A 228479-nucleotide genomic window follows, 5' to 3' on the forward strand; every position below is an offset into this window, starting at 1 on the left:
AAGGAAAACCATCCCCACACCCGCGAAGAGTGCGGAAGACGGGAGTAATGCATATTCATGCACTGGCTTTTAACACACTGTTGAGTTCTCAAGAAACGGACGCGTACACCAGCCGGAAACCAGACCCACCAGGAGCCCGACCCCGGTCCGGGGCGTTCATCTCGTGTTTCAAACTTTACCAGTTTCGGACGATCTCCGCAAATCAACCGATCTGCTGTCAACCGCTTAAAACTGCTAAAATTCGATGCCCTGTCTCCAGGGCAACCCCTCTAACTTACCAGACCAACCGGACAGATGCCACATCAGTGCATCAACCGGGAGGAACCGGGCAGAGAGCGGGGTTTGCGGGCAGCCTGGCAACCGTAAGATTTTTTGGATCTCCCGGGGCCCTGATCACCGCCCAACGAGGGGAAACTCTAGCAGCATCCCAGGAGTGCCTGAGGCCACTTCCGTAGTCGGTAAACCTTTCCCGCCTCTCAGCCATCCCAAACAGCGAGCGATTCGCGCCGGGGCAACCCGTCGGCAAGTCATCCGCAATCGCCAGACGTTACGAAGAGGGTGCGGGACTCCGCTGGCGCCACCCTGGCGCCCGGATCCCCGCCCGTGGAGGTGGTCATCATGACGCGGTCGGAGTTCGACGACATCCGTGCTCACATCGCGGCCGAGGAGGGCGGCTCTGACGATCTCCTGCAGATCGCCGGCACCCTGCTCGACGACTTGGAGCAGGCGCGACTGCGCGAAGCGACCCTTCGCGCCCACTACCTTGGCCTGCTGACGGCCGCCCGCGCGACCGTCGCCGCGGACGCGATCGGGGACCCCGACCCGCTGACATTTCTGCGACATGAGTTGAGCAAGAAGGGACAGCTGCCCACCGGCGAGGAAGAGGTGCTGCGCATCCTGTCGGACATCCGCGCCGCGGAGGCTTTGCTCGCCCAGCTCGAACAGCGGCCGGCGAGCCGTCCCCGCCCGAGCGCCCGGATGCGCCGGTGCGCGGGCGCCGCCCGCAGGCTGCCTCGCTGATCAACAATGTGGCGATACCGACACAGCAAGCTCACGTGTCGAGATGACTGGCTTTGCCATGACATGAGAGTGGCCCTGGAAGACTTCCCCCCATGTGGACGCGGGGACTGAACTGGGCGGCTGTCACCTTGGTAGCGCTGTTCGGCATGCTCTGGCTGGGCGTGGTGGTGTTCGCCGCCACGACCACGCCCGGGTGGCTGCGCGCCGTCCAGATCGCCTTCAGCGCCTGCCTGATCGGCTGGGCGGCCAGGAAGTCGATGTCGCTGATCAGAGCGACGGCGTGAGCCGTTGACCGACGGCGGGCTATTTGGCGTCGGCGTAGCAGGACACCGCGACGGCCTCCATGGGGATGCGCACGGGAGTCTCGCCGAAGAGCAGCCGTGTGGCCTCCGCCGCCGCCCGGCCGACCGCCGCCGAGACCTCCTCCACCAGGTCTTCGGGACAGTGGACCATCACCTCGTCATGCTGGAAGAACACGAGCCTGGCGGGTGCGGGCAGCAGCCCGCGCAGCAGTGCCATCAGCACGAGCGCCCACTCGGCCGCCGTCGCCTGCACCACGAAGTTGCGGGTGAAGCGCCCGCGGTCGCGGGCCGCGCGGCCACCCTCGGGCCCCGCGACCAGGCTCAGCCAATGCGCCGACGGCGGCGGGGAGGTGCGCCCGAGCCAGGAACGCACCAGGTGGCCGTCCTCGCCGGCCTTGGCGGCCTCCTCGACGAAGGCGTAGGCCAGCGGGAACCTCTGTCGCATGATCGCCAGAAGCTTCGAGGCGTCGCCGCTGGTGCCGCCGTACATCGCCGAGAGCATGGCGATCTTGGCGTTGTCCCGCGCACCGCCGAACGCCTGCGCCAGGGCCGCGTACAGGTCGATCTCGCCCGCCGCGCGGGCGAGACCCCGGTCACCGGCCATCGCCGCCAGCACCCTCGGCTCAAGCTGCGCGGCGTCGGCCACGACCAGCCGCCACCCCTCGTCGGCGACCACCACGCGGCGCATCACCTTGGGGATCTGCAACGCACCGCCGCCGCTGGTCGCCCAGCGCCCCGACACCACGCCTCCCACGACGTACTCGGGGTGGAACCGGTGGCCGCGGACCCATTGGTGGGCCCAGGTCCAGCCGTGGAAGCTGTGCAGCCGGGCGAGCTCCTTGTAGGCGAGCAGCGGCGCGACCGCGGGATGCTCGACCTGCTTGAGCACATGTGACCTGGTCGAGGCGACGGCGAGACCGGCCGACTTGAAGGCCTTGACGATCTGCTGCGGAGAATCGGGGTTCACCGTCTGCCCGAACGCCGCGCTCACCTGGTCGGCGAGGGCCTGGAGTTTCGCCGGGCGCATGCCGTGCACGGGTCTCGGGCCGAGCAGCTCGCTCAGCAGCGCGTCGTGCAGGTCTTCACGCCAGGGCATGCCGTCGTGGCTCATCTCGGCGGCGATCAGCGCCCCGGCGGACTCGGCGGCGACGAGCAGCCGGAAGCGGCCGGGATGCTCGGCCGCCTCGATGCGTCGCAGTTGGTCGGCGCACACCTCGGTCACGTCGATCTCGGCCGGCTCGGGCTCGAAGAGCGTGTCCTGGACGGCGTGCGGGCCTGCCCCGTCGGCGGGCACCGGCAGGCCGCGCAGGCGCGCGTGGGCCGCCCGCGCGGACCTGGGCTCGCCGTACCTGCCCTCGTGGGCGAGCAGCAGCGACTCGGTGAGCGTGAGGTCGTGGCAGCGCGCGACTCGGACGCCCTGGGCGATCAACGCGGGGTAGAGGGCGCGTGTGTCGGCCCAGACCCACCGGGGGCGCGCGGCGTGCTCGAGATCGCGGACGGCCTGCGCGAGATCATCGACGCGCCTGGCATGCTCCCCCGAGGGCCGCAGCGTGCCGCCGTCCGCGTCCGCCGTCACCGCGATACGCATAGCGGCAGACTATCCGAGGGCGCCGACGCTCTTCGATCACAGGTTCGAGTGCGCCGCTCCCGCCGCGGAAGCGGCGAGGGACGTCGAGGAAGCAGGGAGATCACATGCTCGCGCTGATCCGGGCCAGCCATCCGGGGCCCACGGTGGTCGTCACGGCGGTGGGCTCCGCCCTGGCGGCCGGCGTCGGCAGGGGGCCCGGCGGCACCCTGCTCGCCGGCGTGGCGGTGCTCAGCGGTCAGCTGTCGATCGGCTGGAGCAACGACTGGATCGACCGGACGCGTGACCGCGCCATCGGCCGCGCCGACAAACCCCTCGCCGTCAAGCCCGGCGGGTCAGAGTCGCGCCCGTCACAGCCGGGCGCGTCAGGCGCCTCACTCAGACCGCGGCCCGGCGCGTCGGGCGGGCCCGGCGGGGCGGACGGGCCCGGCGGGGGCCTCACTCCACGTGCGGTCGCCGGTGCCGCGTTCGTGGCCCTGGCGGCGTGCGTGCCGTTGTCACTGGCGAACGGCGTCCTCGCCGGGCTCGTGCATCTGGCCGCCGTGGCCTGCGGGTGGCTGTACAACCTGCGGCTCAAGGCCACGGTGGTCTCGCCGCTCCCCTTCGCCGTCGCCTTCGGGCTGCTGCCGGCGTTCGTGACCCTCGGCCTGCCCGGGCGGCCCTGGCCCTCCTGGTGGGCCCTGGTGGCCGGGGGTCTGCTCGGTATGGGCGCCCACTTCGCGAACGTGGTGCCCGACCTGCCGGACGACATCGCGCTCGGCGTGCGCGGACTGCCACAGCGCCTCGGCCCCACGGGCGCCCGCCTGGGCGCCGCCGTCCTGCTCGTGGCCGCGTCGGCGGTCATCGCCCTCGGCCCGGCGGAGCGCACCGGAGCGGTCACCATCGTGGGACTGTCGGCCGTCGTGCTCGCTCTCGGCGGCGGCCTGCTCGCCGCGCGCGGGAACGTGCGGCGTGCCGCCTTCGCGGTGACCGTCGCGGTCGCCGTGATCGACGTGGCGATGTTCGTCGCCCAAGGGAGCCGGCTGGTGTGAGGGAAGGAGGCCGCCTGAGAGCGCGGCCGGGGAACACATGGAAAGGCCCTGGTCACGGTTACGTGACCAGGGCCTTTCTTTGGTAGCGGGGGTAGGATTTGAACCTACGACCTCTGGGTTATGAGCCCAGCGAGCTACCGAGCTGCTCCACCCCGCGTCGGCTTGCTTTGAAAGACTATCGGCCCCGAAGGGCACTGGCAAATCGTCGTGCGCGCCGGTCCCGGGCCGGGAACCTCGCGGATCCCGGCCCGGGCGGCGTTCTACGAGCTCGGCGCCGGTGAGGCGGTCGGCGACGGGCTGGCCGCCGCGGCGGCCGACGGGTCGGGCGTCGGCGTCACCGATGGCGACGCCGACGGTGATGCCGACGGCGTGACGGCCTTCTGCTTCTCCAGCGCGGAGTGCAGTTGCTTCAGCGCCTCCTCCAGCCGCTTCTGCGCCGCGCCGTAGGCCGTGAAGTCGCCGCCCTTGATCGCCTTCTGGCCGTCGTCGTACGCCTTCTGGACGTTGTTGTAGGCGGCCATCAGATCGGTCGACACCTCGGGCGTCTGCGGCTGGTCCGGCGTCGTCGGGTTGGCCGGCGTCTGCGCGCCCTGCCCGAAGATCTGGTCGAGCGCGTCCTTGAGCGTGTTGCCGATGCCGACGTCGTTGCCGAACGACACCAGCACGCGGAACAGCGTCGGGTAGCGCGCGGAGTTCTGCACCTTCGGCTGGACGTACACCGGCTGGACGTACAACAGGCCCCCGCCGAACGGCAGGGTGAGCAGGTTGCCGTTCAGCGTCTCGGTGGTGCCGCCGATGCGCAGGTCGTTGAGGACGCTCGCCGCCTTGGTGTCGAAGGCGTTCTGCGCCTGCTTCGGACCCGGGATCGTCGTGTCGCTCGGCAGTTGCAGGATGCGGATCTTCGCGTCCGCGCCGGCCGTGGCGTCCACCGCCATGAACGCCGCCAGGTTGTCCCGGTTGTTCGGCACCATGGTGGTGGTCAGCGAGAAGCGCGGGTCGGTCTCGTTCGGCATCCGCAGCGTCACGTAGTACGGCGGCTGCTTGGTCTTGGAGCTCGCCGGGTCCTCGGGCACCTTCCAGAAGTCCTGGCCGCCGTAGAAGGCGTCGGCGTTCTTCACGTGGTACTGGCCGAGGATGTCGCGCTGCACCTTGAAGAGGTCTTCGGGGTAGCGCAGGTGGTCCATCAGCTGCGCCGGGATCTTCGACTTGGGCTGGATGACGTTGCCGAAGGCCTTCTCCCAGGTCTTGAGCAGCGGGTCGTTGTCATCCCAGCTGTACAGGGTGACGGTGCCGTCGTAGGCGTCCACCGTCGCCTTGACCGAGTTGCGGATGTAGTTGATCTGGTCGCGCGGCTGCTGCGGCGTCAGGAACCGGTCGGTGGAGGTGTCGCGTGTCATGTCGCCGAAGCTGCGCCGCTCGGAGTACGGATAGTCCTCCGACATGGTGTAGCCGTCGACGATCCACTGGATGCGCCCGTCGACGATCGCAGGGTACGGGTCGCCGTCCAGGGTGAGGAAGGGAGCGACCTGCTGCACCCGCGAACGCGGGTCGCGGTTGTACAGGATGCGCGACTTGTCGTTGATCGAGGACGACAGCAGAAGGTTGGTCTCGCTGTACTTGGCGGCGTACAGCATGCGGGTGAAGTAGTTGCCGATGGGCACTCCGCCCTTGCCGGCATAGGTGTTGTTGACCTGACCGCTGCCGTTGTTGCTCTGCTCGGGATAGTCGAGCTCCTTGTTGGCGCCGCCGACGATCGAGTAGTCCGGAGAATGCTCGCCGAAGTAGATGCGCGGCTCGAACTGGCCGAGGCCGCCGGTCGGCGGGATGTCCTTGACCAGGAAGTCCGGCTTGCCCTGCGTGTCGGTCTTGCTTCCGGGGCTGGCGACGAACCCGAACCCGTGCGTGTAGACCAGGTGGTCGTTGATCCAGTTGCTGTCCGGCGCCTTGCCGATCTCGCGCACCGCGACGACCGTGTCACGCGACACCCCGTCGATGGTGTACCGGTCGACGTCGAGCTGCTCGGGGAACTGGTAGTAGCCCTTGATCTGCTGGAGCTGCTCGTAGGTCGGCGGCAGCACGGTCGGGTCGAGCAGGCGGACGCCCGGGATGGTGGAGACCTCGCTCTGGATCTCCTGCTGGGTGCCCTGGGTCTTGGCGCTGTAGGGCGCCACCTCGGCCGAGGCGACGCCGTAGGCGTCTCGGGTGGCCTTGATGTTGGCGTCGATGAACGTGCGCTCTTTGCTCTGCTGGTTCGGCTTGACCTGGAACTGCTCGACCAGCACCGGGTAGACGCCGCCCACCAGGACGGCCGAGAGCACGAGCAGGCCGAGGCCCACGCCGGGCAGCATGCCGCCCGGCCGCACCACACCGGCGAAGAACAGGACGGCGCAGATGAGCGCGATGATCGCCAGGATGCTCTTGGCGGGCAGCACGGCGTTCACGTCGGTGTACGAAGCGCCGAACACCTTGCCGCGGTCGGAGAAGACCAGGCCGTACCTGTCGACCCAGTATGCGACGGCCTTCAGCAGCACGAACAGGCCGACCAGCACCGACAGGTGCACCCGGGCGGCGCGCGTGGCGTGCAGGCCCGGCGAGTTGAGCCGGAAGCCGCCGTACAGGTAGTGGACGATGGCCGCGGCGATGATCGAGATGATGACCGCGGTGAACAGGAAGTTCAGCACCATCCGGATGAACGGATAGGTGAACATGAAGAACGAGATGTCCATCTTGAACAGCGGGTCGACCTTCTCGAAGGGCGTCCCGTTGACGAACAGCAGCCAGGTCTTCCACTGCCCGGCGGTGGAGGAGCCGGTGAACAGGCCCAGCACCGCCAACCCGACGATGAAGATCATCTTGCGGTGCGGGTCGAGCGCGGCGCGGTAGCGGTCGGCGCCCTGAGCGGAGCCGCCGAACATGCCGATGCCGAACAGCGGCCGCGACCGGAAGGCGATGAGAATGTTGCCGCCGACGATGCCGCCCATCAGCAGCGCGCCGAAGACGAACAGCAGCAGCTGGGTGACGAGCATGGTCGAGAACACCGACGTGTAGCCGACCGAGTCGAACCACAGCCAGTCGGTGAAGATCCCCGCGAACACGAAGAAGATGATGACGATCACGACCAGCGTGATCGCGACAGGAACGAGAAGCCGGGGCCGGCGGGGCAATCGCATCGCCCGACCCGCGCCGGGGTTCCGGAAGGTCAAGGCCCACCCCTAGATTTCACGAGTTACGGTCCGTGTCTGGCAACCTACACCGGTGCCGGCGCGGTCACGCTCCGAGCCCTGAGCACGGTCGGGCCACAACTTGCGCCCGGATCGCCGGCGGACGCCCCCTGCGAGGGGCGGCCTTCGGGCAGGTTCGGAGAACAGGTGGCGCCGCTGGATGAGACGCGCGTGTTCACGGGACCCAACGCCCCGGACGGGCGGCGGGTTCCCCGCGTCACGGCGGCACGTGGTCATCGGGCCGGCCGCTTCGTCATCGGGCCGGGCATTCCGGCACGGCGCCGGACCCCGTGCGCAGCGTCTCGATCGCCTGAACGGCCTCGTGCATGGTGCCGACCTTCACCAGGCGCAGCCCCTTCGGCACGGCGGGAACGGCGTCGTCGCAGTTGTCGGCGGGGGTGAGGAAGATCGTCGCTCCGGCGTTGCGCGCGCCGACCATCTTCTGCTGGATGCCGCCGATCGGGCCCACCTTGCCGTCGGGCGTGATCGTGCCGGTGCCCGCGATGGACTTGCCGCCCGTGAGCGGGCCGGGGGTGAGCTTGTCGTAGATGCCGAGCGAGAACATCAGCCCGGCGCTCGGCCCGCCGACGTCGCCGACGTTGAGGTTGACGTCGAAGGGGAACTTGTAGCGCGTGCCGCCCATCATGACCCCGACGATCGGGCCGTCCTTGCCCGCGACCGTGCCCACCCGGACGTCCATCGGCTTGCCGTCGCGCACGATGCCGAACAGGACCTCCTCGCCCGGCTTGCGCTTTCTGACGGCCGCGCCGACCTCGTCGACGGTGCGCACGGTGACGCCGTCGACCGTGGCGATGCCGTCGCCCGGGCGCAGCTTGCCGTCCGCCGGCTTGCCCTTCTGCGCGCTGGCCACGCCCACGAGATAGCCGATGGGGATCTTCAGCTCGGTCAGCGCCGCGGCTGTGGCGTCCTGCTGGGAGCTGCTCATCTCTTGGGTGTTCTGCTGCTCGACCTCTTTGACCGAGACGGTCTTGGGGAACAGCGTCTCTTCGGGGACGACGGCGACCGTCGGGTCCACCCAGCCGCGCAGGGCCGTGAGCAGGTCGATGTGGGCGTTGGGACCGCCCTGGTAAGCGACCGTGACCAGGCTGAGCTTGCCGGAGGTGGGATAGGTCTGGTGACCCGAGATGCTGATGACCGGCTTGCCCTTGACGTCGCCGAGCGTGTTCTCGGTGGGGCCCGGGCTCAACGCGACGTACGGCACGGGCAGCAGCGCGCCCGCGCCACCGAGCACGAGCGTGAGGACGCCCGCCATCATCAACGTCAGACGTCGTCGGGACATGGTGGCAACTCTATGCGCTTACCACGGTGACGGTTACGCGGACACTCACCGGCCGGACATCCAGGTCGATCACTGCCTGCCAGGCAGGTCCGAGGGCTCACCGGCTCCCCTGAGAGCCGATCTCCCCACCCCGACTCCCGGCTACGCGGCGGCTTCCTCCGGGCGGGTCACTCGCCGGCGCCCACCCATTCGGTGGAGCCGTCGGTGAAGACCTGATGCTTCCAGATGGGGACTTCGCTCTTCAGGTCGTCGATCAGGCGCCGCGACGCCTCGAACGCCTCGCCCCGGTGCGCGGCGGCCACCGCGACGATCACCGCGGCGTCGCCGAGCTTCAGCTCGCCGACCCGGTGCACCGCCGCCAGCGCCGTCACCGGGAAGTCCCCGGCGACCTTCTCGGCGACCCGGCGCAGCTCGGCCTCGGCCGTCGGATGCGCCGAATACGACAACAAGGTCACCGGCTTGCCATGATCATGATCGCGCACGGTGCCGACGAACAACGTCGTCCCCCCGGCGGCCTGGTCACCTACGGCGGCGAGCACCTCCTCCACCGACAGCGGAGTGTCCCGAATGCCGAGCAGTCGAATGGCGTCCACCCCCAAACCCTACTGCGTCACTCTCAAAACCCCTCTCGCTCGGGGCGCGGCGGTGTCGTGAGGAGGAGAGAGCGAGTGCGAGGAACGAGCGCTCGTGAACGACGACGAACGGCGCCGCCTCAAAGGCGCCCCGAGCCCGCCGAGCGAAGCGAGGCAAAAGCAAACACAGCTAGATGCGGCGTTTGCGGCGGGCTCTTCGGACTATGGCGGCGGTGCCGATGACGGCGACGGTGGCGCCGGCGGCGGTGAGGGTGGCCTCCTTGCCGGGCAGGCGGCGTCCGACGACCGCGTGGCGGCCCTCGCGCAGGTCAAGGAGCTGCTGGAACGCCGCCTCGTTGGTCCAGGCGGGCTTCCATCCGGCGGCGCGGAGCGAGGCGCAGTCGACCACCCACGGGTAGACGACGTAGTGCAGGTCGGTCGCGGGGGCGGGGGTGATGCCGAGCCGGTGCAGGCGCTGGGCCGTGCCGAACGTGAGCCCCGCGGGCAGCTCGAAACGCCGCAGGCCCGACAGTTCCTCGACCTGTTCCATCTCGAGCCATCCCTCGCTGCCCACGGTGACCACCCCGGAGACGTGCCCGAGCGCCGCCAGTTCCAGCGCCGAGACGAGGTCTTCGACGTGGCAGAACTGCCAGCGGGGGGCCGAGCCCTTGACGGTCAGCAGGCGCGGGGCCTCGAAGTGGCGGGTGACCACGGTGTCCACCCCCACGCCGACCACGGCGGCCGGCCGCAGCACGGTGACCTCCAGGCCGGGATGGCTGCGCAGGGCACGGCGCACGAGCGCCTCGATCTCCAGGTGGTCGCCCACGACGCCGGAGTCCGGCTCGGCGGCGACCGGAGCGTCCTCGGGCAGCGGGACCGGGTTGTCCGCCACCGCGCCGTACACCATGGCGCTGGTCACGAGCACCACCCGCCGGACCCGCGCGGCGGCGGACGCGGTGAGCACCGTCTGGGCGGCCCGCAGGTTGTATCCGCGGCGCTCGGCGGGGTCGGAGTCGAGCCGGTAGTCGGCGGCCAGATGCACCAGCACGTCGACGTCGGAGATGCGGTTCGCCAAGAGCGGATCTCGGACGTCGATCACCCGCCATGTGACGTCGGCAACGTCCCCGCGCTGATCGTCGATCGCCACGACGCGGCGGAAATCCGCAGACGAGGCGACCCGGGAGAGGAACTCTCTCCCCAGTCCCGATGCCGCGCCGGTGACGGCGACGACCGGTGGCCGGAGGCGTTTCGAGGTAGTCACGAGGTCCTCACTTTGCACTGATCCGCCCTGCGACGGATAACGTGGCGGATGTGGACTCCTCCATCCTGCACGAGGTAGAGCGGTGACTGACCTGCCAGGTCGCGAAAACGACCCCAACGAGAATCCGTTCGCGATGTTCGGCGATCCGGAGCAGATGGCCGCGGCCATGCGGCAGTTCGCCGACATGCTCTCGGCGCCGGCGGGCTCTGGGCCCGTCAACTGGGACATGGCGAAGAACATCGCCCGCCACGCCGTGGTCGCCGAGGGCGATCCGAGCGTCATGGAAGGGGAGCGCCGGCAGATCGTCGAAGCGCTCCGCCTCGCCGATCTGTGGCTGAACGAGGTGACCGAGCTGCCGAGCGGGCTGACCGCGCCTGAGGCGTGGAGCCGCTCCGAGTGGATCGAGAAGACCGTCCCGGTCTGGAAGAAGCTGTGCGACCCGATCGCCGAGCGCATGGTCGACACCATGGGCGGCGCTCTGGGCGGGGCGGGGCTCGGCGACGACGCGCAGGCGATGGCCGCGCAGCTCGGGCCGCTGATGGGCATGATGCGCCAGATGGGCGGCATGATGGTCGGCAGCCAGATCGGCCAGGCCCTGGGCGCGCTGGCCCCAGAGGTGATCGGCTCCTCCGACATCGGGCTGCCGCTCTCTGACACCGCGGCGCTGCTGCCGGGCGGGGTCGCCGCGTTCAGCCACGGCCTGGAGATCCCCTCCGAGGAGATCCGCCTCTATCTGGCGCTCAGGGAGGCCGCGCACCACCGGCTGTTCCAGCACGTCCCATGGCTGCGCACCCAGCTGTTCGGCGCCGTCGAAGAGTACGCCAAGGGCATCACCGTGGACACCTCCGCTCTTGAGGAGCAGATCCGCGGGCTGGACATCAACAACCCCGAGCAGATCCAGGAGGCCCTGAGCGGAGGCGCGCTGCTCAAGCCCGAGGACACCGATCGCCAGAAGGCCGCGCTGGCCCGGCTGGAGACCATCCTCGCCCTGGTCGAGGGCTGGGTCGGCACGGTGGTGGACGCCGCCGCCGAGGGCAAGCTGCCCTCGGCCGCCGCCCTGTCCGAGACCATGCGCCGCCGCCGCGCGACCGGGGGGCCGGCGGAGCGCACGTTCGCCACGCTCGTCGGGCTGGAGCTGCGCCCGCGCAGGCTTCGCGAGGCCGCGGCGCTGTGGCAGGCGCTGGCCGCCGCGCGCGGCGTCGACGGGCGTGACGCGGTCTGGTCCCACCCTGACCTCATGCCGACCGCGACCGATCTGGACGACCCCGAGGCGTTCGTGCAGGGCGAGACCAAACTCGACCTGTCCGCGTTCGACGACGAGAAACTCTCCGGGGACGAGCCCGGCGACGCGGGCGGTCCCGAGAGCGGGTCCAAGGGGCCCGGCGAGGGATGACGCTTCACGACCAGGCGCGGGCCGCGCTGTCCGGGTGGATCGCGCCCACCGCCGATGAGGAGTCGCTCCGCGAGGAGTTCCTGCGGCACCTGGGCCTGCACGACGACGCCATGTGGCGTTCGTGCGCGCCGGGGCACCTCACGGCCACCACAGCGGTGCTCTCGCACGACGGGTGCAAGGTGCTGCTCACCTTGCACCCGAAGGCCCGCATGTGGCTGCCCATGGGCGGGCACTGCGAGCCGGACGACCTGTCGCTGGAGGACGCCGCGCTGCGTGAGGCCACCGAGGAGTCCGGCATCGCGGGCCTCCGGCTGCTGCCCGGCCCGCTCGCGCTCGACCGGCACCGGGTCTGGTGCCATCCGCCGCACAGCTGGCACCTGGACGTCGAGTACGGCGCGGTGGCTCCGCCGGGGGCCGAGTACGTGATCAGCGATGAGTCTCTGGAGCTTCGCTGGGTGCCCGTGGAGGACATTCCCGAGCCGACGGACGAGGCCACTCGCCGGCTCGCCCGCCGCGCCCGTGCGCTGCTGACGGACGCGAACCCGCAACAGCCTGCTTGAAAATTCTCCTTTTTTCGTGGCGTCGGGCCTCTCGCCCTGCTTCTTCACGCGATTCATACGTGCGCTGGATAGGCTCATGGCGTACTGCCGAAGCATGCCGGGGGACTGGGTGAACATCACGACCGAGACACCGGTGGGGGGCGTGATCGTGACTCCGTCCCGGCGCCTCCGCGTGCCGGGGAAGATCGCCTGGCTCGCGGTGACGCCGTTCGCCGCCTGGGCCGTGTGGCGGCTCGGGGGCCTCGAGCGTGGATCGTTCCCGGCGCAGATCATGACGGCGACTCCGTACGCCGCGGCAGGGTCGCTGCTCCCGGTGCTGCTGTCGGTCCTGTCGCGCAAGAAGGCCGTGACGGCGGTGGCGCTGGCGGCGACGGCGGTGCTCGGGGCCACCGTGCTGCCCCGCGCCTTCGGGGACGCGCCGACAGCCCAGGCGGCGTCGGGGGTGCCGTTCACGGTGATGACGTCGAACCTCTTCTTCGGACGCGGCGACGCGCGGACCGTCGTCGATCTGGTGCGCCGGCACCGGCCCGACGTGCTGAACACCCAGGAGCTCACCCCCGCGGCCGTGGAGGATCTGGACGCGGCCGGGCTGAAGGAACTGATGCCCTACCGCTACCTCCAGGACGAGTGGAGCGCGGCGGGCAGCGGCATCTTCTCAAGCCACCCGATCACCCGCCTCGACGGGCTGTTCCAGGTGATCGGGCACAACATGCCGGCCGTCAAGATCACTCTCGCCGGCGGCGCGCAGGTCGAGATCGTCGACGTGCACACCTTGCCGCCGCTGGGCCGCCAGGTCACCCAGTGGACCGAAGGGCTGCGGGCGCTGCCGCCGGGGCCTTCCTCGGGGCCGTTCCGCATCCTGGCCGGCGACTTCAACGCGAGCCTCGACCACGCCGAGATGCGCGACCTGGTCGCACGGGGATACCGCGACGCGGGCGACACCGTCGGCGGCGGCCTGACGCCGACCTGGCCGGCCAACAAGAAGCTGCCACCGTTGATCACGATCGATCACGTGCTGGCCGACCGGCGCGTCTCGGTGCTCGGCTACCACGTGTACACCGTCCCGCGCACCGACCACAGGACCGTCGTCACCGAGCTGTCCCTCCCGGCCGCCCGCTGACGCCATCGCCCCGGCGTCCCGCTCCCGCTCGACCAGATCGCGCTGCGAGAACGCCGTCAGGGCGCCCCCCGGTCAGCGGCCGGTGAGCAGGGCGCGGGTGGTGTCCCAGCCCTCCAGTCCGGGGTCCAGCCGGGCGATGTCGGCGGGGACGCGCAGGCGGTGCCACCCGGGGCCGGTGGCGACCATGCGCGGGCCCGGCGCCTGCCCGCGCAGCCGCGCGACCACGTCCTCGTCGTCCAAACCGGCGGCGGCCCAGGACGGGAACGGCAGCCGGGCGGCCATCGCCACCGCGCCGCCGCCCTCCGCGGGGCAGACCGCGACGGGGGCGCGGCCGAGCTCGCGGAACAGCTTGCCGATCAGCAACGGGGGCAGGTCGGGGGCGTCGCCGCTGATCACCACGGCCTCCTCGCCGTACGGCGCGAGCGCGGCGAACGCGTCGGCGATGCCGCCGGAGTCGGGCAGCGGGATCACCCGCGTGCCCGGCCAGGCGAGGTCGTCCAGCCCGTCCACGCCGGCGGCCAGGATGACCGGCTCCACCAGGTCGAGCCCGGCCACGATCTCGTAGGTGTCCTCGGCCAGGGCGAGCAGGAACTCGCCGGGGTCCACGCCAGGGGGCGCGCCCTTGCCCATGGCGGGTGTGACCAGGACCGCCGCCTGCCTCACCGCTCGCCCCGAGGGGCCGTGCCGGGGCTCAGCATTCCTCCACCGTCCCGTTCGCGGCCATGGAGTACCCCTCCAGGAAGCCGCGTGCCCGCTCGGCCCGGGGATAGCGCTCGACGAGGGACCAGAAGCGGGGACCGTGGCTGGGCACCAGCAGGTGGGCCAGCTCGTGCATGATCACGTAGTCGACGACCCAGGCCGGCATGCCGCGCAGGCGCGTCGAGAGCCGGATGGTGCCGTGGTCGGGAGTGCACGACCCCCAGCGATGCCGCTGGTTCTCGGCCCATCGCACGCTCGACGGCACGGCGTTCCCGTCCAGATAGCGGACGGCGAGGTCTCGCGCCCGCTCAAGCAGGTCGTCGTCGCTCGGACGGCGGCGTTGCTCTTTGGCCGCGAGCCGATCGAGCATCCGCCGGACCCATTGCTCTTCATCTGTCCTGCTCAGACCGGCAGGCAACAACACGATGGTCTTGTCGCCATCGCGATATGCGGATACGGTCCGCCGGCGGCGTGCACTCCGGCGGACCTCGACTGTCTCGGGGGGCACATATGCACGGTAGCCGACAGGGCCGTCTTTCCACAGGGGGTGTACGACGTTTTCGCTGGTCAATCCGCGTTCGTCCATTGTTCAGGCAACACAGGCCCCTCATCCGTCCCACATGCTGTCACGATCGCCGTGAAGCGCGCGAAAGTTATCCACAGGTGGGGACAAGAGCCGCCGGACGGGGTGGCGTTCGTGCCAGGCTGCGCGCTCGTGACCTTCACTTCCAGTGTCCCACCTCGCGGACGCGGGCCCCGGCGGGCCCCGGTCCGGCCGCGGCTGAAGCCGGCCCTGCGCCTGCTGCACCGCGATGACCACACCCTCCAGCTGGGCGTCCATCCGCTGCGTGCGGTGGTGCTCACCGATCTCGACCCTGGCGTGCGCCGGTTCGTCGAAGGCCTCGACGGCACGCGCACGCTCGACGAGCTGATCGCCCGCGCCGACCTCGACGAGACCACGATCCGGCAGCTCGTGGGGCTGCTGGCCGAGCACGGCGTGCTCGACGACGCCGCCGCGCGCCCCGCCCCGTTACGCGGCCTGACCCCCGGCGAGCGCGACCGGCTCGGGCCCGACCTCGACGCGCTCTCCCTGTCGGGCGCGGACGCCGGCGACGGCGGGCTCTCCGCCCTCGAACGCCGCCGCGCGGCGCACGTCAGGGTCTACGGGGCGGGCCGGGTCGGCGCCCAGGTCGCCGTGCTCCTCGCCGCCTCGGGCGTCGGCCATCTGTGCGTGGTCGACCCCGCCACGGCCCGGCCCGAGGACGTCGTGCCGGGCGGGCTGTCGTTCGCCGACGCCGGGCGCCGCAGAGAGGACGGCGCGGTGGCCGCGGCCCGGCGGGTGGCGCCGGGCGTCAACGCCTGGACCGGCACCACCGCCTCCCACCTCGCCGACGGCGCCCGGCGTCCCGATCTGGTGGTCCTGGCCCCGGTGGGCCCGCTGGACGGGGTGGCGGCCCAAGAGCTGGTGACGCTCGGCATCCCGCACCTGCTGGCGACCGCGGGCGAGGGCGTCGGCTCGGTCGGCCCGCTCGTGATCCCCGGGGTCACCTCATGCCTGCGCTGCCTTGAGTTGATCCGGCGTGACCGCGACCCGTCATGGCCGATGATCGGGGCTCGTCTCGGCGGGTTTCCCGCGGGTGAGATCGCGTGTGACACGGTGCTGTCAACGCTGGTCGCGGCGCACGCGGCGGGTCACGCGCTGGGTTGTGTCGACGGTCTGACGCCCACTGTGACGAACAGCACAGTTGACGTAATGCCTGATTGGCGTTGGAAAAAACGGTCCTGGGAAGCTCATCCGCTATGTCGTTGTAGTCGAAACCACTTCGGTCCGCTAACAATGGTCGCGTGAGCGACTTCCCCCAACATGCCGTGACGCGGTCCGCCAAGCTGGCGACGCTCCCTTTGGGGTTCGCCGGCCGAACCGCGCTTGGGCTGGGCAAGCGCATCGGTGGGAAGTCCGCCGAGATGGTGGCGCAAGAGATCCAGCAACGCACCTCCGAGCAGATCTTCCGTGTTCTGGGCGAGCTGAAGGGCGGGGCCATGAAGCTCGGCCAGGCCCTGTCGATCTTCGAGGCGGCGCTGCCGCCCGAGATCGCCGGGCCGTACCGCGCGACGCTCACCAAGCTCCAGGACGCCGCGCCGCCCCTGCCGGCCTCGACGGTGCACGCCGTTCTCGCCGAGCAGCTCGGCGACGGCTGGCGCGAGCACTTCCTGAGCTTCGACGACGCGCCCACGGCGGCGGCCTCGATCGGCCAGGTGCACAAGGCCGTCTGGCAGGACGGCCGCGAGGTCGCCGTCAAGATCCAGTATCCGGGTGCGGGCAAGGCCCTGCTGTCCGACTTCAACCAGCTCGCCCGGCTCGGCAAGCTCTTCGGGGTGCTGCTCCCCGGGCTGGACATCAAGGCGGTGCTGGGCGAGCTGAAAGAGCGGGTGACCGAAGAGCTCGACTACCTGCGCGAGGCGGAGGCCCAGCACGGGTTCGCCACCGCCTACCACGACGATCCCGACTTCCGCGTGCCGGACGTCGTCGCCGCGAACGAGCAGATCATCGTGACCGAGTGGATGGACGGCACGCCGCTGTCGAAGATCATCACCAGTGGCACCAAAGAGCAGCGCGACCGCGCCGGGCTGCTGTTCGTGCGGTTCCTGTTCAGCTCCCCCGCCCGCGCGGGCATGCTGCACGCCGATCCGCATCCCGGCAACTTCCGCGTCCTGCCGGACGGACGGCTGGGCGTGCTCGACTTCGGCGCGGTGAACCGCTTGCCCGACGGGTACCCCGAGGTCTTCGGCACGCTGACCCGCATCTTCAACAAGGGCGACATGACGACCGTCGTCCAGGGGTTGCGCGACGAGGGGTTCATCCGCCCGCACATCGAGGTCGACATCGAGGCGCTGCGGGCCTTCCTCGCCCCCTACGTCGAGCCGACCCAGGTGGAGGAGTTCACCTTCAGCCGCGAGTGGCTGCAGCGGCAGTTCGCGGCGGTCACCGACCTGCGGCCGACCAACGTGGTGCGCCAGCTCAACCTGCCCCCGTCGTACGTGCTGATCAACCGGGTCCACGCGGCGGGCATCGGCGTGCTGTGCCAGCTCGGCACCACCGCCCGGTTCCGCGACGAGGTGGTCCGCTGGGTCCCCGGCTTCGCCGACGACGAACGTCCCGCCACCTGACCGGCCGGCCCCGCCGCCCGCGGCGACGGCGCTACGGGACGCCGGGCCACGACAGGGCCAGCCTGGTGTGCGTCTTGTCGATCACCGTCTCGCCGTCCAGGGCCGGATCGGGCGTGGTCCTGGGGTGGACGGCCAGGTGGAGGGCACCGGTCTCGGGGCGCCCGGCGGCCGCCCATCGCCGGACGTGCGCGGCGAGATCGTCGGCGGCCGCGGCGCCACCGGGCCCGTAGCCGCCCGCGACCAGGGCGAACGACGTGCCGGCGCCCTCGCCTCGCCGCAGCAGGGCGATGCCGTCCTCGCCGGCGACGCCGTAGGTGAGGGCGTATCCCTGTAAGGACAGCGGCGCCTGGTGGAGAAGGCCGGAGGTGCCGGCGTCGGACAGCGAGCACCAGCGCGGCTCATGGATCGCCAGCCACAGGTTGAGCCCGGCGAAGACCTCCGCCGCGTCCGCCGTCACGCCGGTGTCGCGCTCGAAGGCGGGTCCGGCCAGAGCCGCCGGCACCGCGGCGGCGTCGATGTCGCGCCCGGCCGGAGATTCGAGGACGAGCTGGGAGTCCCGGTCCAGCAGGTACGTCCGTCCGGGGCCGGCGGCCACGCCTCGCATGCGCATGAACCCGCAGGGCCTGATCGACCGGCTGGCCCAGTGCCCGTCCGCGCGTTCCAGGGCCACGGAAACCTGGACGCCGCGCAGGTCGAGGGGGACGACGATGCGCCCGCCCGGGGCCAGTTGCGCCGGCCAGGCCGGTTCGAGGTCCCACACGCCGACCGTGGCGATGATCCGGTCGTACGGCGCCCGCGCGGGGAAGCCCTCCGCCCCGTCCGCGCACACCACCCGCACGCCGGGATGGCCCGCCGCCGCCAGGTGCGCCCGCGCGGCGTCGGCCACGTCCTGGTCGATGTCGACGCTCACCACCTCACCGCCGGGACCGGCGATGTGCGCCATCAGCGCCGCGTTGTAGCCGGTGCCCGCCCCGATCTCCAGCACCCGGTGGCCGGGCTCGATGCCGAGCTGGTCCAGCATGATCGCCATGATGGTCGGCTGGGAGGAGGAGCTGACCGGCCGGCCGTCGGCGTCCCGTTTGGTGACGATCGGCTGGTCGCCGTAGGCGGCCTCGCGCGGCGTGCCGGGGACGAACAGGTGCCGCGGCACGGCTCTCAGCGCCGCGGCCACCGGCTCGAAGACCGCTCCGCCGCGCTCGCGCACCTGGGCGACGAGCCTGCGCCGCAGATCTGCCGGCCCGGCGCCGTCCGCGCCGTACGCCTCCGGGTCGGCCATGGCCTTCTCCCTCCGCTCGACGGTGAGCCAATCATCCCGGAGAACGGCGAAAGGGGCGGACCTGGCCGTGTAGGCCGGTCCGCCCCTTGGTCACCCGGCGCCGGGTGAGGCGGCCACCGCGCGGGAGGCAGGTGGCCGGGCGGGGTGGGGGGTGAGCGCCCACCCTGTGGATCTTCCGGCCGCCCCGCGGGAGAGGGGCGGCCGGCCGGAGCGATGTGCGGGCCGGTGCGCTAGGCCAGTCGGGCCAGGGCGTTCCTGAGCCGCAGGGAGGCGCGTTCGGCCTGCCTGCGAGCCCGCCGGACGCGCTTGAGGCGCTGGACGAGGCGTTGGTGCTCAGCCTCGCTGTGCAGGGCCTGTATTCGGTCCCGTACCAGTTCTTGGCGGATATACGGGATTTCGGTGCTCCAGGTAGGCAGGAAACTCATCGTGGTGACCTTTCACGTCGGATGTTCGACAGGGAGTCTGTGCTGGTGGGTCAGGCTGCGACCGGGGTCTTGCGGGGACGGCCCCGCGGCCTCTTCCTCGGAACGACGGCTCCGCGGAGGACGAGTTCGCCGCCCCAGACGCCCCACGGCTCCTCGCGCTCCAGCGCGCGGGCGAGGCAGGCCTTCTGGATCGGGCACCCTCCGCAGAGGGCCTTGGCGAACTCGACGTCTTCAGGGGACTCGGCGAACCACAGGTCGGGGTCGGTACGACACGGGATATCGGCTTCGTCGACCAGGTCCATGGTCGTCCAAACCGCCATCTGCGTCACCTCTCTGTTTGCTGGTTGATCTGGTCGTTTACCTCGTAGGTGGTCGGATACGGCGGCGCTGGAAAAACAAGAAGGCCGCGGATCCTGGTACGGATCCGCGGCCTGGAGGCGCTTGTGTGACCGGTCAGGTTATGACCGGTTGCCTCCAGGGTGGCGGACCCTGCACCCCACCATTGGTGGTGCTGCTGGTCTGCTCGTCACCGATCGGACGGCCGAAGGCCGCCGGGTGGTCGGTGACCATGCCGGTGGTGTCGTAGGCGAAGGCGGCCGCACCCAGCAGGACGCGGGCAGTCTTCTCCTGTCGGAGTTTCGCCGGGCCGTCGGCCGTGAGGCCGAGTGCCACCATGGCGATCGGAGCGGTGGTGCGGGCGGCGCCCATGATCGGGGCGGCGCTGCGCATGCCACTGCCACGCAGGGAAGCGACCCACGGCGTGGCACATGTCGAGACGAGAATCTGCTTCACAGGGGTCACCTCCCAAGGTGATTGCGGGGTCGGACGGGGATCGTCCGACCGGCTTGTGCAAGACTCTAAACGCGGATCAGGGGACCCGGCAACACATTTTCTACCTGCTATTTCACGGATTCGCGACACGGATCATGCACTCTTGGACGACCGAGACGGCGAGGTCGCCTGAGGCGGTGAACATCCGCCCCTGGGCGAGCCCGCGCGCGTTGCCCGACCACGGCGATTCTTGGGCGTAGAGCACCCACTCGTCGACCTTGAGCGGCCGGTGGAACCACATGGCGTGGTCGAGGGACGCGCCGATGAGGTTGGAGGCCCCCCACGCCAGGCCGTGCGTCAGCAGCACCGTGTCGACCAGCGTGTAGTCGGAGGCGTAGGCCGCCAGCACGACATGCAGCAGCGGGTCGTCCGGCAGGTCGGCGTCGTACCGGAACCACACCTGCGTCTCGGAGCCGCGCAGGGATGGATCTTTGTAGGCCTCCCAGGTGAGCGGCGTGACGTAGCGGGCGTCGACCGGACGCGGCCTGGACAGCCAGTCGCGCCATGGCTCCTGGTCTCCGACGAGATCGAGCATGCGGTCTCGGAACAGCGGAAGCGTCTCGGGGTCGGGCACCTGCGGCATGACCGCCGCCTGGTGGCCGATGCCTTCCTCGGTGACGTGGAAGGACGCCGACATGGTGAAGATAGCCTTGCCGTGCTGGATGGCGACGACCCGCCTGGTCGTGAACGAACGGCCGTCGCGCACGCGCTCGACGTTGTAGACGATGGGGACCGCCGGGTCGCCCGGGCGGATGAAGTAGGCGTGCAGGGAGTGCACGGTGCGGTCGGCCTGCACCGTGCGGCCCGCCGCGACCAGCGCCTGCGCCGCCACCTGCCCGCCGAAGACCCGTTGGATGCGCTCTTCCGGGCTCCTGCCCCGGAAGATGTCCTGCTCGATCTGCTCCAGATCGAGCAGGTCGAGGACCTCCTTGAGCGCCTCGTTCACGTCACTTCCCCTCCGCGGCAGATGTCCAGGACGGCCTCGCCGTAGCGCTCCAGCTTGACGCGCCCGATGCCGGCGATGGAGAGAAGGTCCTCTTGGTCGGTGGGGACCCGCTCGGCCAGTGCCTGGAGCGTAACGTCCGTGAATACGACGTAAGTCGGCACCTTCGCCTCTTTCGCCGCTTTCGTACGCCAGAGCTTAAGCCGCTCGAGGAGTTCCTGGTCATAGTCGGCGGGACAGGTGGCGCAGCGGCCGAGCTTCTGCTCGGCGGCCACGGCGAGGGTCTTGCCGCACACGCGGCACGAGATCGGCGTGGCGACGCGGGACTGCGCGGCACGGCGGTCGCGCGCGCCGGGCCGGGCGGACCCCGTGGCGGCGGCCGTGGCCGCGCCGGTGAGCCCGTCGAGGAAACGGGACGGGCGCCGGGCCTTGCGTCCGCCCGCCGACCGGGCGAGCGCCCACGAGAGGTGCAGATGGGCGCGGGCGCGGGTGATGCCGACGTAGAGCAGCCGCCGCTCTTCCTCGATCTGCTCGGCGCGCTCGGCGTAGATGATCGGCAGCATGCCGTCGGTGAGGCCGATGAGGAACACCGCGTCCCATTCGAGGCCTTTGGCGGCATGCAGAGAGGCGAGCGTCACCCCCTCGATCGGCGGGGCGTGCTGCTCGGTGGCGCGGCGCTCGAGCTCGGCGACGAAGCGCGAAAGATCGCCGCCCTCGGACGCCATGTCTTCGGCCAGCTCGGCCAGCGCGTTCAGCGACTCCCACCGCTCGCGCGCCGCGCCGCCCCCGGGAGGCTCGGCCGTGAGGCCGATGCCGCCGAGGACGTCGTGGACGGCGTGCGCGAGGGGCTGCTCGTCGTTGGCCGAGCGGGCCGCGCCCCTCAGCAGCACGACGGCCTGCCGGACCTCGGGCCGCTCGAAGAAGCGCTCGGCGCCGCGCAGGAGATAGGGCACGCCGGCCTGGGTGAACGCCTGCTCGTACAGCTCGGACTGGGCGTTGACCCGGAACAGCACCGCGATCTCGCGCGTGGGCACGCCCTGGGCGATCAGCTCTTTGACCCGCGCGGCCACGACCGCCGCCTCGGCGGGCTCGTCGTCGCACTCGGCGAACACCGGCGTGGGCCCGTCGGGCCGCTGCGCGATCAGTTCGAGCCTGTGGGGCGTGCGCGCCTTGGCCAGCACGCTGTTGGCCAGCCCGACGACCTGCGGCGTGGAGCGGTAGTCGCGCACCAGTTTGATCACCGCGGCCGAGGGATGCTCGACCGCGAAGTTGGTCAGATAGCGGGGGGTGGCGCCGCTGAAGGAGTAGATGGTCTGGTTCGGGTCGCCGACCACGCAGATGTCGTCGCGGCCGCCGAGCCAGGTGTCGAGCAGGAGCTTCTGCAGCGGGTTGACGTCCTGGTACTCGTCCACCACGAAATAGCGGTACTGCCGGCGGATCTCGGCGGCGACCTCCTCGTGCTCGGTCATCACCGCGGCGGTGAGCTCGAGGATCGTCTCGAAGTCGACCAAATGGCGCTGGCGCCTGAGCGTCTCGTACGCCTCGTAGAGGCCGGCGACCTCCTGCGCGGGGATCGGCGGCGTGCGCCCGGCCTTCGCGGCGAGCGCGGGGTACTCCTCAGGGGCCACCTGGGTGACCTTGGCCCACTCGATCTCGGCGGCGATGTCGCGCATCTCGCCGCGGTCGGGGGTGCGCCGCACCACGCGGCACGCCTCGACCAGCAGCGGCAGCTTCGACTCGACGACCCTCGGCGGCTCGCCGCCGATCACGCGGGGCCAGAAGTAGGTGAGCTGGCGGAGCGCCGCGGCGTGGAAGGTGCGCGCCTGGACGCCATGGGCGCCGAGAGCGCGCAGGCGCTGCTTGAGCTCGCCCGCGGCGCGCGTGGTGAACGTCACAGCGAGCACGCTCTGTGCGTCGACGACGCCGGTGCGCACGGCGTGGGCGACGCGGTGGGTGATCGCCCTGGTCTTGCCGGTGCCGGCGCCGGCGAGCACGCACACCGGCCCCCGCACCGCCTCGGCCACCTCGCGCTGCTCCGGGTCGAGCCCGGCAAGGGCGTCTTCGTGCTCCAACTGGGCCTCCTAACGTGCGATGCGGACGGGGTGCTGGCATCATCCTTCCAGCAGCCGGCCGCTCGCGTCGCTCGGCCTGTGCACAACCTGTGAGCTCTCCCAGGTGAGTCCTCTACGCTCTCGGCTGTGCACCGCCGAAGCGCGCGCACGTGCACAAGTACGACGATTTGCTCCACAATGAGGAGCCATTGATTTCGGGGAAGGAAGAAGACCAGTGAGAAGCGCGGTTACGGTGGGGTCGCTCGCGCTGGCCACCGTCCTCCTCACGCCGGCGGCCGTCCAGCCGGCCGGTGCGGCCACCACGCCGACACCGACCCCCAGCGCCGCCCCGACCCCGAGCGAGGACGCGCTGGCCTCCACGGTCGTGCGCACGTACTCCTACGGCCGCCAATCGGCCCGCCAGCGCATGGACGTGTGGTGGGAACCGAACGCCGGGCGCAGGCCGGGCGTCTTCGTCATCCACGGCGGCTGGTGGAACAGCGGCGACAAGAAGTACATGACCGAGGTCACCCGCTCGTTCGCCGCGATGGGCTACACCGTCTTCAACATCAACTACCGGCTGTCGCAGGAGGCCGCCTGGCCGGCGCAGCGCACCGACACGCTGGCCGCCATCGCCGCCGCCCGCAGGCACGCCGACTTCTTCTCCTTCGACCCCGACCGCTACGCCGTCGTCGGGTTCTCGGCGGGCGGCCACCTGGCCACCGCGATCGGCACCTACAAGGACGGCCTGCCGGGGCTGCGCGGCGTCGTCGGCATCTCGCCGGTGATCTCACCGCTCACGGCCTACTCCGACGGCGACGAGGGCGCCGACTTCGACCAGCGCAAGCTCCGCCAGGCCTCCATCGCGCTGGCCGGTGGCTGCCGTCCCACCGGCGCCTGCGCGCGGGTCTGGTCCAGCATGGAGGTGCCCTGGCACGCCAGCTCGCACGACGCCCCCGTGCTCGCCGTGCACTCCTCGGACGAGTTCGTGCCGCCCTACCAGAGCGAACTGCTGAAGGAGCAGCTCAATCGGGTCGGCGTGGCGATGAACATTCGCATCGTGCCCGGGTACTTCCACAGCGCGCCGCTCTACCGCGAGCCCGGCGTCGCCGAGGGTGTCCGAGAGTGGGTCGCCGGCAAGCTCGCGGCGCCCGCCGCGCCACGGCCGACGGCCACGTCCAGGCCGAACTCCTCCGGTCACCTGCCTTCCCTGCGCAAGGTGCACACCCCCTGACGCATCACGCGACATTCACCGGCCGGATGGCGGGAACACCGGCGGGCGCGGCGGTGTTGCCAGCAGATGCCGACGATGAAGGGATGAATGACGCTATGGCGCTCAAGGTGTACACCACCAGCTGGTGCGGTCCCTGTAAGAGACTCAAGGGCCAGCTGAAGCGGGAGGGCATCTCCTACCAGGAGATCGACATCGAGGCCAACCCGGACGCGGCCAAGTTCGTGATGAGCGTCAACGGCGGCAACCAGGTCGTCCCCACGGTGGTCCTGGAAGACGGCACCACGCTGACCAACCCTTCGGTCATCCAGCTGAAGGGGCTGCTCGCGCAGGCCTGAGGCCTGAAGCGGCGCACCGGTTCCACCGCCGGCGGACGGGCAAAGCCCAGCCGCCGGCGTTTCGACGTCAGCACCCGGTCACCGGCGTTTCGACGTCGGGTCTCTGTCACGGGCGTTCTGACGTGCGGCCTCGGTGCGGGCGACGGCGTGGGTCACGCGCCGCCCGGCCGGCCGTGGGTCACCAGTCGCCCGGGAGGTAGGTGCCGTACCACGTCTCGATGAGACGGCGGGCGATGGAGACCCCGGGCGGCAACCGGATGTCGCCGTTCTCGACGGCGGCGCCCAGCTCGGCCCGCGTGAGCCAGAGCGCTTCGGCGATCTCGTCGGGATCGCGGGTGATCTCGGTGGTCGTGGCCCTGGCGAAGAAGCCCAGCATCAGGCTGCGCGGGAACGGCCACGGCTGACTGCCGAGATAACGGGGCTCGGCGACGGTGACGCCGACTTCCTCGAAGACCTCGCGCGCGACGGCCTGCTCGAGCGACTCGCCGGGCTCGACGAAGCCGGCGAGGACCGAGAACCGACCCTCGGGCCACTGCGGCCCCCGCGCCAGCAGGCAGCGGTCGTCGCCGTCGTGGACCAGCATGATGACCGCGGGATCGACCCGGGGGAAGTGCTGGCTGCCGTCGTTCGGGCACACCCGCATGTGGCCGCCGGCGATGATGTTCGTGCGGCTGCCGCACCGGGGGCAGTGCTCGTGGGTGGCGTGCCACGCCTCGAGCGCCACGGCGTTGACCAGCAGCCCGGCGTCGCGGTCACCGAGCGCGGCCCCCGCCTTGCGCAGCCCTTCCGTCGCGACGTCGGCCCAGTCGGGGACGTCCTGGATGGCCTCGGCGACCTCGGTGCCCTCGGGAAGCGTCGCGTACGGGGGCAGCGGCAGCTCACCGTCGACCGCGACGGCGAAGTAGGCGACGCCCTCGGGGTCGACGCCGAGCAGATAACGCTCGCCGGGAGGCGCCTGTTGCGGAGACACGAACACGAGGCCGGCCGTGCCGTTGTCACGGCGGATCAGCGTGTTGCCGTCGTTGATGAGCAGGACCCGGGTCGCGGGGTCCGACCAGGCCGATTTCATCCAGGCCTCATCGTTGCGATGCAGGCCCGACCTGTCGACGCCCCCTCGCGCCAGAAGCAACGGGCCGAGCAGCCGCCGACCTTGCGAGAACTCCTCCACGTGCGCCTCCCTCCCAGCAGACTGTCCATCCTATGCCGCCGGAGATGACCGTCCGAAATGCCCATTGGGCCTCACACAACACGGACATTCAGCGTGATTACCATGTCCGGCAGCGAGGAGATCGTCGTACGGCTAGGATTCAGCCGGTCAACTTGGTTAGGTTAGCCTTACCTGATTCCGGGGGTGCCCTGCGTGCGGCTGTACCTCACCGCGCTCAATCCGACAGACTCGGTCACCGATGGCTTCCTCCCAGCCGCCCGCTCCCTCGGCTGCGAGGTGACGCTGCTCACCGACCAGCCCGAGCGCTACACCGGAGTGGAGACGCTGCGCACCGACGTCCGCGACGCGCGCTCGGTCATCGACACGATCGCCCGCCACCACCCGCCCGGCGCGATCTTCTCCAACTCCGATCACATCCAGCCGGAGACCGCCCTGGCCGCCGCCTACTTCGGGCTGCCGGGCAAAGACTGGCGCGCCTGCCTGACCGCCAAGAACAAGGCGCTGACCCGGCAGCGGCTCGCCGCCGCGGGAGTGGAGCGGGTATGGTCCACGCGGCTCGCGCCCGGCGAACCGCTCCCGGACGCACTCTGCGAGCCCCGTCCGGGCGGGCGCGGTGAACCGCCGCAGGACGGTCCGGCGTACCCGGTCGTGGTCAAACCGCGCGAAGGGGTCGCTAGCGAGGACGTCGTGCTGGCCGCAGACGCGCGCGAACTGGCCGCGGCCGTCACCGGCATCCGCGCGCGGCGGCCCGGCGCCACTCTGGTGATCGAGGAATACCTGGAAGGGCCGCTGCACACCCTCGAAACCCTGGGCGACGGCCACGCTCTCCACGTGCTCGGCGGCTTCCGCACGACCCTCGGCCCTCTCCCGCACTTCGTGGAAGAACGCCTCGACTGGGCACCGCCGGGCGGACGCCTCCCCCACACCCCTGACAGCGCGGCGCTGGAGCACGTGCTGCGGGCGCTCGCGGCGATCGGCGCCGGGTTCGGCGCCTGCCACACCGAGTACGTCCTCACCGCACGGGGTCCGCGGATCGTCGAGGTCAACTACCGGCTCATCGGCGACACCTGCGACTTCCTGCTCGCCGAACTGCTCGGGGTGCCGCTCTTCGAGCAGGTCCTGCGGGTGCATCTCGGCGAGCCCGCCGAGGCCCCGCCGCCCGTCTCCGGCCACGGCGCGGCGGTGAGCCTGATCGCGGACCGTGGCGGGGTCGTCAAGGCCGCCCCGGGCGACGTGACGGAGGCGATCGGCGGCGTACGGCTCCGCCACCGGCCGTTCCGCGCGCCCGGGGACGTCGTGGAGCTGACCCACACCAACCGCGACTACCTGGGCGTCGTCCGGGCGGCCGGGCCCGGACGTGACGCCGTCGACCGGGCCATAGAGTCCTTCCGCGCCCGCTCGCCCTGGGTGGTCGAGTGACCCCGGCCACCGCCGAGCGCGCCGCAGCGCCCGGCGCCGCCCCGGAGAGCCGAGAAACCGGCCCCGAAGGCGAAGAAACCACCGCCCGGACGGGCGGCGGATCGCGTGAGCCGTATCTGGCCGCCCGGGTGCTGGACGCGCTGATCCGCGAGGACTACGGCGGCCTGGCCGCCCGCATGACCCGCACCAAGGACGGCGTCCAGCTCGTGCTGCCGTCGGGGCGACGGGTGCGCCTCGCACCCGGTCAGCTGTATCAGGACTTCATGGTCGCCCACACGGAGTCGCTGACTCTCCGCGAGGTGCTCGACGCGCTCACCCGGACCGCCGACCCAGGGGACGGCGAGGGCGTGGCCGCCTTCGCCGAGGAATGCCGCGCGGCGCTGCGCGCGTACGAGCTGCACGAGGCCCGCCGCGAAGGCGTCCTGGCGCGCCTGCGTCCCAGCTTCGGGCCCGCGGCAGGTGGAATGTCCTCGAGGGACGCGGCCGGTGAGGCGCCGCTGGGGCGGTCGGTCGCCTATGAGACGCTCGCCGCGTTCGTCGACCACCCGGTCTACCCGACATCTCGCGCCCGTCTCGGGCTCGCGGATGCGGAGATCACCTCCTACGCCCCCGAGTTCGCACCGTCCTTCCTCCTCCGCTGGGCGGCCGTGCCCGTCGACCGGCTGATCGGACCGGGTGGCGGAACGGCGGTGCCGGCCGGCGGGCCGGCACGCTCAGACGGCGGGACTGCGTCCCCGGACGACCGGACGGCACGCTCAAGCGGTGGGGCGGCATCACCGCAGGACGGGACGGCACGCACAGGTGGCAGGGTGGCGGACTCGGGTGGCGGGGCGGGGGGCGATCTTCCCGGGTGGTGGCCGCGGGGGGACGCCGCGTACGTGCGGTTCCCGGTGCATCCGCTGACCTTTCCCGCCGTTCGCGCCATCCCCGGCGTGCTGCTCCTGGACGAGCCGTACCTGGTGGTGCGTCCCACGCTGTCGATGCGCACCGTCGAGGTGGAGCCGCGCACGCATCTCAAGCTTCCCCTGACCACGAGCACCCTCGGGGCCCGCAACCGCAGGTCCATCAAGCCGGGCACCCTGGAGGACGGCGCGCGGGCGGAGCTGCTGCTGCGGGAGGTGCTTCGCCGCGAACCGGACGCCGGCGTGCTCGTCGCCGACGAGCAGACCTACGCCCACGCGGGCCATGACCACCTCGGCTGGTTGCTGCGCCGCCTGCCTCCCGGCGAGATCGTCCCGGTCGCCGCCCTGACGGCTCCCTTCCCCGGCGGCGGGAGGGTGATCGACCATCTGGCCGGCCGTTACCGGGGTGGCGAGGTGTCCGCGCTGCTCGCCGAGTACCTGCGCGTGCTGTTCACCTGGAACGTCCGGCTGTTCGTCACCTACGGCATCGCCCTGGAGGCGCACCAGCAGAACCTCTCGCTGGTCTTCGACGAGGACGCCGGGGCCGGGGCGGCGATGCGGCTGCTGGTCAAGGACAACGACGGGCTGCTCGTCTCTCCCGAACGGCTCGTCGCGACGGGGCTGGAGGTCCCGGGCTTCACCGACCCGCGCATGCTGAACGGCGACCCGCACGCCCTCGCGGACGTGTTCGTCACGATCACCCTGCATCTGGCCGCCGCCGCGGTGGCGTTCGGCGCGGGACACGGTGAGCTGGTCGCCCCGGCTCTGGAGAACGCGCTCGCCGAGCACGGCGGCCATCCGATGGCGCGGCTGCTGCGCGCCCGCACGCTGGACGCGGCCCGCCTGGTCGGCAAGTCCATGGTCAGCGCCGGGACCCTGGTGGCCCGCTCGCGCATCGTCTCGGCCGACATCAACAAGCACTACGGCGCCAGCGGGCCGAACTATCTACGCCACCACCCCCGCAGAGAGGTGAACCATTGAAGGGCGTCGTGTGCGGCCCCTCCGCTGCCGGATCGCCCGCCGGCGTCTCCCCGTCCGGGGTCCCGGCGACGCTCGTCCCCGCTCCAGTGATCCCGGGAGCCGAGGTCACGCAGGACACGGAGGGGACGTGGGACGACGTCACGGAGGAAGCCGGGAACGACCGGGACGGCGCCGCGAAAGGGACGTGGGACGGCGTCACTGATGAGGCCGGGAACGAGTGGGAGGGCGTCGCGGAGGAGGCGACGCTGGCGGCACTGCTGCGGTGCTGCGTTCGGGAGGTCGCCGGGCCGCGCGGGCAGGTCTGGGCCGCCACGCCGTACGTGCTGCTGCGCCTGGCCGGCGCCCTCATTCGCGTACCGGCCTCCGGCGGGCTCGCGCTGCGCTTCGACGGGGCCGCCGAACGGCTGCTGCGCGGCGTTTGGCGTCCTTTGTCGGTGGACCTGCTCGTCCGCTTGGTCGAGGCGGAGCTGAGCGACGGGTCCGCACTCCGTGGGGAGAAGTCCGCCGGGTGCGGGTCGGGGTACAACGTGGAGTTCGCCGGGCAGGTGGCCGCCAGTCGTGCGGCGATCGCGGTCATGCTGCGCGAGCGGGCGGACGCGGCCGCCCCCGAGGACCCGTGGCTGGCGTCGGAGCAGGCGCTGGTGCTCGGGCACCCGTTCCACCCCTCGCCCAAGGCCAGGACCGGCGCCGACTGGGCCCGGTACGCGCCCGAGGCGCACGCCGCTTTCCCGCTTCGGCTGCTCGGCGTGCGGGACGACGTGCTCGCGACCGGCGGCGACACGAAGGCCATCGACGGTCTGGGCGACGCACCGGCCGGGTACACCTTGCTCCCCGCCCACCCGTGGCAGCTGGAACTGCTCGCCGCCGAGCTGGCCGCCCCGCTCGCGGACGGGCGGCTCGTGGATCTCGGTCACGGCACGAGCCCGGCCGTCCCCACCTCCTCGGTGCGGACGGTGTACGAGCCGGCGATCGGCAAGTGCCTGAAGTTCAGCCTGGACGTGCGGATCACCAACTGCGTGCGCAAGAACGCCTGGTACGAGCTGACCTCCGCCGCCGAGCTGACCTGCAGGCTGGAGCCGGTGTTCGCCGACCTGTCGCGGCGCTTCCCCGGGACCCGCTGGCTGCCCGAGCCGGGGTACCGGTCGGCGGGGCTCGGCACGCGCCTGCTCGAAGGGCTGGGTGTCATCGTCCGGTCGAGCCCGTGGGAGGTGACCGGGCCCGGCGTCACCCCCGTCCTGGCCGGAGCCCTGGCCGCCTTTGGCACGGCCCCCGCCACGGCCTCGGGCGGCGGCGCGGCCGGGCCGCCGGCGGCGATGACCGAGTCGACGGCGGCGGCGATGGCGGGCGCGGCAGGAGCCATGGCGGGTGCGGCAGGGGCTGGTGCCGCAGGGGCCACGGCGGGTGCGGCGGCGGCGGTGGCCGCTCTGCGGCGGGAGCCTGTGCGGTGGTGGGGCGCGTACGTGGAGCGGGTGGCGCTCCCCGTCTTCGAGGCCTACTTCCGGCACGGCGTGGTGCTGGAGCCCCACCTCCAGAACGTCCTGGTCGGCATCGACGCCGAAGGCATGCCAGTTGAAGCCATATATCGGGACATGGAAGGCACCAAGCTGGTCGAAGGCCGGCACGATCTGTCCGGCCTTCCGGATCCGGTCACCCGGGCGGTCACCTATGACGCCACGCGCGGCTGGAACCGCGTGGTCTACTGCATCATGGTGAACCATCTCCCCGAGATCGCCGCGACGGTCGCAGGGTCGGCGGCACCGCACGCCCGAGACGAGCTCCTCGGCGACCTGTGGGCGGAGGCCAGGGCGCGCGTCGCCCACTACGCCGACCGGCTCCGGCGGCCGCTCCCCCTGCGCGACCTGCTCGCCGGAGCGCCGCTGCCCGCGAAGGCCAACCTGGCGACCAGGTGGGCCCGCTCGGCCGACCGCGACGCCGGCTACGTCCCCGTGGCCAACCCGTTCGCGGGGGTGCCGGCGTGAACATCCCCGACCGGGTGCGCGAACGCGCCGAACGCCTCGCCGACGCCCTTCCCGCGTACGTGTACGACCTGGCGTCGCTCGACCGGCACGCCGCCGCCGTCCGCCGGGCCCTGCACGGCGTCGAGCTGTACTACGCGGTCAAGGCCAACCCCGACCCCGCCCTGCTGCACACGCTGGCCCCGTACACCGACGGCTTCGAGGTGTCCTCCGGCGGCGAGGTGGCACACGTCCGGTCGGTGCTGCCGGACGCCCGGCTGGCGCTCGGCGGTCCGGGCAAGACGGACGCCGAGCTGGCCCTGGACGTCCACCGCGTGCACGTCGAGAGCCCCGGCGAGTTGCGCCGGCTCGTCGAGGTGGCGGGCCCGGCCGACGCGCTGCTCCGGGTGAACCTCGCCGTTCCCGTCGACGGGGCGTCGCTGGCCATGGGCGGCGGTGCGACGCCGTTCGGCATGGACCCCGACGGCGTGCGCGAGTGTCTGGACCTGCTGCGCGGGCAGAACAGGGTGCGCCTGCGCGGCTTCCACGCCCACCTGGCCAGCGGCCTGCGGGCCCCCGGCCTGCTCGACCTGGCCAAGGCCGTGCTGGCCTTCGGCCGCGACCTCGCCTCCGGCCAGGAACTTCCCGATCTTGAGATCAACGTCGGCGGCGGCATGGCCGTGTCGTACCAGGACCCCGAAGAGCTCTTCGACTGGGAGGCCTACGGACGGGGCCTCGAAGGCCTGCGCGACCCCGGCGAGACGCTGCGCGTGGAGCCGGGCCGGGCGCTGACCGCCTACTGCGGCTGGTACCTCACCCGCGTGATCGACGTGAAGCGCGTCCACGGCGAGGTGTTCGCCGTGGTCACCGGCGGCACCCACCATCTGCGCACGCCCGTGGCCAAGGGGCACGACCAGCCTTTCGCCGTCCTGCCGACCGGCCGCCCCGGCACGGGCCCGACCGACGAGCCGGTCACCGTGGCCGGTCAGCTCTGCACCCCGAAGGACGTCTTCGCGCGCAAGGTGCCCATGTCGGTGAACGTGGGGGACATCGTGGCCTTCGGCATGGCCGGCGCCTACGCCTGGACCATCTCCCACCATGACTTCCTGATGCACCCCAGACCCGGCTTCCACTACCTCACCTGAACGTGCAGGTTCATGTCGCGATATGTGCGGGAAATCACGGATGATGCGCCAAGCGCGAACTGAATAGCATTGGGCGCCTGATCGTCGGGGAGCGCGCGATTCGGGCGCCTGAGCTGGGACGTGCGGATTGTCGGAGGGGCGCGGTACGGTCGGCGGCATGTCGCGATCAGCAGAAGCGGGCCCCTCCGTGTCTCCCTCCGCCGCTCCGCCGGCCGTCACGGCGGACGATCTCGATCAGGCCGTGCACCTCGTCCTCGGTGTTCTCGGCGGCGCGCCGGCCGACGCCTGGGACCGCAAGGCGGGCTCGCTCGAGTGGGACTGCTGGGAGACCATCCAGCATCTCAGCGACGACTTCTTCTCCTACGCCCTGCGGCTGGGCCGCCGGACGCCCGCCCTCGACCACAGCCCGCCGCTCCTGTGGGAGAGCCGGCGGCCGGGCGGGCCTCAGAGCGCGTTCCGCGCCGACCGTTCGGCGGGGCCCGAAGGGCTGTTGCAGGTGCTGGAAGCGTGCGGCGGGCTGCTCGCCGCCGTGGTCAGGACGAGACCGCCGCATGTGCGCGCCTACCACGTCTACGGGGCGTCCGACCCTGCGGGGTTCGCCGCGATGGGCATCGTGGAGGCCCTGGTCCACACGCACGATGTGGCCGGCGGGCTCGGGTTCGCCTGGAACCCGCCGGCCGATCTGTGCGCGCGGGTGCTGGCCCGGCTCTTCCCGGAGATCCCGGCCACCGGCGACCCCTGGCCCTGCCTGCTGTGGGCCACCGGTCGCGGCGAGCTTCCCGGGCGTCCGCGCCTCACCACGTGGCGCTGGTACGGCGCCCCCCTCGCATAGCCCGCCGGCTACCGGTCGCGATCACGCGAGGCGACACCGTCGTCGCCGCGCTTCACGCTGTCGCGGAAGGCGCCCACTCGCCGGCGGTGACCCGCGACACCGGGCCGTGCGGGCGCTTGCTGTCGCGCAGCGCGATGCCGGCAAATCCTGCGGTGCATTCGATGGCGAGCGGGAAATCGGAGCGACACGCCATCGAGTTCGAGGGCTTCATCGTATTTGCGTGCGAAATCGGCCCTGGGGAGGCGCTTGCCCACCTCGACCATGCTCACCATGGCCCCTGTATAACCGATACGTTCTCCTAGCCCTTATTGGCTGATATGCGCCTCGTTTCGGCGTTTCCGCACTTCGTAGCCGAAGCGGGCCGCCGGGGACGACTCTGGGCTGCGTTCACGCCGGGGAGGCATGCGACCTCCGCTCAATATGAGCTAACCGATCTCCAACGTAAAGCATCGAACGTTTGTTGCGAACATTCCCTTACGGAGAGTAATGGACGGAGACAGGGCGGGGAAGGGCAAGAAGGGAATTCGTCGAAGGATGGTGCGGGCCATGTCAGAGAATCCACATAACTCCGATATGCGACATCAAATGAGGTGCCGGAATACACCCCGGATACCGAACCAGGCACGAGGACCGGACGTGGCACCGGACACGGCGCGGACGGCGGACCGGGCAGAGGCACCGGACCGGGCTGGGGCGCTGGACCTGGCTGGGGCGCTGGACCGGGCGCGGACACCGGCCTCCGCGCGGGAACCGCATCTCGTCCCGATGGCGGCGGGAGGCGGGATCGCGCGCACCACGGCGCGCCGGGCCGGGGAGACCCCGCGCCGCTCCGTCCAGTTCGAGGTGACCTGGCAGCGGGCCGTCCGCGCGATGCGCGCGTCCGGCCTCACCCGCGACGAACTCGCCCGGACGGCCAGGGCGCTGGGCCGGACTCCCCTCACCGACCAAGAATGGGCCGATATCGATGAGCACCGATGACACCACTTCGGAGAAGCGCGCGGCCGAGGACGCCGATCTGCTCGCGGTCCTGCGCCGTCACCTGGTCGCCGAGGGCGTCCGCTGCCGGATCTTCATGAGGGTGCGGCTCACCATCGGCACCGAGGCCATCCCGCCGCAGCGCACCTGCCGGCCGCCCGAGTTGATCGTGTACGGGCCGGACGGGAAGGAGCGGGCGAAGGTCACCGTCCGCACGAGGCTGTGGGGCACCGCCTTCCTGGTCAGCCCGGCCGGCGACGCCCCGGAGTTCCAGTTCCCCATGGGGCAGGTCTCCGAGATCCTCCGCTGGCTCCGCCTGCTGGCCGAGGACGAGCTGAGCATCGCCCCACCGGTCGAGGGCGACGCCGAGACCGCTTCTCCGGCGTCCTCTCCGACATCGCCGTGACGCGTCCGACGTATTCGACGCATCGGCCGCCTTCCCGCCGCCCGGGCTCCCGTGGCGGGGTCGTGGGACAAGAAACTTGAACGACCATTTCTTGGAATCATTCAAGATTGATGTTACTGTTACCACAGGTCAGAGGCCCAGAGCATCTCCCAGGGGCGGTTCGGAGCCGCCGCAGCGGCCCACGCGGCCGACGCACAGAGGCCGCCTGGGAACGCCGCCGTGTGAGGCGCAGGCCTCCACCGCAGGCACGGCCGGCGCCGGTGTGCCCGGCCGGCCTGCACAACCCACCGTTCCCACCCCACCCCGTTGGAAGTGTTCGCGATGCCGTCCCCGTCGATTCCCGGCCCGCAAGCTCCGTCCGCAGAGCGGCGCCGCCTGTGGTGAACCCTGCCTCCGGACGTCAGGACCCCGCGAGTACCAAGTGGTGGGGTCTGAGGCTCCCGCGCTCGATCCGAGCGAGATGCACCCTGGTGGCCGTGGCCCTTTCGACCGTCTTCCTCGCCACGGTGGGCGCCAGTGTCGACGCGGCGATCCGCTACAAGGTCGAGGTCGACACCTTCGAGGTCACCAAACGCGTGGCCAGCCAGTGGAGCGCGGCGTTGCGCAACGGCACCGTGCCGCGGGAGATCCCCACATCCAGCAAGGTCAACCTTGTCCAGGTCGTCGACGCGACCGGCCACGTACTGAACGCCAGCAGGGCCGTCGCCGGCCGGCCTCCGCTCAGCACGCTCCGCCCGCCGCCCGACGACCGCTTCCAGACCCGCACCATCTGCTCGGACGGCGAGCACTGCGCCATGCTGATGGCGATCCGCGTCTCCCCCGCTCTCGACTCCCCGGTCGTCTACGCCGGCGTCCCGGAACCCGCCATCCTCTCGGGCACGGAGCTCGACCTCGGCATCGCCGCCGCGAGCCTGCCGATCTTGCTGCTGGTCGGCTGCATCACCTGGTCCATGCTCGGCCGCACTCTGCGCCCCGTACAGACGATCTGCGAGCGGATGTCCGAGATCACCGGCACCGACCTGAGCCGGCGCGTCCCGTTGCCGCCGGGCGACGACGAGATCACCATGCTGGCCGCGACCGCCAATCAGACTCTCGCCCGTTTGGAAAGCGCTTTCAAGCAGCAGCGCCGCTTCGCCTCCGACGCCTCCCACGAGCTGCGGTCCCCGATCACGGGCCTGCGGGTGGGGCTGGAGGAGGCGCTCGCCCACCCCGAGGACGTGGACCCGCAAGACGCCATGCGGGCGGCCCTTTCGACCACCGACCGGATGGAGGCGATCGTCGGCGACCTGCTGGTCCTCGCCCGTCTGCGCGCCGCCGATCCGGCTCCGCCCGAATCGGTCGACCTCACCGCCCTGGCCTACGAGGTCGTCGACGCACGGCCCTGGAGGGTCCCGGTGCGCGTCCACGCCGACGACGACGTGTGGGCCTCCGGCTCGCGGATCCAGCTCATGCGCGTGATGGAGAACCTCGTCGCCAACGCCCAGCGGCACGCCCGCACCGGGGCCGACCTCACCGTGTACGCCTCCGCCGGCACGGCGGTCGTCGCGGTCACCGACGACGGCGACGGGATCGCGCCCAAGGACCGCGAACGCGTCTTCAGCCGGTTCACCCGCCTGGAGCAGGGCCGCCGCCTCGACCCCGGGGGCAGCGGCCTGGGACTGGCCATCTCCCGCGAGATAACCGAGGCCCACCATGGCACGCTGCGCGTGGAGGACTCCCTCCGCGGCGCCCGCTTCGTCCTCCGCCTCCCCCTCCTGGAACACCCGCCCCAGACGTGACCGCCTCACGTCCAGAGAGCGTCAAGGGGCAGGACCGAGATCCCTTCCTCGTGGACATAGGCATAGGGGCCGGTGTAAAGCATGATGCCGGTCTCGAAACGATCGCCAAGCCGTGCGCGCAGTGCACGCATACCTCGAAGATCTTCTCGGTGGACCCGGGAGCCCGCCTTGACCTCGAACGCGAACACCTGGCCATCATCACGCTCGAGCACAAGATCGACTTCGTCCCCGGCTCCAGTGCGGAAGTGGCCCGCTGAGACGGGACCGTCCCACCAACTGACCTGCTTGAGGATCTCGCCCACCCGAAGGTCTCGACCAGGTGACCGTATGCCGTCAATACCGTCGGATCACCGAGCGCGACCTTGTCCGGGTTGGTTGAGCTCGGCCTTGATCACGTGAAGAAGCTCGGGAACATGCTGGTACTCATCGATCAACACCGTCTCCGTACCGGAGACGAACCGTCCGGGATCATTGCGCACGACCGCCCGGGTCGCTGGATCGTCACAATCGATGACGTTGCGGTCGAGGTCGCGGGCCAGCTCCGCGAGCAAGGTGCTCTTACCGACCGTCCGCGGACCGTTGAGCACGAGCACGGGTTCCTCCGCCAGACGCGCCTTGAGCACAGCGGTAAGGCGACGACTCGCAAGCCGTCAGTTCCCCGTCCATGCTGGGATTACGTCACTTTCTTCCGCTCCTACAGGTGGATTTCTTCCGCGTTTGCATACGCTGAACTTCCGCGTTCGCACATCCGCTACTTCCGCGACCGCAGGCATCCGCCGCGGTGGGAGGTGCGGAAGGGCGGTGGGGCGGGGAATGCCGGACGGTGAGGGCCGTCAGCGGGCCTCGGGCACCGATTCGATGAGGCGGACCAGGCCGGCGGCGTCGAGGAGGTCGACGGGGCGGACGGTCTCGTTGGCGCGGACGTAGTGGAAGGCGGCGCCCACCTTGTCCACCGGGACGCCGGCCAGGTGTGCCCAGGCCAGGCGGTAGGCGGCCAGCTGCACGGAGGCCGCTCTGGCGGCGCCGCCGCGCGGGCGTTCGCCGGTCTTCCAGTCGACGACCACGTACCCGTCGCCGTCGGCGAAGACCGCGTCCATCCGGCCGCGTACCAGCCGGTCGGCGATCATCGTCTCGAACGGCACCTCGAGGTCGACCGGCGCGAGGGCCGCCCACGGGCTCTCCTCGAACCGGGACTGCAGCTCGGCGAGCTGGACGTCGGCGCCCGACAGGTCGTCGGAGGCGCCGGGCAGCTCGAAGTCGTCGATCAGCCGTTGCTGCCCCCATCGCCCTTCCAGCCAGCGGTGGAAGGCGGTGCCCCTGCGCGCGAGCGGGGCGGGCTTGTGCGGCAGCGGGCGGCGGATCTGGCGGGCCAGCGCCGCCGGGTCGGCCGCCAGGGTGACCAGCGAGGACACCGTCAGATGAGCCGGCAGTTCGACGACCGCCTCGCCTCGCCGCCTGTTTCGCTCACGCTCGCGGAGCAGCAGCTCGGTGTCACGCGCCCAGGCCCGGACACGCTCACGCTCCCACTCTTTGAGCGGCAGGTCGTTCAGGGGGACGGCTCGCGGAAGAGCCTGCGGCGGAGGGGCATCCTCCGGGAGGGCGTCGTCGTCCCAGGGGAGGGCGTCGCCCCCGGTCTCGTCGCCCCCGGTCTCGTCGCCCCCGGTGTCGTCGTCTCCGGCGAGGTCGTCCCAGGGGAGGCCCTCCCAGGGGAAGTCCTCCGGGAAGTCGTCGTCGTACGGCGCGTCGTCCCAGATGGAGTCCTCCACGGGCGGCGCGCCCGCGGGCTCGGCGGGCGGTTCGTCCCGTCCTGCGGGCATCCGCGCGGAAGGACCGACGGGGAAGGCAGGCGAGGACGTCTCGGGAGGGGCGGACTCGGTGCGGAAATCAGCGCGGGACGGGGTGGGCGACGAGGCCAGGGCGGCGAGGACCATGTCGGCGCCGGTGCGGATGGCCTCGTACCGCTCGCCCGCCGGGGTGGCGGGCCAGGCGGCCGAGGCGGGCTCGGCGAGCAGGGGGTTGGCGGCGTCCTCCTCGACGTCCGGCGCCCAGTACGCCACCTGCCCGCAGGAGTCGCGGATCTCCCGCAGGAAGTCGGAGGGCGCGAGCGGCCGGGCGGCCGACCCCCAGCGGTAGCCGGAGGCGATCAGCAGGTAGTGGGCCCGGGTGACCGCGACGTAGGCCAGCCGCCGCTCTTCCATCAGGTCGCGTTCGCGGCAGCGCTCGTCGAAGTCGGCCAGGTCGTCCTTGTCGAGCCCCGCGAGGACCGGCAGGTCGGCCCGGTCGCCCCGCAGCGGATAGGGCAGCTTGCGCGGGTTCTCGGTCCACCGGGAGTTGGTCGCGGGCGTCGCCGGGAAGACGCTGCCCTTGGCCAGGCCGCCCCGCTGGGTGGTGAGCTGCGAGAGCCCCGGCACGATCACGACCGGCCACTCGAGCCCCTTCGACGCGTGGACGGTCATGAGCTTGACGCTGTTGGTCTCGCCCACCCGCCCGGCCTCCAGCCCGAACTCCTCCGACTCGGCCGCCTTGAGGTAGGCGAGGAAGGCTCCGAGCGTCGGGTCCTCGGCGTCGCCGGCGAACCGGGACGCCGCGTCGAGGAAGGCGTCCAGGTCGGCCCGGGCGGCCAGCGGCCCCCCGCCGCGGGCCGCCACCTCGACGTCCAGGCCGACCCGCCGCTCGATCTCGGCGATCAGATCGGGCAGCGGCTGCCCGGCGTGCGCGCGCAGGACGCGCAGCTCGTGGGCCAGGAGCGGCAGCCGCGCGCGGGCGAGCGGAGAGAAGTGCTCCAGCCACTCGGAGCGGTCGGCCAGCTCGTCGAGGGCGTCGACCAGGCTGCCGCGCTCTTCGCGCATGTCGGTGACGACCTGCTCAAGAGGGTCTTCGGCCGCCGGGCCGCCACGGCTCGCCATGGTCAGCTCTCTGGCCAGGTCGCCGAGGACCTTCAGGTCGGCCGGCCCGATGCGCCAGCGCGGCCCGGCGAGGAGACGGACGAGCGCGTCGCCGGCCGTCGGCTCGTACAGGACGCGGAGGATCGCCACGAGGTCGGCCACCTCGGGGACGGTGAGCAGCCCGCCGAGGCCGACCACCTCGACCGGGATGTCCCGCGCCTCAAGGGCCCGGCGCAGCGCGGGGAACTGGGCCCGTTTGCGCGCCAGGACGGCCACGTCCTGCGGTTGCAGCGCCGTCGCTCCGCCCCACGCTCCGCCCGGCTTGAGCTTCTCGCGGAACTTGTCGCGCTCGCCCTCGCCCCACGGCAGGCCATCGGGCGCGATCTCTCTGCCGAGCATGCGTGCCACGCCGTCGGCGATCCACGCGGCCTCGTCCTCGGCCGTGTCGTGGAACGCGCAGACCACCCGCCCGCGCGCGACGCGGTTGCCGCCGGGGACGAGCACCGGCACCTCGCGCGCCTCGGCGCGCAGCGGGGCCTGAACGCGGGCCGCGACGTCCAGCACCCGCTCGCCGTTGCGGAAGCTCACCGAGAGCCTGCGCACGGGCGCGGCCCGGCCGGCCGCGGTGGGGAAGTCGTCGACGAACCGCTTCAGGTTGCCGGAGGAGGCGCCGCGCCAGCCGTAGATCGACTGGCAGGGGTCGCCCACGGCGGTCACCGGGTGCCCGCCGCCGAACAGGGCGCGCAGCAGGACGAGCTGCGCGTGGCTGGTGTCCTGGTACTCGTCCAGCAGGACGACCGAGAACCTGCCCCGCTCGATCATGCCGACCTCGGGGTGGCGGTCGGCGATGCGGGCCGCGAGCGCCATCTGGTCGCCGTAGTCGATCACCTCGCGCCTGCGCTTCTCCCGCTCGTACGCCTCGACCATGGGCAGGAACTGCTCGCGGATGTCCTGCGTGCGGACCGGCTTGCGCTGGTGCAGCGTGGGGCGGCCGGTGAGCCGGGCGTAGCGCTCGTCCAGCCAGTGGCCGATCTCGCGGACCTCGGCGGGAGTGCGCAGGTGCTCCGACAGCTCGCCCGCGAGGTCCAGGACCGCGGCGGTGACGGAGGGCGGGGCGAGGTCGACGCGATCCATCGGGCCGTCGTACCGGCCCACCACGCGGGCCGCCATCTGCCAAGAGATGGCGGGGCTGACCAGGCGCATGGTCGGTTCCATCGCCTCGCGCAGCGCGTGGTCGGTGACCAGCCGCGCGGCGTAGGCGTGGTAGGTGGACACGGTGGGCTCGGCCTCGAGCAGCTCGGCCGGGGCCAGGCCGACCTCGGCGAGCCGGGTGAGCCGCTTGCGCACGCGGGCGGCCAGCTCGGCGGCGGCCTTGCGGGTGAAGGTGAGGCCGAGGACGCGTTCGGGGTGCACCAGCCCGTTGGCGACCAGCCAGACCACTCGCCCGGCCATGGTCTCGCTCTTGCCGGACCCGGCGCCGGCGACGACGACCGTCGGTTCGAGCGGCGCTTCTATGACGGCCGCCTGCTCGGGCGTGGGCGGCGGGATGCCGAGCTTCTCCGCCAGCTCGGCGGGGCTGATCAGCGCGGGCCTGGTGTCGTCCGGCCCGGCGGCCGGCGCCGGCGGGTGTGCCCCTAGCATCCCGCCCCCCGCACGGCGACGGCCGGAAGCGCACGAGCGCGCCCGGCGCGCTTGGGTGGGGCGGGCGTGGGGGGCCGGGTCAGCAAACCTGGCCTCCGCTGTCGTTGACGGGGCAGCTGACCTTGGCGGCGCAGGTGCGGCAGCCGTCGTTGACCTGGGCGGTGAACACGCCGGACGCCATGCCGGTGGCGACGGTGGTGACCAGCGTCTTGGCCCAGGCGGGGTCGGGGTCGTCGCCGAGCGCGCCCTGGCGCTGCTCTTTGGCCTCCTTGCCCGCGGCCTTGCCGACCTGGACGAGCGCCGCGCCTCCCGGCTCGGTCATGCCGTGACGCTCGAACGCGCCCAGCAGCGTGGCGAGCTGGTAGACCCCGAGCTGCGGGTGGCGGTCGAGCTCCTGGTCGGACGGCTTGGTGGTGCCGGTCTTGATGTCGATGATCACGGCTCTGCCCTCGCCGTCGCGCTCGACGCGGTCGACCCGGCCGCGGATGTGCACACCGTCCGACAGTTCGGCGGTGAAGGCCTCTTCGACCGCGATCAGCTCGCGGGGGTTCTGCTCGTGCCAGGCGAGGAACCGGGCCACCATCTGCTCGGCGACCTGGCGCTGCTTGCGGTTGAACCACACGCCGCCGAAGTCGAGCCCGTCCCAGACCTCGTCGAGCCGCTTGCCGAGGGTGTCCCCCTCCTGCCCGGCGACCGCCAGGACGGCGATGGCGTGAATGACGCTGCCGAGGCTGCGGGACATGTCGGTGCCGGAGGCGCCCACGGCGGTCTCCAGCAGCCAGCGCAGCCCGCACTTGGTGAAGTTCTCGACCGCGGACGGCGAGACCCGCACGACGTTCTCAGGCCAGCTCAGCGGGCGGTCGTCGGACAGTGGCGTGAGCGCGTACCACTCGTCAGGGTGGGCCCCCGGGACGCCCGCCCGCGCCAGGCGGGCGAGGTGCTCGGCGGCCGAGCGGCGCATCGGCTCGGGCCTTGTGGGATCGCACACGGCGGCTCGCAGGTCGGCGACCAGGGCGGACATGCTCAGCCAGCGGGCGCGGTCGTCGACGGCGGCCTCCTCGACCGCTCCGGGCAGCAGTTCGGCGAGGAACCGCGAGGGCCGCTCGTCGGTGTCCTCGCCGCCGACGGCGGTGACGACCAGCCGGCGGCGGGCGCGGGTGGCGGCCACGTAGAACAGGCGCCGCTCCTCGGCGAGCAGCTTGGAGGCCAAGGCGGCGCCGGCCGCGTCGGCGCCGTCGAGGGCGGACCCGCCGGCCATCTCGACCATCTGCTGGACGCCGAGCAGCGACCCGCGCAGGCGCAGGTCGGGCCAGACGCCCTCCTGGACGCCGGCGACCACCACCACGTCCCATTCGAGGCCCTTGGAGCGGTGGGCGGTCAGGATGCGGACGGTCTCGCCGTCGGGCGCGTGCTCGGCCAGCGTGTCGCCGGGGATCTCCTGGGAGGTCAGGTCGTCGAGGAAGACCTCGGGGCCGGCGTGCGGAAGGCGGTCGACGAAACGCGCGGCGTGGTCGAACAACGCCACCACCGCGTCGAGGTCGCGGTCGGCCTGGGCGCCCCGCGCGCCGCCCGAGAGGCTCGCCTCGGTCCAGGCGTCACCGAGCCCGGACGCCTGCCAGATCGCCCACAGAGCCTCCTCGGAGGTGTCGCCGCGGTGAACCGCCTCGCGCGCCACGGTGATCAGCCTGGCGACGCGCTGAGCGCACGCGGCGACGTGCTCTTCGACGGGGACCAGCTCGCGGACGTCGCGAACGGCCGCGACCAGCAGTTCGTCGGACGAGCGCGCCGGCAGGGGCAGCGTTCCGTCGTCCGGCGCCGCCGCGGCGAGCTCGGCCGTTCTCAGCGCGCGGCGCAGGCGGCGCACGCCGATCGCGTCGGTGCCGCCCAGCGGGCCGGTGAGCAGGTCTTCGGCCGTGGCCACGTCCAGCGTCGCCGGGTGCAGCGCCACGCGCAGCAGGGTGATCAGCGGACGCACCCCGGACCGCTGGACCAGGGGCGCCTCGTCACCGGCCACGACGACGGGCACTCCGGCGGTGAGCAGGGCGCGGCGCAGCATCGGGACCTGCCGGCTCGCCGAGCGCACCAGGACGGCCATGCGGCTCCACGGCACCCCTTCGAGCAGGTGGGCCCGGCGCAGGGCGTCGGCCACGACCGCGGCCTCCTGGCTCTCGCTGTCGGCCAGCAGGACCCGGACCTCGCCCGGGGGGGCGTCCTGCGGTGAGGTCAGCTCGCGGTGACCGTCGCCGCGGGACCGTCCCGGCACCGGCGGGGCGGGGAGGCGGGCGGCGACGCGGCGGGAGGCGGCCAGCAGGTCGGGACCGCTCCTGCGGCACACGCGCAGCGCGATGACCGGCGCCTCGTGGCCGGCCGCCGTGCGGAACCGCTCGGGGAAGTCGAGGATGCCGCGCACGTCCGCGCCGCGGAAGCCGTAGATGGACTGGTCGGGGTCGCCCACGGCGATCAGGTCGCGGCCGTCGCCGGCCAGCCGCCGGAGCAGGAACTCCTGCGCGGGGTCGGTGTCCTGGTATTCGTCGACGAAGACGACGTCGTAGGCGGCGCGCTCGCGCCGCCGCACCTCCACGTCGTTGAGCAGGCCGGCGGCGGCGCGGATCAGCTCGGCGTAGTCGAGGGCAGGGGACGGATCGAGGTCGAAGCGGTCGGCGTACCGGTAGGCGAACCGGCCCGCCGCCACCCAGTCGGGCCTGCCGTGCTCACGGCCGAGGACGACCAGATCGTCGCCGTCGAGGCCGCGTTCGGCCGCGCGGGCGAGGAAGTCGCGCAGTTCCTCGGCGAACCCGCGGGTCTTGAGCGGCTCGCGCATGCTGGACGGCCATTGCTCCGCGCCGTCCTCGAGCTCGCCGTGGAGCAGCCGGCGGACCTCCAGGAGTTGCTCGGGGCCGGTCAGCAGGCGGGGCGGCGGATCGCCCGCGAGCACCGCCTCACGGCGCAACAGCGCGTAGGCGTAGCTGTGGAACGTGAGCGCGAGCGGCGTTCTCGTGGTGCGGCGCATGCGCGCGGTGATACGCTCGCGCAGCTCTTCGGCGGCCTTGCGGCTGAAGGTGAGGACGAGCACCCGCTCGGGGTCGACGCCGCGCCGCTCGACACGGTCGACGACGCTCTCGACGATCGTGGTGGTCTTGCCGGTGCCGGGGCCCGCGAGCACGAGCAGCGGGCCGCCCTCGTGGCGGACGACCGCCCGCTGATGCTCATCGAGAGCAGGAGGCATCGCCTGCCCCGCGCTTCCCCGCCGCACCAGACGGTAGGCCTGACCACTCACAGCACGCTATTCCACCAGACCACAGGGGTAGATCGTGCCGACTCGACTTGTACGGTGCCCGAACCGATCTCCGACCTGGGCGACAGGTCACGATATCGAGGCATTCTCCGGGTCGAAGAAGCGACACGCCGACTCGTGGCCGCGTTTCGTTGGCCCTGTGGGTTCGGACGTGTTTGGACCTGTTGAGGCACTCGCCTTCTTGCCAGGCTGGCTGGACCGAACGACGGTCACGGAGGAACCGGCCCCGGTGACGATTCACACGGAAGCCCGGCTCAGTGTCGGTTCATGACGGTTCATGACGGTCCGCGGGAGAGCCCGGGGCCGAGGACGCGCACGGGGAACCCGGGGCCGAGGACGTTCACGGAGAAGCCGGGCCTATGACGGTGCACGGAGAGAGGAGCGCGGTGTCCATGGGTCCGCGGAAGCAGGACACGCCGGCGGCGCCGCCCGGCCGGCGGGGACGGGTGCGGGGGGCGGCGGGCGCCGCGACGGCGATGTTCTGTGTCGGGACGCTGACGGCGGTGTCCCCGGCGCTGCACCACTACCCCCTCTACGGCGGGCAGGCGCTGCGCTACGCCCTGGGCGGGCTGGTGCTGCTGGCGGTAATGAGAGCGCGCGGGCTGGCCCACCTGCGGCTGAACCGCAAGGAGCTGGCGCTGATCGTGCTGCTGGCCGCCGTCGGGCTGGCCGCGTTCAACGTCTTCGTCATCGAGTCCACCCGGTACGCCGACCCCGCGACGGTGGGGACGATCATCGCCACGGTGCCGATCATCCTCGCCCTGGCCGGGCCGCTCATGGAGCGCAGGCGGCCGACGCCGCACATCGTGGCGGCCTCCGTGCTCGTGGCCGGAGGCGCAGGGGTGGCCACCGGGCTCGGCGGGGGCACCCTGGCCGGGGTGGTGCTGGCGCTCGGCGCGCTGGCGTGCGAGGTGGGGTTCTCGCTGCTCGCCGTCCCCCTGCTGGCGCGTCTCGGCGCGGTGCGCGTCTCGGCGTACGCGACGATCGCCGCCGTGCCGCTCCTGCTGGTCGCCGGGGTGGCGGTGGACGGCCGGTCCGCGCTGCGGGCGCCCACGCCGGGCGAGGCGGCGGCGCTCGCCTACCTGGCGGTGGTGGTGACCGCGTTCGCGTTCTTCTGCTGGTACGACGCGCTGCCCCGTCTCGGGGCCGAACGGGCCGGGTTGTTCTCCGGTCTCCTGCCGATCGGCGCCATCGTCTCCAGTGTGATCCTCGGCACCGGCCGGCCGGGCGTCCCGGACATCCTGGGCGCCGCGCTGGTCATCGCCGGCCTGCTGTCCGGCCTGCGCCCGGGACGCCGTCAGGAGGCGGGCCCACCGCGCGGCGCGCGCGGCGATGGTGTAGTCCTGGTCGAAAGCTCTGGTAACGGTCAGGAAGGATCACATCGGTGACAGGTACAGCGGCGGTCGCGAGCCCGGTGGACTTCACCGTGCACGGGGACTACGGCCTGAAGAACGCCAACAGCGCGACCGGCGCGTTCACGCGCCCGCCGTACAGCTTCAAAGATCGCGTCACCGCCGACGGCAGCAGCGGCTATCCCGCCGAGCCGGGCCGCTACCACCTCTACGTGTCCCTCGCCTGCCCCTGGGCGCACCGGTCCGTCATCGTGCGGGCGCTGAAAGGGCTGGAGGACGTCGTGTCGATGTCGGTCGTCGACCCGATCCGCGACGGGCGCGGCTGGGCGTTCCGTGAGGGGCGCGGCCACACCGCCGACCCGGTCAGCGGGTTCACGCTGCTGCGCGACGCCTACGAGGCGAGCGATCCGGGGTACGACGGGCACGTGTCGGTGCCCGTGCTGTGGGACCGCCGGACGGGGCGCATCGTGAGCAACAACTTCCCCGACATCTCGATCGACCTGGGCACGCAGTTCGACCGGTGGGCCGCCCCGGGCGCCGATCTCTACCCCGTCGATCTCCGGCCTCAGATCGACGAGCTGAACGACCGCGTGTACGCGACCGTCAACAACGGGGTGTACCGCTGCGGCTTCGCCACGAGCCAGGAGGCCTACGACGAGGCGGTCCGGGCCCTGTTCGCGACCCTGGACGAGCTGGAGGAGCGCCTCGGCGCCGGGCGCTACCTGTTCGGCGACCGGCTGACCGAGGCCGACGTCCGGCTGTGGGTGACGCTGGCGCGCTTCGACGCGGTGTACGTGACGCACTTCAAGGCCAACCTGCGCCGCCTGGTGGACTATCCGAACCTGTGGGCGTACGCCCGCGACCTCTACCAGCGCCCGGCCTTCGGCGGGACGACCGACTTCGACCACATCAAGCGGCACTACTACCAGACCCACCCCCAGATCAACCCGTCGCGCATCGTCCCTGCCGGCCCGCTGACCGACTGGGCCGCCCCGCACGGCCGCGGCTAGCGAGCCCCCGTCCGCCTCACCGCCGAGGGCGCCTGACCGGCGTCCTCGGCTTCGTCGTGCCATGCCCCGGGGTTCCCGGTCCCCCGCGGCTAGTGGTGTTCCCGCGCGCCTGACGTGCCGGCTCCGCCCGCCGCCCACCGGGACAAGGGCCACTTCAGAGCATTTTTACGTACATGTACGGATGTACCTACGGATGTTCAACCCTGACATGCGCACCTAGCGTCTCGCCCAGGCCGGTTCGCTCCCGGCCTGGTACGCGAGAACAGGAGCGCCGTCACGTGACACCCCCGCCCGTCCCGCCTTAGCCGTCCCTCCCGCCATGGGAGATGTTCTCCGGCGGATGGTGCGGCCAGACCCCCCGCTCATACCGCTCCGTCCGCCGGGCTCGCCATTCATTTCTCTCATCACCCCCTAATCCCACCCGTCGCGCCGCCGGGCACCCCCCTGCGGCGGGACAGCCGCGCCCCCGCCCGACCGGCGGCAGCGGAGGTGGGAGGCAGAGAAAGGAAGAACGCGCATGAGGCGCAGAGCTCTACTGGCCGCCGTGGCCTGCGTGGCCACGGTCGCCGTGGTGGCACCCGCCACCCCCGCGGGCGCCAAGCCTTCGCCCGGGGCCAAGAAAGAGGTCAACTCCTCCGTCGCCGCGGCCGAGCGCGCCGCCGCGGATCCGTCGCAGCGCGCTGCGGCCGCCGCGGACCAGGCCGTGGCCAGCGGCCTCGACGACCTCCGGCTGAGCCTGAACGAGGTCTACAAGCGCACGAAGGTGACCAGCGGCGCGGGCGGCGTCTACTCCGTCGCCTACGAGCGCTCCTACAAGGGCCTTCCGGTGGTCGGCGGCGACGCGGTCGTGATCGCCGACTCCTCGGGACGGGTGCGCGACACCGTGGCCGCCTCCGCCGCCATGCCCGCCGGCCTGTCGACCACGCCCACGGTGACCGCGGAGAGCGCCACAGAGGCCGCCAAGACCAAGCTTGAGCGGGTGGACGACAGCGCCGCGCCACGCCTGGTCATGCTCGCCTGGGGCAAGCCGCGGCTGGCGTGGGAGGCGACGGTCTCCGGCATCGCCGCCGGCAAGCCGAGCATCCAGCACGTCTTCGTCGACGCGGCCACCGGCGAGATCGCCGACGCCTACGACGACGTGCGCGAGGGCACCGGCAACGGCTACTACTACGGCAGCGTCACGATCAACACCAGCGGCTCGGGCAGTTCGTACTCGTTGACCGACTCAACCCGCAGCGGCCTGCGCTGCGGCGGGCAGAACGGCTCGGCCTACACCGGCACCGACGACGCCTGGGGCACCGGCTCGGGGACGAACCTGGAGACCGCCTGCGTGGACGCCCTGTACGGCGCCCAGCGGGAATGGGACATGCTGCGCGACTGGCTGGGCCGCAACGGCATCAACGGCAGCGGCGGCGCCTTCCCGATCAGGGTGGGCCTGAACGACGTCAACGCCTACTGGAACGGCAGCTACACCAACTTCGGCCACTCGCAGGACAACGCCCGGCAGGCCACGCCGATCGACGTGGTGTCGCACGAGTTCGGCCACGCCATCTTCCAGACGACTCCCGGCGGCGCCGGCTCGGGCAACGAGAACGGCGGCATCAACGAGTCCACCGGCGACATCTTCGGCGCGCTGACCGAGTCCTACGCCAACAACCCCAACGACCCGCCGGACTACCAGGTCGGCGAGGAGGTCGACCTCGTCGGTGACGGCCCGATCAGGTACATGTACAACCCGTCGCTCGCCGGCGACCCCAACTGCTGGTCGTCCTCGATCCCGAGCACCGAGGTGCACGCGGCGGCCGGCCCGCTCAACCACTGGTTCTACCTGCTGGCCGAGGGCTCCGCGCCGGGCGGCGGCAAGCCCAACAGCCCGATCTGCTCCAGCGGCCCCTCGTCGGTGACCGGCCTCGGCATCCAGAAGGCCGGCAAGATCTATATGGGCGCGCTGCAGCGCAAGACGTCGAGCTGGCGGTACGCCAACATCCGCTCGGCCTCCCTCGCGGCGGCCGTGGAACTGTACGGCGCGACGAGCACGGAGTGCGCGACCACCAAGGCGGCGTGGAACTCGATCAACGTGCCCGCGCAGTCCGGTGAGCCGTCCTGCACCCCCAGCTCCAGCAACGACTTCTCGCTGACGCTGAGCCCGACCGCGGGTTCGGTGGCCCCGGGCTCGTCGACCACCTCGACGGTCGCGACGGCGACCACCGCGGGCAGCGCGCAGACGGTCGCGCTGTCGGCGTCCGGCCTGCCCTCCGGCGCTAGCGCGAGCTTCAGCCCGTCCTCGGTCACCTCGGGCTCGTCGTCCACGCTGACCATCTCCACCAGCAGCTCGACCCCGGCCGGCACCTACAGCGTGTCGGTCACCGGAACCGGGACGGGCGCCACCCACAGCGTGACGTACTCGCTGACCGTGACGGGCACCTCCGGCACCCGCACGTTCACCAACGGCACCGACTACACCATCAACGACGGATCCACGGTCACCAGCCCGATCACCTCGACCGCCAGCGGGAACGCGGTGTCCCCGGTCCAGGTCAGCGTGACCATCTCCCACACCTGCGCGTACGACCTGGGGATTCGGCTGCGCGGGCCGAGCGGGACCTACTACACGCTGAAGTCCAGCGGCAGCGGAAGCTGCTCGTCCTTCGGCACCCGCACCTACTCGGTCGCCGTGAGCCAGGTGGCGGCGGGCCAGTGGGCACTCGAGGTCACCGACAACTACCTCCTCGACACCGGCTACCTGGACACCTGGACCATCACCGTCTAGGCCGGCGCACTTCGAGGCCCCCGGGATCGCACCTGGTCCCGGGGGCTTCTCCGTGCCCGGCGGCGCCGGCGCGCCTGTGCCCGCCCGGCCTGGACATCTCGGTCAGACGGGCGGGGTGACCTCGGTCCTGGAGCGGACGCCGAGCTTGCGCAGCACGGTGGCGACGTGGCTCTCGACCGTGCGCCTGGACAGGAACAGCACGTCCGCGATCTCCCGGTTGGTGCGGCCGAGCGCGACGAGCCTGGCCACCTCCCGCTCGCGCTGCGACAGCGCCCCCGCCCCGTTCCTGTGCGGCCGGCCGCCGCGCGGGCGGGGAAGGTGGACCTCGACGCCGATGTCGCGCAGCACGCGCCGGCACCGAGCGGCGTCATGGGTCGCGCCCATCTCGCCGAACCGTTCGGCCAGCTCGGCGAACGCGGCGGGGGCGGCGGCGTCGCCGAGGGCGAGCCTGGCCCGCGCCTCTCCCTCTCCCGCCCGCGCCGCCGCGTACGGCTGCGGCATGACCGTGTACGCCTCGCGGGCCGCCGCGTAGTACGCCGCGGCGTCGGTGTGCCGGCGTTCGCAGGCGGCGAGGGCGCCGCGGGCCGCGTCGAGCGCGGCGCCGGCGGTGGGCGCGACCCGTCCCGCGATGCCGCGGGCGTACTCGGCGACCAGCTCGGCGGCCCGGCCGGCCCGGCCGCCCCAGGCCATCGCGCTGACGGCGGAGGGCACCAGGTAGGCCCCCCACACCCAGACCCCCTTGCGGCGCAGCAGGTTCGTCGCCTGCTCGGCCTCGGCGACGGCGCGGTCCAGCGCGCCGCGGGCCAGGTGCAGCTCGATCATCCCGCCGGCGGCGGCCAGCGCGACGGGGACGTACCGGGCCTCCGGCGCGTCGAGGCCGGCGCCCTGGAAGTGCCTGATGGCCTCGTCCCACTCGCCGGTGGCAAGGGCCAGCCATCCCAGCACCAGCCATAAGTCCACCACGATCAGCGGCGTCTCGGTGGCCAGCTCGCCCAGGGCGACCGCCCGGTCGCGCAGCCCTTCCCACCGGCCGGTCAGCCACTCTCTGCGGATGGTCGAGACGTCGAGCAGGTAGGCGGGGTACTGCGCGCCGGTCTCGGCCGCCAGCCGCCGCCCCTCGCGGCCGAACCTCTCGGCCGCGGCGTAGTGGCCGAGGGTGGTCGCCGAGTCGTGCAGGTTGCAGTACGCGCGGGCGGCCTCGCGCCTGACGGCCGTGGACGGGTCGCCGGACGGCAGCGTCGCGGCGACGGCGAACGCGCGGGGAGAGCCGATGGTCATCTCCAGCGAGGCCCGGTTCGCCAGGACGGCGGCGGCCAGCTCGGGATTGTCGGCGGTCGCGACGAGCGCCTCGGCGCGCTCCATCCACTCACGGTGCTTGGCCAGCGGCTCGACGCCCCACCCGGGCATGGCCAGGCTGGCCCAGCCCCGGGCGGCCAGGGTCGGCCGGTGGCTCAGCTCGGCGCAGGCAGCCATGATCTCCGGCCGCCCGGCCGCGGTGTCGCCCGCCTGGTTGGACAGGACGACGCCCAGGCTCAGCCGGGCCTCGGCGCGCACGTCCCTGGACAGGAAGTCGTCGCGCAGCACGTGGCGTAACAGCCGCACCACCCGCTGATGGGACAGGCCCGTGGCCGCGAAGCGGCCGAGCATCAGGGCGAGCGGGCCCCGTTCGGGCGCGGGCAGCTCCGGATCGTCCAGCATGCCCTCGATGACCTCGACCGCCACGGCGGTGTCGCCGAGCGCGGCGGCCTGCTGGGCGGCGGCGGTCCCGTGGCGCAGCCACGCCTCGGTGTCGCCGGCCTGCCGGGCGTGGAAGGCGAGCTGCACCAGAGGCGGGGAGTCCATGCCGACGAGCGCCGCCACGGCGCGCTCGTGCCCTGACCTGCGGTCGGGGCCGGGGATGGCGTCGTACACCGCCTGCTGGGCCAGCGCGTGGCGGAAGCCGTACCGGCCGCCCGCGTGCTCGTGCAGGACGCCGGCCCTCAGCGCCTCCCCCAGCCCGGCCGAGGTGCCGCCGACCGCCGTGATCAGCTGCTCACCCGCGGGGAGCCGGAGCAGCGCCGCCGCCTGCACCGCGCCCACGGCCGCCGCCGGCAGCCCCGCCATGCGATCGGCCATGGCCTCGCGCAGCAGCAGCGGCACTCCGACGCGGTCGAGCGCGTCGGGGTCCAGCGCGCCCGGTAAGGACCGGACGATCTCCTCCACGACGAACGGGATGCCCGCCGTCCGCTCGTGCAGCCGCGCGACGAACCGGGAGGACAGGTCGGACCTGTCCAGCAGCGCGCCGGCCAGGCTGGCGACGGCGGAGACGTCCAGCGGGGCGAGCGGCACGACGATGTTCGTGGTGTCGGGCTGGTGGCGGTAGGCGCGGCCGAGCGGCGAGCGGCCCGCCCCCTGGTCCTCACGCCGGTAGGTGGCCACGAGCGCGAGCCCGGCGGGCGGCTGGCCGGCCAGGAAGCGCAGCAGGTCGCGGGTGCCGTCGTCGGCCCAGTGCAGGTCCTCGATGACCAGGACGGCGGGCGCGACGGCCGCCAGCAGGGCGCGGATCGCGCGAAACACCCGGTGCCGCTCGGCGCGGGGGTCCTCCAGCGGAGGCGGGGACGGCGGCAGGGCGCCGGACAGCTCGGGAAGGTAGCCGCGCAGTGCCCCGGTCACCGGGTTGAGCGCGTCGGGCTCGGGAAGCCGGCCGGCGATGTCGCGTAACGCCTCGAACACCGGCCCGTACGGGAACGGCTCGCGGATCTGGTGGCAGTAGCCGAGCAGGACGGCCCGGTCGCCGGACGCCAGGCGGCCGAGGGCGGCGCGGACCAGGCGTGTCTTGCCGATGCCGGCCTCGCCCTCCACGAGAACCACGGCGGGCGGGCGAGTCATCGCGTTGATCAAAGCCCGCAGCTCAGAGGCGCGACCTACCAGTGCGGGCGAGGGCACGCCGCTCATCCACTGCTCCAAGGTACGGGATACATGACCCCCCGGGTCAGTTATCCACGTACGATCGGTCAAGGTCAACCCCCGGGCGTAACAGCCGTGTTGCGGATGCGGTCAACCACCCCAAGGGGACCCATGCGGCCCTAGGGGAACGGTCCTCGCTGAGGGGCGGGGGCGAAGGTGTGCTCGACGAGGCGGGCGGTGGCCTTGCCGTCGTCGCGGGGGGCGTAGGTGCGGACGAAGTCCTCGTACCGGTCGGCGTAGTCGCCCGAGAGGGCGTCGATCAGGCGCACGGCCTCGATGACGTCGGCGCTCTCGGCCAGCAGCGGGCCGGGGGCCTGGGTGCGAAGGTCCAGATAGAGGCCGCGGCTGTTGCGGTATCGCTCGAGGTCGTAGCCGAAGAAGATCATCGGACGCCGGGTGGCGGCGAAGTCGAACATGACCGAGGAGTAGTCGGTGATCAGCATGTCCGCGATCAGCAACAGGTCTGCCATGTCTGGATAATTCGTGACGTCGAGGGCGAAGGGGTACTCCCGGGTCATCGGGCCCGGCCGGACCAGCGAGGCCGGGCCGGGGACCACGAGCCCGGCGGCCACCGGCGGCGCCTGCATCATGTGGCCGCGCACGAGCAGCACGTGGTCGCGGCCGAGCACCCGCCGGGCCTCGGCCAGATCAAGGCGCACCGAGGCGTTCCTGCGGTCATGGTCACGCCAGGTCGGCGCGTAGAGCACCACCCGCTTGCCCGCCGGGATGCCCAGGCTGCGCCGCACGGCCGCCGCCAGTTCGGCCCGCTCGGGCGAGGTGAGCACGTCGTTGCGCGGCAGGCCTGACTCGAGGATCTCACCGCCGTACCCGAAGGCCCGGCGCAGCACCTCGGAGGCCCACGAGCTCTGGGTGACGAGCAGATCCCAGTTGGCGACCTCGGCGGCCTGGCGGTACCAGGCGGCCGGCCGGGGCTCGCGGGACATGTGACGCTGGTCGCCGCCGACGCGCTTGAGCGGGGTGCCGTGCCAGGTCTGCACGCAGATCTGGTCTTCGCGGGCGCGGAACCACTGGGGCAGCAACGTGTTGGTGACGATGTGGCGTGAGCGGGCCAGCGCGGTGTAGTGCTCGCGGCTCCCCTCGCGCACCACGGTCGGCGTGATGCCGGGGGGAAGGCCGAGCTCGGCCGAGTCGGGCGGCACGAACGCGCCGTCCTTGACCACCCAGATGTGCTCGCGGTCGTCGCCGCGGCGCAGCCGCTCCTCGTACACCGCCCGGGCGTTGTCGGAGTAGGACCTGCCGTCGAAGGAGACGTACACCGTCGCGTCGCGCAGCTCGCGCCGCCGCTCGGCGGGATAGTGCACCCGGCGCAGCCCCCACAGGCCGCCCGCGCCCCTCTCGTCGTCGGGACGGCGCTCGGCTGCGATCAGGACGGGCACGTCGAAACGCGTCGCCACCAGGCGGTACTCTCGGCCGCCCACGATGTGGACGCCCTCGTCCAGCGTGTCGAGCAGGCGGTGGTCGACCCGCAGCGGCGCGGTGGTGCCCTTGCCGCCCGCGACCGACAGGCTCCAGGTGCCCGACGCCAGCGCCACCGTGCCGGCGAACCTCGGCATGGCGCCCGGCGGGACGCGAACGGAGAACCCGTCCCCGGAGCGGACCAGCGGCACGCGGTAGGTCAGGCCCGCGCGCTGGCGCAGCACGAGGTCGCGCTGGCCCTGCTCGGAGTCGGGGTAGGCGCCCGTCAGGGTGAGGACGCCGTCGTCGCCCCAGCCGGCCGAGGTGATGACCGGCCAGACGCGGTGCGCCGAGACCACGGCGCGGTCGCGGCGGTCGCGCAGCACGGTGATCTCCCGGCGGCCGACGCCGACGCGCGTCTCGGCGTCGTCGTCCATCATGACCGGCGCGGCGGGATCGCCCCTCGGCTCGACCCAGAGCCTGCGGGCGTCCTGCTCCTTCATGAGCGTGGAGACGGCGAGGGCGACGGAGAACCGCGTGCCGCCCTCGGCCGGGGTGAACTCGGCGGCGATGCGGTGCCCGCCGAGACGGGCCCGCCCCTTGGTGACCTTGGTGCCCGGCAGGAAGCCGGTCAGCTCGATCTGGTCGCCGTCGTGGCTCACGCCCGTCAACCGAGCCCGGGTCGGCTGCAGCACGACCTGGAGCACCCGGTCGGAGGTCCACGCCGGGCGCACCCACCAACCGGGACGGACGCGCAGGCCCGCCGGCCGCTCGGTGCGCCCCGTGACAGGACCGCGCAGGGCGCCGGTGGCCCGCGCGCCCCGGCTCCAGATGACGATGTCGGCGCGCCAGGTCGTGGTGTCGGGGACCGCCGGGCGACCGCGGAGCATGCGCTGCGCGCCGTGGACGACGGCGCGCAGGGCCGAGCGCCAGCGCAGCGACCAAGGCTTGATCTCCGCGGCGAAACCGGCCCAGTCGTAGTTGCACCCGGGCTCCGCGGCGTCGTGCGTGGCCTGCGGCCGGTAGACGCGGCGGGTGCGGGCCGAGATCGGCGGCACCCAGCGAGGGCCGCGCAGCACCACGGTGGCCCGGTTGAAGCGCCTGCTGCGCACCGACAGCCCGACAAGGTAGGCGTGACCGGTGACGCGCAGCCGCCCGTCGTGCCACGAGACGTCGGTGATCTCGGTCACCGGGACCAGGTCGGACCTGCGCAGCCGGAACAGCGACCGCGGCGCGCTGACCGGCAGGTCGGCGTACCAGGCGAGGCCCCGGCGCACCCGCTTGGAGGGCTCGGCGGTGGCGGCGACCAGGCCCGCGAGCTCGTCACCCTCGGCGAGCTCGCGCGGGTCGCGCCGCTCGATGAGGTGGTAGGCGAGCCGGCGGGCCACCGGCAGGCGGCGCTTGACGGAGGCGTCGACGCCGGACAGGTAGTCGCGGAGCAGGTCGATGGCCTGGCGCAGGCGGGTGGCGTCCCGGCGGGCGGCCGTCTCGAGGCGCAGGGCGAGCGGCCCGTTGAGCGCCTCGTAGTGCAGCCTGCGGCGCTCGGCGCGGGTGAGCCCCGCGGAGTGAACGGCCGCGATCACGGCGTCGAGCGGATCTCCCCTGTCATAGAGGTCCTGGGCGGCCCGCAGCCGGTCGGCGACGATGTCACCGCTGCGCGCGGGCGTGGCACCGGTGGCCATCGGGGAGGCACCGCCTTTCCAGTCTCACCGTAAGGGGCGTTCCTGGAATGGTAATGCGAGTTACTGAGAAATCACTGATGATCTCCCCGCCATCGGGCGTGGCGCATATCGGCTCTTTCCCCTCTCATGGGCGTGCCCTCGTCCCGCCAGCGCGCAAGACACCTGCTCTCGTGCCCTTGCACCGGATCGCCGTCCGAACGGACCACCCGCCACCACGGCACACCGCCGCCCCAGGTGGACATCACGCGGCCGACCTGCCGCGGCCCGCCCTCCCCGAGGTATTCGGCGATGTCGCCGTAGGACATGACCTTCCCCGGCGGGATGCGTTCGACCAGGTCGAGCACCCGCTCGGCGAAGGGCGTCGGATCTCCGGTCACGTGCTCCACTGCGCGGGGCCGAGGACGAGGAGCTCTTCGAGCTTGCCGAACTCGTAGGTCGCCTCGCCGTTCACCTGCTCGACGATGCCGTCGCGGATGCCGTACGCCTCGCCGTCCTCGCCGATCAGGCCGCCGCCGAGCATCTCGGCGAGACGGGCGAGATGGGCGACATGCCAGTCAGAGGTCGGCTCTCCGAACAGGCGCCCCTGCCAGGAGGCGACCGCGTGCTCGGCCTCGCCGTGACGGGCGAAGACCTGGCCGGACTCGGGCGTTCCCCGCAGTTCCAGGCCGGCGTCCGCCGACGCCGTCACCTCGGTGATCTCGGCGTAGGCGAGCGGCGATTCGCGATGTACGCGCAACTCGTATCCCACGAGATGGGAACCCTAGCGAATCTTTACGGATCTGCGGTACGGAATGGGGCGACAACGGTCAGACCGCATCCGAAATGCCACCGAACGGCCACCAAAAAGCACCCGGATCGCGGCCCTCATGTGATCATTGCCGTTCGGCCCGCCTCGTCAGCACGACGACGGCGGCGCCGAACCCGATGAGGCCGAGGAGGACGCCGACGCCGTAGACCCACAGCCGCACGGGATCGGCGCCCGGCGGGGTGGGCGCGGGCGCGGTCGCGCCGTTGCCGAAATGCAGGTCGCCGCGGACGGCCACCGAACCGCGGTAGCCGGCCAGTTCGCCGGCGCGGGTGAGCGCGGCGGCCGCGTCGACGACGCCGAACCCCACCTTGTCGTCATATCCGGCCCGCGGCCTCCCCTTGGCGCTGGAGGCGATGGCACGGGAGACCAGCTCGGGGGGCAGGCTCGGATATTTCGCCCTGATCAGCGCGACGACTCCGGAGACCAGGGCCGTCGAGGCGCTGCTGCCCTCCACCTCCGTGTACCCGCCGCCGGGGATCGCCGCAGGCACGCCGACGCCGGGCGCGCCGACCAGCACCGAGAGGTTGTCGCTGCTGAAGCCCGCCGGCCGGCCGCGCCTGTCGACCGCGCCGACGCCGATCACCCCGGCGTAGCCCGCCGGGAAGCTCCAGAACGAGGTGCCGCGCTTCTGCGCCGCCTGGGAGTCGCCGTCGTTGCCCACGGCCGCCACCAGGACCACCCCGCGCGCCAGTGCGTAGGCGACCGCCTGGCGGTCGGCCCGCTGGGTGGCGTACTCGCCGAGCGACATGCTGATGACCTGGGCCCCGTGGTCGGTCGCGTACCGCATCGCCCGCGAGAGCGGGCTCTCGGACGGCAGGCCGAGACCGTCGTCGGGCTCGATGAGGTTCGCCTCGGGCTCGCTCTCGTCGAGCACCGGCACCGACAGGATGCGCGCCTCGGGCGCCACGCCGATGAGACCGCCGTCGCGCCCCGATCCGGCGATGAGCGAGGCCATCGCCGTGCCGTGCGGGCCGGTGGCGACGGTCTCGTCGTCGAACATGCTCGAGCGCATGTCGGGCGCGACGGTGACCTTGTCCTTCAGGACCGGCGTCTTGACGTCGACGACGCTGTCGATCACGGCCACGGTGACCCCCGCGCCGCGGGTGGTCTTCCACGCCTGCCCGGCCTTGATCGCGTCGAGCACCCACTGCTGCCTGCCGCGCACGTCCTGCGCCTGCCTGTCGCGCGCGTCCTGCGCCGCCGCCGGCCCTGCCAGCAGCCCCGCGAGCGCGAGCGCGGCGCCGAGGGCGCCGGCCGCCCTCAACACACGTTCCCCTGGGTGCACCGCGGGATGTCGGGCGGAGCGGCGAGGCCTCTGGCGACGTGCCCGGCGACCGACTGGGCCATCGGCCACAGCTCGCTGTGGGTGATCTCCTCAGGCGGCACGGCGTCGCGCGTGCGGCCGTCGGCGTACCCGGCGCTGGAGAAGATGATGTAGGGCCCGGCCCCGGTCCAGGCGGTGCGCTGGCGCTGCGCGGCCCCGAACCGGTCGGTGACCGTGCCGGGGAAGGCCACGGGGCGGACGCCGACGCGGTCGTCCACGGGCAGGTCGGCGGCGGTGTCCACCCTGGTCTCCTCATTGGGCAGCACGGCCACCCCCACGGTCACCACGAAGGTCGAGGTCTGGTCGACGTAGGTCGCGCGCAGCATGGTGCGGCAGCCGTGCCGGCGCAGCACCGAGGCGACGGAGGAGTCCACCACGGAGGAGCACGGCGCCTCGGGGGCGATGCCGACGCGCCGGGCGAGTTGCCGGACCCGGGAGAGCCCGAGGTACTCGACCTGGGCGGGGAAGACGGCGTCGGCCCGCCATGCCTGCCAGCGCCGCGCGACGTCCTGCTCGGCGTACCGGGCCCGCTCGGCCACCGTGAGCGGCCGGGAACGGGTCTCCTGCAGCAGCCCGACCGAGCCGAGCAGCACGTTGATCGCCGCGATGGCCAGGATCGTCCCCATGATCAGCAGGAACAGGGAACGAAACCGGACGCCCCGCTCGAGTTCCTCGCGGTCGATGGCGGCCTGGAAGCGCGCGGCCCGTGCCCGGGCGCCGCTCCACGGCCGCGCCGCCCCGCCGGCCGGGCCGGAGCCGTCCGTCCATGCCCGGGAACCGGCTCGGGCGCCGCGACCGGCCGCGGGAAGCCGGGGCGCGCCGCGCGCGCCCGCGGCACGCGCGGGCCAGGGCGTCACCGGCCGCGCCCGTGGCTCCTCAGGCGACATACTTCGATGCTACGTCGGCACCCGCCGCCACCGGCCCCCTCGCCTCCCTCGCGTTCCGTGGTGTCCGCCTTACCCTCCTGCCGCGCCCACCGCGCCGCAGGAGCAGGATCATCGCCGTCAGGCTCACCCCGGCCCCGGCGGTGGCCGCCAGGGCGACCCCGCCGTACAGAGTGATCATGCCCGTGTCGCGCCGCACCACACGCACCGGCGGCAGCGGAGAGGGCTCGGCGCCGGTGGCGGCGGACATGGGCAGGTCGGCGTCCTGGGCGCCGGGCCCGGAGGCGGTGTGGCGGTGGCGCGCCAGCCTGGCCGCCTCGGCGAGCGCGCGGGCCGCGTTCACCACGCCGAAGCCCACGCCGGGGTCGTACCCCCGGGCGGGCCTGCGCGTGACCCCGGTGGTGAGCGCCTGGGCGACCAGCGCGGGGGACATCCGCGGGTACCTGGCCTTGATCAGCGCGGCGACGCCGGAGACCAGGGCCGTCGCCTGGGAGGTGCCCCGCCCGACCCAGTATTGGTCGCCGGGCCCCGCGCCGAAGACGTTCACGCCGGGCGCCGCCAGCAGCACCAGGGAGTTGCGGTTGGAGAACGACGCCTTGTGCAGCCCGTGGTCGGCCGCACCGACGGAGATCACCCCTGGGAGCGACGCCGGATAGGAGTACGGCCCGTCGCGGCGGCCGGCGCCTTCGTTGCCGGCCGCCGCCACCAGCACCACGCCCTTGGAGACGGCGTACCTGATGGCCGCCCGCTCTTGCTTGGTCGGCCGGTCCTTGGAGATCGACATGTTGATGACCCGCGCGCCCTTGTCGACGGCGTACCGGATGCCGCGCGCGACGACGTTCTCGTACCGCGCCTGGGAGTTGAAGGTCTGGAAACCCGGCTCGTCGTCCTCCAGGATGACCCGCACCGACAGCACCCGGGCGGCGGGCGCGACCCCGATCACCCCGTCGGAGCGGCCAGGCCCGTGCCCGTGCCCGGCGATCAGCGATGCCATGTACGTGCCGTGCAGGCGGCGGGGCGCGGTGCCGCTCGGGTTGGCGCCACGGGTGAGGTCGGGGCCGGTGACCACCGAGCCCGCGAGGTCGTGGTGGCGGGGGTCGACCCCCGAGTCGAGGACCGCGACCAGGACGCCGGCCCCCCGGGTCACCCGCCAGGCGTCGGCCACGTCAAGGGTGCGCAGCACCTGTCGCTGGCTGCCGCGCACCTGGTCGGCGGAGGCGGCGGGCGGAAGGAGGAGCGCGGGCCCGAGGACCAGCCCGGCCGCGAGGATGGCGAGGAACGCCGCGGCGGCCCTCAGCATTGCCAGTCCTTTCCGGCACAGTCGGGCCGCGCGGGGACGGACAGCGTGCGCAGGACGCGCTCGGCCAGGTCGGAGGCGAAGGCGAAGATCGTGGAGCGCTGGCGGCCGACCGACCGGGCGGGCCGGCCGTCGACCTGGCCGGCCGTGGTGACCACCAGATACGGCCCGGACTGCGCCAGGGAGGACGACTGGCGGGCGGCGGCGGTGAACCGGTCGGCGACGGTCTGCGGGAAGGCCAGGGCGCGCAGCCCCGGCGAGGGCACGCCTCCCTGCGGGAACGCGGCACGTGCCGCGAGCGCGGACGCCTGGTCGGGGAAGGCCGCGACGCCGACGGTCACCACCACGCCCTGGAGGGCGTCCAAGTAGGTCGCCCGGAGCACGGCACGGCAGTGCGCGGCCTTCAGCGTCACCCGCAGCGCGGCGTCCACCGCGGCCGAGCAGTCGGTGCGGGAGGAGATGCCGATGCGGCGGGCGCTCTCTTTGCCGCCCTGCTCGGCGACGTACGGCAGCGTGGCCGGGAAGATCTTGCCGGCGGGCCAGACCTGCCAGCGGCGGGCGGTCTCTTCGGCCGTCGCCCGCCGGATCTCGGCGGCGCTGGGGCCGCGGGTCAGCTCGGTCCCGGCGACCCCGGCGGACACGCCGGCGGCCACCGCGCAGACCAAGGTGAGCGCTGACGCCACCACCAAGGGCGGCCAGGCACGCGGGACACTCACCTGCCCGACCTTAACGCCCGGAGAAGGGGACATCCGGCGTTCCATCCGCATAAACCCCATTGGAAAGTACTTGACGGTATGGAAAGGAGAAAGTACTTTCCTAACTGGAAAGTGAGGAGCCGACATGGACGCCACGCCCGACGACGCCCCCCGCGACGCCGCGCAGGTCACCCCCGAGGACTCATACGGGGACGCCGCGCGCGTCACCCCCGAGGAGGCCGCGCGCACCCTGCGCGAGATCCGCGACTCGCAGGCCCGCGTGATCAGGGCCCGGCCCTGGTTCCCTGCCTGGTACACCACCGGCCTCGCCCTCTACATCACCGGCGTACAGTTCTGCACCGAGCGAGGCACCCCCGGCCCGGTGATGGTGGCGGGCCTCATCGTGCTCACACTCGCGATGGGCGGCATGGTGGGCGCGGTGGTGTTCGTCCGCAGGCAGCGCCCTCACCGCAGCCTGGTCACCTGGAGGTTGCTGGTCTCCTACGCGGCGTGGCTGATGGTGGCGATCGCCCTGAGCACGGCGCTCGCCCTGCCGCTGGCCATGGCCGGGGTGCCCTACGCGCGCACCTACGCCGGGCTCACCATGACCGCGTACATGGCGGTCACCGGCCCGCTCATCGGCTGGTGGATGACCCGTCGCATAGCGGCCGCGATCGAGGCCGGCTGATGGCCGAACTGGACCCGGTGATCCACGCTCCGGCGCGGCTGCGCATCATGTCGCTGCTCGCCGCGGTGGAGGAGGCCGAGTTCGCCTTCGTCCGCGACGAGGTCCAGGTCAGCGACTCGGTGATGTCCAAGCACGCCGCCGCGCTGGAGGCGGCCGGGTACGTGGTGATCCGCAAGGGCCACGTCGGCAAGCGCCCCCGCACCTGGCTCAAACTGTCGCCGACCGGCCGCCAGGCGTACATGTCCCACATAGAAGCCCTACGCGACATCGTCGCCCGCTCAGGCCTCTCCCTGACCAACGACTAACCCCCGAGCGAAGCGAGGCCAAGCCGGCACAGCTCGGGGCGCGGCGGTGTCGTGAGGAGGAGTGAGCGAGTGCGAGGGACGAGCGCTCGTGAACGACGACGAACGGCGCCGCCTCAAAGGCGCCCCGAGCCCGCCGAGCGAAGCGAGGCCAAGCCGGCACTGCTCGGGGCGCGGCGGTGTCGTGAGGAGGAGTGAGCGAGTGCGAGGGACGAGCGCTCGTGAACGACGACGAACGGCGCCGCCTCAAAGGCGCCCCGAGCCCGCCGAGCGAAGCGAGGCAAAGCAAGCACAGCCGGTCCTTCCTCTGGGAAGGACCGGCTGTGTTCATTTTGCTTGCGTCAGTAGGCGGGGAGGGAGGGGTCCACCGTCTTGATCCAGCTGAGCACGCCGCCGCCCACGTGGACGGCGTCGGAGAAGCCGGCGTTCTTCACGACCGCCAGCGCCTCGGCCGAGCGGGCGCCGGACTTGCAGTGCAGGACGATCTTCTTGTCCTGCGGCAGCCGCTCCAGTGCCGTGCCCCGGAGGAAGTCGCCCTTGGGGATCAGCACGGCGCCGGGGATGTTGACGATCTCGTACTCGTTCTGCTCGCGGACGTCGATGACGAAGATGTCGTCACCGCGGTCCATCATGTCCTTGAGCTCCTGGGCGGTGATCGTGGAGCCCGTCGCGGCCTGCTGGGCCTCGTCGGAGATCGTGCCGCAGAACGCCTCGTAGTCGATCAGCTCGGTGATCGTCGGGTTCTTGCCGCACAGCGGGCACTCGGGGTCCTTGCGCACCTTGACGTCGCGGTACTTCATCTCCAGCGCGTCGTAGATCATCAGGCGTCCGACCAGCGGGTCGCCGATGCCGGCCAGCAGCTTGATCGCCTCGTTGACCTGGATGGACCCGATGGAGGCGCACAGCACGCCGAGGACGCCGCCCTCGGCGCACGAGGGCACCATGCCGGGAGGCGGGGGCTCGGGGTACAGGCAGCGGTAGCAGGGCCCGTACTCGGCCCAGAACACGCTCGCCTGCCCGTCGAAGCGGTAGATCGAGCCCCAGATGTAGGGCTTGCCGAGCAGCACGGCCGCGTCGTTGACCATGTAGCGGGTGGCGAAGTTGTCGGTGCCGTCCACGATGAGGTCGTAGGCGGCGAAGATGTCCATCACGTTGTCCGTCGTGAGGGCGACGTTGTGGATGACGACGTTGACGAGGGGGTTGATCTCGCGGACGCTCGCCGCGGCGCTCTCGGCCTTCAGCCGGCCGACGTCCGACTGGCCGTGGATGATCTGCCGTTGAAGGTTGGACTCATCAACGACATCGAAGTCGACGACCCCGAGCGTGCCGACACCGGCCGCGGCGAGGTACATCAAGGCCGGGGAACCGAGGCCGCCGGCGCCCACACACAGCACCTTGGCGTTCTTCAGCCGCTTCTGCCCGGCCATCCCGACATCGGGGATGATCAGGTGGCGAGAGTAGCGGCGCACCTCGTCAACGGTCAGCTCGTCGGCCGGCTCTACCAGCGGTGGCAACGACACAGTTCTACGCTCCCGTTTCAGGGGATTAACTAATTGGCGGCTCGCCCGTCCAGGCTACGCGCCCCGCCGTCTGTCACAACCTAACCCGGTCGCCCCCGCATTCCCGAATCGGCAGTGTTATCCGACGATCGCCGTATCCTCCTGGTTCCAGGGATTCTGCGGATATTTCGCCCCGGCAACGTCCGGCATGGCCGACCGCGCGCCCTCCTGGATCAGGAGGCGCACGTGGCGGCCCACGAGCGCGGGGTACTCCATCTGGGCGACGTGCGCCGCGTGCGGCAGCAGCACCAGGCGCACGTCGGGGAACGTGCGGCCGGCGCGTACGGCCATCCGCGGGTGCACCAGGCGGTCGTGCCTGCCGTGGACGACCAGCGTGGGGGCGGTGACCTGCGCGGCCAGCCGCCAGAGATTCTCCTCGCCCCGGCGGAAGTACTCGCCGACCAGCGCGCGGGCCGAGCCGACCAGCGCCGGGCCGGCGTAGGCCAGCTCGTCGCGGCGGCGCAGCTCGGCCACGGCGTCCTCCAGCCGGTCGGGGTGCACCCGGCCGCTGTCGGCGTAGCACATCGCCATGGTCGCGCGGATGCGCCGCTCGGGCGGCAGCGACCGCAGCCGCGTCATCGCCCACTCGCCGATGCGCGGAGCCGCCGACATGGCGACGCGGGCAGGGCCGTAGCGGGGAAGCAGGTCGGGCAGCGCCGGGGAGATGAGGGTGAGCGTGCGCACCAGGTCAGGGCGGGTGGCCGCGACCCGTACGGAGACGGCGCCGCCCATGGAGTTGCCGACCAGGTGGACGGGGCCTCCGAGCCGCTCGACCAGCGCCGTGACCGCCGCGGCGTGCGCCGCGATGGAATAGTCGCCGCCGGGAGGCTCGGGCGAGTAGCCGGCTCCGGGGAGATCCAGGGCGTAGCCCCTGACATCGCCACTCAGCTCGCCCATCAGGTCGGTCCAGTTGGTCGCCGAACCCGCCAGCCCGTGCACGAACAGGGCCTTCTCGCGCGGTCCGTCGGGAGTGGAGCGCACGTGGACGGCCAGGTCGCCGAGGTCGAGCAGCTCCCCTGGCCAGTGCGGTATCGGAACGTCCACCGTCTCTCCCCTCGCGTTCACCCTCGCTTCGACGATAACCCGGCTCCAGACGTCTTGGGGCGCTCACGCGGCCGGGCTGGGGGGTCATGAGGGGTAGGACGAGAGCCCAAGATCACGGGAAATATCGGACAAATCGGGAAATATTGATCTGAAAGATATAAGGGCAGGTTAAGTAGCTGCCAAAAGGCAGCGATCACCGTTTGTCGTATGGGTAGCCAGGAAAACAAGACATGTGGGAAGACTCATAACGAGTCGCCCGGCATTTACTTCCTAATCCAGTAAATGCGTCCGCTGGGCAACCCGATGCGTCAAGGGGGAAAACGCAATGCCCGACGTCAAGAAATACGCCGCTGCGCTGACCGTCACCGCTGCACTTACCGGTGGCCTCGTCGGCCTCAGCGCGACCACGGCCACGAGCGCGAGCGCTTCCGCGGCCGTTACTACCAACTTCGGCTGGGGCGACGACTTCGGCGGCGGCTTCGGCGGCGGCGGCTTCGGTGGCGGCTACGGTGGCGGCAGCCACTGCCACCACGGAGGCGGCCACGGCGGCGGCCACCACGGAGGCCACCACGGCTACGGCTACGGCGACGACGACGACGACCACGGCGACTGGGGCGGCAAGGGTTACGGCCGGCACCGCAAGCACTACAACAGCCACGGGGGCGGCCACCGCAACTGCTTCTTCAAGATCGTCGAGGCGCGCTTCTTCCGCGCCATCATCGGCAACCACAACCAGGGCGGCGGGCACAGGGACTACTGGCGCAACGACCGGCACTGGAAGCCCGAGCACCACTGGCACGGCAAGAAGCACCACGACAAGGGCGACCGCTAGTCCGAGATCCTAGGCGGCCTTCCGGGCGGCGCCCCCGCCCGGAGGCACGACCGGCCGCCTAGCACCTAACAGGAGGCCCCGGAGCGGAATCCGCTCCGGGGCCTCCTCGCGCCGGTAACCGGTCTTTCCCGCTGCGAAAGTCCCGCACCGGCCGTTTATCCCGGCTATCCCATGCGGTCACCCGCAAACCATCCGGCCGTACCCGGGCAGGGTGGCCGGACCGTCAGGCGGACTTGCGGGCGCGGCGCTTGGGCGCCTGCTTCTTCGCTTCCTTCTCTGGCTTTTCCGCCTTTTCCTCGGCCTGGCCGGCCACCGCGCCGGCCGGCTTCGCCGCCGCCTTCTTCTTGTCCGCCGGAGCCTTCTCGCGGGTCCCCTCACGTTCGCGCTTGGCCGCGTCGACGCTGGCGCGCAGCGCCGCCATGAGGTCCACCGCCGGCCCGGCCTGCTCGGCCGCCTCCGGCCGCACGAGTTCCTTGCCCGCCACCTTGGCCTCGATGACCTGCTGGAGCGCCTCGCGGTAGGCGTCGTGGTACTCGCCGGGATCGAACTCCCCCGCCATGGTCTCGATGAGCGACTCGGCCATCTGCAACTCCTGCGGGCGGACCTCGACGTCCTCGTCCATGAAACCGAAGCCGGGCTCGCGGACCTCGTCGGGCCAGAGCATCGTCTCCATCACGAACACCCCGTCCCGGATGCGCAGGGCGGCCAGCGACTCGCGCTGGCGCAGCGCCACCTTCACGATCGCCACCTGCCCCGTGCGCTCGAGGGCGTCCCGGAGGAGGACGTACGGCTTGACCCCGGCGGCTTCCGGCTCCAGGTAGTACGACTTGTTGAACAAGATCGGATCAAGCTGGTCGGACGGGGTGAACTGCAGCACGTCGATGCGGCGCGAGGTGCTGAGCGGCAGGTCGGCGAAGTCCTCGTCGGTGAGCACCACCATCTCTCCGCCGGGCAGTTCGTACCCCTTGGCGATCTCGGAGTACGGCACCTCCTCGCCGTCGACCGTGCACACCCGCTTGTACTTGATGCGCCCGGCGTCCTCGCGGTGCACCTGGTGGAACGACACATCCTTCTGCTCGGTCGCCGAGTAGAGCTTCACGGGGATCGTGACGAGTCCGAACGAGATGGCACCCTTCCAGATGCTACGCATGACCTCTCCTCATCTCGGCCCCACTATCGAACGCACGTTCGCTGGCGGCAAGGGCGCAATGCAGTATCTAAATGGGCAGATACCCAGTGTGGAATGCCGTATCCGGTCAAGCCACGATCTGCTGGAAAGGCGTCCGACGTCAGCACGGGAAAAGAAACCTCAGGGATGTGGTGGGCGTGGCGGAGAAGGTCCGGGTCAGGGTCGATCACCGGGAGCTGACGCTCACGAACCTGGGCAAGGTGCTGTACCCGGAGGCGGGGTTCACCAAGGCGGAGGTGATCGACTACTACAGCCGCGTCGCGCCCGCCATGCTCGCCCACCTCAAGGGGCGGCCGCTCACCGTCAAGCGCTACCCCGGCGGCGTGGACGGGCAGTTCTTCTTCGAGAAGAACCGTCCCGCGCACACGCCGGCGTGGGTGCGCACGGCCAGGCTGCCCGCCCCGGGCAGCACCAAGGACCGCGACACCATCGAGTACGCCATCGTCGACGACCTGCCCACGCTCGTGTACTTCGCCGGCCTCGCCGCGCTCGAGTTCCACACCCCCATGTGGCGGGTCGACGAGGAAGGCCGCGCGCTGCCGCCGGACATCATGGTCTTCGACCTCGACCCGGGCGCGCCCGCGACGATCGTCGAGTGCTGCCGCGTGGCGCTGCGGCTGCGCGAGGTGCTGGCCGAGGACGGCCTCACGGGCGATCCCAAGACCAGCGGGAACAAGGGCATGCAGGTGTACGTGCCCTGGATGGGCCGTGAGGAGAACCCGTGGGACTACGCCAAGGCCGTCGCGCAGCGGATGGAGCAGGAACGTCCGGAGGAGATCGTCAGTCAGATGGCCAAGAAGCTTCGTCCGGGGAAGGTGTTCATCGACTGGAGCCAGAACAACCCGGCCAAGACCACCGTCACCCCCTACTCTCTGCGCGCCAACCCCATCCCCACCGCCTCCACCCCGATCGGATGGGAGGAGGTGGAGAACTGCGCCCGTCCGGACGACCTCGTCTTCACCGCCGCGGACGTCCTCGACCGCGTCGCGCGACTCGGAGACCTCATGGCCCCGCCGAAGCGGAGCGGGGCGGCGGAGGGGCCGTAGTCTGGACGCATCGGGGTATGGAGCGCGCGAGCCGAACCGCTCACCGCCTACGGAGGGACGAAAGATGTCGGAGATGGATCTGAGCGGCCGCGAGGCTCCGCTGGACGCGCTTGAGCCACTCGACGATGTCGCGGACGAACTCCAGACCGAGGTCCCGGAGGCCGACGCCATCGAGCAGCGCCTGACGATCCGGGATGAGCGCCGCGAGTGGCCGCTCGAGATCCCCTACGACGTCGACCCGGCCGACGCCGCCGACCAGGAGCGCGTCGTGGACCTGGACGACGACGACTATCGCTGATCCCGGTTACCCACGCGTAGGATGTCAACCTCGTACCGGATCGACGATCAGCACCGACCGACGCGCGACCAGCCGTCGCGCGGTGGGTGAACCGCAAGGAGTGACCCGTGACCGCTACCCCGGACGCCAAGCCCCGGGGCACCCGGCTGCCCCGTCTGGCCCGCCGCCGGCAGTTGCTGAACGCGGCGCAGGAGGTCTTCGTGGAGAACGGCTACCACGCGGCCGCCATGGACGAGATCGCCGAGCGGGCCGGGGTCAGCAAGCCGGTGCTCTACCAACACTTCCCGGGCAAGCTCGAGCTCTATCTGGCGCTGCTCGACCTGCACGTCGACGACATGGCCAACCGCTGCCGCGAGGCGCTCGCGTCCACGACCGACAACAAGCAGCGCGTCCACGCCGCCATCGGGGCGTTCTTCGACTTCGTCTCCAGCCAAGGTGAGGCGTTCCGGCTGGTCTTCGAGTCCGACCTGCGCAATGTCGCGCCGGTGCGCCAGCGCATGGAGCGCTCGCTGCGCGACAGCGCCGAGATGATCAGCCAGGTGATCCAGGAGGACACCGGCTGCTCCAGCGACGAGGCGCACCTGCTCGGCGTCGGCCTGGTCGGCATGGCCGAGGTGAGCGCGCGCTACTGGCTGGCCAGCCACGGCTCCATCCCCAAGGACGTCGCGACGCAGCTCATGGCCCGCCTCGCCTGGCGGGGCATCAGCGGCTTCCCCCGCACCACCTGAGATCGTCGACCCGCTGTTCGCCTGCGGCGATCAACCCCCGCCCGCTGTTCGCTTGACGCGATCAACGCCGGGAACCGCCCCGCGGAAGAGTAACGATGGCAGCAGCACTTCTCGCCGACGCCGAAAGAGAGCCCGATGGAAATCAAGATCGGCATACGCTCCGTACACCGAGAGATCATCCTGGAGACCGACCTGTCCGCCGAAGAGGTGGAACAGGAGCTGCGCAACTCCCTGGCCGCTGATCGCGGGGTCTTCGCCATCACCGACGTGAAGGGCCGGCGTGTGATCGTGCCGGTCTCCGCGCTCGGTTTCATCGAGATCGGCGGTGACGAGTCGCGTCCTGTCGGCTTCGGCGGCACGCTCTGACCCGGCCGCTTTGGGGAGTCCGCTCCCCAAAGCGCGCGGGTGGTGAAGCGGGGCCGTTCTCGGGCCCCGTCGCGGGCCCTACAGGCCCGCGCACTCTTCTCGCGATCGGAGCGAGCAACCACAGGGACGGCGTGCGGGCCGCACCTCGTCCCGCTTGTGGCTGACCGCCGGGCAACCGGCGCTCCCCCTTCGCAACACCGGCCGGGTCGTCCAGCGGTTCGGTCCACATCTCATCAGGAAACTGCCGTAGCGGCGCGAGGCCCTCATGTTCGCACGCTACAACCGCGCGGGCCCTTCGCGCCCCTCGATCAACGCACCTGTTCCGCCAGAAGTCCGAAACACGGCTTTCAGGGCCCGGGAACGAGGCCGAGAGCCGACATACGCCGCCCATGCTCCTCGGTGAGGCGGGCGAACAGCCGTCCGATCTCCACCAGGTCGGTGCCCGAATCGGCGGAAGGGCCGCCGGTCGGCGTGGACGGGCCGTCGTCCTTCGCGGAGGAGCCGCCGTTCGCCTCCGCCGAGGCGGCCGAGACCAGCAGCAGGGCGAGGTGGGGGCGCGCCGCCGCCACCCGGTGCCCCTGGCTGAGCGCCTCGCCCACCATCCGGCGCGCCCACAGCGCGAGCTTGCCGCCGAGCTTGGGGTTGTCCGCCAGGGCCGCGCGCACCCGCTCGACCACGAACTGCGAGCGGACCTCCTCCGCCAGCGCCTCGTTGACGATCGCGCGGGTCTCCTGGTCCACGTGCCGGGCGGCCTCGCGGTAGAAGTCGCCCGCGATGCCGGTGCCGACGTACGCCTTGACCAGCGCCTCCAGCCAGTCGCGCGGCCGGGTCTGCGCGTGCCAGTCGTCCAGGGAGGCGACGAACGGGGCCATGGCCTCCTCCGGGTCCACACCGAGGGCCGACAGCCGGTCGCGCACGAGCCGGAAGTTGGCGTACTCGGTGGCGGCGAGGTCGCTGAGCTCGGCGCGGTCGGTCAGCGTGGGGGCGAGAGTGGCGGCGTCCTCGGCGAGCCTGAGGAACGCGGTCAGCTCGGCGTAGGCCAGAACGCCGAGCAGGTCGACCACACCGGCAGGGGAATCACTCATGGATGCAGAGTACGAGGATCGGCCGGGCCCGTGGACCCCGGCCGTCCGCCACGGCCCATGGCCCCCCGCCGGCCGTTCCGGCTGGATCCCGGCGCTCCCCGCCGGACCCCCGGCGGTCCGGCGGGGAGCGCGCGGCGCGACGGCCGCGCGCGGGCCCGTGAGAGCCGCGTTCCGCCGACACCACCGGGGAGAACGCCGGAGACACAGCCGTTCACGGTGTCGAACACCAAGAAATCGGCTCACTGTTGTGGTATCGAGTACACTGCCCTGTAAGAGTGCGACCGCAGTATGTCTTCAGGGAGATCATCGCCTGATTGCCCCCACGCGTTATATGCCGCGGCGGTCGCCGAGACGAGATGAGGGTTGGCTTTTCCGCGCGGGCCCGGCACGAGTCACTTCTGCCAGCGGTCCCGGAAGCCTGCCTTCGCAGGAGACCTAGGCAGGCCGAGCTGACCACGTTCCGAGACCTTGGAGTCATACCGGAGATCGCTGATGCCCTCGAGACCGAGGGCATCATCTCCCCGTTCCCCATTCAAGAGATGGCCCTTCCACTCGCGATCAGCGGACAGGACGTCATCGGCCAGGCGCGCACCGGCACCGGCAAGACCTACGCCTTCGGCGTGGCGATGCTCCAGCGCGTCGGCAAGCCCCGCAAGAACCGCAAGAAGCCCCGCGGCCTGGTGGTCGTCCCCACCCGCGAGCTGGCGCTCCAGGTCACCGAAGACCTCGTGGTCGCCGGCGGCAAACTGGGGTCGCGCATCCTGACCGTGTACGGCGGGCGGGCGTACGAGCCGCAGATCGAGGCGCTCAAGCAGGGCGTGGACGTCATCGTCGGCACGCCCGGCCGCCTCCTCGACCTGGTGAAGCAGAAGCACCTCGACCTCGGCCAGATCTCCATGCTGGTCCTGGACGAGGCCGACCGCATGCTCGACCTGGGCTTCCTGCCCGACATCGAGCGCATCATCAAGCTCGTCCCCGCCGAGCGGCAGACCATGCTGTTCTCGGCGACCATGCCGGGCGAGATCGTCCAGCTGTCGCGCCGCTACCTGTCGCGCCCGACGCACGTGCGCGCCGAGAACCCCGACGCCGACAGCGACGACGTCTCCAAGACGGTCCAGTTCGTCTGGCGCACACACCGCATGGACAAGATCGAGATCGTCGGCCGCATGCTGCAGGCCGACGGCCGCGGCCTGACGATGGTCTTCTGCGAGACCAAGCGCGCCTGCGACATGGTGTCCGAGCAGCTCAAAGAGCGCGGCTTCGCCGCCGCGGCCGTGCACGGCGACCTCGGGCAGGGCCAGCGCGAGCAGGCGCTGCGCGCGTTCCGCAACGGCAAGGTCGACGTGCTGGTCGCCACCGACGTGGCGGCGCGCGGCATCGACATCGACGACGTCACCCACGTCGTCAACTACGACTGCCCGCAGGACGAGAAGACCTACGTGCACCGCATCGGCCGCACCGGCCGGGCGGGGCGCACGGGCGTGGCGGTGACCTTCGTCGAGTGGGAGGAACTCACCCGCTGGAAGGTCATCAACAACGCCCTCGGCCTCGACTTCGCCGATCCGGCGGAGACCTATTCCACCTCCGCGCACGTCTACGCCGACCTGCGCATCCCCGAGGGCACCAAGGGCGTGCTGCCGCGTGCGCAGCGCTCCCGTGCGGGGCTCGCGGCCGAGCAGATCGAGGACCTCGGCGAGACCGGGCGTCACCGCTCGCGCCGCGACGACCGCCGCGACCGCGACGATCGCCACGAGCGGGACGAGCGCCGCGAGCGGCCGTCCCGCAACCGCCAGCGCCGCCGCACCCGTGCCGGCCAGGCGGCCGAGTCCGCCCAGCCCGTGACCGCCGGCGACGCCGGCTTCGAGGGCGACATCCTCGCTCCTGAGCCGGTCGAGTTCGCGACCCCGGCACCGGCCGCGGTCGTCTCTGAGCCGGTCGCGCCCGCGCCCGAGCGCCGGGTCACCTCCGGCGCCGCGTCCGAGACCCTGGCCGGTTCCAGGGCCGGGGATGCGATCACCACCGAGGCCGCCCTGCCGGTGGCCGAGACCGCAGAGGCGCCGGCGCCCCGGCGCGCCCGCAGAGGCGCGAACAGGGCGGCCCTGTCGGAGGCCCTTTCGGAGGTCGCCGCCCCTGCCGTGCAGGACGCCGGCACGCCGGCACCCATCGCCCAGGAGGCACTGATCAGCGTCGAAGACTTCCAAGCGGCGGCGTCGCCCGCCTTCACCGCGTACGAGGCGCCCGTCGCGCGCCCCGAGCCGGAGCGGATCATCCCCGCCTCTCCGTTCTCGATCGTCTTCCGCTCGCCCGACCTGGCGACGGACGATGACGTGGCCCCCTCCGCGGCCTCCGAGCAGCGCCAACAGCGCCGGCGGCCGTCGAACCAGCGCCCCCGGAGGGGCTGACCAGGCGGCACGTGAAGACCGGGCCTGAGCGGCCGAACGGCGGGACGCCCTTGCGGCGGCCCGCCGTTCCCAGCGCCGTGCTCAGATCTCGGTGAACCGCCATCCGATCGGGTGAGAGAGTGGAAAGTCAACCAGGGAACCGGCACAGGGCGTTTGACGGTGTCGCGATGATGGATCGTCAGTATCGTGGTGCCGCGTGAGCACGCCGCGATTCCTGACCCTGCCTCCCGGTGTCCGCGAACAGCGGATCGAGACGCCTGTGGGCACGTTCGCGGCGCTTGAGGCGCTGCCCGTCAGCGGCGTCCCAGAACGATGGCCCGCGCTGCTGGTGCCCGGATACACCGGCAGCAAGGAAGACTTCATCGCGATCTTCCAGACGCTCGCCCAGGCGGGGCGGCGCGTCGTCGCGATCGACATGCGCGGGCAGTACGAGACCGAGGGCCCCGACGATCCGGCGGCCTACACCTGTGAGGCCCTCGGCGAGGACATCGACCAGGTGGCCGCCGCCGTCGGCGCCGGCGAGCCCGTCCACCTGGTCGGCCACTCGTTCGGCGGCCTGGTGACCCGTGAGGCCGTCATCGGCGGGGCCACCAAGCTGGCCTCCTACACGCTGATGAGCTCGGGCCCCGCCGGCATCACCGGCCCGCGCGAGCAGGCGTGCCGCGCCATGCTCCGCGAGCTGCCCGAGGTGGGCCTGGAACAGCTGTGGACACACCGGCTCGAACCCGAGGCCATCGTCGCGGGCGTCCCTGACGACATCCTCGCCTTCCTGCGCAGGCGGCTGTTCGCCAACTCCCTGACCGGGCTGGTCACGATGGCCCAGCAGGTGCTGGACGCGCCCGACCGGCTGGAGGACCTCCGCGACGTCGGCATGCCCACCCTTATCCTCTACGGCGAGCACGACGACGGCTGGTCTCCCTCGAGTCAGGCCGAGATGGCCAAGCGCCTGGACGCCGACTGCGTCGTGGTCCCCGGCGCCCTGCACTCCCCCGCCGTGGAGGCTCCCGAGACCACCGCCCACGCCCTCACCCGCTTCTGGAACCAGGCCGAGCAGCACCTCCCGCACACCTGACCGTTCCCGGCCTCGGCCGGCCCCGCGCGAGCGGGTGCGTGCGCGCCGGATCCGGAGTGCGGCCGCCCGAGGTCAGCCGCCGTCCGATGCCAGGGCGTCCCACGGCTGGCGGGAGGAGCCCGCCGCCTGGCCTTCTGGGCAGTGGCGCCGGTAGTCGCACCAGGAACAGACCGGGCCTGGGCGCGGGGGGAAGCTCGCGTCGATCTCCGGCGCCACGGCGGCCGGGGCGCCCGCCATGGCGTCCGTGGCGTCCGCCGAGGAGGCCGGGCGGGAGGCGCCGGCGCCGGGCGTGGAAGAGCCTTGACGCGAGGCGCGCCGGGGCGTGGCGGCGGTGCTGCCTGCCTTCCACTCCTTGTAGCGTTCGTCGGCCTCGGAGGCCTCCGTGGCGATCTCTTCGGCCCGGCGCAGGTGACGGCCGAGCGACTCGTCGGTGTGCTCCCAGGCGACGATCTCGCCCGTCGGCACGTGATGCAACTCGACCTTGTGGCACGAACGGTGCAGCACGCGCGAGGACGCGGCGGCGTAGATCGCCAGCGCGAGCGAGGAGCGGGCGTCGTCCTCGGTGAGCGGCCTGCGGCCGGTCTTGTAGTCCACGATGACGAGCTCGTCGCCGCGCCGGTCGATGCGGTCGACGCGCCCGGACACCGCGATCACCGCCGTGCGCGTCGCGACCGTGCGCTCGACCCCGACCGGCTCGTCGGAGGGGTCGAGCGTGCTGGTGTAGCCCGTCACCATGGCCCTGGCGCGGTCGCGCCAGGCCGTGGACTGCTCCTGGTCGCGGAAGCCCTCGGTGATCCAGCCCTTGGTGAGCAGGACACCCGCCATGGCGGGGGTCCTGCGCTCGTACGGCTCGCGCCACCACCCGGCCAGCGCGTTGTGGACCGAGGCGCCGACGCTGTTGTGCGCCCACGGCGGCCCCTTCTGCGGCGCCGGGCGGTCGAGGTAGGTGAAGCGGTAGCGACGCGGGCAGTCGAGCCAGGCGTTCAGCCTCGACGGCGTGCAGGAGTACAGCCGCCGGGGCATGCCTTCCAGGCCGAGTTGCAGCACGTCACTCGTCGAAGCTGAGCTTGATCCCCGAGACGCGCGTGCCGTCGGCCAGCGGCCCCTCGGCGACCTCGTCGTCGTCGGCGCCGCGGGTCAGCGACCCGGCCAGCCAGTCGTCGAAGTGCGGCTCCTGGTCGCCGATGGTGGTCTCTTCGCCGTGGGCGGGCAGCACCCGGGTGTCGTGCGGCAGCGTGAACAGCCGCTCGCCGATCGCCGTCAGCTGGTCGGCGAGGGCGGGATACTCGCCGCCGAGCTTGCCCGGCCCGTCCGCCAGCAGGGTCTTGCCGGTGAAGACCACCCCGAGCGCCTCCACGTAGAGCGAGACGCCGCCCTGCGTGACGCCGGGCGTGGCCATGACCTCCAGCTCGACGTCGGCGACACCGAAGATGCCTTCGTCCTCCATGTCGATGTCGGGGTAGGTCTCGGCCCAGGTCTCGCGCCAGATCTGGCGATCTTTGCGGTTGAGCGCGACGACGGCCTCGTCGCGCGCCGAAACCTCGATGGCCCCGCCCACATGGTCGGGCAGGCCGTGTGTGCAGACGACGGCGAGGATCTCGCGGTCGCCCACACTCGAAAGGATCGTCTCCGCGTCGCGCGCGGGGTCGATGACGATGACCTCCTCGTCATCACCGATGATCCAGGTGTTGTTCTCGACCTTGTGTTCGGCGCCGTCGATCGTCACGACGCCTTCGGTCACCACTCGCTCGATACGCGCTGTCACGGCCACGACCTTACCGAACACTCGTGCCCGTCTCGATATCTACCGCGATCGCATTACCGCCGATCGGCGCCGGGCCCGCCCGTCCGCGCGACGCGGCCGCCGCCGGCCGTCCGCGCGAGCGCGTCACGGTTCCTCCCCGAGACGGGGCGAGAAGGCGCCGAAGGGCAGGTCGAGCTCCTGGTCGTGGTCGCGCAGGTCGCGGAGCGAGAGCTGGGTGAGCGCCACGAGGCACCCCGCCTCGGCAGGCCAGCCGATGACCCACAGCCATTCGCCCATCGCCTCGCCGACGTAGACGGCGCGGTCGGGCCGGCCCTCCACCCACCACAGCGCCGTGGGATGCCCGCGCGTCTCCACCTTGGCGTTCGGCGGCCCGGCGTCGAAGCCGGGCCCGGGGTCGGGGCCGTCCAGGCCGGCGAACGCCGCGCCGAGCCCCATGCCGGGCTCCTCGGCGACGATCACCAGGTCGGCGGGCCCGTGGGTGACCGACGGGCCCGAGCAGGCGACCACCCCCGCACGGGTGCCCGTGCGCTCGTCCCCGGCGTCGCCGAAACCGGTGACCAGCCATCCCGCCGGCAGCGGCCACGGCAGCCAGAAGGGAACCGGCGCGTCTTTGCGGATCACCTCCAGCGCCTCGCTGGAGGGGCGTCTGGTGTGGAAGGGCAGGACGGCCCCGTGCACGCCGCAACGCCAGGCGCTCGACCAGGCGCTTGGCGGGCGTAGCGTGCCGAAACACCGAGGGCAGGTGGGCGCGGCTCTCACAGTTATCCACGGTGCTTCCGCCGGCGCGGGTAAGTCAAGGGCCATCCCGTTATCGCGGCGTAATCTTGGCACATGCTCGTGAGGTGCGTGGGCGCGGTGATGATCGACGACGACGGCCGGCTGCTGCTCGTCCGCCGCGGGCGCCCGCCCGGCGTGGGGCTGTGGTCGCTGCCCGGTGGCAGGGTCGAGCCGGGCGAGTCCGACGCCCGCGCGCTGCGGCGCGAGCTGCTGGAGGAGACCGGCCTCACGGTGTCGGTCGGCGGCCTCGCGGGCACCGTCGAGCGCCCCGGCCCGGGCGGGGTGGTGTACGAGATCCACGACTACTTCGCGACCGCGCGGGAGGGCACGCCCCGGGCGGGCGACGACGCCTCCGCCGTGGGGTGGTTCGCCCCAGGTGACCTCGCGGGGCTCCCGCTCACGCCGGGCCTGCTGGAGGTCCTGGTCACCTGGCGGGTGCTCCCCGCGGGCCCCGGCGACCCCGGCTTCACGGGCCCTGCCGTGCCGAAGTCGCCCTGAGGAGGCGGCGGCTCCCGGCCGTGCCGAAGTCCCCCTGAGAGGCGGCTCCCGGCCGTGCCGAGGCCGCCCGGAGGGTCAGCGGCTGAACGAGGTGCGCCACAGCGTGAGGTGGTCGGAGGTGTAGGTGGTCGACCGGCCGACGGCGACGACGCGGTCTCCGATGACGGCGATGGCGCTGAGCCACTGGGCGCCGTCGCCGGTCATGCCGTCACCGGTCAGTGTGTGCCGCTGCCAGTCGTCACCGTCCGCGGACGTCCAGACCGTGCTGTCCCCGGTGGCGGGCGACCCGTACGAGCCGACGGCCACCAGACCGTCCTTGGAGTCTGCCAGGTCGAGCACGCTCGCCGCGGCGTCGGCCGGCAGCCACGAGTAGCGCCAGGTGACGCCGTCGTCGGTGGAGACGGCCGAGAACGGCTGCTCCACTCCCTTGTCGTTGGTCGCGCCGCCCACCGCCACGATGCGCTGGTCGTGCAGGACCACCCTGTGCAGGTTCGCCGCGCGGGCGCCCTCGGGGATGACCCGCTTGCGCGCCGTCCAGTTGAGTCCGTCGCGCGAGGACCAGACCACCCCGGAGGTGCGGCCGGCCGTGCCCGACCCGCCGATCGCCAGGTAGCCGCCCTCGGTGGCCACGAGGTCGTCGATGCGCACGTCCGCGCCGCCCGCCGGCAGGCTCTGCGGCGCGGCCCTCGAGAAGCGCTTGAGGTCGGGCGAGAACCACAGGGCGGCCACCACGCCGCCCGGACCGCTGTCGTCACCGGCCATGACGTACCCGTTCGGCCCGGCCGCGACGACGCGCGGCACCACGGCGTACCGTCCGGACGCCCCGAAAGCGGGCGACTCGGGGCCCTCGCGCCATGTCCTGCCGTCGGTGGACGTCGCGAGCAGCGGGCGGACGAACGCCGAGTCGGCGGTCGTGCTGCCCACCGCGAGCCAGCCGTGGGCGCCGTGGGCGACGTCGTTGAACGCCTGCCTCCCCGCGCCGCCGAGGGCCGGCACGTTGACGGGCTTCCAGTTCTGGCCCGTCGCGCTCGTCCAGATGCCGGCGTCGCCCTTGACCGAGCCGACGGCGACGAACGACTGGCCCGCGGCGACCAGCGCGGTGGTCTCGCGGGCCGAACGGGTGAGGCCGCTGATCTGCGCGAGCGGCACCGGGGCGGCCGGCTTCCCCTTGTCCGCCATCATCAGCACCGGCAGGTTGTCCAGGCCCCCGGACCGCTGGTCGCCCGCGGCCACCAGCGTGCCCGCGTCGGTGATCGCCAGGCCGCGCAGCGTGCCGGGGATCTGGCCGAGGTCGGTGCTCTCGGTCCAGTTCTTGCCGTCGGTGCTGGTGAAGACGGCGTACCGCTCCCAGCCCGACTCGGCGACCGCCGCGACGCCCGCCGCCGAGGATGCCAGGCCGCGCACGCCGGTCGCCTCGCGCCCCAGCCCGCCGATCACCCCGCACTGGCGCCACTCGTCCCCGAGCTCGGAGCAGTAGACCCGCACCTCGCCCGCGTCCGACTTCTGCAGGGTCGGGACCATGAGGAAGCCCTTGCCGGCCACCGCGAGGGCGCCGGGCTCCGGCCGGACGCCGGGCAGCGCGGCGGCGGTGCGCAGCCATGTCCTGCCGCCGTCGGGCGAGCGCAGGATGACCGACGTGGTGTCACCCTTGCCGGGGTCGGCGAGCGCCACGACGGCGTCCCCCCGGGCCACGACGGCGCGGATGGCGCGCACCTTGTCGGTGGCGCCGATCTCGCCGGTGTCCACGCGGCTCCAGGCGAGCCCGTCCGGCGACACCCACGCCACCGGGCCGTACCCTCCGTCCTGCAAGGTCGTGGAGCCGACGGCGACGAAGCCGCCGGCCGTCCGCGCCAGGTCGGTGATCCGGTCGCCGCTCCAGAACGCCGACAGCCGCGACGGGTCGACCGCCGTCCAGGTACGCCCGTCGGTGCTGGTCCACATGCCCCTGGCGGCGGCGCCGGCGGCGCCGGGAGCCTCGGTGCCCGCGGCCAGCCAGCGGCCGTCTCCGCCGGTGACCAGGCCCGCCGAACCGGCGGGCTGATATCCGGCGGCGCCGTTCACGCGGCCCATCTGCCAGGTCTTGCCGCGATCGGTGGAGACCAGGAACAGCGGCCGGGGCACCGGGCTGGTGGTGTCGCTGCCGACCGCGACCACGGTCGAGCCGACGGAGGTGACGGCGTTGAGCACCTGGCTGGAGCCGTTGCCGCTGACGCCGGGCGGGGCCACGAACGCCTGGTCGCCCGAGCCGCCGTCTCCCGCGGCGAGCCTCAGGCCCGAGCTCGTCGGGGAGTTCACCCAGTTGACGATCACCAGTCCGAGGCCGGCCGCCGCCAGCAGCACGACGACCACGAAGATCGGGGTCAGCAGGCCTCGGCCGGGCGGGCGCAGGCGCGGGCGGCGGGTCTCGCGGGTCTGGCGCGGGGCGCGGGGCGCGGGCTGGTCGCGGTGATGCCGGCCGCGCCCGCCGCGCGACCGCGGCGGGCCTGAGGCCACGAGGATGTCGGGCCGGACCGGCCGCCCGTCGGGGGGCCGGCCGATGCGCTCCTCGGGGTGCTCGCCGAACGCCGGCAGGTCGCCGGCGCCGGTCGCGTACGGGTCTTCGCCCCTGGACGGATCGCCGGAGGCGTGGAAGTCGTCCGGAGCGGCCGCGCCGCCGGTGGCGTACGGGTCACCGTGCGGGGACGCTCCGCGGGCCGCGTACGGGTCGCTGCGCGGGGGCGTGCCGCCGGACCGCGAGATGCCGCGGGAGGCCGATCGGCGTGACGTGCGCGTCCCGCTCTCGGGCTCGGCCGGGATGCTCGGCTCGACCCGGATCTCCGGCCGCTCCCGCGAGACGCCCCGCGCCGGAGGGCTTTGCGGCGGCGTGCGAGGAGGCCCGGAGGCGACCAGCTTGTCGGGCCGGTCGACGATGCGCCGCGACGGCCACCCCGGCTCGCCGTCCGGCGAGGAGGGGGCCTCGGGATTCCATGCGGCGGAGTCCTCGGAACCCCAGCCGGAGGAGTCGTCGGACCCCCAGGCGGCGGGGGCCTCGGGGCTCCGGCCGGAGTCGGAACCCCAGGCGGCGGGGGCCTCGGGGGTCCAGCCGGAGGAGGACTCGGCCGGCGGCTCGGGCGTCTCCCGGCCGGAACTGTGGCGCGGCTCCGCGGCCCCGCCTCCGTACGGCCGCGCGTACGGGTGGCGGCCGGTCGAGGAGGGCCTCGGCGCCTGGGCGCCGTCGTCGTCATCGCCGGCGGGGGACCGCTCGTCCGGCGTCGGCGCGCCGAAGGGCGGGAGGGCCCATGGGGAGTCCAGGGGCAGGTCCCGTGAGCGGGGATCGGACGGTCCCGGCGGGGAGTGGTGCAGCACCTGGGGGGAGGTCCGAGCCTGATGGGGCTTGGACGAGCCTGACGCGACGTCGCGGTCGGCGTCGTCGTCCGCGGACCGCCATGACGAGCGCGGGTCGTGGGGGCCCGAGACCACGCTCAGCACCTCCTCGTCGGCAGGCTAACCCGGTTTGAGGGCCGCACATGGGGACCGTTCCACCGGACTCCAGCGCATCCATCGCACCTGCGACGGATCACTTGCGATCGTACCGATACCCAAACCCTGCCCGGTGATCACATAACCGGACAGAACCCTGGCCGCTTCTCGCCCTCGCCGGCACCGCGCACCTCCCTGGGGCCGACCACCGACCCGCATACCTTTAGGGCAACACGCCGAGGGCCCTTCTGGCGAGACCTCTCTAGTCAGATTTATCGAGTCAGAGTCTGAATTGACCACTTATGGGCGATTATTACGATGACAACCGCGAAAAAGGCCAACTGAACCACCGTGCCGGAGAGGGCCTGCCACGGCACGGCGCCCTGCCGCAGAGCGCCCTCCAGCTCGCCGGCGGCAGCGGCCGGCAGGAAGCTCAGAACGTTGTTGACCACGTGCAGGGCGATGGGCGCCTCCAGCCCGCCCGTGCGCACCGCGAGCCAGCCCATCAGCGCGCCGAAGCTGAACACGTCGATGATGCCCCAGTCGGTGTAGGCGTGCAGCGAGGTGAACAGGGCCGCGCCCAGCAGGATGCCCGGCCACGGTGTCCGCACGTACGCGCCGAAGGCCTGCAGCACCCAGCCCCGGAACATGTACTCCTCGGCCGCGGCCTGGAAGGGCACCAGCAGCAGGATCACCACGAGCCCGGGCAGGAAGCGCTCCCAGCCCACCCAGCCGAACAGGGCGCCGATGTCCTCCCCGGTGAGGGCGTACGTCCCGACCATGGCGGCCTGACCGAGGATCAGCGCGACCAGGGCCACACCGGCGCACACCAGCAGCCACCGCCAGCGCAGCCGTCCCGCCACCGACGAGAGCGTCCCCGGCGGCCGGCGCTGGACCAGCCACGCGGTCAGGAACACGACCGGCAGGACCAGCGCGATCGACAGCAGCAGGACGGCCAGCTCGAAGACCGGCTGCCCGAAGAGCCGGTCGTCCGACAGGAGCACGGGCACGCCCGCCAGCTCGGCGACGACCATCCCGACGAAGATCACGATCAGGCCCGCGCCCAGGAAGGCGACGGCGATGACGGCCGACCCGGCGATCGGGCGCCACCAGCGGTGCATCGCCGTGCGCGCCAGATGGTCGTAGCGCGCGCCGGAAGGCGGCGGCACGACCCACGGCGCCGGCGCCGGAGCCGCCTGCCATGGCTGCGGCCCGGGGTAGTAGGGCGGCGCGCCCTCCTGGTACGGACCGGGCCGGTACGCCGGAGCGCCCTCCTGCGAGGCGTCCTGGTCGTGGGGCCGCTCCGCCGGTGGACGTCCCGGCCCTCCGGCCCCCGGCTGCGGCTGCGGCTGTGGCTGGTGCGCCTGCGACGGATCGTGCATATACGTCATTGTCCTCGCACCCTCCCGCCGCCCGGCGGTCGCCCGGCGCTCAGGGACGACGTCCCGCGCCCGACGACCGTTCTGCGCATTTCTTCATAGACGCGGCGCGCCCGAGGGCAGATGCTGCATGCCATAACCCGACATACTTCAGGAGCAGATCATGAAAAGGCCAGGGCCATTTCACACGCTCGGCGCGGGGGTGGTCCTCGCCCTCGGGCTCGGCGTTCTCAGCGTGCAGACCATGCCGCGCACGGACAACGCCTCCGCCGCCTCGGGCGCTCCGGCCGCCAAGGCGACCACCTCGGTCGCCCCCGAGCCCGCGGAGACGGCCGCCGCGAGCGCGTCCGCCGCCCCCACCGAGGCCGCCGACCCGACCCCGAAGCGCGCCGACTACGCGGGCGTGGCCCAGGGCAACGGCGGGCTGGTCGCGCTTTCGGTCAAGAACGGCAAGGCGGTCGCCTACTTCTGCGACGGGCGCATCGAGTCCTGGCTCAAGGGCACCGCCGAGAACAACACGCTCACGCTCGCCGGCAAGGGCTCGCTGATCACCGCGGCGCTCGGCGACGGCAGGGCCAAGGGCCGGCTCCAGGTCGGCAAGGCCAAGTGGCGCTTCTCCGCTCCGCTCGTCAAGAAGCCGTCGGGCCTGTACCGCGCCACCGCGGTGATCCGCGGCGCCAAGGTCGTCGGCGGCTGGATCATCCTGCCCGGCGGCCGTCAGGTGGGCCTGGTCGACGTCGGCGACTCCGCCCAGGCGGCTCCGAAGCTCACCCCCGGCTCCCCGGTGACCGTCGGCGGCACCGAGCTCCTCCCCGAGGACGCCGACGCCTTCATCGACGGCCTCTGACCAGGACCGTCCCGGGTCCGCTCGTCCTCCCCGCACGACGTCCTCCTGCGCGCGCCGCGTCAGCTCGGCGAAGCCGCGCAGGGCCCGGCCGCCCGTCCTCCCTCACGAGGTCCTCCGGCCGCTCGGACCTGCCTCACCAGGTCCTCTGAACACCCGGCCTCTCCCTCACGAGGTGGTCCGGCCGCTCGAACCTCCCTCACGACAAGGAACGCCCGTCATGACCGTCCCCCAGCTCCCTCCACTCCAGCAGGAGCAGCCCGCGCGGGCGAAGAGCTCCGCCCCCTACCTCGTGCCGCTGCTCGCCGGCGGCCTGGTGGCCGTCGCCCTCGGGGTGTACGGGCGCGCGCACACGCCCACCGGATACGCCGTCGGCCTCGCCGGCTTCTCCGGCGCCCAGGCCATGAAGTCGTGGCTGGCGACCGGCGCCTTCCTTCTCGCGATCGTCCAGCTCGTCTCGGCGCTCGCGATGTACGGCAGGATCCCCGGCTTGCGGGCCCCCTCGTGGACCGGGACGCTGCACCGCTGGTCCGGCCGCGCGGCCTTCCTGCTGTCGGTGCCGGTGGCGTTCCACTGCCTGTACGCCCTCGGCGCGCAGTTCGACGTCCCCCGCGTGATGATCCACTCTCTGCTGGGCTCGTTCTTCTACGGCGTGTTCGTCGCCAAGATGCTGTCGCTGCCCAAGCGCGACCTGCCGGGGTGGACGCTTCCCGTGCTCGGCGGGCTCGTCTTCGCCGCGCTCACGGGCCTGTGGCTGACGTCGTCCTTCTGGTTCTTCACGACCATCGGCGTCACGTTCTAGCGTGGCGCCGCCCGGCGGTCAGGAGACGGGGGGCTGGAAGGACCTGGTGCGGGAAAGACCGGCGGCGCGGCCCTGGGCGGCGACGACGAGGGCCATCTTGCGGGAGGCCTCGTCGATCATCTCGTCGCCGAGCATCACCGCGCCGCGCCTGTCCACCGTCGTGGCGTGCTCGTAGGCGTCCAGGATGAGCTCGGCGTGGTCGTAGTCCTCCTGGGACGGCGAGAAGACCTGGTTGGCCGCCTCGATCTGCGTCGGGTGGAGCACCCACTTGCCGTCGAAGCCCAGCGCCGCTGACCTGAGCGCGGTCATCTCGAACCCGTCGAGGTCCTTGATCTGCAGGTAAGGGCCGTCGATGGCCTGCAGGCCGTGCGTCCTGGCCGCCATCAGGATGCGCATCAGCACGTAGTGGTAGGCGTCGCCCTCGGTGTAGCCGGGCGGCTGCCGCCCGACGACCAGGGTTCTCATGTTGATCGAGGCCATGAAGTCGGCGGGCCCGAACACGAGCGTCTCAAGGCGGGGTGAGGAGGCGGCGATGGCGTCGACGTTGACCAGGCCGCGGGCGCTCTCGATCTGCGCCTCGACGCCGATGCCGCCGACCGGCAGGCCGGTCGCCTTCTCTATCTGGGTGAGCAGCAGGTCCAGCCAGGCGACCTGGACGGCGTCCTCGACCTTGGGCAGCATCAGGCAGTCGAGCGCGTCCCCGGCCCCCTCGACGACGTCGATCACGTCCCGGTAGGTCCACGCGGTGGTCAGGTCGTTCACCCGCACGACCCGGGTCTTGCCGGCCCAGTCGCCCTCGCGGAGCGCCTCGACGACGTTCTTGCGGGCCTGCTCCTTGGCCTGCGGCGCGACGGAGTCCTCCAGGTCGAGGAAGACCTCGTCGGCGGGCAGGCCCTGCGCCTTCTCGAGGAAGCGCGGGTTGCTGCCGGGCACGGCGAGGCACGAACGACGAGAGCGCATGCGCAAACGCTAGCCTCCCCCGGCGTCCGGGCGAGGCTGTGGGGCCGTCACAAAGCCGGACATCGCTTCTTGGCGCGGATCTCGTACCGCTATCTAGGCCCTTATGCGGACAATGTCCTATATAGACTCGGTAAGGGAGATAGTCATGGCATCTGATGCCTCCGCGGCGGTGCTCCGGCCCGCCGTATTGTCCGACCTCATCCCCGGCAAGATCGTCAGGGATGTCGTGCTCGTCATCGGGGCCGCGGGCCTCACAGGGCTCGCCGCGCAGGTGAGCATCCCGTTGCCCGGCACCCCCGTGCCGTTGACGCTGCAGACCTTCGCCGTCCTGCTGGCGGGCGCGGCGCTCGGCCTGCCCCGCGCCTTCCTCGGCATGGCGTTGTACCTGCTGATCGGCCAGCTCGGCGTGCCGTGGTTCGCCTCCTCGGGCGGCAACGCGACGCTCGGGTACGTCGTCGGCTTCATCCTCGCCGCCTCCGTCGTCGGCGTGCTCGCCGGCAGGGGCGGTGACCGCACCCCGGCGCGCACCGTCGCCACGATGACGCTGGGCACGGTCCTCATCTACGCCGTCGGGGTGCCGTGGCTCATGGTGGCCACGGGCATGAGCCTGTCCGCCGCCTTCGCCGCGGGCGTGGTGCCGTTCCTGATCGGCGACGCGATCAAGGTCGCGGCGGCCGCGGGCCTGCTGCCCGCCGCCTGGAAGCTCGCCGGCCGCTGAGCCGGAGCCGCTGAACCGGTGTACCGCTGAGCCTCAGGGCCGCCCCAGGTGAACCACCCGGGCGGCCCTCGGCCGGCTGACGCGCGGGCCGGAACACGCCGTACATTGCGAGTATGAGTCTTGCGCTGATCGAAGAGGGTGCCAAGAAGTCGGGCATCCTGTGGGTCTCGCTGGCGGGACGCGACCGGCTGGCATGGCATGTCTGGCACCAAGGCGCGATCTACCTGGTCACCGGCGGCGGCGAGCAGTCCCTGCCCGGCCTCACCGGCGCCTCGCGGGTGCGGGTGACGCTGCGCAGCAAGGACAACGGCGCCGAGTTGGTCTCCTTCGACGCCGACGTGGAGCCGGTCGATCAGTCGGCGCCGTCCGAGACCGAGACCGGGGCGGTGGCGGCCCTGGTCAAAGAGCGGCTCAACGCCTCCGGCACGGCGGGGCTCGCGGGCAGGTGGGCCGCCTCGGGCGCCTCGATCGTCCGGCTGAGGCCCGACGTGGCGGTCTGAGCCAGCAGCGCCCCGCCCAGGACGATCGCGCCGCCCACGATCTGGGCGGTGCCGAGCCGCTCGGCGAGCAGCGCCCAGGCGATCACCGCGCCGGCGACCACCTCCAGTGAGGACACCGTGGCCCCGATGGCGGCGGACAGGCGGCGCACGGCGGTGACGCCGGTCACGTAGGCCAGCACGGTCGCGACCACGATGAGCTAGAGCGTGGCGGCGAGCACGGGGATGTCGCGGCCGTTGACCGTGACGGTGGTCCCGAAGGCCTCCCAGGGGATGTTCCACGCCTGCGAGAGGGGCGTGAGCACCAGCGCGGCGCCGGCCATGCCCCAGGCGATGAGGCCGAGCGGGTCGACGTCGTCGCCGTAGCCGTCGCTCATCAGGAAGTACCCCGCGCAGCACGCCGAGGCGATGAGGCCGAGCAGCAGCCCGATGCCGTCCAGGCTCATCCCCCGCCAGACCTCCACGACGACGCCGAGGCCGGCGAGCACGACCACCGCCCCCGCGTACGCGGAGCGGGGCAGCCGCACGCGGCGGACGAACCGCACCCAGCAGACGACCAGGACCGGTGAGGCGTACTCCAGCAGGAGCACGACGCCGACCGGCAGCCGGGTGATGGCCAGGAAGAACAGCGCCTGAACCCCGGCGACGGCGATCAGGGCGTACGCGGCGAAGAAGCGGCCCCGCCCTTTCGGGATGCGCAGGGACCTCGGCCGGAACACGGCGAGGACCGCGATCAGCACCAGCGCGGCGCCCGCCATCCGTACCCACACCGCCTGCAGAGGTGTCAGGCCGCTCATGCCCACGAGCTTCGCCATGGACCCGGAGAAGCCGAAGCACGAGGCCGACACGACGGCTATCGCGAGCGCTCCGCCTTTCATACGCCACCATCCCGTAATTACCGTCAGATGCTTTTGATGCTGTCACACGGTGTCCAGGGAGATCAAGACGCGACCGTACGTTGAGACGGCTTTCACGGGGGGTGGACGCGGCGCGCGTGGCGTCACCTCGTACGCTGCGGTAGGTGAGGATCTTCGTCGCCCGGCTGGCCGGCACCCCGGTGTTCGACCCCGAAGGCGACCAGATCGGCCGGGTGCGGGACGTCGTCGTGGCCATGCGCCCCAACGACCCGCCTCGCGTGCACGGCCTGGTCGTGGAGGTCCAACCGCGCCGCAGGGTGTTCCTGCCGATCACCCGCGTCCGCAACATCGAGGCGGACGCCGTCATCTTCACCGGCGCCATCAACCTGCGGCGCTTCGAGAAGCACTCCATCGAGTCCCTGGCCATCGGCGAGCTGCTCGACCTGGACGTCGAGCTCGGCGGCCAGCGGGCCACCGTGCTCGACCTGGCCATGGAGCAGACCAGGACCGGCGAATGGCTCATCACCAAGGTCGCGGTGCGGCGCGGCGCCGGACGGGGGCTGCGGCGGCGCCGCGGCGAGACGCTGGTCGTCGACTGGGCCGAGGTCGCCGGGTTCGGCGCGGTTCAGGCCGACCAGGGAGCGGCCAACCTGCTCGCCGCGTTCGAGGAGACCCGCCCCGCCGACCTGGCCAACGCCCTGCGCCACCTGCCCGACAAACGCCGCGCGGAGGTCGCCGCCGCGCTGGAGGACGAACGGCTCGCCGACGTGCTGGAGGAGCTGCCCGAGCGCGACCAGATCGGCATCCTCAGCCGGCTGGACGCCGAGCGCGCGGCGGACGTGCTCGCGGCCATGGACCCCGACGACGCGGCCGACCTGCTGCAGGACCTGCCGCCGGCGCAGGCGGAGGCGCTGCTGGCGCGCATGGAGCCCCGCGAGGCGGCCCCGGTGCTGCGCCTGCTCAACTACGCCGAGAACACCGCGGGCGGCATGATGACCAGCGCGCCGATCGTGCTGCCGCCGCACTCCACGATCGCCGAGGCGCTCGCCGAGATCAGGCGCCAGGACATCACCCCGGCCGTCGCCGCCCAGGTCTACGTCGCCCGGCCGCCGAGCGAGACGCCGACCGGCAAGTACCTGGGCGTGGCCCACTTCCAGCGGCTCCTGCGCGAGCCGCCGTCCTCGCTGGTGGGAGGCGCCATCGACAACAGCATCGACCCGATCCGGCCCCACCTGCCCCTGCCGGCGGTGACCGCGTACCTGGCCACCTACAACCTGGTCGCGGCCCCGGTGGTGGACGAACTGGGGCGGCTCGTCGGCGCCGTCACGGTGGACGACGTGCTGGACCACCTGCTGCCGCCGGGCTGGCGCGAGCGCGACGAACGGGAGCCGAACGGGGAAGACGCCTCAGAGAGCGGCGACGGCGCGGCGCGGGAGGTGGGCGGTGGCGGTTAACCGGCTGGACCAGCCCCGCGAGATCCGCCGCTCCATCCGCCCGCACTACGACCCCGAGGCGTTCGGTCGGCTTTCCGAGCAGATCGCCCGGTTCCTCGGCACGGCACGCTTCCTGGTCTACATGACCGGGTTCATCGCGGTCTGGGTGCTCTGGAACGCCCTGGCTCCCCGGAGCCTGGCCTTCGACCCCTACCCGTTCATCTTCCTGACGCTGATCCTGTCGCTCCAGGCGTCCTACGCGGCCCCGCTGATCCTGCTGGCCCAGAACCGCCAGGCCGACCGCGACCGCGTGCAGAGCGAGCAGGACCGGATGGCGGGCGAGCGCAACCAGGCCGAGGTGGAGTACCTGACCCGGGAGATCGCCGGGTTGCGCCTGGCCCTCGGCGACCTCGCGACCCGCGACTACATCAGGGGCGAGCTGGAACACCTGCTGGAGGAGGTACGGCGCCCGGCCGCCCGCGAGGACGGCGCCGGAGGTCAGAAGGGGTAACGGACGGAGAGCTTGGCGAGGGTGGCGGCGCACTGGCGCAGCTCCTCCTCGTCCAGCACACCGGGGAACTGGCCGCGCACCGCGCGCAGGTAGGTGGGGGTGGCCTCGGCGAGGCGGCGGCCTCCCGCGTCGGTCAGGACGGCGAACAGGCCGCGGGCGTCGCTGGCGCACGCCTCGCGCTCGACCAGGCCGTCGCGCTGGAGGCGGTCGATGAGCCGGGTCAGCCCGCTGCGGGACAGCAGCACCTTCTCGGCCAGGTCGTTCATGCGCAGCCGCCGCTCAGGGGCCTCCGAGAGCCGCGCCAGGACGTCGTAGGCGGCGGGAGCCAGGTCGTGCCCGCTCAGCAGTTCGACCTCGAGGCTGCGGGTGATCTGGATCTGGGCCCGCTGCACCATGCGCCAGACGGTGAGCTGCTGAGGAGTGATCTCCGTCGTCATGGACGTCACGGGGTCATCCTAGAAGGTTGCATAAACGGCCACACCACCCTTTTCATCGCTGTTTAGCGCTAGAGGAGAGGCGGAGTTCGTCGGATCGTCCCTGGGTTCGTAGCATGGATCCATGGCACCCACCCCAGATTTGGTGACGGCCGCCTTGGCGACGGTCAACGACCCGGAGATCCGCCGGCCGATCACCGACCTCGGCATGGTCAAAAGCGTTGACATCTCCCCCGACGGGGTGGTGCGGGTCGGCGTCTACCTCACCGTCGCCGGATGCCCCATGCGCGACACGATCACCCGCGACGTCACCACCGCGGTCTCCAAGGTCGAGGGCGTCTCCTCCGTCCAGGTCGACCTGGACGTCATGAGCGCCGAGCAGCGCCAAGGGCTGCAGACCAAGCTGCGCGGCAACCGGGGCCCCGAGAAGGAGATCCCCTTCGCCAAGCCCGGCTCGCTCACCCGTGTCTTCGCGATCGCGAGCGGCAAGGGCGGGGTCGGCAAGTCGTCGGTGACCGTCAACCTGGCCGCGGCGATGGCCTCCTCGGGCCTGAAGGTCGGCGTCGTCGACGCCGACATCTACGGCCACTCCATCCCGCGCATGCTCGGGGTGAGCGACCGGCCGACCAAGGTCGAAGACATGATCATGCCGCCGGTGGCGCACGACATCAAGGTCATCTCGGTCGGCATGTTCAAGCCCCCGGGCAACAACCCGGTGGTCTGGCGCGGCCCGATGCTCGACCGCGCGCTCCACCAGTTCCTGGCGGACGTCTACTGGGGCGACCTCGACGTCCTGCTCATGGACCTGCCCCCCGGCACCGGCGACATCGCGATCTCGGTGGCGCAGCGCATGCCCGGCGCCGAGATCCTGGTCGTGACCACCCCGCAGCAGGCCGCGGCCGAGGTCGCCGAGCGCGCGGGGTCGATCGCCACGCAGACCCACCAGCAGATCGCCGGCGTCATCGAGAACATGGCGTGGCTGCCCTGCCCCCACTGCGACGAGCGCATCGCGGTCTTCGGCGAGGGCGGCGGCCAGGCCGTCGCCGACGGCCTCACCCGCACTCTCGGCACGCGCGTCCCCCTGCTCGGTCAGGTGCCGATCGACCTGCGCCTGCGCGAGGGCGGCGACGAGGGCAAGCCGCTCGTGCTCACCGACCCCGACTCCCCCGCCGCCGCCGAGCTGCGGCGCATCGCCGACGGCCTGAGCAAGAGGTCCAGCAGCATCAAGGGCCTCCAGCTCGGGCTCTCGCCTTCAGGCCGCTGAGCCCGCCCTCCCGCCCCGCCCTGGGGCGGGAGGTGAACCCCGCCGCACCGTCCCCCCAGGGGCCGGAGAAGGCGGGAGAACCCGCCGCACACGCGAAGGGCCGCCCCCAGTGGGGGCGGCCCTTCGTTCGTGTGGCACGGGCTCAGGTGGCCCGCCGTCCGTGTGGCACGGGGCGCGGACGGCCTCTCGTCCGTGTGGCGCGGGCGCGGACCTGTCCGAGTCGTGCGGGCTCAGGTGGCCTCGACGTCGTACGGGGGGATCTCGCCGTAGCCCAGCTCGTCGCCCGCCGTGGTGGCGTAGACGTCGGAAGTGCCGCCATAGGCGTCGGTGTACGGCTCGGTGTAGGGGGGAACGCGGTCATCGGCGGCCGGCCGCTTCCAGTCGTCCTCGAGATCCTGCAGCAGGTGCTTCCTGACGAAGTTCTTCGGATGCAGGTCGGTCGGGTCGAAGTTCGCGAACTCGGGGCCGAGGTTGTCCTGCAGATCGCTTTTGGCGTTGTTGGCCATCTGACGTATCTGCCGCAGCGTGCGGCCCGCCTGCGCGGCGGCCTGCGGCAGCTTCTCGGGCCCGAAGACGAGAAGGGCGATGACCACGAGTGCCAAGACCTCAGGCCAGCCGAGTCCGAACACGGTGATCTCCTACGTTTCCTACGCCCACGCCTGCCGTCGGCCGGGTTCGTCCGAGGGCGACATGGCTTCCCCCAGAGTAATGCCCGGCCCGGCGTGGGGCGCAATGAGGCGGTCTTCGATCACGACGGCTGGGGCGTCGGGACGGGCACGGCGTCGATGGTCGCGGTCGTGGTGCGCTCGCTGCCGTCCCGCTGGTACTTGATGGTCACCTTGTCGCCGGGCGCCTTGCTGCGGATGGTGACGATCAGCTCGGACGGCTGGGTCACCGGCGAGCCGTCGACCTCGAGGATGACGTCGCCGGGCTTCAGCCCCGCCTTGTCGGCCGGGCCGCCGGAGATGACCGGCTGCTGGCCCCCCTGCGGCGTGGCGGCGATGCGGACGCCCTCGCCCTGGTAGTCCTCGTCGATCGAGACGCCGATGCGGGACTTCTTGGCCGTGCCCGTCGTCACGAGCTCTTCGGCGATGCGCCGCACGTGGTTGACCGGGATGGAGAACCCGAGCCCGATGCTGCCGCTCTGCGAGCCGAAGGAGGAGTTGCCCAGCGTCGCGATGGCCGAGTTGACGCCGATCACCTCGCCGGCGCCGTTGACCAGCGGCCCGCCCGAGTTGCCGGGGTTGATCGCCGCGTCGGTCTGGATGGCGTTGATGAACGACGACTCGGACCCGCTCTCGCCGCCGGCGGTGACCGGGCGGTTGAGCGAGCTGACGATGCCCGTGGTCACCGTGCCGGACAGCCCCAGCGGCGAGCCGATCGCGATGACGGGGTCGCCGACGACGACCCGGTCGGAGTTGCCCAGGGTGATCTCGGGGGCGCCGAAGGTGTCGGCCGGCTTGACCACGGCGATGTCGGAGCTCGGGTCGCGGCCGACGATCGTGCCCGTCGAGGACTTCTTGTTGTTGAACATCACCTTGATGTTGCCGGTCTGCGCCGCCGCGGCCACCACGTGGTTGTTCGTGACGATGTAACCGCCCTTGATCAGGAAGCCCGACCCGGTGCCCGCCTCGCTGTTGCCCCGCACGTCGAGCGAGACGACGCTCGGCAGGACCTTCGAGGCCACGCCGGCCACCGAGTCGGGAGGACGGTTGATCACGACGCCGGTCGGCGTGCCGAGGCTGTAGGACGGGTTGAGGCCCGAGCCGCCCGACCGGGTGAGCAGGTAGGTGCCCGCGCTGCCGAGCGTCGAAGCGACCAGGGCTATGGCGACGGCGAGCACCACGAGCACACCCGTCCTCGGCCCGCGGGCACCGCGGACGCCAGGGTCTCCTGGGCCGCCGAGCGGCGGCCCGGGGGGCGGGGCCCAGCCCGGTCCCATGCCGAACGCGGTGCGCGGGGGCGGAGGAGGAGGCGGCCCGTACGAGCCCCCTGGCGAGGGCGGGAGCGGCCCGCCGGACGGGTTGCCCCACCCGGAGGCTCCCTCGTCGCCGGGACGGCCGCCGGGCCGCCGGCCCTCGCCGAACCGTGCGGGGCCCTCGCCCGCGAACGGGATCAGGCCGGTGGTCTCACCTGGGCGCGACGCCTGCCGGTCTCCCTCGGCGGGGAACTGCATGGTGCCGCCGTCTCCGCCGAACGCGTCTCGCCCGGGACCGCGGCCCTCGCCCGCGAACGGATCGCGCCCCGGGGCCGCGTGCTCGCCCGTGTGAGGGTCGCGACCGGGGTGCTCGGCGGCGAAGGGGTCGCGTCCCTGGCCGGCGTGCTCGCCCGCGAACGGGTCACGCCCAGGACCGCCGGACGGCCAGGCGTCGGAGGCGGGCAGGAACTCGGGCCTGACCCGCATGCCGCCGTCCGGAGACCCCGACGTCGAGCCATCCCCGGACCGCTGGGGTGGAGTGGCCACGTCCCCGCTGTCGAAGGTACGTGTCTCGTCGGTCATCGAAGGCTCACTCCCGAGGCCGGTCTACGTGGCTACGCCAGATTCTCGCGCGGACCGCATACGAGCGCCGTAAACGTCCCGACGAATCTCTCCGATCGTATGCCCGCGACCGCCGTGGCGTGACCGGGGCGGCCCCTGACCGGCCCCTTGAGCACGTGCGGCTCAGTGAGCGGGTGGGCCGGAGGCCGCCTTCGGCCCCCGGAGACCCCCTCCGGGGCCCGGCTCCCGGCTCTTGTGCTCTGACCCGCCCGGCCCGGTGTCAGGGGCGCTGAGTGGGCGTCACGGCCCTTCCCGGCACAGGCTGGCCGGCCGGGGCGGTCGCCCGGTGCTGGTTGGCGAACATCTCGACCGGCGGGGCCGGCGGCCGGTTGTCCACGCCGCCGATCATGAACAGCGTGCCGAGGGCGACGGCCGCCGAGGCGACGCCGACCGCGACGTACCCGGCCCTGCGGCCGCCTCCCGGCCGGCCCGGCCCGGCGAAGCCGCCGCGGCGGCGCGGGCGGTTGTCGGCGGGAGCGCCGTTCAGCGAATAAGACGGAGTGGGAAAGGGACGGACGCGCGGCGGGAGCGGACCACCCGGCTCCGACATCCGCAGTAGGGACATGGTGAGGTCCGCCGGCACGGCCGGCGGCTCGACCGACTTCAGACGGCTCTTGAGCGCTCGCATGGAGTCGAGTTCGGCGCGGCAGTCGGCGCAGAACGTCAGATGTGCGAGCGCGCGCTCGCGCTCGGCGTGACCGAGTTCGCCGTCGATCAACGCCGAGGCGCGTTCTCCGAGATGGCTCATGCTCCCTCCCTGCTTACGGTCGGGGGGAGTTCGTCGCGACGGGGCGCGCGGTGCTCGAGCGCCTCGCGCAACTGGCTGCGACCGCGATGGATACGGCTGCGGACGGTGCCGAGCTTCACGCCGAGCGTCGCCGCGATCTCCTCATAGGACAGACCTTCGATGTCGCAGAGCACCACCGCCGCGCGGAACTCCGGCTGAAGCGAGTCGAGCGCCGCCTGGATGTCGGGTTCGAGCTGGGCGTCGTCGAACACCTGCGCCGGCGACGGCTCACGGCCGCGCAGGCGCTCGCCCGCGTCGTCGCCGAGCCCCTCGAAGCGGATGCGCTGCCTGCGCCGCGCCATGTCGAGGAAGAGGTTCGTCGTGATGCGGTGCAGCCAGCCTTCGAAGGTGCCCGGGGTGTAGCTGGACAGCGACCTGAAGACCCGGACGAAGACCTCCTGCGTGAGGTCTTCCGCGTCGTGGACGTTGCCGGTCAGCCGGTAGGCGAGGCGATAGACGCGCGCCGAATGAGCGCGGACGACCTCCTCCCACGTTGGAGGCGTCCAGCCTCCGTCGGGCAGCCGGGGGTCTCCCCCTGGCGACGCACTGTCGGGAGCATCGGCCTGGTGGTTGTCCTCCACCAGCACTCCTCTCTCCGGGACCACCGCTACAGCCATAGTGCCTGCTTTCGTCCCTTCCTGCGTACCCGGCGACCAATGAGGCCGAGCTGTGTTCTTCGAAGGCCTTGAACAAAGGTCGTTCAAAGCGTGCAACGTACCCGTTGTGGCGTGAGTTCCCGTTCGGCCCCGACTCCCCTAGGCTGCGACCAATACGTGCCACGGCGAAGGCGGGGAGGAGAGGCCGATGGCCCCGACGCCGACCAGTCCGGTGGAGGCCACGCTGGCCTACGCGGAGGAGTTCCATTCCGAAGACGAGGTGCTGCACGCCGCGAGACAGCGCGGCATGGAGGTGGGCGCCGTCCCCATCCTGCCCGGAGGCGGCGCCGCCCTGTGCTTCCTCGCCACGGCGATCAGCGCCAGAGCCGTGGTCGAGGTCGGCACCGGCTGCGGCGTCTCAGGGGTGTGGCTGCTGCGCGGCATGCGTCCCGACGGCACGCTGACCAGCGTCGACGTCGAGCCCGAGCACCAGAGGCTCGCGCGGCAGGCGTTGGCCGAGGCCGGGTTCTCCGGCAGCAGGGTGCGCCTCATCGGAGGACGCGCCCTCGACGTGCTGCCGCGGCTGGCCGACGGCGGCTACGACATGGTCTTCTGCGACGCCGCCAAGCAGGAGTACGGCGACTACCTGGCGGAGGCCGTGCGCCTGCTGCGGCTCGGCGGCATCGTGGCCTTCGACAACGCGCTGTGGCACAACAGGGTCGCCGACCCGGCGCAGCGCGACCCTGACACCGTCGCCATCCGCGAGCTGGGCAAGCTGATCAGGTCGGACGATCGGCTGCGGCCTTTGATGATGCCGCTGGGCGACGGCCTCCTGGCCGCCATCAAGATCGCCAACTGACCCGCGGCGTCACCGGCCCGGCGCGCGTCGCCGGGCCGGGGCGGCGCCGGGCGTACAGGCCGGCGGTGTCACCGGTCAGGCGTGGTGCGCGGTGAGCCAGTCGAGCAGCAGGCGCGCGCCGAAGCCCGTCGCCCCCTTGGTGAAGATGCCGTCGTCGGCGGTGGTGCGGGCCACGCCGGCGATGTCGAGGTGGGCCCAGCGACGCCCGCCGGCGAACTCGCGCAGGAACAGCGCCGCGGTGATGGAGCCGCCGCCGTACTTGTTCTCGGCGTCGATGTTGGACAGGTCGGCGACCGGCGAGTCGAGGGCGGCGCGGTACTCGTCGATGAGCGGCATCCGCCACAGCGCCTCTCCGGACCTGGAACCGGCCTCCAGCAGCTCCTTGGCCAGGTCGTCGGCGCTGGAGAACACCGCGCCGATGTCGCGCCCCAGGGCGACGCCGATGGCCCCGGTGAGCGTGGCGAGGTCGATGACGGTGTCGGGGTCCAGCACGTCGTCGGCGTAGGCGAGGGCGTCGGCGAGCACCAGCCTGCCCTCGGCGTCGGTGTTGAGCACCTCGACCGTCCGGCCGCCGTAGTGCGTGATCACGTCGCCGGGACGCTGGGCGCTGCCCGAGGGCATGTTCTCGGCGGCGGCGACCAGCCCGGTGACGCGCGCCCGCACGCCGAGCCGGCGCAGCGCCCCGAGGACGGCGATCACCACGGCGCCGCCCGCCATGTCGGTCTTCATGAACTTCATGCCCTCGGTCGGCTTGAGGGACAGGCCGCCGCTGTCGAAGGTGATGCCCTTGCCGACCAGCACGATGTGGTCGCCCGCCGGCTGCTCGGGCTCGTAGGAGAGCTGGATCAGCCGGGGCGGGCTGATCGACCCCTGGCCCACCGCGAGGATGCCGCCGAACCCGCCGCCGGCGAGGTCGTCCGGCTCCCACACCTTGATCGTGAGGCCCTCGCGCCCGGCCAGCTCGGCCGCGCGGGCGGCCAGCCAGGCGGGGTTCTTCTCCGAGGACGGCGTGTTGGCCAGGTCGCGGGTCAGCGCGGTGGCGCGGGCGATGACCTCGGCGCGCTCGACCACGGCGCGGGCCTGCTCGGGGCCCGACAGGCGGACCTCCTCGACCGCCTTCACGCGGCTCGCGCCGATGCGCATGGTGTAGGAGGCCAGCAGCGCCCCCTCGGTCAGGGCCGACCAGCCGGGCTCACCCACCCCGGCGGGCAGGGCGATGTCGATCGTCCGGCGCCCCCTGGCCCGCCGCGCCAGCGTGCCGCCGGCCTTGCGCAGGGCGCGCGGCCCGCCGTCGCCGATGCCGTACAGCAGGACCCGCCGCACCGCGTCGCCGTGCGGGACGGGGACCTCGATCACCTCGCCCGCTTCCCCCTTGGCCTCGTGGTGCGCGAGGAGGGCGGGGATCGGCACGGGTAGCTCCACCTGAGGGGTGAGTTCGCCTCCGAACGGCACGGCGAGCAGGTCGGTGTCCTGCGCGGGCGAATCGCCGAAGCTCAGCACGGTCTCGATGGGCATGGTGGCCTCCCCGGCCTGGAAGTGCGACAGCCCCGGCGTGGGGGTCTGGCCCGGCCGCCGGGGCCGTCAAGTCGCCTGTGTCAGTGGGTCGTATCAGGGGTATGTCAGCCGACGACGTTCTTCAGAGCGTCGCCAAGGGCTCTGGCCTCGTCCGGTGAGAGTTCGACGACGAGCCGGCCGCCACCCTCCAGAGGGACCCGCATGACAATGCCCCGTCCTTCCTTGGTGACCTCCAGCGGACCGTCGCCAGTCCGCGGCTTCATCGCCGCCATGCGTGTATCCCTTCCTGCCTCGGCCAGGCGATGCCGCGACGCGCCGTTCGGCGCGCGGCCGCCCGCCGCTTTCACGTCTTCTGTGACGTCCCATTATCCCGCCTCGCGAGCGCGCATGGGTAACGATCTCCTCCCAGAATGCGTTGTCGGGGGCCCTCGCGCCGATCAAACTGGTCCGTGTGAACGCCCGCGCCGCACTTTTCGACCTCTACGGAGACCACCTGCGCATCCGTGCCGGACGCGCGTCCGTGGCCGCCCTGGTGCGGCTGCTCGCCCCGCTCGACATCGCCGCGCCGGCGGTCCGCACGGCGATCTCGCGCATGGTGCGGCAAGACTGGCTCACCCCCGTCCGGCTGCCCCAGGGCCCGGGGTACGCGTTGACGCCCAAGTGCCTGCGCCGTCTGGACGAGGCCGCCGTGCGCATCTACCGCACCGGTTCCGCGCCCTGGTCGGGACGGTGGCACGTGCTGGTCTTCCAGCCGGTGCGCGAGCGGGCGAGGCGCGAGCGGCTGCGCGCCGACCTGTCGTTCCTCGGCTACGCCCCCCTGTGCGAGGGCACGTGGATCGGGCCGCGCCCTTCTCCCGAGCTGGACGCCCTGCTGGAGGACGAGCGGGTGCGCGCCGACCGGTTCGAGAGCACCCTGGACGGCGACCCGCGCGAGATGGTCGCCCGCGCGTGGGATCTGCGCGCCATCGCACGGGCCTACGAAGAGTGGACGGGGCAGGCCGTCGACCTGGTCGGCGCCCTGCCGTGCGACGCCCCCGAAGATCAGGTCTTCGCGGCCCGTAGCAGACTGGTCCACGGATGGCGCAACTTCCTGTTCCGCGATCCGGGCCTTCCCGCAGAGCTCCTCCCGCCGGCCTGGCCAGGAGAGAAGGCGCGCGCCTACTTCGAGCGGGAGGCGGCCCGGCTGCTACCGGCGGCCGCGGCCTTCGTCGACCACAACCTGGACAAAGGAGTCCACTGATGGAGCAGCAGCCGGATCGGCCAGGCGGCGAGCACGTTCTCTACTCCGTGGAGCAGGGCGTCGCCACGATCACGCTGAACCGTCCCGACGCGATGAACGCCCTCACCATCGCGATGAAGGCGGCCCTGCTGGAGGCTCTCGAACGTGCCAGGGACGAGGCCGGGGCGCGCGCCGTGCTGATCACCGGCGCGGGGCGCGGCTTCTGCGCCGGCCAAGATCTGCGCGAGCACGCGGCGAACCTCGAGGCGGGGGTCGGCCTGGACAACACCGTCCGCGCCCACTACAACCCGATCATCTTGGCGGTCGCCGGCATGGGCAAGCCCGTGGTCGCCGCCGTGAACGGCTTCGCGGCCGGCGCGGGCGTCTCGCTGGCGCTCGTGTGCGACTTCCGGGTCGCGGCCGAGAACGCCCGTTTCGCGATGGCCTTCAGCAGCATCGCCCTGGCCCCCGACTCCGGAGCCTCCTGGACCCTTCCCCGCCTGGTCGGGGCGGCCAAGGCCCGCGAGCTGCTGATGCTCGGCGAACCCGTGGACGCCGCCTCGGCGCTGCGGCTCGGCATGGTGACCTCCGTCGTGCCGGAGCATGAGCTGGCGGCCTCCGCCCGCGACCTCGCCGTGCGGCTGGCGCAGGGCCCCACGCTCGCGTACGGGGCGATCAAGCAGGCCCTCGACTTCTCCGCCGCGCATCCCTTGGAGGACGCCCTCGAGGTGGAGGCCGACCTGCAGGACGCGTGCGCCAAGACCGAGGACCACCACAGCGCCACCCGCGCCTTCCTCGCCAAGCAGCGACCGGTCTTCGAGGGCCGCTGACGGCCGTGCGAGCCCGCCTCGTTCAGACGACGCGCTCGCGCACCCAGCAGCCGGCGAGGTGGTCGTTGACCAGGCCGATGGCCTGCATCAGCGCGTAGGCCGTGGTCGGGCCGACGAAGCGCAGGCCATGGCGCTTCAGCTCTTTGGCCAGGGCCTTGGACGCGGGCGTCGTCGCCGGCACGTCCGCGAGCGTCTTGGGCACGGGGGAGGACGGGTCGGCGTACCGCCAGACCAGCTCTGAGACGCCGCCGGGCAGCTCGGCGGCGGCGCGGGCGTTGGCGACGGCCGCCTCGATCTTGGCGCGGTTGCGGACGATGCCCGCGTCGGCCAGCAGCCGCTCGACGTCGGCCTCCCCGAACGCCGCGACCGCCTCGATGGAGAATCCCGCGAACGCCTTGCGGAAGTTCTCGCGCTTGCGCAGGATCGTCAGCCACGACAGGCCCGACTGGAACGCCTCCAGCGTCAGCCGCTCGAACACCCGGTCGTCGCCGTGGACCGGCCTGCCCCATTCGTCGTCGTGGTACAGGATGTAGTCGGGAGTGCTGGTCGCCCAGCCGCATCTGACGAGCTCAGGTTCCACAGGGGTCGAGGTTACCGGCTCGGACGGGGACCCGCCCGCAGGCGAGGGTCAAGCGCCCGCGATAGGCGAGGGTCAAGCGCCCGCGATGCCGCCACGGGAGTCCCGCGTCTCCGAACGGTCGTCGCCCGCCGCCGGACCGCCGTTGGACGCCGCGTGCCTGCCGGACGGGGCGTCCTCCTCCCCGGCCGGGAGCGACTCCTCCGGGGTGTCCACGGAAGCCGAGGGCTCGTCTGCAGCGCTCCTCCCCCGGTCCGAAATCGTCTCGGAGGGCGCGGGAGGCTCGTGCGCGGCGCGGGTCCCGAGACCCGAGATCGTCTCAGAGGGTGCGGGAGGCTCGTGCGCGGGGCCGGTTCCAAGACCTGAGACCCCCTCGGAGGCCGCCGAGGGCTCGTGCGGAGGGCGGCTGGCGCCCAGACCCGAGAACCTGGCCGGCGGCGGGAACTCCTCCGGCATCGCGAGGGGCTCGGACGCGGACCCCGCGACGGTGTCCCACCGCGAGAACTTTCCCGGCCCTGTCAGCGTCTCGGACTCGGAGAGAGGGTGCGGCGCCGCGGCCAGCCCCATGCCCGTGCGGGACGGCTCGGTCTCGCCCGCCGCGTAGGGCGGCCGCGTCTGCGCCTCCTGGCGGGCCTGGACGCGCCCGGACAGCAGTTCGGCGACGCGCTGCTCCAGCACGGCGATGTGGGTGTCGCGCTCGCTGATGGCCATCGCGGCACGCTGCAGCGTCTCGTCGACCGTCTGGGTGTGGTACCCGACGAGGCTCACCGGGAGCCGCATCGCCATGAAGTCGACGGCCGTGAGCTCGCGCGGATAGGGCAGGTCCAGGGGCGGGACGTCGGGAGCGAACTCCGTGAGCTCTCCGCCGCGCCCTTGCGAGACCACCACCACGCAGTAGAGGACGGCGATCGCGGCGACAGCGAGTAGGACCAGCACATACGAATCGTGCCACATCGACGCCTTTGAGCGCGCCTTGATCGGCGTGTGGCAGCATCGGTCCTATGACGCCCGTTCTCGTGACCGGCCCGGACACGCCGCTCGACGCCTCCTGGGTGGAGGCCCGCTCGGCCGCCGAGGTGGAACGGCACGCTCGCGCGGGGCGGACGGTCGTGGTGACGCTGACGGGGGACCTGACCTCCCAGCTCGCCGCGGCGGCGGTGTTCGCCTGGCTGGGGGCCCGCGTCTTCCGCACCGGCCATGAGGAGCAGGTGCGGCAGGCCCTCGACATGACCGAGTCGCTCGCCGGCAGGCGTCCCCCCGCGCTGGCCCGCCGCGGCCTCGCCTGACGCGCCGGCCCCCGTGAGAGGGCGTGCGGGCGCCCCCGCGGCCGCGACGCCGATGAGCGCTGGGCGAGGTCATGCACCGTCCGGCTCGCTGTGCGTCCTTGGCGTGGTCGGCGTGCTCGGCGTGCTCGGCGGCGCGGCGTCGAGGCGCTCGAACGGGCCTGGACCGTCGTACGGCTTCTGCGGGGCGCCGAGGTGGCGGACGCGGAGTTCGTCCATGAGCTCCTCGATGAACGCCGGGCCTCCATCGCGCATGAGCTGCTGCCGGCTCCGGAGCTCGTCGCCGCCGGGGCGCCAGTCGAGGCCCCAGTCGCCGAGGGCGTAGATGATCGGAAGAGTCCGGATGCCGGCTTCGGTGAGGCTGTAGCGAGCGCGCTGCCCCCGCGCCGCGGTGCCGCGGGTGAGGATCCCCGCGTCGACGAGCCGCACGAGGCGGTCGGCGAGGATGTTCGAGGCGATGCCCTCGATCGACCCGGTGAGCAGCACCCGGAAGTAGCGGCGGTCGCCGAAGATGACGTCCCGGAGCACGAGCAACGTCCAGCGATCTCCGAGCACCTCGACGGCGGCGGTGATCGAACACCCGGACCGTGGTTCCACATTTCCTCCTTGACAGGCATTTCGCCCTCCCTATAGTAGTTGCAGATCGCAAGCACTTGGGGAAAAGGGGAGCCGATGGGCCGCTTCGTCTATTCGATGCAGGTGTCCCTCGACCTGCGGATCGAGCAGGTTCCTGGGGACAACGGCGCCGGCGAGTGGCTGCGCATCAGCGAGGAACTGCACCGCGAGTGCAACGCGCGGACGCGGGCGCTCGCGCTGATGGTCCACGGCCGGGTCATCTACCAGACGATGGAGGAGTACTGGCCACGGGCGCCCGAGGACGCTTCGCTGCCGGACTACATGCGTGAGTACGGCGAGATCTGGACGGCCAAGCCCAAGGTGCTCGTCTCCCGTACGCGCCGCGACGCCGATCACAACACCCGGATCATCGGCGGAGACGACGCGATCGAGCGACTCGCCGCCCTGCGGGCCGGGACCGACGGCAGCATCAGTGTGGGCGGCGCGGCGCTCGCGACGCAGCTGCTCCGGGCGGGGCTTCTCGACGAGTTGATGCTCTGGACCCATCCGGCGATCCTCGGCTTCGGCAGGCCGCTGTTCGACGACTACGACATGCCGATCGAACTCGACCTGATCGAGCAGCGATCGTTCGAGCAGGGCGTCACGATGCATCACTACGCCATCGTGGACGCGAAGGAGGCGGGCCCGTGCTGAGGCAGGTCGCGGACGGCGTGCTGGTCCACCAGAGCGGGTTCTGCCAGAGCAACGCCGTCGTCGTCCAGGGCCGGGCCGGCGTGCTGCTCATCGACGCCGGGGTGACCGCCTCCGAGATGGCCTGCCTCGCGGACGACCTTCGCGAGTCGGGCCGGCCCGTCGTGGCGGGCTTCTCGACGCATCCGCATTGGGATCACCTGCTCTGGCACGCCCGGCTCGGCGCGGCGCCTCGCTACGGCACGGCCCGCTGCGCGGCCACCGTCCGAGATCGGCTGTCGGACCCGCAGGGGAAGGCCCGGGTCGCCTCGACGTTGCCGCCGGAGATCGCCGGGCGGGTACCGCTGGACCTTCTCGGCGTCATCACCGGCGTGCCCGCCGGGACGGCGCACGTTCCATGGGATGGCCCTCACGTCCGGATCGTCGAGCACCGAGCGCATGCCCCGGGCCACGCGGCGCTGTTGATCGAGGAACGCGGGGTTCTCGTCGCCGGCGACATGCTGTCCGATGCGCTGATTCCGATGCTCGACGTGAACGGCGCCGCGGACCCGATCGAGGACCACCTCGCCGCGCTCCGGCTGATCGAGGGCGTGGCGGGCGATGTCGACGTCGTCGTCCCTGGCCACGGGTCCGTCGGCGGAGCCGATCAGGTACGCGCACGGATCGACCAGGATCGGGCGTACGTGCACGCCTTGCGCGACGGCCACGATCTCGCCGACCCGCGGGTCGGCCCCTCCGCCGAGCCCGGCTGGGAGTGGGTGGCCGGCATGCACGAAGGGCAACTCCAGCGCCTCGCCCGGAGAAGCGAGCGCGACGTGACGCCCGGCTGACTAGCCGGTGGCGGACTCGCCGAGTTCGTCGGGGTGAGGGCTGAGCGGCCGGGCGGGCTTCTCCAGGTGTTCGACGGCTTCGCTCACCGTCGTGGTCCAGGAGATGGCGTCGAAGACGTTCGGGCGGGTGAAGCCCTGCTCGTACATGCCGTCGACGAGCCGGCGCAGCGGTTCGTACAGGCCCCACGGGTCCAGGATGACCAATGGCTTGTCGTGCAGGCCGAGCACGCGCGAGGTCCAGATCTCGAAGAGCTCCTCCAGCGTGCCGATGCCGCCGGGCAGGACGAGGAACGCGTCCGAGCGCGCGTCCATGATGCCCTTGCGCTCTCGCATGTCGGCCGTGATGATCAGCTCGTCCGAGTCGGTGTCGGCGATCTCCAGGTCCACCAGCGCCTGGGGCATCACGCCGACCGTGCGCCCGCCTGCCCGCCGGGCGGCCCGGGTGAGCGCGCCCATGCAGGAGACCACCGCGCCGCCGCTGACGAGCGTGTGTCCCCGCCGGGCCACCTCGGCGCCCACCTCGTCGGCCAGGTCCAGGTACTTCTGGTCGATCTTCTGACTGGACGCGCAGAACACGCAAATCGCCATCGCCACGGCGGTAACCCTACACAGCCCGCCCTCTCACGGCCGAGGCCTCCGGCGCGGCGGGAATCCGCGGCACCGGAGGCCTCTTTCCGCAGGTGGAGATGGTGCGTCAGCAGGTGGAGTTGGTCTGGGTGAGCAGGCCCAGGCGCCAAGGCAGGGAGTTGTAGTCGCCGCCGGCGTTGGGGTCCATGCCCTGGTACAGGTATTGCATGTTGCACGGACTGATGGTCAGGGTCTGGTCGGTCATGGTGCGGACCATCTCGCCGTGGCTGATGTCACGGGTCCAGGCCGAGCCGCTGAAGGTGACGTTGTTGGCCCGGGCGAAGGGGTTGCTCTCAGTGGCGGCGTGCTGGGTCCAGGACCCGGCGATGCCGCTGGAGGTCCAGGAGCGGAACCAGCGCCGGCCGTCGGAGCCGATCGCCTCGATGATCAGCAGATACTGGTCGGTTCCCTGCACCTTGTAGACGTTGCTGGCCTCCCAGAGGTTGTTCTTGTTGGAGTCCTGCATCGCGATCACGGTGTTGGTGAACCCGTTGGGGAACTGCGCCAGCGTGGTCTGCGAGCGGTACAGATGCCCGTTGTCGTCGGAGGAGAACAGGTAGCAGTTGGCGCTGTCGCAGATCACCCACATGTCGACCCAGTAGCCGTTGCCGATGTTCTGCTGGATGATGCTGGGCATGCTGGAGTAGAAGTTCTTCGGTGCGCTCCACCCGTTGGGGTTGCTGATATCGGGGTTGGTGGAGTACGAGGCGTTGCCGGTCTGGTAGACGAGGTACCACAGGTTCTGCGGCGCGAAGTAGAACACCTCGGGCGCGGCCCGGTAACCGGTGCCGATCGGGCTGCGGTCCAGGTAGTAGTGCGTCGCCGAGGAGGCCTGCGACCAGTCGGTGAAGCTCAGGTACACCATGTTGTAGCCGCCGGAGTTCGCGATGCTGGCGAACACGTGGTACTTGCCGCCCGAGTACACCACCGTCGGGTCCTTGATCCCCGCGACGTTGTGCGACGAGTCCGACTTCGGCGAGATCAGCTGACTGCTGGAGCTCCACCGCAGACTCGAAGGCAGCGAACCACCAGGCGTGGGGGTCGGAGTCGGCGTCGGAGTCGGCGTCGGAGTCGGCGTGGGGGTCGGAGTCGGCGTGGGGGTCGGAGTCGGCGTCGGCGTCGGGGTCGGAGTCGGCGTCGGGGTGGGAGTCGGCGTGGGGGTGGGGCCACCGTTGCCGTTGCAGGTGGCGGTGGGGGTGGCGGCGGTGCCGTTGGCGGTGAAGCCGAAGGTGGTGGAGCCGTTCGCCGCGATGGAGCCGTTGTAGTCGGCGTTGCGGACGGTCACGTTGGAGCCGGACACGGTGTGCACGCCGTTCCACAGGCTGCTGATGCTCTGCCCGCCGGGCCAGGTCCATCGCACGGTCCAGCCGTTGACCGGGGCGTTGCCCGCGCGGACCGTCACCGTCGACTGGAACCCGCCCGGCCAGCTGTTGGTCGTCTCGATCGTCGCCGAACAGTTCCCCGTATCCGGGGTCGGGGTGGGAGTGGGTGTCGGCGTCGGGGTCGGCGTCGGCGTGGGAGTCGGGGTGGGCGTGGGAGTCGGGGTGGGCGTGGGAGTCGGGGTGGGAGTCGGGGTCGGCGTCGGCGTGGGAGTCGGCGTCGGGGTAGGCGTCGGGCTGGGCGGGGCGTTGTTCAGCGCGTTGAGGACGGCGTCGTAGGCGGGCTTCTTGTTGCTGCCGCTGAACAGCAGCGGGGTGTCGCCCGAGCGCCAGGAGTCCTGGTCGCGGACGCCCCACACGGTGATGCCGGCGCAGCGTGGCACCGCCAGGCAGTCGTTGACGATGTTGGCGTAGGTGGTGGCCGAGGCGCCCTGGACGTCGAGTTCGGTGATCTGCACGTCGACGCCGAGCGCGGCGAAGCTGGAGATCGTGGTGCGGTAGTTGGCGTTGTAGGCGCTGCCGCTGTTGAAGTGGGACTGCAGGCCGACGCAGTCGATGGGCACGCCGCGCTGCTTGAAGTCGCGGACCATGTTGTAGACGCCCTGGGTCTTGGCCCAGGTCCAGTTGTCGATGTTGTAGTCGTTGTAGCAGAGCTTGGCGGCGGGGTCGGCGGCGCGGGCGGTGCGGAAGGCGACCTCGATCCAGTCGTTGCCGGTGCGCTGCAGGTTGGAGTCGCGCCGGCCGCCGGAGTTGCCGTCGGCGAACGCCTCGTTGACGACGTCCCAGGCGTAGATCTTGCCCTTGTAGTGGCCCATCACGCCGTTGATGTGGTTGATCATCGCCTGACGCAGGTTGCTGCCCGACATCGACTGCATCCATCCAGGCTGCTGGCCGTGCCAGGCCAGCGTGTGCCCGCGCACGCGCTTGCCGTTCTGCACCGCCCAGTTGTAGACCCGGTCACCACTGCTGAAGTTGAACTGGTTCTGGTTGGGCTCGGTGGCGTCGATCTTCATCTCGTTCTCGGCCGTCACCATGTTGAACTCACGGTTCGCGATCGTGGTGTACGCCGAGTCACCGAGCCTGCCCGAGGCGATCGCGGTGCCGAAGTAGCGGCCGCTCTGCGCCGCCGCCGCGCCGAGCGTGCTCGCAGCGGCACCGGCCTCGACCGGCACCGTCAGCGCCGTGGTCACACCGAGCACGCCAAGGGCGCCGGCGATCAGAGCCCGGCGAAGACCCGTGCGCGACCGCCTGGTTCCGGGCGGGGGTATGGCATTCGTGCCCATGCCTGAGCCTCCATAACTGAAATCACGGAAAAGCGAACACGGGGCACACCCCGCAGGATCGACGCCACGCCCCGTCACCCCGGGACGCACGCCACTAGGGCGTCATAGACGGCGGTCCCTGCCACACACCACCGTCCGGCGGCAGAGAGCACCGGGAACTCAGTGTGGAAATCTCCCGAAAACACGTCAAGGGCGCCGGAAATCATCTGGCACATCCGTACGGCCATAGACGCCTCGCACATGTTCCGACTTGCGCCCCAGCCTCCTGAACTCCCGGGCCGCCGTCACAATTGAGGCGGGAAATCGTGATGTAAGTTTCAGTGCCCCGCCTTAATCGAACAGGCGCCGCGCCTCTGGTAACCACCGTCTGGGGCGGGCGGGCGGAGGTGACCGCGCGCTTGATCGTGCGGAGGGCGAGCAGGTCGCGCCCGTTCGGCGTCCCTGGATCACTGGGCGCGCCGGGCCGCCGCCCACCAAGGCGATCAGGATGACGGTCGTCGTACGCACCAGCGCACTGATCGGCCTCGTCCGGCCGGTCGTGCAACGCCATTTCATCAAGGGGAGTGCTGATGGGCGGGATCAGCGGCTGACGCGCTCAAGAGAGCGAGAATGCACAAATTACGCAGGGCACGTCTGTGGTTCAGCGCGGTCGTCGGTACCGCGGTCACGCTGGTGACGATGGGACCATGACGACCGTCACCGCGCACGCGGCGACCGGCTGCGGTGTGAACTACACCGTCTCGTCGCAGTGGCCGGGCGGGTTCACCGCGAATGTCAACGTCGACAATCTGGGCGACCCCATCAACGGCTGGAAGCTCGCCTGGACCTTCCCGTCGGGCCGGCAGGTCGCCCAGGCGTGGAATTCGACGGTCACCTCCTCCGGAGCGCAGGTCACCGCGGCGAACGTGAGCTGGAACGCGACCATCGCCACCAACGCGACGGTCTCGTTCGGTTTCAACGCATGCTCCACCAGGTGCGGTCCCAGGGGTACAAGAGCATCCGCATCCCGATCACCTGGAGCAACCACCACGGCGCGGCGCCCGACCACACCATCGACTCCGCGTGGCTGAACCGCGTCCGCCAGGTCATCGACCGGTCTCTGGCCGAGGGCTTCTACGTGCCGATCAACCTGCACCACGACTCGTGGCAGTGGATCAACACCTACCCCGCCGACTCCACGACGGTGATGAACCGCTACACCGGCTCCACCACCTGACGATCACCGTGGCGGGCGCCGCGTCCGGAGGGCGCGGCGCCCGTCCCCTCAGGGGTTGGCGGCGAGGAACAGGTAGATGGCGCACAGAGCGAGGTGGACCGCAGCCTGCAACAGCGTGGCCCTGCCGGGCATGACGGTCAGGATGCCGACGCCGGCGGTGAGGGCGAGCAGCACGATCTGGGTTGCGCCCAGCCCGAGCAGCAGCGGGCCGCCCAGCCAGATGGAGGCGACCGTGATGGCGGGGATCGTCAGGCCGATGCTGGCCATGGCCGACCCCAGGGCGAGGTTGAGGCCGATCTGGGTGCGGCCCCGGCGGGCGTTGCGGGCCGCGGCGAGGGTCTCGGGGAGCAGGACGAGCAGGGCGATGACGACACCGACCACCGCCTGCGGCAGGCCCGCGGCGGTGACCGCGCGCTCGATCGTGCTGGATTCGACCTTGGCCAGGCCGACGACGCCGATCAGGGCCGCCAGGAGCAGGCCCAGGCTGATGAAGGCGCTCTTCAGCGAGGGGGTGGGGGCATGTTCCTCGTCGGCGCGCGGGCCGCCGCCGGTCCGCGCGGGCCGTTCACCTGGCGCGTGGACGGGGAGGAAATAGTCCCGGTGCCGGACGTTCTGCACGAACACGAACAGCGCGTACAGGGCCAGTGAGGCCACGGCGGCGAAGACGAGTTGCGGACCGGAGAATTCGGGGCCGGGCGTGCTGGTGGTGAAGGCGGGAAGGACGAGGCAGAGCGTCGCGAGGGTGATCACCGTGGCCAGCGCAGCGCCGGTGCCCTCGGGGTTGAACTCCGCCACGCGGTTGCGCAGCGCGCTGAGCAGGAGTGACAGCCCGACGATGCCGTTGCAGGTGATCATGACGGCGGCGAACACGGTGTCGCGGGCCAGCGAGGCGGCGGAGGAGCCGCCGGAGGTCATCAGGCTGATGATGAGCCCTACCTCGATGACGGTGACGGCCACCGCGAGGATGAGGGAGCCGAAGGGCTCGCCGACGCGGTGGGCCACCACCTCGGCGTGGTGGACGGCGGCCAGGACCGCGCCGGTCAGCAGGACCACCAGGAGAGCCTCGGCGATGACGGGCAGGTCGCGTCCCCACACCAGCGCCAGCACCAGCACCGCCAGGACGGGAACGGCGCCCGCGACCAGTCCGAGTGGCGAACGGCCGGCGGCCGGCGCCCGGACCGGGCTGTTCACGTGATCTCCGCCATCCGAAGCATCCGGAGGCCGGGACGGGTGCGGGGCGGGAAGCGAGCGGGTCTGTCCATCGCGTGCTCCGTACCCACAGGCTCGGCACTTAAGGGAATCGGACCCTTGCTCTTCGTCATCGCACGTCAATGACATCACCAGGTCGAGGTGCCCCGTACCGGGCCACACCGGCACGACCTGACTGCCCGGCGGCCGATCCGTCCACCCAGCTTGAGCATGTCGCAGGTGTTGCTGCGGCTCTCACAGGCGCCGTTCGCCTTAGTCACAAACCATGATAGTCATAATAGGTGATTAAATGAGGACGGCTGAGGTTCGGTGTCCACACCGGACCGCCGACGACTGGAGGACACGATGTCCGGCAACGAAGTGATCTCAGTGGTGGGCGCGACCGGCGCCCAGGGCGGCGCGGTCGCGCGGGCGCTCCTCGCCGACGGCGGCCACCGGGTTCGCGCGATCACCCGCAACGCCTCCTCGCCGAAGGCCAGGGAACTGGCGGACCTCGGCGCGGAGGTGGTCGAGGCGCACCTGGAGGACGAGGCCAGTCTCCGACGAGCGTTCGACGGGGCGTACGGCGCCTTCCTGGTGACCCCGTTCTGGGAGCACCTGTCGGCCGCCAAGGAACTCGCCGAGGTACGGAACCTGATCGCGGCGGCCACGGCGGCCCGCCTCAGGCACGTGGTCTGGTCGACGCTGGAGGACACCCGCGAGGTCGTCCCGGCCTCCGACGACCGGATGCCGACCCTCGACGAGGTCTACAAGGTGCCGCACTTCGATGTGAAGGGCGGCGAGGCCGACGCCCTGTTCGCCGAGTCCGGCCTTCCCACCACCTACATCCGGGTGTCGTTCTACTGGGACAACCTGCTCGACACACAGAAGCCGCAGCGGGACGCGGACGGCACTCTCGCCCTGCACCTTCCCGTGGGCGACACCCCGATCGCCGGGATCGCGGTGGAGGACATCGGCCAGATCGTGCTCGGCGTGTTCCGGCAGCCGGAGAAGACCATCGGGGCCGTGCTCGGCCTCGCCGGCGAGCACCTGACCGGCGAGCAGATCGCGGCCGCGCTCAGCACGGCGCTCGGCGAGCCGGTGGCCTACCGCCCGCCCACCCACGATCAGGTCCGCGGCCTGGGCTTCCCGGGAGCGGTCGAGATCGGCAACATGTTCCAGTACTACGCCGAGTTCCCGGAGTCGTACCTGGGACTGCGCGACGTCGACGTCGCCCGCTCGATCCACCCCGGGTGGACCAGTCTCGCCGATTTCCTGGCCAGGCACCGCGACCAGATCCGCGACGACCTGGGGGGCGAACGGTCAGAGCGCACGTGACAGCCGTAACCGCTCCCTCGCCGGCAACGTGCGCGGCCGGAACCGGGAGCCCAATTCGGCGATGAGCGTCAGTGGCGCCCAAATAATGAGACGCGTGTCCGAAACGTGACTTGACGGATCCATTTCCTACGCTAAACGTAATTACTACTTGCAGAGTAGGAAAAGCCGGGAAGGACATGTAGTGCGCTCACTCATCCTGCTCGGGTTGGTCGGCTTCGTCGCCCAGCTCGTCGACGGCAGCTTAGGAATGGCCTACGGCGTCACCTCGACGACGCTGCTGCTGGCGATCGGTACGAACGCCGCCGCCGCCTCGGCCACCGTGCACCTGGCCGAGATCGGCACCACGCTCGCGTCGGGCGTGTCCCATTGGCGGTTCGACAACATCGACTGGAGAGTCGTACTCAAGATCGGCATTCCGGGCGCCATCGGCGCCTTCGCCGGCGCGACGTTCCTGTCCAGCCTGTCGACCGAGGTGGCCGCGCCGGTCATGTCGATCATCCTGCTGGCGCTGGGCGTTTACGTCTTCGTCCGCTTCACCGCCTACGGCCTGCCCCGCGGCAACCTGGGCAAGCCGCTGCGCAAGCGCTTCCTCGCCCCCTTGGGGTTGGTCGCCGGATTCGTCGACGCCACAGGCGGCGGCGGCTGGGGCCCGGTCGGCACCCCCGCCATCCTGGCCAGCGGCCGCATCCCGCCGCGCAAGGTGATCGGTTCCATCGACGCCAGTGAGTTCCTGGTCGCCCTCGCCGCCAGCGCGGGCTTCTTCGTCGGCATCGGCTCGGAGAACATCGACTTCGCCTGGGTCGCCGTCCTGCTGCTGGGCGGCGTGATCGCGGCCCCGATCGCGGCCTGGCTGGTGCGGCACATCCCGCCGCGCATCCTGGGTTCCCTGGTGGGGGGTGTGATCATCCTGACCAACGTGCGCACCCTCCTGCGCAGCGACTGGATCGACGCCCCCGGCAACGTCCAGGCCATCGCCTACATCGTCATCGCCTTCCTCTGGGTCGCGGCCGTCGCCTACTCGTTGCGCGAGTACCGCCGCGACAAGGCCAACGAATCGGTCGAGGCGATCGAAGCAGAGCTGCGGGCCCGCACGGAGGAGGAGAAGATCTACACCTGATCGCGCTCTCGTGGCCATGGTCTGACGGCTGTTCCTCAGACCATGGCCACCGATCGTGGCCACCGATCGTGGCCGCGATCGACCGGCCGCGGAACCTCCGAGCCGTGGCCACACGCTATGACGAACGCGCCCGCGTCCTCCTCGGCACCGTCACCCTTGAGTCCCATCGACTTCGATGGGGACCTCGACGTCACCCCGGCCGGCCTCGTAAGCCTTTCCGCACGCCCTGCCCAGCCTCTCTAGCGCGCCTTTCCTCACCTTCGAGAGTGCCGCCTCTCTGTTGATCGCTTCCTCGGCCTGCCTCCGCGTCAGCAGGCCGAGTTCCGCGCGTTCGACCAAGCCCCGCTGTCCGATGGCATCGAATCGATTCGCCTACCGGTGGGAAGTCGGACGCGGGCTGGATGTTCCTGCCGCACGCGCTTCCCCATTCTCGATGTCGGTACCGCCTGGTCGATGTCGTGACACATCCCATGTATGAGGTATCCGACGCGGCCTGAAAGTTGCATAACGTTCGAGTTGGCGCGATGTCGCTCGGCTGCGATGGAACTGAATGGCCGAGGTGATCCCATCTCTGCGGAACTCTGCGCCTTGACAGGTGGGAGCCCGGACCTTATTTGTTGTCCGACCGTGCCGTCGAACCGATACGGCAATTCCATTACCAAGAGACGGCGTGCCCCCTTCAGGCCCTCGGTTCTCGCGGGCGGACCGCGACGCTTGAACGGCCGGCGGCGGCGCCTCCGGAGGGACGGCACGATCACCGCGGGTGTGACGGACGGACGCCGGGGCGCCACCGGATGGCGTCGCGGGCGGCGGCCGGATCAAGAAGTGCATCCACAAGGGACTCCCCCGAAAGGATCACGCATGAAACGGAACGATCTTCCTCATCGCGCCCGAAGGCCGATGAGCAAATGGCCGACCGTGGTGGCGGCCTTCCTGGTCGCGACGATCGGGGCGCAGCCGGCCGTGGCCGCACAGCGGCCCGCGGTGAAGCCGTCGGAGCCCGCCGCGACGGTCGCCGCCGCCGCTGGGGACATCGATGGATTCACCGCGGGCAATGCCGCGGTCGCTTCGGTCGATCTCGCCGGGACGTGGAGTTTCACTCCGGCGGGCCGGGCGACGACGTCGATCAAGGTGCCCGGCGGCGGCTGGTACAAGCAGGGCTTCACAGACGTGAACGAGGCTGTGTACTCGCGCACCGTCGTGATACCGGACTCGGGTCAGCCCCAGTCGACGTGGATCGAGTTCGGGGCGGTGAACCACCAGGCGACGCTGTCGGTCGACGGCCGGGTGGTGGCGACCCAGACGACGGCGTTCACCCCGTCGAAGTTCGATATCAGCAGCTACGCGGCGCCCGGCACCACACACACGATCAGTGTGCAGGTGAAGGGTCGCGGGGCGTTGAAGGCGGCCGACGGCAAGTACCTGGTTCCCGTGGCGGCCGACTGGTCCGAGGCGATACCGCAGGGGATCTTCCGGTCGGCGTACCTGCGGGCATATCCGGCGGTGTATGTCAGTGACGCGTTCGTCCGCACCTCGGTGGCGGACCGCACCCTCAGCTACGAGGTGTCGGTGACCAACTCCTCGGCCGCGACCAGAACGGTCACCCTGACCGGGTCGCTCGCGTCCGACGGCGCAGGCTCCTTCGACTACCCGCAGCTGCCACAGCGAACCGTGACGGTGGCGGCCCGTTCGACGGCGAAGGTCACGGTGGGTCCCGTTGCGTGGAACCTCGGCACCACCTCCTACTGGTGGCCCAATGTGCCGTACCGGCCCGGATACCGGGCCCAACTGCACCGCCTCGCGATACACGCCGCCGCTGACGACGGCCGCACCAGTGATGCCACGTACCGGTTCGGGTTCCGGGAGAGCACGCAGAACGGCGAGTACTACTACCTCAACGGCGTGCGAGTCAACTTCCGTGGCGACAGCCTGCAGGGCGCCGGCTACGACCGGGTCAACAACGGCGGGAAGGGCGACGCGTACGACACCCTGCCCGGCTTTCTGCCACCGTCGTCCGGCAACGGCGGCTGGCCCCAGGCGGTGGACAACTACCAGCGCCTCAACTACAACGTGGTACGCATCCACATGGAACCGGCCAGCCCGTACATGCTCGACGTGGCCGACGATATGGGCTTGATGATCATCGACGAGACCGCCATCCGCAGTGGCGCCCAGAACTTCGTGGCCGGACGCGACAACATGGTGGCCCACGCGCGTGCGCTGACCCTGCGGGACCGCAACCATCCGGCGGTGATCCGCTGGAGCCAGATCAACGAGCCCAGCTTCAACAACAACGACTCGCAGCAGTTCGAACAAGACCTGTACGCGGCGATGAACGGCAACGACGGCACCCGGCCGATCAGCATCGACGCCGCTCCGGGCGCCGACTCGGCCAGCCGGTATCCGAACATGAACTACCCGAACTTCGCGATCTTCGCGCACTACCTGGACGGCACCGGCCGGTACGGCGAGGCCCTGAATCGCGTCTCCGGGCGGCCGGACGGCGAAGGCGAGTACATCTGGCCCGCCTGCAGCACCAAGCAAGGCTTCACGTGGTTCGCCACGGCAACGCTTGCCAAGCGTGGCAAGGACGCCAGCGACCTGCGCCCGTACACGCTGCTGTCCGCCTGGGCCGGCGTGGTGCCCGGCGTGCGAACCACCGACTTCACCCCGGAGGAGGGCGGTCGCCCGGTCTACGGCGCGGACAACCTGACCGACCCGTGGAGCAACTCGCAGATCCAGCGCGTGCAGGCGGCGTTCAACCCGGTGGCAGCGGTCGACCTCCCGTACTGGTCCGCCTCCGGCGCCTCGGACTCCAGCGGCACCTTCCCGCTGCCGCAGGCCGTGCCCAGCTACGCCCCGAACGCCACGGTGACTCGCAACATCACCGTGTTCAACGACGACCTCACCGACACCTCGGTGAACTTCACCTGGACCGCCCGGCTCGACAACCCGACCGGCGCGGTCATCGCGTCCGGCAACACCAACCTGACCATCCCGCTCGGCTCGCGGGTCACCCAGCCGGTCACCTTCACCACCCCGGCGAGCGGCTCACGGGTCTACCTGGTACTGACGACCACCAAGTCGAATGCCACGACGTTCACCGACGCGATCGAGTACTTCAACCTCGGGTCCGGTCCGGGCGGCCCGATATCGGGCGCGGCCTACCGTATCGTCAACCGCAACAGCGGCAAGACGCTCGCCGTGGCCGGCGGCTCCACCGCCGACGGCGCCAAGGCCGTGCAGCAGTCCGGCTCCGCCGCGTGGACCGTCACCAGCGGTCAGGGCGGTGCGTACACCCTGCGCTACGTCCCCACCGGCAAGGCCCTCGACGTCAACGGCGGCAGTACGACCGAAGGGCTGCAACTGCAGCAGTGGACCGCCAACGGCGGCACCAACCAACTGTGGTACCTGCGGTCCACCGGCAACGGCTATTACACGATCGTCAGCTACAACAGCGGGCTGCTGGCAGACGTGTACGGTGCGTCGACCTCCGACGGCGCCCAGGTCGTGCAGTGGTCCGCCAACGGCGGCGCCAACCAGCAATGGCAGTTGATCCCGGCCTGAGACCACCTGGAGCGGCCCGGCCACGGCGGCCGGGCCGTACCCCACCCTGCGCCGTGCCGGATGAGGAAGCCGGTGGCGTGCCGCCACGAGTGAGCTCACGAAGCCGACCCGCCGGACGCGGCGGTTCTCACGGGAACCAGCACGGGACGCGGTGCGACACGCCGAAGAGCCGTCTGAGTCCGCGGGCGGCGGGTGGGTCAGGGTTCGTGGCGGGGGGCGGTGCGTTCGCGGTCGGAGTCGACGATGATGCGCACGGCCTCGTCGACGTCGTCGGTGACCCGGATGAGGTCCAGGTCACCGGCCGAGATCTTGCCGGTGGCGAGCAGGGTCTCGCGGATCCAGTCGAGCAGGCCGCCCCAGAAGGCGCTGCCCATCAGGATGACCGGGAACGAGGTCACCTTGCGCGTCTGCACCAGCGTGAGCGCCTCGAACAGCTCGTCCAGCGTGCCGAACCCCCCGGGCAGCGCGACGAACCCCACGGCGTACTTCACGAACATCGTCTTGCGCACGAAGAAGTAGCGGAACTCGATGCCGAGGTCGACGTAGTCGTTCAGCTTCTGCTCGAAGGGCAGCTCGATGCCGAGGCCCACCGAGATGCCGCCGGCGTGGCGCGCGCCTCTGTTGGCGGCCTCCATGATGCCGGGCCCGCCTCCGGTGATGACGGCGTACCCCGCCTCCGCCAGCGCCTTGCCGAGGGTCTCGCCCATGGCGTAGTCGGGGTCGTCGGGACGCGTGCGCGCGGAGCCGAACACGGTGACGGCGGGCGGCAGCTCGCCGAGCTGCCCGAAACCCTCGACGAACTCGGCCTGGATGCGCAGTACCCGCCAGGGGTCCATGTGCAGCCACTCGGTCGATCCGCGCTGGTCGAGCAGCCTTTCGTCGTAGGTGGAGTCGGGCAGGAACTTGCCCCGGACGAGAGACGGTCCCTGGCGGCGCTCCTCGCGTGATGCTCTGTTCATGCCGATCACGCTAACCGCCCCCGGGAGCGCGCAAGCCGTGCCGGATCGGGACGTCCGGCCGGAGCCGTAAAGAATCTTGAAAAATCTGCGCCGAGCAGCGGAACCGATTCTTCGCGAGGCCGCGTCTAAGAGCCGAGGGTGCTGCTCGGGACTGAAAGTGGCTTTCCCCGCCAAATGGCCGGCGAGGAAAGCCACTTTCTTTTGTGCCCCATGCCTCTCAGGCCACCGGCGCGCTCAGCCAGGCGGTCATCCTGCGCTCGCAGCCGGCGACCATCTCGAGCGAGACGTACTCCCCCTGCTGGTGGGCGAGGTTGGGGTCGCCGGGACCGTAGTTGACGGCCGGGACGCCGAGCGAGGAGAACAGCGAGACGTCGGTCCAGCCGAGTTTGGCCCGGGGAGTCCCTCCGATGGCGGCCACGAAGGCCGAGGCCACCGGGTGGGTCAGCCCGGGGCGCGCGCCGGGCGAGCCGTCGGTGAACCGCACCTCATACCCCTCGAAGACCTCACGCACGTGCTGCTGGGCCTCCTCCATCGAGCGGTCGGGGGCGAAGCGGTGGTTCACCGTCACCACGCACTCGTCGGGGATGACGTTGCCCGCCACGCCTCCGGTGATGCCGACGGCGTTCAGCCCTTCGTGGTAGGCCAGGCCGTCCACGACCGGCTCACGGGCCTGGTAGGCGTTCAGCCGGGCCAGGACGGCCTCCGCGCCGTGGACGGCGTTGACCCCGTACCAGGAGCGGGCGCTGTGGGACCGCCGGCCCCGGACGACGACCTGCGCCCGCAGGGTGCCCTGGCAGCCGCCCTCGATCTCTCCGCTCGTCGGCTCCATGAGCACGGCGAAGTCGCCCGCCAATAGTTCGGGACGGGTGCGGGCGAGCCGGCCGAGGCCGTTGCGCACCGCCTCGACCTCTTCGCAGTCGTAGAAGACGTACGTCACGTCCCTGACGGGCGCGGGCACCCCGGCGGCGAGCTTGAGCGCCACGGCGACGCCGCTCTTCATGTCCGAGGTGCCGCACCCGTAGAGAAGGTCGCCCTCGGCCCGCGACGGGAGGTTGCCCGCCAGCGGCACGGTGTCGATGTGCCCGGCGATCACCACCCGCTCGGCGCGGCCGAGCTCGGTGCGCGCGACCACGGCCTCTCCGTCGCGGACGACGGTCAGGTGCGGCAGCGGCCGCAGGGCCGCCTCGACGGCGTCCGCCAGGGTCTTCTCGTCACCGCTGACCGACTCGACGTCGACGAGCGCCGCGGTCAGCGCCCCGACGTCCCCGCCCAGGTCGAGCGGCGGCGCGTCAGGCATTGACGCCGTGCTGCCGCAGCACGTCGTTCAGCGCGGCCTTGTCGTGCCTCTGCCCTTCCTCGAGGCGCTTGAGCACAAGGACGCACGGCAGCCCGAAGGTGCCGCCGGGGAACTCCTTGGGACGCGTGCCGCCGACGGCGACGCACCAGTCGGGGATGCGTCCGCGGGAGAGCTCTTCGCCGGTCTCGACGTCGATGACCGGCATGGAGGCCGACAGGATGGTGCCGGCGCCGACGACGGCGCCCTTGCCGACCCGCGCGCCCTCGACGATCATCGAGCGGCTGCCGATCAGCGCCTCGTCCTCGATGACGACGGGGACGGCGTTCGGGGGCTCCAGCACCCCGCCGATGCCGACGCCGCCCGACAGGTGGACGTTACGGCCGATCTGGGCGCACGAGCCGACGGTGGCCCAGGTGTCCACCATGGTGCCGCTGTCGACATAGGCGCCGATATTGGTGTACGAGGGCATGAGCACGACGCCGGAGGCGAGGTAGGAGCCCCAGCGCGCGATCGCGCCCGGCACCACGCGGACGCCCTCGAGGGACGTCTTCAGCGGGATGCGGTCGTTGTGGTGGAAGTCGCCCACCTGGCTCCTGACCATGCCGAGGACGCGGAAGCTGAGCAGGATGGCGCGCTTGGCGCGCTCGTCCACGACCACCTCGTCTGTGGAGTGGTCGACGAAGGCGACACGCGCCTTGCCGGTGTCGAGCATGTCCACCGCGCCGACGATCACGCCGCGGGCGTCGCCGTCATCGGGCGACAGCTCGGCACGGCGTTCCCACAACTCGTCCACAGTGGCCGGCAACGGGCTTTCGAAGGTCTCGCTCATGCAAGGGAAGCTTAGTGCCGCACGCGGAACTCGGCGGGGCCGGTAGGTTCATGTCCGTGGCGCGGCGATTCTCACGGGCGGTCCTGACGATCCTAGGCATCGTCCTCGTGCTCGGCGTGGCCATATTCTTCGGGGTCTACTACCTGCTGAACAGGGCCAAGCCCCTCGCCATCGGCGAGCACTGCCAGGTGAAGACGCCGGTGGGCACGCTGGACCTCGAGATCGAGCAGGCACAGGTGGCGGCGACCATCGCGGCGGTCGCCGTCGACCGCCGGCTGCCCGAGCGGGCCGTGGAGATCGCGTACGTGACCGCCATCCAGGAGTCCAAGCTGCTGAACCTCCCCTTCGGCGACCGCGACTCCGTGGGGGTGTTCCAGCAGCGGCCCTCGCAGGGCTGGGGCACCGTCGAGCAGCTCCAGGACCCCGTCTACGCCACCCGCAAGTTCTTCTCGGCGCTCGTCAAGGTCAAGCGCTACCAGCGGCTGCCCCTGCACGAGGCGGCGCAGGCCGTGCAGCGGTCCGCCGACGGTTCGGCGTACGCCCAGCACGAGGAGGACGCCAAGATCCTCGCCGCGGCGTTCACCGGGCGGGCGCCCAAGGCCCTGCACTGCTGGTATCCCGCGCCCGACAAGCCGGCGCCCGTGCAGGCCGCCAAGGCGCGCAAGGACCTTTCCAGGGCCCTCGGCGTGGATCCTGGCCAGGACAACGGCATCAGCGCCCCGACCGGCCGCCGCGGCTGGCTGATCGCCTCCTGGTCGGTGGCCCACGCCCAGAAGTACGGGCTGCGCAAGGTGCGCTACTCCGGTGTCGCGTGGTCGTCGGCCGAGGGCCAGGACGGCTGGGTCACCGACGCCAAGGCGACCGCCAAGACCGTCGAGATCGCCTGAGGCTCGCGCGCGGGCCTCAGGCGGGGCGGCCCCGCGCGCAGGCCCCTCGCCGGGCGGCCTACAGCATGCGCTCCACGTTGATCGAGCCGGGGGCCAGCGGCTGGGCGTAGGCGGCGGTCCATGCCTGGCCCTGCACGCGGTTGAAGGTCAGCAGCCGCCCGTCGGCGGCGCGGTAGTCGGCGAAGTCGACCAGGCCGCGCTCGGGGTACCCGGTCGTGCCCTCGGTGCGGAAGGTGGCGATCCCTCGCTCGAGGGGGTGGAACTCCACCCCCTCCATGATCAACATGCTCTTGGCCGGCACCATGCCCTGGGTGGGGACCGGCGTCCAGAGGTAGACCTCCAGGTGCGACGGCTCGCCGGGGCCGGGCCCCTGGCGCTCCTCGACCGACAGCCACGAATAATGGCCCATGCCCTCTTCGAGCAGGTATTCGGTCCACTGGTCGCCCTGCCAGGACAGGTGCAGGGCGCCGAGCACGCGCGACCGCATGCCCTGGCGGTCGATGATGTCCCCGACCTTGATCGTGCGCGGGTCGAGGTAGTCGGGGTTCAGGATGACCGGGCGGGCCAGCGCAGGGTGCGGCGAAGTCGGCTCGGGTGCCGGCTCAGGGGGTCGGGGAGCCGGTCGAGCCGTCTTTTTCGGCCGCCGCGTGCCAAGGAAGGCGCCCAGCACGACGACGAAGATGGCTGCGCTCACTGCGAGCACGACCGCAACGGTCATGCCGCGGGATCCTACTGGAGGCGGAGCACCGCCGCATTGATCCGTTCGTCACTCGCCGTCATGGCGATACGGATATGCGACGCGCCCGCCTGCCCATAAAAGTCGCCCGGTGCGACCAAAATGCCGATTTTAGCTAGGGCGTCTACCTGATCCCAGCAATTCCGGTCATCGGTCGCCCACAAATACAGACCGGCCGTGGAATGCTCGACGCGCCAGCCGGCCTTCTCGAGCGCCGGCCGCAGCAGGGCGCGCCGGGCTCCGTACAGCTCGCGCTGGTCGGCGGCGTGCCGGTCGTCGTCGAGCGCGGCGGCCATGGCGGCCTGGACCGGCGCCGGCATGATCATGCCGGCGTGCTTGCGCACCTCCAGCAGCCGCTTGACCAGCGCGGGATCGCCCGTGACGAACGCCGCCCGGTAACCGGCCAGGTTGGACCGCTTGGACAGCGAGTGCACCGCGAGCAGGCCTTCGTGGGAGCCGCCGCAGACGTCGGGATGCAAGATCGAGACCGGCTGCTCCTCCCAGCCGAGCTCGATGTAGCACTCGTCGGAGGCGACGACCGAGCCCCGCTCGCGCGCCCACGCGACGACCTTGCGCAGGTGCTCGGCGGGCAGCACGCGGCCCGTCGGGTTCGACGGGGAGTTCACCCAGACCAGCGGCGCCCGCTCGGGGCCGAGCCCGAGCAGCCCGTCGCTCGCGTGCGGCGTCGCGCCGGCGATGCGCGCGCCGACGTCGTAGGTGGGGTAGGCCAGGGAAGGGATGACCACGCGGTCGCCGGGCCCCACGCCGAGCAGGGTGGGCAGCCAGGCGACCAGTTCCTTGGAACCGATCGTCGGCAGCACGTCGGCGGGGTCGACCGTGACGCCGTGCCGGCGGGCCAGCCAGCCGGCGGCGGAGGCGCGCAGCCGCTCGGTGCCATGGGTGAGGGGGTAGCCAGGGCTGTCGGCCGCGCCCGCGAGCGCCTCGCGCGCCACCGCGGGCACCGGGTCGACGGGCGTGCCGACCGACAGGTCGACGATGCCGCCCGGGTGGGCGAGCGCCCGCTCCTTGTACGGCACCAGCCGGTCCCACGGGAAGTCAGGCAGCCCGATCACCGATTACCCCCAAGGTCGATCGTGGATGTCGATGGGCACGGCGACGTCAGGCGCCGCGACCGGACGGTCGCGGCACCCGGCGGCGCCTCTCGACGACGTGCGAAGGTCAGTGCTCGTCGGCCTGCGGCGGGAGGGCGGCCACGATCGGGTGATCACGGGTGATCTTGCCGACCTTGGACGCACCGCCGGGCGACCCGAGCTCGTCGAAGAACTCGACGTTGGCCTTGTAGAAGTCCTTCCACTGGTCGGGCGTGTCGTCCTCGTAGAAGATCGCCTCGACCGGGCAGACCGGCTCGCACGCGCCGCAGTCCACACACTCGTCTGGGTGGATGTAGAGCATGCGGTTGCCCTCGTAGATGCAATCGACGGGGCATTCTTCGATGCACGCCTTGTCCAGCACATCAACGCAAGGCTGCGCGATGACGTAGGTCACCTCGGGCTCCTTCTTCTCCGCGCCTTCGCACGACTCGACCGCGGGTTGCTAGACCTAGTATTGCCGTGCCGACCACATGTCTGAAACGGGAGGGGGGCGAAGCGTGTGACACCGCACTTTGGCGGAAGGTTGACGATCGCCATCTCGCCCGCCGACGTGGGCCGCCGCGTCACCGTGCGGCGCGCCGGCACAGACGGCTTCCGCGACGCCGTGGGCGTCCTCGAGTCCTGGCAGGACGGCCTGCTCCACGTGCGCAAGCGCGACGGCACGCTCGTCGGCATCCGCGAGGAGACCGTCGTCGCGGCCAGAGTCGTCGCCGAACGCTGACCTCCCGGCCGCACGCCGACGCCGATCCTCAGTCCGTATCCCCTGCGCCGAGCCCAGGACGCCGGCGCCGATCCTCGGACCGGTCGCCAGTGCCGGGCCCGCGGGCCGTCTGCCAATGCTGGCCCAAACTTCCGCGTGCCTCCTCGACGCGGGAGGATATGACGCTGAGTATTCGTTTCGTGACATCACGTGCGGCAGTCGCAGCAGCAGCACTCCTTGCCACCGCCGTGGCCGGGTGCTCCTCCACGACGACCAAGGACACCAAGCAGCCTCCGGTCAACCCCAGGGCGGCCAGCCTGGCCCAGGGGTTCGGCACGATGGACCGCCTCGTCGAGGCGGCGCGCAAGGAAGGCTCGTTGAACCTGGTCGGCATCCCCCGCGACTGGGTGAACTACGGCGCCGTCATCGACCGCTTCACCGGCGAGTACGGGGTGCGGATCAACGTCCTGGAACCCGGCGCGAGCAGCCAGCGGGAGATCGACGTGGCGAAGTCCGCCACCGCGCCCGCACAGGTGCCGGACGTCTTCGACCTGGGCGTCGACGTCGCGGTGGCGAACGCTCAGCGCTTCGCCTCCTACAAGGTGACCTCCTGGCAGGACATCCCCGACACCGTCAAGGATCTCAAGGGCCAGTGGTACGCGGGGTACGGCGGCTACATGTCCATCGGGTACGACCCTCGCAAGGTGCCCGCCCCCCGGACGTTCGCCGACCTGGCCAAGCCGGGGTACGCCGTGGCGCTGCCCGGCGACCCGCTCCAGACGGCGGCGGCCTTCTACGGCGTCATGGCGGCGTCGCTGCAGAGCGGCCGGCCGAACGCCGAGCGCGGGCTCGCCCTGTTCACCCAGCTCAAGAAGACGGGCCGCTTCAGCCTGCCCTCCCAGGCCAACACGCTGGTCGACTGGGACTACGTCAACGCCGCCAAGGCCGCGAAGACCGCCGGGGACGACAAGCCCGCCTGGAAGGCAGTGGTGCCCGCCGACGCGGCGCTCGCCTCCTACTACGTGCAGGCGATCAACAAGAAGGCCCCGCACCCGGCCGCCGCGCGCCTGTGGGAGGAGTTCCTCTACAGCGACGAGGTCCAGAACCTCTTCCTCAAGGGCTTCGCCCGGCCGGCGCGCATGGAGGCCCTGGAGATGTCCGGCAGGCTCGACAGGCAGGCGGCGGCCAGGCTTCCGGCCGTCCCCCGCACCCCCGTCCTGCTCACCATCCCGCAGACCGACGAGGGCAAGATCTACCTCAAGACCAACTGGCCCCGGTCGATGAGCTGAGGCCCGGCCGATGACCGAGCCCCGCCGATCGACCGAGGCCCGCCTGATCGACTGAGGCCCGCCTGATCGGCCTGGGCCCGGCTGATCGGCTGAGCCCGGCCGGTCGGCTGAGTTCACCGGGGGCCAAGCTTTCGGACAGATGTGTCGCAAGGACATCAAGGCTCTAAAGTGTCTGTACTTACGGACACACGGGGAAGCGATGTCTGGGAATGCGAGCTGATGGCCTTGCGACACGAAACGCCGAGCTTGATGCGGTGGAACGCTCGCGCCTATGACAGCTCGTTCGGCTACGTCTCGGCGCAGGGGGCGCCGCTGATCGAGCTGCTCGACCCACGGCCGGGCGAGCGCATCCTCGACCTCGGCTGCGGCACGGGAGTGCTCACCGCCGACATCGCGGCCCTGGGCACCACCGTGCTCGGCCTCGACGGATCCGCCACCATGATCGAGGTGGCCCGCGCCCACCATCCCGGGCTCGACTTCAGGGTCGGCGACGGGGCCGACTTCGGCGTCCCGACGCCGTACGACGCGGTGTTCTCCAACGCCGCCCTCCACTGGATGGGCCGCGACCCCGACGCGGTGATCCACTGCGTGCGCTCGGCCCTCACCCCCGGCGGCCGTTTCGTCGCCGAGATGGGCGGCGCCGGCAACTGCGCCGCGCTCACCTCCGCGATGCTGACCGCCTGGCGCGAGCACGGGCTGCCGGAACCCGAGCTGCCGTGGTACTTCCCCTCCCCGGCCGAGTACGCGCTCCGTCTGGAGAAGGGCGGGTTCACCGTCCGCCTGCTGGAGTACTTCGACCGGCCGACGCCGCTCGACGAGTGCCCGGGCGGCGCCGCCGACTGGGTGCGCATGTTCGCCGGGTCCCTGCTCGACGCGGTGCCGCCCCCCACCGTGGAGCCGTTGCTCCGCAGGGTGAACGAACTGGCGGCACCCGCGTTGCGCCGTGAATCGGGGTGGATGGCCGACTACGTGAGGCTGCGATTCGCGGCTGTGCGAGCCTAACGGCCGTCTACGATCGCGCGGTTTGCCAGACTATGGTCTGGTCATTGGAATCACCGGAGAGGGAACGGGATGAACTTCTGCCTGAGTGATCTCGTGCCTCCGCTTCGCTGGAGTGACGCGACCGGGTTCGCGCAGTTGCGGGACGCGCCCGGCCTGCCGGACGCGTGGTGGCGTTCCGTGCCGCTCAGCCGGGTCTTCGCCGTGCTCGGCCCCGAGGCGCTCGGTGAGCTCATCACCGAGCTGGCGACCGAACACTGGCCGGCCGCCTCCGTCGGCGACATCCTGCCCGCGCTGCACGTCATGGACCCCGAAGAGGCCGACGAGCCGCAGGTGTCGATCGCGCTGGACCGCGTCGGCTCCTACACCGGCCTGCTGGCGCTGACCGGCCGCGAGCTCGCCGACCAGCCGTTCATCCGGGCGCGGCCGGTGCTGAACGCGCTGTTCACAGCGGTGTTCGCACGGCTGGCGCCGGCCGGCGACCAGAACGCCGACGCCTCCGCCGGGGGCTCCCGCCGCGGCGCCGAGAACGGCGCCGCCAATGGCCGCTCCGCGGCCTCCGCGGCCGCGGCGAAGTCCGCCACGCCGGCCGCCGCTTCCGCCTCGATTCCCGCGCAGGCGCAGGTCGCCGCGCCGAGCGCCGCCCTTTCGGGGCCGGACGCCGCGGCGCCGGGCAGCGCGCCCTCCGCGCCGCGGGCCGAGCCGCTTCCCGTGCGGCCACCCGCGCCGCCGCTGCCCAAGAGGCGCTCCAACCGCATCGACGCCGGCGACCCTCTCGGTCTGGCCGCGGCGCGCATGGCCGAGGCGGCCCTGCAGCAGCGGGCGGCCGGCGGCCCCCGTCCCTCGATGTTCACCCCGCCGGTCCGCGGTGAGCGGCCCCCGCCCGCCCCCGAGGGGCTGGTGCCCGAGCTTCCCTCGCGGGCCAGACCCGAGCTTCCCTCGCGGGCCAATCCTGAGCTTCCCTCGCGGGCCAATCCGGCGCAGGTTCCCTCCCGGTTCAACGAGGCCCCGTCCTTCGGCCTGCCCGAGCCCGGGCTGCCGCCGGGGCCGCGGCCCTTCGTCCCCGAGCCTGAACCTTTCAACGCCGACCCCCTCGGCCCTAACGCCGACCCCCTCGGCCCGGACGCGGGGCTCCTGGGCCGCGACACGGGCCCGTTCGGCGTCGGACCGCGTCCGGCCGAGCACGGCCTTCAGTCCGACTCCGCCGCCGCACCGGCCGTCCCCGGGGCTCCCGCCGCCCCGGCGGCTCCGGGCGCCTCCGAGGCCCCGCAGGCGGGCGAGCGGCCCGAGGCGCCCGGCCGTCCCCAGGAGGACGACGCCGCCGAGGCCGGTGACGGGCCGCAGGCGCACGAGAGCGGCGACACCGGCCCGGCGACGGGTTCGGGCACCGACGAGTTCAGCGCGGGCCGCACCGAGATCGACGTCGCGGCGCTCATCGACGCGGCCTTCGCCGACCTGGACGACAAGACGTGGGCGGTGGCGCAGAACCACGTGTTCACCGACACTCCGGCCGCCCCAGAGGAACTGGCCAAGCTGTTCGCCGTGCCGCCGGAGGACATCGTCGTCCTGGAGGAGGAGCTGCGCGCGCGGCTGGCCGGCTGGCTGGACAGCGACGAGGCGGCGCCCTACACCCAGCACCTGGAGAAGCTCCCCGGCACCCTGGGCGTCGCCGCGCCCAAGTCGCGCCTGATGGAGGCCGCCGAGTGGCACACCAGGGAGTTGCGCTCGCTCGACGTCCCCGCCTGGCAGTTCGTGCTCGCCACCCTTCCCGGCTACACCGTCCAGGACGACTGGCTGGTCGCCGGGGACATCGCCGACCTGCGCGAGCGGACCTGCGGCCTGATACTGGACGCCGACCGGCCTCCGACGGTGGCCCGCGCGCTGGAGCTGGTCTCGACCCTGGGCATCCACCCCGAGGTCGCCAAAGAGTGGCTGGAGAACGTCCCGCAGCTGCGCATCCAGAGCACCAAGAACCCCGGCCAGAAGTCCGGCGCCGACTCCACGGCGGCCGACGAGCGGCCGGCCGAGCCGGACGGTTCCACGGCGGCCGGCAGGCTCAAAGACGTGTCCATGACCCGCAAGTGCTTCAAGCATCCCGACGGCCTCTGGTGGCTGCGGGTGGACGTCGTCCCCGAGCAGCTCACCGGCGGCGAGTGCCCGTTGCCGAGCGGCTTCGCCGCCTACCTCGGCATGAACCCCGGAGACAGCCACACGGTGGCCGGCGCCGCGGGAGACGTCACGCTGAGCTGGCAGGCCCGGCCGGTCATCGAGTCGCTCGGGCCCCTGCTGCAAGAGATGGGCGCACAACCGGGGTCCCACCTGTTCCTGACCGTCGCCGAGGAGGACAAGGTCCTGCGGGCCCGGCTGGTGCCCGCGGCGGCCGCCGACCTGGACAACAACACGACGGCGCTGCGGCTGGCCGGCCACACCACCAAGGGCAAGGCCGAGTCGCTGGAGGAGACGATCCGGGTGCTGGCCACCCGCGTCGGCATGACGGGGCCCGTGGGGCTCCCCGACCTGATGAACCGGCTACGCGAGCGCGGGGACCGCGATCTGCTGTCCCTGATGGTCTGACGGGAGCCGAATGCCCCGGCTCGCGATCACCCCCGAGGTCCCCCGGGACCTGGACGCGCTGGCCCAGCCCGTGCGCCGGGACGCGGTGATCGCCATGCGCCGATTCCTGCGGAACACCACGTCGGCCCCCCACCCCGAGCGGGTGCGCAACACGCGCGACCCGCGGGTGGCGACGCTGCGGCTCGCCGACCACTGCCGCGGGGTGGTGGTGCGCCAGCGGGACGTGTACTGGATGGTGGCGGTGCTGCCGGACGCCGAGGCGTGGTCGTACGCCCAACGGCACCGTTTCGCGGTCAACGCCGCCATCGGGGTCGCCGAGGTGTGGAACGCCGAGGCGCTCGAACGGGTCGAGCCGGCGCTGCGCCGGTCGGCGGAGTCCACCGGCGAACGCCTGTTCGCGCACGTCTGCGACACCGATCTTCTCGGACTCGGCGTCGACGCCCAGCTCATCCCGCTGTTGCGCCTGATCACGACGGACGCCAACCTCGACGCCCTGGAACCGCTGCTGCCCGAGAGCCAGTTCGCCCCGCTGTGGGTGCTCGGCCAGGGAGGGTCGGTCGCCGAGGCGTGGCGGGCGCTGGACGCGCAGACGGCCGTGCCGCTGAACGGGGCCGCCGTGGACGTCGCCGACCTGCCCGCCGCGCTGGAACGCACGCCCGACCGCGCGGTCTTCGTGCCCGACCCGGCCGCGCTCGACCGGGCCCTCGCCGTCCCGCTCTGGTGCACCTTCCTCTACCCCACGCAGTACCGGCTCTCCCACCAGGACGAGTTCGAGGGGTCGGTGCTGGTCACCGGCGGAGCGGGCACCGGCAAGACCTTGGTCGCCCTGCACCGCGCCGCCCATCTGGCCCGCGCCGGCGACGGCAGGATCCTGCTGGTGACCTTCTCCCAGGGCGTCGCGGCCGAGGTCGCGGCCAAGCTCGACCTGCTGGTCCAGGAGGCGCGCGCCCGCGAGCGCATCGAGGTCGGCAACGTCGAGCGGCTGGCCCACCGCATCGTCGCCGAGGCCGAGGGGCGTCCCCCGCTGCTGGTCGGCGGCCCCGACCTGGCCACGCTGTGGCAGGAGGCGTCGGAGATCTCCGGGGACCTGCACAGCCCGGCGTTCCTGCTGCGCGAGTGGGAGCAGGTCATCCTGGCGCAGAACCTGTGCACCGTCCAGGAGTACCTCTCCGCGCGGCGCCCGGGCCGCAGCGTCGAGCTGGACGACGAAGAGCGCACCGCCGTCTGGAAGGCCATCGAGCACGTGACCGGGCGGCTGCGCGCCGCAGGCAGGCGCACGCTGCTCCAGCTCGCCGCCGAGGCGTCCATGCTTCTGGGCCGGGACACCGGCGATCTGCTCGGCGACGACGCGCCCCGGGTCGAGCCCTACCGGCACATCGTCGTGGACGAGGCGCAGGACCTGCACCCGGCGCAGTGGCGGCTGCTGCGCGCCGCCGTGCCGCCCGGTCCGGACGACCTGTTCATCGTGGGTGATCCCCACCAGCGCGTCTTCGACACGCGGGTGGCGCTCAGCACGCTCGGCATCAAGGCCGAGAGCCACCGCCTGTCGATCTCGCATCGCCTGCCGCAGGAGGTCCTGACGTGGGCCGTGCGGGTGCGCGGCGGCGGGCCCGTCGACGGCCTGGTGGACGGCGTCACCGACCTGGTGGGCTTCCGCGCCACGCGCCCCGGCCACCGTCCGGAGGTGCGCGAGTACACCTCCGACGCGGCCGAGCTCGCCGGGATGGCCGCGCACGTCACCGCCTGGCTGGAGGACGGCGTGCCCGCCGATGAGATCGCCGTGGCCGCCCGCACCGCCGAGATGGTCAGGCAGATCAAGGCGGCGCTCGGCCCGGCCGCGCCCGGGGTCCGGGTCAGCACCTTGCACGGGCTGAAGGGCCTGGAGTTCCGCCGCGTCGCGCTGATCGGCGTGGCCGACGGCGTCGTGCCCGCGCCGGACGCGCTGACCCCGGCCGCCGAGGACCCGACCGCGCGCGCCCACGACCAGCAACGAGAGCGCGGCCTGCTGTACATGGCATGCACTCGGGCTGCCGAACGGCTGTATGTGTCCTATTCAGGCCGCGCAAGTCCCTTTTTGCCGCCGTGACCTAATAACCTGAACTGCGGATAAGAGCGAGTCTCATCCCGACTCAAGCCCCATGCCGGTTGGACCCCCATGAATCTGAGCCTTAGCGACATCGTGCCTCCCCTGCGCTGGACACCGCCCGGCCAGGTCGAGCCGATCGCGAGCGACACCCGTCTCCCGGACGCGTGGTGGCAGGCGCTTCCCCTGGACCGTGCCTGCTTGATCGCCGGAACCGCGCAGGTAGCGGAACGGCTGGCCGATCTGACCATGGCCTGCTGGGGTCACCTCCCGCTCGGCGACATCCTGCCCCTGCTGCGGATGACCGACCCGGACAAGTGCCTGCGCACCCCGCATTCCCGCGATGAGGTGCTCGCCTTGTTCGGGACCGTGCTGTCGCGGCTGCTGGCCTCCGACACCGGGGCCCTGCCGGACGGATCCGCCGGGCGCGACGCCGCCGGACGTGACGCGCCGGCCGGGCGCGACATCGCCGGGCGTGACGCCCCGGTCGCCCCGGTCGTGCCGGTCCCGCCGGCCAAGCCCGAGCGGCCGATCCCCGAGCTGATCGACGCGATCTTCGCCGAGCTGGACGACCGGCAGCGGGCCATCGCCGCCGACCGCGTCTACGCCGAGCGCCGGGTCACGCTCGACGAGCTGGCGCAGAGGTTCTCGGTCACCCGCGAGCGCATCCGGCAGATCGAACGCGACCTGCGCGACCACGTGCAGACCCGGCTCGCCACCCCCGAGGCCACCCCGCTGGCCGCCCACCTGGCCTGGCTGCGGGGACGCCTCGGCTCCGCCGTGCCCGCCGAGGACCTCGCGGCGGCGGTGCCCTGGCACCGCACGGAACTGACGACGCTCGGGGTGCCGACCTGGCGGTTCGTCCGCACCCTGCTGACCGGGTACGACCAGGTGGAGGGCTGGCTGGTCGCCGGAGGCGCCGACGAGCTCAAGGAGAAGACGCGTCAGCTCTTCACCGATGGCCCGGTGAAGCTGCCGGAGGCCGTCACGATGGTCGCCCAGCTGGGCATCCGCGAGGACGTCGCCGAGCGCTGGCTCGGCTCCATCCCCCACCTGCGCATCCTGGAGGGCCACGTCGTCCCCTGGCCGCGCAGCGTCAACGAGAAGGCCGAGGCCGTGCTGGCCGTCGCCGAGAGCCCGCTCAGCCCCGAGGAGATCCAGAGCCGCATCGGCGAGGACTACAGCCTCGTCGGCATCCGCAACCAGCTCACCGCCGACGACCGCTTCCTGCGCGTCGACCGCAACAGGTACGGCCTGACGCGCTGGGGCGGCGAGGAGTACATCGGCATCCGCGAGATGATCGTGCGCGAGATCGAGCGGGCGGGCGGCGAGGCCTCGGTGAACAGCATCGTCGCCAACCTGACCACCCGCTACGAGGTCAGCGAGAGCTCGGTGCGCGCGTACGCCGGCGGGCCGGGGTTCGAGCGCACCCAGCGGGGCTGGATCCGCGTCGCCGCGCCCGAGCAGGCCGAGCCGTACCAGCCGCGCCGCGACGTGTCGATGACCCGCCGCTCCTTCCGCAGCCGCGACGGGCGGTGGTGGCACCGCGTGGACGTCAACGCCGAGCACCTGCGCGGGTCCGGCTCGCCGCTGCCGACCGGCTTCGCCGCGCACCTCGGCATGGCCCCCGGCGGCCAGCTCACCACCTCGACGCCGTCGGGCGACGTCGTGATCAGCTGGCACAACCAGCCGACGATGGGGTCGATCAGGGCGGTGCTGGCCGACTACAACGCCGGCGAGGGCGACTCGATCTTCCTGACCGTGTCGGACGGCGGCGAGCTGCTCACCCGCTACCTGCCGCAGGCCGCCACCGGGCTCCCGCCGATCAACATGGCGCTGCACCTCATCGGGTACACCGCGCCGGTGGCCTCGGAGGCCGAGGCGCTGCGCCTGATCGGGGCGCGCATCGGCCTGCCCGACGGGGCCTCGCGCGAGGAGATCCTGACCCGGCTCCGCGAGCGCGGCGACCGCGACATCCTCGCCTTCCTCGACCCCGAGGCCGCCTGACGACGACGCGTGACCGGGGGGCGGCGAGCGGGAGCGCCCGGCCCCCGGACACGAGGTGATCCATCGCCTAAGCTCGGTGGCATGTTGCGGCTCTATGACACCCGGTCCAGGCGGCTCGAGCCGATCGTCCCCGAGAACGGGCGGGTCGTCCGCGTGTACACCTGCGGCCCGACCGTCTACCGGTACGCCCACGTGGGCAACCTCCGGTCGTACCTGCTGCCCGACCTGATCCGCCGGGTGCTCGAGCAGCATCACATCCGATCGGTGGTGTGCCAGAACATCACCGACGTAGGCCACCTCGTCGACGACGACGCCATCGACCCCACCGGCGAGGACAAGGTCCTGCAGCAGGCCCGCCGCGAAGGCCGCTCGGCGCTGGAGATCGCCCGCTTCTACGAGGACGCCTTCCGCCGCGACACCGCCGCGCTCAGCATGCGCACCCCCGAGTACACCCCGCGCGCATCAGAGAGCATCGACCTGATGATCGAGCTGATCGCCAAGCTCATCGAGATGGGTCACGCCTACGCCGTGGACGACGGCTCGGTCTTCTTCGACGCCAAGAGCTTCCCCTCCTACGGCGAGATCTCCGGCAACCGGCTGGACGCGCTCAAGCCCGGCCACCGGGTCGAGGGCGTCGACGAGCGCAAGCGGTTCCACGCCGACTGGGCGCTGTGGAAGGGCGCCGACCGCGAGATGACGTGGGAGACCCCCTGGGGCCGCGGCTTCCCCGGCTGGCACATCGAGTGCTCGGCCATGTCCCTGCGCTTTCTGGGCGGGCACATCGACATCCACACCGGTGGAAAAGACCTGCGCTTCCCCCACCACGAGGACGAACGCGCCCAGTCCAACGCCTCCGTCGGCCATGACGTCGTCAAGCACTGGGTGCACGGCGAGCACCTGCTGTTCGACGGCCGCAAGATGGCCAAGTCCACCGGCAACGTCGTGCTGCTCTCCGACGTCGAGGACGCCGGGCTCGACCCCCTGGCGGTACGGCTGGCGTTCCTGGAGCATCGTTACCGGCAGCAGATGAACCTCACCTGGGACACCCTGCACGCGGCCGACCGCACGCTGCGCCGCTGGCGGCAGCGCGTCGCCGAGTGGGCCGAGTCTCCCAGCCGGCCGATCTCCGCCGACTACGCCCGCCGCGCCCAGGACGCCTTCGACGACGACCTGGACACCCCGGCCGCACTGCGCGTGGTGCGCGAGCTCGAGCGCGACGAGACGGTGTCCCCCGGGTCGCGTTTCGAGACGTTCCTGCACCTGGACCACGTCCTCGGCCTCGGCCTGTCGCTGGACATCGGCAGGCCGCCCGTCGTCCCGGTCCTCCCTCCGGGCGCGGCCGAGCTGCTGGAGGCCCGCGCCAAGGCCCGCGAGACCAAAGACTGGCCCGCCTCCGACCGCCTCCGCGACGAGCTCGCCGCCCTCGGCGTCAAGGTCACCGACACCCCCGAAGGCCAGACCTGGTCCTGACTTCGGCCTCTCCGTTCGCGACTCCGGGCACCGATCGGCGACGCGGTCCGTTACACGGGCAGAACGGGTCGATCGAAAGGCGTCTGTCGTGGCCGACGACGGTTCTTCCCGGAAGCTGCCATGGACATGGCACGTGACCGTGATGCTGTGCCTGGCCTTCGCCGGCTTCGGAGTCGGCCTCATCTCGGTGTCCGTCCAGAGCCGCGTGCTCGCCTTCGCCTCCCTCGGCGCCCTCGGGCTCAGCACGGTGCTCTACGTCTGTCTGAGTGTGAAGTGGTTGCGCGGCCGAGGGCGCGGCAGGGTCGAAAGCGGCGCGAGAAGCGCCGTAGGTGGCACACGATGGTTCTTCAACTGGCTCCCGTGACACGATCCCCCGCTCCCGCACGCCGCGGGACGCTCCGCGCCTGGGTCGAGGCCTTGGAGGGCTCATGCGCGCCGGTGCGACGCCGGGGCGGGCCTTCGAAGGGCTCGCGGCCGGGGTGCTCGGGTCGTCCTGGTCAGCCGGTCGCGGTGGGCGGGGTCACCAGCGTCGGGGTGGACTTGACGAACTTCAGAGGCGCCCTGCCGTAGCGCTTGGGCAGTTCGCGCGCGGCCTTGGCCACATCGGTGGTGCCGACCTCCACGGCCGAGCCGTCCGGCCTGACGGCGATCGTGGTGATCGTGACACCGCGCGCCTGCCAGTAGCGCACGTCCCCGGTGACGCGCCGGGCGATCGCGTCGAGCTCGCGGGCCGAATGAGCGGCGTCACGCGGCCTGATCGGCTGCTTGGGGAAACGGTGGCCCAGGGCCGCGTCCAGCCGGGCGGACGGGCGCCGGTAGACGATGACCGTGTGGTGCGGAACGTCGAGGACCACGCTCGCGAAGTGGCCGGGGAAGCGACGGCGCAGGTAGTCCTCGACCTGGCCCGCGAGGGCGGCCAGGCGCTCCTGGCCGTCCGTACCCGGAACCGGACCGCCCGTACTCGGGCCCGGGCCTTCGGTGCCCGGCGCCGGGGCGCCCGTCCCGGGAGCGGCCGGGCCTCCCGTCCCCGGGACGGCGCCGCCCGCCTCCGGGGCCGGGGCGCCCCCGGGTCGTGAGGCGTCCTGCCCTGAGGCCGGGGTTTCGGCGGGCCGTGGGGTGTCACCGGCCGAGGGGGGCGGGGCGGCGCAGGCCAGGATGGCGGTGACGGTGCAGCCGAAAAGCACGGCCGCCGCGCCCATACGGTGTCTCTGGTCCATGGTGACGCCTCTCGCCGATCCGGTTCTCACGCACCTGACGAACATAAGACGGAAAACCGCCGCGCGGCGTTCACCGTATTTCTCTTCGCGCGCCGCCCTCTCGCGATCATTCGTCCACTTTCAGTTGACTTATCCATCCGTCAGGCATGGTGTCGTATTGCGTGATGCGATTCGCTGGAAGCGTTCGCATATGACGACGAAAAGGGACCGAAACCTTGGGCCCCGGTCCCGATCGATCGAGTCAGAGAGGTGTCAGGCCGATCATCCGGTGATGATGGCGATGCCGGGGAACGCCGTGGTGGCGTTGCTCCACGGGGAGTAGTAGATGCGCCAGGTGCAGACGCGGCCGGTGGGCCGGTAGCCGGTGCAGGGCACCTGGGTGCTGAAGTCGGTGGCGGTGATGGTGCCGGCGGCGTAGACCTGGTTGGTGTTGCTGGCGTTGGTGACCTCGACCGGGCCGCCGCTGTCGCCGCCGCCGGCCGCGTTGAGGAACGACTGCTGTTCGGCGCGGACGGTGCCCTGGATCAGCCAGCCGACGTTGATCGTGACGTTGACCGCGGTGACCTTGATGGTGCAGTTGGTGCCGGAGAAGCCGCCGGAGGTGCAGACGAACAGGCCGACGATCGAGCTGGTGGTGCCGATCACGGGGTTGTTGATCTCCGTGGCGACGTTGCCGAGGGGGTTGTTGAAGACCCGCCCCGCGGCGTTGGTGCCGATGAGGAGCACGTCACGGGCGGAGTTGCTGTGCGTGACGCTGCCGATGACCTGGCCGGTCGGGTCCTTGGCGGTCGAGCCGACCGACGCGCAGTGCGCCGAGGTCAGCATCTTGGTGGCGCCCTGGTAGGTCACCGCGAACCCGGTCGTGCAGGCGGGTGACGAGGTGCCCCACACCGAACCGCCCCACCACGGCGGGCTGTCGTCCCAGCGGCTCGCCACCTTGGGTCGCACACCGTACTCGAGGGTGACCGGCACCGCCGCGCCGGAGATCGCCGTGCGGGTCGCGCCGACCGAGGCCGTGGTGGCCTTCAGGCCGGAGCCGTCCTGTAGGGGCTCGATGGAGGTGATCAGATCGCGGTTCGCCCGGATGAGGCGGTTCGCCTCACCCTCCAGCTCTCGCGCCGTGTACTGGGCGGGCAGCACGCTGATCGCCACGTCGCGCCGCAACAGGCCCAGGAGGTCGTTGAACGCCTTGGACGGCTTGCCCTTCCAGTACACGCGCAGCTCGCGGCTCTCCGGCACCGCCATCAGGCCGGCGTAGCCGTCGCCGAAGTCCGCCAGCGCGGCGGTGATCCGGTCGGCGGCCTTGACCATCTTCCGCTGATCGAGCAGCAGTTCCTTCCACGAGGCGTAGCCGCCCGGCACCGGCCCGGTGGGCTCGACGGATCCGGTGGCCTGGGGCTTGACGGGATCCGGGGCGCTCGCGGCCTGGGCGGTGCCCATCCCGGCGGCGGCGAGCACGACGCCGACCGCCGCGACGAGGTTACGTAATCGGGGTGACCTGCGGTTTCTCGGGGGGTTGTTCACCTTTGCGATCCTCCTAAGCGACGACCTCGGCGTTTCACACGAGCGACGGCCGACCGGTACCTCGTCCCCGTCTACGGGGGCCTGGACAGCTGTGTGGGGGCGACGAAAAGGGGCCGGCGCCTGCGCACCGGCCCCTGATCGCTCGAATCAGATCTCGTCGATCATCCGAGGATGATGGCGATGCCGGGGAACGCGGTGGTCGCGTTGCTCCACGGGGCGTAGTACATGCGCCAGGCGCAGATACGGCCGCTGGTCACGTAACCGGTGCAGGCGACGGAGGTGCTGCCGTCGATCGCGGTGTTGACGCCCGCGGCGTACACCGTGTTGGTGTTGGCGGGGTTGACGACCTCGACGGAACCGCCGCTGTCGCCCTGGCCGACGGCGTTGGTGTGCGCCTGCTGCTCGGCCTGGACGGTGCCGTTGATCAGGTAGCCCACGTTGATGGTGACGTTGACCGCCGTGACCTTGATGTTGCAGTTGGTGCCGGAGTAGGCGCCGGAGGTGCAGATGAACATGCCGACGGTCGAGCCGGTGGTGCCGACCACGGCGTTGCTGTACTCGGTGGCGACGCTGCCGACCGGGTTGTTGAAGACGCGGCCGCCGGCGCTGGCGCCGATCAGCAGCACGTCGCGGGAGTTGTTGTCCTGCGTGACGGAGCCGATGACCTGGCCGGTCGGGTCCGTGGCGGTGTGGCCCACGTCGCCGCAGTGCCCGGCGGAGAGGATCTTCTGGGCGCCGCCGTAGGTCACGGCGAAGCCGGTCGAGCAGCCGCCGCCGGTGGTGGCGTTGGCCCAGGCGCCGCCGCCCCACCAGGGCGGGGAGTCGTTCCAGCGGGTGGACAGCTCGGGCTTCACGCCGTACTCGAGGGTGACAGGCACCTTCGCGCCGGAGATCGCCGAACGGGCCGCGCCGAGCACGGCGGTGGAGGCCTTGAGCCCGGAACCGTCCTGCAGCGGCGCGATCGAGGTGAGCACGCTGCTGTTCGCGCGGATCAGGCGGTTCGCCTCACCCTCCAGCTCTCGCGCCGTGTACTGGGCGGGCAGCACGCTGATCGCCACGTCGCGCCGCAACAGGCCCAGGAGGTCGTTGAACGCCTTGGACGGCTTGCCCTTCCAGTACACGCGCAGCTCGCGGCTCTCCGGCGCAGCGATGACGCCGGCGTAACCGCCGCTGTTCTGCGCCACGGCCTCGGTGATGCGGTCGGCGGCCCTGGTCAGCTTCTCCTGGGCGGCCAGCAGATCCTTCCACGAGGCGAACCCGCCCGGGACCTTGCCGGTCGGCTCGATGGACTGGGTGCGGGTGTCCTTGACCGGGTCGGGAGCCGCGGCGGCCGGCGCGACGCCCATCCCGACGGTGAGAAGGGCGGCTCCGAACGCCACCGCCAGACGACGGGCGGCTCGCGGGGCTCTTGCGATACTTGGGGGGTTTTCCACGAATGCTCCTCCGTGACTTCCTTGCGGGGATGCATCCGGTATTCCATGCATTTACGGGCCAATCAACGCCTTGACCCATGTATCAGTCACTGGTAAAGCAACAAGTCGGACAGCCGTATGCCGGGATTCCGGCTTCGCGTTTACGGGATGCGCTGGCGGCTCACCGAAGCGCCACCTGCGGACATACGCCTCTCGACTTCCCTAATTACGATAAAAAGCACATGCCATTCACTGTCCGCTTCCGGACATGACGAAAAGGGCCGATCGCCGGCCGACCGCGGACGTCGTCACCGGCCGGCACCGCGTCGCGGGCCGCAGCGCGCGAGCTGGTCCCGGCCGGGGAAGGGGCATGCATCAGACGCGTGCCCCAGATGCGGTCATGACGTGGCCGTCAGGGGCGGCGGCGGGGAAGGCGGACGGTGAGGAGCTTGGCCCGGGGGGCCACCCGTTCCGCGAGGGCGAACAGGGACTCGGTGCGGGAGCGGTCGGCGTCCAGGTGGGTGAACAGGTTCACGCCCAGGTAGAACGTGATCGACGCGTACGCCAGATCGCGCGGGGGCAGGAGCTTGGCCAGCGGTGACCCGCCGATGACCCGTTCGAGGGTCCGCTCGATGAAGGAGATCCACGGCTCGGCCCGCTTGACGATCTCTTCGCGCAGCTCGGGGCGGGCGATGCTGGCCCCGACCAGCTCGGCGAAGAGCGTGATGTGGCCGCCTTCGAGGTCGGCCCGGTAGATCTGGGTCGCCACCTCCACCAGTTCCTCCAGCGTGCGGGCCTCCGCCACGGCCTCCTGGTAGGCCGCCATCCGCTGCTCGGAGGAGCGGTCCAGCGCGGCCAGCAGGAGTGGGTCCACGCCGCCGAAATGGTAGAAGACCAGCGCCGAGTTGACCTCCGCGGCCTTGGCGATGGTGCGGGCGCTGGTGCCGGCGTACCCCTCGGCGCGCAGGGTGCGCGCCGCCGCCTCGATGAGCCGTTCTCGCGTCTCCACGCCCGGCTGCTTGGTCATGCCCACCCCTCTTGCGTCACGCTGGCTCCTCATCATACGGTTTAATCACTCGATTAAATCGGTCGATGAAGGGAGCGCGCGTGGAGCCTGATGTGCGGCACCAGAGGCGATCGCGGCGTGCGCTGGCCGGCGTGCTCGCCGCCTTGTTCGCGGCGATCCTGGCGTACAAGGTGCTCAACGCGGGGCGTCTGGAGCAGACGGCGGTGTTCTACGTGGGCATCCCCGCCGTCATCGCGATCACCATCGCGCTCACCGCGCGGCCCCGGTCGGCCACCGGCCTGGTCATGGCCACGATCACCGTCGGGCTCGCCCTCGCCGGCCCGCTGCTCGGCGAGGGCATCGTCTGCCTGGTGTTCGCCGCCCCCGTCTTCTACGCCTCCGGGCTGTTCTTCGGGCTGCTCATCGACTGGGGGCGGCGTCACAGGGGCATACAGCTGATCGTCTTTCCGCTCCTGCTGCTGACGGTCACCGAGGGCGCCTCGCAGGCCACCTCGCTGCCACGCGAGCACGAGGTCACCGCGATCCGCCCGGCCGGCGCGGCGGACGTCGGGCGGGCCCTGGCCAGGCCACCCGTGTTCGCCCCGTTCGGCTCCACCTTCCTGCGCCTGGGTTTCCCCAGGCCGCTCTCCGCGCGCGGTGAAGGACTCCAGGTCGGCGCGGTGCGCGAGATCACCTTCACCCCGCGCCGCTCCCTCGGCATCGGCGCGACGCCCGAACCACGCTCGATGACCCTGCGCGTGACACAGAGCGCGCCCGGCCGTGTGGTGTTCCAGGTGGTGCGCGACACCACGCTCGCGCGCTGGCTGGAGTTGCGGGAGGCCGAGTTCGCCTGGACTCGCGCCCAGGTGCGCGTCACGTTGCGCTACCGCAGGACGTTCGACCCCGCCTGGTACTTCGGGCCTCTGCAACGGCACGCGGCCGGCGAGGCCGCGGCGTACCTCGCCGCCACCTTCACCCGATGAGCGCCGTCGTTCTCCACCCTCGGGGCACGGTCGTTCTCCGGCCCCCGGGCACGGGCGTTCTCCGGCCTTCGAGCACGGGCGTTCGATGAGTGCGGCGGTGGTGCGGGGCGTGGCGCTGATGGCGCCGGTGGTCGTGCTGCTGGTCGCGGCCAGGGTGCGCCGGCCGGGCGAACCGCGCATCGCCGCCGCCCTCCTCGCCACGGTGTGGAACCTGACGGTGCTGGCCGTGGTGAACGTCGTCGCGTCGCAGGCGGGCTGGTGGGAGTTCCACGCCGAAGGCGCGCTGCTGGCGCGCGTTCCGGTCGACCTGCTGCTCGGGTGGGCGCTGCTGTGGGGCGCCTGCCCCGTGCTGGCCGCTCCGCGCGCGCCCATCGCGCTCACTTCGGCCGTGCTCGCGTGGCTCGACCTGGCGCTCATGCCCCGGGCCGGGCCGGTCGTCGCACTGGGTCCGCTCTGGTTGGCGGGGGAGGCGACGGCGATCGCGTTCGCCCTGGTGCCCGGTCTCCTGCTCGCCCGCTGGACCGAGGAACGGCGCCTGCTCCCGGCCAGAGTAGCCTTCCAGGTCGCGCTGGCGTCCGGCCTCGGCCTCGCGGCGCCGGTGCTCACGACCGGCGTGTGGCGGCAGCCGGCGTGGGCGCTCGCTCTGGCGGCCCAGGCGCTCGCCGCGCCGATGCTGCTCGGGCTGGCGGCGGTACGCGAGTTCGCCGCCGTCGGAGGGGGCACGCCGCTGCCGTACGATCCTCCCGGCAGGCTGGTGACCGGCGGGCCGTACGCGTACGTGCGCAACCCCATGCAGGTGGCGATGACGGCCGGATACCTCGTGCTGGCCGCGCTGGACGCGGTGTTCCTCGTGGCGGCGTTCGTCACGTTCTGCTACGGAGCCGGCCTGGCGGCCTGGCACGAGGGTGAGCGGCTCGAACAGCGGTTCGGCGGCGCGTGGCACGACTACCGGCGCCGGGTGCGCCCCTGGATCCCACGCCTGCGGCCCGCCATGCCGCCCGCGTCGCTGTACGTGGCCACCACCTGCGGGCAGTGCCGCCAGGTGGGCGGGTGGATCGCCCGCCGGGGGCCTGTCGCGCTGCGTCTGGTCGCGGCCGAGGCCCACCCGGCCGGCCTGCGCCGGATGACCTACGAACGCGCCGACGGCGCCCGGGCGGAAGGGGTGGCCGCGTTCGCGCAGGCGCTCACCCACATCCACCTCGGCTGGGCGTCGGCCGGCTGGCTGCTCCTGCTGCCCGGCGTCCGCTGGTTCGTCCAGCTCTGCCTGGACGCCCTCGGCGCGGGCCCCCGCACTCGCGTGAAAGGGTGAAAGACGGCTTCGCGCGTCAGGCGTTCAGGACGCGGGTCTCGCCGACGGCGAGGTCCCACAGGTCGGCGCGATCGCGCCCCGAGGCGATCCAGGCGGCACGGGCCTCCTGCACGGGGGCCATCAGCGGCTCGCCGGACAGGACGAAGGTCCCCCAATGCATGGTCGCCATCCGCCGGGCGCCCACGTCCTCGCACGCCTGGACGGCCTCGGCCGGGTCGACGTGCGTGACGTGCATGAACCAGCGCGGCTCGTAGGCGCCCACCGGCATCAGCGCCAGGTCGATGCCCGGGTAGCGCTCGCCGATCTGCTTGAAGCGGTCCCCGTAGGCGGTGTCTCCGGCGAAGTAGACGCGCTGGTGCGGCGACGTCAGCACCCATCCGCCCCACAGCGACTTGCAGGTGTCGAACAGCGTCCTGCGGCTCCAGTGGTGCGCGGGAACGAAATCGAAGCTCACGTCGCCGATCTGGGCGCTCTCCCACCAGTCCAGCTCGGTGACGTTCGTGAACCCCCTCTTGGTGAACCAGCTCGCGAGGTTGGCGGGGACGAACACGGGCGTGTGGCGGGGCAACCGGCGCATCGTCGGGGCGTCGAGATGGTCGTAGTGGTTGTGGCTGATCACGACGGCGTCGATCGGCGGCAGGTCGCTCCAGGCGAGACCGGGCGGCGTGAGCCTCTGGCGCACGCCGGGGATCTTACGGGACCACACGGGGTCGGTCAGCACGGTGAGCCCGCCGACGCGCAGCACGTAGGTGGCGTGGCCGACCCAGGTGATCGCGGCGTCCTGGGCGGCGACCGGGGGCAGTCCGGCGCGCAGCACGGGGATCTGGTCGACGTCGCCGATGTCCGGCCGGAGGCCGCCGTGCCAGGTGACGCTGACGATCTCACGGAAGTCGGGCAGCGGGCAGGTCAGGCGGTCCTTGAAGTCGGCGGGAAAGGTTCGGGCGCCGTGCCCGGGCGGCGGCGTGGCGGGCGATGGCGTGGCGGGCGGGCGCGGGGGCGTGACCGGGTCGGTCGGCGGGGTGACCGGGGGGACCTCAGGGCTGACGATTTGCGACATTCGACCCTCCTGTTCGTCACCGAGTGGAGGCGGGTTGTTCCGTTGGGGGATCACCACTCTGCTCTCATGATCCCCCCTGGGCGAAAAACATGCCTCAGCCGTCCGAGGTATCCGTCATGTCCTCCCTTATGCCGATACGATGTGCGGCAATCTCCTGCTCAGCGCAGGTGTGACATCCATTAACCTTCCCGGCGCGGGACCCCTTTCACTCCAGGGTGCGCCTCCGCCACCGGGCGGCATGCCTCGGGTATCCCCCCTCGTCCAGGTCGGCGAGGCGTTCGAAGACGTTCCACGAGGCGGGATGGCCGCAGATCACCAGGGAGAACACGGCCGCGAGCACGTAGAGCACGAGCAGAGGAAGCCCGACGCAGAAGGCGTACTGGGTGGCGTGCCGCGACTCGTGCCTGAGCAGCGCCCCGGTCAGGTAGCCGTCCTCCTGGGCCGTCAGGACGACGTTGCCCACCGTGAAGGCCCCCGCGACCGGGAACCGGATGCGGTAGCCGTGCGCGTACAGCAGGCCGTGCTCGCCACGCCGCACCCGAGCCCGCCCGGCCACGGCGATGAGCAGTCCGAGCGGCGTCGACAGGTTGACGTAGTTGACGACCTGCCTCGCCCGGTGCCGGCCACGCATGTCTCGATTGTCGCTCAGTGACCCGTGCGGTGGTAGCGGCCCTCGTGGAACAGCAGCGGAGGAGCGTCCCTCGGGACGTCCGCCGAGACGACGCCGCCTACGACGATGGAATGGTCGCCCGCGTCGTGCACGGCCGTCGTGCGGCACTCCAGCGTCGCGATGGCGCTGTCGAACAGCGCCATCCCCAGCGAGCCGCGCCGGTGCGACCAGCGGTCGAGCTGCCTTTCCAGCGTGAGGCCGCGCGTGGCGAAGGCCCGGGAGGCGTCCTCCCCGTCCTGGCCGAGGATCGAGACGCCGAACACGCCCGCGTCGAGCACGGCGGCGTGGAACCTGGCGATCTTCTCGACGCAGATGAGCACCAGCAGCGGATCGAGGGAGACCGAGGCGAAGGAGTTGACCGTCATGGCGTGGTCGACCCCGCCGGACAGGGTGGTGGCGATGGCGACACCGGTGGCGAAGCGGCCGGTCACCTTCCGGAAGACCTCCTGATCGAGGCGGTTCTCCGCGGATCCCTGATGCACGCTGGCCAGCCTATGCGGACATACCATCCGAGATGTTCATGGGACGCGCCTTGCCGAAGGGGCCCGGGTGCAGCAGCCACGAGCCCGACGAGGGGATGAGCAGGACGGCGACCACCAAGGCGACGGCGCCGCCGCCGAGATACCAGTAACCGGCGGGAGTCGCCGCGACGATCAGATCGCCCTCGGACCGCTTGACCGAGAACACCAGCGCGACGAGCATCCAGCCCATGCCGCAGACGAAGGCCGCCAGCTTGGTGCCCATCAGCCGGCCCGCGCCGTACAGCAGCCCGAACAGCAGGAGCGACAGGGCGATCGGGACGGGCGCCACCAGATCGCCCACGCCCCAGGAGTGCTGCAGCCCGGACACGACCCCGTAGACGGCGCCGAGCACGAAGAGCACGCCGTACGCGGCGCCGGTGACCGCGGCGCCCGGCTCGGTCTCGGCGGGCTGCGGATGCTCCGCCTCCCACCTGGCCCGCGCGGCCGCGACCTCCTGCCACGCGTCCGCCCTGGCCTGCTCTTCGTCCATATCGGGAAGGCTAACCGATGCCCGCGAAGAGATCGTCTTCGCGGTCGCCCGGCTCGCCGAGACCCCCCTGGTCGACGGGCAGCTCGCGGCCCGCGGGGCCACGGACGCCGGCCTTGAGGATGTACAGCTCGATGCCGAGCGTCCACTCGCCCACGCTCTCGGACACGGCGAACCACGGCGCGGTGAGATCGATCTGGGAGCGGTGGGCCCGCATGGCCTCGAGCTTGGCCCCGGCGTACCCCCGGGCGTCGATCACGGTGGTGACGTCGGCGTCCTCGGAGCCGAACGGGATGTCCTCCATCGCCTCGTCGGTGAAGAAGTCGGCGCCGGACTCGCGCATCACCTCTCCGATGCGGCGCAACGCCGACTTGGCCATGGTGGTGAAGTAGAACTTGGCGACCTGCCAGGGCTCGCCTTCGCCGAAGGAGGCGTCGGCGGCCAGCTCGAAGGCCCGCCAGGCGACGCGATGGGCCTGGATGTGGTCGGGATGGCCGTAGAAGCCGTTCTCGTCGTAGGTCACCATCACCTGCGGCCGGACCTCACGGATGATCTTCACCAGCTCGCCGGCCGCCTCGTCGAGATCGGCGCGCCAGAAGCAGCCGGGGTTGTCGTTGGTGGGCTCGCCCATCATGCCGGAGTCGCGCCAGCGGCCGGCGCCCCCGAGGAAGCGGTGATCGTCGACGCCGAGCGTCTTGCAGGCGGCCTCCAGCTCGCCGACGCGATGCTGGCCGAGCCGGTCTTCCTTGTCGGAGGCCAGATGGGCGAGGTCGGGCACGACGATCTCGCCCTCCTCCCCCAGAGTGCAGGTGACCAGCGTCACATGGGCTCCCTCGGCGGCGTATCTCGCCATCGTGGCCCCCGTGCCGCTGGTCTCGTCGTCGGGGTGGGCGTGGACGAGCATCAAGCGACGGTCGGTCATGCCCCGAGGCTAGCCAAGCCCCACGACAAATCGGCACCCCCCTCAGCCGACCTGGCAAGATGAGAGGATGAGTGAGAGCTTTCCCCGTCTTTACGCAAGAACCCGCCGATTCACCCTTGGAGTGCCCCGGGGGTTCGCCATCTCCCCTGACGGCGGCCGCGTCGCCTTCCTGCGCAGCCGGTCGGGCACCGACCCTGTGACGTGCCTGTGGGAGCTCGACCTCACCTCCGGCGCCGAACGCCTGGTCGTCGACCCCGCCGACCTGGGAGCCGCGGACGAGGACCTTCCCGCCGAGGAGCGCGCCCGCCGTGAGAGGGCCAGAGAGCAGGCGGGCGGCGTCGTCGCCTACACCACGGACGCCTCGCTGTCCTCGGCCGTCTTCGCGCTGTCGGGCGGGCTCTATCTGGCCGACCTGACCTCGGGCGCCGTGCGCCGGCTGGAGACCCCCGGCCCGGTGATCGACCCGCGCCTGTCCTCCGACGGCGCACGGGTCGCGTACGTCACCGGCGGCGCGCTGCACGTGCAGGAGGTCGCCACCGGCGCCGACCGCGCGCTCGCCACGCCGGAGGCCGAGGGCGTCACCTACGGCCTGGCGGAGTTCGTCGCCGCCGAGGAGCTCGACCGCATGCGCGGCCACTGGTGGTCGCCCGACGGCACGGCGCTGCTCGTCGAGCGGGCCGACGAGTCGCCCGTCCAGGTGTGGCACATCGCCGACCCCGCGAACCCCGCCCGCACCCCCACCGCCGTGGCCTATCCCGCCGCCGGCACGGCCAACGCCACGGTGGAGCTGGTCGTCCTCGGGCTGGACGGCTCGCGCGTCGCCGTCCCGTTCGAGGACGAGTACCTGGTGACGGCCGGCTGGGACCGGCACGGGCTGTCGATCGTCACCATGCCCCGCGACCAGAAGGCGGTCAGGCTCTTCTCCGTCGACCCGGCCACCGGTGCGTCCGAGGTCGTCCGCGAGGACACCGACGAGGCGTGGGTCGACGTCGTCGGCGGAGTCCCCGCGCGCCTGTCGGACGGCACGCTGGTGTGGACCGCCGACGCCGACGGCGGGCGGCGCCTGATCATCGGCGACGCCCCGGTGACCCCGCCCACCCTGCAGGTGCGGGACGTGCTGGACGTGGACGGCGACACCGTGCTGTTCCGCGCGAGCGGCGACCCGACCGAGATCCACCTGTGGACGTGGTCGGCCGGGTCCATCACCCCGGTGACCGAGGAGCCCGGCGTGTACAGCGGCCGGCTCGGCGCGGGCACCCTGCTGATCTCCGGCCAGACCCTGGACGGCCCGGGCGTCACCGTCCAGGTGCGGCGCGGCGACCGTCGCGTGCACATCGGCTCGCTCGCCGAGCGCCCCAAGCTGGAGCCCCGCGTCTCCCTGGTGCGCACGGGCGAGCGCGAGCTGGCCACCGCGGTCCTGCTGCCGAGCGGGCACGTGCCGGGCTCGCGGCGGCTGCCCGTCCTCATGGACCCCTACGGCGGGCCGCACGGCCAGCGGGTCATGGCCAACGGCCGCATCTTCCTGGAGCCGCAGTGGTTCGCCGACCAGGGCTTCGCGGTGATCGTGGCCGACGGCCGCAGCACGCCGGGCCGCGGCCCGGCGTTCGAGCGCGAGGTGCTGCACAACGTGCCGGGTCCGGTGCTCGAGGACCAGATCGACGCGCTGCACGGCGCCGCCCAGCTCTACCCCGACGACCTCGACCTGACCCGGGTCGCCATCAAGGGCTGGTCGTTCGGCGGTTACCTCGCGGCCCTGGCGGTGCTGCGCCGGCCGGACGTGTTCCACGCGGCCATCGCCGGCGCCCCGGTCACCGACTGGCGCCTGTACGACACCGCCTACACCGAGCGCTACCTCGGGCACCCCGCCGAGCGGCCGGAGGTGTACGAACAGACCTCGCTGATGCCCGACGCCGAGAAGCTCCAGCGGCCGCTGCTGCTCATCCACGGCCTGGCCGACGACAACGTGGTGGCGGCGCACACCCTGCGCCTGTCCTCGGCGCTCCTCGCCGCCGGCCGGCCGCACACCGTCCTCCCCCTGTCGGGCGTCACGCACATGACCCCTCAGGAGGTCGTCGCCGAGAACCTCCTGCACCTCCAGGTCGACTTCCTCAAGAAGTCCCTGGGCGCCTGACCCCGGGAAGTCGTCAGGCGCCCGACCCGGCGCCCGTCCACCGAGCGGGTCCTCTCCCGGCCGACGTACCGGCGTCCCGGCGAGAGGGCCCGTTCGGCGTACCAGCCCCCCGGCAGATGCCCTGCTCGATGTCCGGGGGACGACGACGGTGCCGCGAGACGGTCGACGGGTTCCGACAATGAACGTTTCGCACGCCGCCCGAGCGGCCGCGCACATGCCTCACCCTCAAAGCCGCAGGTAGAGAGCCTGCCGGCACTGCCGTGCCGTGAGATGCCTTCGAGATGGTTTGTTGACTAACCCAATTTAATCGGATTAGCTCCCTCCGCGCGCCCGCGGCCGAGCCTTCGTGCGCCCGACCGGCGGGCCGCGCGGAGCGGCGAGTGTCCCATCGGCCGAGGGCGGGGGCGACGTCTCGCCGGCGGGATGGACCACGGGCCGGCCCGGCGCATCCCTCCGAACGGTCGGTCCGCAGGGAAGGAGTACACGGCCCCATGTTGCTGAAACGGCTGCTGTCAGCCGGCGGAGCGCTGGCCGCCGTCTGTTGTCCGGCGTCCATCCTGGCTCCGTCACACGCGTCGGCCGCGGCGGGGTGCCGGGTGTCGTACGTCATCGCCTCGCAGTGGGACGGCGGCTTCGGCGCCAACGTGACGATCACCAACCTCGGCGACCCCGTCTCCGGCTGGCAGCTCACGTGGTCCTTCGACGCCGGCCAGACCATCACCCAAGGATGGAACGCCACCATCACCCAAAGCGGCGGCGCCGTGACCGCCGCCAACGTCTCCTACAACGGATCACTGGGCACCGGCGCCGAGGCCGGCTTCGGCTTCAACGGAGGCTGGACCGGATCCAACCCCGTTCCCGCCGCCTTCACCCTCAACGGCACCACCTGCACCGGCTCGACGACCACCCCCACACCAACCCCCACCCCGACTCCCACGCCTACACCGACCCCGACACCGACACCGACCCCGACACCGACACCGACACCCACGCCCACCCCCACGCCCACCCCGACGCCAACGCCGACCCCGACGCCCACACCCACGACCGGTCAGCCGACCGTGGCGTCCGACGGCACCGGGAAGTACCGGACCGTGCAGGCGGCCATCGACGCCGTCCCGTCCAACAACGGCAGCAGGGTCGTCATCACCATCAAGCCGGGCACCTACCGCGAGATCGTCACGGTCAACAAGCCGTACGTCACCCTGCAGGGCCTGGGCTCCTCGCCCGCGAACACGGTGATCGTGAACAATCGGTCGGCGGCCGGCAGCGGCGGCACCTTCAGCAGCTACACCGCCATCGTGTCCGCCCGCGACGTCACGGCGACCAACCTGACCGTCTCCAACGACTACAACGAGAACGGCAGCACGGTCGACCAGCAGGCCGTCGCGCTGCGCCTGGACGCAGACCGCACCACCCTGACGAACGTCCGGCTGCTCGGCGACCAGGACACCCTGCTGGTCAACGACTCGGCCCGCGCGTACGTCAGAGGCTCCTACGTCGAGGGCACGGTCGACTTCATCTTCGGCGGCGGCACCGGCGTGTTCGACAACTGCGACATCTACGAGAAGCGCAGCACCGGCGGCCCGCTCACCGCGGCGCGCACCGCGGCGGGCAAGACGTACGGCTTCCTGATCTACAAGTCCAGGATCACCGGCGCGACGAACAACACCACCACGCTGGGACGCCCCTGGGGCCCCAACGCCCAGGTGCTCTACCGGGAGTCCACGCTGAGCGCGACGATCAAGACCGCCCAGCCCTGGACCGACATGTCCGGCAACTCATGGAAGAACGCGCGGTTCCTCGAATACCGGAACACCGGCCCCGGGGCCGGGACGAACTCCAACCGTCCCCAGCTCGCCGACTCCCAGGCCGCCAGCTACACCCCGCAGCGGTACCTCGCCGGATCCGACGGCTGGAACCCCGTCGGCTGAGCGGACGACCATCACGATGAAGACGCGCGACACGCCGCTCGACCCCGTCGCCGGCGTGCCCGCCGCTGCCGGGCGCCCACGCCGGTCCGAAAGGCCGGCACCGGCCTGTGCCCCGGTGACCTGCCCGTGGGCAGGCCCCAGACCCCGGTGACCGGCCCGCCCTCCGGTCACCGGGCTCCGGCCCTCGGGCCGGACTAGCGGGAGGTGCCGTGCCAGCTCTCCCAGAGGGCGGCGTAGGCGCCTCCCGCGGCGACCAGCTCGTCGTGAGAGCCCAGCTCGCTGATGCGGCCGTCCTCGACGACGGCGACCCGGTCGGCGTCGTGCGCGGTGTACAGCCGGTGCGCGATGGCGATCACCGTGCGGCCCTCCAGGACGGCCGCCAGCGAGCGTTCGAGGTGGCGGGCGGCGCGCGGGTCGATCAGCGAGGTGGCCTCGTCGAGCACCAGCGTGTGCGGGTCGGCGAGCACGAGCCTGGCCAGGGCGACCTGCTGGGCCTGCGCCGGCGACACCGTGACCCCGCTGCCGCCCGAGCCGACGACGGTGTCCAGTCCGTCCGGCAGCGCCTCGACCCACTCGAGGGCGTCCACCGCGGCGAGGGCGTCCTTGACGGCGTCGTCGCCCGCGTCGGGCCTGGCGATGAGCACGTTGTCGCGCAGCGTGCCGCGGAACACGTGGTGCTCCTGGGTGACCAGGGCCACGTGCCCGCGCAGCTCGTCCAGGGGCAGTTCGACGAGCGGCACACCGCCGACCCGCACCGAGCCGGTGCGCGGCCCGTGGATGCCGGCCAGCAGCCGGCCCAGCGTGGACTTGCCGGCGCCGGACGGGCCCACCATCGCCAGCCGCTCGCCGGGGGCGACCTCCAGCGAGACGCCGTGCAGCACGTCGTGGCCCTCGCGGTAGGCGTACCGGACCTCGTCGGCGGTGACCCGCTCGCCCTCCGGCCGTCCCGCGCCGGGCACGCGGTCGTCGGGGACGTTCGCCACGCCGAGCAGCCTGGCCATGGACGCGCCGCCGACCTGCAGCTCGTCCACCCATGACAGCAGCCGGTCGAGCGGGTCGATGAGCTGCTGGACGTACAGCGTGGCGGCGGTCACCTGCGCGAGGTCCACCCACCCGCGCAGGTAGAACAGGCCGCCGATCAGCAGCGTCGCCACGATCGGCAGCACGTACCCGAACTCGACGGCCGGGAACCACACCGTGCGCAGGCCCAGCGTGTAGCGTTCGGCCGCCCACGAACGGGCGATGTCGCCGTCGGTGCGCTCGTGGCGGCGGCGCTGCAGGCCGAACGCCTCGACCGTCCTCGCGCCCTCGACGGTCTCGCTCAGCCCTTCGGTCATCTCGGCGTACGCGGCGTTCTCCCGCAGGTAGCCGTCCCGTGCCCGCTTGAGGTACCACCGGGTGGAGTACCACAGCAGGGGGACCGCGACCAGCGACGGCAGCACGAGCAACGGCCCCACCAGGGCGAGGGCGCCGAGCACGAACGCCCCGGCGACCATGGCGATCAGCGTCTCGGGGACCGCGTGCCGCACGGTGCGCGACAGCGCGTCGACGTCGCGCGAGGTGCGGGTGAGCAGGTCGCCGGAGCCCGCGCGTTCCACGGTGGACAGCGGCAGGGCGAGGACGCGGTCGACGAACTCCTCGCGCAGTTCGGCGAGGACCTTCTCGCCGAGCTTGGCGGAGACATAGACGGCGTAGCGGATGAGGACGGCCTGCACGACGATGAACCCGGCGATCGCCAGCGCGATCGTGTCGACGTCGACGCCCGAGCCGTCGCGCACGCCCTGGACCAGCTCGCCGAGGAACCTCGGCGCGGCGAGCCCGGCGACGGCGGCGAGGCCGTGCAGGCTCAGGGCCAGCGCCAGGCTGCCGGGGTACTTCAGCGTCAGCCGGCGCGCGTAGGCCCGGACCTGGGCCTGGTCGGCGACGGGGAGGATCTGCCTCTGGGCGCTCATGTCAGCTTCCTCCGCGGGTCACGGTCGCGGCGTACTCGGGGTCGGAGGCGAGCAGGGAACGGTGGGATCCCTCGGCGCGCACGCGGCCGTCCGCCAGGAAGATCACGGTGTCGGCCCGGTCGAGCACGAGCGGGCTCATGGTGCAGACCAGCGTCGTGCGGCCCAGGCGGGCCTTGGCGAGCCGCTCGGCGATGCGGGCCTCGGTGTGGGCGTCCACGGCGCTGGTCGGGTCGACCAGGATGAGCACCTCGGGGTCGGCGAGCAGCGCCCGGACGAGGCGAAGGCGCTGCTGCTGGCCGCCGGAGAACTCGCGGCCGGCCTCGGCCACGTGCGACGCGAGCCCTTCGGGGAGCGCGTCGACGATGTCCTCGGCGCAGGCGACGTGCAGGGCTTCGCGCACGGCGGCGTCGCAGGCCTGACCGGAGACGTCGAGCTGGTCGGCGAGGCGTCCGCTGAACAGCCGCGCCGCGTTGTCGGCCACCAGGATGCGGCGGCGGACCTCCTCGGTCGGCAGTTCGCCCAGGGGGACGCCGCCGAAGGTGACCTCCGCCGCGACGTAGTGGCCGAGCCGCTCGACAAGGGCGATGGCCTCCTCGGGGACCGCGCAGGCCAGGGCCGTGAACCGGCCCTGGCGCAGCGCGAGGCCGGAGGAGGCGTCCACCAGGTCGCCCCCTTTGGCGGCGGCGGTGCCGGCGCCGGCGACCTCGGGGTCCAGCGAGAGGATGCGGACGACCCTGCGCGCGGCGACGTGGCCCTTGGTGAGCCGGTCGGCGGCTTCGGTGAGCGTGCGCAGCGGGCCGACCAGGAACAGCGCGTAACCGTAGAAGGCGACGAGCTGGCCGACGGTGATGACGCCGTCCATGGCGTAGTGCGCGCCGCGCCAGGTGACGAAGGCGATGAGCACGCCGGGCAGCAGGACCTGGGCGCCGTCCAGGGTGGAGTCCACCGAGGCCACCCGCACTCCGGCCGCCCGCACCCGCTGGGACTCCTCTCGGTAGCGGCCGGCGAAGACCGACTCGCCGCCGATGCCGCGCAGCACCCGCAGGCCGGCGACGATGTCCGCGGCCCGGGTGGCCAGCTCGCCCTGCAGGTCGCGCTGGCTGTGCTGCCTGCGGTGCAGCGGCCGCAGCAGCGGGGCGAGCGCCGCCGCCATCACCGGCACGCCGATCAGGACGATCAGGCCGAGCTGGGGTGAGGTGACGAGCAGGATGACGGTGACCGCGCCGATGGCGACGATCGAGCCGACGCCGCGCAGCACGATGTCCACGGCGTTGCCGATGTGGGCGATGTCGGAGTTGCCGACGCTGATCACCTCGCCGGTGGACAGCAGCTTCGGCAGGGTCGGGCCGAGCCGGGTGGCCTGACGGACGGTGACCTGCACCGTGCGGTAGGCGGCGGCCAGCCAGTTGAAGACGGCGAGGCGGTGGCGCATCACCCCGCCGAAGGCCGTGAGGACGCCGAGGCCGAGCAACGTGGCCGACCAGCGGACCAGGCCGCCGGCGTCGTCGGCGGTGAGGCTGTCGACGGCCTTGCCCAGCGTGAGCGGGACCAGCGCCTGGCTCAGCCACCACAAGATCGCGTAGCCGATGCCGATGAGTATGGGCCCGCTCTGGGCGCGCGCCACCCACCACAGGTACCGGATCGGACTGCGGGCATCGGGAACGCCGGGATCGGCGACAGGAAGGGAGCGCATGGCACCTCCAGGCTTCCAGCCGGAACCCCGGCGCGGCAATCGATTTTCCGGCCGCTCTGCCAGTCCACCAGCCAAAACCCGCCGCCCCACCCCGGCCGCGTCGAAGATCTTTCACTTTTCCGTCCTCGACGTCAACGATGGTTGACAGGCGAGGGCTGTCAACCTATATTGACGTCCATGAGCGATACGGCACAGCTGGCCTCCGACGCCGGCAGCCGCGATCCGGCCATCGGCCTCCGGGCCGTGCGTGCGCTGCGGACGCTGGTCGAGCGGCTTGAGGCACTCCAGGTGGACAACGCCCGCGAGCAGGGCTGGACCTGGCAGGAGATCGCGGTTCTGCTCGGCGTCACCAGGCAGGCCGTCCACAAGAAGTACGCGGGCGGCCGCGGATTGCTAAGACGGGAGAACTGACATGTTCGAGAGATTCCACGCGGACGCCCGGCAGGCGGTCGTCCACGCCAGGCGAGAGGCCGGCGCCTTCGACCACGACTACATCGGCACCGAGCACGTCCTTCTGGGCCTGCTCGCCCAGCCCGGCTCGGTCTCCGCGCGCGTCCTGGCCCGGCACGGCCTCGACCACGACCGGGCGGGAGACGCCGTGGCCCGGCTGCTGGCGACGCCGCCCGCCCCCGGCGCCGACGACATCGACGCCGACGCGCTGGAGGCGATCGGCATCGACCTCGACGCCATCCGCGAGAAGGTCGAAGCGGCCTTCGGCCCGGGCGCCCTCGACCGCGCCCCCCGCTCCCGGCGCCGTTCGCGGGGCACCTTCGCCCACATCCCCTTCGACCGCCGGGCCAAGAAGGTGCTCGAACTGTCCCTGCGCGAGGCCATCAACCTCAAGCACAACTACATCAGCGACGGGCACATCCTCCTCGGCATCCTGCGCGACGGCGAGGGCCTGGCCGCCCGCGTCCTCGCAGACGCCGACATCGACTTCGACACCCTTCGCAGCGAGATCCGCACCGAACTCAACTGACGCGCCCCGCCTCCTCCTCCGTCAGTCCGGGCTAGGACACGGACGAAGCGAACCAGGGCCACAGGCGCGCGAACCAGACCCAGGCGGGCGCCAGGAACGCAGGCGGAGGGACCGGGGCGCACGGGAAACCGGGCGCGGGGTGTGGGACGGGTGCTCATCCGCGTCGATCTCGTGCCGACGATGGTCGCCGTTTCAGATTCCGGCGTTTCCGTCATTCGTGGCTTTCGACGCCGCCGCTGCCATCGTCCGGGATTCCGGTGGTGATCCGGATCGCGATGGTCTCAGTCGGCCGGGTGGTGCGTTTCAATGGTCCGGGACGGGGGTGTTCGGCTTCTCTACGGGATTTCGACTTCTCTACGGGTTTCGGCGGGCGGGGAGATCTCCTCATCCGGTGCGCATCGATTTCGAATCTGTCATCGGCTTCGGTGTTCGGCTTCCGTCATCGGTGGAAATCCTAGTCCCAGGTGGTGCCGGCGGCGCGGGAGTAACCGTCCCAGGTGGTGCCGGCGGTGCGCGAGCACGAGTCCCAGGTGGTGCCGGCGGAACGAGCGGCGAGGGCGGCGGAGAAAGCGGTGGAGGTCATTTCTTTTCTCTTTCCTGGAGGGCTTTAGTGTTTGTCCTTGCACAAACAACTCTCCGGCAAATCAAGCCCTCAGAACAGACAATTCAGCGGCAGCAAGCTGCACGCCCCTGACCACTTCCTGCCACCCGGTTCCAACGCCCTTTCCTCCCTGTCCCGAACCGGCATCACCGCAGGTCAACGCCCCTCCCTCGGATCGCCGGAATCGGCGCCACCCCACCGCCGCGTCATGCGGGACGGCCTCCGCCGGGTCAGCCGGTGGCGAGCGTGCCCGTCACCGGCGTGAGGCCGTCGGCCCACGAGGCCTCGTCAAGGCGCGCGACCATCTCCGCCGGAAGGTCGAGGACGAATCCGGCGAGGTTGCCCTCCAGCTGGGCGACGGTGCGCGGGCCGATGATCACGGAGGTCACCCCCGGACGCCGCCGCACCCAGGCGAGCGCGACGGCCGCCGACGTGACGCCGAGTTCGTCCGCCACCTTCCCGACCTCGGCGGCGACGGCGAGGGTCCGCGCGTTCAGCAGATCATCGGCCCACGCGCGCGCGCCCGGCGCCGCAAGGGCCAGCAGCCGGCCGATCCTGCTGTCGCCGTCGGGGATGGCGCCCGCCGCGTACCGGCCGGCCAGGACGCCGCCGCCCAGCGGCGACCACACCAGGGCGCCGAGGCCGTGCCGCCGGCAGACCGGCAGGATCTCGGCCTCGACACTGCGCTTGATCAGCGAATATTGGGGCTGCAGGCTGATGAGCGGAGTCCCCCCTGCCCGCTGGGCGGCCCACTGCGCCTCGACGATCTGGCTCGCGGTGAAGTTGGAGCAGCCGATGTACCGGACCTTGCCCGAGCGGACGAAGCCGTCCAGCGTCGCCATGGTCTCCTCGATCGGAGTCGCGGCGTCCCAGGCGTGGCACTGGTAGAGATCGATGTGGTCGGTGCCGAGCCGGCGGAGGCTCGCCTCCAGCGCCCTGGTGAGGTGGGCGCGTGACAGCCCTCTGTCGTTCGGTCCGGGTCCCTGCGGGAAGAACGCCTTGGTCGCGATCACGACCGCGTCGCGCCTTCCCTTCACCGCCCGGCCGACGAGCTCTTCTGACTGGCCGTCCGAGTAGTTTCCCGCCGTGTCGATGAAGTTGCCGCCGGCGCCCAGGAAGGCGTCGACGATGCGGACGGCCTCGGCCTCGTCGCAGCCGGCGACGCCCGCGGTGCCGAAGTTCATCGTCCCCAGGCATGCCTGGGAGACCTTCAGACCCGACCGGCCCATCGTCGTGTACGTCGTCATGCGCGTTCCCGCCTTCCCCTGACGCTAGGATCGGAACAAGCGTTCCGCTTTGGTGTGGCGACGATACGGAACATGCGTTCCGGAAGTCAATGTGAGGGCGGTGAGAGAGTGACGGCCGAAGACACGGCGGACAGGCCCCTGCGCGCGGACGCCAGGCGCAATCGCGCGCGCGTGCTGGAGGCCGCCGAGGCGGTCCTGGCCCGCGACGGGCTGTCCGCGTCCATGCGGGCCATCGCCCAGGAGGCCGGGGTGGGCCTCGGCACGATCTACCGGCATTTCCCGACCCAGGAGGCCCTGTACCAGGCGATCATCGCAGAGCGGCTGGGCAGGCTCGTCGAAGAAGGCGAGACCCTGTCCGCGACCGACGACGCGGAGGCGGCCTTCTTCGGGTTCCTGACCCGCATCGTCGAGATGTCGGCGGAGAAGAGAACCCTGTCGGACGCCCTCACCGACGCGGGCGTCGACGTCAAGCACGGCACCTCCGACCTCGCCCGCGACATGCGGGCCCTGATCGAGGTCCTGCTCGGCCGCGCTCAGCGCGAGGGCGTGGTCCGCGGCGACCTGCGCATGCCAGAGTTGCTCGCGCTGCTGGGCGCCGCCTGCATGGCGGTCGAACGCACCCAGTGGGAGGACTCCCTGCGCACCCGAGCCCTCGAAGTCCTCTTCGACGGCTTCCGCCCGCCGGCACGGCGGGACATGGGAGGCGGGACCGCCGGCACGAGGGAGAACACGGGAACGCCGGCGGAGCGGGGCGCGGGAACGTGAGGACGTCGGCTGCGTACGACGGACGAAGAGTCCGTGAGGCAAAGGCCGGCTCGGCCGCGTACGACGGGTGAAGAGTCCGTGAGACGGAGGTCGGCTCGGCGTCGGCCTGAGAGCCTTGAATGTGCGGCGCTCGGATGATCCTGCGGAGCGGGCCTTCTCACCGGATTCTGTGAATCGACGGCGCCGATGGCGGTGCGCTCGGATCGGCTGGGCGGTTCTTCGTTCTCCACTCACGTCATATTGCGTGAGGAGTTCTTCCTTGGTTCGGCTTTCCGGAGGTCGAGGTGTTTCTCGCCGGGCTCGTCGCCTCGGCTTTTCGAGATGTTTCCTTCGCTTAGTCCCAGGTGGTGCCGGCGGCGCGGGAGTAACCGTCCCAGGTGGTGCCGGCGGTGCGCGAGCACGAGTCCCAGGTGGTGCCGGCGGAACGAGCGGAGAGGGCGGCGGAGAAAGCGGTGGAGGTCATTTCTTTTCTCTTTCCAGGAGGGCTTTAGTGTTTGTCCTTGCACAAACAACTCTCCGGCAAATCAAGCCCTCAGAACAGACAATTCAGCGGCAGCAAGCTGCACGCCCCTGACCACTTCCTGCCACCCGGTTCCAACGCCCTTTCCTCCCTGTCCCGAACCGGCATCACCGCAGGTCAGAGCCGTCCATCCCGGTTACCGGAATCGAGGCCGCCCACACCACCGCACCGCGGGAATCCGCACCGCCGCACTCGGGGAGCACCCACGTGACCGCGCACCGCCCGGAGCCCCGCTCCTCCGCCGAAGCACACCACCGGTTCTCTGGTCGTGCGGGCTCTGAGAGGTGTATTCCTTGGGTGGGCGGATCATCACGGTGTGTGGAGGCTGCCGATGGCGCGAGTGGTCTGCGTACACGGAGTGGGCAAGCAGCAGCTCGGAGAGCGGCAGCTCCTGAAGGACTGGATCCCCGCGCTGCTCGACGGGCTGACCCGGGCGGGGGCGGACGGCCGCCTGGCGCACGACCACATCGAGATGGCGTTCTACGGCGACCTGTGGGACCTCGTCGCCGATGTCGAACGCCGTGCTCAACTGCGGGTCCGGAATGGTGTCGATCGTCGCGTGCACGACCGTCGCGGGCGTCCCGGTCGCCGTGACGGGGGGGCAGGGACGGCATGCTGCGTCTCGCGGATCTCCGCACCGGCAAGGCGATCATGAACTGGTCGCTGCCCTATCCGGTCCAGGCCCTGGCCGCCGGCCCGAGCGGCGAGATCGTCGCGGGAACGGGCAATGAGATCGTCGTCCTGGAACCGTTCGCGCCGTACCCGGATGGCGCGACATCGCGCTGAACGGCCGAGCGGAAGCCGGCTCGGCGCGGGCCTGAAAGCGGCTCTTCGCCGTTGAATGTGCGGCGCTTCGAATGATTTCCGAGGAACGGCCCTGATGGTTCCGGGCGTCTGCTCCCGAGGGCGACGTCTCCGGACGGCCGGCGTTCTCTGCTCACGCCGTGTCCGGCGGGAGGGTTTCACGATCGGTGATGCGATGGTCCGGTGATGCGATTCTCCGAATTCGAGGTGTTCGTGCGATTAGTCCCAGGTGGTGCCGGCGGCGCGGGAGTAACCGTCCCAGGTGGTGCCGGCGGTGCGCGAGAACGAGTCCCAGGTGGTGCCGGCGGAACGAGCGGAGAGGGCGGCGGAGAAAGCGGTGGAGGTCATTTCTTTTCTCTTTCCTGGAGGGCTTGTGCGTTCGTCCTTGCACAAACAACTCTCCGGTATTTCAAGCCCTCGGAACAGGCGATTCGGCTGCAGCAAGCTGCACGCCGCTGACCGCTTCCTGTCATCGGGAAGGGGGACATGCGGACGCGCTGGGGCAGTGCCCACGGTCGACGGGCGGACGCGTCACGCACGAACCCGCATGCGGGGGCCGGGAGCCGCTGTCCGGCTCACCGGGGGCGTTGTCGGACACACCGGGAGCGCTGTCAGGTTCACCGCGAGCGCCCCCAAGGGGAACGAGGCCGGGCACGACGCAGTTCAGCGGTTCGACGTGCGGTGCTTGATTTCGGTCCGATGGTCAGCCGATGTGGCCGGAGGCGTCGCGTTGAACGCGGGATCTCGACGGCTCGATCTTCTTGGCTGACGTTCGTTCTGCTGCTTTCGCTAAGTTTGTTCTCGCTCTAGTCGTGGCGCTTGTTCTTCTGCGGTCCTACGAGTGCCGCAGGGTATGCGGTTCGGCTTTCCAGCAATTCCACGTTTTCTAGTCCCAGGTGGTGCCGGCGGCGCGGGAGTAACCGTCCCAGGTGGTGCCGGCGGTGCGCGAGAACGAGTCCCAGGTGGTGCCGGCGGAACGAGCGGAGAGGGCGGCGGAGAAAGCGGTGGAGGTCATTTCTTTTCTCTTTTCCGGAGGGCTTGTGCGTTCGTCCTTGCACAAACAACTCTCCGGTATTGCAAGCCCTCGGAACAGGCGATTCGGTGGCAGCAAACTGCACCTCGCCGACCACTTCCTGCCAGCCGTCCTCGCCGTATCTCCTCTCCGCGCCCATGCGAGGCGTCGCCGCAGGTGAGGGCACCACCCTTGGCCGCCGTGCGGGATGCGCGGCGGCCAAGGTGGCAGCTTCGACCACCCGGCGGCGGGGTCGCGAAACCGTGCCGGTTCAGGGCAGCAGCAGGATGCGGCCGCGATGCGACCGTTCCTCCAGCAGCCGGTGCGCGGTGGCCGCCTCTGCCAGCGGCAGGCGGGCGTGGACGGTGGCGCGCAGCCGTCCGGCCGCGAAATGCCCGGCGACCTCGTCCATCTCCTCGCGCGCCCCGGCCGGGTCGGCCGCCCGCCAGGCGAGCAGGGAGAACCCCGTGACCGACCTCAGGGCGAAGAGGCTGCCGACGGAGATCTGGGACAGCTCACCGCTGGCCGCCCCGTAGACGACGACCCTGCCGAAGGGCGCCATCAGGTCGAAGCCGCGTCGCAGGACATCGCCGCCCACGGAGTCCAGGACGAGGTCCACGCCGTCCGGCGCGGCCTCGCGCACCCGGTCAGGCCAGGCGTCGTCGGTGTGGTCGACGGCGGTGTCGGCGCCGTGCTCGCGGATGAAGTCCAGCTTTTCCGCGGAACCGGTGACGCCGATCACCCGGCCGGCGCCGAGCAGCCTGGCGAGCTGGACGGCGAGATGCCCGATGCCGCCGGCGGCGGCGTGCACGAGTACGGTCTCGCCAGGCGCGAGCCGGCCGGTGCGCAGGATGCGCAGCGCCACCGGGGCGGCCATGGGAAGCATGCTCGCCGCGCCGTCGTCGAGCCCTGAGGGGACTTCGGCGAGCCATCGCGCGTCCGTCACGACGTAGTCGGCGAACGCGTCCTCGGACACCAGGGCGGCGACACGGCGTCCCGTGAGCCGGATGTCGACGCCGGGCCCGGCGGCCTCGACCGTTCCCACGACGTCTCCGGTGAGCAGGCCTGGCAGGGGGCGCCGGAAGGCGGATCCGCCGGCCGTGCCGCGGCGGAACACGGTGTCCACGAAGTTGGCTCCGATGGCCTCGGCCCGGATGAGCACCTGGCCGGGACCGGGCGCGGGAACCTCCGCCTCCTCCATGGTCAGGACCTCGGGGCCGCCGTGCCGGTGGTAACGGATTCGGCGCATGACGAAACTCCTCTGGGGGGGACAATAACTGGACCAGTGGTCAAGTTAGACCGTACTGGACCGCTGGTCCAGATGTCCATTCCCGAACAGCCGTCAAGATGGTCACGTCAGGACCGAACCTGCGACGGGAAGGGGAGCAGATGGCAGAGGGCCGTCACGAACGCGCCGACGCCGCGCGCAACCGGCGTGCGATCCTGCGGGCGACCGAGGAGCTTCTGGCACGGCACCGGCCCGAGCAGATCTCGATAGAGCAGGTCGCCGCGGCGGCCGGCGTCGGCAAGGGCACGGTGTTCCACCGGTTCGGCAACCGCATGGGCCTGATGCTGGCGCTCATGCAGGAACGCGCCCTCGCGCTACACGAGGCCGTACAGGGCGGTCCGCCGCCCCTGGGCCCCGGCGCTCCCCCGCGCGAGCGGCTCATCGCATTCCTGGACGCCGTGGTCGAGGTCGCCGGCCGCAACAAGGGGCTCCTGGTCGCGCTCGGGCACGCCGTCACGGCGCCGCCGAAGTCCGAAGAGACGCCGAGGGAGGACCACCCGGTCTACCGGTTCTGGCACGGCCACGTCAGCGCGCTGATCAGCGAGGAGCGTCCCGACCTGGATGCCGAGCTCCTGGCGCACGTCCTGCTCGCCACCTTGCACAGCGACCCGATCCTGCGGCTGCTCGAACAGGGTGAGGCCCAGCGCCTGGCGGCGTCTCTGCGCACCCTGGCGACCGCCCTGCTCGTCCCCCCGCCGCACCGCTGACCGGGCGCACGGGCGCGCCAGGGCGCGGAAGGGCCGAGGCGGTCTTCGGGGGGGGTGGCATGGCCCGGGCCGGAGCGGTGGAGAAACCGCGGCGTCGGCGTGAACACCGGGAATGCGAGGTGCTTCGTCGTTCTGTGGTCCGCCGATGGCGTCGAGGCGGGAATCCGCCTGTCGACGTTCTCTTTCGGCTGGACGACTCTCTCTTCGGTACGGTCAGGCCGGCGGCCTGGGCGCCTTGTTCGAACGGTTGTGCTGATCGTCGGGGCGGATCGTGCGATCGTCGATCGGGTTTTCGTTTCGATGCTCTTAGTCCCAGGTGATGCCCGCGGCGCGGGAGCGACCGTCCCAAGTGGTGCCCGCGGTACACGAGTGCGTGTCCCAGGTGGTGCCGGCGGAGCGGTGAGCGGTGCCGGTCATCTCTCTGTCCCTTTTCTGGAGGGCTTCATGTTCGTCCTCGCACGAACAGCTCTCCGGCCCGGCAAGCCCTCGGCACAGGCGATTCGGCGGCAGCGGCCTGCACGCCCTCGCCCACTTCCTGCCACGTTCCGCGCCATATGCCCTCTCCACACCCGTGCGCGGCGCCACCGCGCGTGAGAGACGCCGGCCCACCGGCCGTTCAGGCGCCCGAGCGCCTGCACGACGGTGAGGTGGTCCCCCCGACTACCCGGGCGCGGGGCGGTGAAACGCGGGCGAGCTCATGCCCATGGGCGTGCGGGGACGCCGAGGGAGGGCAGATGAGGCTTTTCGGGGGTATGGCCGGGCGGGACGGGCCGGTGGGGACGTCCGCGGCGGTGGCACTGATACCCGGAGGCTTCGTTCTCGTCCTGATCAGCCGATGGCGTCGAGGGCGGCGATGCGGCGCCCGACGTTCTCTGTCGGCGGGACGGTGCTGTTCAGCTCAGTGTTCCGTCAAGGGTCTTCATGATGATCGGGATGGATTCGATGTCGCCGGAATCGGGTTCGAATCATCAGTCCCAGGTGGTGCCGGCGGCGCGGGAGTAACCGTCCCAGGTGGTGCCCGCGGTGCGCGAGTACGAGTCCCAGGTGGTGCCGGCGGAACGGGTGGCGGTGGCGGAGAAAACGGTGGCGGTCATTTCGATGCTCTTTTCGTGAGTTGTTTTGTTTTGTCCTTGCAAGAACAACTCTCCGGCATTCCGCGCCCGCGGAACAGGTGAAACGGCGGCAGCAAGCTGCACCCCTTTGACCACTTCCTGCCACCGCCCGGCGCACTGTCCGCAGGCAGTGGCCGAACATGGCATCGATGCAGGTCAGACACGGTTCAACGAAGGCTGACCTGTGGCCGTTCCCGTGCGGTTCCGGTAGGCGTGCCGCGGCGGCGCGGGCGGTCCGCCCGACAAGGCGGACCCGCCGGATCGTCACTGGGGTCCGCCCGGCGGCCGGCCTCAGATCAACGGCGTGTTCTCGGCCTCGGCGGCGCGCGGGTGACCGTACGCCCTGATGCCGCGATACGCGAATGCGAATGCCGCACCGCACCGGTTGAACAGGTACGTAAAACGGTGCGCTTTCATCTTGTCCGGCGCTTTTGAAAAGACCCTTAAAGGCGTGCCGCGTCCGGGACCGGCTCCGCGGCCATTCGCGCGGCGACCGAGCGCCACATGACGAGTTGCAGCAGGCCGAGGATCACGGCGAAGAGCATCAGGGTCCACATGCCGACCCCCTGGGCGAGGGTGCCCGCCAGCCAGGGGAACACAGCGCCGCCGATGAGCGACACCCCGTTCGTGACGCCGATGACCGTGGGCACCAGGCGCGCGGAGGTCAGCCTCGGCACCATCGCCATCACCGTGGGGAAGATCGGGCCGAGGAAGAAGCCGAGCAGGACGAAACCGGCGGCGGCCACAGCGGGCACCGGCGCCAGCCAGGTCAGCACGGCGGTGGCGGTGACGCCGGCCAGGCACGCGTACACCATGCCGGCGGCCCCCAGCCCGACACGGGCGGCGGCGGGGCTGACGAGGAACCGGCCCAGCGTGAGGCCCAGCCAGTACCCGCTGATGACGTACCCGGCGATCAGGCTCGGCTGCGCCTGCTCCTCCACGAGGTAGGTGAACCCCCAGTTGCCCACCCCGAGCTCCAGGCCGACATAGACGGCGAGGAGCAGGGATGCCAGCAGCACCGCGGGCGATCGCAGGGCGCTGGCCAGCAGCCCGCGCCCGGCCGGCTCAGGGCCGTGGGCGGCGGCCGAGTCGGCGGCGGCGTGGCTGGGCTGGTCCGAGGAAGTCCCGTCTTGAGGAGTCCGGCCACGGTGGGCCGTGTCGCGGGGGGCCGGGACGTCGTCCCGGGGATAGATCGTGAGGAAGCCGGCCGCCAGCGGCAGGGCGAGAAGGGCCAGCGCCAGCCACACCGCCGGCCACGGCGCCAGGGTGAGGATCCACGCGGCCATCAGCGGCCCGAGCAGGGCGCCGACCCCGAAGAAGGCGTGCAGGCGGTTCAGCAGCGTCGTCGCGTTGGGCAGCCTGGTGAGGTAGGTGTTGAGCGCGGCCTCCAGGACGCCGGTGCCGTACCCCGCGACCACCTGCACCGCGACGAGCGCCAGGAACGGCGGACGGGTCGCCGTGTACAGCGCGGCCAGCACGTACGCGCCGCAGCCAACGGCGAGGGCCATGCGGATGCCGAGACGCTGGATCAGCGCGCCGGCCGTGATCCCGGCGAGCATGAACCCGGCGGAGAAGGTGAAGAACGTGATCCCGATCGTGGCGTTGTCCACCCGATAGTCGGCGATCTGCGAGGGCAGCAGCACGCCCCCGACGCCGGCGCTGACGCCGACGAGCACGAAGGCGACGTTCGCCAGCACGACCGATGCTCGGCGCGTGCCGAGAGGCATGGCCACGAATCCCCCAGATGACAGCGGTCGGCGCGGACAGCCCCGGACGACCGCGAAGGTCGCGGACGCGGTTGGTGCCATCAGCGGGTGGTTCGAGGCGACCATGGGGGATGAAGCGGTGCAATGCTACCGAATCACCCCGGACGGGCACACCGAGGCTTCTACAGCGGTTCACGTCGCGAAGGTCGGCGAGGCGCGGCAAGGGTCGGCGAGGGTCGCAGAGGCGGAGTGGGGAGGCCCCGCGGAGCGGAGGGAGGGCGATGCGGCCGGGCGAGCGGGCCGGCCGTCCTCGACCGGATCGGAATCCTGGGAATTACCCTGGCGAAAGGCCGGGAATCGCGGCAGAGCGCTGTGCTTCCGATGTTCTCTCCGGCGACGCCGTCAAGCCCGTTATGCGGGGCGACGATTCTTGTCGGCCGGGTCGTGCCGTTCATCTCTCAGCGGGTGGCGCCCGCCGGTTCTTCTCGTCTGTTCATCGATCGCGTGTGATTTTTCCGAGGCAATCGCGTTTCTTAGTCCCAGGTGGTGCCGGCGGCGCGGGAGTAACCGTCCCAGGTGGTGCCGGCGGTGCGCGAGTACGAGTCCCAGGTGGTACCGGCGGAACGAGCGGCGGTGGCGGTGGAGAAAGTGGAGGAGGTCATTTCTTTTCTCTTTCCTGGAGGGCTTGTGTGTTCGTCCTTGCAAGAACAACTCTCCGGTATTGCAAGCCCTCGGAACAGACGATCCGGCGGCAGCAAGCTGCATGCCCGTGGCCGCTTCCTGCCATCCGGGCGGCCGCCGTGGGCAAGCCCGGGGTCCCCCATGGCACAAGAGGCGCCAAGACATACGCGAGGGGGACGTCTGGAGGCGCGGGAGGAGCGGCGAGGCAAGCGGCCTGCGGGGCGGGGTTCAGGGAGGAGAGCCGCGGCGAGGCGGCGATCAGACGCGCGTCGGCGCTGACGGGAAAATCGAGGAGTCTTCCGGCTGCCGGAGAATGTGCGGCGCTTGATTCGCTGGAGGTCCCGTTCGTCTTGTCGGCTCAGGACTCGAAGGGGACGGCCGGGGTGCCGGGTGGTGCTGTTTCGCTTCACCGCCTGCGGCGGTCTTCTTCATTCACGTGTATCGGCGGATGCTCATCGGACGACGGTTCTTCGATAGCTGCGGGTGATTCCGTCTGCTTTTAGTCCCAGGTGGTGCCGGCGGCGCGGGAGTAACCGTCCCAGGTGGTGCCGGCGGTGCGCGAGAAGGAGTCCCAGGTGGTGCCGGCGGAACGAGCGGTGAAGGCGGCGGAGAAAGTGGAGGAGGTCATTTCTTTTCTCTTTTCCGGAGGGCTTGTGCGTTCGTCCTTGCAAGAACAACTCTCCGGTATTGCAAGCCCTCGGAACAGACAATTCGGCGGCAGCAAGCTGCACACCGCTGGCCACTTCCTGCCAGGCGGGTCCGCCATATCCCCTCTCCGCACCCGGGTACGGCGTCATCCCAGGTCAACGCATCGGCCGGCTCCTTCTAGGCGCGTCCCCCCGCCATCCGTGCGACGACCAGTTGCCAGAGGACGAGCTGCAGCAGGGCGAGGACCAGGGCGAAGACCATCAGGGTCCACAGCCCGACACCCTGCGCGATGACGCCGGCCAGCCAGGGGAGCGCGGCGCCGCCTATGACGGACATCCCGTTCAGGACGCCGATGGCCGTGGGCACCAGGCGGGCGGCGGTCAGTCTCGGCACCACCGCCATGACGGTGGGGAAGACCGGCCCGAGGAAGAAGCCGAGCAGGACGAAGCCGGCACCGGCCACTGCGGGGCCCGGAGCCAGCCAGGTCAGCGCGGCGCCGGCGATGATGCCCACCATGCACATGAAGACCATGCCTGTCGCCGTCAGCCCGATGCGCGTGGCGGCCGGGCTGATCAGGAACCGGCCCAGCGTCAGTCCGAGCCAGTAGCCGCTGACGGTGTATCCGGCCGTCAGGCTCTGCTGGGCGTGTTCGTGGACGAGAAAGGTGAATCCCCAGTTGCCCACGCTGACCTCGAGGCCGACGTAGACGGAGAGGAGGGCAGAGGCCAGCAGCAAGGCGGGCGCTCGCAGCACGCCGGCCAGCAGCCCGCCCCCCGCCCGCTCGGAGTCCTCCGAACCGGCGACGACCGGCGGTACGTCACGCGGTGCGTCCTGCGGCGTGTCGGGCGGTGCGTCACGCGGGGGGTCGTCCGGTGCGCCCTGCGGTGCGTCACGCAGGGGATCGTGCGGGGTGTCATGCGGTGCGTCGTCCCGTGCGTCGTGCCGGGCGGCCGTCATCTCCGCATGGTGTCCGCCCTCTTCGTCCGCCGCGGAGGCCATGCCCGAACCGGGCGCGGCCACGCCCGAGCTGGTGGCGGCCACGCCGGAGCCGGCGGGGGCCGTGCCCGGACCTGTGGTGGCCGCGTCCGGGCCGGTGATGGTCTCGTGGTGGCGGGGCGCGACGTCGTCCCTTGGATAGATCGCCAGGAAGCCGGCCGCCAGCGGCAGGCAGAGCAGGGCGAGCACCAGCCACACCGCCGGCCACGGCGCCAGAGTGAGCACCCAGGCGGCCAGCAGTGGCCCGAGCAGGGCGCCGACCCCGAAGAAGGCGTGCAGGCGATTGAGCAGAGTCGTCGCCGCGGGCAGCCTGGTGAGGTAGGCGTTGAGCGCCGATTCCAGGAGGCCGGAACCGTACCCCGCGACCACCTGCACCGCCAAGAACGCCGCGAACGGCGGGCGAGTCGCCGTGTACAGCGCCGCCAGCACGTACGCGCCGCAGCCGGCGACGACTGCGGCGCGGATGCCGAAGCGGTGGATCAGCACACCGGAGGTGGCCCCGGCGAGCATGAACCCGGCGGAGAAGGTGAAGAAGGTGATCCCGATCGTGGCGTTGTCCACCCGATAGTCGGCGATCTGCGAGGGCAGCAGCACGCCGCCGACACCCGCGCTGATCCCGGCCAGGACGAACGCGGCGTTCGCCAACGCGACCGACGCCCGCTGCGCTCCGAGAGAGATGGACACCCGACCCCCAGATCACGGCACTCGGTACGGACGGACCCGAATCGACCGCGGCATGGCGCGATCGTGGTCGGCGCCACAGGCCGGTGGAACGAGGCCACCAGGCGCGGCCGAAGCGCTGTCATGCTACTCACACGCGAAGCGGATGATCAACGGCCGCCGCGGGCTACCGGAAAGCACGCCCCGAACGGCAAGCGCGCCCCGGACAGGAAGCACGCCCCGGACGGCAAACGCGGCCCAGACGGCAAACGCGGCCCGGACGGCGAGTGCCGGCGCGGGGGCCCCGTCGTCTCGCCATGGAATCCGAACCACTTTCGCCGTCGAGTCATACGAACCCGGCGGCTCGTACGTGTAGGTGGCAGCACCGCACGGCCGTCTCCCGTCCTGGCGGCTTCGGTGAGTCTCCCAACCCTCCAAGGACCGGGCTCTCGCGCGGGACGGTCCGCACCCTGCTTCCGCAGGCGAGGGCACCGGGTCAGAAAGGATCCGCGATGACATTAAGGCGGTTCATCACCGGCATCGGGATCGTGGGGCTGATGTCCACGGGCCTTGTCGCGATCGCCGGCTCGCCGGCGGCCGCGGTCAGCCGCGCCACGATCGTGTCGGTCGCCCAGGCCGAGCTCGCCAACTCGTCCCGCAACTATGCCTCGGGGTCCAACGGCGACGGGGTGTGCAACTTCTACACCGGGGTGTTCCGGACGTGGAAGAGCGCGTCCGGCTGTCCGAGCAGCGACGGGGTCCAGTGGCGCGCGAGCGACTGGTGCGCCGACTTCGCCAAGTACGTCTGGAAGAACGCGGGTGTCCCGTACGCCGACATCTCTGAGGGCAGCGGGGGCGTCCTCACGGGGTGGGCGTCATCGTTCAAGAACTACGGGACGCAGTACGGCACCTGGCACACCCGTTCCTCCGGCTACCAGCCGGTGGCCGGAGACGCGGTGGTCTTCGACTGGGAGGGTGACGGCGTCATCAACCACGTCGGCATCGTTACCTCCAACGACGGTTCGAGCGTGTACACGATCGAGGGCAACTCCGGCAGCCCGAGCCGTACCCGGGCCAAGAGCTATGCGCTCGGCAGCTCCTCCATCGTGGGGTACTCGGCGCCGGTCGACGGCTCTTCGCCGCCTCCCCCGCCGCCGCCTCCCTCCAAGTACTGGGTGGACACGTTCGCCGCGGCCGCCGGTTACTCCACTCCGGGCGGGACGCGCACCGGCACGCTCAACAAGGGGACCAACTACGTGTTCTGCAAGGTCTGGGGACCGATCGTCCAGGTCGGCAGTGACTACAACCACTGGTGGCTGCGGACGGACCTCGATTCGGGCAGCCCCTGGCAGAACCAGTACGTGTCCGCGTACTACCTGAAGCACTGGGGCAACGACGAGGCCAAGGACAACGGCGGCGTCGTCATCCGCGACTGCTGACGCCCTTCCCGTCTCCGGGGCGGGTGCGGACCGCGTTCGCACCCGCCCTTCGCGGCGCCCGGCCGTACGGCTATGAACGGCAGGCGGCCACCTCGGTGGTGTTGCGGGTTCTGATCCCGGGCAGCCAGCCGGTGACGCGCGTGCCTTCCAGGGTCACGTGGTACCAGCGCCGGGTGGAGATGCCGGCCTCGTCGGCGATCAGCGTCCCGTCGGCGACCACGCAGTCGGCGACGACCCGATCGCCGTGCCAGACGCGGGCGACGACATTGCCGGGGATGAGGGGCCCGCGCGGGTCCTTCATGAGGCCCAGCGAGCATTCCAGCGTGCGCAGGGCGCGGCACGGCACCTCGCCGTTGTAGACCGTGAGGACCAGCGGATCGCCGTCGCCCTGGAACGGCGGGGTCACCTGGTCGTGGCCGCGCATCCACAGCGCTCCGGCCCCGAACGAGGCCGCCATCATGATGACGGCCACCACGGCCGCCGCGGCCAGGGGCGCCCACCGCGTCCTGCGGACGACTCGACCGGGGCGGAGGCTCATCACCCGGCTTTCGAGCCCGTCGGGAACCACGATGGCGTCGTCGGCCGCTCGTAGCCCGGCGGACAGCCGCTGCTCGGCCTGAGATCGTCTGTCCATCATCGTGTCTCGGTTTCGGTCACCTGGCGGGCGTCTTCCATCTCGATGGTCTGCCGGAGCTTGGCGATGGCCCGTTGGCGCGACCTGGAAACGGTCCCGCGATGCACACCGAGGAACTCCGCGGCCTGGTCGACGGTGTAGCCGTCAAGGTCGACCAGGATGACGACGGAGGCCTGCTTGGCGGACAGGCCCCGTAACAGTCGCACGACCTCCATCTCCGCGTCGCGGCCGTGATCTCCGAAGGTGTCGCCGGGCAGGCGCTCGTCCACCTCCGGCGTCAGAACCAGGCGCTCGTCGCGTCGCCAGACGTCACGGACGACGCTCACCATGGCGCGGAACGCGTAGGCGTAAGGCTCGGGATGGTCGACCAGTCTGGACGGCTTCCCGACCAGCTTCAGGTAGACCTCGTGCACGACGTCTTCCGCGTTGGTCTCGCCCGTCAGCAGCACCGCCCGGCGATAGAGCCTCGCGAGCAGCGAACTGAACAGGGCGTCGAACTCGGCGGTACTGGCCCGAGGTGGTGGCATCGGCCGCTCCTCGCCTTCCCGTTGTGGCCTGACGCTGATTCGCAGAACCGACGCATGGGCCGAGGGGCCGGGCCGGATGCTGTCGTCCTGTCCACGGCCCATCGCTGGGACGTCGCCCTACTGGTGCGGATCCAAGACGCCCGCGCGCACTTCTGCGCGCGGGTGGAACAGACGGCCTGCGTATTCGCGGTCGAACCAGTGGCGTCGAACATGCCGACGCGAACCGCCGATGCCGGTCCCAAGATTACGACGGCGAGACACCCCCACGTAAGCTCCCGAGACCCGCATCCGCGGCCCTCACTCATCGGCGCCCCGCTGCGGTACGTCCCGGGGGCCGGCTTGGTCCACGGACATGGTGTGAGCGTTCCGCCGGAACCAGGTCAGGGTGAGGCGGCCGACCAGTCGATGTGGGGAGGACGAACCGACGCGCACAGCGGCTGCCCGCGCGAGTCGGTCAACCCCAGGCTCCCCACCAGCAGCCCGCTCCTCACCGCGGTGTCCAGCACCTCCGAGGGGATGGCGTCGAACTGCAGTTTCGCCCGCCGGAACATCGTGAACACCCCGGCCGCGCTCACCGTCCCCCAGGCCAGGTACACGAACCGGCCGCCCGGCGATCCCTGCACGAACGGGCCGCGAAGATCCCATCCACCGTCCTTCGCCGTGGTGGTGGCCTCCAACTCCCACACGGCCGCCGGCGCATCCCCGGGATGGAGCCCAAGCAGCTCATGCCGGGGAGTCCGCCGCTGTACCCCGACATGGATGTTGCGATAACCCGGGAAACCCGGCGCCTGACGACACTCTCGCCCCGGCAACGTGGACGCCTCGATGCGAATCAGCACACCATCATTCAACCGCCACTCACATTGCGTGCTCGCGCACTCGGACCGGACGCCTCACGCGCCTTGCCCGGCGCTCCCACATCATCGACCCCGTGAGACAACCAAGGAACAGTTAGACTAAGTGGAGTTAGACTAGATTCATGATGATGGCGGAGAAGCCGGTCGAGGTCTTCGGGCGTGACATGGAGTGGCGCGACCTAAGCGAGTTCGTCGAGTCGCCCACGCCCGGCCTGCGCATCGGAGTCGTCTACGGCCGCCGCCGCCAAGGCAAGAGCTTCTTGCTGAGGCGTCTGGCCCGCGCGGCGTCCGGTCTGTACACGATGGCGGTCGAGCAGGAACCACAGCCGGCGTTGCGACGCTTCGCCAACGCCATGGACCGGGCCGAGGGCCGTTCACAAGGTGCGCTCCTCCCCGACAGCTGGGAGACCGCTCTGGACCACGCCCTGCGCCGGCACCGCCTCGTCGTCATCGACGAATACCCTTTCCTCCTCAAGAACGCCCCTGAGCTTTCCTCGCTGGTGCAGTCCGTCTACGACGAATGGGATTTTCGCGCGGACGGGGCGTCGGCTCGCCTGCTGCTGTGCGGCTCGGCGATATCGGTGATGTCCGAGCTCTTGTCGGGCACCCATCCCCTCCGAGGCCGCGCCGTCCTGGACATGTGCCTGCAGACGTTCAACTTCCGGGAGGCGGCGGCATTCTGGCAGGCCGCCGATCCGGAGATCGCCTTCCATCTCCACGCCATCTTCGGCGGCACGCCTGGGTACCGGGCGCTGATCGACCCGCCGGTACCCGACCGAGTGGGCGATCTCGGACCATGGCTGGCAAAGACCTTGCTCAACCCTGCTCACGCGCTCTTCGACGAGAACGACTACCTCCTCCGGGAGGATCCCCGCATCACCGACCGCGCGCTCTACCATTCCATCCTGGCGTCGATCGCCTCGGGAGCCGGCACCCCGAGTCAGATCGGCCGCCAGATCGGCCGACCCGACCGTGCCCTCGCCCACCCCCTGTCCGTCCTGCGGACCGCAGGGTTCGTCCGGCCGGTGCACGACGTGCTGAAACAGCGCGGCACCCAGCTCACCCTCATGGATCCGATCGTCCGCTTCTACAACACGATCATGTGGCGTCGCCTGGCCGACCTTGAAGAACGGCGGGGCGAGGAGGTGTGGGCCGCCTCGTCGGACACCTTCCTCAGGCAGGTGCTCGGACCGCATTTCGAAGACCTCGCGCGCGAGTGGACGTCGCGGTTCGCCGCCCAGGAAGTCCTTGGAGAGCCGGTGGGGGCGGTCGGCCAGACCGTCGTCAGCGACCCCGCAGGCCGGGCGCAGCACCAGGTGGACGTCGTGGCGCTCGCCGCCGGTGAACCGCTGTTCGGCAGGAACGCCCGCGTCGCACTGCTCGGCGAGGCGAAGTACACGACGCGGCAACGGACGGTCGCGGACCTGCGTCGCCTGGAACACGTGCGCGCCCTGCTCAGCGGCCGAGGCGTACAGGCGGAGCGAGCCGCGCTGGCCGTCTTCTCCCGCACGGGCTTCGACGCCGACCTGCGACGCGAGGCCGCCGGCCGCCCCGACGTCCACCTGATCACCCTCGCCGACCTCTACGGCCCCGCTGTCTTCTGACGACCCGTCCTACGCGGCCCTGGGCGTGCCTGCACAACTCGGCGCCCGGGGCGCGGTTCCAACCGGCGGCCGGCCGCACCGCACCGCCGGCGATGGCCGTCCCCGGCAGACTGTTCCGTATGACAGATGACGCGACCGGTCGCCTTCTTGATCGCTTCCTCGCCGCCATTCGGCCGGTCGTCCCGGTGGTCTCGGTATGGGCACACGGGTCTCTCGCGGGAGGCGACTACCAGCCGGGCCGCAGCGACCTCGATCTGATCGCCGTTCTGGACCGTCCCTGCACATCCGAGGAGGAACGGCTGATCGAGGAGGCGCACGAGCATCTGGGGAGCGCCATGTCCCTGGCGTCGAAGCTGCATTGCAGCTATGTCGCCACCGCTGAGGCCGCCGATCCGGCGCGTCCCCACCTCACTTGGGCCCAAGAGGAGCTCATGCGCCGGCCCGTCACTCCGGTGACCAGGCGCGAGTTACACGCCTTCGGGCTGGTCCTCCACGGCGAGGCACCCGAGAGCATCCTGCCGGCGGTGACCGACGGCGAGCTCACCGACTTCGTCATCAGCGATCTGGGGGATTTCTGGCAACCATCCCTAGAGCACCCGGAGTGGTATCTCAACGACATCTGGGTCGACCTCGGCATGCTGACCCTGGCCAGGGCGACGGTGACGCTGCGGGAGGGCAGGTTGATCACCAAGCGCGAGGCCCTGGACGTTCTCGGCGACCTCGACGCCCCCGTCGAGGTCATCGACGACATCAGGCGGCGCCGCTACGGCACCCACACCGCGTCCACCGAAGAGTGGCTGATCCACCGGGCCGGCCTGACCCTCGCCTTCTTGGGTTCCGCCATCGATCGCGCCGTGACAGCCCACCGCTCCGACCGTGGCGACGACCTCGCGCCTAGATCCTCAGAACACCTGTAGGAACCGGCCACCGCCGCATCACTCAGAGCTCCACTCTGGTGAAGGCGTCCTCTGCGGCTCTGGCCGGGAGCCGCCAGCAGGCCCATACCGTCTTGCCGGGCCGGCCGATGGGGCGCGTCACGCCGTTCTCGTGGGCGAGGGCCGCCACGATGGCCAGGCCGCGGCCGTGGAGGGATTCGAGGCCGAGTTTGAGCGTGCGCGGCTGCTCGGGGCCGTGGTCGGTGACCCGAAGGCACAGCCTGTCCGTTCCGGCCCACATGGAGAGCCGAATCGGCGGCTGCCCGTAGGTGACGGCGTTCGCCAGAAGTTCTCCGACGACAAGGACGACATCGTCGGCGAGAGCGCTCAACGTCCAGTTGGCCAGGACGTCCTTGACCAGGCGCCGGGTCTTGCCGATCATTTCGAGGTTGTCGGGCAGTTCCCAGCAGACGGCGCGTAGCCCGTCCGGCGTTTGGATCATCGACACTCCTCGGATGGCAGCAAGGTCCATTGCCTGGAGACAGCCCGCAGGATCGGCGAGTCCGAGCGATGGCGTTCGCGACGCCCTCGCCCACACACCGCGTCTCACTCCGTTTCGGTCGGCCATCTCACACAAGGAGCATCCATGACGCTCCGCAACGGCTACGCTTCATGCGGTAGTGGACTATAGATACCACTGAAATGCAGACCTGCATATCGGTTTCCCGCATCTGAGCCAGGAGGAGCACCCCGATGCCCGCTGGACACAGTCCAAGCGTTCGAGGTCGACAACTCATCAACGAGTTGAAGGGGCTTCGTGAAGCCACCCAACTCACGCAAAGCGAGGTGGCTGAACGTCTCGACTGGCATCCGACGAAGGTTTTTCGCATCGAAACAGGGCGAACGAGCCCACACCCCAATGATGTGCGCGCACTGCTGGATCTCTATGGCGTCACCGGCCAGCAGCAGCGCGAGGGCCTCGTGTCACTCGCCCGGAATGCCCGAAAGCGTGGGTGGTGGTACTCGTATCGCGACATTCTTCCCAGCCAGTATCAGGTCTATATCGGGCTGGAATCTGAAGCGGTATCGATTCGCACCTTCGAGTTGGCTGCGGTCGCAGGCCTGCTGCAGACCGAGGACTACGCACGAGCGCTCATGGTGAGCGGGCCGCAGGAACTCGAACAAGAGGAGATAGAGCGTCGCGTCGAGGTTCGGATGACGCGACAGCGCATCCTGGACAGACCCGACAGACCACAACTCTGGGTGATCTTGGACGAAGCGGTGCTACGACGGCCCGTGGGAGGACCTCACGTGCTCCGCAGCCAACTGCGCCGACTGCTGGACGCCTCCGAGCAGGCGAAGACGACCATCCAGGTGATCCCCTTCGCTCTCGGCGCCCACCCTGGCATGATCGGCCCGTTCACACTGCTGGGCTTCCCCGAACCGTTCGACCTCGACATCGTCTACATGGAGACGATCGCCGGGAACCTCTACGTCGAGGAGTCGGACGAGGTCCGAGATTACCGGACGGCCTTCGATCACCTTCGAGCCGAAGCCCTTAATATACGAGAAACACGGGATATCCTGAACAAAGTGATGCATGACCTAGAGTGACCCGAATAAGGAGGCTCAGGGTGCCCAAGGGCGATAAATCAGAAGTACCGTGGCGCCGGAGCACACGCAGCCAGCAGAACGGCGCGTGCGTCGAGGCTTCCTATCTCGGCACCACAGTCGCCGTGCGTGACTCCAAAGATCCCCAAGGACCCGAAGTGGTGATCATGAAGGACTCCTGGAATGCCTTCATCCGTATACTCAAAAGCGGCGAGGTGGGATGAGCGAGGCGGAGCTGGCGGAGTACTACTACGAGCATCGCGACGATCCGGACTTCCTGGGCGAAGAGGTGCCGCAGGCAGGATCCAATCGCTTGTCCAGCATGGTTTCGGTGCGATTCCCCCCCGAGGAGGCGGTACGGGTGCGCCGGGCGGCCGAGGAAGCGGGAATGACGCTCTCGTCCTACCTCCGGCACTGCGCGTTGACGTTCTCCGACCGGCCGGTCGATATCGACCGGGTACGTCGTGACGTGGAGGAGGCCGGCAGGCGGCTCGATGATGCGCTGAGCGTTCTGCACATACGTCAGGCGGGTTGAGGCCGGTTTCAGAGAGATCACGGCGTTGAGCGGGATGTTCCACACGCGAAGAGCCGTACCAGAGCCCGATGGAAGGGCTGGTACGGCTCTTGCCGTGTGCTTACTTGGCGGCTTTGAGGTAGTCGCGGTTCATCTGGGCGATGGCGTCGAGGGAGATGCCTTTGGGGCAGACCGCGGTGCACTCGCCGGTGTTGGTGCAGCCGCCGAAGCCTTCCAGGTCCATCTGGTCGACCATCGCGACCACGCGGGCGTCGCGCTCGGGCTGGCCCTGGGGGAGCAGGCCCAGGTGGGTGATCTTGGCCGCGGTGAACAGGGAGGCCGAGCCGTTCGGGCAGGCGGCCACGCAGGCGCCGCAGCCGATGCAGGTGGCGGCGTCGAACGCGGCGTCGGCGTCGTCCTTCTTCACCGGGACGCTGTGCGCGTCCGGCGCCGAGCCCGCGGGCACGGAGATGAAGCCGCCGGCCTGGATGATGCGGTCGAAGGCGCCCCGGTCGACGACCAGGTCCTTGACCACGGGGAACGGCGCGGCGCGCCAGGGCTCGATGGTGACGGTCGCGCCGTCCTCGAAGTGGCGCATGTGGAGCTGGCAGGTCGTCGTGGCCCGCTGCTCGCCGTGGGCGACGCCGTTGATGACCATGCCGCACATGCCGCAGATGCCTTCGCGGCAGTCGTGGTCGAATGCGACCGGGTCGTCGCCTTCGAGAATGAGCCGCTCGTTGAGGACGTCCAGCATCTCCAGGAAGGACATGTCCGGCGACACGTCCGTGACCTGATAAGTCACCATCCGTCCGCTGTCGGCGGGGCCGTTCTGCCGCCAGACCTTCAGGGTGAGGTTCATGGGTTCCGCTTACCGTTCCTCGGTCGCAAGTAGCGGGAGCTCAGGGCGCGCGCAGGCGCTCACTTGTAGCTCCGCTGGGACATCTTGACGTACTCGTAGTCGAGCTGCTCCTTGTGCAGCACCGGCGTGCCCTCGGGGCCGAACTCCCAGGCCGCCACGTACGCGAAGTTCTCGTCGTCGCGCAGCGCCTCGCCCTCCTCGGTCTGCGACTCGGCGCGGAAGTGGCCGCCGCAGGACTCGGTGCGGTGCAGGGCGTCGAGGCACATCAGCTCTGCCAGGTCGAAGAAGTCGGCGACCCGCCCGGCCCGCTCCAGCGCCTGGTTGAGGCCCTCCTCCTCACCGGGCACCTTGACGTTGTTCCAGAACTCCTCGCGCAGTTCGGGGATCCGCTCCAGGGCCTTGCGCAGGCTCTCTTCCGTGCGCTCCATGCCGCAGTAGTCCCACATGAGCTTGCCCAGCTCGCGGTGGTAGGAGTCGGCGGTGCGGGTGCCGTTCACCGACAGCAGGCGGCCGACCTTGCCGGTCACCTGGCCGATCGCCTCGTCCACGTCGGCCTGGTCGACCTCGCCGAACGGGCCGCCGGCCAGGTAGTCGCCGAGCGTCGTCGGCAGGACGAAGTAGCCGTCCGCGAGCCCCTGCATCAGCGCCGAGGCGCCGAGGCGGTTGGCGCCGTGGTCGGAGAAGTTGGCCTCGCCGATCACGAACAGGCCCGGGATGGTGGACTGCAGGTCGTAGTCCACCCACAGGCCGCCCATCGTGTAGTGGACGGCCGGGTAGATGCGCATGGGCCGGGTGTAGGGGTCCTCGCCGGTGATGCGCTCGTACATCTCGAAGAGGTTGCCGTACTTCTTCTCGACCGCCTCGCGGCCGAGCCGGCCGATCGCGTCGGCGAAGTCGAGGTAGACGCCGAGGCCGCCCGGCCCGACGCCGCGGCCCTCGTCGCAGACGTTCTTCGCCGCCCGGGAGGCGATGTCGCGCGGCACCAGGTTGCCGAACGCCGGGTAGACGCGCTCCAGGTAGTAGTCGCGCTCGTCCTCGGGGATGTCGCCGGGGGCCCGGTCGTCGCCCTTGCGCACCGGCACCCACACCCGGCCGTCGTTGCGCAGCGACTCCGACATCAGGGTCAGCTTGGACTGGTAGTCGCCGCTGACCGGGATGCAGGTGGGGTGGATCTGGGTGTAGCACGGGTTGCCGAAGTAGGCGCCGCGCCGGTGCGCCCGCCAGATCGCCGTGGTGTTGCAGCCCTTGGCGTTGGTGGACAGGAAGAACACGTTGCCGTACCCGCCGGTCGCCAGCACGACGGCGTCGGCGAGGTGCGTCTCGATCTCGCCCGTCACCAGGTCGCGGACGATGACGCCGCGGGCCCGGCCGTCGCTGACGACCAGGTCGAGCATCTCGTGGCGGGTGTGCATCTCGACGGTCCCGGCCGCGATCTGCCGCTCCAGGGCCTGGTAGGCGCCGAGCAGGAGCTGCTGGCCCGTCTGTCCCCGCGCGTAGAAGGTGCGCGACACCTGCGCGCCGCCGAAGGAGCGGGTGTCGAGCAGGCCGCCGTACTCGCGGGCGAACGGGACGCCCTGGGCGACCGCCTGGTCGATGATGTTCACGCTGACCTGGGCGAGCCGGTAGACGTTGGACTCGCGGGCGCGGAAGTCGCCGCCCTTGACGGTGTCGTAGAACAGCCGGTGGATCGAGTCGCCGTCGCCGCGGTAGTTCTTGGCGGCGTTGATGCCGCCCTGCGCGGCGATCGAGTGGGCGCGCCGGGGCGAGTCCTGGTAGCAGAACGACTTGACCTTGTACCCCAGCTCGCCGAGCGTCGCGGCGGCCGAGCCGCCGGCCAGGCCGGTGCCGACGACGATGACGGTGAGCTTGCGCTTGTTGGCCGGGTTGACCAGCTTGGCCGAGAAACGGCGCTTGTCCCAGCGGTCCTCGATGGGGCCCTCGGGGGCCTTGGTGTCGCGGATCGGCTCGCCGACGCTGTAGTTCACTTGACCGCTCCGATCGTCACGGCGAGGGGGACGGCGAGGAAGCCCAGCACCAGCACGGCGGACAGGATCGCGGCTCCGACGTTGAGCAGGTGGCGGGTGCGCCCGCCGGCCAGGCCGAGGGTCTGGAAGGCGCTCCACAGGCCGTGGCGCAGGTGCAGGCCGAGCATGATCATGGCGATGACGTAGAACGCGGTCACCCACCAGCGCGAGGGCTCGAAGCCCGCGATGACGCGGTCGTACGGCGTGGCGGCGCCGCCCTTGGGGTTGACCACGCCGAAGGTCAGGTCGAGCAGGTGCCAGACGACGAAGAGCACGATGATGACGCCGCCGTAACGCATGGTGTGCACGACGTAGCCGCCGGCCTGCGACTTCCTCTTGGCCGCGTACTTGACCGGGCGCGCCTTGGCCGCGCGGCGGGCCAGCGAGACCGCCGCCCACATGTGCAGCGCCACGGCCGCGGCGAGCGCGATCTCGGTGAGGGTGAGCAAGGTCCTGGCCGGCAACGCCGGCTCCCCGGCGGTGCGCAGCCACTCGGCGTAGGAGTTGAAGGTCTCCGCGCCCAGGAACAGTTTGGCGTTGCCGATCATGTGACCGATGAGGAAGAGCACCAGCACGGCGCCGCTGACGGCCATGACGGCCTTCTTGCCGTTGGACGACCGGAAGAAGCCGGACAGCCCCTTGCCGCGGCGCGGTGGCCGCTTCGGGGTCTGGGGGGGTGCGGTGCGCGGCGTCACCACACGGGTGGCGGCGCCTCGTTCTATCGTCGATGTCACGCTTGCCGACGTTAGGCATGGGCGGCTCAGGCGTCCAAGTCACGAAATGCCTGGTCTCGATAGCCATGCGCTATTCCCCGTGGCTCTGCGAGAACGGCATGCCCGCGTGCCGCCGCCGATGCGAGCAATCTCACAGGTCGCGCCGCCTCGGGACCCCGGTGCGGTCGCGACAAGCCCGTACGCTGGGAAACGTGCAGCTACAGCAACTCGCCTCCTTCGTCGCTGTGGCCGAGACCTCGCACTTCACGCACGCGGCCGAGCGCATGCGCCTCGCCCAGCCCTCCCTCAGCAAGCAGATCAAGACCCTTGAGGCCGAGCTCGGGGCCGCGCTGTTCAGCCGCGCCCGGGGCAACGTGACGCTCACGCCCGCGGGCGAGGCGCTCCTCCCTCTGGCCCGCCGCATGCTCGCCGACGCCGACACCGCCCGCCGCGAGGTCGCCGAGCTGGCCGGGCTGCGCCGCGGCCGGGTGCGGCTCGGCGCGACGCCGTCGCTGTGCGCCGGCCTGCTCGCGGACGTGCTGGCCCGGTTCCACGGCGACTATCCCGGCATCGACCTGCTGGTCGAGGAGGGCGGGTCCCGCGACCTGGTCCGCGACCTCGCCCGCGGCCAGCTGGACCTCGCCCTGATCATCCTGCCGCTGCAGAGCAACGATCCTTCGCTGGTGACCGAGGAGATCCTCAAGGAGAACCTCGTCGTCGCCTCACCGTCCGGCGCGCAGGGGCGCAAGGCCTACGTGAAGATCGAAGAGCTGCGCGGCCGCCCGCTCGTGATGTTCCGCCGCGGCTACGACCTGCGCGAGGCGACGTTGAACGCCTGCCGCCAGGCGGGGTTCGAGCCGCGGTTCGCCGTCGAGGGCGGTGAGATGGACGCCGTGCTGCGCTTCGTGGAGGCCGGGCTGGGCGTGGCTGTGGTGCCGTCGATGGTGCTGGACGGGCGGCCGGGGCTGTCGGGCACTCCCCTGGCCCCGCCGGGGCTCGGCCGCACAATAGCGCTCGCTCATCGCAAGGACGTCGAACCGACCAGGGCCGCGCAGGCCTTCCGCGCTACGCTTCTCTCTTATCTGTCGCAGTCAGCGGAGGAGGGATCGCTGCCGCAGGGCGTGATGCTCGCCGACCTTCCGGGCGTGTAACGCGCAGGGGTTACAAAACGGTACATGCACGGCGTTTCATATTCATCTGGACCCCCGAGTCAGGGTTTTCTACTTCCATGCGTCGGAACGACTTTCGCTATATGGTGCAGGGCAACAGGCAAGGTCAACCATCACGTCTCAAGAGGAATCAGTGACCGCGCTCTCGCCAGGCACCCCGGCGGCGCCCCACGAGATGCAGACCATCCTCCTCATCGAGGACGACGCGGGTGACGCGTTCCTCGTGGAGGAGCTGCTGGCCGGAGCGCCGACGCCTCCCAAGATCATTTGGGCTCGCACCCTGGCCGAGAGCCGTGACCGGCTGACCGAAGACGTGCAGTGTGTGGTGGTCGACCTGTCGCTGCCCGACGCCACGGGGCTGGAGGCCCTCCGTCAGGTGCTCACGATGGCCCCGAACACCGCCGTGCTCGTGCTGACCGGCCTGAACGACGCCCACGTCGGCGTCGAGGCCGTCGCCGCCGGCGCCCAGGACTACCTGGTCAAGCAGGACGTCGACGAGCGCCTGCTCGCCCGTGCCATCAGCTACGCCATCGAGCGCAAGCGTGCCGACCTCGCCCAGCGCAATCTCGCCGACGCCCAGCACCTCAGCCGCGAGAACGCCCGCCTGGAGCACGGCCTGCTGCCCGTCCCCATGCTCAAGAAGGAGATGGAACGCGACGGGCTGCAGCACCAGGCCCGCTACCTGCCCGGACGCCGCCAGGCCCTGCTGGCGGGCGACTTCTGGGACACCGTCCAGACCCCCGACGGCTCGGTCCACGTCGTCATCGGCGACGTGTGCGGCCACGGCCCCGACGAGGCGGCGCTCGGCGTCGCGCTGCGCATCGCCTGGCGCACGCTCGTGCTCGCCGGCCACACCGGCAACGAGCTGCTGACGACCCTCGAGGCCGTGCTGCGCAACGAGCGCAAGTCGCCCGAGATCTTCACCACCATGTGCACGGTGACGATCGACCCCTGCCTGCGCAAGGCCAGGCTCCACGTCGTCGGGCATCCGCCGCCCGTGTGGGTGCGCGGCGGGGTGGACGGCGGCATCCTCGACGTGGTGCCCGACACCCCCTCCGGCCCGCCGCTCGGCATCTTCACCAACGTCGAATGGTCCACGATCGACCTCGACCTCGGCGACGACTGGTCGATGCTGCTGTACACCGACGGCCTGATCGAGGCGACGGTGGGCGGCGGCCCCGATCTGCTCGGCACCGAAGGCCTCATCCGCCTCATCCGCGAGCAGGGCGAGATCGACCTCGACCGCATCATCACCTCGGTCCAGGAAATGCACAGGGACGCGCTCAGCGACGACCTGGCGGCCGTGCTCGTCGGCCGCAGGCCTCCCCCGTGACCGACCTGGCGCCACTGCCCGCGCCCGAGCCGCCGAGCGGCGTCGGGCGGCTGCCTCTCGGGCGGTGGTTCGCCATCACCGGGATGCTCGTCGCGCTGGCCTTCACCCTGGGGACGGCCGTGACGGTCATGACGGTCGAACGCCTCCGGGTCGCCCGCGAGTCCGTCGTCGACGTGATCGACCCGGCCGTCCTGCACACCCTGGAGATCTCCACGGCCCTGTCGGCCGAGGAAGGCTCTATCCGCGCCTACGGGCGCACCAACGAAGACCAGTACCTGCGCGACTACCAGGAGGGCGTCCGGGCCGAGGCGGCCGCCACGGCCCGGCTCGGCGCCCTGGTGGCCCGCATGGGCGACCCGACCGTCGGCGCCGACCACGAACGGCTGATCGCCGCCTCGGCGGCCTGGCGCCGCGACTACGCCGACGTCGTGATCGCCAAGGTGCCCACCCTGAAGACCGGCACCGCCACCGCCTACGCCCCGGTCAACACCCGGCGCTTCACCGCCGTGCGCTCGGCCCTGTCCGCCCAGCAGAAGAACCTCGGCCGTCTGCACGACGTCGGCAGCGCGCGCATAGAAGCGGGCTGGCGCGCCTTCTACCTCATCCTCATCGTGATAGCCGCGATGTTCGTCGGCGCGGCGGTGGCCTTCACGCTCATCGTCAGGTACATCGTGCTGCGGCCGATCTCCCAGCTCACCCGGCAGGTGCGCGCGGTGGGGCAGGGCGACTTCGAGCACACCCTGCGGGTGCACCGGCCGGCCGAGCTGGCGGAGCTGTCGGGCCGCGTGGACGCCATGCGCGGGCGCATGCTGCGCGAGTGGCGCCGGGCCGCCGACGCCCAGCGGCTGCTGTCCGACCAGGCGGCCGAGCTGCGCCGCTCCAACGCCGAGCTCGAGCAGTTCGCGTACGTGGCCAGCCACGACCTGCAAGAGCCGCTGCGGAAGGTGGCGAGCTTCACCCAGATGCTCGACCAGCGGTACGGCGACCAGCTCGACGAGCGCGCGAAGCAGTACGTCAAGTTCGCCGTGGACGGCGCGAAACGTATGCAGCTCCTCATCAATGATCTACTGAACCTTTCACGCGTGGGCCGGGTGGGCGGCGAGAAGGCCGCCACGGACATGGAGAAGGTCCTCGAGACCGCCGTGGGCAACGTCTCGGCGAAGATCGAGGACACCGACGCCGTCGTCACGCACGACCCGCTGCCGACGGTGTACGGGGACCGTGTCCTGCTCGCCCAACTCCTCCAGAACCTCATCGGCAACGCCTTGAAGTTCCGTTCAGAGCGGTTGCCCCGTGTCCACATCTCGGCACGGCAAGAGGGCGACACGTGGGAGTTCGCCTGCGCCGACAATGGCATCGGCATCGACAGCAAGTACGCTGATCGAATCTTCCTGATTTTTCAGCGTTTACACCCCCGGGATGTGTATCCCGGGACCGGCATCGGCCTGGCGCTGTGCCGGAAGATCGTCGAATACCACGGCGGCAAGATCTGGCTGGACGAGCCCGACCCCGACAGTCCGGGCACCACCTTCCGCTGGACCCTGCCCGCGAGCACTGGAGATCAGCATGGATGACTACCGCTTCATCGACGTCCTGCTCGTCGAGGACGACCCTGGAGACGTCCTGCTGACGAAGGAGGCGTTCGAGCACAACAAGGTGCAGAACAAGCTGCACGTCGTCAGCGACGGCGAGCAGGCCATGGCGTTCCTGCGCCAGCAGGACCCCTACTTGGACGCGCCGAGGCCCGACCTGATCCTGCTCGACCTCAACCTGCCCCGCAAGGACGGCAGGGAGGTGCTCGAGGACATCAAGGCCGACGCCGACCTGCGCAGCATCCCGGTGGTGGTGCTCACGACCTCCGAGGCCGAGGAGGACATCCTGCGCAGTTACCACCTGCACGCCAACGCCTACGTGGCCAAGCCGGTGGACTTCGACCAGTTCATCAAGGTCGTCCGTCAGATCGACGATTTCTTCGTGACGGTGGTGAAACTGCCAAGGAACGGTCAACGTCCGTGACCTCGTGACACGCACCTGACAGGGACGTGATAGGAATCACACGAGGTAGGCCGAAAAAGTGAGTGACCCTTCTCACACGCGGGGTACCCACCGTCGTAACGTAGACCCCCACCGGCCCGCGCGCGGCTGTGCGACCGGCGCGAACCACGACGCGCGCGGCATCCAGCCCTACGTGAAAGCCCGGACCCCCCACCTTTGAGATCAGAGGGGTCCGCGGGAGGTGGAGAGTTCTCCGATGACCCAGACAACGGCCGGACGGCCGATCAACGACCCGGGGCAAAGGAAGCAGCGGGCCCAGTTCGGCGTCCGCACCCTGCGCACGGACCGATGGTGGCTCGCACCGGCCATCACATTCGCGGCGCTCGCGTCATTCCTCGTCTACGGCTTTTGGGCGATCTTCGACAAGAGCTATTTCATCGAGCCCTATATCGCCCCCTTCTCGTCGCCCTGCCTGACGTCCAGCTGCCCGGAGGGTGCGCGCTTCCTCGGGATCACCATCTTCGGCGACTGGTGGACGCTGCCGCCCGGCATTCTCATTCTCGGCCTGCCGGCCGGTTTCCGTCTCACCTGTTACTACTACCGCAAGGGCTACTACCGCGCGTTCTGGCTCTCGCCGCCGGCCTGCGCCGTGGCCGAGCCGCACAAGAAGTACACCGGTGAGACCCGCCTTCCGCTGATCATGCAGAACATCCACCGCTACTTCTTCTACGGCGCCGTCCTGATCGCCCTGGTGCTCACCTGGGACGCGGTGCTGGCCCTGCGGGACGAGAACGGCGCCTGGGGCCACGTCGGCCTCGGCACGATCATCCTGTGGGTCAACGTGGTGCTGATCTGGGCGTACACGCTGAGCTGCCACTCCTGCCGTCACATCACGGCCGGGCGGCTCAACCACTTCTCCAAGCACCCGCTGCGCTACAAGATGTGGACCTTCGTCTCCAAGCTGAACCGGCGGCACATGCTTTTGGCCTGGCTCTCCATGTACTCGGTCATGATCGCCGACCTCTACGTGCGGCTCGTCGCCAAGGGCATCGTCAACTTCCCGTTCGCGTAAGGAACACCAGTGGATATCGAGCGTCACGAATACGACGTCGTCGTCATCGGAGCGGGCGGCGCGGGACTGCGGGCGGCGATCGAGGCCCGGCAGCAGGGCAAGCGAACGGCCATCGTCTGCAAGTCGCTGTTCGGCAAGGCCCACACGGTCATGGCCGAGGGCGGGGCCGCGGCCGCCATGGGCAACGTCAACCCGGCCGACAACTGGATGGTGCACTTCCGTGACACCATGCGCGGCGGGAAGTTCCTCAACAACTGGCGCATGGCCGAGCTGCACGCCAAGGAGGCCCCCGACCGGGTCTGGGAGCTTGAGGCCTGGGGCGCGCTGTTCGACCGCACCAAGGACGGCAAGATCAGCCAGCGCAACTTCGGCGGCCACGAGTACCCGCGTCTCGCCCACGTCGGCGACCGCACCGGCCTGGAGCTGATCCGCACGCTCCAGCAGCGCGTCGTCGCCCTCCAGCAGGAGGACGAGAAGCTGCACGGCGACCCCGAGGCGTACATCAAGGTCTTCGCCGAGTGCACGATCACCCAGCTGCTCAAGGACGGCCCCGGCCCGGAGGCCGCGATCAGCGGCGCCTTCGGCTACTGGCGCGAGACCGGCCGGCTGATCTGCTTCGACGCCCCGGCGGTCGTGCTGGCCACCGGCGGCATCGGCAAGTCCTACGTGGTGACCTCCAACTCCTGGGAGTACACCGGCGACGGGCACGCGCTCGCGCTGCTCGCGGGGGCCAAGCTCATCAACATGGAGTTCATCCAGTTCCACCCGACCGGCATGGTCTGGCCGCCGTCGGTGCGCGGCATCCTCGTCACCGAGTCCGTGCGCGGCGACGGCGGGGTGCTGCGCAACTCCGAGGGCAAGCGGTTCATGTTCGACTACATCCCCGAGGTGTTCAAGGACAAGTACGCCACCACCGAGGCCGAGGCCGACCGCTGGTACGACGACCAGGCCGGAAACCGCCGCCCTCCGGAGCTGCTGCCGCGTGACGAGGTCGCCCGCGCGATCAACTCCGAGGTGAAGGCCGGGCGCAACTCCCCGCACGGCGGCGTGTTCCTGGACGTGTCGAGCCGCCTGCCCGCCACCGAGATCGTCAAGCGGCTGCCGTCGATGCACCACCAGTTCAAGGAGCTGGCCGACGTCGACATCACCGCCGAGCCCATGGAGGTCGGCCCGACCTGCCACTACATCATGGGCGGCGTGGAGGTCGACGCCGACACCGGCGCCTCGTCCGTGCCCGGCCTGTTCGCGGCGGGCGAGGTCTCCGGCGGCATGCACGGGTCCAACCGGCTCGGCGGCAACTCGCTGTCCGACCTGCTGGTGTTCGGCCGCCGCGCCGGAGCCGGCGCCGCCGGGTACGTCGACGGCCTCGCCGCCCGGCCGGTCACCCCGGCCGAGACGATGAAGACCGCCGAACTGGAGGCCGTCGCCCCCCTCTCGCGGACCGGCGGGGAGAACCCCTACGAGGTGCACAGCGAGCTGCAGCGCACGATGAACGAGCTCGTCGGCATCATCCGCAAGGCCGAGGAGGTCAAGGAGGCCCTGGAGGTCGTCGAGAAGCTCAAGGAGCGCGCCGCCAACACCGGCGCGCCGGGCGGGCGCATCTACAACCCCGGCTGGCACCTGGCCATCGACCTGCGGAACATGCTGCTGGTGTCCGAGTGCGTCGCCCGCGCGGCGCTGATCCGCGAAGAGAGCCGCGGCGGCCACACCCGCGACGACTTCCCGGGCATGTCGGCCGAATGGCGGCGCAAGCTGCTGCGGTGCGCGGTCACCTCCGACGGCCAGGTCACCGTCGAGGAGGCCGAGCAGCCTTCCATGCGCGACGACCTGATCAAACTGTTCGACCGGGCGGAACTGAGTAAGTACGTCACCGCCGAAGAACTGGCGGACTACGACGCGCTCGTTAAGGAGTCCTGATGGGTTACAAGGCCAAGTTCCGCATCTGGCGCGGCGAAGGCGGCGAGGGCAAGCTCGAGGACTTCGTCGTCGAGGTCAACGAGGGCGAGGTGGTCCTCGACGTCATCCACAGGCTCCAGGCCACGCAGACCCCCGACCTCGCGGTGCGGTGGAACTGCAAGGCCGGCAAGTGCGGCTCCTGCTCGGTGGAGATCAACGGCAAGCCGCGGCTCGGCTGCATGACCCGCATGTCCACCTTCACGGAGGACGAGACGATCACCGTGACCCCGATGCGGACATTCCCCGTCATCAAGGACCTGGTCACGGACGTGTCGTACAACTACCAGAAGGCGCGGGAGATCCCGTCGTTCACCCCGCCGCAGGGCGTCAAGCCCGGCGAGTACCGCATGCAGCAGATCGACGTCGAGCGGTCCCAGGAGTTCCGCAAGTGCATCGAGTGCTTCATGTGCAACAACGTGTGCCACGTCATCCGCGACCACGAGGAGAACAAGCCGGCGTTCGCCGGTCCGCGCTTCCTCATGCGCATCGCCGAACTCGACATGCACCCGTACGACGTGACCGACCGCAAGCAGTCGGCGCAGGAGGAGCACGGTCTCGGCTACTGCAACATCACCAAGTGCTGCACCGAGGTCTGCCCCGAACACATCAAGATCACTGACAACGCGCTGATCCCTATGAAGGAGCGCGTCGTCGACCGCAAGTACGACCCGCTGGTCTGGCTCGGCAACAAGATCTTCAAGCGCTCGAGCTCGTCCGGCTCCACCGCGGGCAAGACCGGCTGATCCCAGCCCACCCCCCAGCCCGAGACCCCGAGGTCTCGGGCTGGTCGTTTTCCCGCCCGGACCGGCCGGCCGCTATCGCGCCGGCGGAACCGTCCGCGGGCGAGGCATGAAAGGACGCGCGAGCGTCAGAGCGGCACGCGAGCCGGTCAGGAAGGCTTCTTGCGGCGGAGGCGGCCGAGGATGCCGCCGCGCGGCTCGCCGGCGGGGGCGGCGCCGGGCAGCGGGGCCTGCAGGGTGGCGCCCGGCCGGTCGGACGGCGGTGTGCCGGCCCCCGGCGTCCACAGCACTGGAGCGGGCTGATCGGCGTTCTGCGCGCCCGCGGCGGGCATGGTCATGGTCGCGTCGGCGCCGGGGCCGGAAGGCCCTCCCGCGCCCTCACGGGGCCACTGGTCGGCGGGGCCGGCCATCCCCGCCGGCAGCGCGATCTGGCCGGGCGCGCCCGGCTGGTCGTACATCGCACCGTAAGCGTCGGGCGCGGCGTACCCCTGCTGGACGTAACCCTGCGCGTCGAACGGGCCGCCGAGCCCCTGCGGGCCCTGGCCGGGCGCGCCCGGAACACCGGGGTATCCCTGCACCGGCACGAAGCTGATGATCGGCGCGTACGCCGTCCCCCCGTGGTAGATCGGGTAACCCGGCATCGGCACGCCGCCGGGGAAGTCGTCACCGCGGTGCCTGCCCGGCGAACGGGGGCCCGCCTTGCGGACCGCCGCCGCGTGCGCCAGCCGCCTGACCCGCCCCTCGAAGATCAGCACGCCGAGCATGACCAGGACGGCCAGCAGCACGCCGGGGATGGCGAGCTTCCTGCTCAGCGTGAGCTGGTCGTACTCGGGAGAGGCGTTGCGGATCTCGATCGGCACCGAGTCGGGCGTCGGGTCGTCGAACGACGGAGCCGCGTCCAGCGCCTCCGAAGGGCTCGGCGTCGGCGTCGGCGTCGCCAAGGCGAGCGACACCATCGGATCGGGCGCCGGCGACTCCGCGGCCGGAGTCGTGGCGGGCACGAGCGGCGGATTGGACGGGATCACCGGCTCGGTGGTCGGCGTGTTCTGGATGGTGGGCGGCGGCGCGAGCGGAGCCGTCTTCGTCGCCGACGCCGTGGGCTTCGGGGGCTTCGCGGTCTTCGTGGCCGTCTTGGTCGGCCGCGGAGTCACCGTCCTCGTGCGGGTGACCGTCGGGTCAGGGCTCTCGGTGATCGTCACCGTCACGGTGGGATCGGGGCCCTCGGGCTCGGGGTCGGCCCCGGGGTCGTCGGTGATGGTCGGATCGGTCGGCTCCACCTGAGTGGGGTCGGCCATCACGACCTGGGCCGCGTTCGCCCGGGGTGCCGTCATCGGGGCGGTGGCGAGCAGGACGACGCCGGTCAGCCCCAGCGCGCCCACCACTGCGGACGCTGCCGTCACACGCACGCGTCCGCTCACCGTCGCTGCCCTCCGCTGGCCACCTTGCCGATCACTAAGGAAATACTAGACCGGCCAAAGTAACAGTAAAGGACGTTTGACCACAGAGTTCCTTCTACTCCTCGGTTTTCGCGCCCTACTCCTCGGATTTCCGCGCCGCGAACCGCCGCCGGAGCCTCAATTGCAGCCACAGCGCCGCCATCAAGAGCACCACTGCGGCTCCGGCCGCGGGCAGGCCGCGGATCATCTCGAGGTTGCCGCTCTCGGGGTCGGCCATCACGCCCTGCCTCGCCGGCACGGCGTCCTTCGACGGCGGAGCGCCCGCGGGAGGCCCCTGCGGGACGCCGCCGGGAACGGCCCCCGGAAGAACGACCCCCGGCGCGACACCCCCGGGAACGGCCCCCGGAGGGACGGCCCCTGGTGCGACCATGCCTTGCGCCGCCCCTGGCTGGACGGCCCCCGGCTGCGCGCCCGCGACCTGCGGCACGGCCCCGGCCTGAGCCTGAGCGGCCACCGGGCCCGGAACGCCCTGCCCGGGAACGCCCTGCCCGGGAACGCCCTGCCCGGGAACGGCCTGACCGAGGACGGCCTGCCCTGCCCCCTGGCCGCGCGCTCCGGCCTGGCCCGGGACCCCTCCCAGGCCGGGCACCCCCGCCTGGCCGGGGACCTGCCCTTGAGCGACCACCCCGGGCTGTCCGGGAAGTCGTCCTTGCCCCACCCCTGCCTGACCGGGAAGCCGTCCCTGGGCCCCGGCCTGTCCTGGCAAGACGCCATGGGCCTGGATGGGAGGCACCGCATGCGCCTTCCCCGCCGTCCTGTGGCCGGCGCCCGGAGCGGTGATCGGCCCCCTGGCCCGCGCGGGGCTCGGCGCCGGCGCGGGCGGCGCCGGCGGCACCGCCAGAGGCAGCCGCACACTCGCGCTCGTCATCGGCGCCACCTGGGGAGCCGGGATCGGGGCCAGGAAGGGCATGGGTGCGGGAAGGCGGACCGGACGGGGCTGGAGAACCTGCTCCGGCCGCGGCTGGACACCGGGCGCGGGATGCGGGATCAGCGGCGCGGGGCGCCAGGCGGGCGCGGAGTCCGCGGTGGCCCGCGACGCGTCGGGCTTCGCCGCCCGGTGCCGCTTGCGTCCTTCGGCGCGCGACGGGTGCGCGACGTCAGGTCCGCCCGGGAGCGGGGCCAAGAGACCCGGCGCCGGCTGCCCTCCGGCCATCTCGCGCACGGAGTCCGGCACGGACGCCTCCCCGGCCAGTCCGTGCGGGACATCCGGCACGGGCCACCCCTGCGGCCGCGCCTCGCCTTCCGGAACCGGCCCGCCCGCGAGAGCGGACTTCGCCTCCGGGGCGGACCGGCCCTCGACGGACTCGAGGTTCGGAGCGGACCCGCCCGCGGGCGCCGGCCCGGCCCCGGGAACCGCCCCGCCCTCGACGGACGTGCCGTTCGGAACGAACCCACCGGCGTTCGGAACGAACCCGCCGATGCTCGGAACGAAACCACCGGTGCTCGGGACGACCTCGCCGATGCTCGGAACGAGCCCACCGGCGTTCGGGACGGGCCCGCCTTGGGCGGGCTCGGCCGCGGAAGCCGCGCCGGGTTCCGGTGCGTCCGGAGCGGCCTTGCCCCCGGAAGGCGCTCCCTTGGAGCCCTGCGCGAGCCCGGCGCCGGAGACTTCACCGGAGGATGCCTGCCTCGGACCGGGCTCTGCCGGCTTGCCCCCCTTCTCCGGCTTGAGGGCGATGGCGCCTTCCCCGTGCTTCACGGGAGGCGTACCGGCCTCCGGCTTGGCCGACGCGGACTCCTGTCCCGGCTCGAGGAGGACGGTGCCCTGCCCTGGCTTGGGTGACACGGCGCTCTGTCCCGGTTTCAGGGGTGTTGCGGCTTTCGCGGGCTTGTGGGTGGTGGCGCCGCTCCGCTCGGACTTCGCTTCCGGCGCGGGTGCGCCGGATGCCTTGGCATGCCCGTCCGCCGAGGCGGTCGTACCACGGGCGTCGCTGGTGACATTGGTGTAGCCCGTGCCGTCCGTGCCTGTGCTGCCGGTGCCGGTGCCGGTGCCGGTGCCGTCGATGTCAGCGATGTCGTCGGCGGAGTCGGTGTCCGCGGCGTCGTCGGTGATGTCGGCGGCTTCGCTGGTGTCGGTGTCGTCATCGTCGCCACCGGCGGCGGAGCGCTCGCCCGCGGGCTCCGCGCCCCGCCGCGCGGGCTTCGCGAGCTCCAGGTCCCGCTCCGCGAGCGCCACGAGCCGGGCCAGCTCGGGCTGATCGGTGCTCAGTGCCCGGCCGCCGGACCTCGTCTCAGCCGTGGCCGGCGCGCTCACGCCCGCGGGCGCCTTCCGCGCGTGCTCGGCGCCGGCCGAGCCCGGCGCGGTGCCGTCGGTCGTCGTGAGCTCGCCGAACCCCTTCTCGTCGATGCGGAGCTTGGCGTCCGCCATGCGCCGGATCCACTGGACGCCGTCGGGGCCGCGCATGTGGGCGATCGCGGCGACGCCGATCTCGTCCGCCTCTGCGGGGACCCGCACCGCGACGTCGACGTCCTTGGTGCCGGCCGTCTCTTTGAAGTCGCACACCTGCAGGCGCGCGGCGGGCTGGACCGGCGTGCGGGCGAAGTCCTCGCAGCCGACCGAGGACGGCGCGCCGGCCGGGGACGCGGCCACCGCCACCCGGGCGTGACCTGCCTGCCCGTCGAGACGCACGCGGAAGTGGAGCACGTCGCCCGCGTGGATGGGCCCGCCCTGCCCGGCCGGACGGCCGCCCGGCATCAGGCGCACGGTGAGCTTGGCGCTCTCTGCGGAATCGGACGGGTCGGTCGACCCGCGTTCCGCCGCGCGTGCGACGAGAGGCGGTGTTCCGCCTCCTAGAACCAGCGCGCCAGCGCCGACGACGGACATCACCCGAGCACGTTGCCACCAACCGGCCACTGCGGAACCCCACTCCCCCGATACGACGCGCGACAAACTCGTCACTTTCTGTAACTGTTATCTCACGCGGCGGCGGGGTTCAACCCTCAGGGATCAGATCTTGGACGACCCTGACGATCGGCAGGTCGGCGGGCAGCCACGCTATGTCGTAGAGCTCGTCAGGGGCCAGCCAGCGGAGCGCCAAATGTTCGTGGGGGTGGGGCACTCCGGAAACCAGCCGAGCCAGCCAGACGCGCATGACGTAACCGGGGCTGAGGGGCCAGTCGCCGCCGATGCGGTCGCCGACCGCGATGCCGACGCCGAGTTCCTCCTGGCACTCGCGAATCAGCGCCTCGTGATCGCTCTCGCCGGGGTCGACCTTGCCGCCGGGGAATTCCCATCCGCCGGCCATCGCCGGAGGACCGGCGCGCTGGGCGGCCAGCAGTCTGCCCCCTTCGACGATGGCCGCCGCCACAACAATCTTCTCCATGCGGGTAAAGACTAAGGAGTCCGCCGCCGATTCGGCGCTCGGAAGCCCCTGATGCCCGAAAGGTGAAGGGTTACCCCGGTCGCGCTTCAGGTGATCGCCGGCCGCGCGACCCCCGTCCCCGAGCCTGCTCCCCAAGACGTGAGACTTGACTCTCACAATATGTGAGAGGAAACTCTCACAATATGGAGACAGGCAACCGGCTGGGCGATATCGAGATCACCGATCCGAAGGCGATGCGGGCCCTGGCACATCCGGTGCGGCTGGCGATCCTCGAGCGCCTGCAGCGGCACGGGCCGGCGACGGCGACGCAACTCGCGCCCGACGTGGGAGCGACCCCGTCGGTGACGAGCTGGCATCTGCGGCATCTGGCGGGCTTCGGCCTGGTCCGCGACGCCGAACCCGGCCCGGACCGTCGCCAGCGGCGGTGGGAGGCGGTGGCGCGCGGCTTCCGGTTCGAGACGCCGGAAGATCCCGACGATGAGGAGGGCACGTCGGCCGCGCGGGTCCTGTCCCGGGAGATGTTCCTGCGATCCGGAGCCCTGCCGAACCGGTGGGCCGCCGAGATCGAGCCCGACCTCGAACCGGCGTGGCGACGGCTCGCGGGTCTGGCCGACACCCGCGTCGTCGTCTCCGCCCATGAACTCGCCGCCATCGAGGACGCGATCGAGCGCGTCCTCGCGCCCTACGTGACGCGTGACGCGGCCGCGCGGCCGGCCGACGGCCGTGGCGTCCGGCTGCTGCGTTACGTCCTGCCGGAGGGCGCCGGGGAGTGGACCGGTGGGACGTCATGAGCGCCGCGGACCAGGCCGTGGCCGTATCACTGTGGCGTGATCGGCGGTTCCGTCGTTTCTGGGCCGGCCAGTCCGTCTCGCAGTTCGGCGACCGGATCACCGAACTGGCCCTGCCGCTGATCGCCGTGGGGGCGCTGCACGCCTCGGCCGACCAGGTGGCGTGGCTGACCGCGCTCATCTGGGCCCCGAACCTGCTCGCGATCGTCCTCGGCGCCTGGGTCGACCAGCGCGCCGGCAAGCGGCGCCTGATGGTTCTCGCGGACCTGGTGCGCGCCGCGGTACTGCTCTCCCTTCCGGCCGCCTATCTGCTGGGGGCGGTGACGCTGAGTCATCTGTACGCCGTGGCGTTGCTGACCGGCGCCGCAGGGGTGCTGTTCAATACCGCCTACTCGCCGTTCTTCGCCCATTTGGTGCCCCGGTCGTCCTACGTCGACGCGAACAGCAAGCTCAGCGCCAGCCGGTCCGCGTCGTACGTCGCCGGACCGGCGATCGGTGGTGCTCTGGTCCAGGCGTTGACCGCTCCCGTCGCCATCGTCGTCGACGCCCTGACGTTCCTGGCGTCCGCGGTTCTGGTCGGCCGGGTTTCGATCGACGAACCGCCGGTCGCCCACGACCAGGCGGCGCCCATGCTGCTGCGGCGCGCCAAAGAGGGACTGGCGTTCGTCATCCGTCACCCGGTGCTGCGGGCGGCCCTCGGGTGCGCGGCGACCGTCAACTTCTTCACCTTCGTCGCGGGCAGCGGGCTGATCGTGCTGTTCGCCAGCCGGAACCTCGGACTGACCGCGGGAGTCATCGGCATGGCGTTCGGCATCGGCGCCATCGGCTCGCTCCTCGGCGCGGTGATCGCCCCGAAGATCTCACGAAGGTTCGGCGTGGGCCGCAGCATCGTCGTGGGCGCTGTGTTGTTCCCCGCGCCGATCGCCATCGCCGCCGCCGCGGACGGCCCCCTCTGGGCTCGCGCCGGAGCGTTGGCCCTGGTCGAGTTCCTCTCCGGCGTCGGCGTCATGCTGTTCGACGTCAACCTCAACTCCCTTCAGGCGAACGTGATCCCCGATGGCATGCGCAGTCGGGTGGCCGGCGCGTTCAGCACCATCAATTACGGCGTACGCCCTGTGGGCGCCGTCGTCGGCGGCCTTCTCGCCACCCTCGTCGGCCTGCGGGCGACCCTCCTGATCGCCGCCGTCGGCGGAGCGCTTTCGCTGCTCTGGCTGCTGCCCTCGCCGATACCGCGCATCCGCTCCTTGACCTCCGGCGATCCGGTGACTCCGGACAGGCGACACGGACGCGGACGCACGACCAATCCGCTTTCTTCCTCACTTCCCTGATGAACAGCGCAAAATTGCTCATAAGACTTCACAAATCGACTAAATCATCATAAAGGCCTACAGGCACGAGCCAGCAGAATACGGATTTCCCGTACGTCGCCCACCGCATTCCTTCACTATTGCTCGGGACACGAGAAGAGAACCGTCGCAAGGAGCAATGCGTGGATTCCGACGTCGATGAGGTGCTGGTCGCCGACATCGCCAGGACGATGGTCGCGGAGGTGCGACCGGCCGAGTTGCCGACGTTCAGGGCGGTGAGCAAAGCGTATTTCGCCGATCCCGCGCGTTCGCTGGCGGGCGGGAACGGCGGGGGCGGGCCATTGCGCATAGGCGACACCGGCATCGTGCTGCTGCTGACGCCGGTGGCGCTCGCCGCGGCGACCGAAGTGGCGCAATACCTGTTCAGTGAGACGATCCGACCTTCGGTCAGACGTGGCGGGGCCGCGATACGACGACTCTTCCGTGGCGCGGGCACGGCCGCCGAACCGGCCGAGGTGCCTGTCGAACTGACCGGCGAGCAATGGGCGCAGGTCCACCGGATCGTCGTGGACGTGGCACACCGGTGCGGCGTCGAGCACGATATGGCACAGGTCATGGCCGATGCCGTGGTCGGCGCGGGCCGGCGCGCGGGCTCGATCGACCCGCGATGACCACTGCGGCCGCGCCCGGCCGGCCGGCCGGGCATCCGGGTCCGGCACGGCATTCGAGAGGGCGGCCCCATCCGGCACCGCCAGGGACGACCGTCCTGTTCGGCCTTCTGATCAGCACCGTCCTGGTCACCAGTTCGATCATCTACATGTTCCTGTGGACCCTCGTGGTGCCCGCGAACGGTGTACGCATGGGGACGGTCATGCGGGCCTGCTTCGCCAAAGAATCAGCACTACAGTCGCTACCGGATACTGCGGAGAACATTTCCCGGTACGCGGACGCTGTGAGGCGGATCGCCGAATGCGTGCGCCCGACCTACCTCGACCAGATCTCGTGGGGCGTGTACGGCACGGGAGTGCTGTTCGGTGTGGCGGCCCTGATCTACTGGGCCTATCCGCTCTGGTTCGTGCGCAGGCGCGCCCTGACCCCGATACTCCGCGAGGACTGCCCCGAACTGGCCGACTACTTGGCCGAGTTGTCCAGGTCCGCCGGGCTGGACAGGGCGCCGGTGTTCCTGCTGGCTCCGTACGCCGCCACGTCGGGCGGGCTGGCCTTCGGCCGGGTCCGGCGGCGTTACGTGCAACTCGACGCGGGGCTGGTGGCCGGCTACACCACCGATCGTGCGAGGTTCCGGGCCGTGGTGCTGCACGAGCTGGCCCACCTGCGCAACCGGGACGTCGACACCACGTATCTGACGATGGCGATCTGGTGGTCGTTCGTCGCCCTCGCGCTGGCGCCGATGGTGGCGGTGAGCGTCCACCCCCTGCTGTTCAGGGCGCCGCTGCAGTGGCGGTTCCCCGGCGTCGGCTCCTCGATCAGCTTCGGGCTGGTGGCGCCGGTGCTGGTCGGCCTGGTGTACCTGACCCGCAACGCGATCCTGCGCGTCAGGGAGCTCCATGCCGACGCCCGCGTCACCGAGAGCGCCGCCGACGGCCACGAGGGCACGTCGCCCGCGCTCCGGGCACTGGTGAACGAGCTGAAGCCGCCGGGCCGATGGCGGGCCGCGTTCGGGACCCACCCCCACCCCCGGCGGCGGATCCACGCGATCGACGACCCCGCGGCCATGCTGGCGCCCAGGCTGTGGCAGCCGTTCGCCGCGGGGCTGGCCACCGCGATGATCAGCGTGAATCTGCGTTACATCCTCCTGCAGGCACTGCCCACCCCGGCCGTCTTCGCCACCGTCTGCACCGGCGTGATCTGTGTGCTCGGCCTGGCCGGTCCGCTGGTGGTGACGGTGTGGCGAGCGGCCGTCCACGCCCCGGACCGTCGCGTTCCTCCGCGGCCGCTCCTTGCGATGGCGGCCATGCTGGTCGCGGGGGTTCTGCTCGGCGAACAACTGTCCTGGCTGTCGATCTACACGCAGTGGACGCAGCTGACCTCCCGTGGCGCCGCGACGCTGCTGGTCACGACGGTGTTGTTGCTCTTCGGCGCGGTGACGCTGGCCGTCTGGACCTCATCGGTGGCACGGGCCGTGCTGAGCTCCGCGACGGGCGGCCCTCGGCGGGCTCTGCCCGCCGTCGTCGCCGGGGGCACCGCCGCGTTCGCCGTGTGGTTCGGGGTATGGATCGCCTGGCACGACACCCAGGAACTGCTCTCCTCCGGCCTTCTCGACCTCACGGCGCTCGCGCGGACGGGTGTTCCGGGCTGGTACCTGACCGTCACGCAGTGGGTCACGTATGCGAACCAGGCGCTCCTCTATCTGATCTACAACTCGCTGACCCTGCCCACCTTGGCCCTGCTCTGGCTCGTGCCGATCATGGTCTCCGCCCACCGGCGAAGATCACACGTGCACGCTCGGCCTCACCCGTACCGGATCGGCAGTGCCCTGGCGTGCGGTCTCGCCGGGGCCGCGCTGTTCACCGCGGCCGGCGCCGTCCTGGTGTACGCGCTGAAGAACGGTGTGCCGATCGCGGCGAGACGCGACGTCGAGCGGTTCCCCTACCTGGTCTACGCCAACTTCGTCGCCCTGGCCGTGGCGGCTCAGGCCGCGGTCGCCTTGCTCGTCTCCGCGCGTTCCCTGCGGCACCGTCCCGTGCTCGTACCGCTCGCGGTCATGGTCACCGGCCTGCTCTCCACCGCCGTCATGCAACTGGGCCTGAACACCCTGAGCCGGTGCGTCGACCTGTACGACAGCAGGCCACAACCGTGCTTCCGGGTGCCCGACGTGGTCTTCACCACCAACACGGTGCACGTCGTCATGGTCGCGGGGGTGGTCGCCGCCGTGCCCGCGGCACTGCTCGGAGCCCTGGTGCGAGCACTGCTCGACCGCCTGCGCCCGCCCCGGGCGAAGATCGGCCACCGCTTCCACGGCAGCCGGCGCTCCGCCATGCGGGACGCTTCCGCCGACGTCGTGACGCTGGTCATGGTGATCCTGATCGTGGCGGCACTCCTGGAGGCGCCGTACGCCTCCTCGATGTGGATCGGTTGAACCCGGCCTGACCTGAAGGCCCTTGAGGCACTGGCGGTGAACCCGGCAGAGCTCGTAGCGGCCCTGTGGGCCCTTCCGGGCCTTCATCAGGCCGACCCGCGGCCGGGGCGGCGTCCGTCGGGCCGGGGCGTCGGGCCGCGGGCCGGGGTTTCGGCTAGGTGACGCCGAGGCGTTTGAGCTGGCCCTGGACGTCGGAGTTCTGCAGAGGGCGGGTGTAGCCGACGATGTTGGGGCGGTCGCGGTAGGTGGTGACCTTGATCGGACCGCAGAGGGTGCACCGCGCCTCGATCATCTTGCCCGGCGAGACGACCATTCCGACGTGCCCGGGACTGCTGGCGGAGGTGCCCGGACCGGCGTTGAAGAAGACCAGGTCACCGGCCTGCTCGGCCCCCTTGTCGATCTTCACGCCGAACGGCCACTGGCCGAAGGTGGTGCGCGGGATGGACAGCCCGGCGGACCGGTAGGCCATGTAGATGATCCCTGAGCAGTCGAACCCGGCCGGCCCGGTGCCGCCCCAGCGGTACGGCTTTCCGCGCTGGGCGAGAGCGTAGGTGAGGATCTTCTTCACGACGTCGTCCGGGGCCGCCTCCACGATCGGGGTGTCGCAGGCCGGGTCGGCCTCGGGAGGCAGGTCGAGCGTGCCGTCCGTCGCGTAACGCCGGGCGATCTCCAGCACCTGCTCGACGTACCACATGGCGTGGTTGTAGACGAAGAGCGCGCGCTTGAGGTCACCCGGGGCGCCGTTGCGCTTGAGCATCTTGGCGGCGCCGAGGATGGCGTCGGCCGGGTTGTAGACGTCCCCCCAGCCGTCCCCGTCGCCGTCGGCGGCGTACCCGTTGAACTTGGACGAGACCTTGATCTTGGCCTTGCCGCCCCAGGTGCTGATCAGGAACTGCATGGGGCCCGCGGCGCCCGCGTAGTTGGTCCCGCTCTTCACTCCCGCGAGGTTGGACCGGCCGTGGTCGGTCTCGCGCTTGCCGACGGCCGCGAGCACCGTCCACTGGACGCCGATCTTCTTGCCGTGCTTCTTGTAAAGCTGCAGGTAGTCCGAGGGGATGTCGGACTGCGCGGTGTTCGAGACGTTCGTCACGTTGATGACGTCGCCGTCCTCGCAGTCGGTGGTCATGCCGCTGCCGCCGCCGAGAAAGGAGGGGAAGGTGCTCATCAGCATGGGCGCCATGACGAGCGTGATCATGACCACTCCGGCCAGCCCGAGAAGCAGCGCGATGCGCACCCGCGAGGTCACTGCGTGGTCTCCCCACCGGTGTCCCCGTCCTGCCCGGCGTCGGCGGGCTGCAGGTCGAACACCCGCCACTCGGCGCCCACCTGGGTGAGGGTGACCGCGTAGTCGGCGCTGCGGTCCTTCGGCCCGCTCTTGGCGGTGATCTGCTGGGCGGCCGTCACCACGAGCACGATCGAGTCGGCGGCGATGTCCCTGATCGACTTGAGCCGTCCCGTGCCCTGCGAGACGACCTCGTCGGCGCGGTTCTGCTCGACGGTGGCCGGCGTGGTGACGTCACGGGCGAGGATCGTGCCCAGCTCGGTCGTGGTGAAGCCCTTCAGGCGCTCGGCGTAGGAGGCGGGGTCCTCGTCGTACCGGTAGGTCGCGTAGGAGGCCGCGAACCGCTGCGCGGTGTCGGCCGCCTGGGCGATCTGCTCGCGGGAGAGCGGCAGGTAACCGTAGATGTCGAACGTGCCCGGCGTGATCGCGGGCGCCGGCGAGGACCCCGAGGACGGAGGCGCCGCGGAGGGCGTGGAGACCGCCGCGCCCCGCGGCGGCGGACCGTCGCCTCCGGAGGCCGGGCGCATCGACAGGTAGATGCCCACGGCCGCCAGGGCGACGACGACGCCGACGAAGACGAGACCTCGCCGGTCGTTCACCTGCGCCATCGTCAGCCCTCGTCGCCGTCGGCCGGGCGCAGCCAGAACGGCGCGGACCCGTCATCGGCGCCCCCCGCGCTGGAGCGGGGAGGCAGCCACAACGGCGGGGCCTCCGACCGGCCGCTGTCCGACCGGCCGCCCCCCGACGACCGCCCGGACGAACCGCCGGACGAGCGGGCGGGCGAACCGCCGCCGAACAGACCGCCCGACGATCCCCCGGACGACCTCGGCGAACCACCGGACGAGCGGCCGGAGGAGCCGCCGCCGAACAGACCGCCTGAGGAACGACTCGACGAGCCGCCGCCACCGCCACCGAACAGGCCACCCGACGAACCGCCCGACGACCTCGGCGAACCACCGGAGGATCCGCCCGACGAACGGCCGGAGGAACCTCCGCCCGACAGGCCGCGAGGACCGCCGGCCGTGGAGCGCGCGGCGCGCGGCGCCGACCCCTCAGACCGGCGGGACGAGCCACCCGACGAACTCCCCGACGACCCGCCGGAGGAGCCGCCCGCGGCGGTGGACCGGGACGCCCACCCGCCGCCGGACCTGCCGCCGAACCAGCCGCCCGCGGAGCCGCCGCCACCGGAGGCCGACGAGCCGCCCGCTCCGCCGCCGGAGCCCGTGCCGGTGCGCGTCGGCGGACGGGGGCTCGCGCCGTTTCCGCCGCCCGCGCGTCCCGAACCGCCCATGCGTCCCGACAGGTTGAGCGGCGGCGCCGCCCCAGGACGGGGGATGGCGGTGCCGCGCCCGGCCGCCTTGCGCCGCGCGCCGGCCTGCCCGTCGGCGTCCAGCGGAACGGGTTGCCCGCCGGCCTGTGCGCGGGCGCCCTGCTGCTGCCCGGCGCCGGCGCCGGTGTCCTCGCCTCTGACCCTGCCCTGGGCGACCCCGGAGGCGGCCGCCGCCGCGGCGCCTCCCCCGGCCATGGCCGCCGCGTTGATGACCGGCTCGGCCTTGCGCAGGCCCCAGCGGCCCATGCGGGCCGCGGCCACCGGCGGCAGAGCGTTCGCGGCGCGCGACAGGGTCGGCGCGGAGGCCGCCTCGCCGAGCATCCGCGTGGTGAGCGTGTGCCCGTCCATGGACGCGAACAGGTGCTGGAAGGGACGCCGGTAGAAGAAGACGGCGATCGTCAGGAGCGCGATGAACATGATCTGCATGCCCCACGGAAGGTCCGTGGAGATGATCAGGGCATAGCCGTACACGAGCACCCCGAGCACCAGGGCCAGCACCGCCTGCCTCAGCAGCGTGCCGATGAGCATCTCGACCCAGCGCATCGCGATGATGCGCCCCGAACCGGGATGCACGCCGATCAGCAGGAACACCGGACCGAGGATGAGCAGCAGCAGGAACCCGATCTTCAGCGCGATGAGCGACACCGCCACCAGGAAGATCAGCACACCGGCGACCATGGCGGCCATGAGCGCGCCGATGGCGATGCTGAGCCGCGTCGTCCAGTCTTTGCCCTGGAAGAGGAAGAACATCGAGGTGCTCTCGAGCGGCTTGGCGACCTCTTCCTCGTACCGCTTCTGGTGGGAGCCGGACGCCTGCCTCTGCCCGGAGTTCTGTTCCTGCAGGTCGGTGGCCTGGATGTCCAGGAGTTTCGGCGCCATGACCTCCACCACCTTGGCCTGGGGGTCGGCGGTGCCGAACTCGCCCATCAGCCACGGCTTGCAGACGAGCGTGGACCACAGCGCGTCGGCGTTCTGGTCGACGCCCGGGGTGCCGCTCTGGCCGTAGCCGCCGGGCCCGGCCTTGGGGTTGGTCTGCCCCTTGGTGGGCAGGCAGGAGGCGCCGCCCGCGCCGGGCAGCCCGCTGAACGCCGAGTTGACGACCTCGGCGGTCTTGTCGGTCACGGTCTTGCCCAGGCCGGTGAAGTCGCCGGGGCGGCTGAAGAACCACACGGCGACCGTGACGGCGAGGATCATCCAGATGACGCCCTCGGCCGTGGTGCTGGCGCGTTTGCGGATCAGCCCGTACCAGGCGAGCCAGACGGCCCCGAGCAGGACGATCACCCGCAGGTACGGCCAGTACATGGCGTCGGCGAGGTTGATGACGATGTCGTCCACCACGTCCTTGATGGACTGGAGCGGCCCTTCGGTGGCCGCCGCCTGGTAGGTGGTGATCGTCATGCGGTCGATGTCCTTGGCCCAGGAGAACACCGAGTTGGCCCAGGCGTTGCCCAGCACCGCCGCGACGTCGTTGCAGCCCAGGCCGTAGGTGTGCCAGAACTGGCCGGCCATGCCGTACCGGTCGTAGTTGGTGACCGGCTCGGGGACCGCCGTCTTGCCCACGGTCGCGGACGTCCCGCCTTGCGCCCCCTGAGGAGCGCCTGTGACGGCGCTCCGCGCGGCGGAGGACGTCCCCGCCGCGCTTGAGGCCGAGTCGGGCGGCGGCGGCTTGACCAGGCCGTCCATGCCGCCGCCGACGATCTCAGGGGACAGCTCGGGAGAAAGGTCGCACGGGCCCGCCGCGCCGGCCACGGTCGGCGAGAACGCGATCGGCAGCACGACCACGCCGGCGAGCAACGCCAGGATCAGCACGATCCTGCGCCGCAGCCTCCTGCCCCGCGTGACCTCCCGCGCCGCGCCCCCGCGCCGCCCGGACGCCCTCGCCGCGCCCGCACGCCACACGGACGCCCGTCTCCCGCCCACGCTCCCTAGAGACGTCTGTGCCCCGCCGGAACTCCACGAAGACGCCCGCTCCCCCGCCGCACGCCACGCGGACACGGACGCCCGGGCCAGGCCCGCGCGCCATGCCGACGCTCTCGCCGCGCCCGCACGCCACACGGACGTCCCGCCGCGGCTTCCAAGGTGACTCATGACCGCACCTCCTGCGCAGCTCCCGGCCTGCTCGACCGCCCACGAGGATCATGCATGCCCTCGCCGGGTTTGTCGTGGGTCGGATTGGTGTCCAGCCAGCGCAGCAGGTCCTCGGAGATGAGGTCCACCCCGATGCGGCCCGCGCGGCCGTCCAGATCGCGGAAGATGCATTCGCCGTTGCCCAGCGCCCGCAACGCCCCCTTGTGCTCCTCGGACGGCTCGACGCCGAGCAGCGCCATCACGTGGTCCACCTCGACGCGCTCGGTCGAGCGGAAGGCGAACACCGAGGAGAGACAGTTGGTGACCTGCTCGCTGAGCAGGTCACCCGCGTTCTGCGAGACCAGCACCAGCGCGGTGTTCCTGGACCGGCCCATGCGCGAGACCTCGGGCACGAGCTTGGCGCCCTCGGGCGTCGAGGTGATCGCCCACGCCTCGTCCAGGAAGATCACCTTGGGCGAGCGGCGGTCGAGACCGTTCATCAGCCGCCGGGCGAACTGCGACACCAGGTAGAGCAGGGCCACCGACAGGCGCTGCTCGTAGGAGTAGTCGTCCCGGGCCGTGGCGACGTCGGGAAGGGTCAGCCCGCCGAGGGTGAACACCGTGGTCCACCCCTCGGTGTCGATCTGCTCGCCCCCGGAGGGGTCGAAGCACAGGCGGGCGAGATGCATCTCGGCCATGGACCGCAGCACCGCGCCGAGGTTCCTGGACGCGGCGTCCTCGGCCTGCTCCAGATGGTCGACCACCTTGCCCAGCGACGGGTCGGGCCCGTTGGACACCGTGGAGACGGCCTGGATCATCGCCGACTCGCGCTCCTCCGACATGCGCGGCAGCAGCAGCCGCAGCGTCTCGGTGGCCATGGTCTTCTTGGCCGCGATGTCGTCGCCGAAGGAGAAGGGGTCGAGCAGGCCCGGCGCCGCCGAGCCCAGCGGGATGATGCGCGCCTTGCGCCCGCGCTTCTGCAGCAGCTGCACCAGCGACTCGGCGTCACCCTTGGGGTCGATGACCGCGACGGTGACCCCGCGCAGCGCCATCTGGTAGATCAGCAGCAGCGCCAGGGTCGTCTTGCCGCCGCCCGGCTCGCCGGTGATGGCGATGGCCGTCGGCCGGTTGCGCGTCGCGGCCACCAGCGGGTCGAAGTGGACGATCGACCGCGCCCGCCCCAGCGTCTCGCCGATGTACGGCCCGGCCCACCCGGCGCCGGTCTCGTCGATGCGGTCGCCGAGATCGACGGTGGCCGTCGCCATGCCGCCCGCGATCGTGCGCAGCGGCTGCCGCTGGGCGTAGGCGTTGACCCGCACCCGCTCACCCGGCAGCGCCTCGCAGAACAGCGAGAACTGGTCGCCCGTGGAGTTGACGATGTCGATGCCCATGTCGCGGTAGTGCTCCACGACCGCCTCGACCCGCTGCAGGCAGATCTCCTGGGTCGGCGCGGCCACGATCAGCCGGTGCCACCCATAAACGAACGGCAAGCGCTCCTTGGTGATGCCGTGTTCCAGCATGCGGGCCGCGTCGATCTGCTCCGCCAGGGCGATCGGCGCCTCGGCGCCCGCCTCGCGGATGTGGATGTCCATGTCGCGGGCGTGCGCCAGCTTGCGTGCCACGTCCTTGCTGGCCTTGGTGGGCGGGATCAGCCGCATGCGCGAGCTGACCTCGACGGGAAACGGTAACTGGTCCATGAAGTGCAGCCACGGCTCGCCGTCGGGGAACGGCATCAGGTCGGGGAACCTCGCGAACGACAGATGGGCCACGTAGGAGTCGCCCTCGGGCTGCTCGACGCGCAGGAACGACCGCCCGTTGTGGATCTGGCCCTCGACCAGGGACTCGACCTCGCCCTTGCCCCACCGCCTGGACGGGGTGGCCGACGACGGCGGGTCGCCGAGCGAACCGGAGGCGGCGTGCCGGAACAGCCAGGCGATCTCGCCGGAGCTCGCGTGACGCGCGTACAGGGCGCTGGAGCCGAGGGCGCGACCCAGACGCTCGGCCTGGCCGGTCCACTTGTCGATCTCGGCGTCGGGGACGTGGTCGTCCTCCAGGCCCAGGCTCTTCTCGCCGCGCTGGTAGTAGCCGAAGAGCTGGGCCAGCACGCCGGTGCCGAGCTGCGCGCCCCGCGGGCCGAGCCGCACGCCGAGGTAGACCTCCTTGGTCCAGAAGTCCTTGGCCCAGACGTGGCGGTACATCTCCTCCAGATAGTCGCGCCAGCCCTCGCCCTCGTCGGAGGTCGCGTTCAGCGCCATCGCCCACTCGGCGGCGGGATAGGCCCTGTGGGCCACCCGCAGATGAACCTCGGCGTCGGTCATGCGGATCGCGGCCAGGGCGATGGTGATGTTGGTGGCCAGCGCCTCCCGCTCTTCCGCGGTCACGAACTCGTAGCTGACCGTGGGAAGCCGGAAATACGCCCATGCCGACGTGTCGGTGAGGAGGATCCGATCGTCGAAGTAGCGTACGGCCAGCCTGCTCCTCGACCGCGACGATCTGCCCATCAGGCGGATCGCTCCCCGCACCGCACTGGCTTGCTGGTCACTGAGCCACTTCCTCCTCGCTCGGGCGGCTCGCCACCGCCAGGCCGCTTGCCACAACTCCCGCGAGGGCGACGTACGCCCTGCGTCCTCCGGCCCGCAGATGCGCGAGCTGCACCGGCTCGGCGCGCCCGGGGGCCAGCTCGTCCTCCCACGGGACGCGGACGATGGCGCGGCAGCGGCCGCGGGCCACCGCCTCCGCCTGCTCCACCCCGGCCATGCTGCGCCGGCTGACGCCGTTGATCACCATGACCGCCCGCCGCCGCAGCTCGGTGGAGCCGTGCCCGTCGAGCCAGTCGAAGGTCATCGCGACCGCGTCCGGGGCGTCCTCGCTCGCGGGGGCCACCAGCACGAGCTGGTCGGCGTACGAGAGCATGCGCGCGGCCATCGAGGCGGCGGGGTCGACCAGGATCAGCCGGTAATGCCGGTCGAGGGCCCGCATGGCGTGCGCGAGGCGCTCGTCGGAGAACAGCCCGCGGTCGGCGAGCCGCCGTCCCGCCGCCGCGTCGGAGTCGGAGCCGACGACCTCCAGGCCCGACTCGCAGCGCGTCGTGTACGCCCGCATGCTCAGGTAGCCGCTCACACCGTCGAGCCCGGCGAGCAGCGAGGTCAGCGTCTCGGGCGAGTCGGTCGCGATGCGGCCGGTCAGCGTGTGGTCGCCGGTGTTGGCGTCGACGGCGAGCACGCGGTCTTCGCGGTAGCGGGCCAGGGTGTGGCCCAGCATCAGCGTGGTCGTGGTCTGGCCCGCGCCCCCGGTGCAGCCGAGCACGACGATGCGGCGGCTCCCGGCCAGGACCGTGCGGGCCCTGGCCTCGTCCATCTCGATGCCGTCGTTGCGGTTCGGACCGCCGCCGCCGACCACCACCTGGGCGAGCCGGCGCCAGCCTCCGGACTGGTCGCGTCCGACGACCGACTCGACGCGGCGTACGCGCGGCTCATCGCCCGGACGGGGCACCGGCACCGGGACCGAAGGCGCCGCCGGATCGGCGGTCGCGCCGCCCGGGCCCGTGGGCACCGCGCGGATGGACAGCGGCGGCGCCCCCTGCTCGCGGGCCGCCGGCCGCACGGGCGCCCGCGGCACGGCGGGCCTGGCCACGTCCGGCCTCGGCACGTCACGCCCGGCACCGCCCGCCCCCTCGGACGAAACGGTGCGGGAGGTACGCGCCTCAGAAGCCTCAGCACGCACGACCGGCACCTCGGAAGGCTCAGCACGGGAAGGCGAAGGCTCAGGCGGGCGGGTGCGCGAGATCGAGGTCTCGGCGGGCTTGGTACGCGACACCGGCCAGACGGTGCGGGCCTCGGGGAGCCGGCTCTGCGAGGTGGCCGCGCGGGGCGGCTGTCCCTTGCGGTGCTGCTCGCGGACATCGGATTCTTCGGCCCCGGCGCGCACACCGGTCACCGTCTCGAGCGCGCCCGGCCCGACGCGAGGCTCGGGCACAGAGCGCTCGGCCTCGGGCACAGAGCGCTCGGCCTCGGGCACAGAGCGCTCGGCCTCGGGCACAGAGCGGCCGGTCTCGGGCACAGAGCGCTCGGTCTCCGGCACAGGACGGCCGGTCTCTGGCACAGAAGGGCCGGCCCCGGCCGCAGAGGGCTCGGGCGCGGCGGCGGAGCGCGCGGGGGCGGCAGCGGAGCGCTCAGGCTCGTGCGCAGAGGGCGCGGGCTCGGAGGCCACCGGTTCGGCCTCGGCCGCCCGCCGCTCGTTCGCCTGACCGTCCGCCGGAAGGGCCCCGCTAGCCGGGACGGTTCCGCCCGCTGACGCGGTTCTGGTCTCTGGGGCGGTCTTGGTCTCCGGGGCGGTTCCTGCCGCCGGAACGGCCCCGCCCGCCGGGGCGGTTCCGGCCGCCGCGCTGCGGCTCTCGGCGGAGGCCGCGAGCCTGCGCAGGCGGCGCAACGCCTCGGTGCCGATCGGCGGCGGGGTCGCCGCGAGCCCCGTCCGGGAACGCTCGGACGCCGGCGGTTCGGCAGCGGGGTCGCGCGACAGACCCCGCGGCTCAGCGCTCCGCTCAGGTGACAGGCTTCGCTGCTCGGCGGCACGTTCGGTCGACAGGCCCTGCTCGGTGGTGAGGCGGTCGTGGGACGGCTTGCGCGGGGCGACGAGCCGATCAGGGGAGGGATCGCGCCGGAGGACGACGCGGTCAGGGGTCGAGATGCGGCGCTGGACGGGACCTCCGGCGGAGGCCGCGGCACCTGAGGCGGGCGCGGCGCCGGGAGCAGGCGTCACCGCGCCGGGGGCAGGCGTCGCGCTATCGGGGATGCCCGAGGCGAATGCGGCCGGGCCGGAGGCGGGGGTCGCGGAGCCGGAGGCGCGCGTAACGCCTCCGATGACGGGGGTACCACCACCGGTGACGGGGATCGCACCGCCCGTGACATGGGGCGAGACGTCCGCGACATGGGGCGAGACGCCCGTGATGGACGTCGAGCCGCCCGTGACGGGGGGCGCACTTCCGGCGGCGGGCCTGGCCGGGCCGGAGGGCGGTGGTGCGATCGCGGGGAGGCCCGCGGCAGGCTGGGCGGCGGCGCTCGTCCAGGTGACACGCTGACGTCCGGCCAGGCGGGCCGAAGTCTCGGCGGCCGGAAGCGTCGTCACGGCCGCCGCGGCGGCGGCGACGGCCGGGCGCACCTCGCCCGGGACGACCGCACCGGGACGCGACGCCTGCTTGACCGACGGCATCTGCCGCGCCGGAGCCCACGACGGCATGGCCCTCTTGCGGGGCGCGGTGTGCTTCGGCTTGGCGCGGGCGCCGCGCCTGGCCTTGGACGCGGCCTGGGCGGCCTCGGCCGAGGCCACCCGCGCGGCCTGCGGACCCGACCGCCAGACCTTGGCGGTGAAGACGACCTCGTCGGGCTCGTCGGCGGGCGCCAGCCGGCACCAGGTCTTCGGCTCGCCGAAATACCGGAGCTGAGACTGCAGCAACTCGTTGAGCCGCTTGCTCTCGATCACCGGCCGGGTGGACAGCCACGTCACGATGCCCGGAGGGACCAGGTAGACCACGTGCCAGGGCATCTCCATCGGAACCTGGAGCAGGCGCAGGAGAAGTGACCAGGGGACCAGCACGCCCAAGAACACACCGATCCAGACGATCGGAAGCGGCATCGGCAGCCGAAGGTCGTACAGCTTGTAGAGCCGCTTCTCAATGCGCCAGATATTGGTATAGGTAGGCAGGTCCACCCGATCCTCCTCTCCCTGTCACGGCAACCTGGACGCGCTCATCTGATGCCGAGCGCTCCCGCGATCGCCCTGGCCGTCACCTCGATGACGTTGGGCACGTAGAAGATCACCCCGATCGCCACCGCCAGAATGATGAACTGGACGAATCTGGTGATCTCCCGCGTGAAGAGGAAGAAAATGGCGACAACGGAGACTACGACGAGGAACAACGGGGCGAAGAACCTCCGGAGGAAGTCCGCGAGCCCCGCGGTGTTCACGCCGCCGGTCGGCGGCGCCGACGGCGTCATGACCTCCAGCGCGTTCTCCACGATCATTTTCACTATCAACTCTCGTCCTCCTGCTCATGGTCGCGCTCGCCGGTCGGCCGACCGGTCCGGGATCGTCGCGCTCCCTTGGCCGCTCCCTCGCCTCCCACATCCGCGGCCTCATTCGACGGTCCGCGTCCCGCCGCGAATCTCCTTGACGTACCAGTTGCCGCCTTGCTTCTCCACGGTGAGCCGATAAGCCTGGTCAAGCCCGCCGGTCTCTTCGGCCGAGTCGCCCGAGGTGGCGGCCGGAGAGGGTGCCGCGCCCGGGGCGAACGTCCACTTGACCACCGCGGTGATCTCACGGGTGGCGCCGCCGGGAGGAGCGCTGACGCTCTTCAGCTCGGCCAGCGTGACCTTCCCGTCGAAACCGGCGAGCGTCACACCTTGGACGACATAACGCTGCAATTGGGTCGGATCGCCCGCCGCATAGGCCTTGAAGAAGTTCTCGAGTTGCGGCCTCAGTTCGTTCTCGGCGGTGTCGTCGTGGTCGGCCTGCGGAAGCTGGGGCAGGTTCGCCGGACCGCCCGCGGGCATCAACCCCGGCTGGCCGGAGACGACGAACTTGCCCTCGGAGTAGTAAACAGGCACGGACAATTTCCAGCGCTGTGCACCGGATTGGGCGAAAACCGTTACAACAGCGTTTTGCGCATCACTGACCTCGATGCCGGAAAGCTGGAAATTGCCGGCCGACATTCGCCCGATGCCGTCCCAGCCGAATTGCGTTTCCGCCCCTACCGGAAGAAAAGGCTTCAATCGCTCAGCCCGGTCATCGGGCTTGGAAGCGTCATAATTCAAATATGCGAGTGCGAACTGGCTGGCGAACGCGGTCGCGTCCGCCTCGGGGAAGCCCGTGCCCGTGGGAGCGGCCGGCGCGCCGGTGGGTTGGTCACCCTGCATCATGCGCTCGATCGGCGCGCGGACACCGTTGACGACGATCACGATGATCAACGCCCACAGCACCGCTCTGCCCGTCCACACGAGCCAGCGCCCGCCCCCGCCGGACCACCCGCCGCGGCGTGGCGCACTGCGTCCACGACCCGGCACGGAGTCAAGGTCCGGATCGTAGGGCGAGGGAGGGTACGTCGAATGCTCGGGTTCGCCAGCGGTCCGCAGACCTTGCTGGACGTTTGACCTGCGAGCCATCACGCCTCCGCTCGCGCCGATCCCCCCGGCTGGCGCGGTGTCGTCTTACTATCGATCCTGTTATCCATGGTGAAGTATTCACTTTAGCGGCCTCACCAATTGTTCCAGGAAAGCCACGCCCATGGTGCAGGCATCGCTGTAGCAGACCAAGTCGGTCTTCCTCCGGTTTCAGGAACGCGACTGCCGAGTTCACGCAGGACAGAGTGCACTTGTTCGTCCGCGAGCGTGGACTCACCCCCTCAACGATGTTCGCATTAAGGACAAAGCTCGCACCTGACAAGAAACCACCGTGAATCGGGCATGCCCGGGAGGTATAACCGCTGCTCAGGCAGATGATGGGATCGCGTTTGCCGACCCATGGGGAGAGCGTGAAGTGCCCGCACGCACTGCCTCCCTTCCGCCACGCCGGCCGCGCGGTCGAGCGCACGGCGGCACGATCAAGGCCGGCGGCTCCGGCGGAGCGCATGACCGACCCAAACACTGGAGAGTACGCGGGGCAGGCCGCCCTGTCCGATTACCTGACGGCCATGCCTTGCTATCCGCAGGTCACAGGGTCACGCCCCGTCGGCGGCGTTTGCCTGGGGCGGCCCCGCCCCCGCCGGGCCTCCGCGACGCGGCACCCTCACCGGGGCCGAGCGCCCGCCGGGTAAAAGATGCCCGTGACCACGTCCGGCCCGGCCGCGGACACCGCGAGAAGCCCCGGACATGCCGGACGTGCTGGATGTCCTGGACTCGCTGGATGTCCCGGACGTGCCGGACGTGCCGGACGTGCTTAACGAGCCGGACGTGCCGGACCTCCCGGACGTGCCGGGCGCTTCAGTCGCTCAGACGTTGAAGCGGAACTCCACCACGTCGCCGTCGCGCATGATGTAGTCCTTGCCCTCGATGCGGGCCTTGCCCGCCGAGCGGGCCACCGTCATCGAGCCGGCCTCGACCAGGTCGTCGAACGAGATGACCTCCGCCTTGATGAACCCGCGCTGGAAGTCGGTGTGGATGACCCCGGCCGCCTCGGGAGCCGTCGCGCCCTTGCGGATCGTCCAGGCCCTGGTCTCTTTGGGCCCGGCCGTGAGGTAGGTCTGCAGGCCGAGCGTCTCGAAGCCCACGCGGGCCAGCTGGGTCAGCCCGGACTCCTCCTGGCCGACCGACTGGAGCAGTTCGAGCGCCTCGTCGTCCGACAGCTCGACCAGCTCGGACTCGATCTTGGCATCGAGGAACACGGCCTCGGCCGGGGCGACCACCTCGGACAGGCGGGCGCGCAGGGCCTCGTCGGTGAGCTCGTCCGCGTCGAGGTTGAAGACGTACAGGAACGGCTTGGCCGTCAGCAGGTGCAGCTCGCGCAGCTCGGTGAGGTCCATGCCCGAGGCGTACAGCGTCGTGCCGCCGTCGAGGACCTTGGAGGCCGCCTCGGCCGCCTCCAGGACGACCTTGCGGTCTTTGTTCGTCCTGGACTCCTTGGAGAGCCGCGGCAGGGCCTTCTCGATGGTCTGCAGATCGGCCAGGATCAGCTCGGTGTTGATCGTCTCGATGTCGCGGCCCGGGGAGATCTCACCGTCGACGTGGGTGACGTCGGGGTCGGTGAAGACCCGGATCACCTGGCAGATGGCGTCGGTCTCACGGATGTTGGCCAGGAACTGGTTGCCCCGTCCCTGGCCGACCGACGCGCCCTTGACCAGGCCCGCGATGTCGACGAACTCGACCTTCGCCGGGATGATCTTCGCAGACGCGTAGATCTCGGCCAGCTTGGCGAGCCGGGAATCCGGCACGCCGACGATCCCCACGTTGGGTTCGATGGTGGCGAACGGGTAGTTCGCCGCCAGGGCGTTGCCGCTCTTGGTCAGCGCGTTGAAAAGCGTGGACTTGCCGACATTGGGCAGGCCGACGATGCCGATGCTCAGGCTCACGTTCGCCGAGTTTACGGTGCCCCGGCTCCGGTCCTGACACGCATGGGGGACGTGAGCCTGGAATCATGCGACAGATGGACGCCATGGCACTCGCCTTCCAGCTGGCCGCCGGGCTGGCAGCCGGGCTGGTCATCGGCCTCGCCCTCGGCCGCTCAAGGGCGGCCGCCCGGGTGGCCGACGCCGAGAGCCGGCTCGCGCTGGCCGAGGCCCGCGCCCAGGCCGCCGACGAGAAGGTCGCCTACGTCGAAGAGCAGATGACCCAGCGCTTCCAGTCGCTGTCCAACCGCGCCCTGGACGTCAACAACCTGCGTTTCCTGGAGCTGGCCGAGAGCCGGTTCGCCGCCTCGCGGGCCGACGCCGCGGGCGACCTGGAACAGCGCAGGCAGGCCGTCGAGAACCTGGTCGCCCCGCTGCGCGAGACCCTGGCCAAGGTGCAGGACCAGCTGCGCGAGAGCGAGACCGGCCAGCGGGTGGCGCAGGCCGAGCTCGGCAAGCAGATGGAGTTCGTGCGGCAGAGCTCCGAGCAGCTCAAGGCGCAGACCGGCGCCCTGGTGCGCGCCTTGCGCCGCCCCGAGGCGCGCGGACGATGGGGAGAGCTGCAACTGCGCAGGGTCGCCGAGATCGCGGGCATGGTGCGGTTCTGCGACTTCGACGAGCAGGCGTCCGCCATGACCGCCGACGGAGTCGTGCGCCCCGACATGGTCGTCCGCCTGGCGGGCGGCAAGAACATCATCGTCGACTCCAAGGTGTCCCTCGCCGCCTACCTGGAGGCCGCCGAGGCCGCCGAGACGGGCACGCAGGAGGTGCGGCTGGACGCTCACGCCCGCCATCTGCGCGACCACGTCGACAGGCTGGCCTCCAAGGCGTACTGGCAGGCGTTCAGCCCCGCGCCGGAGTTCGTGGTGCTCTTCATCCCCGGAGAGGCCTTTCTGGCCCCCGCCTTGGAGCGCGACCCGGGCCTGCTGGAGCACGCCATGCGCAAGCGCGTCCACATCGCGACCCCGACGACCCTGATCACCATGCTGCGCACCGCCCAGTACGCCTGGCAGCAGCAGGCGCTGAGCGAGAACGCCCGCGCCGTCTTCGACCTGGGCAAGGAGCTGTACGAACGGCTCGGCGCCATGGGCCGCAACGTCGACGCGGTGGGCAAGGCGCTGAGCCGGGCCGTCGTGGCCTACAACAAGACCGTCGGCTCGCTGGAGAGCCGCGTGCTCGTCACCGCGCGCAGGCTGAACGACCTCGGCGTGGTGGACGCGCCCCTCCCCCAGCCCGACCTCGTCGAAGACCTCCCCAGGCGCCCCTCCATGCCGGAACTGATAGGCGAAGACGCCGACCAGGAAGACCCCGACCCTGCACACCAAGCCACCGACCTTCCCCCCCTCGACACCGACCCCGCACACCAAGACACCGCCTCCGCCCACCCAGACACCGGCTTGGCACACCACAACCCCGATCCAGCCCACCACCCCACCAACCCGGCGCACCGGAACACCGATCCAGGGCCCGGTGCCGGGCTTATGGGAGATGCCGAGGCAGAGACCCCGCCACCCGCGGGTGAAGAGACGGCAAGCCCGTTCCCGGCCCCTCGCCTGAACGGTAAGTTGACGCGAGACTTGTCATGAGGCCGGCCGGTCCGGCCACGAGGCCCGGGCCCGGAGGGGGCGACGGTGGTGGCACAAGAGCGAACGCGACCGGGGGTCAGACTGACCGCCCGCGGTGCCGTGGCCCTCATTTTCGTGGTGACGCTCGCCTCGCGGCCGACCGGCTCCATGTTGATCATCGGCCTGGTCTTCTGCGCCGTCTGCCTGGCCGCCGTCCTGCTCGTCCAGCCGCGCGACCTGCTGTCGCTGGTGGTCACCCCGCCGCTGATCTTCTTCGTCGCCAGCCTGGTGAGCGTCGTGTTCGGCACGTTCGGCGCGCCGTCGCTGCTCCAGGCGCTCAGTCTCGGCCTGTTCACCGGCATGTCGGCCGCCGCGCCCTGGCTGTTCGCGGGCTCGGCGCTCGTGCTGGCCGTCGCCTGGTTCCGTGGGCTGGCCGGTAACGTCAGCGAGCTGCGCGCCGAGCTCCGGGCCGGCCGGGCCGGAGCGGTCGCGGCCGACGCCGACCCCGCGGCCCACGCCGCGCCGGCCGCAAGGCGCGGGCGGCCGGATCCCCAGCAGGCCTACGTCCCCGAGCCTGAGGGCTACTTCGAGCCGCGCCTGTACGGCTCACCGAGAGAGCCGAAAGACTGACCTCGCCATGCTGCACGTCCGCGCGGCGAGGTGATCACCATGAGAGGCCTTCCCAAGACCGCGGCCGGGACCGGCAAGCCGATCGCCGCCGCCAGAGCGTCCGTGGCCGGTGAGATGGTCGCCGCCGCCAAGCCGTCCGGAGCCGGCGAAGAGATCGCCGCCTCCCACCCGTCCGGGGCCGGTGAGGTGATCGCTGTGGGCGGGCCGTTCGGGGCCGGTGAGGTGATCGCCATCGACGGGCCTTCCGGGGCCGGTAAGACGACGTTGGGGCGGGCGCTCGCGGGCGAGCTCGGCGCGGCCCTCGTCCACATGGACGACCTGTATCCCGGCTGGGACGGGCTGCTCGGCGGCGTGGAGAGGCTCGTCGAGTGGGTCCTGCGCCCGCGCGCGGAGGGCCGTCCCGCCCGCCGGCGGCGGTACGACTGGACGCTGGGCGCCTACGCCGAGTGGCACGAGGTGCCGCCGTCGTCCCCTCTGGTGGTCGAGGGCGCCGGAGCGGGCGCCGTGGCGGCCGGGCCGTACATCTCGCGCCTGATCTGGGTGGAGGCTCCGCCGGCGGTGCGCCGGGCGCGGGCACTGGACAGGGACGGGGATGTCTACCGGCCGCACTGGGAGCGCTGGGCCCGCCAGGAGCGGGCCTATTTCGCCACCGACCGCGTGCGCGACCGCGCCGATCTGATCATCGACACGTCCGAGGTGCCTGACGCGCTCAGCGCCGTCCTCGGCTCCCGCTGACGGCACGTCGCGTCGAGGTCCCCGCCACGGTACGGCGGCGGGGGCGAGCAGGTGGTCGGCAGCCGGCGGGGCAGGCGCGGATGGTCGGTGGGCGCGGGGCAGGCGCGCGGGTGGCCGGTAGGCCGCGCGGATGGTCAGTGGGCGGCGGGGGCGCGCAGGTCGCGGCGCAGTTCGTGGGGGAGGGCGAAGCGGACGCTCTCGGCGACCGACTCGACCTCCTCGACGTCGGCGAAGCCGCGCTCGGCCAGGTGGGCGAGCACGCCCTCGACCAGCTCCTCTGGCACCGAGGCGCCGCTGGTGACGCCGACCGTGGTGACGCCGTCGAGCCAGGCGTCCTGGATGAACGAGGCGTTGTCCACCAGGTAGGAAGCGTCGGCCCCGGCGTCCACGGCGACCTCGACCAGGCGCTTGGAGTTGGAGGAGTTGGTGGAGCCGACCACGATGACGAGCTGCGCCTCGCTCGCGATCTCTTTGACCGCGATCTGGCGGTTCTGCGTCGCGTAGCAGATGTCGTCGCTCGGCGGGTCGATGAGGTTCGGGAAGCGCTCGCGCAGCCGGGAGACGGTCTCGTTGGTCTCGTCGACCGAGAGCGTGGTCTGGGAGAGCCAGACGAGCCGCTCGGGGTCGCGCACCTGAACGCCGTCGACCCCGTCGAGCCCGTCGACGAGCTGGATGTGCTCGGGGGCCTCGCCCGCGGTGCCCTCGACCTCTTCGTGGCCTTCGTGGCCGATGAGCAGGATGTCGTAGTCCTGGGTGGCGAAGCGCTTGGCCTCGTTGTGCACCTTGGTGACCAGCGGGCAGGTGGCGTCGATCGTCTTCAGCGACCGCCGGGCGGCCTCCTCGTGGACGGCCGGCGCCACGCCGTGGGCCGAGAAGACGACGATGGCGCCCTCGGGGACCTCGTCGGTCTCGTCCACGAAGATCGCGCCGCGCTCTTCGAGCGTCTTCACCACGTGGGTGTTGTGCACGATCTGCTTACGGACGTAGATGGGGGCGCCGTACCGTTCCAGAGCCTTCTCGACCGCCTGCACGGCGCGGTCGACCCCCGCGCAGTAACCGCGCGGCTTGGCCACCAGGACACGTCGGGTCGCAGGAGTCTCCGAAATCATGTGCTCATGCTATGTGCTCGCGGAATCCTAGGGGCCATGAGCCCGGGTTCCGACGGCACGCACCCTTTATCTGCTTCCCTATGCTTGAGTGCGTGAGCGACGGCCCTGTCCGTTCGCCCCTTGACCTCATGCGACCCTGTCCAATCAGACTGGTCGTCCAATATCAGAACCTCTAGGGAGCCGGCATGTCACTGAGCGACATCGTCCGCACCATAGCCAAGAACGTCCGGCAAACCGTCTCCGACCCCCGCGAACTGAAGGAGAAGGCCAAAGACCTTCCCCTCAACGTGCTGCAGACCGCGCTCACCGGGGTCGGGCAGGCCCTGATGCTGAGCGACCGCGTGCGCACGGGCATCAAGCGGCTCGTCAGCGACGACGACAAGGCCGGCTCCGAGGCGAAGGCATCCGGTGGCGTCACCTCTCCGCAGGTCGTCATGAGGGAGGAAGAGGAGGAGAAGAAGCCCGCCAGGCGCGAGCCGGTCATCTTCGCTCCTCGCCCGGCCACGTCCCCGGCCACGTCCCCGTCCGCGGCCGGTACGAACGGGTCCTCGCCGAAGGTCGAACCCGCCGCCGAGACGGTGGCTCCCGCCGCTCCCACGGCCCCCGCCACCACCGCGCAGCCCACCGCGGCATCCCCGCAGCCCGCCGCGGCCACCCAGGAACCCGCCGCGGCCCCCGCGCAGCCCGCCGCCCCGCGGACTTCCGACACGGCCGAACCCGCCGCAGCCCCCGCGGAACCCGCCGCCTCCAAGGCTTCCGTCACGGCCGAGCCCGCCGCGGTCACCGCCGAACCCACCGTCGCCACGGCGGAGCCCGCCGCCGCCGTGGAGCCGGCCGCCGCCGCGGAGTCCGCCGCTGAGGAGCCCGCCGCGCCCGCGAAGCGCGCCACCAGGACGGCCAAGCCGCGCACGGCTCCCGCCACGCCGAAGGCCAAGGCCACCACCCCTGCCACGCCGAAGGCCAAGGCCGCCCCGGCCGCCAAGGCCAAGGCCGCGGAGGAGACCGCCGCGCCGAAGCCGAGGGCGCGCAAGGCCAAGCCCGTGGACGGCAAGCTCGCCGACGCCGTGCGGACCTCCGGCGCCGACGCGGCGACCACCGCCGCCCCGGCGGGCGAAGCGACCGCGGGCGCGGCTCCGGCGCTCGCCGAGCCCATGCCCGGTTACTCCGAGATGACCATGGCCTCCCTGCGCGCACGGCTCCGCGGCAAGTCCGCCGAGCAGATCCGTTCCCTGATCGAGTACGAGAGGCAGACGTCCGCGCGGGACGACATCGTCCAGATGTACGCCAGGCGCCTCGCCAAGCTCGAAGCGGGGGAATAGCCGAGAACGGTTTGTAGGCTGCCCGCATGACGGCCAAGACCTCACCCGAGCAGCCACTGCCCATCCGGTCGGTGCTGCAGATGGTGGCGCAGTGGATCGGCAAGCTCGGCACCGTATGGGCCGAGGGGCAGATCACCGAGCTGTCCTCGCGAGGCGGCACGGTGTTCCTGACCCTGCGCGACCCGGTCGCCAACGTGTCGGCGCGCGTCACCTGCCCGCGCAACGTCTACGAGGCGACCGTCCCCCGCCCGGTGGACGGCGCGCGGGTCGTCATCCTGGTCAAGCCCGACTTCTGGGTCAACAGGGGCTCCTTCGCGTTCACCGCCCTGGAGATCCGCCCGGTCGGCGTCGGCGAGTTGCTCGCGCGGCTCGAACGGCTGCGGCAGATCATCGTCGCCGAGGGCCTGGCCAACACCGAGCGCAAGCGCCGCCTGCCCTTCCTGCCGGGCACCATCGGCCTGATCTGCGGGCGTGATTCCGCGGCCGAGCGCGACGTGCTGGAGAACGCCCGCCGCCGCTGGCCCGCCGTGCGATTCAAGATCGAGACGGTCGCCGTCCAAGGGCCGTACGCCGTGGGCGAGGTCACCGAGGCCCTGCGCAAGTTCGACCTCGACGGCGAGATAGACGTGATCATCGTCGCGCGGGGCGGCGGCTCCCTGGAGGACCTGCTGCCGTTCTCCGACGAGTCGCTCGTACGCGCCGTCTCGGCCTGCCGCACGCCGGTGGTCAGCGCCATCGGCCACGAGCAGGACAATCCCCTGATCGACCTGGTCGCCGACGTCCGCGCCTCGACGCCGACCGACGCCGCCAAGAAGGTCGTCCCCGACGTCGGCGAACAGCTCTCCCTGGTGCGCCAGCTGCGCGACCGGGGACGCCGCGTGGTGGGCGGCCGGCTGGACCGCGAGATGTCCTGGCTGACGGCGCTGCGCTCCCGTCCCTCCCTGTCCGATCCGGTGCGCGAGATCGAGCGCCGGGCCGAGCAGGCCGAAGGGCTGCGCGACCGGGCGCGCCGCTGCCTGGCCTCCTCCCTCGATCGGGCCGAGGACTCCCTTTCGCACCTGCGCGCCCGCCTGGTCTCGCTGTCGCCCGCCGCGACGCTCGAACGCGGGTACGCCATCGTGCAGCTTCCCGCCGGCGACGTCGTGCGGCAGGCCGAGGGCCTCGCACCGGGCGACGAGCTGAGCGTGCGCTTCAGCGACGGCCGCGTCGAGGTCACCGTGGCCAAGCCCGTAACCTGACCGGCTTCGGGGCGCCACTGCCCATAGGGTGGGGTCCGTGGCTGAGGAGAAAGATGGGACGCCGTCGTACGAGCAGGCCCGCGAAGAGCTGGCCGAGGTCGTGCGGCGCCTTGAGGCCGGGGGTCTGACCCTGGAGCAGTCGATCGAGTTGTGGGAGCGCGGCGAGAAGCTCGCCGCCATCTGCGAAGAGTGGCTGCAAGGGGCCCGCGTCAGGCTCGCCGCCGCCATGGCCCGCCGCGAGGACGCCGCCCCCGCCGCCGAGAACACCCCCTTCTGACGACCTTCCGAGGACCTTGCCGAGGACCTTCGGACGCCTTTCGGCGACCTTCAGCCGGCTTCCGGCGACCTCGGCGGTCGGCCCTCAGCTGGAGGTGGGGGTGGCGGTGGCCTTGGGTTGTGCCTTGAGCGAGCCGGCGAGCTGGGCGAGCTCGTCCCAGTCGGCCAGGCCCGTGACCACGACCGTCACGCCAGGCTCGATGAGCACCAGCGAGCGCTGCTTCTTGTCGGGGCGATAGCGCTCTTGCCAGCTCTGGCCGCCGATCTGCCGGCTTCCTGTGCTCTTGTCGGTGTTGGCCAGGCGGTTCGCGAACGTCTCGCCGGGCTCGTCGCTCTGGGCCAGCAGGGCGTGGGAGCGCTTGGCCGTCGCGTACCCCAGCCGCCAGGTGACATGGCCCTTCTGGTCGACCTCGGAGCTGTTGGGCACCCACCTGGCAGGCACAGGGTCGGGCACCCGCACCTCGTACGGCGCGACGCGGCGGAGGTTGGCGAGGGTGATCGTGTAGTCGACCCGGGGGATGTGCTCCTGGCGGCTCTGGGGGGCTATGAGCAGGAAGATGCCCACGATCGCCAGGCAGAACAACACGGCGAACGCGTACCCGTAGAACCCTTGGGTGAATCGGCGCACAGCCAGCGAGAATACCGGCCGGGGCCGCCGCCCCCGGACGTGACCCGCGATCTCCGCGCGCCGTATGCGGTCATGGGCGCGGGATCTGCCCGATGATCGTCAGGACGTCCTGCGAGAAGCTCCGCGCCGCGGCGACGTCCTCGGACAGCACGACCTCGGACACGGCGGCGGCCAGGGCGCCGGTGACCACCACGACCAGGGCGCCGTTGTCGTCCTCGAAGAGGGCGGCGTTGCGCCGGGCCCACTGGCGCATGCGGTCACGCATGATCACCTCGAAGCCGGGCGGCCCGTCGCCGCGCAGGAACAGCGCGGCCAGCTCGCGCTCGTCGAAACAGCCTTCGAGGTAGGCGCGCGCGCCCGTGATGAACAGCCGCATCGGGTCGCCCTCGCCCTCGCCGCGTGCCGCCTGCACGGCCTGCTTGGTGCGCTGGGTCTGGCGGCTCTGGAACTCCTCGAAGAGGGTGAGGTAGAGGTCGGCCTTGCCGGAGAAGTGGTGGTAGAGGCTGCCGACGCTGGCCCCCGCGCGGGAGACGACATCGGTGACGCCGGCCTCGGCGAAGCCACGCGAGATGAAGATCTCTCTGGCGGCGTCCAGGAGCGCGCCGCGCGTGGCGGCGCCGCGTTCGGAAGTGCGCACAGTCACCGGTCGTTCCGTGTCGCTGCTCATGCAGGCGACAGTATCCCTCCGTCGGCCGCCGAAGTGGGACAACTACGATCGTCGCGTCGGCTGCATCACGACGCATGGATTAGACGGCGGGGAACCTGGTAGGTCCACTACGGGGCGTCTCGATCGCCGTCATCCACGTAAAAGGGGCTTGCACCATGTCGGAAGAGACGTCCGTACCGCCCGCGCTGGCCACCGGGGAGCGCGCGCCCGATCGAAACCTGGCCCTCGAACTGGTCCGCGTGACCGAGGCGGCCGCGATGGCCGGGGCCCGCTGGGTCGGCAGAGGAGACAAGAACGGCGCGGACGGCGCGGCGGTCAACGCCATGCGCCAGCTGATCAACACGGTGGCCATGGACGGCATCGTCGTGATCGGCGAGGGCGAGAAGGACAACGCCCCGATGCTGTACAACGGCGAGCGGGTGGGCGACGGCGGCGGCCCCGAGTGCGACGTGGCCGTGGACCCGATCGACGGCACGCGGCTGACCGCGCTGGGCATGCCGAACGCCATATCGGTGATCGCGGTGAGCCCGCGCGGGTCGATGTACGACCCATCGGCGGTGTTCTACATGGACAAGCTGGTGACCGGCCCCGAGGCCGCGGACGCGGTGGACATCGACGCCCCCGTGGCCGCGAACATCGCCGCCGTGGCCCGGGCCAAGGGCTGCTCGCGGTCCGACGTGACGGTGGTGCTCCTCGACCGGCCGCGCCACGAGCGGCTCGCCAAGGAGGTGCGGGACACCGGCGCGCGCATCAAGTTCATCACCGACGGCGACGTCGCGGGCGCGATCATGGCGGCCCGCGGTGACACCGGCATCGACCTGATGCTCGGCGTCGGCGGCACCCCCGAGGGCATCATCGCGGCATGCGCCCTCAAGTGCCTGGGCGGCGTGATCCAGGGCAAGCTGTGGCCGCGCGACGACGACGAGCGCCGCAGGGCCATCGACGCCGGGCACGACCTCAACCGCGTGCTCACCACCGACGACCTGGTGACCTCCGACGACGTCTTCTTCGCCGCGTCGGGCATCACCGACGGCGAGCTGATGGGGGGCGTCCGCTACCGCGGCGGCGTCGCGGTCACCCACTCGCTGGTCATGCGCGGCAGGTCGGGCACGGTGCGCAAGGTCGAGAGCGAGCACCAGCTCTGGAAGCTGCGGGCCTACAGCGCCATCAACTTCGACACCGCCACCTGACGGGCATCCCGGACGCCCCTGCGCCGCTGCGTCCTTCCACCGGCTCTGCCGCTCCGTCTCCGAGCGACGCGAGCGGCCGAGCGACGGGGGCGGCAGGAGCGGCGGGGGCTGCGGGGGTTGCGGGGTCAGGCTCTGCGTCCCCTGGACCAGCCGGGGCGCGGTCAGGCTCTGCGGCGCCTGGTCCAGCCGCGGCGCGGCGGCTTGGGCGACTTGGCCACGACGTTGCCCATCATGATCACGCCGGTGATCTCGATCACCGGGGCGTCCGGCGCGAGCGCCTCGCGGACCTGGTTCTTCTTGCCCGCCATGACCGCCGAGGCCGGGATGATCACGCGGACGCCCTCGGGGACGATCAGCGTCAGCGTCGCGCCTACCACGGTGGCCTGCACGGTGATGTGGCTGCTCTGCAGGAGCGCCTCGCGCAGGTCGAGCGTGACGCCGGTGCCGACGGCCGTGACCGCGTAGTGCGAAGGCACCACCCAGCGGCCCTCGCGCTGCTCGGAGCGGAACAGCGCCATCACCGGCCGCCCGTCGGCCTGCAGCGGCTGGAGGTGCTCGGGCAGCAGGTCGCCCGTGAGAACGGCCAGCTCGCCCAGCGTGCGAGCGGTGTACACCCGCTCGACGCGCTCTTCGTGCTCGTCGGGGGTCAGCCTGCCGTCGGCGACGGCGTCGCGCAGCACGGCGGCCACGCGCTCGCGGTCGTCGTCGGAGGCCCGCAGCTCGTGCGGCGCGGGCCCATCGGCGTTCTGCCGCCGCGTGTTCAGAAACCCGGACACCAGTTGCCGCAGCACAGGAGCCCCCTGCTGCTGCCAGCGGCTGTTCCAACGGTCGTAGTGCGCTCCGCGCTCGGTTCCCACGCCCCGACACTAACCCTCGCCGCGCCTCCCGACCTACCCTCACGACACGTCATCAGGGGGACACGGCCGCAGAAAGCACATAGAGCCGGGAGATCGGTCAGAATCATGACCTCGGCCCTGTTCAGACCGCCTTGCTCTACCGGCGGCCGCCCGTGACGGCCGCCGACCCGTGCACGAAGGAGCCGAAAGCGTGAACCACCGGGACGATGCCGCCTTCTGGGCGTGTCCACACGGGCATGACGCCCGCCACGGCTGTGTCGCGTGCTACGAGGAGTCGGCCGAACGCGAGCCGGAGGTGCCTCTGTGGGATGTCGCCGTGTGGTTCACCTCCCGGCGGCCGATTCCCATCAAGGCGCTGAAGGACGTGCACAGGCACGGCAGCCGTTTCCTGCTGGACAAGCTCTCCGCTCCCTACATCTACCTGCTGACCGGCCACGCGCACGCCGAGCAGGGGGTGCAGGCCGTCGCGGGGCTCGTCGGCTTCCTGGTGCACAACCGGCACGTGGTGGACGACTTCGCGGTGCAGGAGACCCGGGCGGTGCGGCTGTTCCCCTCTCCTGACGTCCCCGCCTCCGACCGGGTGTGGCCCTGACCGCGCCCGCCACGGGGGCGCGAAAACCCTTGGAGAAGTGTCAGCCCCGTTTCCTATGGTGGTCAGGTGTCCACCTCGCGTCCAAGGTCCGTTGACGGCCTGCCGTCCGGCCACGCCGCGAGCGCGATCTCGCTCAAGGGCGTGGTGAAGCGCTATGGCGACATCGCGGCGGTCGACGGGCTCGACCTCGAGGTGCCGTACGGCATCTGCCTGGGCCTCCTCGGCCCGAACGGAGCGGGCAAGAGCACGACGATGCGGCTGCTCACCACCCAGTCGCTGGCCGACGAGGGCGAGATCACCGTCCTCGGCCATCCGCTTCCCCGCGCCTCCAAGAAGGCCCGGGCGCTGATGGGGGTCGTCCCCCAGCAGGACAACCTGGACGAAGAGCTGACCGCCCGGCAGAACCTCGAGGTGTTCGCCCACCTCTACCGCGTGGCCAAGGCCGAGCGCGCGGCGGCCGTCGACCGCGCGCTGAGCATGGCCCAGCTCACCGACCGGGCCGCCACCAAGGCCGACGACCTGTCGGGCGGCATGCGGCGCCGGCTGCTCATCGCGCGGGGGCTGGTGCACCGCCCCCGCCTGGTGCTGCTCGACGAGCCCACCGTGGGGCTCGACCCGCAGGTCCGGCAGGAGCTCTGGTCGCTCGTCGCGGCGCTGCGCGACGAGGGGGTGACCACGCTCATGTCCACCCACTACATCGAAGAGGCCGAGCGGCTAGCCGACGAGTGCGCCTTGATGTCGCGCGGCCGGGTGGTGGCGCGTGACACGCCCGCGGCGCTGATCGCCGAGCATGCGGGCGCGCACGTCGACGAGCATCTCGGCCAGCCCGAACGCCTGGCCGAGATCGAGCGTCTGGCCAGGAAGGCCGGGCTCGCGACCCGGCGCACCGGCCCGTCCATCTCGATCCTCGCCGCCGAGCGGCAGCCCGAGTCCCTGCGCCTCGACCTCGGGCCGCCCTCGCTCCAGCGGGCGGCCAACCTGGAGGACGTCTTCGTCCTGCTGACCGGCGAGAGCGTCGAATGATCCGCGGAGGTTCGCGATGAGCGTGAGTGCGGCCGGTGAGCGGTCCGGCGGGCCGCGGTGGTTCGAGTGGGCGCCGGTGCGGGGGGTGTGGCGGCGTGAGCTGGCGCTCTACCGGCGCTACTGGGCCTCCACGTCGTTCGCGTCGCTGGTCGAGCCCACGATCTGGCTCCTGGCGTTCGGTTTCGGGTTCGGCACGGTGATCGGCGCGGCGTACGGCTACAACTACCGCGATTTCGTCGCGACCGGCGTGGTGGCCACGTCCGTGCTGTTCATCAGCGCCTTCGGCGCCATGTTCGGCTCCTTCATCCGGCGCGTGTTCCAGCACACGTACAACGCCGTGCTGGCCGCGCCGGTCGACGTCCACGAGCTGGTGACCGCCGAGGCGTCGTGGCTGGCCGCCAAGGCGGCGCTGTACGGCTGCGCCCCCCTGCTCGTCGGCATGGGCTTCGGCCTCCCGCCGTCCCCCGGCATGCTGCTGGTGCCGTTCATCGGCTTCCTGACCGGGCTGGCGTTCGCGCTGTTCGGCATCTGGATGTCGGCCATCGTTCCCTCGATCAACACCTTCGACTACGTCATCAGCGGCGTGATGGCCCCGATGTTCCTGGTCGCCGGCACCTTCTTCCCCGTCGACCAGTTGCCGCCATGGGCCGCGGCCGCCTCCAGGGTCAACCCGCTGTACCACTTCGTGGAACTGGTCAGAGACTCCGTGTTCGGCCGGCTGGGCCTGTACGACCTGGTCCACCTGGGGGTGCTGCTGCTGTTCGCCGCCCTGATGTGGTCCCTCGCCGTCTGGAAGATGCGCGCCCGCCTGATCGACTGAGGCGATCGAAGCGTCCGCCCCATGGACTACCGCCGCTCGCTGCCGGACGCCGCCTGCACCGAGCTCCGCCGAACACGGGGACGCGGCTCGTGCCGCTCGCTCGGCTCCGCGACTTACGGGCGAGCCCCGGACGTGGTAGGACGGATCCGGCCCGATAGCAGGCACGAGCGCCCCGACCGCCCCCACCACCGCGACCGTCGCGGTCGTAGCGGTCATCGCGGTCATCGCGGTCATCGCGTCGCGGTCATCGCGGTCATCGCGGTCATCGCGGTCATCAAGGGCATTGACCCGCGCGGGGCGCGACCGTAACCTGTCGCAAACCTGAGATCGCCTCATGTTCCCCCCTCGGGAGGCCCCGTGCCCACCCCCCGTGACCGGCGTGCGCGCCTTGCCGCTTTCGCGGTCTTCTTCGTCCAAGGCCTGACCTTCGCCACACTGCTGACCCAGGTGGCCGAGCTGCAGCGGAAGCACCATCTGAGCGACGGCGAGCTGTCCATTCTGCTGCTCGTCGTCCCCGTGATCGCGGGCGCGGGCAGCGTGCTCGCGGGTGAGGTCGCCAAGCGGTACGGCAGCCGCCGGGTGTTGCGTCTCGCCCAGCCGGCGGGCGGGCTGGCCGTGGTGCTCGCGGGGCTCGCGGCCGACGTGCCACAGCTCGTCGCGGCCAACGTGCTGTTCGGCCTGTGCCTCGGCGCCGTCGACGCCGGCATGAACATGCAGGCGGTCACGGCCGAGCGCAGGTACGGCCGGCCCATCCTCACCGGCTTCCACGCTCTGTGGAGCGCCGCGGCGGTCATCGGAGCCGCGTGGGCGTCGGCGGGCGGGGCCATGGGGCTGACCCTGGTGACCATCTTCGCCGTCGCCATGGTGATCGGCGTCTCCATCGCGCTGGTCGCCGGTCGCGATCTCTTCACCGCCGAAGAGGAGCACGTCGCCACGGCCGGGACGGCAGTGCCGGACCACGCGACAGACCGCGACACCGGCGCCGTCCCGGCCCACGCCGTCCCGGCCCACGCCGTCCCGGCCGACGGACGCGCGGAGGCCGGGACGGGAGCCGGGGCCGGGACCAAGGCCGGAGCCGGGACCAAGGCGCGAGTGCCGTGGGGGCCGATCCTGCCGTTGTGCCTGGCCATGGCTTTCCTCTACGTGGGCGACGCGTCGATCTCGAACTTCGGCTCCGTCTACATGGAGAAGATCATGCATGCGACGGCGGCCGTCGTCCCGCTGGCGCTCGGGGCCTACCAGGCGGCCACCTTCGTGGTCAGGATCGGCGGGGACTTCGCCGTGCGCAGGTACGGGCCGGCGGCGATCGTCCGCATCGGCGGAGCGCTCGCCGCGCTCGGCTTCGCCGGCATCGTGGCCGCGCCCAACCAGCCGCTGGCGATCGTGGCCTTCGGCCTCGCCGGGGTGGGCCTGTCGGTGGTCGCCCCGCAGTCGTTCTCGGCCGCCGGACGGCTCGACCCCGCCGGTACGGGCGTCGCCATCGCCCGGGTCAACATGTTCAACTACGTCGGCTTCATCGTGGGGGCCGCTCTGGTCGGCGGCATCGCCGAAGCGGCGAACTACCAGGTGGCGTTCGCAGCCCCGCTGCTGCTCGGCGCCTCCATCATCGCCCTCGCCAGAGGGTTCCACCCCAAGTCCTCCCACCCGGCCCCCCAACCCGCCGAAGCCTGATCACCTCGCCCCCGGTCGAGGGTGTGGACCACGATGGTGCCGCCTTGGCGGGCGTACTTCAGCAGGGCCGGCAGGCCGTCGCGATCGACGGTGGGGCCTGGCGTCTCATCCGCCGGACCTCATGCTCCGGGCACCTCATCCGCGGGACCCAGCGGGTGCCCGGTGCTGTCGACCAGAACGCACGGCTTCACGGGACCGTTCGAGATGCGTGCCCACACACCCGAGATGCTCTCGTCGTCGTTCTCGCCGAGGGTGAATTCGAGGACCGCCGTCTGCCCGTCGTCGAGAGCGCCGGGGTCGAACACGAAACCCCACTCGGCGCCGGTGACACCTCGGGTTATCACCAGTGGCCTCCCGTCGGGGGGTTCATACGTCTCTTCGCGGGGCAGCAGGAAATCGCTGCGCGGGTCCTCGCACTGCTTCCCCTGGGGAACGTAGTCCACCACGGCGTCGAAGCCGAGGGCGTTCAGGTCGGCCTCCAGAGCCTTGGGATTCCGCACCTCGTTGATCTTGACAGTGATCGTGCCGTCGGGATTCCGCGACACGGCGTACGCCGGGGTCCCCCCGCCGGTGAGGACCGGTACGGCCACCGCCAACGCCGCCGCGGCGGCCAGGACGGAGGAGAGAATGGCCGGGCGCCGCAGGAGAGGGCGGTGTTCGAGCCTCGACGGCCGGGTGTCGCGGTGGATCTCCTGCATCATGATTCCCTTGAGCAGTCGGTGACGGTCCGCCGGCAGGTCCAGCTCCACCGGAGCGGGCAGTAGCCGGGCCAGGTCCCCGATCGGATCGGAACCGGACTTCGGTTGGCTGTTCATCGAACATTTCTCCCAACGGGCCGGACCGCGTTGTCGCGGTCACCATCTATCTGTCCGGGCCCTGTCCTCGGTTCCGGCTCCCTCTGGGCCTCCGGCCGGGCACGCGCCCGCGCCGCCGATGCTCCCGCGCTCACCGCCGGGGCCTCAGCGAGCTTCTGGAGCCTCTTCCTGGCCCGCGAGAGCCGGGAACGGACGGTGCCCACCGGCACTCCGAGGGCCTCCGCGGCCTCGGCGTATCCGAGGCCCGCCCACACGCACAGCGCGAGCACCTCCCGCTCCGAACGGCGCAGCGCGCCCAGAGCCGTACGCACCGAGGCCAGTAGCCTGCCGTCGTCGACCTGGCCCGCGACCTTCTCGGCGATGTCGGACACCGCCTCGCCCGGAGGCAGTCTGGTGATCGCTCCCTCGTGCCGCCGGGAGGCGCGTCTGGCGTTGCGCGCCACGTTGGTCGCGATACCCAGCAACCACGGCAGCAGCGACCCGCCGTCCGCGTCGACCCTGCTCCGCAGCCGCCACGCCTCCAGGAAGGTCAGGGACACCACGTCCTCGGCGGCCGACCAGTCGCCGGTCAGCCGGAAGGCGTGGTTGTAGATCGAGCGTGCGTAGTCGTCGAACAGCCGGCTGAAGGCGTCCGGATCCCCGGCGCGCACTAGGGCGCGCATAGTCGTCTCCACACATGTGTACTGTCCGGCGGATCACCGTTGGTTCCCGGCGTTCGGGACATCAGGCCGATAGTGGAGCAACTAGCACCGGGTTCCTCAACGTGACCGACCATTCGGCTGCTACTCGGCCCCCGATCCCCGGCAGCCCGTCGAGCACGTAGTGCGACTCCGGCGCGTGGGTCAGAGGTAGGGGCGTTGGGCGCGTTTGGCCTGTTCGTAGCGTTCGTGAAGTTCGGGGTTGGTGGAGACCTCGGCGATGGGGACGTCCCACCAGGCGGTGGTCTCCGGGCCGGGGCCGGGGACGGTCTCGACGTGGACGACGGTGGTGCCCGTCGCCTCCCTGGCCTTGGTGAGCGCCACCCGCAGTGACTCGGGGTCGGACGCGCGCAGGACGTCGGCGCCGAGGGTCGCCGCGTTGGCGGCCAGGTCGACGGGCAGGTACGCGCCGTCCAGCCCGCCGCCCGCCGAGCGCAGCCGGTAGGCGGTGCCGAGCCGCCGCGCGCCCACGGACTCCGAGAGGTTGCCGATGGAGGCGAAGCCGTGGTTGTCCACGATGACGACGATCAGCTTGACGCCCTCCTGGACGGCCGTGGCGATCTCCTGGGCCATCATGAGGTACGAGCCGTCGCCGACCAGGACGAACACCTCGCGCTCCGGGGCGGCGAGCTTCACGCCGAGGCCGCCGGCGATCTCGTAGCCCATGCACGAGTAGCCGTACTCGACGTGGTAGGCCTTCGGGTCGGAGGCGCGCCACAGTTTGTGCAGTTCGCCGGGCATGGATCCGGCCGCGTTGACGACGACGCCGTCGGATCCGGCGGCCTCGTTGACCACGCCGAGCATGACGGGCTGCGTCAGCGCCTCGCCGCCGTACAGCTCCGACACCGTGGCCTGCCAGTCGCGGGCCAGTTCGCCGGCCCGTGACGTCCACGACGGGTCGGCCTTCCAGCCGGCCAGGTCGAGCAGGGCCAGCCCCTCGCGGGCGTCGCCGACGAGCATGACGCCGGCGTGCTTGGCGGCGTCGAAGGCCGCGACGTTCAGGTTGACGAAGCGCGCGTCGCCGAACAGCGTGCGCGAGGCGGTGGTGAAGTCGGTGTACCGGGTGCCGACGCCGATGACGAGGTCGGCTTCGCGGGCCATCGCGTTGGCGGCGGCCGTGCCGCTGTGCCCGATGGCGCCGAGCGCGCACGGGTGGTCGTAGGGCAGGACGCCCTTGCCGGCCTGGGTCTCGCCGACGGGGATGCCGTGGGCCTCGGCGAAGCTCGCCAGTTCCTCCCACGCCTCGCTGTACACGACGCCGCCGCCCGCGACGATGACCGGGCGCCGCGACGCCTTGATCGCCTCCACGGCCCGGACGACGGAGGCGGAGTCGGGCACGGGACGGGCGACGTGCCAGACGCGCCGGCGGAACAGCTCGACCGGCCAGTCGTGCGCCTCGGCCTGGACGTCCTGCGGCAGCGCGAGGGTGACGGCGCCGGTCTCGGCCGGGTCGCTGAGCACGCGCATGGCCGCCATCAGCGCGGCGGGCAGCTGCTCGGGCCGGTTGACGCGGTCGAAGAAGCGCGAGACGGGCCGCAGGCAGTCGTTGACGCTGACGTCGTAGGTGCGCGGGTCCTCGAGCTCCTGCAGCACCGTGCCGGCGGCGCGGGTGGCGAAGATGTCGCCGGGGAGCAGCAGCACCGGGATCCGGTTGATCGTGGCGAGCGCCGCGCCGGTCACCATGTTGGTCGCGCCGGGGCCGATCGAGGAGGTGCAGGCGAAGGCCGACAGGCGGTTGCGCATCTTGGCGAAGCCCACGGCCGTGTGGACCATGGCCTGCTCGTTCCTGGCCAGGTAGTACGGCAGCGGGTCGCGCAGGCCGGCCCCGCGCTCGGCGAGCGCCTGGCCGACGCCTCCGACGTTGCCGTGCCCGAAGATGCCGAAGCAGCCCTCGATGAGCCGCCGCTCGACGCCGTCGCGTTCGCTCCACTGCTCGGCGAGGAACCGCACCAGCGCCTGGGCGACGGTGAGCCGTGTCGTCGTCATGCCTGGGTCTCCGTCTCACTCGTGCCGCCGTCCGCGCCGCTCCCGACGGCGGTCGTCATGGGGACGCGGGGGTCCACGGCCTGGCCGTCCCAGCTGGAGCGGATCCAGGCGTGCCGGGGGTCGTCGCAGAAGGCCATCGACCGCTCGCCGGCGGGCCCCGCGAGCACGTTCAGGTAGTACAGGTCGTAGCCGGGGGCGGCCATCGACGGGCCGTGGTAGCCGTGCGGCACGAGCACGACGTCGCCGCACCCCACCTCGGCGAGCACGTCGATGGGCCTGCCGGGCGAGCCGTACACCCGCTGGTAGCCGGGGCCGCCCTCGAAGTAGTAGATCTCCTCCAGCACGGCCTCGCCCTCGCCGAGGGTGTCGTGCTTGTGCGGGGGGTAGGACGACCAGTTGCCCTCGGGGGTGAGCACCTCGACGGCGACGAGCTTGTCGCACTCGAACGCGTCGGGCGCGCAGAAGTTGTTGACCTGCCGGCTGGCCTGCCCGGCCCCCCGGACCTCCACGGGCACCTTGCCCGCCGGCCCGTACCGCACCGGCAGCCGGCGGGTGGCGCGGGCGGACGGGAGGGCGAAGCGGCCTTCCCCGGTGACGCGCACCGTCGCCTCGATGGGCACGTACGCGAAGTCGGAGACGCCTTCGAACACCGACGGCCGGCCGTGGAGCTCCAGGCGTTCCCCCTCGCACTCGACCACGCAGGACCCCGACAGCGGCAGGACGAGCATCTCCTCGGAGCCGGTGGCGAACTCGACGGTCTCGCCGGACAGGTTGAGCGCGCGCAGCCCGGCGTAGGTCCATCCCGCGAGCTCCGGCGTGACGCGCAGCGCCCAGGGAGCATCGGCGGTCGTGCCGGCGGGGATGTGCGACATCAGGACACCTCCAGCAGCCCGGCGGCGGTGTCGACGGCCGCCGCCACGTCGTCGTCAGGAGGGTAGAGCAGCGCGCGCCCGACGACGAGCCCTCGCACGCCGGGAAGGCGCAGCGCCTTGCTCCACGAGGAGTACACCTCGTCGGGCGCGTTGGTCGGGTCGCCGCCGAGCAGCAGCGTGGGCAGGGTGGTGGCGTCCATGACCCGCTCCATGTCGGCGACCACCGGGATCTTCAGCCAGGTGTACGCGGAGGTCGCGCCGAGCCCCTGGCCGACGTGGATGGCGCGGATCATGCCCTCGGGGGAAAGGTCGTGCTGGACCGCGCCCTCGTCCCGGTGCGACCAGAACGGTTCGATCATGGCCATCAGCCCCTGCCCTGCCAGGCCGGTGACGGCGCGCGCGCACGATTCCAGCGTGGCCGCGGTCTCGGCCGAGCGCAGGCCGACGCGGCAGAGCATCTTGCCGCCGTCGAGCCGCATCCGCACGATGGACTCGGTGTCGTAGGCGGTGAAGCGGTCGTCGAACTCGAAGGCGCTGCCGTGGAGGCCGCCCCGGTTCATCGAGCCGATCACGACCTTGTCGTCGAGCGCGCCGAGCAGCAGCAGGTCTTCGACGATGTCGGGGGTGGCGAGCAGCCCGTCCACGCCGGGGCGGGCCAGGGCGGCGCACAGCCGGTCGAGCAGGTCGACGCGGCTGGCCATGGCCAGCGGCCGGCCGCGCACGCCGAGCGCGCCGCGGGCGGGGTGGTCGGCGGCGATGATGAGCAACTGGTCGCGGTCGCGCAGCAGCGGCCTGCGACGGCGTCCCGCCGCGGCCTCGGCGATCTTCTGCGGGTGTCTGGCGCGGTACTCCGCCAGCCTCCTGCGGTCCTCGTCACGCATGGGCTTCCCCCGAGAGCACGGCCTCGACCTCCTTGGCTGTGGGCATGGCCGGGGCGCAGGCGAGGCGTCCCGCCACGATGGCGCCGGCCGCGTTGGCGTACCCGAGGGTCCGCTCAAGGTCGCGCCCGGCGAGCAGGCCGTCGCAGAGGGCGCCGCCGAACGCGTCGCCGGCGCCGAGCCCGTTGACGACCTCGACGGGCACGGGCGGGACCTCCACCGTCCGGCGCGCCGTCATGCCGAGCACGCCGCCGGAGCCCTGCTTGACCACCGCGAGCTCGACGCCCATGTCGAGCAGCGCCCTCGCGGCCTCGCGCGGCTCGCGGGTGCCGGTGGCGACCTCGCACTCGTCCAGGTTGCCGACGGCCACCGTGACGTGCCGCAACGCCTCGCGCACCCATTCTCCCGCCGCCCGCGCCGACTCCCAGAACATGGGGCGGTAGTCCAGGTCGAGGACGGTGAGCGGGGCCCGGCCGCGCGCCCGCCAGGCGGCGAAGTGGGCGCTCCTGGACGGCTCCTGCGACAGCCCGGTGACCGTCGCCCAGAACAGGCCGGCGTCCCTGACCGCGGCGAGGTCCAGCTCCTCGGCGCGTATCTCCAGGTCGGGGGCCTTGGGGAAGCGGTAGAAGAACAGCGGGAAGTCCTCTGGCGGGCGGATCTCGCAGAACGTCACCGGCGTCGGCAGGCCCGGCACCTCGGTCACGTACCGGTCGTCCACGTCGTAGGACCGCAGCGCGTCGTGGACGAACGCGCCGAACGGGTCGGCGCCGGTGCGGGTGATCACCGCGGAGCGGCGGCCCAGTTTGGCGGCGGCGACCGCGACGTTGGTGGCGCTGCCGCCGAGGTACTTGCCGAAGGTCTCCACCTCGCGCAGGGACACGCCGATCTGGAGAGGGTAGATGTCGACGCCCACCCTGCCGATCGTGAGCACCTCGACCGCGCCGGCGCCGCCCGAACCCGGCTCGGTCACGCCGGAAGCGCTCATACCGGGCTCGGTCACGCCGGAAGCGCTCGTACCCGGCTCGGTGATGCCCGCGCCGCTCGTACCCGGCTCGGTGATGCCCGCGCCGCTCGTATTGGGCTCGGTCATGCCAGGGTCGCGAGGTAGGCGAGGCTCTCGCGGACGGAGACCTCCGGGCCCTCGCCCTCCGGGGGTTCGCCTTCCAGGACGACGTCCTGCTCCATGACGTACCAGCCCGCGTAGCCGGCCGCGCCGAGCCCGGCGACGATGCCTGCGACATCGACGTCGCCGCGTCCGAGGGGCCGGTAGATTCCCGCCCGGACGGCGTCGGTGTAGGTCAGCCTCCCGGCGCGTACCTGTTCGGCGAGCGTGGCGTCCACGTCTTTGAGGTGCACGTGTGCGACCCTGGCTGCTGCCCTGGACACCAGGTCGAGCGGGTCGGTGCCCCCGATGAGAAGGTGCCCGGTGTCCAGGCAGAGCGGCATGGCCGAGCCGTCGACCACGCGGTCCACCTCGTCACGCGTCTCGATCATGGTGCCGACGTGCGGGTGGAGCGTGACGGCGCGGCCGAACGGCTCGGCCTCCTTCAGCAGGCGCCCCAGGTTGGCCAGCAAGGTCTTCCAGCCCTCGGCGTCCAGCACGGGACGCCGGTCGTAGCCGTCGGCCCCGGTGGCGGCGGCCAGCACGACCGTCTCCACGTCGCCCTCGCAGAAGGACCGGAACACCGCCCGCGCCTCGGGCACCGGGTCGTAGGCGGGGTCGTGAAGCACGAGCGGGACGAAACCGCCGATGGCCCGCAGCCCGTAGGACTCCAGCAGCGCCCTGCGGTGCGCAGGAGAGGGCGGCAGGAACCCGTCCGGGCCCAGTTCGGTCGCGGCGAGCCCGGTGGAGCGCATCTCGCCGAGGACGCGCTCGCGGTCGAGCTGGTGGCCCCACCCGGGCACCTCGCACACGCCCCAGCTGATCGGCGCCCCGGCGACGCGCAGCGCCCCATCGGCCCGCCCGGACCGGCCGGTCTCCGTCGTGCCGCTCACGTTCGCCTCTCCGGCCGCCGCGTCCGTGGTCTGGTCGGTCATGCCGCCACCCGCCTCTGCCGCCGCCGCGTGCGTGCTCTGGTCGGTCATGCCGCCACCTGCTCGATCTCCGCGACGCGCACGGGGCGTCCTTCGCGGCGTGACAGCTCGGCCGCCTCGGCGACGCGCAGGGCGGCGAGCGCCTCGCCGACGCCGCACGGGCTCGGCCCGCCATCGCGCGCGCACGCGAGGAACGCGCCGAGCTCCGCCACGTACGCGGCCTCGAAGCGCGTCCCGAAGTCGGGCCACGGCTCGCCGCCGGGGAAGGCGACCCCGGGTTCGGCCGAGGCCAGGGGGACGCGCTCGTCCAGCCCCACGGCGAGCGTGCGGCGGGTGCCGGCCAGCTCCATGCGGACGTCGTAGCCCGCGCCGTTGTAGCGCGAGCCCTGCAGCGTGACGAGCGTCCCGTCCTCGAGGGTGAGCAGGGCGGCGCTGTTGTCCACGTCGCCGGCCTCGGCGAAGAACGCGGCGCCGCGGTTGGAGCCCGCGGCGTACACCGACTCGACCTCGCGGCCGGTGACCCACCGCAGGATGTCGAAGTCGTGGATGTGGCAGTCGCGGTAGATGCCGCCCGACAACGGGATGTACTCGGCGGCCGGCGGCCGCGGGTCGGCGGTCAGCATGTGCACGCGGTGCAGGTCGCCGATCTCGCCGCCGCTCAGCGCCCGGCGGGCCTCGGCGTACCCGGCGTCGAAGCGCCGCTGGAAGCCGATCTGCACCAGCGTGCCGCTGCGCGCGGCCGCCTGGACGACGCGCGCGGTCTCTTCGATGCCGGGGGCGACGGGTTTCTCGCAGAACACCGGGACGCCGGCCTCGCAGGCCCGCAGGATCAGCTCGGCGTGGGTGGACGTCGGGGTGGCCACGACCACGGCGTCGGCCTGGAAGGCGTCCCCGACCAGCGCGCCGACTCGGCCGGCCACCTCTTTGGCCCGGACCTCGTCGGCGTCGCCCACGACCAGTTCGTCCACCTCGGGGTGTGCGGCGAGCGTCGTCGCGTGAAACGCC

Annotated in this window: 206 protein-coding genes, 1 tRNA gene and 1 pseudogene (1 of these 208 running past the window's edge); 96 read left to right on the forward strand and 112 right to left on the reverse strand. The window is 71.5% G+C overall.

The annotated features are described in order from the left end of the window. The first annotated feature begins 618 nt into the window (after positions 1-618). Both ACFO60_RS16605 and ACFO60_RS16610 read left to right on the forward strand, forming a co-directional pair. Positions 619-1020, forward strand: coding sequence for a hypothetical protein (locus ACFO60_RS16605; protein WP_380841207.1), 402 nt, complete (start codon positions 619-621; stop codon positions 1018-1020). A 92-nt stretch (positions 1021-1112) separates the two neighbouring features. Beyond that, positions 1113-1304 (forward strand): hypothetical protein, encoded by a 192-nt coding sequence (locus ACFO60_RS16610; protein WP_380841208.1) that lies wholly within the window; start codon positions 1113-1115, stop codon positions 1302-1304. A 19-nt stretch (positions 1305-1323) separates the two neighbouring features. On the opposite strand, the gene ACFO60_RS16615 is transcribed toward ACFO60_RS16610, so the two are convergent. After that, on the reverse strand, positions 1324-2910 hold the full coding sequence (locus ACFO60_RS16615; RefSeq protein ID WP_380841209.1) for a bifunctional 3'-5' exonuclease/DNA polymerase: 1587 nt from the start codon (positions 2908-2910) through the stop codon (positions 1324-1326). A 104-nt stretch (positions 2911-3014) separates the two neighbouring features. On the opposite strand from ACFO60_RS16615, the gene ACFO60_RS16620 reads away from it, so the two are divergent. Beyond that, complete coding sequence (locus ACFO60_RS16620; RefSeq protein ID WP_380841210.1) at positions 3015-3938, forward strand: UbiA family prenyltransferase; 924 nt, start codon at positions 3015-3017, stop codon at positions 3936-3938. 80 nt (positions 3939-4018) lie between these two features. Here the strand turns inward: ACFO60_RS16620 and ACFO60_RS16625 are convergent. The 5 genes from ACFO60_RS16625 to ACFO60_RS16645 form a co-directional block, all read right to left on the reverse strand. Beyond that, positions 4019-4095: transfer RNA gene (locus ACFO60_RS16625), tRNA-Met, on the reverse strand. A gap of 103 nt (positions 4096-4198) precedes the next feature. Next, positions 4199-7108, reverse strand: a complete 2910-nt coding sequence (locus tag ACFO60_RS16630; protein WP_380841211.1) for a UPF0182 family membrane protein — start codon at positions 7106-7108, stop codon at positions 4199-4201. Positions 7109-7412: 304 nt separating this feature from the next. Then, positions 7413-8459, reverse strand: coding sequence for a YlbL family protein (locus tag ACFO60_RS16635; RefSeq protein WP_380841213.1), 1047 nt, complete (start codon positions 8457-8459; stop codon positions 7413-7415). Positions 8460-8626: 167 nt separating this feature from the next. Further along, complete coding sequence (locus tag ACFO60_RS16640) at positions 8627-9052, reverse strand: molybdenum cofactor biosynthesis protein MoaE (protein ID WP_380841214.1); 426 nt, start codon at positions 9050-9052, stop codon at positions 8627-8629. Between the two features lie 169 nt (positions 9053-9221). After that, complete coding sequence (locus ACFO60_RS16645) at positions 9222-10310, reverse strand: NAD-dependent epimerase/dehydratase family protein (RefSeq protein WP_380841216.1); 1089 nt, start codon at positions 10308-10310, stop codon at positions 9222-9224. A 64-nt stretch (positions 10311-10374) separates the two neighbouring features. Between ACFO60_RS16645 and ACFO60_RS16650 the strand changes: the two genes are divergently transcribed. From ACFO60_RS16650 to ACFO60_RS16660, 3 genes are all read left to right on the forward strand, one after another. Further along, positions 10375-11685 (forward strand): zinc-dependent metalloprotease, encoded by a 1311-nt coding sequence (locus ACFO60_RS16650; protein ID WP_380841217.1) that lies wholly within the window; start codon positions 10375-10377, stop codon positions 11683-11685. Then, entirely contained in the window at positions 11682-12245 is a 564-nt protein-coding gene (locus ACFO60_RS16655; protein ID WP_380841218.1) for an NUDIX hydrolase, read from the forward strand. Before ACFO60_RS16650 ends, ACFO60_RS16655 begins: the two co-directional genes overlap by 4 nt. A 76-nt stretch (positions 12246-12321) precedes the next feature. Further along, on the forward strand, positions 12322-13365 hold the full coding sequence (locus ACFO60_RS16660; protein ID WP_380841220.1) for an endonuclease/exonuclease/phosphatase family protein: 1044 nt from the start codon (positions 12322-12324) through the stop codon (positions 13363-13365). A gap of 72 nt (positions 13366-13437) precedes the next feature. Here the strand turns inward: ACFO60_RS16660 and ACFO60_RS16665 are convergent, their stop codons facing one another. Both ACFO60_RS16665 and ACFO60_RS16670 read right to left on the reverse strand, forming a co-directional pair. Continuing rightward, a complete protein-coding gene (locus ACFO60_RS16665) occupies positions 13438-14028 on the reverse strand; it encodes a glycosyltransferase family protein (protein ID WP_380841222.1) in 591 nt (196 codons plus the stop codon). A gap of 28 nt (positions 14029-14056) precedes the next feature. Continuing rightward, positions 14057-14572, reverse strand: coding sequence for a M48 metallopeptidase family protein (locus tag ACFO60_RS16670; protein ID WP_380841224.1), 516 nt, complete (start codon positions 14570-14572; stop codon positions 14057-14059). Positions 14573-14779: 207 nt separating this feature from the next. On the opposite strand from ACFO60_RS16670, the gene ACFO60_RS16675 reads away from it, so the two are divergent. Then, on the forward strand, positions 14780-15913 hold the full coding sequence (locus ACFO60_RS16675; RefSeq protein ID WP_380841225.1) for a ThiF family adenylyltransferase: 1134 nt from the start codon (positions 14780-14782) through the stop codon (positions 15911-15913). Continuing rightward, the gene (locus ACFO60_RS16680; protein ID WP_380841227.1) at positions 15910-17232 is read left to right on the forward strand and encodes an ABC1 kinase family protein; all 1323 of its coding nucleotides are present in this window, start codon (positions 15910-15912) and stop codon (positions 17230-17232) included. Before ACFO60_RS16675 ends, ACFO60_RS16680 begins: the two co-directional genes overlap by 4 nt. Positions 17233-17263: 31 nt before the next feature. Here ACFO60_RS16680 and fxlM read toward each other — a convergent pair whose 3' ends face one another. From fxlM to ACFO60_RS16710, 6 genes are all read right to left on the reverse strand, one after another. Next, positions 17264-18508, reverse strand: a complete 1245-nt coding sequence (gene fxlM, locus ACFO60_RS16685; protein WP_380841228.1) for a methyltransferase, FxLD system — start codon at positions 18506-18508, stop codon at positions 17264-17266. 230 nt (positions 18509-18738) lie between these two features. Continuing rightward, on the reverse strand, positions 18739-18933 hold the full coding sequence (locus ACFO60_RS16690) for a hypothetical protein (RefSeq protein ID WP_380841230.1): 195 nt from the start codon (positions 18931-18933) through the stop codon (positions 18739-18741). A gap of 50 nt (positions 18934-18983) precedes the next feature. After that, entirely contained in the window at positions 18984-19253 is a 270-nt protein-coding gene (locus tag ACFO60_RS16695) for a WhiB family transcriptional regulator (RefSeq protein WP_354840558.1), read from the reverse strand. A gap of 133 nt (positions 19254-19386) precedes the next feature. Next, the gene (locus ACFO60_RS16700; protein ID WP_380841231.1) at positions 19387-19725 is read right to left on the reverse strand and encodes a hypothetical protein; all 339 of its coding nucleotides are present in this window, start codon (positions 19723-19725) and stop codon (positions 19387-19389) included. A 112-nt stretch (positions 19726-19837) separates the two neighbouring features. Next, positions 19838-20710 carry an acyl-CoA thioesterase gene (locus tag ACFO60_RS16705; RefSeq protein WP_380841232.1) on the reverse strand — a complete coding sequence of 291 codons (873 nt, stop codon included), beginning with the start codon at positions 20708-20710 and terminating at the stop codon, positions 19838-19840. Beyond that, positions 20707-22779 carry an ATP-dependent DNA helicase UvrD2 gene (locus tag ACFO60_RS16710; RefSeq protein WP_380841233.1) on the reverse strand — a complete coding sequence of 691 codons (2073 nt, stop codon included), beginning with the start codon at positions 22777-22779 and terminating at the stop codon, positions 20707-20709. Before ACFO60_RS16710 ends, ACFO60_RS16705 begins: the two co-directional genes overlap by 4 nt. Before the next feature lie 214 nt (positions 22780-22993). Here ACFO60_RS16710 and ACFO60_RS16715 point away from each other — a divergent pair, with 214 nt between their 5' ends. Together ACFO60_RS16715 and ACFO60_RS16720 are read left to right on the forward strand one after the other, a co-directional pair. Then, positions 22994-23992, forward strand: coding sequence for an alpha/beta hydrolase (locus tag ACFO60_RS16715; protein ID WP_380841234.1), 999 nt, complete (start codon positions 22994-22996; stop codon positions 23990-23992). 83 nt (positions 23993-24075) lie between these two features. Then, a complete protein-coding gene (locus ACFO60_RS16720; RefSeq protein WP_380841235.1) occupies positions 24076-24327 on the forward strand; it encodes a mycoredoxin in 252 nt (83 codons plus the stop codon). Between the two features lie 178 nt (positions 24328-24505). Here ACFO60_RS16720 and nudC read toward each other — a convergent pair whose 3' ends face one another. Beyond that, positions 24506-25396, reverse strand: coding sequence for an NAD(+) diphosphatase (nudC, locus tag ACFO60_RS16725; RefSeq protein WP_380841464.1), 891 nt, complete (start codon positions 25394-25396; stop codon positions 24506-24508). Positions 25397-25687: 291 nt separating this feature from the next. Between nudC and ACFO60_RS16730 the strand changes: the two genes are divergently transcribed. From ACFO60_RS16730 to ACFO60_RS16750, 5 genes are all read left to right on the forward strand, one after another. Further along, on the forward strand, positions 25688-26914 hold the full coding sequence (locus tag ACFO60_RS16730) for an ATP-grasp domain-containing protein (RefSeq protein WP_380841236.1): 1227 nt from the start codon (positions 25688-25690) through the stop codon (positions 26912-26914). After that, complete coding sequence (locus ACFO60_RS16735) at positions 26911-28797, forward strand: IucA/IucC family protein (protein WP_380841237.1); 1887 nt, start codon at positions 26911-26913, stop codon at positions 28795-28797. Before ACFO60_RS16730 ends, ACFO60_RS16735 begins: the two co-directional genes overlap by 4 nt. Continuing rightward, positions 28794-30776: an IucA/IucC family protein gene (locus ACFO60_RS16740; protein ID WP_380841239.1), complete on the forward strand. Its 1983-nt coding sequence runs from the start codon at positions 28794-28796 to the stop codon at positions 30774-30776. Before ACFO60_RS16735 ends, ACFO60_RS16740 begins: the two co-directional genes overlap by 4 nt. Then, entirely contained in the window at positions 30773-31897 is a 1125-nt protein-coding gene (locus tag ACFO60_RS16745; RefSeq protein WP_380841240.1) for a type III PLP-dependent enzyme, read from the forward strand. Before ACFO60_RS16740 ends, ACFO60_RS16745 begins: the two co-directional genes overlap by 4 nt. 157 nt (positions 31898-32054) lie before the next feature. Beyond that, entirely contained in the window at positions 32055-32729 is a 675-nt protein-coding gene (locus tag ACFO60_RS16750; protein WP_380841241.1) for a hypothetical protein, read from the forward strand. Between the two features lie 52 nt (positions 32730-32781). On the opposite strand, the gene ACFO60_RS16755 is transcribed toward ACFO60_RS16750, so the two are convergent. Further along, positions 32782-32940, reverse strand: coding sequence for a DUF397 domain-containing protein (locus ACFO60_RS16755; RefSeq protein WP_380841242.1), 159 nt, complete (start codon positions 32938-32940; stop codon positions 32782-32784). 425 nt (positions 32941-33365) lie between these two features. Here ACFO60_RS16755 and ACFO60_RS16760 point away from each other — a divergent pair, with 425 nt between their 5' ends. From ACFO60_RS16760 to ACFO60_RS16770, 3 genes are all read left to right on the forward strand, one after another. Further along, positions 33366-33707, forward strand: a complete 342-nt coding sequence (locus ACFO60_RS16760; protein ID WP_380841243.1) for a hypothetical protein — start codon at positions 33366-33368, stop codon at positions 33705-33707. Then, on the forward strand, positions 33694-34110 hold the full coding sequence (locus ACFO60_RS16765; protein WP_380841244.1) for a hypothetical protein: 417 nt from the start codon (positions 33694-33696) through the stop codon (positions 34108-34110). The genes ACFO60_RS16760 and ACFO60_RS16765 overlap by 14 nt, the downstream gene beginning before the upstream one ends. 476 nt (positions 34111-34586) lie before the next feature. Then, on the forward strand, positions 34587-35888 hold the full coding sequence (locus ACFO60_RS16770; RefSeq protein ID WP_380841246.1) for a sensor histidine kinase: 1302 nt from the start codon (positions 34587-34589) through the stop codon (positions 35886-35888). Positions 35889-35893: 5 nt separating this feature from the next. Here ACFO60_RS16770 and ACFO60_RS16775 read toward each other — a convergent pair whose 3' ends face one another. From ACFO60_RS16775 to ACFO60_RS16790, 4 genes are all read right to left on the reverse strand, one after another. After that, entirely contained in the window at positions 35894-36190 is a 297-nt protein-coding gene (locus tag ACFO60_RS16775; protein WP_380841247.1) for a DUF4143 domain-containing protein, read from the reverse strand. A 45-nt stretch (positions 36191-36235) separates the two neighbouring features. Beyond that, positions 36236-36511, reverse strand: a complete 276-nt coding sequence (locus tag ACFO60_RS16780; protein ID WP_380841248.1) for an AAA family ATPase — start codon at positions 36509-36511, stop codon at positions 36236-36238. A gap of 210 nt (positions 36512-36721) precedes the next feature. Continuing rightward, positions 36722-40414, reverse strand: a complete 3693-nt coding sequence (locus ACFO60_RS16785; protein ID WP_380841249.1) for a UvrD-helicase domain-containing protein — start codon at positions 40412-40414, stop codon at positions 36722-36724. A 79-nt stretch (positions 40415-40493) separates the two neighbouring features. Next, positions 40494-43640 carry an ATP-dependent helicase gene (locus ACFO60_RS16790; RefSeq protein WP_380841465.1) on the reverse strand — a complete coding sequence of 1049 codons (3147 nt, stop codon included), beginning with the start codon at positions 43638-43640 and terminating at the stop codon, positions 40494-40496. 461 nt (positions 43641-44101) lie between these two features. Between ACFO60_RS16790 and ACFO60_RS16795 the strand changes: the two genes are divergently transcribed. The 3 genes from ACFO60_RS16795 to ACFO60_RS16805 all read left to right on the forward strand — a co-directional run bounded on the left by ACFO60_RS16795 (position 44102) and on the right by ACFO60_RS16805 (position 48841). Then, the gene (locus ACFO60_RS16795; RefSeq protein WP_380841250.1) at positions 44102-45097 is read left to right on the forward strand and encodes a DMT family transporter; all 996 of its coding nucleotides are present in this window, start codon (positions 44102-44104) and stop codon (positions 45095-45097) included. Then, on the forward strand, positions 45094-46071 hold the full coding sequence (locus ACFO60_RS16800; RefSeq protein ID WP_380841251.1) for a glutathione S-transferase family protein: 978 nt from the start codon (positions 45094-45096) through the stop codon (positions 46069-46071). The genes ACFO60_RS16795 and ACFO60_RS16800 overlap by 4 nt, the downstream gene beginning before the upstream one ends. A gap of 517 nt (positions 46072-46588) precedes the next feature. Then, positions 46589-48841 carry a M4 family metallopeptidase gene (locus tag ACFO60_RS16805; RefSeq protein ID WP_380841252.1) on the forward strand — a complete coding sequence of 751 codons (2253 nt, stop codon included), beginning with the start codon at positions 46589-46591 and terminating at the stop codon, positions 48839-48841. Positions 48842-48943: 102 nt separating this feature from the next. Here ACFO60_RS16805 and ACFO60_RS16810 read toward each other — a convergent pair whose 3' ends face one another. The 8 genes from ACFO60_RS16810 to ACFO60_RS16845 form a co-directional block, all read right to left on the reverse strand. Further along, on the reverse strand, positions 48944-51775 hold the full coding sequence (locus ACFO60_RS16810; protein WP_380841254.1) for an ATP-binding protein: 2832 nt from the start codon (positions 51773-51775) through the stop codon (positions 48944-48946). Between the two features lie 131 nt (positions 51776-51906). Continuing rightward, positions 51907-54885: a CDP-glycerol glycerophosphotransferase family protein gene (locus ACFO60_RS16815; protein ID WP_380841256.1), complete on the reverse strand. Its 2979-nt coding sequence runs from the start codon at positions 54883-54885 to the stop codon at positions 51907-51909. A 71-nt stretch (positions 54886-54956) separates the two neighbouring features. After that, the gene (locus tag ACFO60_RS16820) at positions 54957-55271 is read right to left on the reverse strand and encodes an MGMT family protein (RefSeq protein ID WP_380841257.1); all 315 of its coding nucleotides are present in this window, start codon (positions 55269-55271) and stop codon (positions 54957-54959) included. After that, positions 55259-55633, reverse strand: coding sequence for a hypothetical protein (locus ACFO60_RS16825; RefSeq protein ID WP_380841258.1), 375 nt, complete (start codon positions 55631-55633; stop codon positions 55259-55261). Before ACFO60_RS16825 ends, ACFO60_RS16820 begins: the two co-directional genes overlap by 13 nt. Positions 55634-55757: 124 nt before the next feature. Beyond that, positions 55758-56960 carry a S8 family serine peptidase gene (locus ACFO60_RS16830; protein WP_380841259.1) on the reverse strand — a complete coding sequence of 401 codons (1203 nt, stop codon included), beginning with the start codon at positions 56958-56960 and terminating at the stop codon, positions 55758-55760. After that, positions 56954-57904 carry a hypothetical protein gene (locus ACFO60_RS16835; protein WP_380841260.1) on the reverse strand — a complete coding sequence of 317 codons (951 nt, stop codon included), beginning with the start codon at positions 57902-57904 and terminating at the stop codon, positions 56954-56956. The genes ACFO60_RS16830 and ACFO60_RS16835 overlap by 7 nt, the downstream gene beginning before the upstream one ends. Beyond that, the gene (locus ACFO60_RS16840) at positions 57894-59201 is read right to left on the reverse strand and encodes a S8 family serine peptidase (protein ID WP_380841261.1); all 1308 of its coding nucleotides are present in this window, start codon (positions 59199-59201) and stop codon (positions 57894-57896) included. The genes ACFO60_RS16835 and ACFO60_RS16840 overlap by 11 nt, the downstream gene beginning before the upstream one ends. Continuing rightward, on the reverse strand, positions 59195-59914 hold the full coding sequence (locus ACFO60_RS16845) for a hypothetical protein (protein WP_380841262.1): 720 nt from the start codon (positions 59912-59914) through the stop codon (positions 59195-59197). The genes ACFO60_RS16840 and ACFO60_RS16845 overlap by 7 nt, the downstream gene beginning before the upstream one ends. A gap of 124 nt (positions 59915-60038) precedes the next feature. Here ACFO60_RS16845 and ACFO60_RS16850 point away from each other — a divergent pair, with 124 nt between their 5' ends. Both ACFO60_RS16850 and ACFO60_RS16855 read left to right on the forward strand, forming a co-directional pair. Then, positions 60039-60581, forward strand: coding sequence for a hypothetical protein (locus ACFO60_RS16850; protein WP_380841264.1), 543 nt, complete (start codon positions 60039-60041; stop codon positions 60579-60581). Beyond that, complete coding sequence (locus ACFO60_RS16855) at positions 60581-60886, forward strand: winged helix-turn-helix domain-containing protein (RefSeq protein ID WP_380841265.1); 306 nt, start codon at positions 60581-60583, stop codon at positions 60884-60886. Before ACFO60_RS16850 ends, ACFO60_RS16855 begins: the two co-directional genes overlap by 1 nt. 338 nt (positions 60887-61224) lie before the next feature. Here ACFO60_RS16855 and moeZ read toward each other — a convergent pair whose 3' ends face one another. Both moeZ and ACFO60_RS16865 read right to left on the reverse strand, forming a co-directional pair. Further along, a complete protein-coding gene (gene moeZ, locus ACFO60_RS16860) occupies positions 61225-62403 on the reverse strand; it encodes an adenylyltransferase/sulfurtransferase MoeZ (RefSeq protein ID WP_380841266.1) in 1179 nt (392 codons plus the stop codon). A gap of 117 nt (positions 62404-62520) precedes the next feature. After that, positions 62521-63486 (reverse strand): alpha/beta fold hydrolase, encoded by a 966-nt coding sequence (locus ACFO60_RS16865; RefSeq protein ID WP_380841267.1) that lies wholly within the window; start codon positions 63484-63486, stop codon positions 62521-62523. Positions 63487-63811: 325 nt separating this feature from the next. On the opposite strand from ACFO60_RS16865, the gene ACFO60_RS16870 reads away from it, so the two are divergent. Beyond that, complete coding sequence (locus ACFO60_RS16870) at positions 63812-64318, forward strand: hypothetical protein (RefSeq protein ID WP_380841269.1); 507 nt, start codon at positions 63812-63814, stop codon at positions 64316-64318. A gap of 223 nt (positions 64319-64541) precedes the next feature. Here ACFO60_RS16870 and ku read toward each other — a convergent pair whose 3' ends face one another. Further along, positions 64542-65468, reverse strand: a complete 927-nt coding sequence (gene ku, locus ACFO60_RS16875) for a non-homologous end joining protein Ku (protein WP_380841270.1) — start codon at positions 65466-65468, stop codon at positions 64542-64544. Between the two features lie 176 nt (positions 65469-65644). Here ku and ligD point away from each other — a divergent pair, with 176 nt between their 5' ends. From ligD to ACFO60_RS16895, 4 genes are all read left to right on the forward strand, one after another. Further along, the gene (ligD, locus tag ACFO60_RS16880) at positions 65645-66553 is read left to right on the forward strand and encodes a non-homologous end-joining DNA ligase (RefSeq protein WP_380841272.1); all 909 of its coding nucleotides are present in this window, start codon (positions 65645-65647) and stop codon (positions 66551-66553) included. 64 nt (positions 66554-66617) lie between these two features. After that, positions 66618-66851 carry a hypothetical protein gene (locus ACFO60_RS16885; protein WP_380841273.1) on the forward strand — a complete coding sequence of 78 codons (234 nt, stop codon included), beginning with the start codon at positions 66618-66620 and terminating at the stop codon, positions 66849-66851. A 107-nt stretch (positions 66852-66958) separates the two neighbouring features. Further along, positions 66959-67579 (forward strand): TetR/AcrR family transcriptional regulator, encoded by a 621-nt coding sequence (locus tag ACFO60_RS16890; protein WP_380841275.1) that lies wholly within the window; start codon positions 66959-66961, stop codon positions 67577-67579. 135 nt (positions 67580-67714) lie between these two features. Next, complete coding sequence (locus ACFO60_RS16895; protein WP_380841276.1) at positions 67715-67945, forward strand: DUF3107 domain-containing protein; 231 nt, start codon at positions 67715-67717, stop codon at positions 67943-67945. A gap of 347 nt (positions 67946-68292) precedes the next feature. On the opposite strand, the gene ACFO60_RS16900 is transcribed toward ACFO60_RS16895, so the two are convergent. Continuing rightward, complete coding sequence (locus tag ACFO60_RS16900) at positions 68293-69030, reverse strand: ferritin-like fold-containing protein (protein WP_380841278.1); 738 nt, start codon at positions 69028-69030, stop codon at positions 68293-68295. A 539-nt stretch (positions 69031-69569) separates the two neighbouring features. Between ACFO60_RS16900 and ACFO60_RS16905 the strand changes: the two genes are divergently transcribed. Together ACFO60_RS16905 and ACFO60_RS16910 are read left to right on the forward strand one after the other, a co-directional pair. Further along, entirely contained in the window at positions 69570-71432 is a 1863-nt protein-coding gene (locus tag ACFO60_RS16905; RefSeq protein WP_380841279.1) for a DEAD/DEAH box helicase, read from the forward strand. Between the two features lie 196 nt (positions 71433-71628). Next, positions 71629-72504 carry an alpha/beta fold hydrolase gene (locus ACFO60_RS16910; RefSeq protein WP_380841280.1) on the forward strand — a complete coding sequence of 292 codons (876 nt, stop codon included), beginning with the start codon at positions 71629-71631 and terminating at the stop codon, positions 72502-72504. A 72-nt stretch (positions 72505-72576) separates the two neighbouring features. Here the strand turns inward: ACFO60_RS16910 and ACFO60_RS16915 are convergent, their stop codons facing one another. From ACFO60_RS16915 to ACFO60_RS16925, 3 genes are all read right to left on the reverse strand, one after another. Then, positions 72577-73551 carry a RecB family exonuclease gene (locus tag ACFO60_RS16915; RefSeq protein ID WP_380841281.1) on the reverse strand — a complete coding sequence of 325 codons (975 nt, stop codon included), beginning with the start codon at positions 73549-73551 and terminating at the stop codon, positions 72577-72579. Between the two features lies 1 nt (position 73552). Beyond that, entirely contained in the window at positions 73553-74269 is a 717-nt protein-coding gene (locus ACFO60_RS16920; RefSeq protein WP_380841282.1) for an MBL fold metallo-hydrolase, read from the reverse strand. Positions 74270-74392: 123 nt separating this feature from the next. Further along, positions 74393-75073, reverse strand: a complete 681-nt coding sequence (locus tag ACFO60_RS16925; RefSeq protein ID WP_380841284.1) for a DUF6758 family protein — start codon at positions 75071-75073, stop codon at positions 74393-74395. 27 nt (positions 75074-75100) lie between these two features. On the opposite strand from ACFO60_RS16925, the gene ACFO60_RS16930 reads away from it, so the two are divergent. Beyond that, on the forward strand, positions 75101-75544 hold the full coding sequence (locus ACFO60_RS16930; RefSeq protein ID WP_380841285.1) for an NUDIX hydrolase: 444 nt from the start codon (positions 75101-75103) through the stop codon (positions 75542-75544). A gap of 75 nt (positions 75545-75619) precedes the next feature. Here ACFO60_RS16930 and ACFO60_RS16935 read toward each other — a convergent pair whose 3' ends face one another. Next, positions 75620-79003, reverse strand: a complete 3384-nt coding sequence (locus tag ACFO60_RS16935; protein ID WP_380841286.1) for a beta propeller repeat protein — start codon at positions 79001-79003, stop codon at positions 75620-75622. Positions 79004-79275: 272 nt separating this feature from the next. Beyond that, complete coding sequence (locus tag ACFO60_RS16940) at positions 79276-80385, reverse strand: CPBP family intramembrane glutamic endopeptidase (RefSeq protein ID WP_380841287.1); 1110 nt, start codon at positions 80383-80385, stop codon at positions 79276-79278. A gap of 160 nt (positions 80386-80545) precedes the next feature. On the opposite strand from ACFO60_RS16940, the gene ACFO60_RS16945 reads away from it, so the two are divergent. Beyond that, complete coding sequence (locus tag ACFO60_RS16945; protein ID WP_380841288.1) at positions 80546-81229, forward strand: hypothetical protein; 684 nt, start codon at positions 80546-80548, stop codon at positions 81227-81229. A 217-nt stretch (positions 81230-81446) separates the two neighbouring features. Continuing rightward, on the forward strand, positions 81447-82028 hold the full coding sequence (locus tag ACFO60_RS16950; protein ID WP_380841289.1) for a DUF6529 family protein: 582 nt from the start codon (positions 81447-81449) through the stop codon (positions 82026-82028). Between the two features lie 18 nt (positions 82029-82046). Here the strand turns inward: ACFO60_RS16950 and ACFO60_RS16955 are convergent, their stop codons facing one another. Beyond that, complete coding sequence (locus ACFO60_RS16955; protein ID WP_380841291.1) at positions 82047-82988, reverse strand: HpcH/HpaI aldolase/citrate lyase family protein; 942 nt, start codon at positions 82986-82988, stop codon at positions 82047-82049. A 145-nt stretch (positions 82989-83133) separates the two neighbouring features. Between ACFO60_RS16955 and ACFO60_RS16960 the strand changes: the two genes are divergently transcribed. After that, a complete protein-coding gene (locus ACFO60_RS16960; RefSeq protein WP_380841292.1) occupies positions 83134-83706 on the forward strand; it encodes a biotin transporter BioY in 573 nt (190 codons plus the stop codon). A 113-nt stretch (positions 83707-83819) separates the two neighbouring features. Next, the gene (locus tag ACFO60_RS16965) at positions 83820-84206 is read left to right on the forward strand and encodes a hypothetical protein (protein ID WP_380841294.1); all 387 of its coding nucleotides are present in this window, start codon (positions 83820-83822) and stop codon (positions 84204-84206) included. A gap of 62 nt (positions 84207-84268) precedes the next feature. Here the strand turns inward: ACFO60_RS16965 and ACFO60_RS16970 are convergent. Then, positions 84269-84397: pseudogene (locus tag ACFO60_RS16970) on the reverse strand (EamA family transporter); the annotation flags it as partial. Between the two features lie 6 nt (positions 84398-84403). Further along, positions 84404-85081: an EamA family transporter gene (locus ACFO60_RS16975; RefSeq protein ID WP_380841295.1), complete on the reverse strand. Its 678-nt coding sequence runs from the start codon at positions 85079-85081 to the stop codon at positions 84404-84406. A gap of 143 nt (positions 85082-85224) precedes the next feature. Here ACFO60_RS16975 and ACFO60_RS16980 point away from each other — a divergent pair, with 143 nt between their 5' ends. Further along, entirely contained in the window at positions 85225-86514 is a 1290-nt protein-coding gene (locus tag ACFO60_RS16980; protein ID WP_380841297.1) for a magnesium transporter MgtE N-terminal domain-containing protein, read from the forward strand. After that, positions 86504-87004 carry a DUF1003 domain-containing protein gene (locus tag ACFO60_RS16985; protein ID WP_380841299.1) on the forward strand — a complete coding sequence of 167 codons (501 nt, stop codon included), beginning with the start codon at positions 86504-86506 and terminating at the stop codon, positions 87002-87004. The genes ACFO60_RS16980 and ACFO60_RS16985 overlap by 11 nt, the downstream gene beginning before the upstream one ends. Here ACFO60_RS16985 and ACFO60_RS16990 read toward each other — a convergent pair. After that, positions 86992-87441: a MarR family winged helix-turn-helix transcriptional regulator gene (locus ACFO60_RS16990; RefSeq protein ID WP_380841466.1), complete on the reverse strand. Its 450-nt coding sequence runs from the start codon at positions 87439-87441 to the stop codon at positions 86992-86994. The two genes, ACFO60_RS16985 and ACFO60_RS16990, sit on opposite strands and share 13 nt — an antisense overlap. Before the next feature lie 121 nt (positions 87442-87562). Between ACFO60_RS16990 and ACFO60_RS16995 the strand changes: the two genes are divergently transcribed. Further along, positions 87563-88702 carry an Mrp/NBP35 family ATP-binding protein gene (locus ACFO60_RS16995; RefSeq protein ID WP_380841300.1) on the forward strand — a complete coding sequence of 380 codons (1140 nt, stop codon included), beginning with the start codon at positions 87563-87565 and terminating at the stop codon, positions 88700-88702. 230 nt (positions 88703-88932) lie between these two features. Here ACFO60_RS16995 and ACFO60_RS17000 read toward each other — a convergent pair whose 3' ends face one another. The 4 genes from ACFO60_RS17000 to sigE all read right to left on the reverse strand — a co-directional run bounded on the left by ACFO60_RS17000 (position 88933) and on the right by sigE (position 92645). Continuing rightward, positions 88933-89331, reverse strand: coding sequence for a sec-independent translocase (locus ACFO60_RS17000; RefSeq protein ID WP_380841301.1), 399 nt, complete (start codon positions 89329-89331; stop codon positions 88933-88935). 119 nt (positions 89332-89450) lie between these two features. Continuing rightward, positions 89451-91202, reverse strand: coding sequence for a trypsin-like peptidase domain-containing protein (locus tag ACFO60_RS17005; protein WP_380841302.1), 1752 nt, complete (start codon positions 91200-91202; stop codon positions 89451-89453). A gap of 259 nt (positions 91203-91461) precedes the next feature. Then, positions 91462-91989, reverse strand: coding sequence for an anti-sigma factor family protein (locus tag ACFO60_RS17010; RefSeq protein WP_380841303.1), 528 nt, complete (start codon positions 91987-91989; stop codon positions 91462-91464). Next, a complete protein-coding gene (gene sigE, locus ACFO60_RS17015) occupies positions 91986-92645 on the reverse strand; it encodes an RNA polymerase sigma factor SigE (protein WP_380841304.1) in 660 nt (219 codons plus the stop codon). The genes ACFO60_RS17010 and sigE overlap by 4 nt, the downstream gene beginning before the upstream one ends. Positions 92646-92832: 187 nt before the next feature. On the opposite strand from sigE, the gene ACFO60_RS17020 reads away from it, so the two are divergent. After that, positions 92833-93483: an O-methyltransferase gene (locus ACFO60_RS17020; RefSeq protein WP_380841305.1), complete on the forward strand. Its 651-nt coding sequence runs from the start codon at positions 92833-92835 to the stop codon at positions 93481-93483. Positions 93484-93558: 75 nt separating this feature from the next. Here the strand turns inward: ACFO60_RS17020 and ACFO60_RS17025 are convergent, their stop codons facing one another. Further along, on the reverse strand, positions 93559-94998 hold the full coding sequence (locus ACFO60_RS17025) for a leucyl aminopeptidase (protein ID WP_380841306.1): 1440 nt from the start codon (positions 94996-94998) through the stop codon (positions 93559-93561). A gap of 104 nt (positions 94999-95102) precedes the next feature. Then, positions 95103-95270, reverse strand: coding sequence for a DUF3117 domain-containing protein (locus tag ACFO60_RS17030; protein ID WP_114033903.1), 168 nt, complete (start codon positions 95268-95270; stop codon positions 95103-95105). Between the two features lie 179 nt (positions 95271-95449). Here ACFO60_RS17030 and ACFO60_RS17035 point away from each other — a divergent pair, with 179 nt between their 5' ends. Continuing rightward, a complete protein-coding gene (locus ACFO60_RS17035) occupies positions 95450-96238 on the forward strand; it encodes a PaaX family transcriptional regulator (protein WP_380841307.1) in 789 nt (262 codons plus the stop codon). Continuing rightward, positions 96238-97047, forward strand: coding sequence for an enoyl-CoA hydratase-related protein (locus ACFO60_RS17040; protein WP_380841309.1), 810 nt, complete (start codon positions 96238-96240; stop codon positions 97045-97047). The genes ACFO60_RS17035 and ACFO60_RS17040 overlap by 1 nt, the downstream gene beginning before the upstream one ends. A gap of 22 nt (positions 97048-97069) precedes the next feature. On the opposite strand, the gene ACFO60_RS17045 is transcribed toward ACFO60_RS17040, so the two are convergent. Both ACFO60_RS17045 and ACFO60_RS17050 read right to left on the reverse strand, forming a co-directional pair. Continuing rightward, on the reverse strand, positions 97070-97627 hold the full coding sequence (locus ACFO60_RS17045; protein WP_380841310.1) for a DNA-3-methyladenine glycosylase I: 558 nt from the start codon (positions 97625-97627) through the stop codon (positions 97070-97072). A gap of 72 nt (positions 97628-97699) precedes the next feature. Beyond that, positions 97700-98560, reverse strand: a complete 861-nt coding sequence (locus tag ACFO60_RS17050; protein WP_380841311.1) for a hypothetical protein — start codon at positions 98558-98560, stop codon at positions 97700-97702. Between the two features lie 65 nt (positions 98561-98625). Between ACFO60_RS17050 and ACFO60_RS17055 the strand changes: the two genes are divergently transcribed. Next, positions 98626-98910 (forward strand): hypothetical protein, encoded by a 285-nt coding sequence (locus tag ACFO60_RS17055; protein ID WP_380841312.1) that lies wholly within the window; start codon positions 98626-98628, stop codon positions 98908-98910. Positions 98911-98979: 69 nt separating this feature from the next. Here ACFO60_RS17055 and ACFO60_RS17060 read toward each other — a convergent pair whose 3' ends face one another. Beyond that, positions 98980-99504, reverse strand: coding sequence for a winged helix-turn-helix transcriptional regulator (locus ACFO60_RS17060; RefSeq protein WP_380841313.1), 525 nt, complete (start codon positions 99502-99504; stop codon positions 98980-98982). A gap of 75 nt (positions 99505-99579) precedes the next feature. Here ACFO60_RS17060 and ACFO60_RS17065 point away from each other — a divergent pair, with 75 nt between their 5' ends. Together ACFO60_RS17065 and ACFO60_RS17070 are read left to right on the forward strand one after the other, a co-directional pair. Continuing rightward, complete coding sequence (locus ACFO60_RS17065) at positions 99580-100176, forward strand: dihydrofolate reductase family protein (protein WP_380841314.1); 597 nt, start codon at positions 99580-99582, stop codon at positions 100174-100176. Further along, positions 100170-101003, forward strand: coding sequence for an MBL fold metallo-hydrolase (locus ACFO60_RS17070; RefSeq protein WP_380841316.1), 834 nt, complete (start codon positions 100170-100172; stop codon positions 101001-101003). Before ACFO60_RS17065 ends, ACFO60_RS17070 begins: the two co-directional genes overlap by 7 nt. Here ACFO60_RS17070 and ACFO60_RS17075 read toward each other — a convergent pair whose 3' ends face one another. Together ACFO60_RS17075 and ACFO60_RS17080 are read right to left on the reverse strand one after the other, a co-directional pair. Continuing rightward, a complete protein-coding gene (locus tag ACFO60_RS17075; protein WP_380841467.1) occupies positions 101004-101591 on the reverse strand; it encodes an LOG family protein in 588 nt (195 codons plus the stop codon). A 106-nt stretch (positions 101592-101697) separates the two neighbouring features. Beyond that, entirely contained in the window at positions 101698-104292 is a 2595-nt protein-coding gene (locus tag ACFO60_RS17080; RefSeq protein WP_380841317.1) for a non-reducing end alpha-L-arabinofuranosidase family hydrolase, read from the reverse strand. 686 nt (positions 104293-104978) lie between these two features. On the opposite strand from ACFO60_RS17080, the gene ACFO60_RS17085 reads away from it, so the two are divergent. Both ACFO60_RS17085 and ACFO60_RS17090 read left to right on the forward strand, forming a co-directional pair. After that, a complete protein-coding gene (locus tag ACFO60_RS17085) occupies positions 104979-105362 on the forward strand; it encodes a cellulose binding domain-containing protein (RefSeq protein ID WP_380841318.1) in 384 nt (127 codons plus the stop codon). After that, positions 105254-105508 (forward strand): cellulase family glycosylhydrolase, encoded by a 255-nt coding sequence (locus ACFO60_RS17090; RefSeq protein ID WP_380841319.1) that lies wholly within the window; start codon positions 105254-105256, stop codon positions 105506-105508. The genes ACFO60_RS17085 and ACFO60_RS17090 overlap by 109 nt, the downstream gene beginning before the upstream one ends. A 48-nt stretch (positions 105509-105556) precedes the next feature. On the opposite strand, the gene ACFO60_RS17095 is transcribed toward ACFO60_RS17090, so the two are convergent. Further along, on the reverse strand, positions 105557-106699 hold the full coding sequence (locus ACFO60_RS17095) for a calcium:cation antiporter (protein WP_380841320.1): 1143 nt from the start codon (positions 106697-106699) through the stop codon (positions 105557-105559). A 363-nt stretch (positions 106700-107062) separates the two neighbouring features. On the opposite strand from ACFO60_RS17095, the gene ACFO60_RS17100 reads away from it, so the two are divergent. Next, the gene (locus ACFO60_RS17100) at positions 107063-108034 is read left to right on the forward strand and encodes an NmrA/HSCARG family protein (protein WP_380841321.1); all 972 of its coding nucleotides are present in this window, start codon (positions 107063-107065) and stop codon (positions 108032-108034) included. A gap of 181 nt (positions 108035-108215) precedes the next feature. After that, complete coding sequence (locus tag ACFO60_RS17105) at positions 108216-109151, forward strand: sulfite exporter TauE/SafE family protein (protein ID WP_380841322.1); 936 nt, start codon at positions 108216-108218, stop codon at positions 109149-109151. A 150-nt stretch (positions 109152-109301) separates the two neighbouring features. Here ACFO60_RS17105 and ACFO60_RS17110 read toward each other — a convergent pair whose 3' ends face one another. After that, positions 109302-109490, reverse strand: coding sequence for a hypothetical protein (locus ACFO60_RS17110; protein ID WP_380841323.1), 189 nt, complete (start codon positions 109488-109490; stop codon positions 109302-109304). Positions 109491-110051: 561 nt separating this feature from the next. On the opposite strand from ACFO60_RS17110, the gene ACFO60_RS17115 reads away from it, so the two are divergent. Continuing rightward, complete coding sequence (locus ACFO60_RS17115; RefSeq protein WP_380841324.1) at positions 110052-112718, forward strand: RICIN domain-containing protein; 2667 nt, start codon at positions 110052-110054, stop codon at positions 112716-112718. A gap of 197 nt (positions 112719-112915) precedes the next feature. On the opposite strand, the gene ACFO60_RS17120 is transcribed toward ACFO60_RS17115, so the two are convergent. From ACFO60_RS17120 to ACFO60_RS17130, 3 genes are all read right to left on the reverse strand, one after another. Then, a complete protein-coding gene (locus ACFO60_RS17120) occupies positions 112916-113677 on the reverse strand; it encodes an LOG family protein (protein WP_380841326.1) in 762 nt (253 codons plus the stop codon). 217 nt (positions 113678-113894) lie between these two features. Beyond that, entirely contained in the window at positions 113895-114974 is a 1080-nt protein-coding gene (dapE, locus tag ACFO60_RS17125; RefSeq protein WP_380841327.1) for a succinyl-diaminopimelate desuccinylase, read from the reverse strand. Next, positions 114967-115803, reverse strand: coding sequence for a 2,3,4,5-tetrahydropyridine-2,6-dicarboxylate N-succinyltransferase (locus ACFO60_RS17130; protein ID WP_380841329.1), 837 nt, complete (start codon positions 115801-115803; stop codon positions 114967-114969). The genes dapE and ACFO60_RS17130 overlap by 8 nt, the downstream gene beginning before the upstream one ends. Before the next feature lie 50 nt (positions 115804-115853). Between ACFO60_RS17130 and ACFO60_RS17135 the strand changes: the two genes are divergently transcribed. Continuing rightward, positions 115854-116690, forward strand: coding sequence for a hypothetical protein (locus ACFO60_RS17135; protein WP_380841330.1), 837 nt, complete (start codon positions 115854-115856; stop codon positions 116688-116690). A gap of 58 nt (positions 116691-116748) precedes the next feature. Here the strand turns inward: ACFO60_RS17135 and ACFO60_RS17140 are convergent, their stop codons facing one another. The 3 genes from ACFO60_RS17140 to fdxA all read right to left on the reverse strand — a co-directional run bounded on the left by ACFO60_RS17140 (position 116749) and on the right by fdxA (position 118932). Further along, entirely contained in the window at positions 116749-117408 is a 660-nt protein-coding gene (locus ACFO60_RS17140; RefSeq protein ID WP_380841331.1) for a DUF4178 domain-containing protein, read from the reverse strand. Between the two features lie 11 nt (positions 117409-117419). After that, positions 117420-118499 (reverse strand): succinyldiaminopimelate transaminase, encoded by a 1080-nt coding sequence (gene dapC, locus ACFO60_RS17145; protein WP_380841332.1) that lies wholly within the window; start codon positions 118497-118499, stop codon positions 117420-117422. 106 nt (positions 118500-118605) lie between these two features. Then, complete coding sequence (fdxA, locus tag ACFO60_RS17150; protein ID WP_380841333.1) at positions 118606-118932, reverse strand: ferredoxin; 327 nt, start codon at positions 118930-118932, stop codon at positions 118606-118608. 129 nt (positions 118933-119061) lie between these two features. On the opposite strand from fdxA, the gene ACFO60_RS17155 reads away from it, so the two are divergent. The 8 genes from ACFO60_RS17155 to ACFO60_RS17190 all read left to right on the forward strand — a co-directional run bounded on the left by ACFO60_RS17155 (position 119062) and on the right by ACFO60_RS17190 (position 130024). Next, on the forward strand, positions 119062-119259 hold the full coding sequence (locus tag ACFO60_RS17155) for a hypothetical protein (protein WP_380841334.1): 198 nt from the start codon (positions 119062-119064) through the stop codon (positions 119257-119259). Between the two features lie 179 nt (positions 119260-119438). Next, the gene (locus tag ACFO60_RS17160; protein WP_380841336.1) at positions 119439-120527 is read left to right on the forward strand and encodes an ABC transporter substrate-binding protein; all 1089 of its coding nucleotides are present in this window, start codon (positions 119439-119441) and stop codon (positions 120525-120527) included. 249 nt (positions 120528-120776) lie between these two features. Further along, the gene (locus ACFO60_RS17165; RefSeq protein WP_380841338.1) at positions 120777-121529 is read left to right on the forward strand and encodes a class I SAM-dependent methyltransferase; all 753 of its coding nucleotides are present in this window, start codon (positions 120777-120779) and stop codon (positions 121527-121529) included. A 69-nt stretch (positions 121530-121598) separates the two neighbouring features. Further along, positions 121599-124100, forward strand: a complete 2502-nt coding sequence (locus ACFO60_RS17170; protein ID WP_380841339.1) for a hypothetical protein — start codon at positions 121599-121601, stop codon at positions 124098-124100. Between the two features lie 10 nt (positions 124101-124110). After that, entirely contained in the window at positions 124111-126186 is a 2076-nt protein-coding gene (locus ACFO60_RS17175) for a UvrD-helicase domain-containing protein (RefSeq protein ID WP_380841340.1), read from the forward strand. A gap of 69 nt (positions 126187-126255) precedes the next feature. Next, positions 126256-128190 carry a sigma factor-like helix-turn-helix DNA-binding protein gene (locus tag ACFO60_RS17180; RefSeq protein ID WP_380841342.1) on the forward strand — a complete coding sequence of 645 codons (1935 nt, stop codon included), beginning with the start codon at positions 126256-126258 and terminating at the stop codon, positions 128188-128190. Positions 128191-128271: 81 nt separating this feature from the next. Continuing rightward, a complete protein-coding gene (cysS, locus tag ACFO60_RS17185; protein ID WP_380841343.1) occupies positions 128272-129660 on the forward strand; it encodes a cysteine--tRNA ligase in 1389 nt (462 codons plus the stop codon). Positions 129661-129793: 133 nt separating this feature from the next. Beyond that, positions 129794-130024: a hypothetical protein gene (locus ACFO60_RS17190; protein WP_380841344.1), complete on the forward strand. Its 231-nt coding sequence runs from the start codon at positions 129794-129796 to the stop codon at positions 130022-130024. Between the two features lie 133 nt (positions 130025-130157). Here ACFO60_RS17190 and ACFO60_RS17195 read toward each other — a convergent pair whose 3' ends face one another. From ACFO60_RS17195 to ACFO60_RS17210, 4 genes are all read right to left on the reverse strand, one after another. Then, entirely contained in the window at positions 130158-130877 is a 720-nt protein-coding gene (locus tag ACFO60_RS17195; RefSeq protein WP_380841345.1) for a hypothetical protein, read from the reverse strand. Between the two features lie 261 nt (positions 130878-131138). Continuing rightward, a complete protein-coding gene (locus ACFO60_RS17200) occupies positions 131139-132401 on the reverse strand; it encodes a chymotrypsin family serine protease (protein ID WP_380841346.1) in 1263 nt (420 codons plus the stop codon). A 161-nt stretch (positions 132402-132562) separates the two neighbouring features. Continuing rightward, entirely contained in the window at positions 132563-133780 is a 1218-nt protein-coding gene (locus ACFO60_RS17205) for a chymotrypsin family serine protease (RefSeq protein WP_380841347.1), read from the reverse strand. Between the two features lie 445 nt (positions 133781-134225). Beyond that, on the reverse strand, positions 134226-134840 hold the full coding sequence (locus ACFO60_RS17210; protein ID WP_380841349.1) for a TetR/AcrR family transcriptional regulator: 615 nt from the start codon (positions 134838-134840) through the stop codon (positions 134226-134228). A gap of 80 nt (positions 134841-134920) precedes the next feature. On the opposite strand from ACFO60_RS17210, the gene ACFO60_RS17215 reads away from it, so the two are divergent. After that, entirely contained in the window at positions 134921-135802 is an 882-nt protein-coding gene (locus ACFO60_RS17215; RefSeq protein ID WP_380841350.1) for a hypothetical protein, read from the forward strand. Between the two features lie 97 nt (positions 135803-135899). Continuing rightward, a complete protein-coding gene (locus ACFO60_RS17220; protein WP_380841351.1) occupies positions 135900-137111 on the forward strand; it encodes a methyltransferase in 1212 nt (403 codons plus the stop codon). A gap of 16 nt (positions 137112-137127) precedes the next feature. Here ACFO60_RS17220 and ACFO60_RS17225 read toward each other — a convergent pair whose 3' ends face one another. The 5 genes from ACFO60_RS17225 to mshB all read right to left on the reverse strand — a co-directional run bounded on the left by ACFO60_RS17225 (position 137128) and on the right by mshB (position 140768). Then, a complete protein-coding gene (locus ACFO60_RS17225) occupies positions 137128-138168 on the reverse strand; it encodes an MBL fold metallo-hydrolase (RefSeq protein WP_380841352.1) in 1041 nt (346 codons plus the stop codon). 205 nt (positions 138169-138373) lie between these two features. Next, positions 138374-138799 carry a hypothetical protein gene (locus ACFO60_RS17230; RefSeq protein ID WP_380841353.1) on the reverse strand — a complete coding sequence of 142 codons (426 nt, stop codon included), beginning with the start codon at positions 138797-138799 and terminating at the stop codon, positions 138374-138376. A 14-nt stretch (positions 138800-138813) separates the two neighbouring features. Further along, positions 138814-139320, reverse strand: coding sequence for a flavin reductase family protein (locus tag ACFO60_RS17235; protein WP_380841354.1), 507 nt, complete (start codon positions 139318-139320; stop codon positions 138814-138816). Between the two features lie 10 nt (positions 139321-139330). Then, positions 139331-139849, reverse strand: a complete 519-nt coding sequence (locus ACFO60_RS17240; protein WP_380841355.1) for a DUF6113 family protein — start codon at positions 139847-139849, stop codon at positions 139331-139333. A 10-nt stretch (positions 139850-139859) separates the two neighbouring features. Beyond that, positions 139860-140768, reverse strand: coding sequence for an N-acetyl-1-D-myo-inositol-2-amino-2-deoxy-alpha-D-glucopyranoside deacetylase (gene mshB, locus ACFO60_RS17245; RefSeq protein WP_380841356.1), 909 nt, complete (start codon positions 140766-140768; stop codon positions 139860-139862). Positions 140769-140835: 67 nt separating this feature from the next. Here mshB and ACFO60_RS17250 point away from each other — a divergent pair, with 67 nt between their 5' ends. Both ACFO60_RS17250 and ACFO60_RS17255 read left to right on the forward strand, forming a co-directional pair. Continuing rightward, entirely contained in the window at positions 140836-142899 is a 2064-nt protein-coding gene (locus ACFO60_RS17250) for a S9 family peptidase (RefSeq protein ID WP_380841357.1), read from the forward strand. A gap of 491 nt (positions 142900-143390) precedes the next feature. Further along, a complete protein-coding gene (locus ACFO60_RS17255; RefSeq protein WP_380841359.1) occupies positions 143391-144833 on the forward strand; it encodes a pectinesterase family protein in 1443 nt (480 codons plus the stop codon). A 194-nt stretch (positions 144834-145027) separates the two neighbouring features. On the opposite strand, the gene ACFO60_RS17260 is transcribed toward ACFO60_RS17255, so the two are convergent. Both ACFO60_RS17260 and ACFO60_RS17265 read right to left on the reverse strand, forming a co-directional pair. Further along, positions 145028-146785: an ABC transporter ATP-binding protein gene (locus ACFO60_RS17260; RefSeq protein ID WP_380841360.1), complete on the reverse strand. Its 1758-nt coding sequence runs from the start codon at positions 146783-146785 to the stop codon at positions 145028-145030. Between the two features lies 1 nt (position 146786). Continuing rightward, positions 146787-148478: an ABC transporter ATP-binding protein gene (locus ACFO60_RS17265; protein WP_380841361.1), complete on the reverse strand. Its 1692-nt coding sequence runs from the start codon at positions 148476-148478 to the stop codon at positions 146787-146789. Positions 148479-148655: 177 nt separating this feature from the next. Here ACFO60_RS17265 and ACFO60_RS17270 point away from each other — a divergent pair, with 177 nt between their 5' ends. Both ACFO60_RS17270 and ACFO60_RS17275 read left to right on the forward strand, forming a co-directional pair. Further along, complete coding sequence (locus ACFO60_RS17270) at positions 148656-148889, forward strand: RNA polymerase subunit sigma-70 (protein ID WP_380841362.1); 234 nt, start codon at positions 148656-148658, stop codon at positions 148887-148889. Position 148890: 1 nt separating this feature from the next. Beyond that, the gene (locus ACFO60_RS17275) at positions 148891-149457 is read left to right on the forward strand and encodes a Clp protease N-terminal domain-containing protein (protein ID WP_380841363.1); all 567 of its coding nucleotides are present in this window, start codon (positions 148891-148893) and stop codon (positions 149455-149457) included. A 454-nt stretch (positions 149458-149911) separates the two neighbouring features. Here ACFO60_RS17275 and ACFO60_RS17280 read toward each other — a convergent pair whose 3' ends face one another. Together ACFO60_RS17280 and ACFO60_RS17285 are read right to left on the reverse strand one after the other, a co-directional pair. Continuing rightward, the gene (locus ACFO60_RS17280; protein ID WP_380841364.1) at positions 149912-150040 is read right to left on the reverse strand and encodes a hypothetical protein; all 129 of its coding nucleotides are present in this window, start codon (positions 150038-150040) and stop codon (positions 149912-149914) included. 248 nt (positions 150041-150288) lie between these two features. Next, positions 150289-151305 (reverse strand): aldo/keto reductase, encoded by a 1017-nt coding sequence (locus ACFO60_RS17285; protein ID WP_380841365.1) that lies wholly within the window; start codon positions 151303-151305, stop codon positions 150289-150291. Positions 151306-151413: 108 nt separating this feature from the next. Between ACFO60_RS17285 and ACFO60_RS17290 the strand changes: the two genes are divergently transcribed. Further along, complete coding sequence (locus tag ACFO60_RS17290; RefSeq protein ID WP_380841366.1) at positions 151414-152070, forward strand: TetR/AcrR family transcriptional regulator; 657 nt, start codon at positions 151414-151416, stop codon at positions 152068-152070. Positions 152071-152404: 334 nt separating this feature from the next. Here ACFO60_RS17290 and ACFO60_RS17295 read toward each other — a convergent pair whose 3' ends face one another. Further along, positions 152405-152533 (reverse strand): hypothetical protein, encoded by a 129-nt coding sequence (locus ACFO60_RS17295; protein WP_380841367.1) that lies wholly within the window; start codon positions 152531-152533, stop codon positions 152405-152407. A gap of 388 nt (positions 152534-152921) precedes the next feature. Between ACFO60_RS17295 and ACFO60_RS17300 the strand changes: the two genes are divergently transcribed. Together ACFO60_RS17300 and ACFO60_RS17305 are read left to right on the forward strand one after the other, a co-directional pair. Continuing rightward, a complete protein-coding gene (locus tag ACFO60_RS17300; RefSeq protein ID WP_380841368.1) occupies positions 152922-153245 on the forward strand; it encodes a hypothetical protein in 324 nt (107 codons plus the stop codon). Further along, positions 153242-153376 (forward strand): hypothetical protein, encoded by a 135-nt coding sequence (locus tag ACFO60_RS17305; protein ID WP_380841369.1) that lies wholly within the window; start codon positions 153242-153244, stop codon positions 153374-153376. Before ACFO60_RS17300 ends, ACFO60_RS17305 begins: the two co-directional genes overlap by 4 nt. A 237-nt stretch (positions 153377-153613) precedes the next feature. Here ACFO60_RS17305 and ACFO60_RS17310 read toward each other — a convergent pair whose 3' ends face one another. From ACFO60_RS17310 to ACFO60_RS17320, 3 genes are all read right to left on the reverse strand, one after another. Beyond that, entirely contained in the window at positions 153614-153742 is a 129-nt protein-coding gene (locus ACFO60_RS17310) for a hypothetical protein (protein ID WP_380841370.1), read from the reverse strand. A gap of 538 nt (positions 153743-154280) precedes the next feature. Further along, complete coding sequence (locus tag ACFO60_RS17315; RefSeq protein ID WP_380841370.1) at positions 154281-154409, reverse strand: hypothetical protein; 129 nt, start codon at positions 154407-154409, stop codon at positions 154281-154283. A 268-nt stretch (positions 154410-154677) separates the two neighbouring features. Then, positions 154678-155655: a quinone oxidoreductase family protein gene (locus ACFO60_RS17320; protein ID WP_380841371.1), complete on the reverse strand. Its 978-nt coding sequence runs from the start codon at positions 155653-155655 to the stop codon at positions 154678-154680. A 140-nt stretch (positions 155656-155795) separates the two neighbouring features. On the opposite strand from ACFO60_RS17320, the gene ACFO60_RS17325 reads away from it, so the two are divergent. Further along, on the forward strand, positions 155796-156401 hold the full coding sequence (locus tag ACFO60_RS17325) for a TetR/AcrR family transcriptional regulator (protein WP_380841372.1): 606 nt from the start codon (positions 155796-155798) through the stop codon (positions 156399-156401). 968 nt (positions 156402-157369) lie between these two features. Here the strand turns inward: ACFO60_RS17325 and ACFO60_RS17330 are convergent. The 5 genes from ACFO60_RS17330 to ACFO60_RS17350 all read right to left on the reverse strand — a co-directional run bounded on the left by ACFO60_RS17330 (position 157370) and on the right by ACFO60_RS17350 (position 162228). Then, positions 157370-157495, reverse strand: a complete 126-nt coding sequence (locus ACFO60_RS17330; protein ID WP_354840281.1) for a hypothetical protein — start codon at positions 157493-157495, stop codon at positions 157370-157372. Between the two features lie 461 nt (positions 157496-157956). Beyond that, positions 157957-159240 (reverse strand): MFS transporter, encoded by a 1284-nt coding sequence (locus ACFO60_RS17335; RefSeq protein WP_380841373.1) that lies wholly within the window; start codon positions 159238-159240, stop codon positions 157957-157959. 512 nt (positions 159241-159752) lie between these two features. Further along, a complete protein-coding gene (locus tag ACFO60_RS17340) occupies positions 159753-159881 on the reverse strand; it encodes a hypothetical protein (RefSeq protein ID WP_380841374.1) in 129 nt (42 codons plus the stop codon). Between the two features lie 518 nt (positions 159882-160399). Beyond that, complete coding sequence (locus tag ACFO60_RS17345) at positions 160400-160528, reverse strand: hypothetical protein (protein ID WP_380841375.1); 129 nt, start codon at positions 160526-160528, stop codon at positions 160400-160402. A gap of 197 nt (positions 160529-160725) precedes the next feature. Beyond that, positions 160726-162228, reverse strand: coding sequence for an MFS transporter (locus tag ACFO60_RS17350; protein ID WP_380841376.1), 1503 nt, complete (start codon positions 162226-162228; stop codon positions 160726-160728). A gap of 488 nt (positions 162229-162716) precedes the next feature. Here ACFO60_RS17350 and ACFO60_RS17355 point away from each other — a divergent pair, with 488 nt between their 5' ends. Beyond that, on the forward strand, positions 162717-163643 hold the full coding sequence (locus tag ACFO60_RS17355) for a CHAP domain-containing protein (protein ID WP_380841377.1): 927 nt from the start codon (positions 162717-162719) through the stop codon (positions 163641-163643). A gap of 70 nt (positions 163644-163713) precedes the next feature. Here ACFO60_RS17355 and ACFO60_RS17360 read toward each other — a convergent pair whose 3' ends face one another. The 3 genes from ACFO60_RS17360 to ACFO60_RS17370 form a co-directional block, all read right to left on the reverse strand. After that, positions 163714-164280: a hypothetical protein gene (locus ACFO60_RS17360; protein ID WP_380841378.1), complete on the reverse strand. Its 567-nt coding sequence runs from the start codon at positions 164278-164280 to the stop codon at positions 163714-163716. After that, positions 164277-164804, reverse strand: coding sequence for an RNA polymerase sigma factor (locus ACFO60_RS17365; RefSeq protein ID WP_380841379.1), 528 nt, complete (start codon positions 164802-164804; stop codon positions 164277-164279). The genes ACFO60_RS17360 and ACFO60_RS17365 overlap by 4 nt, the downstream gene beginning before the upstream one ends. A gap of 380 nt (positions 164805-165184) precedes the next feature. Continuing rightward, positions 165185-165643 (reverse strand): DUF5990 family protein, encoded by a 459-nt coding sequence (locus ACFO60_RS17370; RefSeq protein ID WP_380841380.1) that lies wholly within the window; start codon positions 165641-165643, stop codon positions 165185-165187. Positions 165644-165783: 140 nt separating this feature from the next. On the opposite strand from ACFO60_RS17370, the gene ACFO60_RS17375 reads away from it, so the two are divergent. Further along, on the forward strand, positions 165784-167265 hold the full coding sequence (locus tag ACFO60_RS17375; protein WP_380841382.1) for an ATP-binding protein: 1482 nt from the start codon (positions 165784-165786) through the stop codon (positions 167263-167265). 119 nt (positions 167266-167384) lie between these two features. Continuing rightward, complete coding sequence (locus ACFO60_RS17380) at positions 167385-168182, forward strand: nucleotidyltransferase domain-containing protein (RefSeq protein ID WP_380841384.1); 798 nt, start codon at positions 167385-167387, stop codon at positions 168180-168182. Positions 168183-168204: 22 nt separating this feature from the next. Here the strand turns inward: ACFO60_RS17380 and ACFO60_RS17385 are convergent, their stop codons facing one another. After that, positions 168205-168642, reverse strand: coding sequence for an ATP-binding protein (locus ACFO60_RS17385; RefSeq protein ID WP_380841385.1), 438 nt, complete (start codon positions 168640-168642; stop codon positions 168205-168207). Positions 168643-168893: 251 nt separating this feature from the next. Between ACFO60_RS17385 and ACFO60_RS17390 the strand changes: the two genes are divergently transcribed. Genes ACFO60_RS17390 through ACFO60_RS17400 form a run of 3 tightly spaced genes read left to right on the forward strand, consistent with a single transcriptional unit; the run spans position 168894 to position 170286 of the window. After that, complete coding sequence (locus tag ACFO60_RS17390) at positions 168894-169754, forward strand: helix-turn-helix domain-containing protein (protein WP_380841387.1); 861 nt, start codon at positions 168894-168896, stop codon at positions 169752-169754. 20 nt (positions 169755-169774) lie between these two features. Beyond that, positions 169775-169975: a DUF397 domain-containing protein gene (locus ACFO60_RS17395; RefSeq protein WP_380841388.1), complete on the forward strand. Its 201-nt coding sequence runs from the start codon at positions 169775-169777 to the stop codon at positions 169973-169975. After that, positions 169972-170286 carry a plasmid mobilization protein gene (locus ACFO60_RS17400; protein ID WP_380841389.1) on the forward strand — a complete coding sequence of 105 codons (315 nt, stop codon included), beginning with the start codon at positions 169972-169974 and terminating at the stop codon, positions 170284-170286. Before ACFO60_RS17395 ends, ACFO60_RS17400 begins: the two co-directional genes overlap by 4 nt. A 100-nt stretch (positions 170287-170386) precedes the next feature. On the opposite strand, the gene ACFO60_RS17405 is transcribed toward ACFO60_RS17400, so the two are convergent. From ACFO60_RS17405 to ACFO60_RS17415, 3 genes are read right to left on the reverse strand one after another with little or no spacing between them, the layout of a single operon-like run. Continuing rightward, positions 170387-171124 carry a succinate dehydrogenase/fumarate reductase iron-sulfur subunit gene (locus ACFO60_RS17405; protein WP_380841391.1) on the reverse strand — a complete coding sequence of 246 codons (738 nt, stop codon included), beginning with the start codon at positions 171122-171124 and terminating at the stop codon, positions 170387-170389. A 59-nt stretch (positions 171125-171183) separates the two neighbouring features. Beyond that, the gene (locus ACFO60_RS17410; protein ID WP_380841392.1) at positions 171184-173109 is read right to left on the reverse strand and encodes a fumarate reductase/succinate dehydrogenase flavoprotein subunit; all 1926 of its coding nucleotides are present in this window, start codon (positions 173107-173109) and stop codon (positions 171184-171186) included. Further along, on the reverse strand, positions 173106-173882 hold the full coding sequence (locus ACFO60_RS17415; RefSeq protein ID WP_380841394.1) for a succinate dehydrogenase cytochrome b subunit: 777 nt from the start codon (positions 173880-173882) through the stop codon (positions 173106-173108). Before ACFO60_RS17415 ends, ACFO60_RS17410 begins: the two co-directional genes overlap by 4 nt. Before the next feature lie 191 nt (positions 173883-174073). Here ACFO60_RS17415 and ACFO60_RS17420 point away from each other — a divergent pair, with 191 nt between their 5' ends. The 7 genes from ACFO60_RS17420 (at position 174074) to ACFO60_RS17450 (ending at position 182129) form a co-directional block, all read left to right on the forward strand. Beyond that, the gene (locus ACFO60_RS17420) at positions 174074-175012 is read left to right on the forward strand and encodes a LysR family transcriptional regulator (RefSeq protein ID WP_380841395.1); all 939 of its coding nucleotides are present in this window, start codon (positions 174074-174076) and stop codon (positions 175010-175012) included. A gap of 151 nt (positions 175013-175163) precedes the next feature. Further along, positions 175164-176363, forward strand: a complete 1200-nt coding sequence (locus ACFO60_RS17425) for a PP2C family protein-serine/threonine phosphatase (RefSeq protein ID WP_380841396.1) — start codon at positions 175164-175166, stop codon at positions 176361-176363. Further along, positions 176360-177937, forward strand: coding sequence for a sensor histidine kinase (locus ACFO60_RS17430; protein WP_380841397.1), 1578 nt, complete (start codon positions 176360-176362; stop codon positions 177935-177937). Before ACFO60_RS17425 ends, ACFO60_RS17430 begins: the two co-directional genes overlap by 4 nt. Then, positions 177930-178379: a response regulator gene (locus tag ACFO60_RS17435; RefSeq protein WP_380841398.1), complete on the forward strand. Its 450-nt coding sequence runs from the start codon at positions 177930-177932 to the stop codon at positions 178377-178379. The genes ACFO60_RS17430 and ACFO60_RS17435 overlap by 8 nt, the downstream gene beginning before the upstream one ends. A gap of 235 nt (positions 178380-178614) precedes the next feature. After that, positions 178615-179430: a hypothetical protein gene (locus tag ACFO60_RS17440; protein WP_380841399.1), complete on the forward strand. Its 816-nt coding sequence runs from the start codon at positions 178615-178617 to the stop codon at positions 179428-179430. Positions 179431-179439: 9 nt separating this feature from the next. Next, positions 179440-181347, forward strand: coding sequence for a fumarate reductase/succinate dehydrogenase flavoprotein subunit (locus ACFO60_RS17445; RefSeq protein WP_380841401.1), 1908 nt, complete (start codon positions 179440-179442; stop codon positions 181345-181347). Then, positions 181347-182129: a succinate dehydrogenase/fumarate reductase iron-sulfur subunit gene (locus tag ACFO60_RS17450; protein ID WP_380841402.1), complete on the forward strand. Its 783-nt coding sequence runs from the start codon at positions 181347-181349 to the stop codon at positions 182127-182129. The genes ACFO60_RS17445 and ACFO60_RS17450 overlap by 1 nt, the downstream gene beginning before the upstream one ends. 146 nt (positions 182130-182275) lie before the next feature. On the opposite strand, the gene ACFO60_RS17455 is transcribed toward ACFO60_RS17450, so the two are convergent. The 3 genes from ACFO60_RS17455 to ACFO60_RS17465 all read right to left on the reverse strand — a co-directional run bounded on the left by ACFO60_RS17455 (position 182276) and on the right by ACFO60_RS17465 (position 186906). Then, positions 182276-183532 carry a superantigen-like protein SSL4 gene (locus tag ACFO60_RS17455; protein WP_380841403.1) on the reverse strand — a complete coding sequence of 419 codons (1257 nt, stop codon included), beginning with the start codon at positions 183530-183532 and terminating at the stop codon, positions 182276-182278. Between the two features lie 127 nt (positions 183533-183659). After that, entirely contained in the window at positions 183660-186410 is a 2751-nt protein-coding gene (locus ACFO60_RS17460; RefSeq protein WP_380841404.1) for a hypothetical protein, read from the reverse strand. Positions 186411-186516: 106 nt separating this feature from the next. Beyond that, on the reverse strand, positions 186517-186906 hold the full coding sequence (locus ACFO60_RS17465) for a (deoxy)nucleoside triphosphate pyrophosphohydrolase (RefSeq protein WP_380841405.1): 390 nt from the start codon (positions 186904-186906) through the stop codon (positions 186517-186519). 182 nt (positions 186907-187088) lie between these two features. Here ACFO60_RS17465 and ACFO60_RS17470 point away from each other — a divergent pair, with 182 nt between their 5' ends. From ACFO60_RS17470 to ACFO60_RS17485, 4 genes are all read left to right on the forward strand, one after another. Next, the gene (locus ACFO60_RS17470; protein ID WP_380841406.1) at positions 187089-187697 is read left to right on the forward strand and encodes an ArsR/SmtB family transcription factor; all 609 of its coding nucleotides are present in this window, start codon (positions 187089-187091) and stop codon (positions 187695-187697) included. Next, positions 187694-189022, forward strand: a complete 1329-nt coding sequence (locus ACFO60_RS17475; RefSeq protein WP_380841407.1) for an MFS transporter — start codon at positions 187694-187696, stop codon at positions 189020-189022. The genes ACFO60_RS17470 and ACFO60_RS17475 overlap by 4 nt, the downstream gene beginning before the upstream one ends. A 161-nt stretch (positions 189023-189183) precedes the next feature. Further along, on the forward strand, positions 189184-189672 hold the full coding sequence (locus ACFO60_RS17480) for a hypothetical protein (RefSeq protein ID WP_380841408.1): 489 nt from the start codon (positions 189184-189186) through the stop codon (positions 189670-189672). Beyond that, positions 189669-192098: a M48 family metallopeptidase gene (locus ACFO60_RS17485; RefSeq protein WP_380841409.1), complete on the forward strand. Its 2430-nt coding sequence runs from the start codon at positions 189669-189671 to the stop codon at positions 192096-192098. Before ACFO60_RS17480 ends, ACFO60_RS17485 begins: the two co-directional genes overlap by 4 nt. A 154-nt stretch (positions 192099-192252) precedes the next feature. Here ACFO60_RS17485 and ACFO60_RS17490 read toward each other — a convergent pair whose 3' ends face one another. The 8 genes from ACFO60_RS17490 to ychF all read right to left on the reverse strand — a co-directional run bounded on the left by ACFO60_RS17490 (position 192253) and on the right by ychF (position 205835). Then, the gene (locus ACFO60_RS17490) at positions 192253-193344 is read right to left on the reverse strand and encodes a C40 family peptidase (RefSeq protein ID WP_380841411.1); all 1092 of its coding nucleotides are present in this window, start codon (positions 193342-193344) and stop codon (positions 192253-192255) included. After that, the gene (locus tag ACFO60_RS17495; RefSeq protein WP_380841413.1) at positions 193341-193988 is read right to left on the reverse strand and encodes a hypothetical protein; all 648 of its coding nucleotides are present in this window, start codon (positions 193986-193988) and stop codon (positions 193341-193343) included. The genes ACFO60_RS17490 and ACFO60_RS17495 overlap by 4 nt, the downstream gene beginning before the upstream one ends. A gap of 2 nt (positions 193989-193990) precedes the next feature. Next, positions 193991-196630 carry a hypothetical protein gene (locus tag ACFO60_RS17500; RefSeq protein WP_380841414.1) on the reverse strand — a complete coding sequence of 880 codons (2640 nt, stop codon included), beginning with the start codon at positions 196628-196630 and terminating at the stop codon, positions 193991-193993. 164 nt (positions 196631-196794) lie between these two features. Beyond that, on the reverse strand, positions 196795-199278 hold the full coding sequence (locus tag ACFO60_RS17505; protein ID WP_380841415.1) for an ATP-binding protein: 2484 nt from the start codon (positions 199276-199278) through the stop codon (positions 196795-196797). Positions 199279-199315: 37 nt separating this feature from the next. After that, a complete protein-coding gene (locus tag ACFO60_RS17510) occupies positions 199316-202483 on the reverse strand; it encodes a TcpE family conjugal transfer membrane protein (protein WP_380841416.1) in 3168 nt (1055 codons plus the stop codon). Positions 202484-202521: 38 nt separating this feature from the next. Beyond that, a complete protein-coding gene (locus tag ACFO60_RS17515; protein WP_380841417.1) occupies positions 202522-202797 on the reverse strand; it encodes a hypothetical protein in 276 nt (91 codons plus the stop codon). Positions 202798-202908: 111 nt separating this feature from the next. Further along, positions 202909-203730 carry a conjugal transfer protein gene (locus ACFO60_RS17520; protein ID WP_380841468.1) on the reverse strand — a complete coding sequence of 274 codons (822 nt, stop codon included), beginning with the start codon at positions 203728-203730 and terminating at the stop codon, positions 202909-202911. A 1028-nt stretch (positions 203731-204758) separates the two neighbouring features. Beyond that, entirely contained in the window at positions 204759-205835 is a 1077-nt protein-coding gene (gene ychF, locus ACFO60_RS17525; protein ID WP_380841419.1) for a redox-regulated ATPase YchF, read from the reverse strand. 74 nt (positions 205836-205909) lie between these two features. Here ychF and ACFO60_RS17530 point away from each other — a divergent pair, with 74 nt between their 5' ends. The 3 genes from ACFO60_RS17530 to ACFO60_RS17540 are packed head-to-tail and all read left to right on the forward strand — an operon-like array spanning position 205910 to position 208801. Then, on the forward strand, positions 205910-207457 hold the full coding sequence (locus ACFO60_RS17530) for a DNA recombination protein RmuC (protein ID WP_380841421.1): 1548 nt from the start codon (positions 205910-205912) through the stop codon (positions 207455-207457). A gap of 48 nt (positions 207458-207505) precedes the next feature. Further along, positions 207506-208066 (forward strand): DUF6542 domain-containing protein, encoded by a 561-nt coding sequence (locus ACFO60_RS17535; protein WP_380841422.1) that lies wholly within the window; start codon positions 207506-207508, stop codon positions 208064-208066. Between the two features lie 39 nt (positions 208067-208105). Next, positions 208106-208801, forward strand: a complete 696-nt coding sequence (locus ACFO60_RS17540; RefSeq protein ID WP_380841423.1) for a (d)CMP kinase — start codon at positions 208106-208108, stop codon at positions 208799-208801. Positions 208802-208935: 134 nt separating this feature from the next. Here the strand turns inward: ACFO60_RS17540 and ACFO60_RS17545 are convergent, their stop codons facing one another. Next, complete coding sequence (locus ACFO60_RS17545) at positions 208936-209910, reverse strand: 4-hydroxy-3-methylbut-2-enyl diphosphate reductase (protein WP_380841424.1); 975 nt, start codon at positions 209908-209910, stop codon at positions 208936-208938. 185 nt (positions 209911-210095) lie between these two features. On the opposite strand from ACFO60_RS17545, the gene ACFO60_RS17550 reads away from it, so the two are divergent. The 3 genes from ACFO60_RS17550 to ACFO60_RS17560 are packed head-to-tail and all read left to right on the forward strand — an operon-like array spanning position 210096 to position 212744. Next, positions 210096-211229, forward strand: coding sequence for a hypothetical protein (locus ACFO60_RS17550; protein WP_380841425.1), 1134 nt, complete (start codon positions 210096-210098; stop codon positions 211227-211229). Between the two features lie 26 nt (positions 211230-211255). Continuing rightward, entirely contained in the window at positions 211256-212467 is a 1212-nt protein-coding gene (xseA, locus tag ACFO60_RS17555; RefSeq protein WP_380841426.1) for an exodeoxyribonuclease VII large subunit, read from the forward strand. A 37-nt stretch (positions 212468-212504) separates the two neighbouring features. Further along, positions 212505-212744 (forward strand): exodeoxyribonuclease VII small subunit, encoded by a 240-nt coding sequence (locus tag ACFO60_RS17560; RefSeq protein WP_380841427.1) that lies wholly within the window; start codon positions 212505-212507, stop codon positions 212742-212744. An 84-nt stretch (positions 212745-212828) separates the two neighbouring features. Here the strand turns inward: ACFO60_RS17560 and ACFO60_RS17565 are convergent, their stop codons facing one another. Beyond that, entirely contained in the window at positions 212829-213371 is a 543-nt protein-coding gene (locus ACFO60_RS17565; protein WP_380841428.1) for a DUF4245 domain-containing protein, read from the reverse strand. A gap of 70 nt (positions 213372-213441) precedes the next feature. Further along, a complete protein-coding gene (locus ACFO60_RS17570; protein ID WP_380841429.1) occupies positions 213442-214038 on the reverse strand; it encodes a TetR/AcrR family transcriptional regulator in 597 nt (198 codons plus the stop codon). Between the two features lie 155 nt (positions 214039-214193). Here ACFO60_RS17570 and glpX point away from each other — a divergent pair, with 155 nt between their 5' ends. Further along, positions 214194-215228 carry a class II fructose-bisphosphatase gene (gene glpX, locus ACFO60_RS17575; RefSeq protein ID WP_380841430.1) on the forward strand — a complete coding sequence of 345 codons (1035 nt, stop codon included), beginning with the start codon at positions 214194-214196 and terminating at the stop codon, positions 215226-215228. Positions 215229-215389: 161 nt separating this feature from the next. On the opposite strand, the gene ACFO60_RS17580 is transcribed toward glpX, so the two are convergent. Next, the gene (locus tag ACFO60_RS17580) at positions 215390-216085 is read right to left on the reverse strand and encodes a DUF1707 SHOCT-like domain-containing protein (RefSeq protein WP_380841431.1); all 696 of its coding nucleotides are present in this window, start codon (positions 216083-216085) and stop codon (positions 215390-215392) included. 190 nt (positions 216086-216275) lie between these two features. Between ACFO60_RS17580 and ACFO60_RS17585 the strand changes: the two genes are divergently transcribed. From ACFO60_RS17585 to ACFO60_RS17600, 4 genes are all read left to right on the forward strand, one after another. After that, positions 216276-216677, forward strand: a complete 402-nt coding sequence (locus ACFO60_RS17585) for a hypothetical protein (RefSeq protein WP_380841432.1) — start codon at positions 216276-216278, stop codon at positions 216675-216677. 141 nt (positions 216678-216818) lie between these two features. Next, positions 216819-217700 (forward strand): ABC transporter ATP-binding protein, encoded by an 882-nt coding sequence (locus ACFO60_RS17590; RefSeq protein ID WP_380841469.1) that lies wholly within the window; start codon positions 216819-216821, stop codon positions 217698-217700. A 16-nt stretch (positions 217701-217716) separates the two neighbouring features. Then, a complete protein-coding gene (locus ACFO60_RS17595; RefSeq protein WP_380841434.1) occupies positions 217717-218520 on the forward strand; it encodes an ABC transporter permease in 804 nt (267 codons plus the stop codon). A 357-nt stretch (positions 218521-218877) separates the two neighbouring features. After that, positions 218878-220191 (forward strand): MFS transporter, encoded by a 1314-nt coding sequence (locus ACFO60_RS17600; protein WP_380841435.1) that lies wholly within the window; start codon positions 218878-218880, stop codon positions 220189-220191. A 119-nt stretch (positions 220192-220310) separates the two neighbouring features. Here the strand turns inward: ACFO60_RS17600 and ACFO60_RS17605 are convergent, their stop codons facing one another. The 8 genes from ACFO60_RS17605 to ACFO60_RS17640 form a co-directional block, all read right to left on the reverse strand. Then, complete coding sequence (locus ACFO60_RS17605; RefSeq protein WP_380841437.1) at positions 220311-221006, reverse strand: hypothetical protein; 696 nt, start codon at positions 221004-221006, stop codon at positions 220311-220313. Continuing rightward, complete coding sequence (locus ACFO60_RS17610) at positions 221003-221668, reverse strand: RNA polymerase sigma factor (protein ID WP_380841439.1); 666 nt, start codon at positions 221666-221668, stop codon at positions 221003-221005. The genes ACFO60_RS17605 and ACFO60_RS17610 overlap by 4 nt, the downstream gene beginning before the upstream one ends. A 180-nt stretch (positions 221669-221848) precedes the next feature. Next, positions 221849-223690: a 3D-(3,5/4)-trihydroxycyclohexane-1,2-dione acylhydrolase (decyclizing) gene (gene iolD, locus ACFO60_RS17615; protein ID WP_380841440.1), complete on the reverse strand. Its 1842-nt coding sequence runs from the start codon at positions 223688-223690 to the stop codon at positions 221849-221851. After that, positions 223687-224562, reverse strand: coding sequence for a 5-deoxy-glucuronate isomerase (gene iolB, locus ACFO60_RS17620; RefSeq protein ID WP_380841441.1), 876 nt, complete (start codon positions 224560-224562; stop codon positions 223687-223689). Before iolB ends, iolD begins: the two co-directional genes overlap by 4 nt. Then, complete coding sequence (locus ACFO60_RS17625; protein ID WP_380841443.1) at positions 224562-225443, reverse strand: Cgl0159 family (beta/alpha)8-fold protein; 882 nt, start codon at positions 225441-225443, stop codon at positions 224562-224564. The genes iolB and ACFO60_RS17625 overlap by 1 nt, the downstream gene beginning before the upstream one ends. Then, positions 225436-226425, reverse strand: a complete 990-nt coding sequence (iolC, locus tag ACFO60_RS17630; protein WP_380841470.1) for a 5-dehydro-2-deoxygluconokinase — start codon at positions 226423-226425, stop codon at positions 225436-225438. Before iolC ends, ACFO60_RS17625 begins: the two co-directional genes overlap by 8 nt. Before the next feature lie 101 nt (positions 226426-226526). Then, entirely contained in the window at positions 226527-227525 is a 999-nt protein-coding gene (locus tag ACFO60_RS17635; protein ID WP_380841445.1) for a TIM barrel protein, read from the reverse strand. Continuing rightward, positions 227522-228479: the 3' portion of a Gfo/Idh/MocA family protein gene (locus ACFO60_RS17640; protein WP_380841446.1), read on the reverse strand. 35 nt of this gene lie beyond the right edge of the window; the window shows 958 of its 993 coding nt (coding positions 36-993); the start codon falls outside the window, past its right edge; it ends in the stop codon at positions 227522-227524. The genes ACFO60_RS17635 and ACFO60_RS17640 overlap by 4 nt, the downstream gene beginning before the upstream one ends.

This window comes from Sphaerisporangium dianthi (assembly GCF_042654065.1).
In the GTDB taxonomy this organism is placed as follows: domain Bacteria; phylum Actinomycetota; class Actinomycetes; order Streptosporangiales; family Streptosporangiaceae; genus Sphaerisporangium; species Sphaerisporangium dianthi.

Bases quoted from the DNA above. Each gene is read 5' to 3' on its own strand.
- ACFO60_RS16605 (WP_380841207.1), top strand. From the start codon at position 619: ATGACGCGGTCGGAGTTCGACGACATCCGTGCTCACATCGCGGCCGAG.
- ACFO60_RS16610 (WP_380841208.1), top strand. From the start codon at position 1,113: ATGTGGACGCGGGGACTGAACTGGGCGGCTGTCACCTTGGTAGCGCTG.
- ACFO60_RS16615 (WP_380841209.1), bottom strand. From the start codon at position 2,910: ATGCGTATCGCGGTGACGGCGGACGCGGACGGCGGCACGCTGCGGCCC.
- ACFO60_RS16620 (WP_380841210.1), top strand. From the start codon at position 3,015: ATGCTCGCGCTGATCCGGGCCAGCCATCCGGGGCCCACGGTGGTCGTC.
- ACFO60_RS16630 (WP_380841211.1), bottom strand. From the start codon at position 7,108: ATGCGATTGCCCCGCCGGCCCCGGCTTCTCGTTCCTGTCGCGATCACG.
- ACFO60_RS16635 (WP_380841213.1), bottom strand. From the start codon at position 8,459: ATGTCCCGACGACGTCTGACGTTGATGATGGCGGGCGTCCTCACGCTC.
- ACFO60_RS16655 (WP_380841218.1), top strand. From the start codon at position 11,682: ATGACGCTTCACGACCAGGCGCGGGCCGCGCTGTCCGGGTGGATCGCG.
- ACFO60_RS16660 (WP_380841220.1), top strand. From the start codon at position 12,322: ATGGCGTACTGCCGAAGCATGCCGGGGGACTGGGTGAACATCACGACC.
- fxlM (WP_380841228.1), bottom strand. From the start codon at position 18,508: ATGGCCGACCCGGAGGCGTACGGCGCGGACGGCGCCGGGCCGGCAGAT.
- ACFO60_RS16690 (WP_380841230.1), bottom strand. From the start codon at position 18,933: ATGAGTTTCCTGCCTACCTGGAGCACCGAAATCCCGTATATCCGCCAA.
- ACFO60_RS16695 (WP_354840558.1), bottom strand. From the start codon at position 19,253: ATGGCGGTTTGGACGACCATGGACCTGGTCGACGAAGCCGATATCCCG.
- ACFO60_RS16720 (WP_380841235.1), top strand. From the start codon at position 24,076: ATGAATGACGCTATGGCGCTCAAGGTGTACACCACCAGCTGGTGCGGT.
- nudC (WP_380841464.1), bottom strand. From the start codon at position 25,396: ATGAAATCGGCCTGGTCGGACCCCGCGACCCGGGTCCTGCTCATCAAC.
- ACFO60_RS16750 (WP_380841241.1), top strand. From the start codon at position 32,055: ATGTCGCGATCAGCAGAAGCGGGCCCCTCCGTGTCTCCCTCCGCCGCT.
- ACFO60_RS16755 (WP_380841242.1), bottom strand. From the start codon at position 32,940: ATGAAGCCCTCGAACTCGATGGCGTGTCGCTCCGATTTCCCGCTCGCC.
- ACFO60_RS16765 (WP_380841244.1), top strand. From the start codon at position 33,694: ATGAGCACCGATGACACCACTTCGGAGAAGCGCGCGGCCGAGGACGCC.
- ACFO60_RS16785 (WP_380841249.1), bottom strand. From the start codon at position 40,414: ATGCTAGGGGCACACCCGCCGGCGCCGGCCGCCGGGCCGGACGACACC.
- ACFO60_RS16790 (WP_380841465.1), bottom strand. From the start codon at position 43,640: ATGCCTCCTGCTCTCGATGAGCATCAGCGGGCGGTCGTCCGCCACGAG.
- ACFO60_RS16795 (WP_380841250.1), top strand. From the start codon at position 44,102: ATGGGTCCGCGGAAGCAGGACACGCCGGCGGCGCCGCCCGGCCGGCGG.
- ACFO60_RS16805 (WP_380841252.1), top strand. From the start codon at position 46,589: ATGAGGCGCAGAGCTCTACTGGCCGCCGTGGCCTGCGTGGCCACGGTC.
- ACFO60_RS16810 (WP_380841254.1), bottom strand. From the start codon at position 51,775: ATGAGCGGCGTGCCCTCGCCCGCACTGGTAGGTCGCGCCTCTGAGCTG.
- ACFO60_RS16815 (WP_380841256.1), bottom strand. From the start codon at position 54,885: ATGGCCACCGGTGCCACGCCCGCGCGCAGCGGTGACATCGTCGCCGAC.
- ACFO60_RS16835 (WP_380841260.1), bottom strand. From the start codon at position 57,904: ATGTCGCCTGAGGAGCCACGGGCGCGGCCGGTGACGCCCTGGCCCGCG.
- ACFO60_RS16840 (WP_380841261.1), bottom strand. From the start codon at position 59,201: ATGCTGAGGGCCGCCGCGGCGTTCCTCGCCATCCTCGCGGCCGGGCTG.
- ACFO60_RS16850 (WP_380841264.1), top strand. From the start codon at position 60,039: ATGGACGCCACGCCCGACGACGCCCCCCGCGACGCCGCGCAGGTCACC.
- ACFO60_RS16855 (WP_380841265.1), top strand. From the start codon at position 60,581: ATGGCCGAACTGGACCCGGTGATCCACGCTCCGGCGCGGCTGCGCATC.
- ACFO60_RS16870 (WP_380841269.1), top strand. From the start codon at position 63,812: ATGCCCGACGTCAAGAAATACGCCGCTGCGCTGACCGTCACCGCTGCA.
- ku (WP_380841270.1), bottom strand. From the start codon at position 65,468: ATGCGTAGCATCTGGAAGGGTGCCATCTCGTTCGGACTCGTCACGATC.
- ACFO60_RS16885 (WP_380841273.1), top strand. From the start codon at position 66,618: ATGTCGGAGATGGATCTGAGCGGCCGCGAGGCTCCGCTGGACGCGCTT.
- ACFO60_RS16895 (WP_380841276.1), top strand. From the start codon at position 67,715: ATGGAAATCAAGATCGGCATACGCTCCGTACACCGAGAGATCATCCTG.
- ACFO60_RS16900 (WP_380841278.1), bottom strand. From the start codon at position 69,030: ATGAGTGATTCCCCTGCCGGTGTGGTCGACCTGCTCGGCGTTCTGGCC.
- ACFO60_RS16905 (WP_380841279.1), top strand. From the start codon at position 69,570: ATGGCCCTTCCACTCGCGATCAGCGGACAGGACGTCATCGGCCAGGCG.
- ACFO60_RS16925 (WP_380841284.1), bottom strand. From the start codon at position 75,073: ATGGCCCTTGACTTACCCGCGCCGGCGGAAGCACCGTGGATAACTGTG.
- ACFO60_RS16930 (WP_380841285.1), top strand. From the start codon at position 75,101: ATGCTCGTGAGGTGCGTGGGCGCGGTGATGATCGACGACGACGGCCGG.
- ACFO60_RS16940 (WP_380841287.1), bottom strand. From the start codon at position 80,385: ATGCACGATCCGTCGCAGGCGCACCAGCCACAGCCGCAGCCGCAGCCG.
- ACFO60_RS16945 (WP_380841288.1), top strand. From the start codon at position 80,546: ATGAAAAGGCCAGGGCCATTTCACACGCTCGGCGCGGGGGTGGTCCTC.
- ACFO60_RS16950 (WP_380841289.1), top strand. From the start codon at position 81,447: ATGACCGTCCCCCAGCTCCCTCCACTCCAGCAGGAGCAGCCCGCGCGG.
- ACFO60_RS16955 (WP_380841291.1), bottom strand. From the start codon at position 82,988: ATGCGCTCTCGTCGTTCGTGCCTCGCCGTGCCCGGCAGCAACCCGCGC.
- ACFO60_RS16960 (WP_380841292.1), top strand. From the start codon at position 83,134: ATGGCATCTGATGCCTCCGCGGCGGTGCTCCGGCCCGCCGTATTGTCC.
- ACFO60_RS16965 (WP_380841294.1), top strand. From the start codon at position 83,820: ATGAGTCTTGCGCTGATCGAAGAGGGTGCCAAGAAGTCGGGCATCCTG.
- ACFO60_RS16975 (WP_380841295.1), bottom strand. From the start codon at position 85,081: ATGAAAGGCGGAGCGCTCGCGATAGCCGTCGTGTCGGCCTCGTGCTTC.
- ACFO60_RS16990 (WP_380841466.1), bottom strand. From the start codon at position 87,441: ATGACGACGGAGATCACTCCTCAGCAGCTCACCGTCTGGCGCATGGTG.
- ACFO60_RS16995 (WP_380841300.1), top strand. From the start codon at position 87,563: ATGGCACCCACCCCAGATTTGGTGACGGCCGCCTTGGCGACGGTCAAC.
- ACFO60_RS17005 (WP_380841302.1), bottom strand. From the start codon at position 91,202: ATGACCGACGAGACACGTACCTTCGACAGCGGGGACGTGGCCACTCCA.
- ACFO60_RS17010 (WP_380841303.1), bottom strand. From the start codon at position 91,989: ATGAGCCATCTCGGAGAACGCGCCTCGGCGTTGATCGACGGCGAACTC.
- sigE (WP_380841304.1), bottom strand. From the start codon at position 92,645: ATGGCTGTAGCGGTGGTCCCGGAGAGAGGAGTGCTGGTGGAGGACAAC.
- ACFO60_RS17020 (WP_380841305.1), top strand. From the start codon at position 92,833: ATGGCCCCGACGCCGACCAGTCCGGTGGAGGCCACGCTGGCCTACGCG.
- ACFO60_RS17025 (WP_380841306.1), bottom strand. From the start codon at position 94,998: ATGCCCATCGAGACCGTGCTGAGCTTCGGCGATTCGCCCGCGCAGGAC.
- ACFO60_RS17030 (WP_114033903.1), bottom strand. From the start codon at position 95,270: ATGGCGGCGATGAAGCCGCGGACTGGCGACGGTCCGCTGGAGGTCACC.
- ACFO60_RS17040 (WP_380841309.1), top strand. From the start codon at position 96,238: ATGGAGCAGCAGCCGGATCGGCCAGGCGGCGAGCACGTTCTCTACTCC.
- ACFO60_RS17055 (WP_380841312.1), top strand. From the start codon at position 98,626: ATGACGCCCGTTCTCGTGACCGGCCCGGACACGCCGCTCGACGCCTCC.
- ACFO60_RS17065 (WP_380841314.1), top strand. From the start codon at position 99,580: ATGGGCCGCTTCGTCTATTCGATGCAGGTGTCCCTCGACCTGCGGATC.
- ACFO60_RS17075 (WP_380841467.1), bottom strand. From the start codon at position 101,591: ATGGCGATTTGCGTGTTCTGCGCGTCCAGTCAGAAGATCGACCAGAAG.
- ACFO60_RS17080 (WP_380841317.1), bottom strand. From the start codon at position 104,292: ATGGGCACGAATGCCATACCCCCGCCCGGAACCAGGCGGTCGCGCACG.
- ACFO60_RS17085 (WP_380841318.1), top strand. From the start codon at position 104,979: ATGACGACCGTCACCGCGCACGCGGCGACCGGCTGCGGTGTGAACTAC.
- ACFO60_RS17090 (WP_380841319.1), top strand. From the start codon at position 105,254: ATGCTCCACCAGGTGCGGTCCCAGGGGTACAAGAGCATCCGCATCCCG.
- ACFO60_RS17100 (WP_380841321.1), top strand. From the start codon at position 107,063: ATGTCCGGCAACGAAGTGATCTCAGTGGTGGGCGCGACCGGCGCCCAG.
- ACFO60_RS17115 (WP_380841324.1), top strand. From the start codon at position 110,052: ATGAGCAAATGGCCGACCGTGGTGGCGGCCTTCCTGGTCGCGACGATC.
- ACFO60_RS17120 (WP_380841326.1), bottom strand. From the start codon at position 113,677: ATGAACAGAGCATCACGCGAGGAGCGCCGCCAGGGACCGTCTCTCGTC.
- dapE (WP_380841327.1), bottom strand. From the start codon at position 114,974: ATGCCTGACGCGCCGCCGCTCGACCTGGGCGGGGACGTCGGGGCGCTG.
- ACFO60_RS17130 (WP_380841329.1), bottom strand. From the start codon at position 115,803: ATGAGCGAGACCTTCGAAAGCCCGTTGCCGGCCACTGTGGACGAGTTG.
- ACFO60_RS17135 (WP_380841330.1), top strand. From the start codon at position 115,854: ATGTCCGTGGCGCGGCGATTCTCACGGGCGGTCCTGACGATCCTAGGC.
- ACFO60_RS17140 (WP_380841331.1), bottom strand. From the start codon at position 117,408: ATGACCGTTGCGGTCGTGCTCGCAGTGAGCGCAGCCATCTTCGTCGTC.
- ACFO60_RS17165 (WP_380841338.1), top strand. From the start codon at position 120,777: ATGCGGTGGAACGCTCGCGCCTATGACAGCTCGTTCGGCTACGTCTCG.
- ACFO60_RS17170 (WP_380841339.1), top strand. From the start codon at position 121,599: ATGAACTTCTGCCTGAGTGATCTCGTGCCTCCGCTTCGCTGGAGTGAC.
- ACFO60_RS17175 (WP_380841340.1), top strand. From the start codon at position 124,111: ATGCCCCGGCTCGCGATCACCCCCGAGGTCCCCCGGGACCTGGACGCG.
- ACFO60_RS17180 (WP_380841342.1), top strand. From the start codon at position 126,256: ATGAATCTGAGCCTTAGCGACATCGTGCCTCCCCTGCGCTGGACACCG.
- cysS (WP_380841343.1), top strand. From the start codon at position 128,272: ATGTTGCGGCTCTATGACACCCGGTCCAGGCGGCTCGAGCCGATCGTC.
- ACFO60_RS17195 (WP_380841345.1), bottom strand. From the start codon at position 130,877: ATGGACCAGAGACACCGTATGGGCGCGGCGGCCGTGCTTTTCGGCTGC.
- ACFO60_RS17210 (WP_380841349.1), bottom strand. From the start codon at position 134,840: ATGACCAAGCAGCCGGGCGTGGAGACGCGAGAACGGCTCATCGAGGCG.
- ACFO60_RS17225 (WP_380841352.1), bottom strand. From the start codon at position 138,168: ATGTCGCAAATCGTCAGCCCTGAGGTCCCCCCGGTCACCCCGCCGACC.
- ACFO60_RS17230 (WP_380841353.1), bottom strand. From the start codon at position 138,799: ATGCGTGGCCGGCACCGGGCGAGGCAGGTCGTCAACTACGTCAACCTG.
- ACFO60_RS17240 (WP_380841355.1), bottom strand. From the start codon at position 139,849: ATGGACGAAGAGCAGGCCAGGGCGGACGCGTGGCAGGAGGTCGCGGCC.
- mshB (WP_380841356.1), bottom strand. From the start codon at position 140,768: ATGACCGACCGTCGCTTGATGCTCGTCCACGCCCACCCCGACGACGAG.
- ACFO60_RS17250 (WP_380841357.1), top strand. From the start codon at position 140,836: ATGAGTGAGAGCTTTCCCCGTCTTTACGCAAGAACCCGCCGATTCACC.
- ACFO60_RS17255 (WP_380841359.1), top strand. From the start codon at position 143,391: ATGTTGCTGAAACGGCTGCTGTCAGCCGGCGGAGCGCTGGCCGCCGTC.
- ACFO60_RS17260 (WP_380841360.1), bottom strand. From the start codon at position 146,785: ATGAGCGCCCAGAGGCAGATCCTCCCCGTCGCCGACCAGGCCCAGGTC.
- ACFO60_RS17265 (WP_380841361.1), bottom strand. From the start codon at position 148,478: ATGCGCTCCCTTCCTGTCGCCGATCCCGGCGTTCCCGATGCCCGCAGT.
- ACFO60_RS17270 (WP_380841362.1), top strand. From the start codon at position 148,656: ATGAGCGATACGGCACAGCTGGCCTCCGACGCCGGCAGCCGCGATCCG.
- ACFO60_RS17275 (WP_380841363.1), top strand. From the start codon at position 148,891: ATGTTCGAGAGATTCCACGCGGACGCCCGGCAGGCGGTCGTCCACGCC.
- ACFO60_RS17280 (WP_380841364.1), bottom strand. From the start codon at position 150,040: ATGACCTCCACCGCTTTCTCCGCCGCCCTCGCCGCTCGTTCCGCCGGC.
- ACFO60_RS17285 (WP_380841365.1), bottom strand. From the start codon at position 151,305: ATGACGACGTACACGACGATGGGCCGGTCGGGTCTGAAGGTCTCCCAG.
- ACFO60_RS17295 (WP_380841367.1), bottom strand. From the start codon at position 152,533: ATGACCTCCACCGCTTTCTCCGCCGCCCTCTCCGCTCGTTCCGCCGGC.
- ACFO60_RS17300 (WP_380841368.1), top strand. From the start codon at position 152,922: ATGGCGCGAGTGGTCTGCGTACACGGAGTGGGCAAGCAGCAGCTCGGA.
- ACFO60_RS17305 (WP_380841369.1), top strand. From the start codon at position 153,242: ATGAACTGGTCGCTGCCCTATCCGGTCCAGGCCCTGGCCGCCGGCCCG.
- ACFO60_RS17310 (WP_380841370.1), bottom strand. From the start codon at position 153,742: ATGACCTCCACCGCTTTCTCCGCCGCCCTCTCCGCTCGTTCCGCCGGC.
- ACFO60_RS17315 (WP_380841370.1), bottom strand. From the start codon at position 154,409: ATGACCTCCACCGCTTTCTCCGCCGCCCTCTCCGCTCGTTCCGCCGGC.
- ACFO60_RS17320 (WP_380841371.1), bottom strand. From the start codon at position 155,655: ATGCGCCGAATCCGTTACCACCGGCACGGCGGCCCCGAGGTCCTGACC.
- ACFO60_RS17325 (WP_380841372.1), top strand. From the start codon at position 155,796: ATGGCAGAGGGCCGTCACGAACGCGCCGACGCCGCGCGCAACCGGCGT.
- ACFO60_RS17330 (WP_354840281.1), bottom strand. From the start codon at position 157,495: ATGACCGCCACCGTTTTCTCCGCCACCGCCACCCGTTCCGCCGGCACC.
- ACFO60_RS17335 (WP_380841373.1), bottom strand. From the start codon at position 159,240: ATGCCTCTCGGCACGCGCCGAGCATCGGTCGTGCTGGCGAACGTCGCC.
- ACFO60_RS17340 (WP_380841374.1), bottom strand. From the start codon at position 159,881: ATGACCTCCTCCACTTTCTCCACCGCCACCGCCGCTCGTTCCGCCGGT.
- ACFO60_RS17345 (WP_380841375.1), bottom strand. From the start codon at position 160,528: ATGACCTCCTCCACTTTCTCCGCCGCCTTCACCGCTCGTTCCGCCGGC.
- ACFO60_RS17355 (WP_380841377.1), top strand. From the start codon at position 162,717: ATGACATTAAGGCGGTTCATCACCGGCATCGGGATCGTGGGGCTGATG.
- ACFO60_RS17360 (WP_380841378.1), bottom strand. From the start codon at position 164,280: ATGATGGACAGACGATCTCAGGCCGAGCAGCGGCTGTCCGCCGGGCTA.
- ACFO60_RS17365 (WP_380841379.1), bottom strand. From the start codon at position 164,804: ATGCCACCACCTCGGGCCAGTACCGCCGAGTTCGACGCCCTGTTCAGT.
- ACFO60_RS17375 (WP_380841382.1), top strand. From the start codon at position 165,784: ATGATGATGGCGGAGAAGCCGGTCGAGGTCTTCGGGCGTGACATGGAG.
- ACFO60_RS17380 (WP_380841384.1), top strand. From the start codon at position 167,385: ATGACAGATGACGCGACCGGTCGCCTTCTTGATCGCTTCCTCGCCGCC.
- ACFO60_RS17385 (WP_380841385.1), bottom strand. From the start codon at position 168,642: ATGATCCAAACGCCGGACGGGCTACGCGCCGTCTGCTGGGAACTGCCC.
- ACFO60_RS17390 (WP_380841387.1), top strand. From the start codon at position 168,894: ATGCCCGCTGGACACAGTCCAAGCGTTCGAGGTCGACAACTCATCAAC.
- ACFO60_RS17400 (WP_380841389.1), top strand. From the start codon at position 169,972: ATGAGCGAGGCGGAGCTGGCGGAGTACTACTACGAGCATCGCGACGAT.
- ACFO60_RS17405 (WP_380841391.1), bottom strand. From the start codon at position 171,124: ATGAACCTCACCCTGAAGGTCTGGCGGCAGAACGGCCCCGCCGACAGC.
- ACFO60_RS17435 (WP_380841398.1), top strand. From the start codon at position 177,930: ATGGATGACTACCGCTTCATCGACGTCCTGCTCGTCGAGGACGACCCT.
- ACFO60_RS17440 (WP_380841399.1), top strand. From the start codon at position 178,615: ATGACCCAGACAACGGCCGGACGGCCGATCAACGACCCGGGGCAAAGG.
- ACFO60_RS17450 (WP_380841402.1), top strand. From the start codon at position 181,347: ATGGGTTACAAGGCCAAGTTCCGCATCTGGCGCGGCGAAGGCGGCGAG.
- ACFO60_RS17465 (WP_380841405.1), bottom strand. From the start codon at position 186,906: ATGGAGAAGATTGTTGTGGCGGCGGCCATCGTCGAAGGGGGCAGACTG.
- ACFO60_RS17470 (WP_380841406.1), top strand. From the start codon at position 187,089: ATGGAGACAGGCAACCGGCTGGGCGATATCGAGATCACCGATCCGAAG.
- ACFO60_RS17475 (WP_380841407.1), top strand. From the start codon at position 187,694: ATGAGCGCCGCGGACCAGGCCGTGGCCGTATCACTGTGGCGTGATCGG.
- ACFO60_RS17485 (WP_380841409.1), top strand. From the start codon at position 189,669: ATGACCACTGCGGCCGCGCCCGGCCGGCCGGCCGGGCATCCGGGTCCG.
- ACFO60_RS17495 (WP_380841413.1), bottom strand. From the start codon at position 193,988: ATGGCGCAGGTGAACGACCGGCGAGGTCTCGTCTTCGTCGGCGTCGTC.
- ACFO60_RS17505 (WP_380841415.1), bottom strand. From the start codon at position 199,278: ATGGGCAGATCGTCGCGGTCGAGGAGCAGGCTGGCCGTACGCTACTTC.
- ACFO60_RS17515 (WP_380841417.1), bottom strand. From the start codon at position 202,797: ATGATCGTGGAGAACGCGCTGGAGGTCATGACGCCGTCGGCGCCGCCG.
- ACFO60_RS17530 (WP_380841421.1), top strand. From the start codon at position 205,910: ATGGACGCCATGGCACTCGCCTTCCAGCTGGCCGCCGGGCTGGCAGCC.
- ACFO60_RS17540 (WP_380841423.1), top strand. From the start codon at position 208,106: ATGAGAGGCCTTCCCAAGACCGCGGCCGGGACCGGCAAGCCGATCGCC.
- ACFO60_RS17545 (WP_380841424.1), bottom strand. From the start codon at position 209,910: ATGATTTCGGAGACTCCTGCGACCCGACGTGTCCTGGTGGCCAAGCCG.
- ACFO60_RS17550 (WP_380841425.1), top strand. From the start codon at position 210,096: ATGTCACTGAGCGACATCGTCCGCACCATAGCCAAGAACGTCCGGCAA.
- xseA (WP_380841426.1), top strand. From the start codon at position 211,256: ATGACGGCCAAGACCTCACCCGAGCAGCCACTGCCCATCCGGTCGGTG.
- ACFO60_RS17570 (WP_380841429.1), bottom strand. From the start codon at position 214,038: ATGAGCAGCGACACGGAACGACCGGTGACTGTGCGCACTTCCGAACGC.
- glpX (WP_380841430.1), top strand. From the start codon at position 214,194: ATGTCGGAAGAGACGTCCGTACCGCCCGCGCTGGCCACCGGGGAGCGC.
- ACFO60_RS17595 (WP_380841434.1), top strand. From the start codon at position 217,717: ATGAGCGTGAGTGCGGCCGGTGAGCGGTCCGGCGGGCCGCGGTGGTTC.
- ACFO60_RS17605 (WP_380841437.1), bottom strand. From the start codon at position 221,006: ATGAACAGCCAACCGAAGTCCGGTTCCGATCCGATCGGGGACCTGGCC.
- ACFO60_RS17610 (WP_380841439.1), bottom strand. From the start codon at position 221,668: ATGCGCGCCCTAGTGCGCGCCGGGGATCCGGACGCCTTCAGCCGGCTG.
- iolD (WP_380841440.1), bottom strand. From the start codon at position 223,690: ATGACGACGACACGGCTCACCGTCGCCCAGGCGCTGGTGCGGTTCCTC.
- iolB (WP_380841441.1), bottom strand. From the start codon at position 224,562: ATGTCGCACATCCCCGCCGGCACGACCGCCGATGCTCCCTGGGCGCTG.
- ACFO60_RS17625 (WP_380841443.1), bottom strand. From the start codon at position 225,443: ATGCGTGACGAGGACCGCAGGAGGCTGGCGGAGTACCGCGCCAGACAC.
- iolC (WP_380841470.1), bottom strand. From the start codon at position 226,425: ATGAGCGCTTCCGGCGTGACCGAGCCGGGTTCGGGCGGCGCCGGCGCG.
- ACFO60_RS17635 (WP_380841445.1), bottom strand. From the start codon at position 227,525: ATGACCGACCAGAGCACGCACGCGGCGGCGGCAGAGGCGGGTGGCGGC.